This window comes from Streptomyces polygonati, assembly GCF_042650325.1.
GTDB lineage: Bacteria > Actinomycetota > Actinomycetes > Streptomycetales > Streptomycetaceae > Actinacidiphila > Actinacidiphila polygonati.
In genome coordinates, this window is the sequence record NZ_JBHSBB010000010.1 from 85,221 (window position 1) to 315,906 (window position 230,686).

At 72.4% G+C, this 230,686-nt stretch carries 184 protein-coding genes, 2 tRNA genes and 4 pseudogenes; 78 read left to right on the top strand and 112 right to left on the bottom strand.

Going from position 1 to position 230,686, the window contains the following annotated elements:
- Positions 1–24: 24 nt before the first annotated feature.
- The 8 genes from ACFO3J_RS13095 to ACFO3J_RS13130 form a co-directional block, all read right to left on the bottom strand.
- The gene (locus ACFO3J_RS13095) at positions 25–1,089 is read right to left on the bottom strand and encodes a hypothetical protein (RefSeq protein WP_386429363.1); all 1,065 of its coding nucleotides are present in this window, start codon (positions 1,087–1,089) and stop codon (positions 25–27) included.
- A gap of 37 nt (positions 1,090–1,126) precedes the next feature.
- On the bottom strand, positions 1,127–1,657 hold the full coding sequence (locus ACFO3J_RS13100) for a flavin reductase family protein (protein ID WP_386430199.1): 531 nt from the start codon (positions 1,655–1,657) through the stop codon (positions 1,127–1,129).
- 55 nt (positions 1,658–1,712) lie between these two features.
- A complete protein-coding gene (locus ACFO3J_RS13105; RefSeq protein ID WP_386429365.1) occupies positions 1,713–2,216 on the bottom strand; it encodes an acyl-CoA thioesterase in 504 nt (167 codons plus the stop codon).
- Entirely contained in the window at positions 2,216–8,062 is a 5,847-nt protein-coding gene (locus ACFO3J_RS13110) for a type I polyketide synthase (protein WP_386429367.1), read from the bottom strand. The genes ACFO3J_RS13105 and ACFO3J_RS13110 overlap by 1 nt, the downstream gene beginning before the upstream one ends.
- Positions 8,059–9,084: an enediyne biosynthesis protein gene (locus tag ACFO3J_RS13115; RefSeq protein ID WP_386429369.1), complete on the bottom strand. Its 1,026-nt coding sequence runs from the start codon at positions 9,082–9,084 to the stop codon at positions 8,059–8,061. The genes ACFO3J_RS13110 and ACFO3J_RS13115 overlap by 4 nt, the downstream gene beginning before the upstream one ends.
- Positions 9,081–11,063, bottom strand: coding sequence for a CRTAC1 family protein (locus ACFO3J_RS13120; protein ID WP_386429371.1), 1,983 nt, complete (start codon positions 11,061–11,063; stop codon positions 9,081–9,083). Before ACFO3J_RS13120 ends, ACFO3J_RS13115 begins: the two co-directional genes overlap by 4 nt.
- 31 nt (positions 11,064–11,094) lie before the next feature.
- Complete coding sequence (locus tag ACFO3J_RS13125) at positions 11,095–12,093, bottom strand: DUF1702 family protein (protein WP_386429373.1); 999 nt, start codon at positions 12,091–12,093, stop codon at positions 11,095–11,097.
- 171 nt (positions 12,094–12,264) lie between these two features.
- On the bottom strand, positions 12,265–13,062 hold the full coding sequence (locus ACFO3J_RS13130) for a TIGR03084 family metal-binding protein (RefSeq protein WP_386429375.1): 798 nt from the start codon (positions 13,060–13,062) through the stop codon (positions 12,265–12,267).
- Between the two features lie 405 nt (positions 13,063–13,467).
- On the opposite strand from ACFO3J_RS13130, the gene ACFO3J_RS13135 reads away from it, so the two are divergent.
- The 5 genes from ACFO3J_RS13135 (at position 13,468) to ACFO3J_RS13155 (ending at position 18,441) form a co-directional block, all read left to right on the top strand.
- The gene (locus tag ACFO3J_RS13135; RefSeq protein WP_386429377.1) at positions 13,468–13,905 is read left to right on the top strand and encodes an SgcJ/EcaC family oxidoreductase; all 438 of its coding nucleotides are present in this window, start codon (positions 13,468–13,470) and stop codon (positions 13,903–13,905) included.
- A gap of 104 nt (positions 13,906–14,009) precedes the next feature.
- Positions 14,010–14,579, top strand: a complete 570-nt coding sequence (locus ACFO3J_RS13140) for a DUF5987 family protein (protein ID WP_386429379.1) — start codon at positions 14,010–14,012, stop codon at positions 14,577–14,579.
- On the top strand, positions 14,576–16,228 hold the full coding sequence (locus ACFO3J_RS13145) for an FAD-dependent oxidoreductase (RefSeq protein ID WP_386429381.1): 1,653 nt from the start codon (positions 14,576–14,578) through the stop codon (positions 16,226–16,228). Before ACFO3J_RS13140 ends, ACFO3J_RS13145 begins: the two co-directional genes overlap by 4 nt.
- Positions 16,229–16,430: 202 nt before the next feature.
- Positions 16,431–17,456: a carboxymuconolactone decarboxylase family protein gene (locus ACFO3J_RS13150; RefSeq protein WP_386429383.1), complete on the top strand. Its 1,026-nt coding sequence runs from the start codon at positions 16,431–16,433 to the stop codon at positions 17,454–17,456.
- A 220-nt stretch (positions 17,457–17,676) separates the two neighbouring features.
- Positions 17,677–18,441 (top strand): helix-turn-helix transcriptional regulator, encoded by a 765-nt coding sequence (locus ACFO3J_RS13155; RefSeq protein ID WP_386429385.1) that lies wholly within the window; start codon positions 17,677–17,679, stop codon positions 18,439–18,441.
- A gap of 54 nt (positions 18,442–18,495) precedes the next feature.
- On the opposite strand, the gene ACFO3J_RS13160 is transcribed toward ACFO3J_RS13155, so the two are convergent.
- The 3 genes from ACFO3J_RS13160 to ACFO3J_RS13170 all read right to left on the bottom strand — a co-directional run bounded on the left by ACFO3J_RS13160 (position 18,496) and on the right by ACFO3J_RS13170 (position 21,892).
- On the bottom strand, positions 18,496–19,170 hold the full coding sequence (locus tag ACFO3J_RS13160) for a maleylpyruvate isomerase family mycothiol-dependent enzyme (RefSeq protein WP_386429387.1): 675 nt from the start codon (positions 19,168–19,170) through the stop codon (positions 18,496–18,498).
- Positions 19,171–19,360: 190 nt separating this feature from the next.
- Positions 19,361–20,389 carry an SDR family NAD(P)-dependent oxidoreductase gene (locus ACFO3J_RS13165; protein ID WP_386429389.1) on the bottom strand — a complete coding sequence of 343 codons (1,029 nt, stop codon included), beginning with the start codon at positions 20,387–20,389 and terminating at the stop codon, positions 19,361–19,363.
- Between the two features lie 144 nt (positions 20,390–20,533).
- A complete protein-coding gene (locus ACFO3J_RS13170) occupies positions 20,534–21,892 on the bottom strand; it encodes a carotenoid oxygenase family protein (RefSeq protein ID WP_386429391.1) in 1,359 nt (452 codons plus the stop codon).
- A 78-nt stretch (positions 21,893–21,970) separates the two neighbouring features.
- Between ACFO3J_RS13170 and ACFO3J_RS13175 the strand changes: the two genes are divergently transcribed.
- Positions 21,971–22,612, top strand: a complete 642-nt coding sequence (locus ACFO3J_RS13175; RefSeq protein WP_386429393.1) for a TetR/AcrR family transcriptional regulator — start codon at positions 21,971–21,973, stop codon at positions 22,610–22,612.
- A 90-nt stretch (positions 22,613–22,702) separates the two neighbouring features.
- Here the strand turns inward: ACFO3J_RS13175 and ACFO3J_RS13180 are convergent, their stop codons facing one another.
- Positions 22,703–23,665: a hypothetical protein gene (locus tag ACFO3J_RS13180; protein WP_386429395.1), complete on the bottom strand. Its 963-nt coding sequence runs from the start codon at positions 23,663–23,665 to the stop codon at positions 22,703–22,705.
- Positions 23,666–24,533: 868 nt separating this feature from the next.
- On the opposite strand from ACFO3J_RS13180, the gene ACFO3J_RS13185 reads away from it, so the two are divergent.
- Both ACFO3J_RS13185 and ACFO3J_RS13190 read left to right on the top strand, forming a co-directional pair.
- Positions 24,534–25,544 carry an alcohol dehydrogenase catalytic domain-containing protein gene (locus tag ACFO3J_RS13185; protein ID WP_386429397.1) on the top strand — a complete coding sequence of 337 codons (1,011 nt, stop codon included), beginning with the start codon at positions 24,534–24,536 and terminating at the stop codon, positions 25,542–25,544.
- 81 nt (positions 25,545–25,625) lie between these two features.
- Positions 25,626–26,612 carry an aldo/keto reductase gene (locus ACFO3J_RS13190; protein ID WP_386429399.1) on the top strand — a complete coding sequence of 329 codons (987 nt, stop codon included), beginning with the start codon at positions 25,626–25,628 and terminating at the stop codon, positions 26,610–26,612.
- Positions 26,613–26,658: 46 nt separating this feature from the next.
- Here the strand turns inward: ACFO3J_RS13190 and pcaB are convergent, their stop codons facing one another.
- On the bottom strand, positions 26,659–28,080 hold the full coding sequence (gene pcaB, locus ACFO3J_RS13195; RefSeq protein WP_386429401.1) for a 3-carboxy-cis,cis-muconate cycloisomerase: 1,422 nt from the start codon (positions 28,078–28,080) through the stop codon (positions 26,659–26,661).
- Positions 28,077–30,152: an FAD/NAD(P)-binding protein gene (locus ACFO3J_RS13200; RefSeq protein WP_386429403.1), complete on the bottom strand. Its 2,076-nt coding sequence runs from the start codon at positions 30,150–30,152 to the stop codon at positions 28,077–28,079. Before ACFO3J_RS13200 ends, pcaB begins: the two co-directional genes overlap by 4 nt.
- 241 nt (positions 30,153–30,393) lie before the next feature.
- Between ACFO3J_RS13200 and ACFO3J_RS13205 the strand changes: the two genes are divergently transcribed.
- On the top strand, positions 30,394–33,366 hold the full coding sequence (locus ACFO3J_RS13205; protein WP_386429405.1) for a TIR domain-containing protein: 2,973 nt from the start codon (positions 30,394–30,396) through the stop codon (positions 33,364–33,366).
- A 10-nt stretch (positions 33,367–33,376) separates the two neighbouring features.
- Here ACFO3J_RS13205 and ACFO3J_RS13210 read toward each other — a convergent pair.
- The 3 genes and pseudogenes from ACFO3J_RS13210 to ACFO3J_RS13220 all read right to left on the bottom strand — a co-directional run.
- Positions 33,377–34,258: pseudogene (locus ACFO3J_RS13210) on the bottom strand (right-handed parallel beta-helix repeat-containing protein); the annotation flags it as partial.
- Between the two features lie 168 nt (positions 34,259–34,426).
- Positions 34,427–34,891: pseudogene (locus tag ACFO3J_RS13215) on the bottom strand (carbohydrate binding domain-containing protein); the annotation flags it as partial.
- A 126-nt stretch (positions 34,892–35,017) separates the two neighbouring features.
- Positions 35,018–35,656 (bottom strand): ScbR family autoregulator-binding transcription factor, encoded by a 639-nt coding sequence (locus ACFO3J_RS13220; protein ID WP_386430200.1) that lies wholly within the window; start codon positions 35,654–35,656, stop codon positions 35,018–35,020.
- Positions 35,657–35,778: 122 nt separating this feature from the next.
- Between ACFO3J_RS13220 and ACFO3J_RS13225 the strand changes: the two genes are divergently transcribed.
- The gene (locus ACFO3J_RS13225; RefSeq protein WP_386429406.1) at positions 35,779–36,729 is read left to right on the top strand and encodes a ScbA/BarX family gamma-butyrolactone biosynthesis protein; all 951 of its coding nucleotides are present in this window, start codon (positions 35,779–35,781) and stop codon (positions 36,727–36,729) included.
- 189 nt (positions 36,730–36,918) lie between these two features.
- Positions 36,919–37,611, top strand: coding sequence for an HAD family hydrolase (locus ACFO3J_RS13230; protein ID WP_386429408.1), 693 nt, complete (start codon positions 36,919–36,921; stop codon positions 37,609–37,611).
- Positions 37,612–37,828: 217 nt separating this feature from the next.
- On the opposite strand, the gene ACFO3J_RS13235 is transcribed toward ACFO3J_RS13230, so the two are convergent.
- The 3 genes from ACFO3J_RS13235 to ACFO3J_RS13245 form a co-directional block, all read right to left on the bottom strand.
- Positions 37,829–38,545 carry a DAK2 domain-containing protein gene (locus ACFO3J_RS13235; protein WP_386429410.1) on the bottom strand — a complete coding sequence of 239 codons (717 nt, stop codon included), beginning with the start codon at positions 38,543–38,545 and terminating at the stop codon, positions 37,829–37,831.
- A 65-nt stretch (positions 38,546–38,610) separates the two neighbouring features.
- Complete coding sequence (locus ACFO3J_RS13240) at positions 38,611–39,651, bottom strand: dihydroxyacetone kinase subunit DhaK (protein WP_386429412.1); 1,041 nt, start codon at positions 39,649–39,651, stop codon at positions 38,611–38,613.
- A gap of 184 nt (positions 39,652–39,835) precedes the next feature.
- Positions 39,836–40,255, bottom strand: coding sequence for an Asp23/Gls24 family envelope stress response protein (locus ACFO3J_RS13245; RefSeq protein WP_386430201.1), 420 nt, complete (start codon positions 40,253–40,255; stop codon positions 39,836–39,838).
- Between the two features lie 198 nt (positions 40,256–40,453).
- Between ACFO3J_RS13245 and ACFO3J_RS13250 the strand changes: the two genes are divergently transcribed.
- Positions 40,454–41,734, top strand: coding sequence for a DUF4032 domain-containing protein (locus ACFO3J_RS13250; RefSeq protein WP_386429414.1), 1,281 nt, complete (start codon positions 40,454–40,456; stop codon positions 41,732–41,734).
- A 36-nt stretch (positions 41,735–41,770) separates the two neighbouring features.
- Here ACFO3J_RS13250 and ACFO3J_RS13255 read toward each other — a convergent pair whose 3' ends face one another.
- From ACFO3J_RS13255 to ACFO3J_RS13270, 4 genes and pseudogenes are all read right to left on the bottom strand, one after another.
- Entirely contained in the window at positions 41,771–42,538 is a 768-nt protein-coding gene (locus ACFO3J_RS13255) for a phosphotransferase enzyme family protein (protein WP_386430202.1), read from the bottom strand.
- A gap of 160 nt (positions 42,539–42,698) precedes the next feature.
- Positions 42,699–44,900, bottom strand: coding sequence for a carbohydrate-binding module family 20 domain-containing protein (locus ACFO3J_RS13260; protein ID WP_386429416.1), 2,202 nt, complete (start codon positions 44,898–44,900; stop codon positions 42,699–42,701).
- A 510-nt stretch (positions 44,901–45,410) separates the two neighbouring features.
- The gene (locus ACFO3J_RS13265) at positions 45,411–48,851 is read right to left on the bottom strand and encodes a glycoside hydrolase family 3 C-terminal domain-containing protein (RefSeq protein ID WP_386429418.1); all 3,441 of its coding nucleotides are present in this window, start codon (positions 48,849–48,851) and stop codon (positions 45,411–45,413) included.
- 237 nt (positions 48,852–49,088) lie between these two features.
- Positions 49,089–49,557: pseudogene (locus ACFO3J_RS13270) on the bottom strand (MSMEG_6728 family protein).
- Between the two features lie 219 nt (positions 49,558–49,776).
- Between ACFO3J_RS13270 and ACFO3J_RS13275 the strand changes: the two are divergent.
- The 3 genes from ACFO3J_RS13275 (at position 49,777) to ACFO3J_RS13285 (ending at position 56,105) form a co-directional block, all read left to right on the top strand.
- Positions 49,777–50,907, top strand: a complete 1,131-nt coding sequence (locus ACFO3J_RS13275; RefSeq protein ID WP_386429420.1) for a ricin-type beta-trefoil lectin domain protein — start codon at positions 49,777–49,779, stop codon at positions 50,905–50,907.
- Positions 50,908–51,220: 313 nt separating this feature from the next.
- Positions 51,221–53,116 (top strand): M1 family metallopeptidase, encoded by a 1,896-nt coding sequence (locus ACFO3J_RS13280; RefSeq protein WP_386429422.1) that lies wholly within the window; start codon positions 51,221–51,223, stop codon positions 53,114–53,116.
- Positions 53,117–53,273: 157 nt separating this feature from the next.
- Positions 53,274–56,105, top strand: coding sequence for an AAA family ATPase (locus tag ACFO3J_RS13285; protein WP_386429424.1), 2,832 nt, complete (start codon positions 53,274–53,276; stop codon positions 56,103–56,105).
- A gap of 244 nt (positions 56,106–56,349) precedes the next feature.
- Here ACFO3J_RS13285 and ACFO3J_RS13290 read toward each other — a convergent pair whose 3' ends face one another.
- A complete protein-coding gene (locus ACFO3J_RS13290; protein ID WP_386429426.1) occupies positions 56,350–56,823 on the bottom strand; it encodes a hypothetical protein in 474 nt (157 codons plus the stop codon).
- Between the two features lie 81 nt (positions 56,824–56,904).
- Complete coding sequence (locus ACFO3J_RS13295; protein ID WP_386429428.1) at positions 56,905–58,032, bottom strand: Gfo/Idh/MocA family protein; 1,128 nt, start codon at positions 58,030–58,032, stop codon at positions 56,905–56,907.
- 440 nt (positions 58,033–58,472) lie between these two features.
- Here ACFO3J_RS13295 and ACFO3J_RS13300 point away from each other — a divergent pair, with 440 nt between their 5' ends.
- Together ACFO3J_RS13300 and ACFO3J_RS13305 are read left to right on the top strand one after the other, a co-directional pair.
- The gene (locus tag ACFO3J_RS13300; protein WP_386429430.1) at positions 58,473–59,453 is read left to right on the top strand and encodes a helix-turn-helix transcriptional regulator; all 981 of its coding nucleotides are present in this window, start codon (positions 58,473–58,475) and stop codon (positions 59,451–59,453) included.
- Positions 59,454–59,587: 134 nt separating this feature from the next.
- On the top strand, positions 59,588–59,839 hold the full coding sequence (locus ACFO3J_RS13305) for a hypothetical protein (protein WP_386429432.1): 252 nt from the start codon (positions 59,588–59,590) through the stop codon (positions 59,837–59,839).
- 90 nt (positions 59,840–59,929) lie between these two features.
- Here ACFO3J_RS13305 and ACFO3J_RS13310 read toward each other — a convergent pair whose 3' ends face one another.
- The 3 genes from ACFO3J_RS13310 to ACFO3J_RS13320 form a co-directional block, all read right to left on the bottom strand.
- Positions 59,930–60,220, bottom strand: coding sequence for a hypothetical protein (locus ACFO3J_RS13310; protein WP_386429434.1), 291 nt, complete (start codon positions 60,218–60,220; stop codon positions 59,930–59,932).
- A gap of 380 nt (positions 60,221–60,600) precedes the next feature.
- The gene (locus ACFO3J_RS13315) at positions 60,601–61,092 is read right to left on the bottom strand and encodes a glutathione peroxidase (protein ID WP_386429436.1); all 492 of its coding nucleotides are present in this window, start codon (positions 61,090–61,092) and stop codon (positions 60,601–60,603) included.
- Between the two features lie 114 nt (positions 61,093–61,206).
- Positions 61,207–61,863, bottom strand: coding sequence for a pentapeptide repeat-containing protein (locus ACFO3J_RS13320; RefSeq protein WP_386429438.1), 657 nt, complete (start codon positions 61,861–61,863; stop codon positions 61,207–61,209).
- 106 nt (positions 61,864–61,969) lie between these two features.
- Here ACFO3J_RS13320 and ACFO3J_RS13325 point away from each other — a divergent pair, with 106 nt between their 5' ends.
- Positions 61,970–63,400, top strand: a complete 1,431-nt coding sequence (locus ACFO3J_RS13325; protein WP_386429440.1) for an FtsW/RodA/SpoVE family cell cycle protein — start codon at positions 61,970–61,972, stop codon at positions 63,398–63,400.
- The gene (locus ACFO3J_RS13330) at positions 63,397–65,061 is read left to right on the top strand and encodes a penicillin-binding transpeptidase domain-containing protein (protein WP_386429442.1); all 1,665 of its coding nucleotides are present in this window, start codon (positions 63,397–63,399) and stop codon (positions 65,059–65,061) included. The genes ACFO3J_RS13325 and ACFO3J_RS13330 overlap by 4 nt, the downstream gene beginning before the upstream one ends.
- Here ACFO3J_RS13330 and ACFO3J_RS13335 read toward each other — a convergent pair.
- Entirely contained in the window at positions 65,039–65,902 is an 864-nt protein-coding gene (locus ACFO3J_RS13335) for a polysaccharide deacetylase family protein (RefSeq protein WP_386429443.1), read from the bottom strand. The two genes, ACFO3J_RS13330 and ACFO3J_RS13335, sit on opposite strands and share 23 nt — an antisense overlap.
- A 173-nt stretch (positions 65,903–66,075) precedes the next feature.
- Positions 66,076–67,191 carry a ferritin-like domain-containing protein gene (locus ACFO3J_RS13340; protein ID WP_386429444.1) on the bottom strand — a complete coding sequence of 372 codons (1,116 nt, stop codon included), beginning with the start codon at positions 67,189–67,191 and terminating at the stop codon, positions 66,076–66,078.
- Positions 67,192–67,284: 93 nt separating this feature from the next.
- On the opposite strand from ACFO3J_RS13340, the gene ACFO3J_RS13345 reads away from it, so the two are divergent.
- Positions 67,285–68,190 carry an AurF N-oxygenase family protein gene (locus ACFO3J_RS13345; RefSeq protein ID WP_386429446.1) on the top strand — a complete coding sequence of 302 codons (906 nt, stop codon included), beginning with the start codon at positions 67,285–67,287 and terminating at the stop codon, positions 68,188–68,190.
- Between the two features lie 42 nt (positions 68,191–68,232).
- Here the strand turns inward: ACFO3J_RS13345 and ACFO3J_RS13350 are convergent, their stop codons facing one another.
- Complete coding sequence (locus ACFO3J_RS13350) at positions 68,233–68,964, bottom strand: TetR/AcrR family transcriptional regulator (protein WP_386429447.1); 732 nt, start codon at positions 68,962–68,964, stop codon at positions 68,233–68,235.
- 86 nt (positions 68,965–69,050) lie between these two features.
- Between ACFO3J_RS13350 and ACFO3J_RS13355 the strand changes: the two genes are divergently transcribed.
- From ACFO3J_RS13355 to ACFO3J_RS13365, 3 genes are all read left to right on the top strand, one after another.
- Positions 69,051–69,314, top strand: coding sequence for a hypothetical protein (locus tag ACFO3J_RS13355; RefSeq protein WP_386429448.1), 264 nt, complete (start codon positions 69,051–69,053; stop codon positions 69,312–69,314).
- 119 nt (positions 69,315–69,433) lie between these two features.
- Positions 69,434–71,098 (top strand): chitinase, encoded by a 1,665-nt coding sequence (locus tag ACFO3J_RS13360; protein WP_386429450.1) that lies wholly within the window; start codon positions 69,434–69,436, stop codon positions 71,096–71,098.
- Positions 71,099–71,320: 222 nt separating this feature from the next.
- Positions 71,321–72,514, top strand: coding sequence for a C40 family peptidase (locus ACFO3J_RS13365; protein ID WP_386429452.1), 1,194 nt, complete (start codon positions 71,321–71,323; stop codon positions 72,512–72,514).
- On the opposite strand, the gene ACFO3J_RS13370 is transcribed toward ACFO3J_RS13365, so the two are convergent.
- The 5 genes from ACFO3J_RS13370 to ACFO3J_RS13390 all read right to left on the bottom strand — a co-directional run bounded on the left by ACFO3J_RS13370 (position 72,511) and on the right by ACFO3J_RS13390 (position 77,936).
- On the bottom strand, positions 72,511–73,752 hold the full coding sequence (locus ACFO3J_RS13370; protein WP_386429454.1) for a styrene monooxygenase/indole monooxygenase family protein: 1,242 nt from the start codon (positions 73,750–73,752) through the stop codon (positions 72,511–72,513). The two genes, ACFO3J_RS13365 and ACFO3J_RS13370, sit on opposite strands and share 4 nt — an antisense overlap.
- A gap of 87 nt (positions 73,753–73,839) precedes the next feature.
- Positions 73,840–74,448 carry a GTP-binding protein gene (locus ACFO3J_RS13375; RefSeq protein ID WP_386429456.1) on the bottom strand — a complete coding sequence of 203 codons (609 nt, stop codon included), beginning with the start codon at positions 74,446–74,448 and terminating at the stop codon, positions 73,840–73,842.
- On the bottom strand, positions 74,429–74,821 hold the full coding sequence (locus ACFO3J_RS13380; RefSeq protein ID WP_386429458.1) for a DUF742 domain-containing protein: 393 nt from the start codon (positions 74,819–74,821) through the stop codon (positions 74,429–74,431). The genes ACFO3J_RS13375 and ACFO3J_RS13380 overlap by 20 nt, the downstream gene beginning before the upstream one ends.
- The gene (locus ACFO3J_RS13385; protein WP_386429460.1) at positions 74,821–75,348 is read right to left on the bottom strand and encodes a roadblock/LC7 domain-containing protein; all 528 of its coding nucleotides are present in this window, start codon (positions 75,346–75,348) and stop codon (positions 74,821–74,823) included. Before ACFO3J_RS13385 ends, ACFO3J_RS13380 begins: the two co-directional genes overlap by 1 nt.
- The gene (locus tag ACFO3J_RS13390) at positions 75,345–77,936 is read right to left on the bottom strand and encodes a sensor histidine kinase (protein ID WP_386429462.1); all 2,592 of its coding nucleotides are present in this window, start codon (positions 77,934–77,936) and stop codon (positions 75,345–75,347) included. The genes ACFO3J_RS13385 and ACFO3J_RS13390 overlap by 4 nt, the downstream gene beginning before the upstream one ends.
- Positions 77,937–78,347: 411 nt before the next feature.
- Between ACFO3J_RS13390 and ACFO3J_RS13395 the strand changes: the two genes are divergently transcribed.
- Positions 78,348–79,118, top strand: a complete 771-nt coding sequence (locus tag ACFO3J_RS13395; RefSeq protein ID WP_386429464.1) for a hypothetical protein — start codon at positions 78,348–78,350, stop codon at positions 79,116–79,118.
- A 21-nt stretch (positions 79,119–79,139) separates the two neighbouring features.
- On the opposite strand, the gene ACFO3J_RS13400 is transcribed toward ACFO3J_RS13395, so the two are convergent.
- Positions 79,140–79,631: a MarR family winged helix-turn-helix transcriptional regulator gene (locus ACFO3J_RS13400; RefSeq protein ID WP_386429466.1), complete on the bottom strand. Its 492-nt coding sequence runs from the start codon at positions 79,629–79,631 to the stop codon at positions 79,140–79,142.
- A 535-nt stretch (positions 79,632–80,166) separates the two neighbouring features.
- Here ACFO3J_RS13400 and ACFO3J_RS13405 point away from each other — a divergent pair.
- Entirely contained in the window at positions 80,167–81,030 is an 864-nt protein-coding gene (locus ACFO3J_RS13405) for a lysozyme (RefSeq protein ID WP_386429468.1), read from the top strand.
- Positions 81,031–81,120: 90 nt separating this feature from the next.
- Here ACFO3J_RS13405 and lon read toward each other — a convergent pair whose 3' ends face one another.
- On the bottom strand, positions 81,121–83,550 hold the full coding sequence (gene lon, locus ACFO3J_RS13410) for an endopeptidase La (protein WP_386429470.1): 2,430 nt from the start codon (positions 83,548–83,550) through the stop codon (positions 81,121–81,123).
- Positions 83,551–83,838: 288 nt separating this feature from the next.
- Between lon and ACFO3J_RS13415 the strand changes: the two genes are divergently transcribed.
- The 4 genes from ACFO3J_RS13415 to ACFO3J_RS13430 all read left to right on the top strand — a co-directional run bounded on the left by ACFO3J_RS13415 (position 83,839) and on the right by ACFO3J_RS13430 (position 90,683).
- The gene (locus tag ACFO3J_RS13415) at positions 83,839–84,540 is read left to right on the top strand and encodes a spermidine synthase (RefSeq protein ID WP_386429472.1); all 702 of its coding nucleotides are present in this window, start codon (positions 83,839–83,841) and stop codon (positions 84,538–84,540) included.
- A gap of 113 nt (positions 84,541–84,653) precedes the next feature.
- The gene (locus ACFO3J_RS13420) at positions 84,654–85,367 is read left to right on the top strand and encodes a response regulator transcription factor (RefSeq protein ID WP_386429474.1); all 714 of its coding nucleotides are present in this window, start codon (positions 84,654–84,656) and stop codon (positions 85,365–85,367) included.
- The gene (locus tag ACFO3J_RS13425) at positions 85,364–86,488 is read left to right on the top strand and encodes a HAMP domain-containing sensor histidine kinase (protein ID WP_386429476.1); all 1,125 of its coding nucleotides are present in this window, start codon (positions 85,364–85,366) and stop codon (positions 86,486–86,488) included. The genes ACFO3J_RS13420 and ACFO3J_RS13425 overlap by 4 nt, the downstream gene beginning before the upstream one ends.
- A gap of 271 nt (positions 86,489–86,759) precedes the next feature.
- Positions 86,760–90,683, top strand: coding sequence for a multifunctional oxoglutarate decarboxylase/oxoglutarate dehydrogenase thiamine pyrophosphate-binding subunit/dihydrolipoyllysine-residue succinyltransferase subunit (locus tag ACFO3J_RS13430; RefSeq protein ID WP_386429478.1), 3,924 nt, complete (start codon positions 86,760–86,762; stop codon positions 90,681–90,683).
- Between the two features lie 165 nt (positions 90,684–90,848).
- On the opposite strand, the gene fxsT is transcribed toward ACFO3J_RS13430, so the two are convergent.
- The 7 genes from fxsT to ACFO3J_RS13465 form a co-directional block, all read right to left on the bottom strand.
- Positions 90,849–93,857, bottom strand: coding sequence for an FxSxx-COOH system tetratricopeptide repeat protein (fxsT, locus tag ACFO3J_RS13435; protein WP_386429480.1), 3,009 nt, complete (start codon positions 93,855–93,857; stop codon positions 90,849–90,851).
- Between the two features lie 160 nt (positions 93,858–94,017).
- Positions 94,018–95,382, bottom strand: a complete 1,365-nt coding sequence (locus ACFO3J_RS13440; RefSeq protein WP_386429482.1) for an HEXXH motif domain-containing protein — start codon at positions 95,380–95,382, stop codon at positions 94,018–94,020.
- 256 nt (positions 95,383–95,638) lie between these two features.
- Positions 95,639–96,814, bottom strand: a complete 1,176-nt coding sequence (locus tag ACFO3J_RS13445) for an FxsB family cyclophane-forming radical SAM/SPASM peptide maturase (protein ID WP_386430203.1) — start codon at positions 96,812–96,814, stop codon at positions 95,639–95,641.
- A gap of 195 nt (positions 96,815–97,009) precedes the next feature.
- Complete coding sequence (gene fxsA / locus ACFO3J_RS13450; RefSeq protein WP_386429484.1) at positions 97,010–97,288, bottom strand: FxSxx-COOH cyclophane-containing RiPP peptide; 279 nt, start codon at positions 97,286–97,288, stop codon at positions 97,010–97,012.
- A gap of 34 nt (positions 97,289–97,322) precedes the next feature.
- Positions 97,323–100,763 carry an SAV_2336 N-terminal domain-related protein gene (locus tag ACFO3J_RS13455; RefSeq protein ID WP_386429486.1) on the bottom strand — a complete coding sequence of 1,147 codons (3,441 nt, stop codon included), beginning with the start codon at positions 100,761–100,763 and terminating at the stop codon, positions 97,323–97,325.
- A 7-nt stretch (positions 100,764–100,770) separates the two neighbouring features.
- Positions 100,771–101,784 carry an AAA family ATPase gene (locus tag ACFO3J_RS13460; RefSeq protein ID WP_386430204.1) on the bottom strand — a complete coding sequence of 338 codons (1,014 nt, stop codon included), beginning with the start codon at positions 101,782–101,784 and terminating at the stop codon, positions 100,771–100,773.
- A 48-nt stretch (positions 101,785–101,832) separates the two neighbouring features.
- On the bottom strand, positions 101,833–103,836 hold the full coding sequence (locus ACFO3J_RS13465) for a VMAP-C domain-containing protein (protein ID WP_386429488.1): 2,004 nt from the start codon (positions 103,834–103,836) through the stop codon (positions 101,833–101,835).
- A gap of 285 nt (positions 103,837–104,121) precedes the next feature.
- Here ACFO3J_RS13465 and ACFO3J_RS13470 point away from each other — a divergent pair, with 285 nt between their 5' ends.
- From ACFO3J_RS13470 to ACFO3J_RS13480, 3 genes are all read left to right on the top strand, one after another.
- Entirely contained in the window at positions 104,122–104,310 is a 189-nt protein-coding gene (locus ACFO3J_RS13470; RefSeq protein ID WP_386429490.1) for a DUF6104 family protein, read from the top strand.
- A gap of 132 nt (positions 104,311–104,442) precedes the next feature.
- Positions 104,443–105,342: a DUF4097 family beta strand repeat-containing protein gene (locus tag ACFO3J_RS13475; RefSeq protein ID WP_386429492.1), complete on the top strand. Its 900-nt coding sequence runs from the start codon at positions 104,443–104,445 to the stop codon at positions 105,340–105,342.
- 1 nt (position 105,343) lies between these two features.
- Positions 105,344–106,321: a PadR family transcriptional regulator gene (locus ACFO3J_RS13480; RefSeq protein ID WP_386429494.1), complete on the top strand. Its 978-nt coding sequence runs from the start codon at positions 105,344–105,346 to the stop codon at positions 106,319–106,321.
- On the opposite strand, the gene ACFO3J_RS13485 is transcribed toward ACFO3J_RS13480, so the two are convergent.
- Together ACFO3J_RS13485 and ACFO3J_RS13490 are read right to left on the bottom strand one after the other, a co-directional pair.
- Complete coding sequence (locus ACFO3J_RS13485) at positions 106,318–107,280, bottom strand: zinc-binding dehydrogenase (RefSeq protein ID WP_386429496.1); 963 nt, start codon at positions 107,278–107,280, stop codon at positions 106,318–106,320. The two genes, ACFO3J_RS13480 and ACFO3J_RS13485, sit on opposite strands and share 4 nt — an antisense overlap.
- A 106-nt stretch (positions 107,281–107,386) precedes the next feature.
- Entirely contained in the window at positions 107,387–108,544 is a 1,158-nt protein-coding gene (locus ACFO3J_RS13490) for an NAD(P)-dependent malic enzyme (RefSeq protein WP_386429498.1), read from the bottom strand.
- A gap of 564 nt (positions 108,545–109,108) precedes the next feature.
- On the opposite strand from ACFO3J_RS13490, the gene ACFO3J_RS13495 reads away from it, so the two are divergent.
- The 4 genes from ACFO3J_RS13495 to ACFO3J_RS13510 all read left to right on the top strand — a co-directional run bounded on the left by ACFO3J_RS13495 (position 109,109) and on the right by ACFO3J_RS13510 (position 112,663).
- A complete protein-coding gene (locus ACFO3J_RS13495) occupies positions 109,109–110,089 on the top strand; it encodes an ABC transporter substrate-binding protein (protein ID WP_386429500.1) in 981 nt (326 codons plus the stop codon).
- 1 nt (position 110,090) lies between these two features.
- A complete protein-coding gene (locus ACFO3J_RS13500; RefSeq protein ID WP_386429502.1) occupies positions 110,091–111,056 on the top strand; it encodes an amino acid ABC transporter permease in 966 nt (321 codons plus the stop codon).
- The gene (locus ACFO3J_RS13505; protein WP_386429504.1) at positions 111,056–111,862 is read left to right on the top strand and encodes an amino acid ABC transporter ATP-binding protein; all 807 of its coding nucleotides are present in this window, start codon (positions 111,056–111,058) and stop codon (positions 111,860–111,862) included. The genes ACFO3J_RS13500 and ACFO3J_RS13505 overlap by 1 nt, the downstream gene beginning before the upstream one ends.
- 162 nt (positions 111,863–112,024) lie before the next feature.
- Positions 112,025–112,663 (top strand): CGNR zinc finger domain-containing protein, encoded by a 639-nt coding sequence (locus tag ACFO3J_RS13510; RefSeq protein ID WP_386429506.1) that lies wholly within the window; start codon positions 112,025–112,027, stop codon positions 112,661–112,663.
- Here ACFO3J_RS13510 and sodX read toward each other — a convergent pair.
- Positions 112,558–112,992: a nickel-type superoxide dismutase maturation protease gene (gene sodX / locus ACFO3J_RS13515; RefSeq protein WP_386429508.1), complete on the bottom strand. Its 435-nt coding sequence runs from the start codon at positions 112,990–112,992 to the stop codon at positions 112,558–112,560. The two genes, ACFO3J_RS13510 and sodX, sit on opposite strands and share 106 nt — an antisense overlap.
- Positions 112,993–113,131: 139 nt before the next feature.
- Between sodX and sodN the strand changes: the two genes are divergently transcribed.
- On the top strand, positions 113,132–113,527 hold the full coding sequence (gene sodN, locus ACFO3J_RS13520) for a superoxide dismutase, Ni (RefSeq protein WP_386429510.1): 396 nt from the start codon (positions 113,132–113,134) through the stop codon (positions 113,525–113,527).
- A gap of 108 nt (positions 113,528–113,635) precedes the next feature.
- Here the strand turns inward: sodN and trxA are convergent, their stop codons facing one another.
- Together trxA and ACFO3J_RS13530 are read right to left on the bottom strand one after the other, a co-directional pair.
- Positions 113,636–113,974: a thioredoxin gene (trxA, locus tag ACFO3J_RS13525; protein WP_386429512.1), complete on the bottom strand. Its 339-nt coding sequence runs from the start codon at positions 113,972–113,974 to the stop codon at positions 113,636–113,638.
- The gene (locus ACFO3J_RS13530; protein ID WP_386429513.1) at positions 113,971–114,402 is read right to left on the bottom strand and encodes a MerR family transcriptional regulator; all 432 of its coding nucleotides are present in this window, start codon (positions 114,400–114,402) and stop codon (positions 113,971–113,973) included. Before ACFO3J_RS13530 ends, trxA begins: the two co-directional genes overlap by 4 nt.
- Positions 114,403–114,627: 225 nt before the next feature.
- Here ACFO3J_RS13530 and ACFO3J_RS13535 point away from each other — a divergent pair, with 225 nt between their 5' ends.
- Positions 114,628–116,643, top strand: coding sequence for an N-acetylmuramoyl-L-alanine amidase (locus ACFO3J_RS13535; RefSeq protein WP_386429515.1), 2,016 nt, complete (start codon positions 114,628–114,630; stop codon positions 116,641–116,643).
- A gap of 99 nt (positions 116,644–116,742) precedes the next feature.
- Here the strand turns inward: ACFO3J_RS13535 and ACFO3J_RS13540 are convergent, their stop codons facing one another.
- Positions 116,743–117,669 (bottom strand): MurR/RpiR family transcriptional regulator, encoded by a 927-nt coding sequence (locus ACFO3J_RS13540; protein WP_386429516.1) that lies wholly within the window; start codon positions 117,667–117,669, stop codon positions 116,743–116,745.
- Positions 117,670–117,811: 142 nt separating this feature from the next.
- Between ACFO3J_RS13540 and ACFO3J_RS13545 the strand changes: the two genes are divergently transcribed.
- The 3 genes from ACFO3J_RS13545 (at position 117,812) to ACFO3J_RS13555 (ending at position 120,628) form a co-directional block, all read left to right on the top strand.
- Positions 117,812–118,699, top strand: coding sequence for a 1-aminocyclopropane-1-carboxylate deaminase/D-cysteine desulfhydrase (locus tag ACFO3J_RS13545; RefSeq protein ID WP_386429517.1), 888 nt, complete (start codon positions 117,812–117,814; stop codon positions 118,697–118,699).
- A gap of 353 nt (positions 118,700–119,052) precedes the next feature.
- Positions 119,053–119,466, top strand: a complete 414-nt coding sequence (locus ACFO3J_RS13550; protein ID WP_093740726.1) for an ATP-binding protein — start codon at positions 119,053–119,055, stop codon at positions 119,464–119,466.
- 205 nt (positions 119,467–119,671) lie between these two features.
- Positions 119,672–120,628 (top strand): RNA polymerase sigma factor SigF, encoded by a 957-nt coding sequence (locus ACFO3J_RS13555; protein ID WP_386429519.1) that lies wholly within the window; start codon positions 119,672–119,674, stop codon positions 120,626–120,628.
- Positions 120,629–120,676: 48 nt separating this feature from the next.
- On the opposite strand, the gene ACFO3J_RS13560 is transcribed toward ACFO3J_RS13555, so the two are convergent.
- Positions 120,677–121,171, bottom strand: coding sequence for a hypothetical protein (locus ACFO3J_RS13560; protein ID WP_386429520.1), 495 nt, complete (start codon positions 121,169–121,171; stop codon positions 120,677–120,679).
- Positions 121,172–121,318: 147 nt separating this feature from the next.
- Here ACFO3J_RS13560 and ACFO3J_RS13565 point away from each other — a divergent pair, with 147 nt between their 5' ends.
- A complete protein-coding gene (locus ACFO3J_RS13565) occupies positions 121,319–122,287 on the top strand; it encodes a diacylglycerol/lipid kinase family protein (protein WP_386429521.1) in 969 nt (322 codons plus the stop codon).
- A 320-nt stretch (positions 122,288–122,607) separates the two neighbouring features.
- Positions 122,608–122,865 carry a WhiB family transcriptional regulator gene (locus tag ACFO3J_RS13570; RefSeq protein WP_093742218.1) on the top strand — a complete coding sequence of 86 codons (258 nt, stop codon included), beginning with the start codon at positions 122,608–122,610 and terminating at the stop codon, positions 122,863–122,865.
- A gap of 178 nt (positions 122,866–123,043) precedes the next feature.
- Here ACFO3J_RS13570 and ACFO3J_RS13575 read toward each other — a convergent pair whose 3' ends face one another.
- Complete coding sequence (locus tag ACFO3J_RS13575; RefSeq protein WP_386429523.1) at positions 123,044–124,501, bottom strand: sensor histidine kinase; 1,458 nt, start codon at positions 124,499–124,501, stop codon at positions 123,044–123,046.
- Between the two features lie 480 nt (positions 124,502–124,981).
- On the opposite strand from ACFO3J_RS13575, the gene nagB reads away from it, so the two are divergent.
- The gene (nagB, locus tag ACFO3J_RS13580) at positions 124,982–125,767 is read left to right on the top strand and encodes a glucosamine-6-phosphate deaminase (protein WP_386429525.1); all 786 of its coding nucleotides are present in this window, start codon (positions 124,982–124,984) and stop codon (positions 125,765–125,767) included.
- A gap of 34 nt (positions 125,768–125,801) precedes the next feature.
- On the opposite strand, the gene ACFO3J_RS13585 is transcribed toward nagB, so the two are convergent.
- The 6 genes from ACFO3J_RS13585 to ACFO3J_RS13610 all read right to left on the bottom strand — a co-directional run bounded on the left by ACFO3J_RS13585 (position 125,802) and on the right by ACFO3J_RS13610 (position 135,222).
- Positions 125,802–127,742, bottom strand: coding sequence for a helix-turn-helix domain-containing protein (locus ACFO3J_RS13585; RefSeq protein ID WP_386429526.1), 1,941 nt, complete (start codon positions 127,740–127,742; stop codon positions 125,802–125,804).
- A 496-nt stretch (positions 127,743–128,238) separates the two neighbouring features.
- Entirely contained in the window at positions 128,239–129,453 is a 1,215-nt protein-coding gene (locus ACFO3J_RS13590; protein WP_386429527.1) for an IS701 family transposase, read from the bottom strand.
- A gap of 822 nt (positions 129,454–130,275) precedes the next feature.
- Positions 130,276–131,850 (bottom strand): glycoside hydrolase family 3 protein, encoded by a 1,575-nt coding sequence (locus ACFO3J_RS13595; RefSeq protein WP_386429528.1) that lies wholly within the window; start codon positions 131,848–131,850, stop codon positions 130,276–130,278.
- A complete protein-coding gene (locus ACFO3J_RS13600) occupies positions 131,847–132,740 on the bottom strand; it encodes a carbohydrate ABC transporter permease (RefSeq protein WP_386429530.1) in 894 nt (297 codons plus the stop codon). Before ACFO3J_RS13600 ends, ACFO3J_RS13595 begins: the two co-directional genes overlap by 4 nt.
- On the bottom strand, positions 132,737–133,738 hold the full coding sequence (locus tag ACFO3J_RS13605; RefSeq protein WP_386429532.1) for a carbohydrate ABC transporter permease: 1,002 nt from the start codon (positions 133,736–133,738) through the stop codon (positions 132,737–132,739). Before ACFO3J_RS13605 ends, ACFO3J_RS13600 begins: the two co-directional genes overlap by 4 nt.
- A 188-nt stretch (positions 133,739–133,926) precedes the next feature.
- Positions 133,927–135,222 carry an extracellular solute-binding protein gene (locus tag ACFO3J_RS13610; RefSeq protein WP_386429534.1) on the bottom strand — a complete coding sequence of 432 codons (1,296 nt, stop codon included), beginning with the start codon at positions 135,220–135,222 and terminating at the stop codon, positions 133,927–133,929.
- A 320-nt stretch (positions 135,223–135,542) separates the two neighbouring features.
- Here ACFO3J_RS13610 and ACFO3J_RS13615 point away from each other — a divergent pair, with 320 nt between their 5' ends.
- From ACFO3J_RS13615 to ACFO3J_RS13635, 5 genes are all read left to right on the top strand, one after another.
- Positions 135,543–136,313 (top strand): GntR family transcriptional regulator, encoded by a 771-nt coding sequence (locus ACFO3J_RS13615; protein ID WP_386429536.1) that lies wholly within the window; start codon positions 135,543–135,545, stop codon positions 136,311–136,313.
- Between the two features lie 128 nt (positions 136,314–136,441).
- Positions 136,442–136,744, top strand: a complete 303-nt coding sequence (locus ACFO3J_RS13620; protein WP_386429538.1) for a DUF3311 domain-containing protein — start codon at positions 136,442–136,444, stop codon at positions 136,742–136,744.
- On the top strand, positions 136,741–138,390 hold the full coding sequence (gene mctP, locus ACFO3J_RS13625) for a monocarboxylate uptake permease MctP (RefSeq protein WP_386429539.1): 1,650 nt from the start codon (positions 136,741–136,743) through the stop codon (positions 138,388–138,390). Before ACFO3J_RS13620 ends, mctP begins: the two co-directional genes overlap by 4 nt.
- A gap of 432 nt (positions 138,391–138,822) precedes the next feature.
- The gene (locus ACFO3J_RS13630) at positions 138,823–141,225 is read left to right on the top strand and encodes a ribonucleoside-diphosphate reductase subunit alpha (protein WP_386429541.1); all 2,403 of its coding nucleotides are present in this window, start codon (positions 138,823–138,825) and stop codon (positions 141,223–141,225) included.
- Positions 141,225–142,301, top strand: coding sequence for a ribonucleotide-diphosphate reductase subunit beta (locus ACFO3J_RS13635; RefSeq protein ID WP_386430205.1), 1,077 nt, complete (start codon positions 141,225–141,227; stop codon positions 142,299–142,301). The genes ACFO3J_RS13630 and ACFO3J_RS13635 overlap by 1 nt, the downstream gene beginning before the upstream one ends.
- Positions 142,302–142,391: 90 nt before the next feature.
- Here ACFO3J_RS13635 and def read toward each other — a convergent pair whose 3' ends face one another.
- From def to ACFO3J_RS13665, 6 genes are all read right to left on the bottom strand, one after another.
- Positions 142,392–143,015 carry a peptide deformylase gene (gene def, locus ACFO3J_RS13640; protein WP_386429543.1) on the bottom strand — a complete coding sequence of 208 codons (624 nt, stop codon included), beginning with the start codon at positions 143,013–143,015 and terminating at the stop codon, positions 142,392–142,394.
- Positions 143,016–143,110: 95 nt separating this feature from the next.
- Entirely contained in the window at positions 143,111–144,115 is a 1,005-nt protein-coding gene (locus ACFO3J_RS13645; protein WP_386429545.1) for a tetratricopeptide repeat protein, read from the bottom strand.
- Between the two features lie 313 nt (positions 144,116–144,428).
- Complete coding sequence (rsrA, locus tag ACFO3J_RS13650; protein WP_386429546.1) at positions 144,429–144,734, bottom strand: mycothiol system anti-sigma-R factor; 306 nt, start codon at positions 144,732–144,734, stop codon at positions 144,429–144,431.
- Positions 144,731–145,396, bottom strand: coding sequence for a sigma-70 family RNA polymerase sigma factor (locus tag ACFO3J_RS13655; RefSeq protein ID WP_386430206.1), 666 nt, complete (start codon positions 145,394–145,396; stop codon positions 144,731–144,733). The genes rsrA and ACFO3J_RS13655 overlap by 4 nt, the downstream gene beginning before the upstream one ends.
- Before the next feature lie 291 nt (positions 145,397–145,687).
- Complete coding sequence (locus ACFO3J_RS13660) at positions 145,688–146,362, bottom strand: alpha/beta hydrolase family protein (protein WP_386429548.1); 675 nt, start codon at positions 146,360–146,362, stop codon at positions 145,688–145,690.
- The gene (locus ACFO3J_RS13665) at positions 146,362–147,177 is read right to left on the bottom strand and encodes an SOS response-associated peptidase (RefSeq protein WP_386429550.1); all 816 of its coding nucleotides are present in this window, start codon (positions 147,175–147,177) and stop codon (positions 146,362–146,364) included. The genes ACFO3J_RS13660 and ACFO3J_RS13665 overlap by 1 nt, the downstream gene beginning before the upstream one ends.
- 117 nt (positions 147,178–147,294) lie before the next feature.
- On the opposite strand from ACFO3J_RS13665, the gene ACFO3J_RS13670 reads away from it, so the two are divergent.
- From ACFO3J_RS13670 to ACFO3J_RS13685, 4 genes are all read left to right on the top strand, one after another.
- The gene (locus ACFO3J_RS13670) at positions 147,295–148,008 is read left to right on the top strand and encodes a M50 family metallopeptidase (RefSeq protein WP_386429552.1); all 714 of its coding nucleotides are present in this window, start codon (positions 147,295–147,297) and stop codon (positions 148,006–148,008) included.
- Between the two features lie 119 nt (positions 148,009–148,127).
- A complete protein-coding gene (gene aroA / locus ACFO3J_RS13675) occupies positions 148,128–149,474 on the top strand; it encodes a 3-phosphoshikimate 1-carboxyvinyltransferase (RefSeq protein ID WP_386429553.1) in 1,347 nt (448 codons plus the stop codon).
- A 9-nt stretch (positions 149,475–149,483) separates the two neighbouring features.
- Positions 149,484–150,485 (top strand): ribosome small subunit-dependent GTPase A, encoded by a 1,002-nt coding sequence (gene rsgA / locus ACFO3J_RS13680; RefSeq protein WP_386429555.1) that lies wholly within the window; start codon positions 149,484–149,486, stop codon positions 150,483–150,485.
- Positions 150,486–150,645: 160 nt separating this feature from the next.
- Positions 150,646–150,969, top strand: coding sequence for a DMT family transporter (locus ACFO3J_RS13685; protein ID WP_386429556.1), 324 nt, complete (start codon positions 150,646–150,648; stop codon positions 150,967–150,969).
- A gap of 12 nt (positions 150,970–150,981) precedes the next feature.
- On the opposite strand, the gene ACFO3J_RS13690 is transcribed toward ACFO3J_RS13685, so the two are convergent.
- The gene (locus tag ACFO3J_RS13690) at positions 150,982–151,536 is read right to left on the bottom strand and encodes a TetR/AcrR family transcriptional regulator (protein WP_386429558.1); all 555 of its coding nucleotides are present in this window, start codon (positions 151,534–151,536) and stop codon (positions 150,982–150,984) included.
- 232 nt (positions 151,537–151,768) lie between these two features.
- Here ACFO3J_RS13690 and hisN point away from each other — a divergent pair, with 232 nt between their 5' ends.
- Positions 151,769–152,608, top strand: coding sequence for a histidinol-phosphatase (hisN, locus tag ACFO3J_RS13695; protein ID WP_386429560.1), 840 nt, complete (start codon positions 151,769–151,771; stop codon positions 152,606–152,608).
- Between the two features lie 188 nt (positions 152,609–152,796).
- Entirely contained in the window at positions 152,797–153,201 is a 405-nt protein-coding gene (locus ACFO3J_RS13700; protein ID WP_386429562.1) for a CBS domain-containing protein, read from the top strand.
- 153 nt (positions 153,202–153,354) lie between these two features.
- Here ACFO3J_RS13700 and ACFO3J_RS13705 read toward each other — a convergent pair whose 3' ends face one another.
- Positions 153,355–154,815: a catalase gene (locus ACFO3J_RS13705; RefSeq protein ID WP_386429564.1), complete on the bottom strand. Its 1,461-nt coding sequence runs from the start codon at positions 154,813–154,815 to the stop codon at positions 153,355–153,357.
- Between the two features lie 134 nt (positions 154,816–154,949).
- Between ACFO3J_RS13705 and ACFO3J_RS13710 the strand changes: the two genes are divergently transcribed.
- Positions 154,950–155,390: a Fur family transcriptional regulator gene (locus tag ACFO3J_RS13710; RefSeq protein WP_386429566.1), complete on the top strand. Its 441-nt coding sequence runs from the start codon at positions 154,950–154,952 to the stop codon at positions 155,388–155,390.
- Positions 155,391–155,449: 59 nt separating this feature from the next.
- Here ACFO3J_RS13710 and ACFO3J_RS13715 read toward each other — a convergent pair whose 3' ends face one another.
- From ACFO3J_RS13715 to ACFO3J_RS13735, 5 genes are all read right to left on the bottom strand, one after another.
- Complete coding sequence (locus ACFO3J_RS13715) at positions 155,450–156,799, bottom strand: HEAT repeat domain-containing protein (protein WP_386429568.1); 1,350 nt, start codon at positions 156,797–156,799, stop codon at positions 155,450–155,452.
- A 192-nt stretch (positions 156,800–156,991) separates the two neighbouring features.
- A tRNA-Met gene (locus tag ACFO3J_RS13720) sits at positions 156,992–157,068 on the bottom strand.
- A gap of 432 nt (positions 157,069–157,500) precedes the next feature.
- Complete coding sequence (locus ACFO3J_RS13725) at positions 157,501–159,183, bottom strand: tetratricopeptide repeat protein (RefSeq protein ID WP_386430207.1); 1,683 nt, start codon at positions 159,181–159,183, stop codon at positions 157,501–157,503.
- Between the two features lie 450 nt (positions 159,184–159,633).
- Positions 159,634–159,707 (bottom strand) — tRNA-Met (locus tag ACFO3J_RS13730).
- A 92-nt stretch (positions 159,708–159,799) separates the two neighbouring features.
- Positions 159,800–162,664, bottom strand: coding sequence for a UPF0182 family membrane protein (locus ACFO3J_RS13735; protein WP_386429570.1), 2,865 nt, complete (start codon positions 162,662–162,664; stop codon positions 159,800–159,802).
- Between the two features lie 123 nt (positions 162,665–162,787).
- Between ACFO3J_RS13735 and ACFO3J_RS13740 the strand changes: the two genes are divergently transcribed.
- Entirely contained in the window at positions 162,788–163,354 is a 567-nt protein-coding gene (locus ACFO3J_RS13740; protein ID WP_386429571.1) for a PPA1309 family protein, read from the top strand.
- Positions 163,355–163,436: 82 nt separating this feature from the next.
- Here the strand turns inward: ACFO3J_RS13740 and ACFO3J_RS13745 are convergent, their stop codons facing one another.
- The 4 genes from ACFO3J_RS13745 to ACFO3J_RS13760 form a co-directional block, all read right to left on the bottom strand.
- On the bottom strand, positions 163,437–164,507 hold the full coding sequence (locus ACFO3J_RS13745) for a YlbL family protein (protein WP_386429573.1): 1,071 nt from the start codon (positions 164,505–164,507) through the stop codon (positions 163,437–163,439).
- 9 nt (positions 164,508–164,516) lie between these two features.
- A complete protein-coding gene (locus ACFO3J_RS13750) occupies positions 164,517–164,789 on the bottom strand; it encodes a hypothetical protein (protein WP_386429575.1) in 273 nt (90 codons plus the stop codon).
- 220 nt (positions 164,790–165,009) lie between these two features.
- A complete protein-coding gene (locus ACFO3J_RS13755) occupies positions 165,010–165,522 on the bottom strand; it encodes a molybdenum cofactor biosynthesis protein MoaE (protein ID WP_386429576.1) in 513 nt (170 codons plus the stop codon).
- Positions 165,523–165,622: 100 nt separating this feature from the next.
- Positions 165,623–166,726 (bottom strand): SDR family oxidoreductase, encoded by a 1,104-nt coding sequence (locus ACFO3J_RS13760; RefSeq protein ID WP_386429577.1) that lies wholly within the window; start codon positions 166,724–166,726, stop codon positions 165,623–165,625.
- Between the two features lie 131 nt (positions 166,727–166,857).
- Here ACFO3J_RS13760 and ACFO3J_RS13765 point away from each other — a divergent pair, with 131 nt between their 5' ends.
- Both ACFO3J_RS13765 and ACFO3J_RS13770 read left to right on the top strand, forming a co-directional pair.
- A complete protein-coding gene (locus ACFO3J_RS13765) occupies positions 166,858–168,363 on the top strand; it encodes a zinc-dependent metalloprotease (RefSeq protein WP_386429578.1) in 1,506 nt (501 codons plus the stop codon).
- Complete coding sequence (locus tag ACFO3J_RS13770; RefSeq protein ID WP_386429580.1) at positions 168,360–168,896, top strand: NUDIX hydrolase; 537 nt, start codon at positions 168,360–168,362, stop codon at positions 168,894–168,896. Before ACFO3J_RS13765 ends, ACFO3J_RS13770 begins: the two co-directional genes overlap by 4 nt.
- A 125-nt stretch (positions 168,897–169,021) precedes the next feature.
- Here ACFO3J_RS13770 and ACFO3J_RS13775 read toward each other — a convergent pair whose 3' ends face one another.
- The 4 genes from ACFO3J_RS13775 to ACFO3J_RS13790 form a co-directional block, all read right to left on the bottom strand.
- Complete coding sequence (locus ACFO3J_RS13775) at positions 169,022–169,783, bottom strand: AIM24 family protein (RefSeq protein WP_386429581.1); 762 nt, start codon at positions 169,781–169,783, stop codon at positions 169,022–169,024.
- Between the two features lie 16 nt (positions 169,784–169,799).
- The gene (locus ACFO3J_RS13780) at positions 169,800–170,483 is read right to left on the bottom strand and encodes an AIM24 family protein (protein ID WP_386429583.1); all 684 of its coding nucleotides are present in this window, start codon (positions 170,481–170,483) and stop codon (positions 169,800–169,802) included.
- A gap of 6 nt (positions 170,484–170,489) precedes the next feature.
- Complete coding sequence (locus ACFO3J_RS13785) at positions 170,490–172,067, bottom strand: TerD family protein (protein ID WP_386429584.1); 1,578 nt, start codon at positions 172,065–172,067, stop codon at positions 170,490–170,492.
- A 99-nt stretch (positions 172,068–172,166) separates the two neighbouring features.
- Entirely contained in the window at positions 172,167–172,760 is a 594-nt protein-coding gene (locus ACFO3J_RS13790) for a M48 metallopeptidase family protein (protein ID WP_386429586.1), read from the bottom strand.
- Between the two features lie 226 nt (positions 172,761–172,986).
- On the opposite strand from ACFO3J_RS13790, the gene ACFO3J_RS13795 reads away from it, so the two are divergent.
- Entirely contained in the window at positions 172,987–174,159 is a 1,173-nt protein-coding gene (locus ACFO3J_RS13795) for a TOMM precursor leader peptide-binding protein (RefSeq protein ID WP_386429587.1), read from the top strand.
- An 8-nt stretch (positions 174,160–174,167) separates the two neighbouring features.
- Positions 174,168–175,517, top strand: a complete 1,350-nt coding sequence (locus tag ACFO3J_RS13800) for an ABC1 kinase family protein (RefSeq protein WP_386429589.1) — start codon at positions 174,168–174,170, stop codon at positions 175,515–175,517.
- A gap of 71 nt (positions 175,518–175,588) precedes the next feature.
- Here the strand turns inward: ACFO3J_RS13800 and ACFO3J_RS13805 are convergent, their stop codons facing one another.
- The 5 genes from ACFO3J_RS13805 to ACFO3J_RS13825 all read right to left on the bottom strand — a co-directional run bounded on the left by ACFO3J_RS13805 (position 175,589) and on the right by ACFO3J_RS13825 (position 179,549).
- On the bottom strand, positions 175,589–175,783 hold the full coding sequence (locus tag ACFO3J_RS13805; protein WP_386429591.1) for a hypothetical protein: 195 nt from the start codon (positions 175,781–175,783) through the stop codon (positions 175,589–175,591).
- Between the two features lie 166 nt (positions 175,784–175,949).
- A complete protein-coding gene (locus ACFO3J_RS13810; protein WP_386429593.1) occupies positions 175,950–176,285 on the bottom strand; it encodes a hypothetical protein in 336 nt (111 codons plus the stop codon).
- Positions 176,282–176,671 carry a WhiB family transcriptional regulator gene (locus ACFO3J_RS13815; protein ID WP_386429595.1) on the bottom strand — a complete coding sequence of 130 codons (390 nt, stop codon included), beginning with the start codon at positions 176,669–176,671 and terminating at the stop codon, positions 176,282–176,284. The genes ACFO3J_RS13810 and ACFO3J_RS13815 overlap by 4 nt, the downstream gene beginning before the upstream one ends.
- A gap of 131 nt (positions 176,672–176,802) precedes the next feature.
- A complete protein-coding gene (locus tag ACFO3J_RS13820; protein ID WP_386429597.1) occupies positions 176,803–177,177 on the bottom strand; it encodes a hypothetical protein in 375 nt (124 codons plus the stop codon).
- 149 nt (positions 177,178–177,326) lie between these two features.
- Positions 177,327–179,549 (bottom strand): ATP-dependent DNA helicase UvrD2, encoded by a 2,223-nt coding sequence (locus tag ACFO3J_RS13825; protein WP_386430208.1) that lies wholly within the window; start codon positions 179,547–179,549, stop codon positions 177,327–177,329.
- Between the two features lie 259 nt (positions 179,550–179,808).
- On the opposite strand from ACFO3J_RS13825, the gene ACFO3J_RS13830 reads away from it, so the two are divergent.
- Positions 179,809–180,066: a glutaredoxin domain-containing protein gene (locus ACFO3J_RS13830; protein ID WP_386429599.1), complete on the top strand. Its 258-nt coding sequence runs from the start codon at positions 179,809–179,811 to the stop codon at positions 180,064–180,066.
- A 123-nt stretch (positions 180,067–180,189) separates the two neighbouring features.
- On the opposite strand, the gene nudC is transcribed toward ACFO3J_RS13830, so the two are convergent.
- The 5 genes from nudC to ACFO3J_RS13855 all read right to left on the bottom strand — a co-directional run bounded on the left by nudC (position 180,190) and on the right by ACFO3J_RS13855 (position 188,955).
- On the bottom strand, positions 180,190–181,137 hold the full coding sequence (nudC, locus tag ACFO3J_RS13835; protein WP_386429600.1) for an NAD(+) diphosphatase: 948 nt from the start codon (positions 181,135–181,137) through the stop codon (positions 180,190–180,192).
- Entirely contained in the window at positions 181,134–181,385 is a 252-nt protein-coding gene (locus ACFO3J_RS13840) for a hypothetical protein (RefSeq protein ID WP_386429602.1), read from the bottom strand. Before ACFO3J_RS13840 ends, nudC begins: the two co-directional genes overlap by 4 nt.
- Positions 181,386–181,453: 68 nt before the next feature.
- Entirely contained in the window at positions 181,454–184,840 is a 3,387-nt protein-coding gene (locus tag ACFO3J_RS13845) for a UvrD-helicase domain-containing protein (protein ID WP_386429604.1), read from the bottom strand.
- A 109-nt stretch (positions 184,841–184,949) separates the two neighbouring features.
- Entirely contained in the window at positions 184,950–188,453 is a 3,504-nt protein-coding gene (locus ACFO3J_RS13850; RefSeq protein ID WP_386429606.1) for an ATP-dependent helicase, read from the bottom strand.
- 97 nt (positions 188,454–188,550) lie between these two features.
- A complete protein-coding gene (locus ACFO3J_RS13855; RefSeq protein ID WP_386429608.1) occupies positions 188,551–188,955 on the bottom strand; it encodes an MGMT family protein in 405 nt (134 codons plus the stop codon).
- Between the two features lie 89 nt (positions 188,956–189,044).
- Here ACFO3J_RS13855 and ACFO3J_RS13860 point away from each other — a divergent pair, with 89 nt between their 5' ends.
- Positions 189,045–192,137 (top strand): lysylphosphatidylglycerol synthase transmembrane domain-containing protein, encoded by a 3,093-nt coding sequence (locus tag ACFO3J_RS13860; RefSeq protein ID WP_386429610.1) that lies wholly within the window; start codon positions 189,045–189,047, stop codon positions 192,135–192,137.
- A 70-nt stretch (positions 192,138–192,207) separates the two neighbouring features.
- On the opposite strand, the gene moeZ is transcribed toward ACFO3J_RS13860, so the two are convergent.
- The 7 genes from moeZ to ACFO3J_RS13895 all read right to left on the bottom strand — a co-directional run bounded on the left by moeZ (position 192,208) and on the right by ACFO3J_RS13895 (position 201,587).
- Positions 192,208–193,386, bottom strand: a complete 1,179-nt coding sequence (moeZ, locus tag ACFO3J_RS13865; RefSeq protein WP_386429612.1) for an adenylyltransferase/sulfurtransferase MoeZ — start codon at positions 193,384–193,386, stop codon at positions 192,208–192,210.
- Between the two features lie 175 nt (positions 193,387–193,561).
- Positions 193,562–194,467, bottom strand: a complete 906-nt coding sequence (locus ACFO3J_RS13870; protein WP_386429613.1) for a spherulation-specific family 4 protein — start codon at positions 194,465–194,467, stop codon at positions 193,562–193,564.
- Positions 194,455–195,366: an NAD-dependent epimerase/dehydratase family protein gene (locus ACFO3J_RS13875; protein WP_386429615.1), complete on the bottom strand. Its 912-nt coding sequence runs from the start codon at positions 195,364–195,366 to the stop codon at positions 194,455–194,457. Before ACFO3J_RS13875 ends, ACFO3J_RS13870 begins: the two co-directional genes overlap by 13 nt.
- A 96-nt stretch (positions 195,367–195,462) precedes the next feature.
- Entirely contained in the window at positions 195,463–196,386 is a 924-nt protein-coding gene (locus ACFO3J_RS13880; RefSeq protein ID WP_386429617.1) for a hypothetical protein, read from the bottom strand.
- Positions 196,387–197,075: 689 nt separating this feature from the next.
- Entirely contained in the window at positions 197,076–198,752 is a 1,677-nt protein-coding gene (locus ACFO3J_RS13885) for a DUF3492 domain-containing protein (RefSeq protein ID WP_386429619.1), read from the bottom strand.
- 277 nt (positions 198,753–199,029) lie between these two features.
- Positions 199,030–200,217, bottom strand: coding sequence for a DUF3152 domain-containing protein (locus ACFO3J_RS13890; protein ID WP_386429620.1), 1,188 nt, complete (start codon positions 200,215–200,217; stop codon positions 199,030–199,032).
- Between the two features lie 344 nt (positions 200,218–200,561).
- The gene (locus ACFO3J_RS13895; protein ID WP_386429621.1) at positions 200,562–201,587 is read right to left on the bottom strand and encodes an alpha/beta hydrolase; all 1,026 of its coding nucleotides are present in this window, start codon (positions 201,585–201,587) and stop codon (positions 200,562–200,564) included.
- A gap of 145 nt (positions 201,588–201,732) precedes the next feature.
- On the opposite strand from ACFO3J_RS13895, the gene ACFO3J_RS13900 reads away from it, so the two are divergent.
- The 4 genes from ACFO3J_RS13900 to ACFO3J_RS13915 all read left to right on the top strand — a co-directional run bounded on the left by ACFO3J_RS13900 (position 201,733) and on the right by ACFO3J_RS13915 (position 203,814).
- Positions 201,733–202,110, top strand: coding sequence for a hypothetical protein (locus tag ACFO3J_RS13900; protein WP_386429623.1), 378 nt, complete (start codon positions 201,733–201,735; stop codon positions 202,108–202,110).
- Between the two features lie 305 nt (positions 202,111–202,415).
- Entirely contained in the window at positions 202,416–203,057 is a 642-nt protein-coding gene (locus ACFO3J_RS13905) for a TetR/AcrR family transcriptional regulator (RefSeq protein WP_386429625.1), read from the top strand.
- Positions 203,058–203,202: 145 nt separating this feature from the next.
- On the top strand, positions 203,203–203,433 hold the full coding sequence (locus ACFO3J_RS13910) for a DUF3107 domain-containing protein (RefSeq protein WP_386429626.1): 231 nt from the start codon (positions 203,203–203,205) through the stop codon (positions 203,431–203,433).
- Positions 203,434–203,556: 123 nt separating this feature from the next.
- Positions 203,557–203,814, top strand: a complete 258-nt coding sequence (locus ACFO3J_RS13915) for a hypothetical protein (protein WP_386429627.1) — start codon at positions 203,557–203,559, stop codon at positions 203,812–203,814.
- A gap of 36 nt (positions 203,815–203,850) precedes the next feature.
- On the opposite strand, the gene ACFO3J_RS13920 is transcribed toward ACFO3J_RS13915, so the two are convergent.
- Positions 203,851–204,606, bottom strand: coding sequence for a ferritin-like fold-containing protein (locus ACFO3J_RS13920; RefSeq protein ID WP_386429628.1), 756 nt, complete (start codon positions 204,604–204,606; stop codon positions 203,851–203,853).
- Positions 204,607–205,301: 695 nt separating this feature from the next.
- On the opposite strand from ACFO3J_RS13920, the gene ACFO3J_RS13925 reads away from it, so the two are divergent.
- From ACFO3J_RS13925 to ACFO3J_RS13935, 3 genes are all read left to right on the top strand, one after another.
- A complete protein-coding gene (locus ACFO3J_RS13925; protein WP_386429629.1) occupies positions 205,302–207,242 on the top strand; it encodes a DEAD/DEAH box helicase in 1,941 nt (646 codons plus the stop codon).
- 145 nt (positions 207,243–207,387) lie between these two features.
- On the top strand, positions 207,388–208,281 hold the full coding sequence (locus tag ACFO3J_RS13930) for an alpha/beta fold hydrolase (RefSeq protein WP_386429630.1): 894 nt from the start codon (positions 207,388–207,390) through the stop codon (positions 208,279–208,281).
- Between the two features lie 93 nt (positions 208,282–208,374).
- Positions 208,375–208,515: a hypothetical protein gene (locus tag ACFO3J_RS13935; protein WP_093741761.1), complete on the top strand. Its 141-nt coding sequence runs from the start codon at positions 208,375–208,377 to the stop codon at positions 208,513–208,515.
- 126 nt (positions 208,516–208,641) lie between these two features.
- Here the strand turns inward: ACFO3J_RS13935 and ACFO3J_RS13940 are convergent, their stop codons facing one another.
- The 4 genes from ACFO3J_RS13940 to ACFO3J_RS13955 all read right to left on the bottom strand — a co-directional run bounded on the left by ACFO3J_RS13940 (position 208,642) and on the right by ACFO3J_RS13955 (position 211,888).
- A complete protein-coding gene (locus ACFO3J_RS13940; protein WP_386429631.1) occupies positions 208,642–209,250 on the bottom strand; it encodes a MarC family protein in 609 nt (202 codons plus the stop codon).
- A gap of 152 nt (positions 209,251–209,402) precedes the next feature.
- Positions 209,403–210,266 (bottom strand): PHP domain-containing protein, encoded by an 864-nt coding sequence (locus ACFO3J_RS13945; RefSeq protein ID WP_386429632.1) that lies wholly within the window; start codon positions 210,264–210,266, stop codon positions 209,403–209,405.
- A 214-nt stretch (positions 210,267–210,480) separates the two neighbouring features.
- Positions 210,481–211,128, bottom strand: a complete 648-nt coding sequence (locus tag ACFO3J_RS13950; protein WP_386429634.1) for a DUF6758 family protein — start codon at positions 211,126–211,128, stop codon at positions 210,481–210,483.
- A 139-nt stretch (positions 211,129–211,267) separates the two neighbouring features.
- Positions 211,268–211,888, bottom strand: a complete 621-nt coding sequence (locus ACFO3J_RS13955) for a suppressor of fused domain protein (protein WP_386429636.1) — start codon at positions 211,886–211,888, stop codon at positions 211,268–211,270.
- A 366-nt stretch (positions 211,889–212,254) separates the two neighbouring features.
- On the opposite strand from ACFO3J_RS13955, the gene ACFO3J_RS13960 reads away from it, so the two are divergent.
- Entirely contained in the window at positions 212,255–213,391 is a 1,137-nt protein-coding gene (locus ACFO3J_RS13960) for a magnesium and cobalt transport protein CorA (protein ID WP_386429637.1), read from the top strand.
- Positions 213,392–213,409: 18 nt separating this feature from the next.
- Here ACFO3J_RS13960 and ACFO3J_RS13965 read toward each other — a convergent pair whose 3' ends face one another.
- The gene (locus ACFO3J_RS13965; protein WP_386429639.1) at positions 213,410–214,363 is read right to left on the bottom strand and encodes a DMT family transporter; all 954 of its coding nucleotides are present in this window, start codon (positions 214,361–214,363) and stop codon (positions 213,410–213,412) included.
- A 132-nt stretch (positions 214,364–214,495) separates the two neighbouring features.
- Here ACFO3J_RS13965 and ACFO3J_RS13970 point away from each other — a divergent pair.
- A pseudogene (locus tag ACFO3J_RS13970) lies at positions 214,496–215,029 on the top strand (hypothetical protein); the annotation flags it as partial.
- A gap of 38 nt (positions 215,030–215,067) precedes the next feature.
- Here ACFO3J_RS13970 and ACFO3J_RS13975 read toward each other — a convergent pair.
- Entirely contained in the window at positions 215,068–215,850 is a 783-nt protein-coding gene (locus ACFO3J_RS13975; protein ID WP_386429640.1) for a hypothetical protein, read from the bottom strand.
- Between the two features lie 175 nt (positions 215,851–216,025).
- Here ACFO3J_RS13975 and ACFO3J_RS13980 point away from each other — a divergent pair, with 175 nt between their 5' ends.
- From ACFO3J_RS13980 to ACFO3J_RS13990, 3 genes are read left to right on the top strand one after another with little or no spacing between them, the layout of a single operon-like run.
- A complete protein-coding gene (locus tag ACFO3J_RS13980; RefSeq protein WP_386429642.1) occupies positions 216,026–217,597 on the top strand; it encodes a magnesium transporter MgtE N-terminal domain-containing protein in 1,572 nt (523 codons plus the stop codon).
- Complete coding sequence (locus ACFO3J_RS13985) at positions 217,587–218,207, top strand: DUF1003 domain-containing protein (RefSeq protein ID WP_386429644.1); 621 nt, start codon at positions 217,587–217,589, stop codon at positions 218,205–218,207. The genes ACFO3J_RS13980 and ACFO3J_RS13985 overlap by 11 nt, the downstream gene beginning before the upstream one ends.
- Before the next feature lie 33 nt (positions 218,208–218,240).
- On the top strand, positions 218,241–219,428 hold the full coding sequence (locus ACFO3J_RS13990) for an Mrp/NBP35 family ATP-binding protein (RefSeq protein ID WP_386429645.1): 1,188 nt from the start codon (positions 218,241–218,243) through the stop codon (positions 219,426–219,428).
- Positions 219,429–219,504: 76 nt separating this feature from the next.
- On the opposite strand, the gene ACFO3J_RS13995 is transcribed toward ACFO3J_RS13990, so the two are convergent.
- The 4 genes from ACFO3J_RS13995 to sigE form a co-directional block, all read right to left on the bottom strand.
- Positions 219,505–220,119, bottom strand: coding sequence for a hypothetical protein (locus tag ACFO3J_RS13995; RefSeq protein ID WP_386429647.1), 615 nt, complete (start codon positions 220,117–220,119; stop codon positions 219,505–219,507).
- A 235-nt stretch (positions 220,120–220,354) separates the two neighbouring features.
- Positions 220,355–220,834 carry a sec-independent translocase gene (locus tag ACFO3J_RS14000; protein WP_386429649.1) on the bottom strand — a complete coding sequence of 160 codons (480 nt, stop codon included), beginning with the start codon at positions 220,832–220,834 and terminating at the stop codon, positions 220,355–220,357.
- 181 nt (positions 220,835–221,015) lie between these two features.
- The gene (locus ACFO3J_RS14005) at positions 221,016–221,963 is read right to left on the bottom strand and encodes an anti-sigma factor family protein (protein WP_386429651.1); all 948 of its coding nucleotides are present in this window, start codon (positions 221,961–221,963) and stop codon (positions 221,016–221,018) included.
- Complete coding sequence (sigE, locus tag ACFO3J_RS14010; protein WP_386429653.1) at positions 221,960–222,742, bottom strand: RNA polymerase sigma factor SigE; 783 nt, start codon at positions 222,740–222,742, stop codon at positions 221,960–221,962. Before sigE ends, ACFO3J_RS14005 begins: the two co-directional genes overlap by 4 nt.
- 210 nt (positions 222,743–222,952) lie before the next feature.
- On the opposite strand from sigE, the gene ACFO3J_RS14015 reads away from it, so the two are divergent.
- Entirely contained in the window at positions 222,953–223,588 is a 636-nt protein-coding gene (locus tag ACFO3J_RS14015) for an O-methyltransferase (protein ID WP_386430209.1), read from the top strand.
- Positions 223,589–223,721: 133 nt separating this feature from the next.
- Here the strand turns inward: ACFO3J_RS14015 and ACFO3J_RS14020 are convergent, their stop codons facing one another.
- Both ACFO3J_RS14020 and ACFO3J_RS14025 read right to left on the bottom strand, forming a co-directional pair.
- On the bottom strand, positions 223,722–223,889 hold the full coding sequence (locus tag ACFO3J_RS14020) for a DUF3117 domain-containing protein (protein ID WP_073493047.1): 168 nt from the start codon (positions 223,887–223,889) through the stop codon (positions 223,722–223,724).
- A 506-nt stretch (positions 223,890–224,395) separates the two neighbouring features.
- Complete coding sequence (locus ACFO3J_RS14025; protein WP_386429655.1) at positions 224,396–225,757, bottom strand: cation:proton antiporter; 1,362 nt, start codon at positions 225,755–225,757, stop codon at positions 224,396–224,398.
- Positions 225,758–226,207: 450 nt separating this feature from the next.
- Between ACFO3J_RS14025 and ACFO3J_RS14030 the strand changes: the two genes are divergently transcribed.
- Both ACFO3J_RS14030 and ACFO3J_RS14035 read left to right on the top strand, forming a co-directional pair.
- Positions 226,208–227,323, top strand: coding sequence for a pyridoxal phosphate-dependent aminotransferase (locus tag ACFO3J_RS14030; protein WP_386429657.1), 1,116 nt, complete (start codon positions 226,208–226,210; stop codon positions 227,321–227,323).
- A 157-nt stretch (positions 227,324–227,480) separates the two neighbouring features.
- Complete coding sequence (locus ACFO3J_RS14035) at positions 227,481–229,967, top strand: SDR family NAD(P)-dependent oxidoreductase (protein ID WP_386429658.1); 2,487 nt, start codon at positions 227,481–227,483, stop codon at positions 229,965–229,967.
- 81 nt (positions 229,968–230,048) lie between these two features.
- Here ACFO3J_RS14035 and ACFO3J_RS14040 read toward each other — a convergent pair whose 3' ends face one another.
- On the bottom strand, positions 230,049–230,654 hold the full coding sequence (locus ACFO3J_RS14040) for a CGNR zinc finger domain-containing protein (protein ID WP_386429660.1): 606 nt from the start codon (positions 230,652–230,654) through the stop codon (positions 230,049–230,051).
- Between the last annotated feature and the right edge of the window lie 32 nt (positions 230,655–230,686).

Consider the following 230,686-nt stretch of genomic DNA (forward strand, 5'->3'; position numbering starts at 1 on the left):
CCGGGCGCTCCCGACGGAGCGGTGTCAGGCCGCCGGGTCGCTGGCGGCCGTGGCGGGGCGGGCGGCCTCGGCGGACCAGGAGCCGATGTGCCGGGCGGCGGTGAACGCCGCCCAGGACAGCAGCCCGACCAGCTGGGCGTCGTCCGGATGGCCGCTGGCCCGGTACGCGACGACGTCCCGCTCGGTGACCTGGTGCGGGGCGAGCGCCGCGAGCAGCGCCAGCCGGGCCGCGGGCCGTTCGTCCGCGGCCAGTTCCCGCCCCGGCTCGTCGGCCCAGGCCGCGCTCAGCGGCTGGGCCTGGCCGTTCCAGTCCCCCACGGTCCTGGTGACGACCGCCCGGGCCCCGGCGGGCAGCGCGTGCTCGGCCGCCTCGTCGAGGGTGGCGGCCATCCAGGCCATGGCGGCCGAGACCGAAGGGGAGCCGGACGCCCACGCCAGGTCGGCCGGCAGCCGCGCCGCACCGGCCGTCCGCAGTCCGACCGCCTGGCCGGGGGCGTTGACCGCGCCGACGTTCTTGGCCATCATCTTGCCGGCCACCCGGCGGGCGATGCGCTTGGCCCGTTCGGAGCCCGGCAGGAAGCTGCCGTCCACCAGCACGTTGATCACCCGGTTGAGGAAGTGGAAGTACACCAGCACCCCGAGGAATTCGGGGGCCTGCTCGGGGGCGAAGGGCGGGGGCGCGGCGGCGGTGGCCGCGGTGGAGGCGCTGCGCGCCCACTGGACCACCGCCTGGTACTCGCCGGAGACGTCGGCGACGCCGGCGCTGTCCAGCAGTTGGTTGGCGAAGTCGGCGGCGCCGCCTCCGTAGAGCATGATCGTGTGCGCGTCGACACAGAACGGGCACTCGTTGAGCTGGGAGACGGTCGCGGCGACCGCCTCCTTTGCCAGCCGGGGCGCGTGGCCGGCCACCAGCAGCGGTTCCCGGAAACCCGCCCAGGTGGAGGTGAGGACCACCGGGTTCGCCGAGAACATGGTCACCGCCTCGACGAGCCGGCCGACCTCGCTCTTGGACTGGGCGTACACCTCACCGACCACTCCCTGGGCGCCCCTGGGCGGCACGGTGCTGACGTATCGGACGATGTCGGGCATCTTCTTCTCGCTCCTGTCCTGGGTCGGGGTCGGGCGCCTATGCGGCGCCGGGCAGGAGGCGGTGGAAGCGGCCTCCGTGGAACAGCAGGGCGTCCTCGCCGGTGCCGCGACCGAGGTCGAGCACCGAGCCGAGGAAGATGGAGTGGTCGCCGCCGTCGTAGACGGCGGCGAGCCGGCACTCCATCCAGGCGAGCGCCCCGGACAGCACCGGGACGCCGGTACGGGGTCCGGGCACCGAGTCGACCAGCGCGAACTCCTCGTCCCCGCGCGGCCTGCTGTGGCTGGCGAAGTACGTCGCCAGCCGCTCCTGGCCGGAGGAGAGCACCGAGACGGCGAACACCTTGTCGCGCAGGATGACGTCGTGGATGGCGGCGGTGCGGTCGACGCACACCAGGTTCAGCGGCGGTTCGAGCGAGACCGAGGTGAAGGAGTTCGCGGTCATGCCGAGCGGAGCGTCGCCGCTGGCCGTCACCACGGTGATGCCGGTGGCGAAGGCGCCGAACACCGACCGCAGTTCGTTGCGGTCGTGCCGGGGCGCGGAGGCCGTGTCGGGCCGGGCCCCGGACAGCCGGGCGGCGGCCTGGGCGGCGGTACCGGTGATCTGATCGGCGCTGGTCACGGTGTCAGCTCCGTCCCGGTACGGGGGTGAGGATCTCCGCCCGGGCCGGCCCGGCCGGCCGGCCCGTCACGACGCCGGGGCCGGCGTACGGGGCGAGCGCGGCCAGCAGGGCGTCCGGGACCTTGGACGGCCGGGTGTCGGTGTTGGGGCCGCGCATGCACGCGACCCGCTGCTTTCCCCGGGCGACCAGGTTCTCGGTCCCGTCCTCCTGGACGCGCACGTAGTCGAAGGCGAAGCCGATCTGCGTCTGGGTGAGGTCTTCCAGGCGCATCCGGATGGACAGCTCGTCGAAGGCGGTGATCTCGGCGAGGAACTCGCACTCGCACTTGAGGGTGAACAGCTTCAGATCGTCGCGGATGTCGGCGAGGACCGCGGGGGCCTTCTCGCGCAGGAACATCTCACGGCAGCGCCCCTGCCACCGCAGGTAGTTGACGTAGTAGACGTTGCCGACCAGGTTGGTCTCCTCGAAGCCGACCAGGTGGCGGTACTCGTAGTAGGGACGCGGCATCAGACACTCCCTTCGGTGCACAGGGCGAACACGACGGGCTCGCCCACCGATCGCAGCGTGGTGACGAATGTGGCCACCGTGGTGTCGCCCGACCGGAGCATGACCCAGCGGCCGGACCCGGCGGCGCCGGCGGCGACCAGCTCCACCCGGGCGTGACCGGTCTTGCGCAGGCATTCGATCGCGCCCCAGACCCGGGTGGCCGCGGTGTCCGGGCTCTCGCCGTTCTCCTGGGCCAGCAGACCGGCCAGCGCGGCGCCGTCGGCGCCGAGCAGTCCGGCCCAGTCCTCGGCGGAGCGCTCCGCGACCACTTCCACGTCGCAGGAGACCTGCCCGTCGGCGGCGACGGCGAGGGTCACGCCCGCACCGTGCGAGGCGGAGATTCCCGCCGTGTCCGTCTCGGGCTTGCCGTCGGGCCGGTAGCGCACCTCGGTCGGCGTGCCCAGCGCGATCCGGACCGCCGCCGCGGTGGAGGCGCGGCGCTCCGCGACCCCTTCGGGGGGCCCGTCGGTCTCGGCGTGGACCGCGACCCGCAGCTCCTGCGGCAGGAACTGCTCGGTACGGCGCTGCAGATAGGGGCCGAGCAGCGCCGGCACCCAGGGACCGGAGCCGTCCTGCTTGCGGACCGCCTGCAACCGCAGTCCGGTCCAGCGCTCCAGCAGCCGGCCCTCGGGGTCGGTGATGTCCAGGTCGTAGAGATAGGTGTCGCCGTTCCTGGACCGCTCGGTGGCGTGCAGCACCACCTGGTCGAGTCCGGCGACCGCCGCCGGGTCGGCCAGGTGCAGCCGCTCGATGCCGGCCGGCAGCAAGGTGGCGTCGGGCACGCAGCACTGCAGCGCGTGCATCATCGTGTCGCGGGTGCCGGGGTCGGCGAGCAGCAGCTCGCCGGGATGGAAGGTGCCGAACCAGGTGGCCCCGGACCGGGCGGACACCTCGGCGACGCAGCCCTTGGCCTGCAACTGCCGGTAGCCGATGAGCTGCTGGAAGCGGCCGCCCTGGAAGAGCACCGGGCCGTAGAGCTCGGTGTGCGGGTCGAGTGCCAGCAGCGGTTCGGTGGCGATGCCCGGTGAGGCGTCCGGCAGCCGGTCCGCGTAGTCGAGTACGGCGGTGAAGTGGTCGGCCTTGAAGCCGGTCTCGCTGCTGCGGATCACCGCCCGCAGCGTCTGGTCGTCGTCGGCGAGGACGGCCACCCGGATCGTGGTGCTGCCGTCGACGGGGACGACGATCGGCCGCAGGAACTCCATGTCCCGCAGCGTCGGGGCCGTTTCGCGTCCGGTGAGGGCGCGGGCGGCCTGGGCCATGGCCTCCATGCCGAGAACGGCCGGGAAGAGCAGGTCGCCGTCGAGCAGGTGGTCGGGGAGGTAGAGGTCGTCGGTGGCGGACAGGTCCGCGTCGGCCACCAGTTCCACTCCCGCGTAGTGCACCTGGACGCGCTCCAGGAAGCGCAGCAGGGGCAGTTCGCGTTCCGGCAGGGTCAGCGTGGGCAGCCCCTCGGCGCGGCCCATCACGACGACCGAGGTCGGCGCGGCCGGGTCGGCCAGCAGCTGGGACAGTACGGCGATGCCGTGCTCGGGCGAGATCGGCGCGATGCCGTCCCGCATCAGGGACTCCAGTACGCCGAGGCGTTCGCCCATGCCCGCGCCGGACCAGACCGACCATTCCAGCGCCAGGCAGCGGATGTGCGGGTGCTGCTCGTGGACGCGTTCGGTCAGGTCGGTGAGCCAGTCGTTGGCGGTGGCGTAGTCGCCCTCGCCGCGCAGGCCGGCCCGCCCGATGATGCTGCCGAAGGTGATCAGCAGCTTGAGGTCGTCCGGGTCGGTGGCGGCGAGTACCGCCTCCAGTCCGGAGATCTTCGGCGCGAGGGTCCGGCGGAAGGAGGACTCGTCCAGGTTGACCAGGCCCTGCGGTTCGTTGCGGCCGGAGCCGTGCAGGATCGCGGTCACCGTGCCGAGCCGCTCGCGGGCGGCGGAGACGGCGGCCTTGACCTCGTCGGGGGAGGTGACGTCGGCCCGCAGATAGGTGAAGGTGACACCCGCGGCCCGCATCCGCTCCAGGTTCATCGCCAGTTCGGGGTCGTTCGCGGGGTCGGAGCGGCCGAGCAGCGCCAGCGAGGCGCCGGAGTCCCGGGCCAGCGAGAGCGCGCACTCGGCGGTGATGCCCTTGCCGCCGCCGGTGACCAGCAGGACGTCCGTCGCGTCGAGCGGGCGGGGGTCCGGCCCGGCCGCGGCCGGCTGGAGCGGGCGCAGCACCGGGACCGTACGGTTGCCGGCCCGGTCGTAGAAGACCTCGCTGAAGCCGTCGGTGGCGGCCACGTCCGCGCTGATCCTGGCCACCCACTCCTTCACCTGCCCGGCCGACAGGTCGCCGGCCGGCGGGAGGGTGACGAGGGTGGTGGCGACCTCGGGCGACTCCAGGTGCAGGGTCTTGGCCAGGCCGGCCGCGCCGCGCCGGTAGCCCACCGACACGAACCGGGTGCCGGGCTGGGCCAGTACGGCCCGGACCGCCGACAGCATCAGCGGGGTGTGCTCCTCGTCGGTGTCCTCGGGCAGGCACAGCAGGACGCCGTTGCCGAGCTGCCGGCCGCTGAGTTCGGCGACCAGGGCTTCGGCGACGGGGTGCCGTTCGGAGGAGAACAGCGTCCAGCTGCCGGCCGCCGCGGTGAGCGCGGGCCCGGCCGGGGCCGGTATCCGGTCCACCGCGAAGGCGCGCACCCACGGTCCGACACCGGGCGCGGTCTGCGAGGCGGCGGAGTCCGCCGCGGTCTCGGTGGCGGCCAGTTCGTCCAGCATCGCGGCCAGTTCGGCCAGCGTGGAGGTGGCCATCGCCGAGGTGGCCAGCGGGGCGGTCACCCCGAGTTCGCGCGAGGTCTGGGCCAGGATCTGGCCCACGGTGATGGAGCTGAGGTGCAGCTCGTCGATGGCGTTGCTGTCGGCGCGGACGGCCTCCAGGGGCAGTTCGGCCCGCTCGGCGGCGAGCCGCAGCAGGATGTCGAGGGTGCTGGCGCCGGGCTCCCCGGTCGTCCCGGCCTCGGCGGGCTGCCGCTGCTCGGTGCGGGCGGGGGCGGCGGCGCCGGCTCTGGCGGCGGTGGCCGGGATGGTGGTGAAGTCCCCTTCCGGCGCCGACTCGGTCGGGCTGGCCAGGAACTGGAACACCTTGTCCAGCGCGAGCGGCCGGGTGAAGCGGTCGGCGAACAGCGCCTCGGTGCGGACCGGCGCGCCCAGCGCGTAGGCCGCGGCGAGCACCTGGAGGGTGCCGGTGAGCGAAGCGCTGTCGGTGTCCATCGAGATCGCCGGTACGTCCGGGCAGATCTCCGCCGCGAGTCCGCGCAGGATCCGCCCGGGGCCGACCTCGACCAGCAGGTCGGCGTCGGCGGCCAGCACGGTCAGTGCCTCCTCGAAGCGGACCGGCTGGACGACCTGCCGCTCCAGCAGCTCCGCCAGATCGGTGTCGGCGGGCAGCATGCCGCCGGTCACCGTCGAGGCCACCGGGCGCTCCAGCGGCGCGAACGCCTCGGAGGCCAGGTGCTCGCGCAGCGCGCCGGCCGCCGGGGCGACCCCCGCGGAGTGGAAGGCGTGCGACACCGCGATCTTCGACACGTCCAGACCGCGCCCCGCCGCCTTGCGGCTGACCCGGGCGATGGCCTCGACCGGTCCGGAGATCACCGTCTGGCGCGGGCCGTTGAAGCCGGCGATCACCACCGGCTCCCCCGACAGCAGCGGGGCGACGGTGCCCGCGTCGGCCGAGACACCGGCCATGGTGCCGTCGCCGTCGCTGGCGTCGCGCATGATCTTGCCGCGGGCGGCGGCCGTACGCAGCAGCCCGGCCTCGTCCAGCGCGCCGGCCCAGTGCAGGGCGGACAGTTCGCCCAGGCTGTGGCCGACCGCGCCGGCCGCGGTGACGCCGAGCGCGGCCAGCACCCGCAGCCCGGCGACCGAGCCGGTGGCGATCCGCGGCTGGGCGACCGCGGTGTCCACCAGATCACCGGTCTCCGGCAGTTCGCTGGCCTCGTACAGCGCCTCGACCTCGGTGAAGCGCCGGCGGATCGCGCCGCCGTCGCCGCGCCGCCCGGCGCCCTGGCCCGGGAAGAGCAGGCCGATCTTGGGGGCGCTGCGGGTGTTGCCGAGGAAGATCCCGTCCTTGGTGTCGACGGCGGTGCGCGCTCCGTTGTCCAGCAGGGTGAGCAGCTTGCCGAAGCGCAGCGCCGCCTCCTCCGGGCTGCGGGCGACGACCGCCGCCCGGACCGGCCGGCCGTCCAGCCGCTGGTGCATACCGGCGGCCAGGTCGGCGAGTTCGGCGTAGGAGAGCTGCGCGGAGAACTCGGCCAGGTGGGCCACCTGGCCGCGCAGGTCGACGGTGCTGGCGGCGTCGAGCAGCAGCACCTCGGCGTCCTGGCGGGAGCGGACCAGCCGGCGGGTGACCTTGCCGAGGCTGGCGCGGCGGGCTCCGTCGGCGTGCTCCACCACGATGTGCGCGTTGATGCCGCCGAAGCCCATCGAGGACACCCCGGCCCTGATGGCGGCGCCCTCCGGCCAGAGTTCGGCCTGGTCGGGCACCCGGAGCACCGGGCGGTCGCCCTGCAGCACCGGGTGGTCCTCGAAGTGGCTGGTGGCCGGCGGGATGACCTGGTGGCGGACCGCGAGGATCGCCTTGATCAGTCCGGCGACCCCGGCGGCGGCCTTGGTGTGGCCGAAGTTGCCCTTCACCGTGCTGATCGCTGCGGGCACCCCCGCGGGGTCCGCGGCCAGGCGCTCCTCGGTGAACGCCCTCAGCTCGGTCTCGTCGCCGACGGCGGTACCGGTGCCGTGGCCCTCGATGTAGCGCACCGTGTCGAAGCCGAAGCCGGCCGAGGCGTAGGCCCGCTGGATGGCCAGCCGGTGGCCGCTGGCCTCGGGGCGGGTGATGCCGCCCTTGCCGTCGGAGGAGTAGCCCCAGCCGGCGATGGTGGCGTAGCGGAACAGCCCGCGCTCGACGGCGTCCTCGTCCCGCATCAGGACGATCATGCCGCAGCCCTCGCCGGGCCAGAAGCCGTTGGAGCCCTTGTCGTAGACCTTCATCTCGGTCTTGGCCAGGGCGCCGGTCTTGGCGAAGCCGATCACCTCGAAGGGGTCGATGCTCAGGTCGACACCGCCGGCCAGCGCGACATCGAGCTGGCCGCTGACCAGGGCGTTGCAGGAGGTGGCCACCGACAGCAGCGAGGAGGAGCAGGCGCCGTCGACGGTGAAGCCGCCGCCCTTGAAGTCGAAGTAGTTGCAGACCCGGCCGGCGATGGTGTTGGCCAGGCCGCCGGCCAGCGTGTCCTCGTCGATGGGCGGGAAGGGGCTCTTGTAGCGCTCCTCCAGCTGGCCGAGGAACTCACCGAGCTGGGTGTCGTCCCAGCCCTGCTCGCGCAGCGCCGCTCCGACGGTGCGCTTGACATAGGGCCAGCGCAGCCGCATCAGATTGGCGCGGCTGAACTCGCCGGTGAGCGTGTTGCCGATGATCACACCGGTGTTGGACCCGGCCAGGCCGGCCCCGTCGGGGAAGCCGGCGTCCTCCAGGGCGCGCGCCGCGGTCTCCAGCGCGAGCCAGTGGGTCATGTCGGTGGAGCGGAAGGTGCTGCCGGCGATCTTGTGCTTGATCCGGTCGAAGGTGAAGCCTTCGAGCACGGCCGCCTTGTCGGTGTAGAAGCGGTCCGGTGCGGTGGGATCGGGCGAGTAGTAGTCCTCGCGGCGCATGCGTACGTCGGGCAGCCGGCGGAAGGCGCGGCGGCCGGCGAGCACATTGCGCCACAGGTCCTCGGGGCCGTCGGCGTCGGGGTAGCGGCAGGCGATGCCCACCACCGCGATGCGACCGGACTGGGCGGTAGTCACGCGGCCACCGCCTCGGCGCCCGTCGAGGTCTCCGGGAGGCTGGCCATGGGCTGCCGGCTCGCCTTCCGCCGCTGGTACAGCGCGGTCATCCACCAGCCGATGCCGCGCGAGGCGCAGACGATGCTGGTGGCGAAGAACAGGGTGTAGACGACGTTGAACTCCATCAGGGCCGCGTAGACGAAGGCCACCGAGCCGCCGAACATGAACTGGTTGCGGAACCTCGACGGTGTGGTGCCGGGGTCGGTGATCATGTAGTTGGTGAAGAGCACGAAGGCGACACCGGTCATCGGCCCGAAGGCGGAGAACAGCGCCACGTGCCAGATCCCGTGCCGTATCAGGGCCTGGATGAAGAAGCCGCCCATCCAGCCCATGATCAGCCCGACCCGCTTGGTGAGCACACCGTTGATCACGGTGCCGGCGGTGGCGATGATGATCGGGATCATGACGCGGAAGAAGGTGTCGGCCTTCTCGGTGAACTCGTACGGCGGCGCGATGCTGATCCAGGACCCGAAGCACAGCAGCGACACGGTGATGCCGAAGTTGGACGGGTTCATGAAGTGCCGCATCCGGCCGGCGATCGGGGCCTGCAGCGCGTGCTTGCCGGCCACGCCGACGAACACCCCGAAGATGATCGGCATGATCTGGTTGTTGGCGTAGAGCAGCATGTTCACCGCGAGCGCGGTGATGTGCGAGGGCAGCAGGAACTCGTACAGGCCGCGGGCTCCGTTGCCGCGGAAGCGCGGTTCGCGCCGCTGCGCCCAGGAGCTGACCACCTCGAAGACGATCTCGGTGGTGTAGCCGGTGGCGATCGCGATCAGCGGCCACAGCCAGGGCTGTTCGAAGCCCAGCACGGTGTAGCCGAGGATGTTGAAGATGGAGATGCTGATGGCGAAGTTGCGCAGCGCCAGATAGCGCGGGTCGGTGTTCTTGGCCCGCTTGGCACGGGTCTTGGCGATGGACGGCGCGGCCGGCTGGTTCGGCGAGGCGCCGCTGGGCGACTGTTCGAGGACGGTGTTGGTCATCGGCTCGAGATCTCCTCGGCGTCGTTGGACAGCTGGAGGGAGTGGCTCCCGGGAGTGAGCTGCAGCGTCTGGTCGTGCAGGGTGCCGCTCGCGTCGTGCCACTGCAGGTGTACGGAGCTGGTGCCGGTGAACGTGCCGAGGCCGAAGCGGACGTCGAAGCTGCGGAAGCCGCCGTGGCCGCCGCCGCCGTCGAGTTCGGAGACCTGGGTGCCGTTCGCGTTGGTGACCGTCACGGTCGCGCCGTAGACCGGCGAACCGGCTCCGGCCAGGCCCTGGTCGGGGGCGGTACCGGCGACGGCCGGGCGGTAGAGGCTGAGGTTGAGGTAGTGGCCCAGCTGCGGGGCCTTGTTGGCGTAGAAGGCGGGCGCGCCCCACTGGCGGGCGACGGCGAAGTCCAGCGCGCCGGTGCCGGTGGTGTCGGCGGTGGCCAGCGCCCGGGTCGGGGTCGGCACCGCGAGGCCCAGCTGCTTGCTGATGTTGGCGTACTTTCCGCCGGAGGTCTTGGCGTAGAAGGCGAGGGTGTTGTCGCCGGCGACATCGTCACCGGGGCCGATGTTGGGCCACATCGCCGGGTTGACCAGCAGGTCGTCGTTGGTCATGGCCATCTCCTGCAGCCACGGCCAGCGGTCGATCTCCCCCTTGACGAATCCGTCGGCCTGGATGACATCGAGGTCGCCGTTGTTGAGGAAGTCGCCCATCTTGACGTCCCAGCACCAGCCGGTCCACGCCAGGCCGTACTGCTGGGCCTCCTGCTTGAAGGGCGCCACGCCGTCGCTGAGCTTCGACTTCATCTGGGCCTGGTCCTTGGCCTTGTTGATCCAGACGAAGTTGCTCTCCTCCAGGCCCCACGCGGCGTCGATGTTGCTCACCGTCATGTCGAAGCTGCCGTTGTGGTTCATGTCGCCGAAGTCGACGCCCATGCCCTTGAACGAACCCTGGCCGAGCACGAAGGACTTCGGAGTGGTCGGCGTGCGCTGCCCGACGGCCACCTTGAAGGAGATCTTGCCGGGCGTGGAGGTGTTGTAGAGCAGGTGGTCGTGGCCGAAGTCGTTGGCGATGTAGAGCTCGGGCAGCCCGTCCCCGGTCAGGTCGGCGCCGGAGATGGCCAGCGTCCAGCCGGTCGAGTCCTGGAAGTCGATGGCCTCGTGCTCCTCCACGTAGGAGGCACTCGGGTGGGTGCCGGCGGTGGAGGCGTACCAGCGCAGCACGTGGTCGCCGCCGGCGTTCTTCGCGCTGGACAGCGAGTTGTTCATCGACACGTTGGCCAGGCCGTGCGGGTCCAGGACATCGGAGTCCGGGAAGTAGTTGCCGATGACGATCGCGGGGTGGCCGCTGCCGTCGAGGTCGCCCACGTAGGCGGCGTCGGTGTTCCAGCGCGGCCCGTGGTATTTGCCGTCGGGCGACGCCGCAGGCACCACTTCCTGGGCGGTGTAGGCCGCGGGCGACAGGGTGGTGGCGTTGGAGTTGGCCAGGAACAGCACCGGGGTGCGGCCCCAGTAGGTGGCCAGCAGGTCCATCCGGCCGTCGCCGTTGAAGTCACCGGGGGTGCAGCCGGTCGGCGCCATGGTGTCGTCCATCGGGACCTTGCCGGCGTCCAGTACGAACGGGGTGAACCGGTCGGCGGGCCGGGCGGTCGGGGTGTACGTCACCACCAGGCTGTTGGTGCGGGTGTCGACGATGCACATGCTGTCGGGCAGGCCGTGCCCGGTCAGGTCGTTGATGGCGATGCTCGCGCCGACCGACGAGATCCAGGCCTGGATCTTCTTGTAGGCCGGGTTGACCTGGCGGATGGTGTTCATCTTCTGGTTGTTGTAGCCCGGCGGCATGGCGATGGGCAGCTGCTGGAACTTGTAGCTGTCGGCGGTGTTGCCGGCATCGGGGATGGCGACGGCGCTGTTGACACCGATGAACAGACCGGCGGCGACGAGCAGGGTCGCGACGCCCGGGATGAGTCGGCGCATGCGCTCTCTACGTTCCATCACATTCTCCTCATCGGCGGCGGTGAACCGCTCAGCGGAAGTGCTGCTGGATGCGCTGGCGGAAAACCTCGTAAGCGGGGACCGCCCCGTCGTCCTCGGGGAGGTCGATGACGCACTTGGCCGCGATCTGCGCCGCCTCGTCGGCGGTCATGCCGCAGAAGATCTGCGCGGCCATCTCGTTGTGCTCGGTGATCAGGCCCGACACCTCACGTGCCCGCAGCGCGAACACGGCGCCCTGGGCGACCTCGGGCCGGTACTCGCCGGCGCCGCGCAGCAGCGCTTCGAGGTCGTCGGCGCCGACACCGCCGGCATAGGACGCGGCGAGGCCGGCCCCGGACAGCAGATCGGGGTGGCGGTTGGGCGCGAAGCCCTTGATCCGGGTCAGCAGCCGCTCGACATCGCCGCCGCAGACGAACCACATGCCGCGGCCGATGCCCTGGTCGATGGCGCGCTGGGTGTAGGCCGGGTTGCCGGGATACGGGTAGCCGCGGCCGACGAAGTGGCGGTCGACCCACTTGGGGTGGTGGAAGAAGGCCTCGTGGAAGCCGTAGCCGTCCATGATGAGCCAGCTGAGGGTCGGGTGGTCGGCGAGTTTGCCCGGGTCGGGCAGCGCCCGCCGCCACAGCGCCCGCGGCAGCCGGGCCAGCGCGAAACCGACACCGAGGTAGGCCATGAAGATGTGCCGGGAGCCGGGCCCGTCGTCGAAGCCGGGGCCGGCCAGGAAGGTCTCGGTCAGCCGGTTGCCGGCGGCCGGCGACATGGCGTCGCGCAGGGCCAGTGCCATGGCCGCGCCCTCGAAGGCGAAGCCCTGGTACTCGCGTTCCAGCGTCCCCAGCCGGGTGACGATCTCGTCGTGTCCCGAGTGCTCGATGGCGAACTCGAAACCGACCAGGAACTGGAGCGCGCTCATCTCCAGGCGGGCCTTCGCCTCGGCGCTGAGCGCCTCGAAGCCGCGGGTCTCGAAGCTGATCTCGGTGGTGGCGGGGGTCACCAGGCGCTTGCGGACGGACCCCAGGATGGTCGTTGACATCAATCATTCCTCAGTGGAGAAGACCGAAGGGGACGGCCGCGGCCCCGGCCCCGCCCGTCGGTCGTACGGCGGGTGGGAGCCGGTCGCCGGGCGCGGGGCGCCGAGCTGTGGCGCGCCGAGCGGTGCCGCCGGGCGGTCCGGCGCCGGCGATGCGGCGCTGGGCGGAGGCCGTCAGGCGGTCGCGAACTGCGCGGGCTTGCGGCCTTCGCCGGACGGGCCGCGGTACGCCTGGGCGATGTCCAGCCAGTGGTCCGCCTGCGAACCGGTGGCCGTCAGCGCGAGGTCGTCGCGGTGCCGGCGGCGGGTGATGAGCAGGCAGAAGTCCGCGGCGGGACCGCTGACCTTCTGCTCGGCGTCCTCCGGGCCGAAGGCCCAGACCTGGCCGGAGGGCGCGGTCAGTTCGAAGCGGAACTCCTCGGCGGGCGGCTTCTCGCCCCGGGCGAGGTAGCCGAAGTCCCGGGTGCGGGTGCCGAAGAAGGCCAGGTGGCCGATGCGGTCGGTGGGCACCCGGGTCAGGCCCAGCGCGTCGAGGATGTCCTGGCCGTGCCCGTAGAGCTCCATCATCCCGGCCGCGCCGAGCACGCCGGCCGGCAGCGGGTTGACCAGCCACGGCACGATCGCCCCGGCCGGCAGCGCGCCCAGCGCCCGGTCGGCGGCGGTGCGTTCGGCGCGCCAGCGCTCCAGCAGCTGCTCGGTCGGCTCGGCCAGGTACTCGGCGAGCTTGGCGTCCACCGTGCCCTGGAAGTCGCTCCTGGCGGGGACGGCGGCGGCCTCGAAGGCCTCCGGGTCACTCGCGGCGAGCCGGGCCAGGTGCGCGATGAAGGCCAGATGCGCCACCTGGTGAGCGATCGTCCAGCCCGGGGAGGGCGTCGCCAGGTCCCATTCGTCCGACGTCAGGTCGGCGACCACGGCATCGAGTTCGTCCCCCTCGATGACCAGGTCGGTGAATACGTCTTGCATTGCGGGCACGTCTTTCCCCTTCGATGAGGGATGAACAGAAAATGGGCGGTGTACGGGCCCGAACGGCGGGCATCGGACTATCCCGTGCCTCGGCGGCACTTGGAGGCCGATCTGGTGGTCGATTCTCCGGCCCCGGGTTCACGGTGACTTCTCTGTGCTTGCTTACGTTTGCCGGTGGTACGGGAATCCGGCCGGGGGCGCTGCAAACAATGCGATCTTGCGCCGGTACGCAAAACGGATGGAATCGGCGCCCGGTCGCGGACTCCGTGATCCCACGAGGTCCAGGCGCCGCACCGAGAGCGCAATACGGAAGATGCGTCAGGTCCGGCCCGGACCAAGGATGGCCTCCAAGAGCGCCGGCCGCGAGGTCACTCGACCCCCCGGCGCCTCGCCCCGACAGGAAGGCATCGCACCATGACCGAAGTCGAGACCGCCGTCGGTTCCACCCTCACCGACGCGGACAAGGCGGCCATAGGCGGCCTCGCGGCGAGCATCAGCGCAGCGTGGGCGGCCCAGAGCGGCGAGCAGTTCGCCGCCGTCTTCACCTCCGACGCGACCGCGCTCCTGCCCGGAGACGTGTTCCTCCAGGGCCGGCAGGAGATCGGCGACTACATGTCCAAGGGGTACGCCGGGCCCTACAAGGGCACCGGGGTGGTCGGCAAGCCGCTGAGCATCCGCTTCATCGACGAGCACACCGGCGTGATGGTCACCGAGGGCGGGGTGACCCTGCCCGGCGCGGACACGGTCGCCGCCCCTCAGCTCATCCGGGCGACCTGGGTATGCGTCAAGCAGGACGGGGAATGGGCGATCTCCGCTTATCAGAACAGCCCCGTCAATCTTCCCGGCGCCTGATTACGTGAATAGGTAAATCCGTCGGCTCGCAGAGGGAATCCGCCTCGGCGGGCCGACTGTTGGGGGCGTGCCGAATCGCTCATAACACGGATGGGAGAAATGCTGTGGAATCGGCTGAGGATCCGGACGGAGCGGAGTGGACCGCGACACTCGAAGCGTTCGCGGACACCATCATTCCGGGCGAGAAGCGATCACCGGACGACCGGGCGGTAGCCGGGGTCTCCGAAGGCGGCGGGGCGGTCGCCGCCGGCGCCCTCGCGCTGCTGGAGATGCCGGAGGGCGGCATGGCTCCGATGCTGGAGGATCTCGCCTCCGCGCTGGACACCTACGCGGAGAAGTACCGCGAGGAGCACGGCCTGGGCGTGGACGACACGGCGCCGCCCTTCGTCACCCTGGAGTACCAGGACCGGGTGGCCCTGGTGGAGGAGCTGACCCTGCCGGGGCACCCGGAGAAGGTGCTGTGGACGGGTCTGGCGCTGTTCTGCAACATGGCGTTCGACACCGGCGCCCACCTGCACACCACCGAGGCGATCGCGGCCGGTCACGTAGGACTGCTCGCCATCGGCTACCGGCCGCCGAACGCCGACGGGCTGTGGCGCTTCCCGGAGTTCTCCTACCGCAGGCCGCTGGCCAAGCTGCACCCCGACACCATCGCCTCCGGGAGCCTGGCGTGACGACGACCGAGCAGACCGACGCGCTCATCATCGGCAGCGGCTTCGGCGGTGCCATCGCCGCTTACCATCTGGCGGCCGGCGGCGCCAAGGTGACCGTGCTGGAACGCGGCCCCTGGCTCCAGGCGCAGGACTTCGACCACGACTTCCGGCTGGGCTCCTCCTCCACCCGCGCCTTCGAGTTCGTGGTCGGCGACGGGATGAGCGTGCTGAGCGGCAACTGCGTGGGGGGCGGCTCCGTGGTGTACTTCGCCGCCATGCCGCGCGCCCCCCGCTTCGTCTTCGAGCGGCAGGGCAGCATCGGCCGGCGGATGTGGCCGAGCAGCATCGACCGCGACGCGCTCGACCCCTGGTACGACCGGGTCGCCGAGGCCCTGCCGATCACCCCCTCCGACTGGAACACCGCCACCTACGCCGGCGGTCTGTGGGCCGCGGCCTGCGACGCGGCCGGGCACACCGCCAATCCGCTGCCGACCGCCATCGACGACGCGCTGTGCACCAACTGCAACTGGATGATGTCCGGCTGCCGTTTCGACGCCAAGCGCTCCCTGCTGCTCAACTACCTCCCGGCGGCGCAGGCGCACGGCGCCGAGATCCGCCCGCTGCACGAGGTGCAGAAGATCACCCGTACCGACGACGGCGGTTACCGGGTGCACTACGAGACCGTCGACGAGGCCGACTACCGGGAGCACCCCGAGAGCGGCACCATCGACGCGAAGATCGTCATCGTCGCGGCCGGCGCCGCGGCCACCCCGGTGATCCTGCAGCGGTCCGAGCCCGACCTCGGGAAGATGCCGCACGGGGTGGGCCGGTACTTCTCCGGCAACGGGGAGCGGCTGAACACCGCGGTGCTCGACGAGGACAAGGTGCGCGAACTGCTCGGCCTCAGCCGGGACGAGAGCGCCGCCTTCGCCGCCAACCAGATCGGCAAGGGGCCGAGCGTGGCCTCCTGGGACTATCTGGACGGCTCCCGGCCGGAGTTCGAGCGCTACTCGCTGGAGCAGCTCTACTTCCCGCCGGGCCTCGGCACGATCCTGGCGCAGGTGCCGGACGCGACCGGTCCGACCTGGTTCGGCAAGGAGAAGAAGGAACTGCTCAAGCACTGGCAGTCCTGGATGACCATCTTCACCATGTCCGAGGACGACAACGAGGGCGTCTTCGGGCCGCCGCCGGAGACCGGCAACTCCGACCGGATCTCGCAGCAGATGCTCGGTCTCGGCACCATCAGCTACCAGCCGACCAAGAACACCCGCCGCGGCTGGGAGCTGTCCGACGCGTCCGTGAAGGAGATCCTGGAGCGGGACGGCCTCGCCAAGGTGATGCCGTGGACCAACGACGTGGTGGGCGCCTACACCGTGCACCCGCTGGCGTCCTGCCGGATCGGCGACGACCCGGCCACCTCCGCCCTCGACGACCGTCACGAACTGCGCGGGCACCCGGGCATCTTCGTGACCGACAGCGCCTCGGTGCCGGGCGGGCTGACGGTCAACCCCGCCTTCACCGTCGCGGCGCTGGCCGAGCGGGCCATGCCCGGGATCGTCAAGGCCCTGCAGGACCGCGGCGTCCGGGTCAGCTACGGGGCGCCCTCACCGGACGGGGAGACCAGCGCACGCCGCGGCACCGCCGCGCTGGCCGCGGACCTCGCGCGCTGAGCGGAGACCGGCCCGGCCGCGGCGGACCGACCGGTCCGTCGCGGCTTCGGGCCGCCGCCGACCCGGCGGCCCGGCCCAGCACAGAACGACCGGAACAGCTCGACCCGGAACAGCGGCACCAGGAACGACAAGGCCCAGCACAGCCCGAACCAGCAGAGCCCGAACCAGCACAGCCCGATCGGAACCGAAGCGAGGAGCAATCGTGAGAGCCCGGCTCGTACGGACCAGCCTGAGGGAGCTGTCCCTCGTCCAGATCCGCCATGTCGCGCCGGTCCCGTTCCGTACGTCCCAGCCGGTGGTCTCCAGGGTCTACCGCGAAGTGGAACGCGAGTTCGGCGTGCTCGCGCCGCCGCTGGCCCTGCACGCCCCGAGTCCGGAGGTGACCGCGGCGGTCTGGATAATTCTCCGGGAATCCCTGGTCAGCCCCGGTCTCGTCGGCCGCCAGGAAAAAGAAGCCGTCGCGGCGATGATTTCCCGGGCGAATACGTGTCCTTATTGTGTGACGATGCACACGTCGATGTGGGCCAGTCTGGGCGGCGAGGCGGAGTCGTCCGGTGTGTCCGCATGGGCCCGGGCCAACGCGGTGCGCGAGTCGGACGACGACGGCGATCCCGTCCCATTCCCGGCCGATCATGCTCCCGAACTGGTCGCGGTGGCCGTTCTCCTGCAGTATCTGAACCGCATGGTGAACATCTTCCTGGGCGACGCGCCACTGCCGCCGAAGGTGCCCACGCAGGCGCTGCGGGTCGTCGCCCCGACGCTCAACTGGCTGCAGCACGCGGCCGACCGGGACTCGGTACGACCCGGTTCGAGCCTGGAACTGCTCCCGCCCGCCCCGCTGCCCGAGGACCTGCGCTGGACGGGGCGGAACACCGTGCTCGCCGACGCGTTCTCCCGGGCCGCCGCCGCGATCGACGCGGCCGGCGCACGCGCCCTGCCGGAGCCGGTCCGGGACCTGGTCCTGGACTCGCTGAAGGGCTGGGACGGCCGGCCGGCCGGGATCGGCCGGGGCTGGGTGGAGACCGCGGTCGCGCGACTGGGGCCCGCGGACCGGGCGGCGGGACGCCTGGCACTGCTCACAGCTCTCGCCTCGTACCAGATCGACGACGGGGTCGTCGAGGGTTTCCGAGCGGATACGCCCGAGGACGGACCGCTGATCGAAGCGACGGCCTGGGCAGCGATGGCGGCGGCCCGCGAGGCCGGCGCGTGGATGCGCACCAAGCAGTAGGCCGCCCCGGGCACCAGCCTTTCCGGCGCCCGGGGACGCCGAACCGCGAGAACCGCACTTCACGCTACCGCCGGCCATTTCGACTGATCGACCCGAGTGGTCGATCCGAAAGATCGTTCCGATCGATCCGAATGATCGTCCCGGAACGATCACATCTGAAGGCGCGCACTTTCAGAGAACGCAATCGTACACATCCACGGTTGGGGGAAGCCGGATGCAGATGGCGGCAGAGGTAGCGATCGAACGAACCATCACCATCATGTGGAATCGGTACGCCGATCCACTGACACTCGAAGAACTGGCCGAGGCGGCGATCTTCAGTAAGTTCTACTACTCCCGGGTATTCCGGGACGTCACGGGGACGTCTCCCGGCCGGTTCCTCAGCGCGATCAGGCTGTTCATGGCCAAGCGCCATCTCCTGGAGACGCCGTCGAGCGTCACGGAAATCTCGTACCGGGTCGGCTACAACAGCCTGGGCACGTTCACCAGCAGGTTCACCCGCAGCGTCGGCATCTCGCCGGCCAAGTACCGCTTCCTCGCAGAGGGCGGACTTCCGCAGATCATGCCTTTCGGGATGTCATGTCCCGACCAGAGGCTGTCCAGTATCAGTGGTCTTCTGACCATCCCCGACGGCTACGGACCGCTCCGGGTGTACGTCGGCGCGTTCAACACCCCGATCGTGGAGGGCCTGCCGCAGTCCTGCGACATCCTCGACGGCGCGGGGCCGTTCCAGCTCAGCATCCCCGACGGGGAATGGTTCGTCCGGGCGGCGGCGGTGCCGACCGGGGACCAGGAGCCGGACGGGGGGCCGCGGATCCGTACGCCTCCGCTGATCGGGGCGGCCTGGCCGGTCACCGTCGCCGGCGGGCACGCGTACACGTCCGATGTGCAACTCCGGCCGGTGGGGCCGTTCGATCTGCCCATCCTGCTGGCACTGCCGGAACTGGACGGCCGCGAACCGGCCCTGGCCGCCACCGCGACATGAGTGACCGTGCACCGGACGGCGCTCGTCTCGTGAGCGCCGTCCGGTGGACGGGATCTATTCGACCGGCTCCGGCGGCGGACTGAAGGGGCCCCAGCGGAAGGCCTGGAGCCAGGGCGAACTGTCCTGGCTCCAGGCCATCGCGGAGATCTGCCCGACGCTGCGGCGCCCGCTCAGCGAACGCAGCAGGTCGTGGCGCGGCCCGCTCCACCGTGCGACCGGCTCGCCGCTGCCCGCGGTCCAGCGGGCCCCGGGCGTCTCGATCAGCAGCGCGGGCATCCCGTGCGCGTACACCGAGGCCGAGAAGCCGGCGGTGACCACTCCGAGCGCGGTCGGGTAGGAGGGATGCCCTACCGGCGGGGTGAGGCCGAGGGCCTGCCGGATGTCGAATTCATGACTGAGGGCGTCCATCACCAGGATTCCGTTGCCGCCCCGCCGGCCGCTCTCCAGCAGCCGCTCGGTGATCGCGGCGACCTCTGCCCACGCGGCCAGCAGCGGTGCCGCGTCCTGCCCCGGGCCGGAACCCGGCGGCTGTCCCGCGGCCGGGAGTTCGGCCACCGAGCGGCAGACGCCGAGCAGATGGGCCACCACATCGCGCACCGTCCAGCCGGGGCAGGCGAGCACCGGCAGATCCGCGTCCTCGGGACGTTCGGTCAGCAGGCCGGTGATGTGCTCCCGGGAGGCCCGGTAGGCGAGGTGATGAGGGGTGCGCTCCCAGTCGGGCGTGGACAACCGCGGTCTCCTTCGGGGCAGGGTGCTGGGCGGGGCTCGGCGCTCGGGCTTCTTCCGGACGCGGTAGGGGGCTCGGCTCGTCCGGGACGGAGTACGGGGCTCGGGTCCAGAGTGCGGGTGCGGGGCGTGGGTGCCGGACGTGGCTGCGGGGCGCCGTACGGGGTGGGCCCGTACGGCGTGGGCGGCCGCGTCAGTCGCGGCCGGCCAGCGCGGCTCCGGCCTGGCGGTCGGTCAGCTGGCCGCCGGCGTGCAGCCAGCGCACGGTGTCGGTGAAGGTCTCCTCGACCGGCCGGGCGGCGACACCCTGGGTGGGGGCGTCGGCGGCGACCCGGCAGTCGCAGGCGCAGGTGTAGATGGCGCCGTACTCGGCCGGTATGTGCCAGGGCCAGGCCTTCTGGAGGCCGTCGACCATCCGGCCCAGCGGCAGCATCGCCTTGCCCGGCAGATGCGCCGACGGCAGCCGGCGTCCGGTCACCCGGCGGACGGTGCGCATGTACTGACGGGTCGTCAGATGCCGTCCCGGGCCGAACAGCCGGTCGCTCTCGGGCCTCGGCTCGGTGATGACGGCGGCGTGCAGTTCCGCCGTGTCGCGGACGTCGCCGACGGGGAAGCCGCCGGTCGGCCAGATCGGCGTCAGCCCGCGCAGGGCGTACCGCAGCCGGCTGGTCTGGTCGCCGCGGTGCGGGTCGTGGGGGCCGAGCAGGGCGGGCGGGTAGGTGATGAACACCGGCGCCGCCACTTCCTGGTAGCCGCGGGCCACCTCGTCGGCCGCGGCCTTGGTCGCCATATAGACGTCACGCGGCCGTCCCACCGGGGTCCGCGCGTCCAGCACGCGGTTCGCCGCGGGGTACATGGCCACGATGCTGGAGACATACACGATCCGGCCCACGTCGGCGCGCAGCGCCGCGTCGAGCACGGTCTCGGTTCCCAGCAGGTTCACCCGGCGCATCTCGGCGGCACGCCGGCTGTCGAAGGAGTAGACCGACGCCGCGTGCAGCACCGCGTCCGCGCCGCGGACGGCGGCCGACACGGCCGGCTCGTCACAGATGTCGCCGGCGCAGATCTCCACCTCGTCCGGCTCCACTCCCAGCGGCCGCAGCGCCGGACCGACCGCCGCCTTGTCGCGCACCAGCAGCCTCACCTGGCATCCCGCCCGGAGCAAGGCAGCCACCGAATGGGCACCGACAAAGCCGGTCCCGCCCGTCACACACACCAGCACGGTGCCTCCCCCTCCGCCAGCAGCACAGCTCAACTACCCCTGCTGGCACCAGTGTTGGCGCCGACCCATGGCCTGTACTTCTCCCGCCGTGCCCGATTGGGGCGCCGACCGGGTGGTACCGGCGGCCGGTGCGGCCGTATCGGCTCAGCACCCGCCGACCCACTGGGTGTGCAGCCCGTAGGGGACCCGGGCCGGCAGCGGGACGACCGCGACCGGCGGGCCGGTGAAGTCGTCGTTGTCGATGACGACGAGTTCGCTGCGGTCGGTGGCCGCGTCGTACACCAGGCTCAGCAGCCAGCCGTCGCCCTCCGCCGCGCAGGCGCTGCGGGGCACGAACACCGGCTCACCGGCCTCCCGTCCGGGGCCCAGGTCGTGCGCCTCGGTCCGCATCGTGCGCAGGTCGTGGCGGAGCAGCCGGGGGCCCGCCTGGGCGGCGGCGCGCTCCGGGTCCAGGCCGACCGACCAGGTCCAGCGGTGCGGGCCCCCGCTGTAGCGCTCGTCGATCTTGGCGAACTCCTCGACGTCGGTGAACAGTTGACGCTCGCTGACGCTGCCGCTCAGCCGGTCGACGGTCCAGCGCCACATGGTCGGGGTGGACTCGCTCGGGTGCAGCCGGTCGCGGTCGAAGGCCCGCTCGTGCCGGATCACGTCGACGACGATCTCGCGGCCCCGCTCATAGGCGTTGACCGGGTGGAAGACGAAGCAGGGGTCGATGTCCATCCACAGCACATCGGCGTCGGCGCCGTCGCGCGGCAGGATCCCCAGTCGGGCGCCGTGGCTGTCGTCCCAGGTGTACGGCACCCGCGAGCCGGCCGCCGCGGCCTGCTCGCTGTAGGTCACCGGCAGGTCGTAGAGCACGACATGACGGTCCGTCAGCGACATGGCCGCCATCATGGGCGTCCCCTTCACCGCGACGGGTTCGCTCCTGCGCACCCGCCCGAGGGTGTCCAGGACGAGGTAGGTGACGTGGTCCTGCTGGTGGTCGTAGGCCACCGCGTGCAGTTCGCCGGTCAGCGGGTCGCAGACCGGGCGGCCGCTCAGCCCGCCCGGGAGCGTGCCGTCGAAGTCGATCCGGGCGACGGTGTCGAGCTCCGGGCCGAGCTGGTGGGGCAGTACGCCGCCGTCGCCGAGGGCGAGCAGCTTTCCGGCGTGCTGGACGATGCCGGCGTTGGCGTTGTCCGACAGGCCGCGGCGCGGTCCCGGGGTGGGGAGTTCGCCGAGCCCGGCGGTGACCCGGTCGGTGCGCAGCCAGCGGTTGCGGTACCACTCGGCGCGCCCGTCCCGCAGCCGCAGGCCGTGGATCATCGCGTCGCCGCCGAACTGGTGGTCGACGGCCGGGTCGTAAGCGCCGAACGAGTTGGCGCCGATGCTCAGGAACCGCCCGTCGAGCGCCTCCGGCAGGGTGCCGCGCACCGGCGGCGCCAGCACGGTCTGCTCTTCGGCGACGGGTCGGTAGGGCGAGGTCAGGAGGTGCGAAGTACGCTGCGTGCGGGGGCTGTTCATGATCGGCCGCCTTTGCATATCGTCGTTATATAACACCGTTGTTGTACAGATTGGCAGCGGCGTGGAATCATGTCAAGGGTGAGCCCACGTCAAATCGACCCGAAACTGAGCGAGAACCTCATCGAGGCGGCGGCGAAGCTGCTCGCCGAGGAAGGGCCTCAGGCGCTGTCCACCCGGCGGCTCGCGGCGGCGGTGGGCACTTCGACGATGGCGGTCTACACCCGCTTCGGCGGCAAGGAGGATCTGGTCCGGGCGATGGTCCGGGAGGGCTTCCGGCTGCTCGACCAGGAGATGTCGGCGGTCGTCGAGACGGACGACCCGGTCACGGACGTGGTGGCCCTCGGCTGGGCCTACCGACGCAACGCGCTGGAGCACCACAATCTCTACGGCGTCATGTTCGGCGGCCCCGGTCTGGGCGGCTTCGCGCTGACCGACGAGGACCGCCAGCACGGCCGGTACACCCTCACCAGCGTGGTCCGGGCGGTCGAGCGCTGCATGGAGGCCAAGCGCTTCCACAGCGGCGACGCCCAACTCGTCGCCCACCAGCTCTGGATCGCCCTGCACGGCCTGGTCACCCTCGAACTGGGCGGGTATCTGATCCCGCCCTACGACGCGGACACCTGCTTCGACTCCCAGGTCTGCGCGCTGCTGATCGCGGCCGGCGAGGACCCCGGGGAAGCGGTCATGGTCATGAAGCGCGCCCGCGAACGCCGCGACTGACCGCCCCGCGCGGACGAAGGACCCCGCGCACGCGGCAGCGGGACCGGGCGCTCGGCCCGGTCCCGCCGGTGGTGAGGTGGCGCGGAGCGGTTACGCGTTCCAGGGCGCCGTCGGCCACCAGAGGTAGCCGAGGCGGCCGAGGAGCCGCAACTCCCAGTAGGCCAGGGTGAAGACGCCGGCCACGAGGAAGGCGGACGCCGTCACCGTGCTGATCCGGCCCGCCTTCGCGGCCATCCACTCCTGCAGCCGTCCCCTGGTGCCGTAGGACAGCAGGACGAACAGCAGCGCCATGACGACGATGTTGCCGATGGACTGGAGCGAGAACGCGACCGCGCCGAACAGCGGGTTGTGGGTCTCGGCCGCGCGCCGGAACAGGTTGTGGAAGAGCGGATACGGCCGGCCGACCAGGAAGCCGCCGATCAGCGCGCCCATCACGATCAAGGGCGCGTTGGGGAAGCGGCGGGAGATGCCCGCCAGCGGGTCCGGCAGGATTCCGGCGGCGGCCAGGCCGAGCACGACCATCACGGTGCCGACGATGCCGAAGGCGATCATCGCCTGGGCGATCTTGGGCGAGATGCCCGGTATCGCGGCGTTGGAGAACTGCGGCATCCGGGTGCCGACCAGACCCACGATGATGCCGTAGGCCGCCGACACCGGGATCATGCCGGCCGCCACCCAGCCGAGCGGCTTGATCGTGCTCATGAAGCGGTCCCGGCGGGTCTGGTGCTGGCCCACCAGCGGGCCCACCGCGCCGAAGGCCGCGATGTTGCAGGCGGTGAAGGACCCCGCCATACCGGAGACGAAGGCGAAGACGATGCCGGAGACGACCCCGCTGATCGGGGCCGTCGGGTCGTGCCCCAGCACCGAGTGGGCGGTGTTGACGCCTATCTGGTCGTCCACGAGGTCGGCCGACCAAGCGTACGCCACCAGGACGCCGGCGATCACGCTGAGCAGGAGCAGGAGCCACCGGCGGCGCGGAAAGTTTCCGGTGACGAACAGTGAGGTCTGGGCCGGGGCTGCCGCCGGCGCCCGGGGAAGATCGAGGTCGGTCACGGTGATGGGCCTCCTGGGTCTGTGCGCGGGGATGCGGAGAGCGGACGCGCTGAACCACGGGCTGTCCCGCCGTCCGCCGGCTGCGCTGCCTCGCGGAGGACGGGCTGAAAGGTGCGGGGTGCTGGGTGCGGGTGTCGCGTACGAGGGGGTGCGGAGGTGTCGCGTCCGGCGCGCCGCTCGCGGCATGCGGGTGCCGTGCGCGGGACGACCCGCCGCGTGTCGGGTGTGCGGGACGAGGGGGAAAGAAAGGGGGAGAAGGGGGAAAGGGGATGGGCCGGACGGGCGTACGGCACGAGGGGATGTGCTGCGCGCCCGGCGTCCGAAGCGGGGGTCTGCGGACACCGGGCACGCGTCTGTGGCGGCGGGACGGCGCGGGCCTTATGGCACCGCGGGCGTCCTCACCTGGGTCGGCTCGCCGAGCAGGCGGCCGAGCGGACGTTCGAAAGTACGGCTGCTGTTTCCGCCGGTATCGCGATCGGCCGTGGCCATGACTTACTCCCCCGTTGTCCGTGGACGGACATTCCGCAGTGGCGCGTGGCAGCCATGGTGGTGGGTGCCGGGAGGCGCTGACTTCTCGTAGATTGCCCTCGGCGGGCCGGCACCTCCCGGTCTGCGCCATATGCCCGTTCCCTTCGGCGGCGAGCGTGCGACAATCGGCTCCGCCCGCACCACCTGGGACGTCTCCCCCTCGCGGAGCCGACCGCGGTCGGCGGGCACGGGTGCCTGCCGCGGTCGCCGGCCGCGGGCCACCGGCTGCGGTTGCGGGACCCCCGGGCCCGGTTCACGCTGGATTCATCCGCGGCCGGTCCCGCACCGGGAGCCCGAGCGCTGCGACGTCGGCATGGACCCCCGATCCCTGGAGACCGTGATGCGCGCTGGTGTCGCAACAGGAGTCCACGAGCCCCTCACCCTCACCGAACGTGACGTTCCGGAGCCCGGTCCCGGCGAGATCCTGGTCGAGGTCACCGCGTGCGGGGTCTGCTACTCGGATCTGAATCTGCTCAACGGGGTGTACGCCTTCGCGCGGTTCCCGGTGATCCCCGGGCACGAGATCACCGGCGTGATCACCGCCCTCGGCGAAGGTGTGAGCTGGCCGGAGGTCGGGACGGCCGTGGGCGGCCAGTTCCTCTACGACTCCGACGGCTCCTGCGACTACTGCGTACGCGGCGAGCAGATCATGTGCCCGCACAAGAGGATCACCGGGGTGGTGGTGGACGGCGGCTACGCCGAATACACCCTGCTGCGGGCCGGTTTCGTGACGCCGCTTCCCGCCGGGCTCGACCCGGTCGCCGCCGCCCCCCTGATGTGCGCCGGGCTCACCGCCTTCAACGGGCTGCGGCACGCGGGAGCCGGACCCACCTCCAAGATCGCGGTGGTCGGCGCGGGCACCATCGGATCCCTCGCCATCCGCTACGCGGTGGCGATGGGCGCCCGGGTCGCCGTCGTCGGCCGGTCCCGGCGCGGTGCGGACACGGCCAAGGCGCTGGGGGCCGAGCTGTTCATCGCCTCCAGGGACCAGGACCCGGGCGAGGCGCTGCGGGCCTGGGACGGCGGGGCCGACGTCATCTTGAACGCCGCACCGTCCAACAGCGCCGCCGCGGCGACGATCGGCGGCCTGGCTCCGGACGGAACGCTGGTGCTGTGCGGCTACAGCGAGGAGCCCCTCGCGCTGCCGGCCCAGGTGATGGTGCTCAACCGGCTGCGGGTCATGGCCTCGCCGTCGGGCTCCCCGCACGACCTGCGGGACACACTGGACTTCTCCGCGCGGCACGGCATCCTGCCGGAGGTCACCCCGATCCACCTCGACGACGCGCCCGCCACCCTCGACGCGATGGGCGCGGGCAAGGCCCACGGCCGCAGCGTCATCGCCTTCGGCTGACCCTTTCCGCCGAGTCCCCGCCGGCCCGACCCGCTCCCCCCGAGCCCCCGGCTGCCCCCTCAGAACATGGAGGCCGTACGTATGGAAAGCGCCGCATTCCCCGGACTGAGCCTTTCCCATCTGGGACTTGGCTGCATGGGCATGTCCGCCGTCTACAACAACGACGCCCCCAGGGACGACGCCGAGTCCATCCGGACCATCCACCGGGCGCTCGACCTCGGGGTCAACCTCCTGGACACCGCCGAGTCCTACGGGCCCTACATCAACGAGGAGTTGGTGGGCCGGGCGGTCGCCGGGCGGCGCGACCAGGTGGTGCTGGCCACGAAGTTCGGCTTTATCTCCCATCCGAACGGCGACCAGCAGCAGACCCTCGACAGCAGTCCGGAGAACGTCCGGGCGTCGCTGGACGGATCGCTCCGGCGGCTGCGCACCGACCATGTCGACCTGCTCTACCAGCACCGGGTCGACCCCGGCACGCCGATCGAGGAGACCGTCGGGACGATGAGCGAGCTCGTCGCGGCCGGGAAGGTCCGGCACATCGGCCTGTCCGAGGCCCTGCCGGACCGGATCCGCCGGGCGCACGCGGTGCACCCGATCACCGCGCTGCAGTACGAGTACTCGTTGTGGAGCCGCGACCCCGAGCAGGAGATCCTGCCGCTCGCGCGCGAACTCGGCATCGGCTTCGTCGCGTACGCCCCGATGGGACGCGGCTTCCTGACCGGCCAGATCCGCTCCCGGGCGGATCTGGACGCCGACGACTGGCGCCGGGACAACCCGCGCTTCAGCGAGGAGAACTTCGACCGGAACATCGGCATCGTGGACGAGGTCCGGGCCGTCGCGGACGAGGTCGGCGCCACCCCCGCACAGGTCGCCATCGCCTGGGTGCTGGCGCAGGGCAACGACATCGTCCCCATCCCGGGCACCAAACGGGTGTCCCGGCTGGAGGAGAATCTCGCCGCCGCCGCGGTGAAGCTCACCGACCAGCAGGTCGAGCGGCTCAGTTCCCTCGCGCCGGCCGTCGGCAGCCGTTACGTCCCCGGCACCTACACCGCTCCCGAAGGGGAATGACGCCGCGGCGGCCTTCCGGTCCCGGGCGGTCGCCGGCCCGGCTGCCTCAGGCCGGCTCCGGTCCGCCGACCCGCAGCGCCCGGTCGACCAGCTGGCCGGCCGCCCCCGGGTAGGCGGTCGGATCGCACCACGCCGCCACCTCCTCCGGCGTGAAACGCTTCGCCACCTCCGGTGCCGCCGCCAGGAATTCGGGCAGCGGCCGGCCGGAGGCCGCGGCCTCCGCCGAGGCCCGCGTGAGCAGCTGCCGCGCCGCGGCCTTGCCCAGCTGCGGCGCCAGCACCGCCGCGATCCGCTCGGAGACGATCTGGCTGCCGGTCAGGTCGAGATTGCCGCGCATCCGGCCGGGCCGGACCTCCAGTCCCTCGGCCAGTTCGACCGCGGTGTGCGCGGCGCCGCCGACGAGCCGCAGGCACTCCCGCAGCAGCTGCCACTCGGCGTGCCAGACCCCGGCCGAGCGCTCGTCCTCGGCGACCAGGCACTGCGTCAAACCGGCTGCCAGCACCGGCACTTGAAGCGCCGCGCTGCGGATCAGCGTGGACAGCACCGGGTTGCGCTTGTGCGGCATCGCCGACGAGGCGCCGCGCCCGGCGGCGCCGGCCGGCTCGGCCACCTCCCCGACCTCGGTCCTGGCCATCGACTGCACATCGACCGCGATCTTGCCGAGGACGCCCGCGGTGAGCGCCAGCGCCGCCGCCAGGTCGGCGACCGGCGTGCGCAGCGCGTGCCAGGGCAGCACCGGCCGGGCGAGTCCGGTCTCCTCGGCGAACACCCTGACCAGCTCGTCCGGATACTCCCCCGGGTCGCGGACCGCCCACGCGCCGTCGAGGCGGGCGTACTCCAGGTATCCGGCCAGGGTCCCCGCCGCGCCGCCGAGAGAGACCGGCAGTCCGGCCAGCAGCTCCGCCAGCCGCCGGTCGGCGTCGAGCACCGACTGCCGCCAGCCCGCCGCCTTCAGCCCGAAGGTCGTCGGCACCGCGTGCAGGGCGAGGGTGCGCCCGGCCATCGGGGTGTCGCGGTGCTCCGCCGCCAGATCGGCCAGCGCCCGCGCGACCCGGGCCAGATCGCTCCGGACGATCCGCAGCGCACGGACGCTGACCAGCATCATCGCGGTGTCGAAGATGTCCTGGCTGGTCGAGCCGCGGTGCACGTACTCCGCCGCCGCCGGGTCGTGTTCGGCCACCAGCGCGGTCAGCGCCCGGACCAGCCCGACCACCGGATTGGCGGTCTCCCGGGCGGCCAGCGCCAGTTCGCGCAGGTCCAGCCGGTCGGTGTACGCGGCGGCCGCGATGGCCGCCGCGGCCGACCGCGGCAGGGTGCCGAGCCGGGCCTGGGCGCGGGCCAGCGCGGATTCGGCGTCCAGCATGGCCTGGAGCCAGGCCAGGTCGCAGACCTCGGCTTCGACCGGGGTGCCGGCCCGGACCGGCGAGAGCAACCCCGCGTCGGTGAGAAGGTCCTGATTGCCGGTCATACGATCACTCCGATGCTGGGGTTCTCGGCGGAAAGGGCCGGGCCGGTCGCGGCGGCGGGCGGGCCGGAGCCGAGATCGAGCAGCGCGCGGGCGATGGCCTCCGAGTCCCCCAGCGTCACCGAGTCGACCCCCGGGCGGATGCCCGCCGCCGTCACCCAGTGCACGGACTCGGTGGGGACGCCGTAGGCGAAGCGGCGCGGGTGCGCTCGGCCGCGCGGATCGAGCAGCCGGTAGGGGCGCTCGGTGACGGCCAGCCCGCCGGACTCGTACCCCGCGCCGGGGCCGCTGGGGATGCGGTAGGTCGTGCACTGCTCGGTGGCCAGCAGATAGCTCAGCAGGGGTTCCGCGGTGCGCCGCAGGTCGGGCTCCGGCAGCCGCGCCTCGATGAGCGCCGAGGCGCGCACCGGCGGACCGGGTACGACGGTCGAGGACGCGACGAACGCCGGCCGTCGCGGGTCGATGCGGACCTCGGTGCCCGGTCCGGTGACGACCAGCACCCGGGCCTCGATCAGCGCGATCATCTCCTCGATCCGGGAGACCGGCGGGCCGATGGACAGGAAGGCGTTCATCGGGGTGTACCACCCCTCCAGGTCGTCCCGGTGCGAGGCGCCGTCCAGACCGGCGTGGTCCACCGCGAGCCGCACCTCGTTGCGCAGGTCGCGCAGCACATCGAGGGCCGCTTTGAGCGGACCGCTGACATTGCCGGCCCTGGCCTCGCGGACATCGCGGGCCAGATACTCCAGCAGCCAGCCCCTGAATTCCTCCCGGTCGGCGAACTCCCGTCCGGCGTAGGGCGTCAGCAGCCCCTCCCAGCTCCAGCGCCGCCGCGCGCCGACGCCGTACGCGTCCAGCAGATCGCCCTCCGCGCGCTCCCCGCGCGCCCGCAGGAACAGCTTGCCCAGCTCCTCCCCCTCCCGGGCGCGGCCCTCGGCGCCCAGCAGCGCCTGGTAGTAGACGCTCTGCACCTCCTTGGAGATGAGCGGCCACAGCTGCGTCATGAACCGCATGCCCCGGGCGCCGGCCGAGCGGTCCCGCAGGGCGGCTATGTGGGCGGGGGTCAGCAGCCGGGGGGTGTAACGGCCGTACGCGCCCTTCTGGTTCTCGCCGCGCGCGTGATAGGGGATGCCGCGGCGGGAGGTCGCGTACATCCTGGGCTCGCGTCCCGACGGCAGGTAGACCAGCCGGTCCCCCTCGGGGCGGAAGATGCCGCCGCGGCCGGCCGTGAGCAGCGTCATATGGTCGAAGAAGTTCAGGCCCAGGCCTCTGATCAGCACCGTCTCGCCCGCTCCGATGCCGGACAGGTCGACGTCGGCGGGGTTGGCGGGGGTCAGGTAGGTCAGCCGGTGGATCCGGGCCAGGGTCGCGGTCCGCGCCTCGCGCGGGGTCGGCCGGGTGGGCACGTGCCCCTGCGCCAGCACCACCGCGTCCACCCGGTGCAGCCAGACGCCGTTCTCCAGCCGCAGGCTCTGCGGGCCGTCCGGGTCGCCCAGCGCGTCGGCGACCCGGACCACCCGGGAGCGGTGCTGCTTGACGGTGACGTGCACGGGGGCCTTGCGGACGATCCGCCGGAAGCACGCGCGCAAGTAGCTGCCGTAGAAGGCGCGGCTGGGATAGGCGTCGGGGGTGAGCCGGGCGGCCTCCGCGAGGTCTTCGGGAGTCTCCGGTGCTTCGGGAGCGCCCATGTCGTCCCAGGCGTCGGGGTCTTCGGCGTCTTCGAGGTCACCGGGGTCCCCGGGGTCTCCGGGGTCTCGCGTCTCGTCGCGGGCGGCGGTCCGCGGCAGGCTCCGCGCCCACTCGTACAGGCTCGGACCGGGTTCGATCGGGCCGTCGATGCTCACCCGGTCGTCGGTAAAGACGGTGATCTGGGAGGCGACGGTGTTCATCAGCAGATGGCGCGACTGGTCGGTCCGCCACACGCTGCCGGCCCCGGGCTCCGCCGGGTCCACCACGTGGACGGTCAGCCAGGAGCAGGACGGCGACTTGCGCTCATGGGCGCACAGCCGCTCCAGGACGGACAGGCCGCGCGGTCCGGCACCGACCAGGCAGACGACGAGGTCCACCGCAGGGCTCATGGGCGTTCTCCATCCGGTGGCTCCATCCGGTGGCCCCGGTCCGGCGCCGGTGGCGCAGCGGTTGGATGATATCGAGCCGGGCGGCACGGCTTCCAGAGCGACGATCCGCGCGTTGCCGCCGAGCGCCGGCGCGAGGACCTTTCGGCGGACCGGCGACGTAACGAAACGGCCACTCCCCCCGGACCGCCCGGCCCCCGGCCGCAGACTGAGCCGCACTCGCACGGCACGCTCCGGGGGAAACGTGAACGCACCGACCGAAATCTCGTCCTACTTCCAAGTGCCCGACCGCCATGTGGCCCAGCACTTCGCCTGGGATCCCGGGGAGGAGCGGCTGGCGATCTGCTGCGTGGACTCGGACAATCTGAGCAGTTCGAACAAGATCCTGGTCTACGAACGCGGCCCGCACAGCTATGCCTGGTGGAACATCCCGGCCGAGAAGGTGGCCTGGGCGCCGCGGGGACAGCGGATCGCCACCGCCTACGGGAATCAGGTCAGCACCTGGAACCTGGAGACCGGGCAGGTCGAGAGCATGGGGTCGCTCACCCACCATGTCTTCTCCCTGAGCTGGTCCGGCGACGGGACCTCCATCGCCGTGGGCAGCCGCGGCGGCGGGATGGAACTGCTGGACGCCGAGAATCTGGCGCCGGTCCGGCGGCTGCCGGACACCGGGGGCAACACCGCGCTGGCGTGGTCGGCCCGCGGCGACCTGGCGTGGGGCAACGCGGGGGCGCTGTGGGTGATCGGCGCCGGCCTGACGGACGTTCCCCGCACCATTTCGCTGGCGGGGCTGAAGATGCGGCTGACCGCGCTGGCCTGGAGCCCGGACGGCGGCATGCTGGCCGGGTGCGGCGGCGACTCGTCCGTCCGGATCTGGGCGGTGCGCGACTCCGGGCCGGCCGAGGAGCGGGTGCTGGAGAACGCGCACGGCATCCCGCTCGTCGGCGTGGGCTTCACCGCCGACGGCGCGATGCTCTACGTGATGGACACCAGCGGGCGCTACCAGTTCTGGGACCTGGCGAGCTGGGCGGCGGTCAGCACCATCGAGGGCACGCTCGCGGCCACGCCGCTGCGGCCGTTCGGGAAGGTGCTCGCCGCCACCGGCGAACTCGTGCACGCCGACCTCAGCGGCACCGCCGTCTCCTTCTCCTCGGTGCCGGCCAACGTCCCCTCGGCCAGCCAGCCGCCGGTCCAGTACAAGAACGCCAAGGTCGTGGTCGTCGGCGACACCGGCGTCGGCAAGTCGGGGCTCAGTCTGGTGCTGTCCCAGCAGGCCTTCATGCCGACCGAGTCGACCCACGGGCGGCATGTCTGGACGCTGGAGCGCGAGACGGTGCAGACCGTCGCCTACACCAAGGAGATCCGCGAGTCGCACCTGTGGGACCTGGCGGGCCAGCCCGGCTACCGGCTCGTCCACCGGCTGTCGCTGCGGGACACCACCGTCGCCCTGGTCGTCTTCGACTCGCGCAGCGAGACCGATCCCTTCCGCGGCATCTCCTACTGGGCCCGCGCGCTGGACCAGAGCGCGGGCGACAGCGCTCTGCACAAGGTGCTGGTCTCCGCCCGCTCCGACCGCGGCGGGCTGTCGGCGAGCGACCAGCGGACCCGGCTGATCGTCGAGCAGTTCGGCTTCAGCGCCTACTTCGAGACCAGCGCGAAGAGCGGGGTCAACGTCAGCGAACTGCGCGCCGCGATCCTGGACAGCATCGACTGGGACCGGGTGCCGACCATCGTCGCGCCCAGGATCTTCTTCCAGGTCCAGCAGTTCCTGTGGCGGGAGAAGGAGATGGGCAGTCTGCTGGCGTCGAAGCGGGAGCTCTACGACCAGTTCCAGGCGCTCGTCGGCGAGGTGGACGACACGGTCTTCGACGTCTGCCTCAGCCGGCTCCAGACGGCCGGCCTGGTGGCGAAGGTGACCTTCCAGGACCGCTGGCTGCTCCAGCCCGAAGCGCTGGACAGCTATGTCGCCTCGCTGGGCCACGCCGCCCGCGCCGAACCCGACGGGCTCGGCTTCATCTCCGAACGGTCCGCCATCTCCGGGGAGTTCGAGCACGAGGAGATCGCGCAGGGCAACGACGAGTCGGTGATGCTGCTCACCGCGGTCGAGGAGGTCGTCGGACGGGGGCTGGCCTATCGCACGCCGACCGAGAAGGGCCCGATGCTGGTCTTCCCCTCCGAGATCCGGCTGGACGCCCCCGACCTGCCGGGGACGTACACGCCCACGGTGTCCTTCGAGTTCACCGGTCCGGTGTCCGCGATCTACGCCACCATCGCGGTCCGGCTGATCAACTCCCTGGCTTTCGCGCAGCATTCGCTGTTCCGCAACGCCATCGTGCTCACCGGCAGCACGCCCGCCCAGGTCTGCGGGTTCTTCGTGGAGTACCCGGACGCCTTCGACGACTCGGCCGGCCGGCTGGTCGCGTTCTTCGGCGACCGGACCGAGAAGGAGCTGAAACTCCAGTTCCTGCGCTACATCCACACCCAGATCCAGCAACTCGCCCTGCCGGACAGCGTGGACCGGCAGCGGGTCTACCAATGCCCGGACGGCCACCCGACGGTGAGCCCGTCGATCGTCTCGCTCAGCCGCAAGGAGGGCAGGACATCGGTGCCCTGTCCGCTGTGCGGTCACATGATGCCGCTGGACGAACTGGTCGAGGAGGTGTCGGTCTCCGACCGGGCCACCGAGCACTGGGCGAAGGAGTCGGAGCACCAGCAGGAGCGGCAGAGCCGGCTGGCGGTCCTGCCGGCCCGGGAGCGCGAGCACCGCTTCCATGTGTTCATCTCCTACAACAGTGCCGACCGGGCGCAGATCGAGCGGCTCAACGCCGCGCTGCGCGAGGAGGGGATCGCGCCGTGGGTGGACGACGAGACGATCAAGGCCGGCACGCAGTACATCCCCCAGCTGGAGGAGATCCTGGACACCGTCCCGGCCATGGTGGTGGCCATCGGCCCGCATTCGATGGGGCGTTGGCAGTTGCAGGAGTACAGCGTGTTCCTGCAGCGGCATGTCGAGGCGCGGCTCAACACGAATCCGGCGCGGCTGATCCCGGTGCTGCTGCCCGGCGGCCCGGACAAGTCGAGCCTGCCGGCCTTCCTGCGCAATTTCCACATCATCGACCTCCGGGAGGGGGTCGGCGGCGCGAAGGGCGCGGAGGGCCTGAAGCACCTGTCCTCGACGATCCTGGCCACCGGCAGCGAACTGGAGGTCCGCGCCTGATGGGCCCGCGTCAATTCGACAGCGGTACACCGGGGTTGGTCAGCCCGGCGCCGCCGGTCACCGTGTTGTCGCGGGTGACGGTCACCGGGCAGCTGGCGGCGTCGTAGTTGGTGACGTCGATCGCGTACGCGGGGGCGACCGTCGCGCCGGTGAGGTCCGAGGAGTTGTGGCGGAAGACCGTGCCGCAGCCCCAGCCGTCGATCACGGTGTGGGTCTGGAAGCCGTCCTTGAGGGTGTGCACGCCGTGGTTGTTCTCGATGGTGTAGGCGTTGCCCTTGACGTCGATCCAGGAGTCGTCGTAGTTGACCAGGGTCAGGCCGTTGCCGTCGAAGGTGTTGCCGGAGACGAGGCCGCCGGTGGTGCCTTCCTTGAGGTCGATGTTCTCCGCGCCGACGTTCGGGCCGATGGTGTTGTTCAGGATCTGGACGTAGTCGCTCTGGTCGGTGAGCGTGTTGGCGGTACCGACGTAGACGCCCTCGCCCTTGCCGTCGTGCGCGGTGCCGGTGTCGTGGACGTAGGAGTTCTCCAGCACGCCGTACTGGCTGGAGTTGCGGAAGTGGATGCCTTCCATGGTGGTGCCGTACACGGTCACCGAGTCGATCACCACATGGTTGGCGGTGTCCAGCATGATGGCCTTCTGGGCGTGGGTGAGGGTGATGCCCTTGACCGTCCAGTACGAGGCGCCGTTGAGGTAGAGGCCGTCGCCGCCGCCGGTGGAGGTGGTCAGGACCGCGCGGGCCGAGCCGGTCAGGGTGATGCGGTTCTGGGCGGTGCCGGAGGCGGTGGTCTTGAAGTTCCCGGTGTAGGTGCCGTCCGCCAACTGGATGGTCTGGCCCGGGCTGGCGGCGGCCAGCGCGTCCTTGAGCTGGGCGCTGGTGCTCACCTGGACCACCGAACCGCCGCCGGGGGGCGGTGTGGTGGTCGGCGGGGGCGTCGTCGGCGGCGGCGTGGTGGGCGGGGGTGTGCCCGTACCACCGGTGGAACCGCCGGAGCCGCCGGGTCCGCTGAGCAGCACGTCGTCGGCCCCGTATGTCCCCTGCCCGTACCAGCCGTGGGTGAAGACGGTCACCGAGGTGGTGCCGGCCCCGGCGGTGAAGGTCGTGGTGAGCGGGGCCCAGTCGGCCGCGTTCGGCGTCCAGGTGCTGGCGTTGACCCCGGTGCCGGTCGCGCCGAGGTAGACGTAGGCGCCGCGGACATACGCGCTGAGGGTGTAGGTGGCGCCGGGCTGGACGGAGACGGTCTGCGCGCACTGGGCGTAGTCGGCGGCCGAGGCCGCTCCCTTCAGCGCCTGACCACCGCTGTGCACGGGCGAGTTGACGGCGGAGTCCAGCGGGGAGCAGGTCCAGCCGGTGAGGCCGGCCTCGAAGGTGCCGTTGGTCAGCAGGCCGGCGCTCGCGGCGGCCTGCGGAGCGGCGGTTGCCTGCGGGGAGTTCGCGGCGGCCTGGTGGCTGAGCAGCGCGGCGGCGCTCAGGGCGGCGGCGGTGAGGGCGAGCACGGCGCTGACGGGTTTGCGCATGACGGGCATCCTCGCTGGGCGTGGGGGGACGCGGAGCTGCCTCCAGATTGGACTGGACCAAAGGCCCGATCGTCAAGAGCTCGCCCGTCCCGAGCCCGGCCCCCGGCCCGCTACACCGGTCGGACCGGCGGGAGTTCAGCGGCTGAGCAGCGCCGGCCCGGCGTGCACCCGGCCGAGCAGCGCCTCGGGGTCGGGGTCCGCCTGGAGCGCGGCGAGCAGCAGCAGCCACAGGTCGTGCAGCCGGTCCTCGATGTGGTCGCGGCCCTCCAGGGCGTCCGAGACGGTGTGCAGACCGAAGAAGGCGTAGACGATGCCCAGCGCGGCCTTCTCGGGCACGACCGAGTCGGCCAGCGTGCCCTGCTCCCTGGCCTCCCCGAGGAGGGCGGTGACCGCCTCGATCCAGCCGACGAACGGCGTGGGCAGCTGCTCGTCGATCGCCTTGCGCTCCATCCACAGCCGCGATCCGGCCCGTACCACCACGTCGTCCCGGAAGGACCGCGCCACCGTGAAACTCAGCGCGACCAGCTTCTCCAGGGCCGGCCCGTCCGCCGCGCGGACCCGCGCCACCAGCGCCGGCCAGGTCGCGAAGTGCTCCTCCACCACCGCGAGCGCCAGTTTCTCCTTACTGGCGAAATGGAAGTAGATCGCACCGCTCGTACGGCCGGACAGCGCGCTGATGTCGCTGATGCTGGTCCCGGCATAACCACGTTCGTCGAACAATCGCGCCGCGGTCTCCAGGAGAAACCTTCGAGTCGCCGTCGCACGTACCTGCACGCTCACTCCGGATGCCACCTCGTTGCCAACGGTAGGCAATGTAGCGCTTCACGTAACATCCGGGAAGCATTCCAGCACACAATCCACGTGCGTATTCGCAGGGTGTGAGTTCTTCTTATGATATGAATACTTCGCTCGGAGAAGTCTCGGGACACGGACCGGACCATGAACTGAGCTGGTCCCGCACGGTGCCCCGGGAGATGGTGCACCGCCGATCGGTCGCCGAGGTGCTGCTGACCGACGTACGGCGGGACCGGGCCGGCGGGTTCGAGGCGGCGGCGAGCTGGCCGCGATCGCATCCGACCTTCCCGCACGACGGCAGTGACCTGCACAGCCCGCTGATCCTGGTGGAGACACTGCGCCAGCTGGGCATCTACGTGCCGCTGCGGTACTTCGACATCCCGGAGAAGTCCCGGCTGCTGATCACCGATCTGCGATTCGCCCTGATGGCCGACAAGGAACCCCGGATCGGCTGCGGCTGCTCGGAGATCACCTGCCGGGTCACGGTGAGCGATATCCGGCGCAGCGCGGACGACGGGCGGGTCAGCGGCCTGCGGCTGCACGTCACGTATCTGACCGGCGGCGTCCCCTTCGCGCACGCCGGGGGCGGCGCCCGCTTCCTCACCGCGGCGCGCTACGCCGACGTCCGCGCCGACCGCCTCACCGGAAGCCGGCCGCCCCCCACCACCGAAGGCCGGCCCGACCCGCTCACCCTGGGCGTCGCCGACTGGCGGGACGTGGTGATCACCCGGAAGGCGGGCGCCCTGGAGGTGGAGCCGGCCGACCCGATGCACCCGTTCTTCTTCGACCACGTCACCGATCACGTGCCCGGCATGGTGCTGCTGGAGGCGGCCCGGCAGGCCGCGGCCGAGGCGAGCGGCGGCGTGTTGCTGCGCCCCACATCAGGACATTTGTTCGCCGCCCGGTTCACCGAATTCGCGCCCCCCGCGCGGGTCGAGTGCGTCCCGCACCACCTCACCTGCGTCTTTCGAATCCGCCAGGGCGCGCACTGCGCGACCTACGGCGTGCTCGGCTACGGCCGACACCCGGGGTCACCCTCCGGGGTTACTTGACCACCCTGCGTTTCCCTCCATAACGTAACGATCGATATGTTCTTGGTGGTCGCCTGGAACAGCCGCTTTTCCCGGGCTGCGCCCACCGAGAGCCCGCGCCTGCCGGATCCACCGGCGCGCCGGACCGATCGCCGTCGAAATACGGCGCTACCCCGGCGCTTTCAGGCATTCCAGAACGGACCCAACACGATGACTTCTCATCGCATCCTTTCCTGGACCCCCGCGGCGATCGTCTTCGACTGCGACGGCACCCTCATGGACACCGAGCGCCATTGGCAGGACGCCCGCGAACTCACCATGACCGATTTCGGTATCGTTCCCGCCGCGGATTTCGCGGAGCGGAGCAAGGGCCTGCACTACACCCAGTGCGGGCAGCTCATGGCCGACGAAGCCGGCCGCCCGGAACTCGGCGGGGAGCTCACCGCCGGCCTGCTCGGCCACTTCCGCGCGCTGGTGGCCAAGAACCCGCAGACCATGCCGGGTGCCCGTGAGATGGTCGCGAACGCCGCCAAGTTCGCACCGCTCGCGGTCGCCAGCAACTGCCCGCGGGACGTCGTGGAGACCTGCCTGCGGAACGCGGACATGCTCGACTACTTCGACCACATCGTGGTCCCCGACGACGGCAACCGCCCCAAGCCGCACCCGGACGTCTATCTGACCGCCGCCCGCTACTGCGGCGCCGCCCCGGAGGACACCCTGGCCGTCGAGGACTCCAGCTGCGGCGTGGAAGCCGCCGCCCGGGCCGGACTGCGCATCGTGGGCGTCGGCCCCTGGCCCGGCGAGGAGGTCGCCGCGTCCGTCGACCTGTGGGTCTCCTCGCTGGCCGAACCGGCCATCTTCGACTGGGCGAGCAAGAGGGTGGTCCACCAGCTGTCGGTGTGAGGCCGACCGCCGGAGCGCGTCCGGCCACCGGTCCCGCAGCCGGTAGCCGAAACGCGAGGGTCACCGCGATGAAGGGGTGACCGCGCCTACCGCGGGGCGCCTGACGCTGCCAACCCGTCAGGCGCCCCGCCGGCGTTCCCGGCCGCCGCACTGGGCCGGGAGGAGAGGGGCCGGTACGCGGACCGGCCCGGCACTGAGGGAGGGTCAGGGAGGGCCGCTAGGCCGGCACGCTCTCCGGCTCCGGGCCCCCCAGCAGGGGTGCCAGCGTGGTGACCGTCGCCTCGGCGGAGGAGAAGAGCAGCCCTATGCCCACCGCGCCCGGGTCCGGCACCCCGGCGGCGCGGTCCCCGACATAGCTCGCCCGTCCGCTGCGGGCGGTCAGCCGGGTGGTGTTCGCCACCCCTTCCCAGGCGGCCCGCGCCGCGTGGGACAGCGCCTCGACCGGGTCCGCCGTCGACGGATACGAGGCCAGCGCCGTACAGGCCGGCACCAGCGCGTCGACCAGGGTCTTGTCCCCGACCGCCGCCTCGCCGACGCGCTGTATGGCGGACAGCCCGTTGCCGATCCCCACCGCCAGCGCGCCGACGTACATCCCGTCGCCCGCCGACCCCACCGCGACGGCCATCTCCTGGAAGAGCAGGCCGAACAGCGGGCCGCTGGTGCCGCCCACCTCGTCCAGGAAGGCCGCGGCCGCGGCGTCCAGCGGACCGGCCGCGCTCGCCGCGCCCGGCCCGTCGAGTTCGCCGAGCAGGCGGACCGCCGCCTGCAGTCCCGCGACCAGGTTCGCGCCGAAGTCGCCGTCGCCGACCTGCTGGTCCAGAGCGCTCAGTTCCGCCTCGGTCGCCGCGGCGGAGGCGGCGTACCTGCGTATCCAGCCGTCGGTGAACCCCTCGGTGAACGCGGCGTCGGATGCGGCGTCGGATCGTATGGCCATGGTGCGTCTCCCGTCATTGCCGGCGTGTCAGGAACGGGCCGCGAGATCGCGGCCCGGCTGGCGTGTCAGGGGTGGGCGATGGATTCCATCGACCCGGCGGAAACGTCTCGCGGCCAGGCCGCGGTACGGGCCGGCGCGTCGAAGAGGGTGAGGGTGGCCTGGTCCGCCACCAGCAGCGTCAGCGAGAAGCCGCGCATGTCCAGCGCGGTCACGAAATCGCCGACCAGGGTGCGTACGGTCTCGGCGCCGCGGTCGTCGAGCAGTCGGGTCACCTCGTTCAGCGCCGCGTACAGCTCCATCCGGGTGATCGCGCCCAGCCCGTTGACCAGCACGATCACCTGGGTGCCGCGGCCCATGTCGAGCGAGTCGGCCAGCGCGGACACCATGTCGGAGGCCAGATCGCGCAGCGGCCGGCCGCCGCCCAGGGTGCGGCGGGCGCGTTCGCCGTGGATGCCGACGCCGTACTCGATGTCGCCGGCCGGCAGGTCGAAGGCGGGCAGGCCGGTGGGAGGCGCGGTGTGCGCCGCGGAGGCCACCGCCAGGCTGCGGCAGCGGGTGACCAGATGGGTGCCCAAAGTGGTCAGGTCCCCCAGGCCCATCCCGGTGTCGGCGGCCGCGCCCAGGATCTTCTCCACCAGCACGGTGGCCCCGGTGCCCCGGCGGCCGGTGGCCACGTCGGACGACTCCGACGCGAGGTCGTCGTCGATCAGCACCCGGGCGCAGGGGATGTCCTCCCGGGCGAGGCGTTCGGCGGCGATGCCGAAGTTGATCTTGTCGCCGGTGTAGTTCTTCACCAGGTGCAGCACGCCCTGCTCACGGGCCACCGCCCGCGACGCCTCGAAGATGGCGCGGTTGTGCGGCGAGGCGAAGATACGGCCGGGGCAGGCGGCGTCCAGCATCCCGGCGCCGACATAGCCGATGTGCAGCGGTTCGTGGCCGGAGCCGCCGCCGGACACCAGGCCCACCCGGCGGGACGGCGCGGTGTGCAGGGAGCGTACGAAACCGTTCGGCTTGTCCCACTCCACCATCCCGGCGTGCGCGCGGGCGAAACCGGCCAGCGCGTCGACGACCAGATCATCGATCGCGTTCGCGAAGTACAGGCCCATAAGCGGTGCGCCACCTTTCCGGAGAACGGCGGGCGGTCTCCTGTCACCTCATGCTGAGGCGTGACGCCGCGCCCGGCAACTCGCCGCCACGGCCGGTGACACTATGTGGTATAAGCCCACCGGCCGACTGCGGTCGGACTCCAGGCCCGCGCGGACCCGACCGCGCGGACGAACTGCGAACGCCTCACTGGACCCTGGCGTTCTCCGGCTCCTCTTCGTTCTCTTCACCCGGGACATGGACGTCCCGCACATTGACGTTGATCTCCACGACGTCGAGGCCGGTCATCCGCTCCACGGCGGTGGCGACCTCGCTGCGTATCTCGGCCGCGAGATTGCCGATCTCCGCCTCGTAGACCACCGCGATGTCCAGGTCGACGGCGGCCTGCTTCTCGCCGACCTCCACCTTCACCCCGCGGGTCGGGTCGACCGGCCCGCGCGAGACCCGGTCCCGCATGGCGCCCACGGCCCGGGAAGCGCCGCCGCCCATGGCGTACACGCCGTCGACCTCCCGGGTCGCGATGCCGGCGATCGTCGCCACCACCGAGTCCGCGATCGAGGTCTTGCCTTGTACTTCTTTCTTCCTGGTGGTCACGGACGTGGTCACGTTGTCGTTGGCTGCCACAGGACACCCCTTCGCAGTGACGTTCACGGCGCGATGGCCGTCGGTCCTTCCTTCACTGTGGCGCCGGTCACCGGGCCCCGCATCTTCACCCCGTGGGCGGGCCCGTCGGCGGCGGTTCTCGACCTGCATAGACTCCTCACCGTCCCTTCCCTGCCGACGACGAGAGAGCCGAGGCGTACCGTGCCGTTGCAGATCAGGGCCTTCGACGCGGGCCATCCGGTGGATCTCCTCGACCTGGACTGGCAGCTGCCGCTCGACCGGTGGCCCGACGCCTCCCTCGTCGCGCTGCCGCGCGGCATCTCCCGGCACGTGGTGCGCTTCGCCCGGGCCGGCGACGAGGTGGTGGCGGTCAAGGAGGTCAGCGAGTGGGCGGCGGACCGCGAGTACGGGCTGCTGCGGGACCTCGACCGGCTGGGGATACCCGCGGTGGACCCGATCGCGGTGGTCACCGGACGGGAGGCGGCCGACGGCACGCCGCTGGAGCCGGCGCTGATCACCCGGCACCTCAACGGATCGCTGCCGTACCGCTCGATGTTCGAGACGACGATGCGCCCGGGCACGGTGAACCGGCTGCTGGACGCGCTGGCCGTGCTGCTGGTCCGACTGCACCTGGTCGGCTTCGCCTGGGGCGACTGCTCGCTGTCCAACACCCTCTTCCGCCGCGACGCCGGTGCCTACGCCGCCTATCTGGTGGACGCCGAGACCGGTGAGATCCAGCCGAAGCTCAGCGACGGGCAGCGCGACTACGACATCGATCTGGCCCGGGTCAACATCGCCGGTGAGCTGATGGATCTGGAGGCCGGCGGCTCGCTGCACCCCTCGGTCGACCCGATCACCTTCGGTGAGGCGATCGTGGCCCGCTACGCCGACCTGTGGCACGAACTGACCTACGAGTCGGTCTACCCGACCAGCAAGCGCCACTACATCGACCGCCGGATACGCCGCCTCAACGACCTCGGCTTCGACGTCGCCGAGATGCAGATCCAGCGCTCCCCGGCCGGCGACACGGTGACCTTCCTGCCGAAGGTGGTCGACGCCGGCCACCACCAGCGCCAACTCCTGCGCCTGACCGGCCTGGACACCGAGGAGAACCAGGCCCGCAGCCTGCTCAACGACCTGGAGCACTGGATGGCCACCCAGGACGACTACGCCCCCGGCGACCCGCACGGCGCCCGCCCCGAGGTCCTCGCCCACCGCTGGGTCCGCGACGTCTTCCGCCCCGCCGTCCGCTCGGTCCCCGCGGACCAGGTCCGCGGCCGGATGGAGGCGGCCCAGCTCTACCACGAACTCCTCGAACACCGCTGGTACCTGTCCGAGCGCGCCCAGGGCGACGTCGGCCTGGAGGCGACCGTCGCGAGCTACATCGCCGACGTCCTCCCGCACGTCCCGGACCCCTCGGCGGTAGCGGCGGCGCCGGAGGACGGCGCCGGCGTCAGCCCCGCGCCGGCCACCGCGGACTGATCCGGGGCGCCGGCCCCGCGCGGCGGCCCCGCGGGGTCAGCGCAGGAGGGCGGCGGTGAAGGTGGCGTGGTTGGCGGTCAGCCAGTCGTGGATGCGGTCCCAGCGGGACCAGCCGCCGCGGGCGGTGAAGGCCTGGATGTAGGCCGGGTCGGCGGCGGAGACGCGGCGGGCGACGAAGGCGCGGCAGGCGGCGGTGGTCTGTTCGATCAGGGTGGGCAGGGCGAGGCGGTCGCGAGGGGACAGGCCGTAGCTGTCGGCGAGCAGGCGCAGGCGGGCCGGTGCGTCGGGGGTGTGCGGGTACAGCGCGGCCGCGGAGGCGGGGTCGAGCATCGGTACCCAGTAGCGGGCGGCCATCGCGAGGTCCCAGAGGGGGCGGCCCGGGGCCGCGAGGTCGAAGTCGATCAGGGCGGTGGCGCGGTCGGCGCGGAAGACGACGTTCTCCGGGCACACGTCGTTGTGGCACAGGATCGTTCCCCCCTCCGGATCGGCAAGGTCGCGGGGCCAGTCGGCGCCGGCCTCGACCGGCAGGCGCGCGCTCGCGTCGTGCAGGCGGCGCAGCAGGGCTCCCACCGATCGCAGCGCGGCCGGCGTCATCGCCCAGCGGGGGAAGGGCGGTACGGCCACGTCGCCGGAGATGAAGGTCAGCTGCTCGCGGCCGTCGGCGGTGAGCCGGACCGGGGTCGGGGCCGCGTCGAAGCCCTGCTCCTTCAGCGCGAGGAGATGGGCGTGGATCGCCCGGGCGTTGCGGGGCGCCGGACGCTCCACCAGGGCGCCCCGGCGGAAGACCGCGCCCGCGTTCGCCATGCCCCCGGTCAGTGCTTCGCGCTCCGCCGCCCCGCCGTCCGCCGTCACACCGGTCACGCTACCGCCGGACCGCCGCCCGGCGGCACCACCTCCCGGCGCGCTGCCCGGGCGGGTCCGCCGTGGGAGGCGGGCCCGCCCGGGGCGCGGCGCGGGCGGGGTGCTACTTCCAGGTGTCGTTGAGCGTGACGCCGGTGGCGCCGCTGCCGGCCGTGCGGTTGGCGCCGGACTCCCAGGTGACGTTCCCGGACGCGTCCTTGAGGATGTACTTGTACTCGAAGGACGTGTTCGGGGCCATCGCCACGGTGGTGGCCCAGGCCGTCTGGCCGGAGACGGTCAGCGGGATGGCCGCCTGGGTGTTCCAGGTGGCGAGCGCCGGGATCGAGCCGAGCACGTAGACCTGCTGGCCGGAGGGGGCCGCCTTGGTCTCGTGGAAGGCGACGGTGACCTGGTTCGTCCCGCCGCCGGACTGCGTGCCCCAACTGTCGTTCAGCGTGCCGCCGCCCGCTCCGGTGCTCGCGGTGTGGTTGTTGCCGGGCTCCCAGGTGACGTTCCCGGACGCGTCCTTGAGGATGTACTTGTACTCGAAGGAGGTGTTCGCCGGCAGGCTGACCGTGCCGGACCAGGCGGACCGGTTCGAGGTGCTCAGCGCGATGGCCGAGGCGGGGGCCCAGTTGCCGAGCGCGGGTAGGGAGCCGACCAGGTAGACCTGCTGGCCCGAGGGAGCCGCTTCGGCCTCGTGGAAGGTCTCGGCGACATAGCCCGGGGTGGTGGGCGGCGGCGAGGTGGGCGGGGTGGCGGTCCCCGCGCCGTAGAGCGCCACCGAGTCGCCGGCCGGCACCGTCACGCTCGCGCTCCCGGCGGCGTTGACGGTCACCGCCGGGCCCGTGCAGCTGCCGGACGCGGTGGTGTCGCCGTGGATGACGTCGCAGTACGTGCCGGCGCGCAGGCCGGTGCTGAAGGTCTGGGTGACGGCGCCGCCGCTGTTGTTGATCGCCACCCACGCCTTGGCGCCGCGGCTGAAGGCGATGGCGTTGTTGCCGTTGTCCCACCAGTTGGCGACCGGCTGGCCCTGGGCGGCGTTGTGCCAGCCGACCATGTTGGCGATGCCGTGGTTCCGGTCGGTGCAGACCCAGGCGGCCGAGGAGCAGTCGGTCGCGGTGACCATGCCGTTGGAGGCGGCGGGCGGGGAGTCGTCGGAGCCGTTGAAGGCGAAGCCGGAGTACACCGAGGGGACGCCGTAGCCCCAGGCGAGCATGAACTCGGTGGCCAGCGTGTACTGGCTGCCGTTCTTGTAGTTCAGGGTGCTGCCGTTGCGCTCGGTGTCATGGTTGGTGACCATGGCGCCGTCCTTGTCGCTCGGCTCCAGGCCCCAACTCTGCCCGAACGTCCTGAGGTTGGCGATGTTGCCCTGGAACTGCGCCTTCATCGCGTAGGCGTAGTCGAAGCCGATCACACTGCCGTTGGCCTCGAAGGCGGCCGGCGCCAGATTGCCGGTGCTGCCGGTGTAGACCTCTTGGAGGACGTAGGGACGCTGGCCCCACAGCGTATTGGTCAGCCGCGACTCGATGTTGGCCATGTCGGCCTGGTTGATGTGCTTGGCGGAGTCGACCCGGAAGCCGTCCACCCCGTCCGCGATCAGCTTGTTGAGATAACCGGCGATCTTGGAACGGACGTTGTCCGACTCGGTGTTGAGGTCGGCCAGGTTGGACAGGTCGCACTCCTGGACCTGCTGCTGGCTGTTCCAGTCGTTGATGGCCATGTCGGGGTTCGGGCAGTTGGCCGGGTAGGCGTGGAAGTCGGCGGGGCCGTACGGCACGGCGGCGTAGGTCTTCGCGGTGACGTTGAAGCTGTCGCCGCCGTAGGAGTCGGTGCTGGGCTGGTCGTTGCCGGACATGTGGTTGATCACCGCGTCGGTGTAGACCTTCACCCCGGCGTTGTGACAGGCCGTCACCATGGCCTTGAACTGCGCCTCGTTGCCCATCCGGCTGCTCAGGTCGTAGCCCACCGGCTGGTAGACGTCCCACCACGCGTGGGAGGTGCCGGCCAGCCGGATCGAGTCCTGCGGCGGGGAGACCTGCACGGCGCCGTAGCCCTTGGGGCCGAGCACGGTCGTGCACTCGGAGGCGACCGAAGGCCAGTTCCACTCGAAGAGGTTGGCGATCACGTCCCCGCCGTTGCTGGCGCTCGCCTGAGCGGTGCCGCCGAGGGTGAAGGGCAGTAAGCCGCCCGCCACCAGCGCCGCGGCGAGGAGGAGGCCGCCGGGCCGGACGCGCGGGCGCCGGCGGGAGCGGGGGCGGGGGTCCTGCCGGAGGTGGGGGTGTGGCGGCTGCGGACTGCCGTGCGACGTGCCGAAGGGTTCCATCGTTGCGGCTCCTGATGAAGGAAGGGGGGGTGCCGGCTCACGCACCGGAATCCGCTACGCCCGCGCCTGGCGTCCGGGGTCCGGGGTCCGAGCGCCGCGGTCGGTGGCTGCTGTCGGCGGCGGCGGTGCGCGCAACGACTTTCCACCCGGCCGAACGCGGGCGTCAAGAGCCGTGCAAGCTCTGCCAGTTGCTTGCGAAACCGGGAAGGCCCGCGACCTCGGCCCCGGTGCGGCGTCTCCCTCGGATCCGCCGACTCGGCCTGCCCGTATGTCACGCGCCCCGGCGGCGACCCGCTCGGGTCCGACGCCGGCATGCCGCCGGAAGGGACGGTTGCCGTCCCACTACGCAAGAACTTGCAGCAATTTTCGGGCTGTCGGCCGCCGGGCCCCGCAGACGGACCCCCTGTCCCGCGGAACGGCGGACGCCCGCCGCCGCATCCCGGAAGGGGATGCGGCGGCGGGCGCCGGTGATCCGGTCGGGCCCGACTCGGCGGAGGCCCGGCTCAGTCCTCAGCCGATCGAGATGGCGAAGACGTGGATCCCCCCGTCGTTCGGCAGCGTCACCGTGGCCACCGTCTTGGCCGGGTCCAGCGCGCCCCCGGTCGTGTAGAGGCTGACCGCGTGGTTGCCCAGCGTGTCGGTCGGCGGGCGGTTCCAGTTGGCGGTGGTGACCGCCAACTGGCTGTTGCCGCTGGCCTTGTTGCTGTACCAGTCGGGGAAGTCCACCGGGATCGCCGCCGTGCTGCCGTCGGTGTAGGTGACGGTGACGGTGGCCGAGTGGGCCGAGCTGATGCCGGTGCCGAGCAGGCCGAGGCGGGTGCCCTGGCCCTGGACCTGGATCACCTGGCCGGCCGCCGAGATGTTGTCGGGCTGGCCGGGCTGGGTGTCCGGCCAGGCGTAGGACAGGCCGTTCGCGGTCACGGTGGCGCCGGGGGTGTAGCCGACCGCCGCGAGCTGGGTGGCCGACAGGCTGTAGCCGCCCGGGTCCAGCTTGCCGGTGGTCGGGTCGCTGTCGGCGCTGATGCCCGCGTTGTTGAAGGCCGCCGCCGGGTCGGTGTACGGCACGGTGGTCGTGGTGTCGGCGGTCCGGGTCTGGCGGCCGTTCAGCTCGAAGGCCGCCTTCCCGGTGAGCGTCGCGGGCCCGGCGGCGGCGGTCGAAGGCGCCGTGACGGTCCAGGTCGTACCGACCGAGGAGTGCGGGCGCACCGCACGGACCGAGGTCGTGCTGCCCGCGGCGGGCTTGGCGGTCCAGCCGGCCGGCAGGGCGAGGCCGAGCTTGAGGTCCCGCACCGTGGAGTCACCGGTGTTGGTGAAGGTCTGCCGCACCGTCTGGGTGCTGCCGGCGTCGGTCCGGGCGGGCGCGGTCAGGGCGACGTACTGGGTGCCGATCGTCCTGCGGACCGTCACGGCGCCCGTCAGCGGGGTGTCGGCCGAGGACTGGCCCACGTAGAGCGGGTAACGGCCGTCCAGCACCGTCCAGTCGTGCGCGCCGCTGTCCCACACCCGCAGCGCGTCCGAGTCCAGGGTGAGCCGTACGGTCCTGGTCTGGCCGGGCTTGAGCTGCACCTTGGCGAAGGCCTTGAGCTCCTTGGGCGGCTCGCCCGAGCCCTTCGGGTAGCCCAGGTAGACCTGCACCACGTCGGTGCCGGTGCGGTGGCCGGTGTTGGTGACGTCGACCGAGAGCCGCACGGGCGAGGTGCCGCGGCTGGTGGCCTCCACCGTGCTGCCGTCCGTCCGCAGGTGGGAGACCCGGAAGCTGGTGTACGACAGGCCGTAGCCGAAGGGGAAGAGCGGGGTCTGGTCCTCCTGGTCGTACCAGCGGTAGCCGACCTCCAGGCCCTCGCTGTAGTCGTAGACGCCGTTGACCGCCGGGTAGCGGCCGGGGGCGGCGGCGGTCGCGGTCTGCGTGTCGGTCATCGGGAAGCTGACCGGCAGCCGGCCGCCCGGTTCCGCGTCGCCGGTGAGCAGCGCGGCCAGCGCGTTGCCGTCCTCCTGGCCCGGGTACCACATGTCCAGTACGGCGGGCACGTCGGCGAGCCAGGGCATCAGCACCGGGGCGCCGGCCCGCACCACCACGACGGTGTGCGGGTTGGCGGCGGCGACGGCCCGGATCAGGTCGTCCTCGTTGCCGGGCAGCGCCAGCGTGGTGCGGTCCGAGCCCTCGCTGGAGGAGTCGCCGACCACGACGATCGCGGCATCCGCGTTGGCGGCGGCGGTGGTCGCCGCCTCGATGGTCGGGTCGGGCAGGCCCGGGGCGGACCAGCCGGCCGTGATGGAGGCGTTCTGCGCGTTGTCGTAGTACTCGATCCGCAGGGAGTGCGGTTCGCCCGCGGTCAGCTGCACCGGGGCGCTCTTGACCGTCGAGGAGGCGTGGTCGCTCCAGTTGTCGGCGATCAGTTTGTCGTCGAGATAGATCCGGCTGCCGTCGTCACTGGTCGCGGAGAAGGTGTACGCGGCGGTGGCGGGCGCGGTCAGGGTGCCGGTCCAGCGGACCGAGAAGCCGTCCACCGGGATGCTGGGATCCGGGGAGCCGAGCACCCAGTCGAAGTCCACATCGGGGTCGTCGCGGGTCAGCGCGGGGGTGCCGGTGAGCGTCTTGTTGGCGAAGTACTCGCCCTTCAGACCGCTCAGCGCGGACGCCGGGATCGCCGGGAAACCGCTCCCCTGGCCGGCCTTCACCGAGGTGATGTCCACACCGCTGCCCAGCCGCGCCTTCAGGCCGGACACCGGGTCGATCTTCTTGTACGGGGTGACGGCCGAGCTGCCGCCGCCACCGGTGATCGCGGTGTCGGCGTTCGGGCCGATGACCGCGAGGGAGGTCAGCTTCTTGGTGTTCAGCGGGAGGGTGTTCCCGCTGTTCTTCAGCAGCACGCTGCCGCTTTCGGCGGCGGTGCGGGCGAAGGCGCTGTCCTTCTCGTAGTCGGCGGCCGGCGCCGGCTTCGGGTCGAACAGGCCGGTACGGAACTCCAGTCGCAGGATGCGGCGGGCCGCGTCGTCCAGTACGGACTGCGGCACCTGGCCGGCCGCGACGGCGGCGGGCAGCTGCTGGAAGTACGTCGTGCCGCTGAACTCCTGGTCCAGGCCGGCCAGCGCGGAGGCGACCGTGCTGTGGTTGGCGGGGTAGTCGGTGTCGATGACCCCGTCGTACTTCCAGGTGTCGATGAGGATGTCCCGCAGGATCTGCGCGTTCTCGCAGGCGTAGGTGCCGTTGACCTTGTTGTAGGCGCACATCACGGACCAGACCTTGCCGTCCTTGACCGCCTTCTCGAAGGCCGGCAGGTAGATCTCGTGCAGGGTCCGCTCGTCGATGTTCGAGCTGGACGTCATCCGGGCGTTTTCCTGGTTGTTGCCCGCGTAGTGCTTGACCTGCGCGGCGACGCCCTGGGCCTGGATGCCTTGGATCTCGGAGGCGCCGATGTCCCCGGCCAGCTCCGGGTCCTCACCGAGGGTCTCGAAGTCGCGGCCGCCCAGCGGGGTGCGCACGATGTTCACCATCGGACCGTAAATGGCTTGGTAGCCGCGGGACTTGGCCTCCGTGCCCATCACCGTGCCGTAGCCCTTGGCCAGGCCGGTGTCGAAGGACGCGGCCAGCGCGACGGGCGAGGGGAGAGCGGTCTCCGGCTGGCCGTCGCGGACGCCGCCGGGGCCGTCGGTGAACTGCATGCCGGGGATGCCGAGCCGGTCCACGCCGGGTATGTAGCCGGTGGCGTGCGACCCGCTGGGGACGCCCACCGCCGTCATGAGGGTGGCCTTCTCGGTGTTGGTCATCTGCCCGAGCAGCAGATCGACCCGTTTCTCCAGCGGGAGGCGGGAGTTGAGCCAGGGCTGGGCGGTGACGGAATCGTTTACGGAGCCGGTCCGATCGGTGGTTCCGGCTGCCGCCGGAATGGCCAGAGGTACGGCCAGGGCGGCGGCGGCCGCAGCCGCCAGCGCCAGGCGAGCCATGCGCATACGTCTTCTCCAAAAGGGCGTCTTTGCCTGCGGGTTCAGGAGTGAACGCAAACGAGAGGCAGTCTGCGCTCGCCCCAAGAGAGCGTCAAGGACATGAACGTGAAACCCCTTTGTGAACAAGGTCGGCACGGACCGTGGATCACCACCCGTCACACCCGGCGCAGTGGCTTCAGGCTCCCCCGCCCGGCTCCCCCGTCCGGCTCGCCCGCCCACCGGCCCCGAGTCGGGTGGGCCGGATCACGCCGCCCGGTCCGAGCGGGGCCAGACGTAGGGCAGCCCGGGCGGGACATCGGCGAAGAGGCCGCGGTAGTGGCCGGGGTCCCGGGTGAGCAGCGCGGACCGGTGGCTGAGGTGGAAGCCGGGGTCGCCGAGCCAGTTCGGCAGCTCCTCCGCTCGGCCGAGGTCCGGCTGCTCCCGCACCGCCGCGCCCGGGCGCCACGCCGCGAAGTCCGCCATCAGCGTGGCCGCGCAGGTGTCCCGCCGTCCGCCGTCGGTCCAGACGCGGCACACCTCCAGCCCCGTAGCGGACCAGCGCCTCCTCGTAGCCCGCCCACATCCGTACCGCCGGATGATGCCGCCACCCGTAGCCGGGCACGGTCAGCCCCCGCAGCACCTGAAGTGCCTCGACACGCTGCTTTCCGAGCCGACGCGCGTCGAGCACGGCCGCCGACGCGGCGAATCCGGGGTAGGGAAGAAACGTCTGCACGGAACACATGACTGACCCGCGCCGCACTCCGCCTACCGGCGGGACCCGGACACCCTGCCGATGGGCGAGCCGGTCGGGCGGCGGACGCTCCGGTCCACGGCCGGCCCCACCCGCCCCATCTATTGACAGGTATCTGTCAGTAAGGTTACCTATCAATCCGGTTACCACCCCCACCCCCCACCTTCGTTCGGAAGATCCGAAGATCGGAAGAGGTGACCCATGATCCGCAAACGCTTCCGGCTGGGCTTGGCCGCACTCGGCGTCGCGGCCGCCACGCTGACCGCCGCGGTCGGCGTCGGAGCCACCGTCTCGACCGCGGCCGGCCCGGCTCCGGCCACCGCCGCGCCCGCCGCTGCCGCCGCGGGGCCGACCGCGGCGCAGCTGCTGGCCAAGGCGGCGAACTGTACGCCCGCCTCGAACGGCAAGTACGCCACCGACGAGGGCGGCGCCGCCACCGTACAGATCTGCAAGAACGGTTCCGCGTACACCTGGACGTCCGACATGGACATCGACTGCGACGGGATCACCACCACCCACTGCAACAACTCCACCGACCCGTCGTACTTCGACGAGACCTCGTTCCAGACCTCGACCGGCCAGTTCTTCACCTCGGAGGTCACGCACTACTACGTGATCCCGCTGCCCAGCAGCCGGTTCAACTACCAGAGCGCGGGGATCACCCCGGGCAGCGTGGCCGCCGTCGTCTACAACAACAAGGCGGTCTACGCGGTCTTCGCCGACGAGGGCCCCGACGACATCATCGGCGAGGGTTCCTACTCGCTCGCCACCGCGCTCGGCATCGACCCCAACCCGGCGACCGGCGGCACCGAGGGCCCGGTGACCTTCATCGTCTTCCCGGGCAAGGTGCCCAGCCCGGTCGAGAACAACACCACCATCGACTCGGTGGGTTCGGCCGCGGCCACCACCTGGGTCGGCGGCACCACCACCCCGCCGCCCCCCACCGGCGGCGCCGGGCCGATCCACTCCGGGTACGCCAACAAGTGCGTGGACATCGCCGGCGCCAGCAGCGCCAACGGCTCGGCCGTCCAGCTCTACGACTGCAACGGCACCAACGCGCAGACGTGGACGGTAGGCGGTGACGGGACGCTGAAGGCGCTGGGCAAGTGCATGGATGTGGTCGCGGCCGGCACCGCCAACGGGACCAAGGTGGATCTGTACGACTGCAACGGCACCGGTTCCCAGGTGTGGCAGAAGTCGGGCAGCACGCTGGTCAACCCGCAGTCCGGCAAGTGCCTGGACGCCACCGGGCCCAGCTCGGCCAACGGCACCCGGCTGCAGATCTGGACCTGCGCCGGAGCCACCAACCAGCAGTGGACGCTGCCTTCCTGACGGCGGCCCGCTGGCATCGGCTGGCTGACCTCGGCTTGCTGAGAAGGACCGGCTGACAGCGGCCGGCGCACTGTGGCCCGGCTCCGGCGGAGCGATTCCCCGCCGGAGCCGGGCCGTTGAGCGTCACCGTCCGGCCCTGTCCGGCCCCGTCCGGCCGTTTCCGGCCGTTTCCGGCCGTTTCCGGCCGACGCGGCCCCGCCGACCCGGTAGGGAAATCCCTACAGCTGGCCGGCGCCCCTTAACGCCGCCCGCGGGGCCCCGGACACTCCTGTCGCGTCTGGTCAATCGTCCTTCCCCCACCGCAGAGGATTCGATGCGCAACAGACTTCTCACCCTCATCGGCGCCGCGGGCACGGCCGGCCTCCTGGTGACCGCCGCTGTCTCCGGGGTCGCGCAGGCCCGGACCACGGCCCAGGCCGCCCCGGCCGCCTGCACTCCCGCCCAAGTGGTCACCAACGGCGGCTTCGAGAGCGGCAGTTCGCCCTGGACCGCTTCCAGCGGCGTGATCACCACCGGTGGCGGCCAGACCGCCCACGGCGGTACGCGCTTCGCCTGGCTCAACGGCTACGGCTCGACGCACACCGACTCCCTGTCGCAGTCGCTGGTCATCCCGGCCGGCTGCACCACGGCGACCCTGACGGTCTGGCTGCACATCGACACCGCCGAGACGACCACCACCACGGCGTACGACAAGCTCACCACCAAGCTGGGCAGCACCACGCTGGCCACCTACTCCAACCTGAACGCGGCGGCCGGTTACGTCCAACGGACCTTCGACGTCTCGTCGTTCATCGGGCAGAGCGCGAGTCTGGCGTTCAGCGGCACCGAGGACTCCGGGCAGCAGACCAGCTTCGTCATCGACGACGTGGCACTCAATGTCTCCGGCGGCGGCACCACCACCCCGCCGACCACGCCCCCGACGACACCGCCCACCACCCCGCCGCCGGCCGATTCGACCCGTACGCCGGCCACCCCCGCGTACACCGTCAGCCTGACCAGCGACAGCTCCGGCTTCACCTGGACCGGGCACGAGAGCGTCAGCTTCACCAACGCCTCGGCGTCGCCGCTCGGCGATGTGTACCTGCGGCTGTGGGACAACTACCACGGCAGCTGCCCGACGACGCCGATCACCGTCACCAACGTCACCGGCGGTACGGCGGGCGCGCTCACCGTGGCCTGCACGGCGCTGCACATCACGCTGCCCACGGCGCTCAACCAGGGGCAGAGCGGCAGCATCGGCTTCGACCTGTCGATCACCGCGCCCAGCGGCGCCGACCGGTTCGGCCACGACGGCGCCTTCGCCTTCCTCGGCAACGCGCTTCCGGTGCTGGCGGTCCGGGACGGCTCGGGCTGGCACCTGGACCCGTACACCAACAACGGCGAGGCCTTCTACTCGCTGGCCGCGGACTTCGATGTGACCCTCGACCACCCGACGAGCCTGCTGGTCCCGGCCACCGGCACCTCGGTGGACACCCCCGGCACGAGCGGCCGTACGGTCACCAAGGCGACCGCGCGCAAGGTGCGGGACTTCGCCTGGGGCGCGGGCGCCTTCAGCAAGGTCTCCGGCACCTCGCCGGGCGGCGTGAAGGTGAACGTCTACGCGGTCAGCGGCATCAGCTCCGCCAACTCGCAGTCGATGCTGACCACTTCGGAGAACGCCATCGACGCGCACGCGCAGCGCTTCGGGGCGTATCCGTACACCGAGGTGGACGCCGTGCTCGACAACAACTTCTGGTTCGGCGGCATGGAGTACCCGGGCTTCGTGCTCGACCTGGTGGACACCAACGCGCTGACGCATGAGCTGGGCCACCAGTGGTGGTACGGCATCGTGGGCGACGACGAGTACAACAGCCCGTGGCTGGACGAGGCGTTCACCGACTACTCGACCGATCTGGCCGAGGGCAAGACCGGTTCGGGCTGCTGGAACAGCGTCTCCTGGGCCTCGTCGGCGGAGAAGATCACCAACTCCATGGCGTACTGGGACGCGCACTCGTCGCGCTACTCCACCGTCGTCTACAACTACGGCAAGTGCGCGCTGCACGACCTGCGACGGCTCATCGGCGACACCGCGATGACCAACCTGCTGCACGACTACGCGGCGGCGCACTGGTACGGCGTCTCCACCACCGCCGAGTTCAAGGCGGCGGCGCAGGCGGCGACCAGCACGGACCTGACGTCCTTCTGGAGCACCCACCGCATCGACGGCTGACCGCCGGACCGTCTCACCCGCACGCCCCGCCCGGAAGCGGCCCCACGCTTCCGGGCGGGGTGCCCTCTTGCGCCACCCCTGTTGGCAGGTTCACGATCAGTCGGGGTCGGCCCGCCGGTCGGCCCCTCCGGTCATGGGCTCCACACGAGGGGGGTCCATGAACGGCAGCCCGGATCCACCGGCGCGTGCCAGCGGGCGTGACGCCCTGCTCGCCACCGCCGGACAGGCGCTGACGGCGGGCACCGGCGTGCTGCTCACCGGAGAGGCGGGCATCGGCCGGTCCACGCTGCTCGCGCGGCTCGCGGCCGAACAGGCGGCTGCCGGGCGGCTGATACTGCGCTGCCACCCGGCGCCGGACGAGCGGGGGCTGCCGCACCTCGGGCTGATCGACCTCTTCGCCGAGGTGAGCGACGCCTTCCTGGCCGGGCCGTCCGGCCCGGCCGGCCTCACTCCCGCCGAACAGGCCGTGCTGCGGGCCGCGTTGCACCGCACCGCTGATCCGGACGCTCTTCCGGCGGGCAGCGCCGACGCCGTACTCGCCCTGCACCTTGCCGTGTTGAAGACGCTCACCGCGCTCTGCGACCGGGCCCCCGTGCTTCTCGCCGTGGACGACGCCCAGTGGCTCGACCCGCCCACCGCCCGCGCGCTGGCCTTCGCCGCCCGCCGGGCCCGCCGCCTCCCGCTGACCGTCCTCGCCGCCGCCCGGCTCCCCCAGGAAGGTGAACCCGGCCTCGTCGCTAGCCTGTTACCGCCGCACGGCCTGCGCCTCACCGTCCCCCCGATGACCGAGCGGGAAACCACCGCGCTGCTCGCGGGCGCCGAACTCCCCTCCTGGCCGCATCCGTTGCCCGCCCGGATCGCCCAGACCGCGGCCGGCAACCCGTTCATCGCGCTCGAACTGGCCCGTGCGCTGGCCGCGGCCGGCCACCCGCCGGGACGGCCCGACCCGGGCGGCCCGCTGCCCGTACCGGCCGGCGTGAGGACGCTGCTGCTGGACCGGCTGGATCCGCTGTCCGCACGGGCCCGCCGCACCCTGCTGGCCGCCGGGGCCGCCGACCGCCCCACCGTGAGGCTGCTGCGCCGCGCCGGGTGCGAGCACGCGGCCGCCGATCTGGCGGAGGCCGCCGCCCTGGGCATCGTGGAGGCGCCCGGGCCCGGGGTCGTACGGTTCTGCCAGCCGCTGATGCCGCGGCTGGTGTACGAGGCGGCGAGCGCGGCCGGGCGCCGCCGGGTGCACGACGCGCTCGCGCGGGCCGCCGAGGATCCGGTGGAACAGGCCCATCACCTGGCCTCGTTGGCACCGGGCCGGGACGCGCGGACCGCGGCGGCGCTGGCCGACGCGGCCACGGCGGCGCGGCGCCGCGGGGCGCCCGCGATCGCCGCCCGGCTGGGGCAGTTGGCCGCCGACCGCACCCCGCCGGGCGACCGGGCCGCCGACACCGACCGCCGGCTGACCGCCGCCGAGGACGCGGTGGCGGCCGGCGACTACCCGCTGGCCCGCCGGATCGCCCACGAGGTGCTGGCCGAGTCGGGGCAGCCCGCCGAGCGGGTGCGGGCCTGGATCGTGGTGGTGGACTCCTGCGGGCAGGCGCTCGCCGAAGTGGCCGACGTCTTCCCGCAGGCGCTCGAAGACGCCAGGGACGACCCGGAGTTGCTCGCCCGGCTGCACTACCGGATGAGCTGGCGGGCCTGGCTGGTGGCCGGCTCGGCGCCCACCGCCCATACGCACGCGGCGCGTTCGGCCGTACTCGCCCGGCAGGCCGGGGACCGGCGCACCGAACTGCTCGCGCTCACCCAGCAGTCGGCGCTGGAGTTCTACCTCGGGCGGACCACCGCCGAGCGCACACTGACGCTGGCGCTGGCCGCGCCGCAGGACCCCCGGGTGCTGTTCGACCACAACGGCCCGGTGTTCCTCAAGCACCGCCGCCATCTGCTGCACGACCGGCTGGACGACGCCCGCACCGAACTGCGGGCGCTCATCTACACGGTGCGGCACCGGGGTTCGGCCGAGAGCCTGTGCCAGTGCCTGTCCGGTCTTGCCCAGGTGGAGATCCTGCGCGGGCGCTGCGAGCGGGCGCTGGACCTGGCGCACCAGAGCCTGCGGGTCACCGAGCAGGCCGGGTTGAGCCAGGGGCCGGCCTGGTACGCGGTCGCGCTCGCGGAGGCGGCCGGCGGCAGCCCGGACCGCGCGCTGGCCGCCGCGGACCGCGCCAGACGGCACAGCGAGGACGACGACGACCAGTTGTTCCTGCCGCGCGCCCTGCACGCCGAGGGCCACATCCGGCTGCTGCGCGGCGAGACCGCGGCGGCCGTGCACGCCCTCCAGCGCACCCGGCTGCTGGAACTCGGCCAGGGCCAGGGCGATCCCGCGGTCCGCCGCTGGCAGGCGGACCTGGCGGAGGCGCTGGTCGCGGCGGGCTGCGCGGACGAGGCGGCGGAGCTGATCGCGGAGACCAGGGCCCAGGCGGTACGGCTCGGGCGGCGCGGCATCCTCGCGGTGCTGGGCCGGTCGGCGGCGCTGGTCGCCGAGGCCCGCGGGGACGCGTCCGCGGCGGTGGCCCGGCTGGAGCGGGCGGCGGCCCAGTCGGCGGCCCTCCCGTACCGGCTGGAGGAGGGCAGGACCCGGCTGACGCTCGGCCGGGTGCACGCCCGGCGCGGTGACCCCCGGGCCGCCCGCACCGCGCTCTCGGAGGCCGCCCGCCTCTTCACCCGTACCGGCGCCCGCCCCTGGCTGGCCCTGGCCACCGCCGAACTCGACCGCCTCGACGCCCCCGCGGCCCCGCCCGCCCCCGAACTCGCCGCCCTCACCCCCACCGAACGCCGCGTCGCCCTCCTCGTCGCCCAGGGCGCCAGCAACCGCGAAACCGCCACCACCCTCACCGTCTCCGTCAAAACCGTAGAAGCCGCCCTCACCCGCGCCTACCGCAAACTCGGCGTCCGCTCCCGCGTCTCCCTCTCCCGCGCACTACTGACCCCGGGCCAGGACTGAAAGCCCCTCCGGGGGACGGCGGGGGGATGGCCGCTGCCCACGCCGCAGCTCGGCGGCCAGCGGGCGCAGCGGGTGCGCCCGCAGGCGATCACCAACCGAACGCGTACCCGGGGCAAACCGCCGACACTCCCGAAAAACCGAGCACCCCACCCCCGCAGCCAGGACTGCCGGCTGCGAAGGCGGGGCGGTCGGGGACACCCGACACACAGGCCGCGGGGTGGGCACCGGGCGGTGCCGGAGGCGGTCAGTGGCCGAAGAGGTGGCGGGGGTGGCGGCGGGGTTTGGATTCGGGGGTGGCGGGGTGGGGGGAATCGTCCGGGGTCGGCTCGGCGTCGGCGGCGGTGTCGTACGAAGAGGGGTACGGGTCTGCCGAGGTCGGGTAGTCCGGGTCGGTGGGGGCGGTGGTGGTCGTGTTCTCCAGGCGGGCCGCCAGGGCGTCCCGCTCGCGGGCCGTCTCGGCCGCGTCGCGGCGGGCGGCGGCGAGCTTGCGGGACTTGCGGCGGTGCAGTGCCATGCCGCCGCGGACCATCATGGCGCCCAGGCAGAAGATCAGCGCGAGGGCCAGACCGGCGCAGAAGATGGCGAGGGAGTTCATGGTCGCCAGGTGGTGCCCGAGAATCGTGACGTTGTAGTCGGGGCCGCCGTTCAGGTTGTCGGCCAGGGCGAGCCCGGTGAACGCGGCCGTACAACCGAGCAGCAGCAGTCCCAGGATCAGCATTGCGGTCACCTCCGATGGTGTGCTGGTGCCCCTCGGCTACCCCGGCGCCGCCCCCGCACGCACCCGGTCCGGGCCGTCGCCTCACACCAGCCGCAGCGCCGCCTCGCGCACCGCGCGCGTGTCCCGCCGTACCTCTGCCAGCCCCGGCAGCGCGGGCGCCCCCGGCTCGCGAAGACTCCGGGCCCAGGCGGCCAACTGCCGCCGGAAGCCGGTGTGTCCGGGCTCGGCGGTGAAAGTGCGGCGGGTGGCCAGGGCCGAGTCCGCGTCCCAGGTGTCGATGCGCAAGGTGGCCGACTCGTCGCGGGCGAAGGGGGAGGGCAGGGAGAGCGTGGCCACCGACCCCTCGGCGGTGAACTCCAGCGTCTCCCGGTAGCGGCGGTGCCCCGGCAGCCGCAGATGGGTCGCGTCCACCACCAGTTCGCCGTCGGGCCGCCAGCGCACGCCCACCCCGGCGCCGGCCGCCCAGAGGTCGGCGTGCAGCAGCCGCCCGGACAGCTCGCGCCCGCCGCCGGCCAGGATCGCGTGCACGATGTTGACCTGGTGGATCAGCGAACCGCCGAGCCCCCGGGCGTAGGCCTCCCGCCGGGCCGGCCCGGCGGCGGGGCCCAGCGCCCGGCGCAGCGCCTGCTCGGCGGGCGGGGGCTGGGGACCGAAGGGCGGCGGGGCGTAGGGCATCAGGTGCGCGACCTGGTGCGGCGCGTTGGGGTCCTGGATGTCGACCACGATCCGCCGGGCGCCGGGCAGTCGGTCCCGGCAGTGCTCGACGAACCGGGCGACCACCGGGTCGTGCCGTTTCATGTAGCCCGCCGCGACCGGCACCCCGGCCTTCGCCTCGGCGGCGATCAGCTCGTCGATCTCGGCCGGGTCCAGACTCACCGGCTTCTCGCACAGCACCGGCAGGCCGGCTTCCAGGCAGGCCAGCACCACATCGCGGTGGGTCCACCAGGGCGTGCAGACCAGGGCGGCGCGTGCCCCGGCGCGTACGGCTGCCGCGGGTGTGGCGCAGATCACCGCGTCGGGGAAGCCGGCCGCCCGGACCGCGTCGATGTGGACGGGGTCGGTCTCCACGACCGCCGCGAGCCGCAGCGCGTGCGGCAGGTCGCGGATCTCCCGCAAGTGCGCGGCGTGCGCGACCTTCCCCGCGCCGATCAGCACGACGGGCACGGGCCCGCCGGGCAGCGGCGACGACATCCCGGCATCCATGTCCATCAGCACACCCTCCCCTTGCCCCGGCGACCGCCGCCGCCCCACCCCGGCGCCGTCCGGTGACCACCGCCCGCCGATCAGGTGGTCGACGGCCCGGCGAACACCCAGCCCGCCCCACCCTGCTCGCCTCCAGACCTACCATCCGCGCCCCCGCCGGACACCACCGCCCCACCCCGCTCACCGACCCCCGCCGACCCCGTCCGCCCCACCCGGGCAGAGGAATGCACGTGCAGTTCCGGTATGAAAAGAAGTTCATGATCGATCAAAGAAGCCGCAGGCGGTGGGCCCGTGCGGGGGATGCGTGAGCTCACCCCCTGGCACGCGGCGGATCAGTTGCTAGAGTCGGCTTCGGGTACCGCGCCACGCCACGCACTGGGCCAACGTAGTGGGGCACGCGGTGACGAAAGGGGGAAGCCGTGGTCAATTCTGCTCGGAGCGGCGGGGTGGACGCCGGGGAGATCGGACTCGCCCTTTATCAGGCTTTGCGCAACCACGGCTCGTCCGTTCCGGCCAAGACGACGGCGGCCGTCGGGCTGACCGAGGCGGAGGCCGAGGCCGGCTGGTCGGAGTTGTGGGAGCTGGGGCTCATACGCGGTGGGCGGGTGCCCGAGGAAGTCGACCCGATCGAGCCCGACACCGCGCTGCTGGGTCTGCTGGCCAGGCAGCAGGAGTCGCTGCGCACCCAGCGCGAGGAGCTGTCGCACATGCTGCGGGCCGCCGAGTCCCTCATGGAGCGGTACCGCCCGACCGTGCTGCGCGAATCGCCGGAGATCGAAGTCGAGTTGGTGACGAGCGACGAACGGAAACGGCAGACGCTCGCCGAATTCAATGCCTCGATCACCGCGTCGACCGGTTCCATGCATCCGGGGCCGCTGCCGACCTCGGAGGTGCTGGCGCATTCCATCCGGGCCGACGAAGAACTCGTTGAGCGTGGCATCAAAGTGCGGGCCATTTACAGCCAGAGTGTGGATTCCGCACCTCGGCAGCGTAAATATCTCGCTCAACTTTCGGCCACCGGGGTCGAAGTGCGGCTCGCCCCCCAGGTCCCTTTCGATCTGCTCATCGGTGACGCGCACACCGCATTTCTGACGGCGAATCCGGAGAACCCCTCGGAGGCGGCGATCGTGGTGCGCGGCGCGGCCCTGCTCCGCTCCTACATCGCGCTCTACGAGGACTGCTGGCTGCGCTCGGTGCCGTACTCGGCGCAGGCCGTCGGCACCTTCGATCCGGACGGCGAGCTCACCGAGCAGCACCGCACGACAATGAGACTTCTGGCGAACGGGCTGACAGATGAGCGAATCGCGCGCAAACTAGGGGTATCACTGCGCACTGTGAGCCGCCTGGTGTCAGAGGTCATGAGATACCTCCAGGCGGACAGTCGCTTTCAAGCCGGGGTGCTCGCCGCAACCCATGGGCTGATCTGATGTGCGCATTTGCGCCATTGCGCACATACGCAGAAGCGGAACGTGGCCCTCAGCGCTCAGATCTTGCCATTCTTAATTCGAGTATCACCGTCATCCCTCAGGGCACTCCCCGGCCTCCGAACCGAAGGACCACGATGTCGCGTTCCCGGCGCAAGATTGAGATCGCTGCCGTCGCAGCCCTGGTCCTGGCCCTGTCAACGACCGGTGGCGTGATCACCGCCGTCGCCGAGTCCGCCCCGGCCGCACCAGGCAACGTTGTCGGCCCCGACAACTGGATCCCCGCCGCCTCCCCGAACTCCTCGGCTGTCGCCGCGCCGGCGAACTGGATTCCCAATGCCGTTCCGGAGGCACCGCCGGTCATGACGGCCGACAACTGGATCCCGTAGCAGGGCCCGCCCACCCCTTCGCTGTACGGCCCGTGATGGTTCGCGGGCCGTACAGCGTTTCCTGCATTTGTGGGGGGAACCGTGTGGGCGTCAGGCGCCGATGGGAAGCGGGTGGCCGTGCGGTGGCCGGGCCACCCGCAGGGCCCGCTGGAGCAGTGCGTCGATCTCCGTCGCCGCGTCGTCGGCGGCCGGGTGTACGGCCAGCCAGCCGAGATGGCGGCGCAGGAAAGCCGCGAGGGCCGGCACCGTCCGTAGGGGGAGACGGACGGTGCGGCCCTCGACAATCAGATCGGCCCAGGAGGCGAGTGTGCCTCGAATAGCGGCGCGCGCCTCGACAGCCGGCCCGTTCAGGGGGATGCCGGGCCGGGCAGTGCCGGTCACTCGGTCGCCGGAGTTCGGCGCCGTTACGAGCGCAACCTCCAACTCGCCGTATACCCGGGGAAGCAAGGCGAGTTGCCGATCCAACCGCTCCTGGCAAGGAACACACAGGGCAGGGTCCGTGTCGACACACAGGTGTCCGCTACGGAACTCGATCTCCTGCACTGCCGCTGTCCCTTCCTCGCTTTGGGGCGGTAGGTAGAGCCAACCAGGATGGGGGTGATCCGGACAATGGCCCCCGACCGGCCTGATTCTGCCATGGCGCATTCGCGCATCTACGACCTCGGGCGACGGCCCGCCCGGCACCGCCGGAGGGCCGGTCGGGGGCCGGCGGGGGCCCGGCCGCGATGGCCGGATCCCTTGTCCCACCGGCCCCCCGAGGGTCATCGCGGCAGGTGCGCCTCGATCGCTCCGGTGACCTCCTGGGCCTCCGGCTCGGTCTGCGGGCGGAACCGGCCGACGACCTCGCCGTCCGCGCTCACCAGGAACTTCTCGAAGTTCCAGCTGATGTCGCCGGCCTCGCCCTTGCTGTCGGCCGCCTGGGTCAGCTCCGCGTAGAGCGGGTGGCGGTCGGCGCCGTTGACATCGGTCTTCTCCAGCAGCGGGAAGCTGACGCCGTAGGTGGTGGAGCAGAAGGTCTGGATCTCCTCGGCGGTGCCGGGCTCCTGCCCCGCGAACTGGTTGCAGGGCACGCCGAGCACGGTGAAGCCGCGGTCCGCGTAGCGCTTCTGGAGCCGCTCCAGGCCCTCGTACTGGGGGGTGAGGCCGCACTTGGAGGCGACGTTGACCACCAGCACGGCCGAGCCGCGGTGCTCGCCCAGGCTGGTCGGGGAGCCGTCGATGGTACGCAGCGGGATGTCGTGCAGAGTGCTCATGAGGTTTCTCCTGATAAGGGCGTCATGTGCGGTGGAGGTGGTGCGGTGGAAGTGGTGCGGTGAACCGGACGTGCGGGCGGTGCCTGATGGGTACGGCCCGGAGCCCGGTCCCGTTCATCGGTCCCGGACCGTGATGCCGAGGGTCTGGGCGAGGGCGGGCGCGAGGTCCAGCAGCTGGGCGGAGCCGATGATCGCGCCGCGCAGCGAGTCGTAGCCGTCGGCCAGGTCGATGGCGACCGCGCCGCGCAGATCCGCCTTCTTCAAGGTGGCCCGGCCGAAGCGGGCCTGCTCCAGCCGGCTGCCGGGGAAGGTCACCCCGTTCAGCCGCGCCTCGCCGAAGTCCACTTCGCGCAGCACGCAGTCCTCGAAGACCACCTCGTGCAGCGCGGCGGTCCGCAGGTTCACCGAGTCGAGCTTGCAGCGGCGCAGCACCACCCGGCGCAGCACCGAGCCGAAGGCCTCCACACCGGCCAGCGAGCAGCCGGTGAGGGTGGAGTCCAGCCAGTCGGTCTCGGCGAGGGAGACGCCGGTGAAGCGGCTGCCCTCGGCCCACACGTCGTTGAAGCGGGCCCGGCGCAGATCGGTGCCGGTGAAGACGCAGTCGGTGACGGCGGACTCCAGGAAGCGGGAGCCGCGGGCCGGGGCGCCGTCCTCGAAGGACAGCCGGTCGAAGTGGACCGTGTCGTAGTCCCCTTCGACCTCCAGCCGGCCCTCGTACGGGCGCAGCAGAGCGGCGTAGGGCAGGTCGGCGAGTCGGTCCGGGACGGTCACCCGGCCAGCCTACGACGCGGCGCCGACACCCGGCGGAGGGAACATCATCCACCGGACAGGCTGACATAACGGACAAAAACCCAGGTGGTTGCTAGCGTGGCCGCCCATGAGCGCTCCGTCGGCGACCGCGCCCGCCGCTCCTCCCCCGCCGGCCCCGCGGCCGGCCGGCCGCCGCGGGGTCGAGCTGTCGCTGATCGCCGCCGCCGTGTGCGTCTCGATGTTCGGCTGGATCGAGGTCGGCCTGGCCCGGGGCGGGCGGCTGCCCCCGGGCGCGGCCGGCTGCGGCGGCGGGCTCGCCCTGCTGGCGCTGCTGGCACACCTGGCGGTACGGACCAGGGCCCGCTACGCCGACCCGCTGCTGCTGCCGATCGCCGTGCTGCTCAACGGCGTCGGCCTGGTGCTGATCCACCGGCTCGACCAGGTGCCCTCGCTCGGCGCCCGGGCGGCGGGCTCCCAGCTGGTCTGGTCGGCGGTCGGGGTGGGGCTGTTCATCGCGGTGGTGCTGGCGCTCGGCGACCACCGGGTGCTGTCCCGCTACGCGTATGTGAGCGTGACGGCGGCGCTGGCGCTGATGGCCCTGCCGATCCTCTTCCCGGCGGTCAACGGCGCCAGGATCTGGATCCGGTTCGCCGGATTCTCCATCCAGCCCGGCGAGTTCGCCAAGGTGCTGTTCGCGGTCTTCTTCGCCGGCTATCTGTCGGCGAACCGGGCGGCGCTCGCCTACTCCGGCCGCCGGATGGTCCGGGCCCGCCGGCTCGACCGGGTGCGCTGGGTGCGGCGGCTGGAACTTCCCACCGCCAGGGTGCTCGGGCCGGTGCTGGTGATCTGGCTGGCCAGCGTGGGGGTGCTGGTGCTGGAGCGGGACCTGGGCACCTCGCTGCTGTTCTTCTGCCTGTTCGTGGTGATGCTCTATCTGGCCACCGGCCGGACCGGCTGGATCGCGGTGGGGCTGCTGCTGGCCTCGGCGGGGGCCTTCGCGGCCGGATCGCTGGAGCCGCATGTGCACAGCAGGGTGCAGGACTGGCTGCACCCCTTCGCCACCATCGACGCCGGGCTCGGCCCCAGCCAGGTCGCCCAGTCGCTGTTCGCCTTCGCCGGCGGCGGGGTGCTCGGCGCCGGGCTCGGGCAGGGCCAGTCGTATCTGATCGGCTTCGCCGCCAAGTCCGACTTCATCCTGGCCACCGCGGGCGAGGAACTGGGGCTGGCCGGGCTGTGCGCGCTGTTCCTGCTGTACGCCCTGCTGGTGGCCCGGGGGTTCAAGGCCGCCCTCGCCCTGCGCGATCCCTTCGGGCGGCTGCTGGCGGCCGGGCTGGCGTCGCTGCTGGCGCTCCAGGTGTTCGTGATCGCGGGCGGGGTGATGGACCTGATCCCGCTGACCGGGATGGCGATGCCGTTCCTGGCGCAGGGCGGTTCCTCGGTGGTCACCAACTGGATCATCGTGGCGCTGCTGATCCGGGTCAGCGACCGGGCCCGCCGCCCCGACCCGGAACCCGAACCGGCCGCGGGCGCCGGTTCGCTGGAGGCGGTACCCGGGTGAACCGCTGCATCCGGCACGGCGCCGGCTTCTGCCTGCTGCTGCTGGTCGCGCTGCTGTTCAACGCGGCCCGGGTGGCACTGGTCGACGCTCCCGCCTACGACGACAATCCCGCCAACCGCCGCATCCTGGTGGCCCGTTACCACCAGCCGCGCGGCGACATCCTGGCCGCGGGGCGCCCGATCACCGGCTCCCACCCCACCGGCGGGTCGCTGCGGTACGCGCGGACGTACGCCGACGGGCCGCTCTACGCGCCGGTGACCGGCTTCTCCTCGCAGATCTACGGCACGACGCTGCTGGAGGGCACCGAGGACCCGCTGCTGGCCGGTACGGACGCCGCGCTGGGCTCGCTGCCGTTGTGGCACGAGATCACCCGGGTCGGCCGGCGCGGCGGCGATGTGCACACCACCATCGACCCGGCGGCGCAGCGGGCCGCGTTCGCCGGCCTGGCCGGGCGCAAGGGGGCGGTGGCCGCGCTGGATCCGGTCACCGGGCGCGTGCTGGCCCTGGTGTCCTCGCCGTCCTACGATCCGGCGGCGCTGGCCGGCACCGGCCGCGCGGTGAACGACGCGTGGGCCCGGCTGACCTCCGACCCGGACCAGCCGATGCTGGACCGGGCGATCCGGCAGACCTACCCGCCGGGCTCCACCTTCAAGGTGGTGACGGCCGCCGCCGCCCTGGAGAGCGGCCAGGTGAGGGACCTGCGGGCGCGGACCCACTCGCCGGACCCGTATCCGCTGCCCGGCACCACCGTCTCGCTGGCCAACGAGGGGCCCGGCTGCGCCGACGCCAGCGTGTACGACGCCTTCCGGATCTCCTGCAACACCGTCTTCGCCAAGCTGGGCGCCGACCTCGGGCCGCGCGGGATGGTGGAGCAGGCGGAGCGCTTCGGCTTCAACGACACCCGGCTGCGCATTCCCACCGGCGTCGCCAGGAGCAATATGGACCGGGAGATGGGCTCGGACCAGGTGGCGCTGTCCTCGATCGGCCAGTTCGACACCACCGCCACCCCGCTGCAGATGGCGATGGTCGCCGCCGCGGTCGCCAACGGCGGCCGACTGATGCGTCCGTACCTGGTGGACCGGGTGACCACCCACAGCGGGCTGACCGTCTCGGTGACCAGGCCCGGGCTGCTGCACGAGGCGGTGAGCCCGCGGACCGCCGGGCTGCTGCGGCAGCTGATGGAGGCGGTGGTGACCGACGGCACCGGCACCGGCGCGGCCATCCCGGGCGCGGTGGTGGGCGGCAAGACGGGCACCGCGCAGCACGGCCTGTCCAACGTCGGCACGCCCTACGCGTGGTTCATCGGCTACGCCCAGCCGCGCGCGCTCGCGGCGGCATCGGTGGCGGTGGCCGTGGTGGTGGAGGATGCCGAGGCGCTGCGGGCGGACATCTCCGGCGGCGGGAACGCGGCGCCGGTGGCACGGGCGGTGATGCGGGCGGTGCTGGGGGCCTGGCCGGGGCAGTTGGGGCAGCCGGCGCCGGCGCCGCGGCCGGGCGCGCAAGGGGCGCCGGTCCCGCCGGCCCCGCAGAGTCCGCAGAGCCCGCAGAGTCCGCCGGCGCCGCGACAGGGTCCGCGCCTTCCGCCCGGCCCGACCGGTCCCCCGTCCCCGCGGCGGATGTTCGGGCCGCCGGCCGGAGTCAGTCGACCTTGGGGAAACTGAAGCCGTAGCCCTGCTGCCTGAGCCAGGTCAGTGCCTGGTCGAGGGCCTTGACGGTCTGCCCGCGATTGCCGCCGCCGTCGTGGAAGAGGATCGTCGGCCCGTTGTGGATCTCGTCCTTCAAGGTGTGCAGGATCACGGCCACGCCCGGCCGGTCGAAGTCCTTGGTGTCGATGTTCCAGCCGAGCGGGCGCATCCCGTGCCGGGCGGCCAGCGCGCGGCTCGCCGGGGTGAAGGCGCCGCCGGGCGCCCGGTAGTAGTAGACGCGGGCGCCCCCGGCGGCGCGGCGGATCATGTCCTGCGCGCCCAGGATCTCCGCCGTCTGGTAGGCCACCGACTTCTTGTCCATCGCGGTGTCGTGGTGGACGGTGTGGTCGCACAGCCGGTGCCCCTGCGCGACGACCTCCTTCACCAGCGCCGGATTCGCCCTGGCCTGCGGGCCGATCATGCAGAAGGTGGCGTGTGCGTGGTGCCGCCGCAGCACCTGGAGGATCTTCGGCGTCCACACCGCGTCGGGGCCGTCGTCGATCGTGATGGCGACGTACTTGCCGGTCGACTCCGGCAGGTGCTGGATCGTGTCGGGCACCGCGGGCGGCGCCGGGGATATGCGTCCGCCGGGCGAGGGGGTCGTGGAGGGGGCGGGGGATTCGGTGGTGCCCGGCGCGGGGTTCGCGGCGGACAGCGCCTTGCCGTCGTCGGCCGGCGGGCTGCCGCCGCCACCGGAGCCGGGGGTGAGCAGCGCCGAGAGCAGCACCGCGATCAGCACCACCAGCAAGGCCAGGCCGATGGCCGCCACCTGCGGTGCCGAGCGAAGCCGCGCCAGGGAGAGCCGCCGTGCCGCCATCGTGTGTACCCGCCCGCCTGTCGCGCTGTGTGGTGCCTCGCGTCCGGTCGGTGCCACGGCTCGTATACGCGGGGCCGCGGCGCTTTCCGTCCTCGCCAACGAATAGATGCGGGTGGCGGGGGTATGGTTCCCGTTTTGTGCTCGGGGCGGCGGTCTGTTACGCGGGGCGGACGTTACGGGCGAATGTCGGCGTCCGCCCGGGCGATCGTCCGCTCCACCTCGGCGACGCGGGCGCGCTCCTCGGCCGCGAACCGCTCGGCGTCCAGCTGCTCGGCGACCTCCTCGTCCTGGGCCATCAGCGCGTCGAGGTCGGTGCCGCCGAGGTCGAGCACGCCCATCTCGACGTACGCCTGCTGGAGCCGCGGCCCCCACAGACCGATGTCCTTGACGCAGGGCACGATCCGGTTGAAGAGCAGCCTGCGGAACAGGTGCAGGAACTCGGAGCGCTCGGACAGTTCGGCCGCCTCGGCCGACGGTATGCCCCAGTTCTCCAGCACTTCGACCCCGCGCAGCCGGTCCCGCATCAGATAGCAGCCCTCGATCACGAACTCCTCGCGTTCGCGCAGTTCGGCGTCGGTGAGCTGCCGGTAGTAGTCGCGCAGCGCCATCCGCCCGAAGGCCACATGCCGGGCCTCGTCCTGCATGACGTAGGCGAGGATCTGCCGGGGCAGCGGCTTGGTGGTGCTGTCCCGGATCAGCCCGAAGGCGGCCAGCGCGAGCCCCTCGATCAGCACCTGCATACCGAGGTAGGGCATGTCCCAGCGGGAGTCGCGCAGGGTGTCGCCGAGCAGCGCCTGGAGATTGTCGTTGACCGGGTAGAGCATGCCGATCTTGTCGCGCAGGAAGCGGCCGTAGATCTCGGCGTGCCGGGCCTCGTCCATGGTCTGGGTGGCGGAGTAGAACTTCGCGTCCAGGTCGGGCACCGACTCCACGATCCGCGCCGCGCAGACCATGGCGCCCTGCTCGCCGTGCAGGAACTGGCTGAACTGCCAGGCGGTGTAGTGCTGCCGCAGCAGGCCCCGGTCGCGCTCGCTCATGGCGTCCCAGTAGCGGGTGCCGTGGAGCGTCATGACCTCGTCGGGGGTGCCGAGCGGGTCGTACGGGTCCACCTCCAGCTCCCAGTCGATCCGGCGGACCGCGTCCCACTGCTTGTCCTTGCCCTTCTGGTAGAGCGCGAGCAGCCGGTCGCGGCCGTCGTCGTACTCCCAGGAGAAGCGGGCGGCGCCGTGCGCGGGCACCTGCCAGGACCACTCGGCGGGCGGTTGCGTGTAGAGGTGTTCGGTCGACATCGGTGGCTCCGGGGGGCTTGACGGCCTTGTTGACACAGAGTCTCATAAGACCCGTACCGCAGGTAACCCTCGTGCAACGGGAGCTCTTTGGCCATGGACGCCGCACTGACCGACCGGGGAAACGACCGGGAGAGGACCGCCGAGCGGCTGCTCACGGCCTCCGCCAGGCACTCCTTCGACCCCGACACGGATCTGGACTGGGACGCGCCCTTCGCGGCGGACACCTTCTTCTGGCCGCCGGAGCTGGTCTCGCTCTACGACACCCCGCTGTGGAAGCGGATGTCGCCCGAGCAGCGGATCGAGCTGAGCCGGCACGAGGCCGCCTCGCTGTGCTCGATCGGCGTGTGGTTCGAGACGATCCTGATGCAGCTGCTGCTGCGGCACACCTACGACCTGGACCCGACCAGCGGCCATGTCCGGTACGCGCTGACCGAGATCGCCGACGAGTGCCGGCACTCCAAGATGTTCGCCCGCGCGGTCACCAAGATGGGCACGCCCGCCTACCGGCCCAGCCGGCTGGACCTCCGGCTCGGGCGGGTGATGAAGACGATATCCACCACGCCCGGCTCGTTCACCGGCACGCTGCTGGCCGAGGAGATCCTGGACTGGATGCAGCGGCTGACCTTCCCCGACGAGCGCGTCCAGCCGCTGATGCGGGGTATCACCCGGATCCACGTGGTGGAGGAGGCCCGGCACATCCGCTACGCCCGCGAGGAGTTGCGCCGCCAGATGGTGACCGCGCCGCGCTGGGAGATCGAGTTCACCCGGCTCAGCTCCGCCCAGGCGGCCCGGGTGGTCGCCCGCTCCCTGATCAGCCCGCAGGCCTACGCCTCGGTGGGACTCGACCCCGCCCAGGCCGTGGAGCTGGCCCGCACCAGCCCGCACCGCCGCGAGATCATGCGGCAGTCGGCGAAGCGGCTGATGGACTTCCTCGACGAGGTCGGTCTGCTGCGCGGGCCCAGCCGCCGGCTGTGGCAGGCCTCGGGACTGCTGGCATAGGGCCGGAACGCCGGGGCCCTCGCGCCGGGGCCCGGCGGCGTGTCAGTCCCGGCGCAGCAGGTGGGCCAGCGCCGGAAGCAGCGGTGCCAGCCGGGCCGCGAGCGCGCCGGCCGGGCTGTCCGGCGTCTCCTGGGCCAGCGCCGCGGTGGCCGCCCCGGCCGCCTGGGCGTCGGAGGCGGCGGTCACCAGCAGCAGTCCGGTGAAGTGGTCGACCAGCCAGTCCCGCAGCTCGCCCAGCGGGGTGCGCTTGCCCTCGTCCAGCCAGGTCAGCGAGACCGCCTCCACGCAGGCGATCCAGGAGCGGACCATCATGGCCAGCCGCGGGCCCGGCTCGGTGACGCCCAGGTGGATCAGCACCTGCTCGGCCGCCCGGCGGCGTACGTCGTCCACGATCGCGCCGGTGCGGCTGGTCTCGGCGACGCTGCCGCCGCGCAGCAGCGCGCCGTAGGCCGCGTCGTGCTCGTCGACATAGGCGAGATAGCGGTCCAGCGCGTCCGCCAGGCGGCGGGTGGGGGCGCCCTGCGAGGGGACGGCGAACCGGCCGATCAGCTCCTGCGCGGCCCCGAGCACGGCGGCTTCGTACAACTGCTGCTTGCCGCCGGGGAAGTAGCGGTAGACCAGCGGCCTGGAGACGCCGGCCGCGGCGGCCACGTCGTCCACCGAGACCTCCTCGGGGCGGCGGTGGCCGAACAGATCGACCGCCGCCGCCAGCAGCTGCGTACGCCGCTGCTCGACGCTCATCCGGCGATACGCGGGCGCCGCGCTGCTGGTCATGCGCGAAGCCTAACGGCCGGGCCGCGGATGGGGACCGTACCGGCATACCCCGGCGCCGGCGCGGGCGGCCGTGTCATTCTGGGCCGGTGAGACACGAGAAGACCGAGTTTGTCGGCGGACCGCTGGACGGGCGGGTGCTGGACGTACTGGTGGGGATGACCGGGCAGCCGCCGCGGGTCTACACCGTGCCGGTGCCCGATCCGGAAGGGGGACCGAAGCGGGAGTACGTCTATCACCGCGAGCCGAGCCCCGGCCCGCGGGAGGCCCGCCGCACCCGCTGGGTCTTCGTCTACGGCCCGGGCGGCGAACGGCCCGACCGGCTCAGGTGGCCCTGGTCCAAGGGCGCGTGAGGCGCGGCCGAAAAGGCCGGGAAGCGACTGCCGGAATTGGTCCGGACCATTGACACGATTGGTCTGGACCTGTTTGCTGCGCGGAGACACGCGCCCTCCGGACAGAAGGAGCATCCCCCATGCTCACCTCCGCACCGCGCGCCGCGCGCCCCAGATCCGCGCCGCGCAAGAGATCGTTCATCGCCGCGACCGCCGCCCTCGCCGGGGCCGTGGCGGTCGGCGGCCTGGTCGCGCTGGCGCCCTCGGCCAGCGCGGGCGAGTTCCTGACCAACGGCGGCTTCGAGACCGGCAACCTCTCCGGCTGGACCTGCGACGCGGGCAGCTCGGCCGTCACCGGCCAGGCGCACAGCGGCAGCTGGGCCCTGAAGGCCACGCCCACGGCGAGCGCCACCGGCCAGTGCAAGCAGACCGTCACCGTGGCCCCCAGCACCACCTACACGCTGACCGCCCAGGTCAAGGGCGCCTACGTCTACATCGGAGTGGACGGCGGCACCAGCACCTGGACCCCCGGCACGGGCACCGGCTACGGCCAGTTGAGCGTCTCCTTCACCACCACCGCGAGCCAGACCAGCGCGGCGGTCTATGTGCACGGCTGGTACGGCCAGGCCGCGTACTACGCCGACGACCTCTCGCTCCAGGGCCCGGGCAGCGGCACCACCACGCCCCCGACCACACCGCCCACCACCCCGCCGACGACGCCCCCCACCACGCCGCCGACGACCCCGCCCACCAGCCCGCCCCCGACCTCGCCGCCGCCCTCCGGCGGACTGCCCACCCACGCGCTGGTCGGCTATCTGCACGAGACCTTCGCCAACGGGTCGGGCTATCTGAAACTGGCCGATGTCCCCGCCAGCTGGGACGTCATCGACCTGGCCTTCGGTGAGACCGACTCCCCCACCTCCGGCAGCATCCACTTCAACCGCTGCTCGGTGAGCGAGTGCCCGTCGGTCGAGTCCGACGCCGACTTCAAGGCCGCGATCCAGGCCAAGCAGGCGCAGGGCAAGAAGGTGCTGCTGTCCATCGGCGGCGCCAACGGCGAGGTCCAGCTCACCACGACCGCCGCCCGCGACGCCTTCGTCTCCTCGGTGGGCGCCATCGTGGACAAGTGGGGCCTGAACGGCATCGACATCGACTTCGAGGGCCACTCGCTGTCGCTGAACACCGGTGACACCGACTTCAAGAACCCGACCACCCCGGTGGTGGTCAACCTGATCTCCGCGCTGAAGACCCTCAAGGCCCGCTACGGCAGCGGCTTCGTGCTCACGATGGCGCCGGAGACCTTCTTCGTACAGATGGGCTACCAGTTCTACGGCTCCGGCCCGTTCGGCGGCCAGGACCCGCGCTGCGGCGCCTATCTGCCGGTGATCTACGCGCTGCGCAACGATCTGACGCTGCTGCACGTCCAGGACTACAACTCCGGGCCGATCATGGGCCTGGACAACCAGTACCACACCATGGGCGGCGCGGACTTCAACATCGCGATGACGGACATGCTGCTGACCGGCTTCCCGGTGGCGGGCAACACCGCCAACATGTTCCCGGCGCTGGCCCCCTCCCAGGTGGGCATCGGCCTGCCGGCCTCGGTCAACGCGGGCAACGGCTACATCGCCCCGGCCGCGGTGGACCAGGCGCTGGACTGCCTGACCAAGAAGACCAACTGCGGCGGTTACGCCACCCACGGCACCTGGCCGGCGCTGCGCGGTCTGATGACGTGGTCGGTGAACTGGGACAAGTACAGCAACTGGGAGTTTGAGCACAACTTCGACGGCTACTTCGGCAGCTGAGCCGACCCTCCCCCGAAACGCGTACGGTCCGGTCTCCGAGGGCGGTGGCCGGGCCGTACGCCTGTCCCGTCCGTCCTGCCCGCCGGCCTGCCTGCTGGCCCGCCTCTCGTGGGTGACGACGGGCGGCGCGACATCGCGGCTCGCTTCGGTCGAATATATGACAAATCGTGACATGATGCCGACGGCAATCGTGTTACCGGCTCGTCGACCCGGAGTGAGGGGATGTCAGTGGCCCGATGGAGCGGACGCCGGCACCGTCCGGCGCTGGCGTGCGGCGCGCTGCTCGCGACCGCGGCACTCGCGCTGCCCGCCGCCGGACCGGCCACCGCGCGGCCCGCCGACCAGCGGCCGGCACCCGCCGTCCCGATCGCCGGCCTCCTCGCCCAACTCCAGTCGTCCTACCGCCGGACGGAGACCGCCACCGAGGCGTACGACCGGGCCGGGCAGAGCGCCGCCCGGCAGCGGGCGGCGGCCGACGCCGCGGACCGGCGGCTCGCCGACCAGCGGGTGGCGGTCGCCGAGGCCAGGGACGAGCTGGGCACGATCGCCCGCGAGATGTACCGGACCGGCGGGGTGTCGCCCTTGATGTCCCTGCTCACCGGCCCCTCCCCGCAGGCCTTCTTCACGCAGCGGCACATCGCCCGGCGCGCGGCGAGCCACCAGCGGGACGTACTCCACCGGCTGTCCGAGCGCGCGGCCCGGCTGGAAGCGCTCAACACCGCGGCCCAGCGCGCGCTGGACGCCGCCCAGCGCGCCCAGCAGACCCTGGCCGTACGGAAGAAGCAGGTCGAGACGCGGCTGCGGCAGGTCGAGGCGACGCTCGCCGGGCTGACCCCCGCGCAGATCGACCAGCTCCAGGCGCTGGAGCAGCAGGGCTCCGACCAGGCGCAGCGGGACTTCATGGACGCCAAGCCCCTCGGCGACGCCCCCGCGACCCGCGCCCCCTCCGCCGCCGGCGAGCGGGCCCTCGGCTACGCCTTCGCGCAGCTCGGCAAGCCCTATGCCTGGGGCGCCGCCGGCCCGGACTCCTTCGACTGCTCCGGGCTCACCTCGCGGGCCTGGGCGCACGCCGGGCGGGCGATCCCGCGGACCAGCGAGCAGCAGTGGGCCGAGCTGCCCCGGGTGCCGATGGCCTCGCTGCGGCCCGGAGACCTGGTGGTCTACTTCCAGGGCGCCACCCATGTGGCCCTCTACATCGGCGGCGGCCGGGTCATCGAGGCGCCACGCCCCGGCGCCACCGTGCAGGTCTCGCCGCTGGCCGCCGACCCGGTCCTCGGCGCGGTCCGCCCGGACCCCCGCGAGCAGCCGCTGGAGCATTACCGTCCGAGGCCCGTACCCGCAAGCGCCGACCGCCCGCCCCCGATCACCGCGACGGCCCCCGCGCCGCCACGGGTTCCGGACCCGGGGTCCCCCTAGGCCAGCTGCTTCTGGACATCGCCGAGATAGGCGGCGGCCAGTCCCGGGTCGAAGAAGAAGTGCTCGAAGTCGGCCGGGTCGTCGAAGCCGTTGGCGATCCGGTCGGCCACCGGCGGGAGCGCGCCGGCCGCGCCGATCAGGCCGAGGACGTGCTCCGGCGGCGGGCCGAGCATCGCGTTGGTCCACTTGGTGACCGGAGCGGCCAGCGACCAGTAGTGCTCGAAGGTGCTTTCCATCCAGGCCCGGTCGAAGGGCCGGTCGCCGTGCGCCAGGATGTCGGCGAGGTAGGAGGCGGCGCAGCGGGCCGCGTTGTTGGAACCCTGGCCGGTGATCGGGTCGTTGGCCACCACCACGTCCGCGACGCCCAGCACCAGGCCGCCGGAGGGCAGTTCGCCGACCGCCCGGCGTACCGTCGGCGCGTAGCGCCCGGACAGCGTGCCGCCGGCGTCGGTCAGTTGGACGTTCAGCGCCCGGTCGTACTCCCACGGTGTGAAGCGCCGCATCAGCTCCAGGGTCACCCGCAGGTGCTCCTGGGGGTCCCTGATGCCCTGGAAGACGTCGACGGGACCGCCGGGTATGCCCTCCCAGAAGAGGATGTCGGCCGGTCCCGTGGTGGTCAGGGTCGGCATCACGAACAACTCGCCCACGCCCGGCACCAGATTGCAGCGCACCGCGAGGAAGTCCGGGTGCTCCGGGCGCGGTCCGAGCCCGTGCACATACGACACGGCCAGCGACCGCTGCGGGGCGTCGTAGGGCGAACGGGAGGCGTCCCGGGCGAACATGGAGACCAGCTCGCCCTTGCCGGCCGCGACCAGCACCAGGTCGTAGGCGCGGGCGAAGTAGTCCAGGTCGGACACGGCCACCCCGTGCACGACCACCTTGCCGCCGCGTTCGGCGAAGGTCTCCAGCCAGCCGGCCATCTTCACCCGCTGGTCGACGGACTGCGCGTAGCCGTTCAGCCGGCCCACCCAGTCGATCGGGCGCGACGCGTCGGGGGCGGAGACCGAGACGCCGAGGCCCTCGGTGCGGGGTGCCTGGTCCTCCCAGAAGTTCAGGCCCAGGTCGCGCTCGTGCTGGAGGGCGGTGGTGAACATGCACTGGGTGGACATCACCCGGCCGCCCCGAACCTCATCGGCCGTGCGGTTGGACATGACGGTGACGTCATAGCCCTGGGACTGGAGACCCAGGGCGAGTTGGAGCCCGGCCTGACCGGCTCCGACGATGAGTATCTTGCGCACAGCGGCTCGCTATCTGGCAGTCGTGATTACGGCGGTTCATCGCCATCGCGATGGATAACGGCAGATTATCGGGAGCAACAGGAGTGACTACAGGGGCTGTTCGTTCAGCGCGTGGGCGACCAGCGCCAGCAGCGCCTCCACCACCGAGTACCGCTGCCGGGCGTCGATCATCAGCACCGGGATGTGGGACGGAACGGCCAGCGCCTCGCGCACGTCGTCGGAGGTGTACGCGGCGGTGCCCTCGAACTGGTTGACCGCGACGGTGTAGGGCAGGCCGGTGCCCTCGAAGTAGTCCAGCGCCGGGAAGCAGTCCGCGAGCCGGCGGGTGTCGGCGAGCACCACCGCGCCTATCGCGCCGCGCACCAGGTCGTCCCACATGAACCAGAACCGCTGCTGCCCCGGGGTGCCGAAGACATAGAGCACCAGGTCCTGGTCGAGGGTGATCCGGCCGAAGTCCATCGCGACCGTGGTCGTGGTCTTGTCCGGGGTGGCGGCCAGGTCGTCCACCGCCTCGCTGGCCTGCGTCATCACCGCCTCGGTGGTCAGCGGGGTGATCTCGGAGACGGCGCCGACGAAGGTGGTCTTGCCCACGCCGAAGCCGCCGGCCACGACGATCTTGGTGGAGACCGGGGCGCGACCACGCTCGGTCTGCCAGTCCTGCAGGCCTTCCTGCTGGTCAAAGCCTGCGAAGTCCACTGAGCACCCTTTCGAGCAGTGCGCGGTCCGGTCTGCCGGGCCCGTGCCCGGTGCCGTACACACGGATTCTTCCCTGGTCGGCCAGATCGCTGATCAGGACCCGGACGACGCCCAGCGGCATCCGTAGCAGCGCGGAGATCTCGGCCACCGACCGCATTCTGCGGCACAGTTCGACGATCGCTCGGAATTCTGGCATGACCCGCTCGGTCCAGCTTCCCCTCGTGAGGGCCGGCTGTTCCTCCGCCGCGTCGATCGTAGCGACGAAGGTCTCCACGAGCAGCACGTGCCCGAACTGGGTACGACCACCGGTCAGAGCGTACGGCCGCACCCTGGAGGTCCGGCGGTCGGCTCCGCGATGGGGCAGCGGCGTCATCAGCTCGCACTCTCCATCGCGTGGCGCAGTTCGGTGCGCAGTGCGGGGGTCAGCACATGGCCGACCCGGCCGACGAACAGCGCCATGTGATAGCCGATCACACTGATGTCGGCGTCGGCGGTGGCGTGCACGCCCAGCAGCGAGCCGTCGCTGATGGCGGTCACGAACAGCATGCCGTCGGCCATGGCCACGGTGGTCTGCCGGACGCTGCCGCCGTCCATCAGCCGGGCAGCGCCCACGGTGAGGGAGGCCAGGCCCGACACCACCGCGGCCAGGTCCATCCGGCTGTCGGCGCCGGGCCGGGCCGCCGCGCCGCCCTGCCCCGGGACGGTCGGCGCGGCTCCCGGATCGGCTCCCGGTCCGGCGGCGGGCGGCTCGGTGTTCGAGGTGAGCAGCAGCAGGCCGTCGGAGGAGACCACGGCGACCGAGTGGACGCCGGGCACTTCCTCCACGAAGTTCTGCAACAGCCACTGGATGTTGCGCGCTTCGTGGCTGAGATCACTGGTGTACGTGCGGACCGCGTTCAACGGGTCGCCTCCTCGGCGGTTTCTGCTGGGCCTGCGTGTGCTTCCCCCGCGTCCCCCTGAGTTCCGCCGGCCGGTGGCGGTCCGGCCGCCTCCTCCGGCACGCGCCGCCGCTCCGGCGGTGTTCCCGGCTGCTCCGGCGGCGGGGGGGCCGCGTGCCGGGCCACGGGCCGGGCGGGCCACTCGTCCGGCGGCTGGGCGGCGACCCCGGACCGCGCGGACATCGGGCCGGTGCCGGTGGTGATCTCGTGCTCGGCGTCACGCCGGCCGGCGTGCAGTCCCCGCTGCAACCCGCCGAGTTTGCGCCGCAGTTCGGCGGCGTCGACCGGTCCGCCACGCGGTCGGCGCGGCTCGTGGACGAGGACGTCGCCGAGCCCGGTGCTGCGCGGCACCCGCTGCGGCAGCCCCTTGGGGGTCAGCCCTTCGGCGCCGGCGCCGGCCTCCGGCGCGGCCCGGTCGTGCTGGACGGCGGCGGGTACCGGGGCGGTCGCGGGCGCCGTCGGCGTGAGGGCTGGGGACGCGGGCGCTTGGGCCAGGGGCGTACGGACGGGGAGCGCGGCCGGGTCGGCGCCCGGGGCGGCGGCCGACCTGCGGGTGGGGCCGGTCGGGCCGGTGGGACCGGCCGGGTGGGCGCCCGCCAGCGCGGCCTCCAGCGGGGTGGTCGGCGGCTCGTAGGGGTCGATCGCGGGCAGCAGCAGCTGCGGCAGGACAACGACGGCCGTGGTGCCGCCGGCCGACTGGGGGCGCAACTGGACGCGCAGGCCGTGCCGGTGGGCGAGCCGGGCCACCACGTACAGGCCCATGCCGGCCGCGGCCCCGGGAGGCGCCGGGTCGGGGTCGGCCAGCAGTTCGTTGAGTTCGTTCAGCCGCTCGTCCGGCACTCCGATGCCCGAGTCCTCGACCGAGAGCATCACCTCGCCGTTCTCGAGCAGCCAGCCGGACAGCTGGACGGGGGAGGTCGGCGCGGAGAACCCGGTGGCGTTGTCGAGGAGTTCGGCGATCAGGTGGCTGACGTCGTCGGCGGCCCGGCCGGCCACCCGGGCGTCGGGCATCGTCTGGATCCGGACCCGCTCATAGCGTTCGATCTCGGAGATCGCGGCCCGGGCCACGTCGATCAGCGCGATCGGGCGCGCGGTGGCGCCGTGGCTGTGCTCGGTGCCGCTGAGCACCAGCAGATTCTCGCTGTTGCGGCGCATCCGGGTGGCGAGATGGTCGAGCTTGAACAGGTGGTCGAGCCGCTCCGGGTCCTGCTCGCGGTCCTCCAGCGCCTCGATCAGGGTGAGTTGGCGCTCCACCAGGCCGAGGGTGCGCAGACCCAGATTGACGTAGGTGATCTGGGCCGCGTTGCGCGCGGTCGCCTCGGCGAGCCTGCCGCCGAGCTCCTCGCGGCTGCGCAGCAGGTCGTCCCGGGTGCGCAGCAGTCCTTCGCGCTCGGCGATCAGCCCGTTGTGCGCCTGGGACAACGAGGCCCGGTCGGAGCTGAGTTCGTGCACCCGGGAGCGCAGCGCCTGCGCCTCGTGGGTGAGCGCGTTGACCCGGCGGGCGACGGCGGCGAACTCGTCGGCGCCGATCACCTTGGCGCCCTCGCCGCTCTCCGGGTCCGTACGGGACCAGCGGTGCAGGGCGGCCAGCGGCCGGGTGAGGCCGCGGAAGAGGCTGACGAGCACGCCGACCAGCAGGATCAGGCACAACGCGGCCAGCGCGGCGCGCAGTTCGAGGACGGTGACCTCGTGGTCGCGGTGGTCGGCGGCCTGTTGGGCCTCGTCGGCGGCCGTGGCGGCCTCCACGGTGCGCATCAGGTCGAGCCGGGCGGTGAGCGCCTCCTGGGTCGCGTCGGCGCCCAGGGCGCGGTCGGCGGCGGTGAGTTTCGGCCCGCCCAGGAGTTGGGCGAGGTCGCGCTCGGCCCCGGTGACGTCGGCGCCCATCACCGTCCGGTCGTAGCGGGCACGCAGGGCGGCGGGCGCGGTGGCCCGGAACTCGGCGAGCGCGGCCTGCTCCTGGAAGCGGGCGGTCTGCGCCGCCGCCACCGGCCCCTGCTGCCCGCCGTCGGCGGCGAGCGCGCCGACCAGCAGCCCGCGCTGGCGGGCGGCGGCGTCCACCGCCCGGCCGAGCGGCGCGGTGTCCGGGCCGGAGAGCCGGCCGAGCGCGTCGATCAGCGGCTGGTAGGCGGCCATGACGGCCTGTGCGCCGTCCTTGCCGGCGCCGGCGGTCGTGCCGGCCCCGCTGTCCGTGTCCGCCGCCGTGTCGGCGGCGGAGTCCGCGGCGGTGTCGGCGGTCCGGCGGACCGCGGGCAGCCCGGCCAGTGCGGCGCGCACCTCGGCGGGCGCGCCGGCCAGTACGTCCTGGGCCTGGCGGTCCGCGCGGGAGCGGTCGGCGGTCAGCCGGTCCTTGGCCGCGGGGCCGCCGCCGGCCCGGATCGCCGCGTCGTCCCGCTCGTCGGCGAGGTCGCGGGCCAGCACGACGGCGCGGGCCGCCCGTTGGGCCGCGTCCGCCCGGTCCTGCGCGGTGGACAGGTCGTGCACGGCGAGGGCCACACCGGGGGTGGCGGCCGCGAGGAGCGCGGCGGCGCTGACGAGCAGGGCGGCGAGCATGCGCCGCCTGACCCGCCGCTCGCGTCGCGGGTGACGTCCTTCACGCAATGTCGGTGCTCGCAATCACGTATCGCCCGGGCCCGGAGTGTCCCCCGGGAATATGCAGCAGTCCTTCCGACCCTTGCAGTCCTGCCGGGAGGGGGGCCAGGCGTCCCTCCCCCGGACACCCGAACGAGTGAATCGCACACGTGAGTTGACCGACAAGTCGGGCACGCGACCCCTCCCCCTCGAATCCCCCGCACCCCCTCGGCCGGCACGGGGGCCGCTGGCGTCCGGCGTCGAGCTTTGGCAGGATGCACACCCGCAGCTCCGATGATCTTGTGGTCCGGACCAAGTCCGTACGAACTCCGCAGCTCCGCCGCGTGGCACCGGCTTCCCTGATCCCGGCGCCGGGTGGGGCAGACTGGCCGGATGCGGATCGAGACGGCGACCGAGGCCGGCAGGCCCGACGTACCCAACGAGGATTTCGTGTCCGTGGCGCTGCCCGCCGCCGGGCAGGGCGGCGCGCTGGTGCTGCTGGACGGCGTGACACCGCCGGCCGACAACGGCGGCTGTATGCACTCGGTGCCGTGGTTCACCGCCCGGCTCGGCGGGGCGCTGCTCGAACTGACCGTAACCCGGGCGGACCTGACGCTGCGGCAGTGCTTGTCGGCGGCCATCTCCCGCACCGCCGACGCCCATCGCGACACCTGTGATCTTTCTCACCCGCTGACTCCGCAGGCCACAGCGGTCGTGGTGCGCTGGGGCGGGGCGGAGGTCGAGCACCTGGTGCTGTCCGACTCGGCGCTACTGCTGGAGGCGGCGGACGGCACGGTGACGCCGGTGCTGGACGACCGTATCGAGCGGTTGCGGGCGGCGGGCCTGCGGGTGGCGCCGCTGCGCAATCAGGAGGACGGCTTCTTCACCGCGGCGGCGGACCCGGCGGTGGCGGCCCGCGCGGTCACCGGCCGCACCCCGGCCGCGGCGTTGCGGTCACTGGCGGCGGTCACCGACGGCGCCGCACGCGGGGTGGAGGTCTTCGGCACCGACGACTGGCCGGGCCTGTTCGCGCTGCTGCGCAAGGCGGGCCCGCAGGCGCTGATCGCCCGGGTCCGGGCCCGGGAGGACGCCGATCCGGCGGGCACGGCCGTACCGCGCGGGAAGCCGTACGACGACGCGACGGCGGTGCTGGTGGAGTTCTGACCCCTCGGGCCGGCCGGAGGGTTACGTGGGGGCGCTCTCGCCGAACTGAAGGCCGTTCAGCCGGTGCAGCAGCCGGGACAGTTCGGCGATCTCGGCGTTGTCCCAGGCGGCCAACTGGCGCAGGTAGCGCTCCCGGCGGGCAGTGCGGACATCGGTGAAGCGGCCGCGGCCCTCGGCGGTGAGGCGCATCAGGAAGGCGCGGCCGTCGGCGGGGTCGGGCTCGCGGGCGACCAGCCCCAGCTCTTCCAGGGCCCGCAGTTGACGGCTCATCGTGGCCTTGCCGACCCCGAAGTAGCCGGCCAGGTCGGTGGCCCGCTCCGGCTCGGCCTCCGCCAGCCGGACCAGCAGCCCGTACGCGGCCGGTTCCAGTTCGGGATGCACCGCCCGGGCCAGTTCCCCGGAGGCCGCCCTGGCCCGGCGGAAGAGCACGGACAGTTCGCGTTCCAGCGCCTCGGTGGCCCAGTCCCTGCCCGCGCCGACGACGACCGTGTCGTCGGCGCTCTCGGAGTTCACAGGATTCGGGGCGCTCCCGGCGCTCCCGGGGCTTCCGGGGCTCACAGGATTCGGGGCGCTCTCAGCGCTCTCAGCGCTCCCGGCGCTCCCGGCGCTCCCGGAGTTCGGGGCGCTCTCAGCCCTCCCGGGGCTCACAGGATTCGGGGCGTTCTCAGCGCTCTCAGCGCTCGCGCCGTTCCCGGGGCTCCCGGGGCTCCCGGGCTCCGCCGGATTTTCCGGGTTCGCCGGGCCCCCCGGCGTCCCCGGCGTCTCCCGGCGAGCCGGGTTTTCCACCGTCGGCGCCGGGGCCCGCCCGGCTCCCCGCGGCCCGCCCGGCGCGGCGCCGTTCGTGTCGGTCACAGACTCCCCGCTTTCAACAGCTGAAACTTTTCTTCACACACGGTGGTTTCCGCAGCACGCCAAGTATTTCGCAGGAGTAGACCATCGGCGGTTCCAGGCACTCTTCCACGCGCGTAGCGCTCACCCGTACCGTCGGACCTGTCATGGCCCTTTCAAAGCCATGCCGCGTCCCCCACCCCGCCATCTGGAGGCACGCATGTCCCACGGAGATCTCTCCGTCGTGCACCGCACCGGCTCGGCCCGGACCAGGATCGCTCTGCTGACCGGTCTGTTCACCACCCTGCTCGCCCTGATCCTGGCCGCCCCGGGGACCGCCCAGGCGACCGCCGGCGGTCATATGACCCACCCCGACCTCGACTGGATGGGCTCCACCATCCGCGCCCACGAGGGCTCCGGGCGGCTGAGCGGCGACCCGGTGGCCACCCCGCTGGCCAGCCAGACGCCCGGTATGGACGTCTCCAACTACCAGGGCGCCGTCGACTGGGCCGGCGCCTGGTCCAACGGCGCGAAGTTCGCCTACGTCAAGGCGACCGAGGGCACCTCCTACACCAATCCGTCCTTCACCCAGCAGTACAACGGCTCGTACAACGTCGGCATGATCCGCGGCGCCTACCACTTCGCCCTGCCGGACGTCTCGGCCGGCGCGACCCAGGCCGACTACTTCGTCGCCCACGGCGGCGGCTGGTCCGCCGACGGCAGGACGCTGCCGGGCGCGCTCGACATCGAGTACAACCCGTACGGCGCGACCTGCTACGGGCTGTCCGCGAGCGGCATGGTCAGCTGGATCAGCGCGTTCAGCAACGAGTACCACGCGCGCACCGGGCGCTACCCGACCATCTACAGCTCCACCAGCTGGTGGACCCAGTGCACCGGCAACAGCGCGGCCTTCGCCGCCACCAACGCGCTGTGGATCGCCCGCTACAACACCACGGTGGGCGCCCTGCCGGCCGGCTGGGGCTACCAGACCATCTGGCAGAACGCCGATTCCGGGGTCTTCCCCGGTGACCAGGACCTCTTCAACGGCGCGATCGACCGGGTCCAGGCCTACGCCGCGGGCTAGCGGTCTGCGCCACCGTCCGGGATGCCCCGGGCGGCGCACGCGAAAGGGGTGCGGGGAGAATTCCCCGCACCCCTTTCCAGCCGGGCGGCGTCACGCCGCGACGGGCACCTCCTGCGCCGGGGCCTGCGCGGCCTCCAGCGCCAGCTTCAGCACCTGGCGTACGTCACTGACCGGGTGCACGTCGAGGGCGGCGAGCACCTCGGCGGGCACGTCGTCCAGATCCGCCTCGTTGCGCTTCGGGATGATCACCGTGGTGATCCCGGCCCGGTGCGCGGCCAGCAGCTTCTGCTTGACCCCGCCGATCGGCAGCACCCTGCCGGTCAGCGACACCTCACCGGTCATCGCCACATCGGTGCGCACCCGCTGCCCGGACAGCAGCGACGCCAGCGCGGACGTCATGGTCACACCCGCGCTCGGGCCGTCCTTCGGCACCGCGCCGGCCGGCACGTGCAGGTGGACGGCGCGGTCCTTGAGGTCGGCGACCGGCAGTTCCAGCTCCGCGCCGTGCGAGCGCAGGAAGGACAGCGCGATCTGCGCCGACTCCTTCATCACGTCGCCCAGCTGACCGGTGAGCTGGAGTCCCGAGCCGCCGGTCTCCGGGTCGGCCAGCGACGCCTCGATGTAGAGCACGTCGCCGCCGGCGCCGGTGACCGCCAGACCGGTGGCCACGCCGGGCACCGCGGTCCGCCGCTCCTCCGGGTCCTGGGCCGCCTCCGGTACGTGGTGCGGCCGGCCGATCAGCGCGCGGAGGTCGCCGGCGCCGACGGTGAACGGCAGTTCCTGGTCGCCCAGCTCGTGCCGCGCCGCGATCTTCCGCAGTATCCGGGCGATGGTCCGCTCCAGGGTCCGCACCCCCGCCTCGCGGGTGTACTCGCCGGTGAGCTTGCGCAGCGCGTCCTCGGCCAGACTCACCTCGTCCTCGGCCAGGCCGGCCCGCTCCAGCTGGCGCGGGAGCAGGTGGTCGCGGGCGATGACGACCTTCTCGTCCTCGGTGTAGCCGTCCAGCCGCACCAGCTCCATCCGGTCGAGCAGCGGCTCGGGGATGGCTTCCAGCACGTTGGCGGTGGCCAGGAAGACGACGTCGGACAGGTCGAGTTCGACTTCCAGGTAGTGGTCGCGGAAGGTGTGGTTCTGCGCCGGGTCGAGGACCTCCAGCAGGGCGGCGGCCGGGTCGCCCCGGTAGTCGGAGCCCACCTTGTCGACCTCGTCGAGCAGCACCACCGGGTTCATCGACCCGGCTTCCTTGATGGCCCGTACGATACGGCCGGGCAGCGCGCCGACATAGGTCCTGCGGTGGCCGCGGATCTCCGCCTCGTCGCGGACGCCGCCGAGCGACACCCGGACGAACTCGCGGCCCATCGCGCGGGCCACGGACTCGCCGAGCGAGGTCTTGCCGACCCCGGGCGGCCCGACCAGGGCCAGCACCGCGCCGCCGCGCCGCCCGCCCACCACACCGAGGCCGCGGTCGGCCCGGCGCTTGCGGACGGCCAGGTACTCGGTGATGCGCTCCTTCACGTCGTCCAGCCCGGCGTGGTCGGCGTCCAGCACGGCGCGGGCGCCCGCCACGTCGTAGGTGTCCTCGGTGGTGGTGTTCCACGGCAGTTCGAGGACGGTGTCCAGCCACGTACGGATCCAGCTGCCCTCGGGGGAGGCGTCGGAGGAGCGTTCCAGCTTCTCGACCTCCTTCAGGGCGGCCTCGCGGACCTTCTCGGGCAGGTCGGCGGCCTCGACGCGGACGCGGTAGTCGTCGCTCTCGTTCTCCGGGTCGCCGTTGAGCTCGGCGAGCTCCTTGCGGACGGCCTCCAGCTGCTGGCGGAGCAGGAACTCGCGCTGCTGCTTCTCCATGCCCTCCTGGACGTCCTTACGGATGGTCTCGGCGACGTCCTGCTCGGCGAGGTGGTCGCGCAGCCACTGTATGGCCAGCCTCAGCCGGGCCACCGGGTCGGTGGTCTCCAGCAGCTCGACGCGCTGCTCGGTGGTCAGGTACGGGGAGTAACCGGAGTTGTCGGCGAGCTGGCTCACGTCGTCGATCTGCTGGACGCGGTCCACGACTTGCCAGGCACCGCGCTTGCGCAGCCAGCTGGTGGCCAGCGCCTTGTATTCCTTCATCAGCTCGGTGACGGTGCCGGGGGACTCCCCGACGGCCGGCTCCTCCACCAGGGTGCCCTCGATCCACAGGGCCGCGCCGGGGCCGGTGGTGCCGGCGCCGATCCGGATACGGGCCCGGCCGCGGATGACCGCGCCCGGGTCGCCGTCGGACAGCCGGCCGACCTGCTCCACCGTGCCGAGCGTGCCGACCGCGGTGTACTTCCCGTCCACCCGCGGCACCAGCAGCACCTCGGGCTTCCCTGACGCCCCCGGTCCCGGCCCGCGGTGTGCCGCCTGCGCGGCCTCTACGGCGGCACGGACCTCGGAGTCCGTGAGGTCGAGGGGTACGACCATGCCGGGCAGGACGACTTCGTCGTCCAGCGGGAGAACGGGCAGGGTGAGGGGGTTGGGGGTCCGAGGCTCAAACGCCATGATCGCTCCCTTTGCAAGCAAGTTGAGTACACCTGACTCAATGCGGGGGGCTCCGCCGGTGTTCCCGGGTGGCTGTTCGCCCTGAGCGATCGGCCGCGACGCGGCGGTGGGGGGCGAATGGGGCGAGCCCCTTGCGGTCGTCTCCTGGCCTCAGCCCGGTGCCGGGCTGAGCGCGCAGTTCCCCGCGCCCCTGGGCAAGCGACCACCGCCCGGCGACGGAAACTCCAGGCTTTAGAGGCGCGGGGAACTGTGCGGGCCGCGCGGGGGCGATCCGTCAGAATGGGGGGCATGCCGGGTACGTATGACGTCGACGCCGACCCCGTCGTGCTGGAGCGCACTGAGGGGCCGTATGGGGAAGTGGTGCTGCGGCGGCGCGGGGGGCGGTTCGAGATCATCGCCAATGGGTGCTTCCTGATGGACACCTCCGACGGGCGGTCGGAGCGGCTGCTGGTGGACGCGGCGCTCGACGCGCTGGAGGAGGGGCGTACCGGCCAGGCGCGCGGCGGGCTGAGCGTGCTGATCGGCGGGCTCGGGGTCGGCTTCTCGCTGGAGAGGGCCGCGGCCGAGCCCCGGTGGGCCCGGATCGACGTGGTGGAACGCGAGACCGCGGTCGTGGCGTGGCACCGCGGCGGCCCGCTCGCGCCGTATTCCGGGCACGCCCTGGACGATCCCCGGGTGCGGGTGCTGGAGACCGACCTGGTGGCGTACGTGGCCGGGGCCGGGGAGCGGTACGACGCGCTGTGCCTGGACATCGACAACGGGCCGGACTGGACAGTGACCGAGAACAACGACAGTCTCTACACTCCCAGCGGCCTCACCGCCTGCCGGGAGCGGCTCAACCCCGGTGGAGTGCTCGCCGTCTGGTCGGCCCGGCCCTCGGCCGCGTTCGAGGCGGCACTGCGCGGGGCCGGCTTCTCCCGGGCCCGCACCATCGAGGTCCCGGTCGCCCGCGGCGTACCGGACGTGGTGCACGTAGCCGTCACGGCGTGAAGGCGACACAGGCGTCATAGTCAGGGCGGTTCCCCGCCCCGTACGCTGCCCGGGGAGCCCGGCCCAGGTCACCGCGGGGCTGCCGCAATCAGGACGATCTTGTGGGGCGGAACGTGGACAGCACGCAGACTTCGGGCGCGCAGCGCCGGGTGCTGGTCGTCGAGGACGACCAGACGATAACGCAGGCGATCGCGGCCCGGCTCCAGGCGGAGGGATTCGCGGTACGGACCGCCGGCGACGGCCCGTCCGCGGTGGACTCGGCCCACTCCTGGCAGCCGGACCTGCTGGTCCTCGACGTGATGCTGCCCGGTTTCGACGGCCTGGAGGTCTGCCGCCGGGTGCAGGCCGACCGCCCGGTGCCGGTGCTGATGCTGACCGCCAGGGACGACGAGACGGACATGCTGGTCGGGCTCGGCGTCGGCGCCGACGACTACATGACCAAGCCGTTCTCGATGCGGGAGCTGGCCGCCCGGGTGCACGTCCTGCTGCGCCGGGTGGAGCGCGCCGCCACCGCGGCCCACAGCTCGCGCGGCGCCAGCATCCAGCTCGGCGACCTGGAGATCGACCACGCCCAGCGCCGGGTCCGGGTGGCCGGCTCCGACATCCACCTCACCCCCACCGAGTTCGAGCTGCTGGTGTGCCTGGCCCAGCAGCCGCGCGCGGTCCTCTCCCGGGAGCAGCTGCTCGCCGAGGTCTGGGACTGGGCGGACGCCTCCGGCACCCGCACCGTCGACAGCCACGTCAAGGCGCTGCGCCGCAAGATCGGCGCCGAGCGGATCCGCACCGTGCACGGGGTGGGCTACGCGCTGGAGACCCCCGCTCCATGAGCGGCCCGAGCGACCCGGACCGCCGCGGCGGCGCCGGGGCCGTCAGCGGCTGGCGGCGGCGGGCCTGGGCGGCGCTGCGCCCGTGGGACCCCTTCCGCTCGATCAAGGCGGCCCTGCAGCTGCTGGTGATCGTGTCTGTGCTGATCACCACCCTGCTGGTGACGGTGGCCATCCACTCGGGCACCGAGCTGCGGGTGATCACCATCTTCTCGATCATCGCCTCGCTGCTGATCACCCAGATCGTGGCCACCAATCTGACCGCGCCGCTGCGCGAGATGACCGCGGTGGCCCGGGCGATGGCGGGCGGCGACTACAGCCGCCGGGTGGCCCGGGTGCGCCGGGACGAGGTGGGCGAGCTGGCCGAGACCTTCAACCGGATGGCCGCCGACCTGGCCGCCGCCGACCGGCACCGCAAGGAGCTGGTGGCGAACGTCTCGCACGAGCTGCGGACCCCCATCGCGGCGCTGCGCGCGGTGCTGGAGAACGTGGTGGACGGGGTGTCGGCCGCCGACCCCGAGACGATGCGGCTGGCCCTGCAGCAGACCGAACGGCTCGGGAAGCTGGTCAGCCAGCTGCTGGACCTGTCGAGGCTGGACAGCGGGGCGGTACGGCTGGAGCTCAAGCGCTTCGAGGTGTGGCCGTATCTGTCGGCGGTGCTGAAGACCGCGAGCCTGGGCATGGAGAGCGCCAAACCCACCGGCTCGCGGTCCCGGCCGCGCGCCGACGTCCATCTGCACCTGGATGTGTCACCTCCCGAACTGGTCGCCTACGCGGACAGCGAGCGGCTGCACCAGGTGGTGGCCAATCTGGTGGACAACGCGGTCAAGCACAGCCCGCCCGGTGGCCGGGTGACGGTCCGGGCCCGCGGCGGCGCGGCGCCGGGCAGCCTCCAGCTGGATGTACGGGACGAGGGCCCCGGCATCCCGGAGGCGGACCGGGTGCGCGTCTTCGACCGCTTCCACCGTGGCTCCCACCCGGGCGGCGACGGCGGTACGGGGCTGGGGCTGGCCATCGCCCGCTGGGCTGTGGACCTGCACGGCGGCCGGATCGAGGTGGCCGAGTCGCCGCGCGGCTGCCGGATACTCGTCACCCTTCCGGGCGGATCAACAGCGCACCATTGACGCCGATGGGTGCACCATGGACGCAAGCCGCCTGGCAGGCGCGCGGCCGAAGAAGCCCGTGCAACAACGTGTGTGACCTCGTGTGACCTCGTGAAACCGGTCAAGACCCTGAATAGGGACCACATTCCCGCCAGGAATGGCGCCGAAACCATGCTGTGGGTGTGACATGCGCGACGACTGGACCCCAGGCCTGCGAGCAGGGGTCCTGAAGGCGTAGCCTTTATTTCCGCTGTCCACCATCTTTGTGAAGCGGAAGAGGGCGGTTGCCGCCGTGTCGTCACAGTCCCCCAATAGCTCTAGTGTCTCGACCGACCACCAAGGGCAGGGCGAAGGCCCTGCCGTGGGTTTCGGCCCGAACGAGTGGCTCGTCGATGAGATCTACCAGCAGTACCTCCAGGACCCGAACTCGGTAGACCGAGCCTGGTGGGACTTCTTCGCCGACTACAAGCCGGACGGCTCGGCCGCACCGGCCGCCCCCTCCGGCCAGGGCGGTGCCTCCGGCGCCGCCGCACGCGCTGTCGCGGGTGTCGCGGGCGCCGCCCCCGCCCCGGCGGCCCCGTCGGCGGCCTCCGGCAACGGCCGGGCCGCGACCCTCCCGGCGTCCCCGGCCGCCGTGAACGGCTCCGCCGCGACGGCGACCACCGCTCCGCCCGCGGCGTCCGCGCCACCCGCTCCGCCCGCCGCCGAGACCGCCGCGCCCGCACCGGCCCCGGCTCCCGCTCCCGCCGAGCCCGCCGCCCCGGCGCGGCCCGCCGCCGCGAAGCCGGCCGAGCCGGCCGCCAAGGCCGCCTCGAACGGCGCGGCGCCCGCCGAGGCCTCCGCCACCGAGTACGTCACCCTGCGCGGCCCGGCCGCCGCCGTGGCGCGGAACATGCACGCCTCGCTGGAACTGCCTACCGCCACCTCGGTGCGGGCCATCCCGGTGAAGCTGCTGTTCGACAACCGCATCGTCATCAACAACCACCTCAAGCGCGCCCGCGGCGGCAAGGTCTCCTTCACCCACCTCATCGGGTACGCGATGGTGCAGGCCCTCAAGGCCATGCCGTCGATGAACCACTCCTTCACCGAGAAGGACGGCAAGCCCACCCTCGTCAAGCCGGAGCACGTCAATCTGGGCCTGGCCATCGACCTGGTGAAGCCCAACGGCGACCGCCAGTTGGTCGTCGCGGCCATCAAGAAGGCCGAGACGCTGAACTTCTTCGAGTTCTGGCAGGCCTACGAGGACATCGTCCGCCGCGCCCGCACCGGCAAGCTGACGATGGACGACTTCTCCGGTGTCACCGCCTCGCTGACCAACCCGGGCGGCCTGGGCACCGTGCACTCGGTGCCGCGCCTGATGCCCGGCCAGTCGATGATCCTCGGCGTCGGATCGATGGACTACCCGGCCGAGTTCCAGGGCACCTCCCAGGACACCCTGAACCGGCTGGGCATCTCCAAGGTCATGACGCTGACCAGCACCTACGACCACCGGGTGATCCAGGGCGCCGCCTCCGGCGAGTTCCTGCGCGTCATGAACCAACTGCTGCTCGGCGAGAACGACTTCTTCGACGACGTGTTCGCCGCGCTGCGCATCCCGTACGAGCCGGTCCGCTGGCGCACCGACATCGACACCGGGCACGAGGACGATGTCACCAAGGCCGCCCGGGTGTTCGAGCTGATCCACTCCTACCGGGTCCGCGGCCATGTGATGGCCGACACCGACCCGCTGGAGTACCGCCAGCGCAAGCACCCCGACCTGGACGTGCTGGAGCACGGGCTCACCTTGTGGGACCTGGAGCGGGAGTTCGCGGTCGGCGGCTTCGCCGGCAAGTCCCTGATGAAGCTGCGCGACATCCTCGGGGTGCTGCGCGACTCCTACTGCCGCACGGTCGGCGTGGAGTTCATGCACATCCAGGACCCGAAGCAGCGCAAGTGGATCCAGGACCGCATCGAGCGCCCGCAGGGCAAGCCGGAGCGCGAGGAGCAGCTGCGGATCCTGCGCCGGCTGAACGCCGCCGAGGCCTTCGAGACCTTCCTGCAGACCAAGTACGTCGGCCAGAAGCGCTTCTCGCTGGAGGGCGGCGAGTCCGTCATCCCGCTGCTGGACGCGGTGATCGACGCCGCCGCCGAGTCGCGGCTGGACGAGACCGTGATCGGCATGTCCCACCGCGGCCGTCTCAACGTGCTGGCGAACATCGTCGGCAAGTCGTACGCCCAGATCTTCCGCGAGTTCGAGGGCAACCTCGACCCGAAGTCGATGCACGGCTCCGGTGACGTGAAGTACCACCTGGGCGCCGAGGGCACCTTCACCGGCCTGGACGGCGAGCAGATCAAGGTCTCGCTGGCCGCCAACCCCTCGCACCTGGAGGCGGTCGACCCGGTGGTGGAGGGCATCGCCCGCGCCAAGCAGGACATCATCAACAAGGCCGGCACCGACTTCACCGTGCTGCCGATCGCGCTGCACGGCGACGCGGCCTTCGCCGGCCAGGGCGTGGTCGCCGAGACGCTCAACATGTCGCAGCTGCGCGGCTACCGCACCGGCGGCACCGTGCATGTGGTGATCAACAACCAGGTCGGCTTCACCGCCGCCCCGGAGTCGGCGCGTTCCTCGATGTACTGCACCGACGTGGCCCGGATGATCGAGGCGCCGATCTTCCACGTCAACGGCGACGACCCGGAGGCCGTGGTCCGCGTGGCGCGGCTGGCCTTCGAGTTCCGGCAGGCGTTCAACAAGGACGTCGTGATCGACCTGATCTGCTACCGCCGCCGCGGGCACAACGAGTCGGACAACCCGGCCTTCACCCAGCCGCTGATGTACGACCTGATCGACAAGAAGCGCTCGGTGCGCAAGCTCTACACCGAGTCCCTGATCGGGCGCGGCGACATCACCCTGGAAGAGGCCGAGCAGGCGCTGCAGGACTACCAGGGCCAGTTGGAGAAGGTCTTCACCGAGGTCCGCGAGGCCGCCTCCGCCCCGGTCGAGTCCACCACGCAGGAGCCCTCGGCGCCGCGGCCCGGCTTCCCGGTCGCGATGCCCACCGCGATCACCGCCGAGGTGGTCAAGCGGATCGCCGCCTCGCAGGTGGACATCCCGGAGAACGTCACCGTGCACCCGCGGCTGCTGCCGCAACTCCAGCGCCGGGCCACCATGGTCGAGGACGGCACCATCGACTGGGGCATGGGCGAGACGCTGGCGATCGGTTCGCTGCTGCTGGAGGGCACCCCCGTCCGGCTGGCCGGCCAGGACTCCCGGCGCGGCACCTTCGGCCAGCGGCACGCGGTGCTCATCGACCGGCAGACCGGCGAGGACTACACCCCGCTGCAGCACCTGTCGGAGGACCAGGCCCGTTACAACGTCTACGACTCGCTGCTCAGCGAGTACGCGGCGATGGGCTTCGAGTACGGCTACTCGCTGGCCCGGCCGAACGCGCTGGTGATGTGGGAGGCGCAGTTCGGCGACTTCGTCAACGGCGCGGCCACCATCGTGGACGAGTTCATCTCGTCGGCCGAGCAGAAGTGGGGCCAGACCTCCGGCGTCACGCTGCTGCTGCCGCACGGCTACGAGGGCCAGGGCCCGGACCACTCCTCGGCCCGGATCGAGCGCTTCCTCCAGCTGTGCGCGCAGAACAACATGACGGTCGCCGTGCCGTCCACCCCGGCCAACTACTTCCACCTGCTGCGCTGGCAGGTGCACAACCCGCACCACAAGCCGCTGATCGTCTTCACCCCGAAGTCGATGCTCCGGCTGAAGGCGGCGGCGTCGAAGGCCGACGACTTCACCAACGGCCAGTTCCAGCCGGTGATCGGTGACACCACGGTGGACGCCGACGCGGTGCGCAAGGTCGTCTTCTGCTCCGGCAAGGTCTACTACGACCTGATCGAGGAGCGGGCCAAGCGCGGCGCCACCGATGTCGCGTTCATCCGCATCGAGCGGCTCTACCCGCTGCCGGGCACCGAGATCCAGTCCGCGGTGGCGCCCTACACCAAGGCGCAGAAGTTCGTCTGGGCGCAGGCCGAGCCGGCCAACCAGGGCGCGTGGCCGTTCATCGCGCTCAACCTGATCGACCACCTGGACCTGCTGCTCGGCGCGGCCCCGGACAACGCGGACCGGCTCCGCCGCGTCTCCCGCCCGGCCTCCTCCTCGCCGGCGGTCGGCTCCGCCAAGCGGCACGCGGCGCAGCAGGAAGAGCTGATCAACGAGGTCTTCGAGATCTGACCCGATCCGGATCCGATCCGGGATCGGACCGGGCCCCGCGGCCCGGTGTCACACACGGCCGAGGCCCGTACCTTCGCGGTACGGGCCCCGGCCGTTGTCGTGCTCGCTCGGTGGGAGCTTCGTGCGGGGGGGGCGTGCGGACCGCGCGGGTCAGGAGCTGAACGGTCAGGAGCTGAACGGCTCGAAGTCCCAGTGCGGGCGGGTACGGGACCGGGCGGCGACCGTCTGCGGGTGCTGGGGGCCGAGGGTGGCGGCGAGCGCGTCCAGCCCCTCCTCCTCGATCTTGTCGGCCTCCTGGCGGCGGCGCAGATTGCGCAGGTCGGCGGCCAGCGCGATCCGGCAGGACAGCGTCAGCGGATGGTGCTTGCCGAGTCCGGACGCGGCCCGGTCACCGGTCACCCGGCTCAACTCGGCGGCGCCTTCCGGGTCACCGGCCAGATTGCGGGCCGCCGCGGCGTTGAGCGCGCAGCCCAGCGTCCAGTAGTGATCGGGGCCGACCGCCCGGGTCATGCCGTCCAGCGCGTCCTCGATCTCGATCTGCGACTGCTGGCGCTCGCCGGAGGCCCGCAGGATCAGGCCGTGGCCGCCGAGCGCCCCGGCGGTGTACGGGTGCCGGTCGCCGAGCCGGTCGCGGTAGCGGCCGATGACCCGCTCGCTGAGGTCGCGGGCCCGGTCCAGGTCGCCGTGCTGCCGCTCGAAGTTGGACAGGGTGAGGGCGACACGCAAGGTGAGCGGGTCGAAGTCGCCGCGGACCCGCTCGCAGCGCTCCAGCAGCCGGGCCAGTACATTGGCCGCCCTGGTCCGGTCGCCGGCCCGGTGGTAGCACTGGGCCAGATTGTGCTCGGCGCGCAGCGTCTGGGGGTTGTCCGGGCCCAGCACGGTGCGGTGCACCTCGGAGTTGCGCTCCTGCACCGAGAGGGCCTGGTCGTAGCGCCCGAGCAGCCGCAGGTCGTGGGCGTAGGAGTTCTCCGAGGAGAGCGTCCAGTTGTTGCGGTCGCGCAGCAGCTCGCGGCGGATCTCCATGGTGTCGAGGTCGAGGTCGAGGGCGTCCTGGAAGCGGCCGAGCAGGCGGTAGATGAGCGCCAGGTTGTTCTGCGCCATCAAAGTCACCGGGTCACGGTCGCCGAGCAGTTCGACATAGGCGTCCCGGACCGTCTCCGAGAGTTCGAGTGTCTCCGCGTAGCGTCCGAGGTTGCGCAGGTCGGAGGCGAGGTTGGCGGCGGCGCGCAGCGTCAGCAGGTCTCCGGCGCCGCGATCGGCCAGCAGTGTCTCGTACGCCGCCCGGTCGATGCCCTCGGTGGTGGTGTACTCGCCGGTGGCCCGCAGCAGATTGGTCCGGTGGTGCACCAGGTCCCACAGCCGGGGGTGGCCTGGCTCCAGCAGCCGCGGCCAGTACTCGCCGGCGATCTCGGCGACCCGCAGACCGGTGAGGTATTCGCCCGAAAGGTAGAGATAGCGCAGGCAGTTGAGGACCATGCCCTGGATCTCGGGGTTGGTGCTGTCGAGCGCGCCGGAGGCCGACAGGTGCGGGACGATCTCGGCGTAGCGCGGCCACAGCCGGGTGTCGCCCGGCCGGCCGGGGTCGGCGGCGGCGAGGATCTTGCGGACCACCCGGGAGTAGACGTTCTCCTCGTCGTCCGGCATGTCGCTGCGGACCGCCTGGTAGACGAGGCGGTGCATCTGCACGATCTCGGTGGAGCCGGGCGGCTCCTCGGTGCCGACCTCCTGCGGGTCGGACTGGATGACGGACCACTGGGCGAGCTTGCCGATCGCGGAGTTCCACAGCAGGGGGTCCTCGATCAGCCCGGCGAGCTGCTCGGGCATGTCGCGGATCGGCAGGTCGCGCAGCAGCCGGACCGGAATGGGCCCGGGCGCGAAGAAGACGCACAGCCGCAGCAGGTCGACGGCCTCGGGCTTGTCCTCGCGCAGCCGGTTCAGCAGTATCGAGAAGGCCGTGTAGTACGTCATCTGGAAGTCGGCGGCGACCTTGAGACCGGACTCCACATCGGCGCCGTGCCGCAGCAGTTCGATGTACTCGTCGACGGGCATGGCCGAGTCGTTGAGCGAGCCGGCGTTCTGGTCCAGGGCCAGGGCCAGGTCGCCGAGGGCCTCGGCGAGCTTGTCCGCGTCGGCCTCGTCGATCCGGGGCGCGCGGCGGCGGATGAAGGCGACGGACTCGACGCGGTCGTAGACCGGGACTTCGAGCAGGGCGCTGTTGTACTCGCCCCATTCGCGGTTCTGCGAGGTGATCAGCACATGGCCGGGGCCGGCCGGGACCAGGTCGTGGATCTCGTCCGGGCGGTCGGCGCCGTCCAGCACGATCAGCCAGCGGAAGTACGGATCGCCGCGGCGCAGCGCGTCGTGCACGGCGCGCAGCCGCTCGCCGTACTCCCGGCCGGTGGTCAGCCGCAGCGCCGGGGCCAGCGCGGCCAGCTTCTCGCGCAGGGTGCCGCGCTCGGCGGCGCGGACCCACCACACCACGTCGTACTCGGGCGCGAAACGGTAGACGTACTCGGCGGCGATATGGGTCTTGCCGACACCGGACAGGCCGTGCAGGGTGGCGACGGCCGCGCCGGGTTCGGCCAGCTGGAGCTGCTGGTGGAGGTCGGCGATCAGCTCCTCGCGGCCGGTGAAGCGGGTGTTGCGGCGCGGGACGCCGCCCCAGACGGCGGGGGGCTCCAGCGGGAAGCGGGGGCCGCCGCCCGCGCCTTGCGTGTCGGTGCCGGCCGCGGAGCGGGCGGGGGTGATGCCGAGCCGGGCCAGCAGCCGGCGCTCGGCCTCGGCGGCGCCCAGGCCCCACAGATCGGCGGCGCCCAGGGCGGCGGAGGCGGTCGGCAGCGCGGCGGAGGTGACGGAGACGGCGGCGAACCGGTCGCTGTTGGGGGGCACGACCTCGCGCAGCGCGCTGTTCCACTCCTGGCGGCTGCGCGGGCCCAGCCGGAAATACCACTCGCTGAGCACGATCAGGACGCGGCCCTCGGAGAGCAGCAGATCGCGCAGGCCCTGCTCGACGCTGCTGTCCGGGGTGATGTCCCAGCGCTGCAGCACCACCTGCTGGCCGTGCTTCTCCAGCCGGCTGGCGATCCACGACGCCCACGCCCTGTTGTACCCCGCGAAGCTGACGGTCACGGGTCCCCACCCCACCGCTGACGCGGTGTTCCGCCCTCCGGCCATAGGACCGACTCCCTCGTTGCGCGCGTTTCGTCGCTGACGTGGCTTGGACCTACCGGTGTGGCCACTGCGCCAGAAACTACACTGATCTGGTCCCCCGCTGACGGACAGTCATGCCCTTTCCTGTGGATAAGTACGGTTCAGTCCTGTGGACAAGCGGGCGTCACCGGCGAAGGGCCCGCTGCCGCCGCCAGATGACCCGGCTGGTCTCGACGTAGGCCGCCGCGCGGGCCAGGTGACCGCTGGGCGGTACGTGTTCCCGCAGTCGAGTGTGATGCGCGGCCATCGCCCTGACCAGGGTCAGTCCCCGCGGGGTCAGCCGGCTGGACCCGAGCAGCTGCGGCAGCGCCGCCTCGACCTGCTGGCGGCAGCGGCAGTGATCGGCCCAGGCGGCGTCCCGCCGGGCCGGGCCCGCCTCGCTGAGCGCCACGCCCAGGTGGAAGTCGGCCAGCGCGAGGTGCGCGTACGCGCCCTGGAAGAGGCCGTCGAAGGGGCGCGGGTCGGGGCGCCAGGGCGCCCAGTAGCTGGGGGTGTCGTCGGCGGTGTGCAGCACCGTCAGCGAGGACAGCGCGAGCAGTTTGGCGTGCTGCAGTTCGTGGACGAGGGTCGCGGCCAGTTCCAGGCCGCCGCGCGGGGTGCTGCTCAGCAGCGCGCCGAACGCCTCGCCGCGGGTCGCGCTGCACCGGGCGGTGGCCGAACCGGCCAGCGGCACGAAGCAGTCGAGCAGCGCGTCGGCCTCCCGGGCGCGTGAGCCGTCGCCCAGCCGCAGCCAGCTCTGGGCGTCCTGCCAGGCGCCGCGCCAGCGGGCGTGCTCGGCGCCGTCGAGCGCGCCGACGGCGGTCAGGCCGTACGGATTGGTGTGCCGTTCCTCGTCGCGGTACGGGTCGGCGTCGTCGACCAGGACGGGGTGGCCGCCGGCCGAACGCAGGCCGCGCAGCGGCCGCCAGCCGGGCGCGGCGGACCGCCACACCCCGTCGGGCCCTTTGCGCACCTCCACGCGGGTGTCGGCGGTCCGCAGCCAGAGTGTGCTTCCGTCGCCGTCGACCCGGGCCCGGGCGGTTCCGGCCGGCGGCCGGTAGCTGCCGAGCGTCGGCAGGTGCAGCGCCCCGCCGTACAGCGGCACTTCGGCGCCGAAGCGCAGCCCCGCGCGGGCCGCCGCGGCGGCGGCGATCGCCCCGAGGTGCCCGAGGCCCGCCACCGGCGGCCGCTCCCCCCGGCTCAGCGCGCGCAGGCAGCGCTCGGCCCAGGCGCCGGTGAACGGATAGTGCACCACCCGCCGGGCGGCGGCCGGGTCGGCCCGCTCGGCCTCTTCCAGCAGCCGCCAGTCCCGCAGCACCCGCTCCCCCTCGCCCGCCGCCAGCACCCCGGGCGTCGCGCCCCGTACCGCGTCCAGCAGCGCCCGCAGCGTCAGCAGCCGCCGCGCCCGCTGCCCGGCGACCAACGACGCCAGCACCCGCGGTTCCCCACGGGTGGCCCCCAGGGCCATCAGCAACTCGTCCGTGACACGCGGCCCGGTGAAGACACTCACCGGACGGCCTCCCGCCGGGCCACCCGGCCCCGACCCGCACCGCTGCTGCGGCGCGACCGCGCCCAGACCCCGGCCGGAGCAGCCCGCCGCAAGCAGACACCCACCGGGACGCCTCCCCGCCCGCCCGTCCGCCCCCGAGCAGCCCGCCGCGCCCAAGCCTGCGCCGGACCGCCCCTCACCCGGCCCCGACCCGCAACGCTCGGGCCGCGCCAATGCGCGTAGACCCCGGCCGGAGCGGCCCGCCGCGTGCACGCGTTCACCGGGGCGCCTCCCCGGTCGGGGCGGCGGCGGCCGCCTGGTGGAGGCGGGTGGAGATGTGGCGGATGAGGTGGGCGAGGTCGGCGCAGTAGACGGAGGGGTTGCGGAAGCCGTCGGGGGACTTGTAGCGGTGGACGTAGTGGCCGCCGCCGCAGATCGTGACCAGGGGGCAGGCGCGGCAGGTGGCGGCGAGGGCGGCGAGGCCGGACTGGCGGGCGGCGATGGCCGGATGGGCCAGGGCGTCGTCGAAGCTGTGGCGGAAGACGTCGAGGCCGGTGGCGGCGGCGCCGTCGTAGGCCGACTTGAGCGAGTCCACCTGCTCGATGGCGCCGTCGGCCTCCACCACCACGCTGGTGAAGGGTTGCAGGCCGAGCCGTTCGCCGGCCGCCGGGACGCCGAGCAGTAGTGCCACGCACTCCTCGAACAGCCTGATCCGGGTACGGCGCCGGTCGGCGTCCCACCAGCGGTCGAAGACGGCGGTCAGCCAACGGCCGTACGGCGCGGGGTCGCCTGCCGGCGCCGGCAGGCCCGGCGGCGGCGCCGTCCAGTTGCCGTGCGGCAGCAGCAGATCGATCATCGGCGGGTCGAAGCCGAGCAGCGAGTCGTACACCTCGACGGGGTCGTGCCGCAGGTCCACGACGCACAGCACCCCCGCGTACGCCTCCGGCGCGGTCCGGGCCAGCAGCCGGATCCCGGCGGACGCGGCCCCCCAGGAGGGGCGGCCGGCGTGGTCGGTGCGGGCCGCGTTGTGCGCGGGCAGGCCGCCGTCGAGGCTGACGCCGATCCGCAGGCCGGCTTCCCGGAGCAGGCGGATCCGCTCGCGGGTGAGCAGCGTGGCGTTGGTCTGCACCCCGGCGTGCACGGTCGCGGGGACGAGGTCCCGGATGAGCCGCACATCGGCGGCCAGCCGCCCGGCGCCGGCCAGCAGCGGCTCGCCGCCGTGCAGCACGACGGCGACCTCGCCGAGCCGGTGGGCGACGGTGTGCTCGGCGATGCGTTCGGCCGTACGCCGGATCACCTCGGCGGGCGGGACGCGGGGGCGGTCCCGCCAGCTGCGGTCGGGTCCCGCGTACACATAGCAGTAGGCGCAGGCGAGATTGCAGCGGCTGTGCACCTTGAGGATGAACTGCCGTACAGGTGAGGCGCGTACGGGTGGCTGCGGCGCGGCGCCCACGCCGCGGTTCGGCGGCCCGGTCCGCGTCGGCTGCTGGACCACCTGCGCTCCTTCCCGTACCGGCCGCCCCGTTCGGCCCTCGCGGTTGTTCCCGCCGGGCCACCGGGAGCAAACTCCCCGGTAGGGTTTTGGCGTGTCCCGCACCGCGCGCGGCCTAAAGCAGGCCGGAGCGCGGCGCGTGGAGTCGTGCGCCGGTCATACCGAACTGTCGTGCCCCCACAGGGACTCGTCCCCGCTGCCCGCCACCCGCTCCCGCAACTCCGCGACCAGCTCCGACAGTACGGGGTGCGCCGCCGTCCGCAGCGCTTCCAGGTCCATCCCGAGCAGGTCCACCTCCGGGCCGGCCGCGCTCTCCGGGGCCGCCCGGTCCGGGGCTTCGCCGTCCGTGCCGTGCGGGACCTGTCCGCCGGGGACGGCCTCCGCCGCCGGCTCGGCAGGCTCTTCCGGGTGGCGTGCCGCTCGCTGCGATTCCATGGGACGCTCCCTTGCCATCGTGTGGTCTCCCGTCTCAGGCCGGCCGGGTCAGCGCGTCCAGGAGTTGGGCGGTGCGGGCGGCCTCGGCGCTGTCGGGGCCGGCCGGGAGGGTGCGCCAGGCGGCCAGGGCGGCGCGGTAGGCCTCGGCGGCGGCTCGGGGGCGGCGGGCGGACTCGTACACGACGCCACGCCAATGATGCGCCCGTGCGGACAGCCGCGCCATAGGGCCTGGTTCGGGCGCCTGCGGGCGGGCGGCCGAGGCCGATTCGGCGGCCCTGCGGTAGGCGTCGGCGGCCTGGTCGAGGCGTTCGGGGCGGTGGGTGTGCAGATAGCCGAGCCGGTGGGATTCGCCGAGTTCGAACCAGATCCTGGCCACCTGGCCGGGCTCCACTGCGGGTTGGAGGGCCAGCCCGAGGACGTACTCGGCCTCGCGGAGGTCCACCAGGTCCTCTTCGGCGCGGTAGCGCAGGATCAGCGCGCGGCCCAGCATCAGCAGCCGGTCCGGCAGCATCGGATCGCTCTCCGGGGTCTCCATCCGGCAGTCCCGCAGGACTTGGACCGCGCGGTTCACGAAGCCGTCGCCGTCCGGGAGTTCGGCCCGGGTCAGCAGCGCCTCACCCCATTCGGCCACCATCTCGCGGTATTCGGGCCGGTCGCGCGAGGTGAGCCGGCAGGCCTCGGCGAACCGCCCGGCGGCGGACTCCAGTTCGGCGGGCGAACCGTCCTGCGCGTAGCGGGCCACCGCGATCCGGCCGGACCGCAGCAGCAGCGCGGCGCGGGCCGCGGCGTCGTCCCCGCTCTCGCCGAGGGCGCGGTCCAGGTGCCGCCGGGCCTCGTCCAGCCGTCCGCCTTCGAGGAGTTGGGCGTCGATGAGGGACAGTGTCGCGATGTGCCGGGCCTCGGGAGGCGCGTCCTCGCGCTCCAGCGCGTCGAGGCCGGACAGGAAGGAGGTCGCGGCCCGCTGGGCGAAGATCGCGGCGCTCTGGCGGTCGCGGGCGGTGCCGGCCAGCCGCAGCAGCGCGCGGCCGTGGGCCAGCGGCAGCCCGCTGGGACGGTCCTGGCCCGGCGGCCAGGAGTCGGCGAACGCCTCCAGCATGCCGAGCGTCTCGTGCAGCAGCCCCGCGTCGCCGCCGAGCTGCCACTGGTCCTCCAGCACCCGGACCCGCTCCAGCGTGGCGTCGAGCAGCTGGCGCGGATCGAGCCCGGGGGCGGCGCAGACCGCGGTGAACTCCCGGTCCGCGCGCCGCAGCAGCTCCAGCGCGCCCCGGTCGTCGCCGATCGCGGCGCGGTCCTCGGCGGCGGCCTGGAAGACGCGGGCGCGCACCGCCCGGGCACGCACCGAACCGGGGTGCGCGGTCGCGGTCTCGGCCGCCTCCTGGGCTTCCCGCAGCAGATCGGCGCCGCCGCGCACCCGCCACAGCACGACCAGCTGCTGGGCCAGTTCACTCCACAGGTCGGGGTCGATACCGCGTACGCCCTCCCGCGCGGTGGCGGCCCGCAGCAGCTGGACGGCGTCCAGCAGGTTCTGCACCATGCCCTTGCCGTGGAAGCGGGCGGTCAGCGCGCGGGCCTGGCGGACCACCGACGACGGTCCGGCCGGACCGGTCTGCGCGACCTGCCCGCCCGGCCCCTGCGGGAGCGGCATGAAGCGCTCCAGCACCCGGGCGGCGACCTCGGCGAAGGGTTGCGGCGATTCGGTGCCGACCACGGCCGGCAGCTCCTCGTCGCGCACCACCTCCCGTACGCCCGAGGCGCGCGCGGCCTGCTCCAGCGCGCTGCGCACCGCCTCGTCCGCCGCCAGGTCGCCGAGCCCCTCGGTGAGCTGGGTGATGGCCAGCGCGGGGAAGTTGGGGCCGCCCTTGCCGAACCGCTGTTCGACGTATTGCGAGCAGTGCTTGAGCACCAGCAGCGCTTCGTCGCGGCCCAGCGAGGACAGCAGCGCGTCGCGTACGCCGTCGGCGAAGTGGTACCAGCGGTGGTCCTCGTCGGTGCCGCGCACCAGCAGGCCGCTGAGCAGCACTTCGGCCAGTTCGGCCGGGCCGGAGTCGGGCAGCATGGTGCGCTGGACGAGCTGCATGACCGGCAGGAAGAGGGGGGCGGCGGCGAGGTAGACGGCGAGCTGCGCGGCGGCCGGGGAGGCCGCCGAGCGGAAGCGGCCGACCAGCGCGGGCACCGGCACGGTGGTGCGGCGCGGGGCGCTGTGGCTGGCCGGGTGGTCGGGCCGCACCCAGCCGACGGCGGCCGGCACCTGGCCCGAGCCCATACCGGCCAGCAGCCGCGCCCAGGCGCCCAGCGCGGAGGCGGCGGGCGGCAGTACGGGCACCGGCAGCGCGTCGGGTTCGGCGCCGGCCGTGGCGGCCCCGGCCGAGAAGCGCAGCGGGGCGGCGGTCGACAGGCCGGCGGCGCGGTGCAGCACCCCGTACGAGACCGGCAGCCGGGTGCGGTTCCACAGCCGGGCGGGCAGCGGCTGGAGCACGGCGGTCGGGCCGAGCCGCAGCAGCCGGTGCAGCAGCCGGTGGCCCTGGCCCGACCGCCACAGCGGTCCCACGCAGTCGCTGACCAGCAGGGTGATCCGGCGTCCGGTGGGGTCGAGGAGCTGCTGGGCGGAGCGCAGCCCGGCGGGTTCGGGGTCGAAGCGGCCGGAGACGGCCAGCTCGCCCTCCGGGGTGGCGTGCAGATAGCGGACCTGGACCTCGTGGAAGGCACCGAGTCGTTCGAAGACGGTGACCAGTTCGCGGAGCATCCGCTCCCAGACGAACATCGAGGAGGAGGCGTCCATCAGCAGCTGCATGGCCGCGTCGCCGCGCGGCACCGGGCGGAAGACCGGCAGCATCAGCCCGCCGGCCAGGGCGGTCCGGTCGGCGGTGGCCGCCTCGTCCAGGACTTCCCTGCGCGGCCGGGCCGGGCTGTGGTAGCGCTGCAACGGGCGTAACGCTGCCTGCAGTTCGAGCAGCTTGGGCAGGGCGGCGGCTTCCGGGATGGTCACGCCCAGCGCGCTGGCGCCGGCCGCCGGGCGGGCGCGGCCCGGCACGCCCGCGCCCGGGTAGAGGCTGATCATGCCGTCGGCGGGCGGATCGGCGGCGGGCGGGACCAGCCGCCGGCCCTTGCCGTCGGTGCTGTCGCCCTTCGGGGTGCGCGGATGGCCGGGCGGCGGTGTGCGGTCGGCGGCCGGCTCCGGGCCGCTGTCGGCGGCCGGGTCGGGCCCGGCGGTGGTCGGCCGGGACCAGCGGGCCAGCCAGAGGGCGTCGGCGAGTTCGGTGGCGGCCGGGCGCAGCCCGGACCGGTCCAGCGCGGCGACGACCTCGGCCAGCGGGTCGGCGGTCGGCGGATCGGCGGGCGGACTGGGCGGACCGGGCTGTCCTGGCGGGGGATCGGCCGGCGGCCCGGGCGGCCGGCCGGCGGTGGCCGGGGCTACGGGCTCGGTCGGAGCGCGCGGTGGCGGCTCCGGGTGCGGACCGGGGTCTGGCTCGGCCATGGCCACCTCACCTGGGCCGGTCGAGCCGCTGGATGAGCATGTCGGCCAGCCGGGAGCGGGTGGGCGGCGCGGCATGGTGGGTGAGGTAGATCGCGTTCAGCAGCTGGTCGGTGGCGAGCAGTTCGCCGCGCGACCGTTCCAGGAAACGCTTGACGAGGTCGTCGCCGACGGTCGCCGCCTCCTCGCCCAGATGCGCCCGTACCACCGTGGACAGCCGCTTGTGGTCGGGGCGGCCCAGCTCCAGGTGGATACAGCGGCGCAGCAGCGGCGGCGGGAAGTCCCGTTCGCCGTTGCTGGTGAGGACCACGAAGGGGAAGGCCCGGCAGCGGATCCGGCCGTCGCGCACGGTGACCCGGGTGCCGTCGTCGGTGAGGACGTCGACCTCCGGCTCGCGGTCGGCGAGGCGCTCCAGCTCGGGGATGCCGAACTCGCCCTCCTCCATCACGTTCAGCAGGTCGTTGGGCAGGTCGATGTCGCTCTTGTCCAGCTCGTCGATCAGCAGCACCCGCGGTTTGGCGGTGGGCAGCAGGGCGGTGCCGAGCGGGCCGAGCCGGATGTAGCGGCCGATGCCGCCGGTCGGCACCTTGCCGGAGTTGGCGGCGATCTGGGTGTCCTGGAGCCGGCCGATCGCGTCGTAGCGGTACAGCCCGTCCTGGAGCGCGCTGCGGCTGACGATGGGCCAGTGCAGCACCCGGCCCAGCCCGAGTTCGTAGGCCACCGCGTGCGCCAGGGTGCTCTTGCCGGTGCCGGGGCTGCCGGTGACCAGCAGCGGGCGGCGCAGATAGAGCGCGGCGTTGACCAGCTCCAGTTCCTCCGGGCTGGGCCGGTGCAGTTCGGCCATGTGCCGGTAGGCGCCCAGCCGCCGGGCCGAGGAGCTGTCCGGGCCGGGGCCCGCCTCCACCAGCGGACCGCCGTCGAAGTCCCGCCAGGGCGGCGGCTCGGGCAGACCGTCGATGCCGCTGTGGGGCTCGCCGGTGCCGCGGTAGATGAGCCATTCGCCCGCCGGGGTGGCGTCGGTCATGTCATCGCTCACCTCGATACCCCTTTCCGTCCCGAGTCGTCCGTTGCGTCATGGATTCTCCAGCAGCTCGCCGGCCCCTGGCAGGGGTCTGGTCGGGTCGTCGTACAGCAGCGTGAGCCCCGTGGACCAATACGTCTCCGGTACGCCGTCGGCGACCCCGGCCCGCAGCCCGCTCAGCGCCGCGGGCAGGCCGGCCGCGGTGCGCGCGACCCGGACCGTACGGGAGGTGCCGCGGTGGAAGTCGGCGCACACGGTCTCCTCGCCGACCGGTTCCCGGCGCCACAGCGCGATCGGGTAGCCGCTACGGACCAGCGTACGCAACGCCTCGGGCGCGTCGGGCCCGCTGCGGCACAGCACCGGCAGCAACTGCCGTGGGCGCGACCGCAGTTCGTCCTCGTCCGGGACCGAGCCCAGCGCCACCTCGTCGCAGTCGAGCACCTCGGCGGCCAGCCACTGCTTGTGCAGGGTGTTCCAGCGGGCGACGCGCTCCTCCGCGACGGCCGGGTCGGCGTCGTCCGGCGGGTGGCTGCGGCGGACCACGACCGGGCGGACCGCGCCGACCGGCCGGGCGGCGGAGCCGAGCCGCCAGACGTCGACGGCCAGGTCCACCAGGTTGTCGGGCAGGGCGAGTTGGAGGGCGGCGGCGTAATCGCGCTCGTCGCAGCGGCGGAACGCCTCGGTGAGGGGTTCGGCGAGCGAGGCGGGCAGGTCGGCGAAGTCGGTGTCCCGGCCCTCGCCGAGCGGCACCACCTCGCCGGTCTCGGGTACGACGCAGACCTGCCAGTCGTAGCGGCCCGGCTCCCAGCCGCGGTGGAAGATCTCCAGCAGCACTTCCGGTCCGGTGCGGCGGCGCGCGGGCGCCACCGAGGCGGCCGACGGGGACTCGCGCAGCCGGAGCCTGGCCCGGCGCTCGGTGAGCAGCGCGCTGCGGAACGGCCGGGTGGGGGTCTCCGCCTCGGCGGCGATCTTCTCCGCCCACTGCCACAGCGCGGGTTCGGTCAAGTCCTCGGCGGGGTGCGGGCGTTCGGCGGTGGCGGCGTGCACGGCGTAGCGCAGCACCGCTTCCAGTTCGGCGCCGCCGCGCCGCAGGTCGTAGAGCAGACCGAGGCCGTCGCGCCAGGCGCGGGGCGCCTGCGGCAGGCCCTGGGCGGGGGCGCCGCGCACCTCGGTGACGATCCGCTCCAGGCTGCGGGTGCCGGCCGGCGGCGGGAGCTGGGCGAGCAGGCCGAGCAGCCGGGTGCGCTGGCCCGGGGTGAGGGCGCGGCCGGCCATGGCGCCGATGTCGCTCTGCGCGTCGGTCCAGGTGGGCTCGGTGCGGGCGACGAAGCCGTGCCGGTCGGCGTGGTAGAGGTCGTGGGCGGCCATCACCCGGTGGTACAGGTCGTCGTCGGCCGGTCCGGCGGCGGCCGGCAGGTGGCGTAACTGCTGGATGCCGACGGCCAGTCCGCCGTCCTTGCCGCTGCGCCGCGACTTGAGCACTCCTATGACCTCGCCGCGGGCCAGGTCCACCACCGGGCCGCCGGACAGGCCGGACGGCATCTCGTCCTCGTTGCTGAGCCGCAGGGCGCCGCCGCTGCCGGCGCCGAGCTGGCCGCTGATCGTGCAGCGGCCGTTGTACGGGTAGACCTCGCCGTCCATCGGGACCCAGCCGAAGTAGGCGACCTGGTTGGTGGTGTAGCCCTTGGCGGTGCGCTCACTGAGCCAGACGCAGGGGTGGTCCACCTGGTCGAGCAGCCGGACCAGGGCGAGGTCGGGGGCGGGCCAGCGGCCGGGGCCCGGGGACGCGTCGGGGTCGGCCCATTCGACGACCCCGGTGAGCATGCGGTCGCCGTAACCGATCGACACCTTGCGTGCCGCCGCCCCCACAGTCGCCTCCTGTCCGGCCAGCGCCACGTGCGCGCAGGTGAGCACCCAGTTGGGTGCGACGAAGAAGCCGCTGCCCAGAAGAGGGTTCCCGGATTCGGCGCTGTGGATGCGTACGGTGGCCGCACTCGCGAGGGGCAAGAGGATCTCGGCGGCGTCGCCCGGCTCCCGCTGTGCGCCCCCTGCCATCACGGTGCGCCCTCCGGCTTCGCGTGTGCTCCGGTCCCAGCGGTCCCCACGCCTGTCGTTCCCCCCTGGTCCGGCCCACCGGGCCGATGCCCGGGGCCGGTCCGCCGGTCTGATCGTCTTCGAAGGATAGGGGGTGTCGCCCACCGGAGCGGGTCGCTTCCCCGACACTGCCTATCCTTGCGGTGTACGTCCTGTGTCGTCGCCCCGTCATCCCCCTGTCATCCCGCTGTCCTGCGCGATTCCTCCCCGTCCCCCGCCCGTCCCATCCCTTTTCCGGAGCAGATCTTGTACTTCACCGACCGCGGTATCGAGGAGCTGGCGGACCGGCGCGGCGAGGAGGAGGTCAGCTTCGACTGGCTCGCCGACCGGCTGCGGGAGTTCGTGGACCTCAACCCGGAATTCGAGATTCCGGTGGAACGGCTGGCCACCTGGCTGGCCCGGCTGGACGACGACGAGGACATCGAGAACGGCTAGACCCTGCCGTTCGGACCCCGCCGGGGCGCGGCCCCTCCCGTACGGGACCGCTTGACTTCCACCGCACGCGATATATCGTGTCTTGCAGAAGACGCGATATGTTGCGTTGCTGGCGTACCCGAGGAGGGCACGATGAGCGGCACGTCGGAGCGGACCGTCACCGAACCGGAGAAGCTCGTCTTCACCGAGCTGGTGGACACCCTCAGCGTGAGGATCGTCAACGGCGCGGTGAATGTGGTGGGCATCGAGGAGGGCCCCTCGCGGGTGGAGATCAGCGAGATCAAGGGCCCGCCGCTGAAGGTCCAGCTGCACGGCTCCACCCTCACCGTCACCTACGAGGACCTGCCGTGGAAGGGCCTGCTGAAATGGTGGGACCGCAAGGGCTGGGCGCGGCACGCCGTGGTCTCGCTGGCGGTGCCGCAGAGCACCCGGGTCGAGGTCGGCGTGGTCGGCGCGGGCGCGATGATCTCGGGGATCTCGGGGGCCACCAGCGTCCAGGGCGTCGGCGGCGACACCACGCTGGTCGGGCTCACCGGCCCGGTGCGGGCCAACACCGTGTCCGGCAACGTGGAGGCGCAGTCGCTGTCCGGCGAGCTGTCGGTCAACACCGTCTCCGGTGACCTCACGGTGGTCGAGGGCAGCGGCTCACAGGTCAAGGCCGACTCGGTGAGCGGCGACATCGTGCTGGACCTGGACCCCTCGGCCGGCGCCCAGGTGCGGCTGACCACGGTGTCCGGCGAGATCGCCATCCGCATCCCCGAGCCGGGCGACGCCGATGTGGAGGCCAGCACCACCAGCGGCCATGTCTCCTGCGCCTTCGAGGAGTTGCGGGTGTCCGGCTGGGGTCCGGGGCAGTGGGCCGGCAAGCGGATCAGCGGCCGGATCGGCGGCGGGCGCGCCCGGCTGCGGGCCACCACCGTCTCCGGCGCCATCGCGCTGCTGCGCCGCCCGCCGCTGGACGACATCGCGGACGGTCCGGCCCGGCCGGGCGGCTCCGACGGGGACGCCGCCTCGCCGCGGAAGGACAACTGATATGGCCCCCGTCTTCGCCCACGGCCGGCTGCGGCTCTACCTGCTCAAACTGCTGGACGAGTCGCCCCGCCACGGCTACGAGGTGATCCGGCTGCTGGAGGAGCGCTTCCAGGGGCTCTACGCGCCGTCGGCCGGCACCGTCTACCCGCGGCTGGCCAAGCTGGAGAAGGAGGGCCTGGTCACCCACTCCACCGAGGGCGGCCGCAAGGTCTACGCGCTCACCGCGGCCGGCCGGGCCGAACTGGCGGCCCGCGCCGAGGAGATCGCCGGGCTGGAGGCGGAGATCCGCGAGTCGGTCTCCACCCTTGCGGCCGAGATCCGCGAGGACGTCCGCGGCGCGGCCGGCGATCTGCGCCGCGAGGTGCGGGCGGCGGCCCAGCAGGCGCGGGCCGGCGGCGGGCCCCGGCCGGAATGGAAGGAGCAGGCGCAGCGGGCCAAGGAGGAGAGCCGCCGCGCCAAGGAGGAGGCCCGCGACGCCCGGCAGCAGGCGAACGCCGCCCGGGAGGCGGTCAACAGCGCCCGTGACGAGGTGCAGCGCATCGCCCGGCAGGTGCAGGACCAGGTCCAGACATACGCCAAGGGCGGTGACTGGCAGACCGGGCTGCGCGAGGGACTGGCGGAACTCACCCGTGAGCTGGGCCAGTTCGGCCAGCCGGGCGGCTTCGGCCAGGGACCGGGGACCGGCCCGGGGGCCGACCCCACCACGCCCTGGGGCTGGCCGGCCGCTCCGTACCCGGTGAAGGACGACGACACCCCGGCGTCGGACGACCCGATGCGCGACCTCGAACGCCTGCTGGACCGCTTCCGCGACGACATCCGCGACACGGCCCGCGACAGCGGGGTGGACGACGCCCAACTGCGGGCGGTACGCGGTTATCTGTCCGCGGCGGCGGCGCACATCGCGGCGGCGCTGCGCGGACCGGGCGCCAGCTCCGGGTCCGGGTCCGGGCCCGGGCCCGGGCCCAAGGACACGGCTTAGAGGGTCAGCACGATCTTCCCGAACACCTCGCCCGCCGCGAGGTGTTCGAACCCCTCGCGGGCCCGGTCCATCGGCAGCACCGAGTCGATCACCGGCCGCACCCCGGTCAGCGCGCAGAAGGCGAGCAGATCCTCCAGCTCGTCCTTGGTGCCCATGGTGGAGCCGACCACCTTCAGCTCCAGGAAGAAGATCCGGTTGAGCTCGCCGGAGCGCGGGGTGGTGCCGCTGGTCGCGCCGGAGATCACCAGAGTGCCGCCGGGCCGCAGCGACTTGACCGAATGCGACCAGGTGGCCGCGCCGACCGTCTCGATCACCGCGTCCACCCGCTCCGGCAGCCTCGCCCCGGGTTCGAACACCGCGTGCGCCCCCAGCTCGGCCGCCCGCTCCCGCTTCCCGGCGTCCCTGCTGGTCGCGTACACCCGCAGCCCGGCTGCCCTGGCCAGCACGATCGCGGCCGTCGCCACCCCGCCGCCCGCCCCCTGGACCAGTACCGAATCCCCGGGCCGCACCCCGGCGTTGCTGAACAGCATCCGGTACGCGGTCAGCCACGCGGTCGGCAGGCAGGCCGCCTCCTCGAAGGACAGCTCCTTCGGCTTCGGCAGGACGTTCCACGTCGGCACGGTCACCTGCTCGGCGAACGTCCCCTGATACCGCTCGGTGAGCAGCGACCGCCGCTCCTTCGGCCCCACGCCGTGCCCGGTCTGCCCGATGACGGCGTGCACCACCACCTCGTTGCCGTCCTCGTCCACCCCGGCCGCGTCGCACCCGAGGATCATCGGCAGGCTCTCCTCCCCCAGCCCCACCCCCTTGAGCGACCAGAGGTCGTGGTGGTTCAGCGACGCCGCCCGTACCGCGACCCGCGTCCACCCCTCCCGCTCCCGCGGCCCCGGCCGCTCCCCCAACTCCAGCCCGCTGAGGGGCTCTTCGGCGTCGATACGCGCGGCATACACGGCAAACATGCAGCCGACCCTACGATCCCCACCCGCCCCGGCGGAACACCGCCGAAGCCGACCCGCCGCGCACGGCCACCCTCCGGTGGCGGGCCGCCCGCGGCGGGTCAGGCGGTCAGCGGCGGGCCACACCCTCCGCCCGGGCCGCGGCGGCGACGGCCGCGGTGACGGCCGGGGCGACGCGCGCGTCGAAGGGGGAGGGGATGACGCAGCTGGGCGAGAGTTCGGCGGCGACGACGGCGGCCAAAGCCTCGGCGGCGGCGAGTTTCATGCCCTCGGTGATCGCGGAGGCACGGACCTGGAGGGCGCCGGCGAAGATGCCCGGGAAGGCGAGCACGTTGTTGATCTGGTTGGGGAAGTCGCTGCGGCCGGTGGCCACCACGGTGGCGTACTTGTGGGCGACCTCGGGGTGGATCTCCGGGGTGGGGTTGGCCATCGCGAAGATGAAGGCGCCCGGGGCCATGGTGGCCACCGCCGACTCGGCGACAGTGCCGCCGGAGACGCCGATGAAGACGTCCGCGCCGGCCAGCGCGGACTCCAGCGAGCCGGACAGCCCCGCCTTGTTCGTATACGAGACCAGCTCCCGCTTGATCGGGTTGAGGTCCTGCCGGGCGGCGTGGACCACGCCGTTGCGGTCGGTGACGGCGACATCGCCGATGCCCGCCTCGACCAGGATCCTGGCGATGGCGACCCCGGCCGCGCCGGCGCCGGCGATGACCGCCCGCAGTTCGCCGAGGGTGCGGCCGGTCAGCGTGCAGGCGTTGCGCAGCGCCGCCAGGGTGACCACCGCCGTGCCGTGCTGGTCGTCGTGGAAGACCGGGATGTCCAGGCGTTCCTTGAGCTGGCGTTCGATCTCGAAGCAGCGGGGGGCGGAGATGTCCTCCAGGTTGACCCCGCCGAAGGAGGGCGCCAGCCGGACCACGGTCTCCACGATCTCGTCGACCCCGGTGCAGGCGAGCGCGATGGGCACCGCGTCCACCCCGCCGAACTGCTTGAAGAGGATCGCCTTGCCCTCCATCACCGGCAGCGACGCCTCGGGCCCGATGTCACCGAGCCCCAGCACCGAGGTGCCGTCGGTGACGACCGCGACGACCTGGGACCGCCAGGTGTAGTCGTGCACGAGGTCCGGATTCTCGGCGATCGCCGTGCAGACCTCGGCGACCCCGGGCGTGTACGCCAGTGACAGGTCGTCGGCGTTGCGCACCGGCACGGTCGAGGCGATCTCCATCTTGCCGCCGCGGTGCAGGGCGAACACCGGATCGAGCGGAAACACGTCGGAAGCCGTAGCCGCAGCCGGGTCCGTAGCGGTCGCCGCGTCGCCACTCGCACCGGCGCCGGCACCGGCACCCGGACCGGCGCTCGCACCGCTGTCGGCGCCCGCACCGGGTCGGGGATTAACGATCTCCGTAGCCACTGATTTGGCCCCTTTGTTAAATTTGTCGAGAAGTTGAGGGAAAGTGCTCCGCCCGGAGAGCGGAGCGGGAATGGGCTCGGCGTCCGTACCGCCAGAGGGGAGTGGGCGTGGCGACAATCGGACACCAGGCGCGCCGCACGCGCGCCGTGGGCCCCCGGTAAGGGGAAGGCACCGTTCTACCGGAAGTCTCGTTCCGCTGACGGCTGCCCCGTCTGAGCGGCATGGCCCCATACGGTCCGGTCTTGGTGTGCCGGCCCGATGGGCGCCCGGGGATCGCCCGTTATCCGATTTTGACACAACGAGCACCCTGCCGGGGGCTGTCCGGATGGCAAGATGCACAGATCACACAGGGTTGCGGTACTCGATGGTGCGTGCCGTTCGCCGCCCTGCAGGTAACACCCCGTCTCGCAGGAGGACACAGCGATGACCGCATGTACCACCAGGCGTTCGGCCGCCCTGACACGTCTCACCGCGGTCGCCGCCGTCGCGGTCGCCGGCACCCTGGTACTCACCGGGTGTGGCGACCAGACCAAGAAGGACAATTCCCCGAGCAGCGCCGGTACCTCGGGCAGTTCCGGCGCCACCGCCTCCGCCACCAAGGCCGGCGCCCCGCTGTTCGCCAAGCTGCCGAAGAAGTACCAGGACGCCGGTGTGATCAAGGTCGGCACCGACGCCTCGTACGCCCCGATGGAGCAGACCGAGAACGGCAAGATCGTCGGTATCGACCCGGACATCGGCGACGCGCTGGCCGCCCAGCTCGGGGTGAGGTTCCAGTTCACCAACGGCACCTTCGACGGCCTGATCACCTCGCTGTACACCGGCCGCTCGGACGCCGTGATGTCCGCGATGAGCGACACCAAGGCCCGCCAGCAGGGCCTGGACGACAGCGGCAAGAAGACCGGCAAGGGCGTCGACTTCGTCGACTACTACAACTCCGGCTCGTCGCTGCTGGTCAAGAAGGGCAACCCGAAGGGCATCAAGGCGCTGGCCGACGTGTGCGGCCAGACCGTGGCGGTCCAGCGCGGCACGATCTACGAGGACGCGTTCAAGAAGCAGAAGACGGCCTGCGGTTCGAAGGGGCTGACCATCCAGGCCTTCGACACCGACGCCGAGGCGCAGACCCGGGTCCGGGCCGGCGGCGCGGTCGCCGACCTCAACGACACGCCGGTGGCCGCCTACATCGCGCAGAAGTCCGGCAACGGCAACGACTTCGAGGTGGCGGGCTCGCCGGCCGACGCCGGACCCTTCGGCATCGCCACCGACAAGACCAACACGCAGCTGAGGGACGCCCTGAAGGCCGCCATGGACGCGATCATCGCGGACGGCACCTACGCCAAGGTGCTGCAGAAGTGGAACTCCAGCAGCGGCGCCGTCCAGCAGGCCGCGATCAACGGCGGCTCGTGACGTGACCACCGCCGACTTCGAGCAGGGGCCCGCCGGCACGCCGCCGGCCGGGCCCCCGGCCGCCGGGACCCGGTCCGACACGCCGTACGAGGCCATCCGTGCCATCCCGGTGCGCCACTACGGCCGCTGGGTGGCCGCGGTGGTGGTCGTCCTGCTGCTGGTCTGGCTGGCCTACGCCTTCTCGCAGGGCGACATCATCTGGAACACGGTGGGCGACAAGCTGTTCGACCACACCGTGATCACGGGTGTCGGGCACACCATCCTGATCTCGGTCTGCTCGATGGCGCTCGGCCTGGTGCTGGGCGTGGTCTTCGCGGTGATGCGGCTGTCGAAGAACCCGGTCACCGGCGGTGTGGCGTGGCTGTACATCTGGTTCTTCCGCGGTACCCCGGTCTACGTCCAGCTGCTGATGTGGTTCAACCTCTCGCTGATCTTCCCGGTGATCAACCTCGGGCCGGTCTACAAGAACAACACCGTCGACGTCATGACCCCGTTCCTGGTCGCCCTGCTGGGCCTCGGGCTCAACGAGGGCGCCTACATGGCGGAGATCGTCCGGGCCGGCATCCAGTCGGTGGACGAGGGCCAGACCGAGGCGGCGCACGCGCTGGGCATGACCGGCGGCCGGACCATGGCCCGGATCGTGCTGCCGCAGGCGATGCGGGTGATCATCCCGCCGACCGGCAACGAGTTCATCAACATGCTGAAGACCTCCTCGCTCGTCTCGGTGGTGCAGTACACCGAACTGCTGCGGGCGACGTCCGACATCGGCAACTCCACCACCGCCGTGATGGAGATGTATTTCGTCGCCTCGATCTGGTATCTCGTGCTGACCAGCGTGTTCAGCGTCGGACAGTTCTATCTGGAGCGCCGTTACGCCCGCGGCTCGCTGCGCTCGCTGCCGCTCACCCCCTGGCAGAAGGTCAGGGCCAATCTGTCCACCCTGCGCCGACCGAAGGTGGCCGTGTGATGAGCAGTCCGACGAGCGGCCTGGCGGGCACCGCCAAGGCCGGCGGCGCGCCGATGGTGAAGGCGGAGGGCGTGCACAAGTCCTTCGGGACCGCGCACATCCTCAAGGGCATCGACCTGGAGGTGGCGCCGCGCGAGGTGTTCTGCCTGATCGGACCGTCCGGGTCCGGCAAGTCCACCTTCCTGCGCTGCGTCAACCATCTGGAGCAGATCAACGCCGGGCGGCTGTGGGTCGACGGCGAGCTGATCGGCTACCGGCAGCGCGGCGACAAGCTGTACGAGCTGAAGGACCGCGAGGTGGCCGCCAAGCGGCGGGACATCGGCATGGTCTTCCAGCGGTTCAATCTGTTCCCGCACATGACCGCGATCGAGAACATCATGGAGGGCCCGGTCCAGGTCAAGCGGGAGACCAAGGCGGTGGCGCGCGAGCGGGCCACCGCGCTGCTGGACCGGGTGGGCCTGTCGGACAAGGCCGGCAACTACCCGGCGCAGCTGTCCGGCGGCCAGCAGCAGCGGGTGGCGATCGCCCGGGCGCTGGCGATGGAGCCCAAGCTGATGCTCTTCGACGAGCCGACCTCGGCGCTCGACCCCGAGCTGGTCGGCGATGTGCTGGACGTGATGCGCGGGCTCGCCGAGGACGGCATGACGATGATCGTGGTGACGCACGAGATGGGCTTCGCCCGCGAGGTCGGCGACGCGCTGGTCTTCATGGACGACGGCGCGGTGGTGGAGTCCGGCCACCCCCGGGACGTGCTGGGCAACCCGCAGCACGACCGGACGAAGTCGTTCCTCTCGAAGGTGCTGTGACGTTCGAGGGCGCAGTGACGTTCGAGGGTGCCAGAGTCCGCGCGTTCGCCCATGAGGGGTACGGGCCAGCCGTCCGTACCCCTCGCCCGCCGGCGATCCGTAATACCCTGGTACCGCAGTCGGCCATTACCGAGCCTGGACCGTACTCCGTGAGGACCCCAAGTGGAACTGGCTTATTACTCGGACTACGCCGTGCGCCTGGTCAACACCGAGGCGCCGTTGCGGGGCACCGACGCGCTGACCTCGGTGGAGGCGGTACGGGAGCTGTTCGGGTCCTCCACCCAGGCCGCCAAGGTGGTGGACGCCGACATCGCCCGGCTGCGCGGTGTACGGACCCGGCTGCGCGGGATCTTCGAGGCGGCCGACGAGGGTGACGAGGTCCGGGCGGTCGACCTGCTGAACCAGCTGATGCTGGAGTTCCCGGTCAGCCCGCAGATCTCCGGGCACGACTTCCTCAACGAGGACACCGGCCGGCCCGACTGGCACATGCACCTCGCCGAGCAGGCGGCGAACGCCGGCGCGGGCTACTCGGCGAGCGCGTGCATGGGACTGGCGGTGCAGCTGACCTCGCTGGGCGTGGACCGGCTGGGCATCTGCGAGGCGATGCCGTGCCGGAACGCCTATGTCGATACATCGACAAACCGTTCGCGCCGGTACTGTTCCGACCGGTGTGCGACCCGCGCCAACGTAGCGGCCTACCGGGCCCGCAAACGTCTGGAGAACGAGCGGTCGGCGCGCAGCGGCCGCACACAGGACGCCGCCCAGGTGGCCCACGCGCCCGCGCCGGCCACCGAGCGCTGAACCTCCCGGGGCGGCCGGAACCGCGCCCGGGCCCTGGCCAGCACCAACTCGTCCGGCACCGTGCCGAACTCCCGGCTGTCGTTCTCCACGAACGCGTTGTCGCCCATCACCCACCAGCCGCTCTCGCGCCGCTCCACGGCGCGTTTGACGATCAGCAGATCCTGTTGCAGCGGATGCCGCAGCACCACCACATCCCCCTCGCGTACCAGCTCGGCGCCGCTGCTGATCTTCTGGATCAGCAGCCAGTCCCCGTTCAGCAGCGTGGGCGCCATCGACGGACCAGTGACTTCGACCAGCTGCCAAGACAGCCTGGCCCCCTGCTCCCGCATCCTCCGCCTCCTGGTTCGTTTCTCCACCGCCCCAAGAGTGGCACCAGACTTTTGTCCTAAGCCACCTGGGGCACCCGAGAAAACGAGTGCTCCAGGGAGTAATGTCCCACCTGAAAGACGATCACGAGGAAGGACAGCCATGTTCACTCGCCTGTTCGCGCCGAAGGTCAAGGTCAGCGCCCACTGCGACCTGCCCTGCGGTGTCTACGACCCGGCCCAAGCCCGCATCGAGGCCGAGTCCGTCAAGGCGGTCCAGGAGAAGTACCAGGCGAACGAGGATGCGGATTTCCGCACGCGTGCCATCCTGATCAAGGAGCAGCGCGCCGAACTCGCCAAGCACCACGTCTCGGTGCTGTGGAGCGACTACTTCAAGCCTCCGCACTTCGAGAAGTACCCCCAGCTCCACCAGCTGGTCAACGACACGCTGAAGGCCCTGAGCGCCGCGAAGGCCTCCAACGATCCCGCGACCGGCCAGAAGGCCCTGGACCTGATCGCCCAGATCGACAAGATCTTCTGGGAGACCAAGCAGGCCTGACCGCCTGTTCCCTGGTCACTCCGGGTGCGCCCGGCCCGTCTTCACCGACGGGCCGGGCGCACACGTTTGCGGCGCCCGTCCGGGTGATACGCCGACAGGGCCGTACGGTCAGAACTCGCCGGCCAGCTCCTGCAGCAGGCGCCGCTTCGGCCGCGCGCCGACCAGGACCTTCACCGGGGCGCCGGCCCGGAAGAGCAGCAGGGTCGGCATCGACATCACCCCGTAGGCCGCCTGGGTGACCGGATTGGTGTCCACATCGAGCGAGACGATCCGCAGCCGGCCGGACTCCTCGGCGGCGATCTCGGCCAGCACCGGGGCGATCATCCGGCACGGCGGGCACCAGGAGGCGGTGAAGTCGACCAGTATGGGGAGTTCGCTCGCCAGTACCTCGGCCGCGAAGGTGTCGTCCGTCACCTCGGTCACGGGCGAAGGTGCCGTAGTGGTCATGGGTATGTCCTCTCGTCGGGCGGATCGGCCGCGTTGACGGCCAGTTCGCACATCGGCTCGCCCTCCCCCGCCGCCGCCTCCTCGGCGAGCGCGAGCTGGGCCGCCACCTGCGCCCGCACCTCCCGCAGCCGCTCCACGCACGCGTCCAGCTCCGCCAGCTTCCGCCGGTAGACCGCCAGCGACGCCTCGCAGGTGTCGCCCGCCGGGTGGCCGGCCCGCAGGCAGTCGACGAACGGCCTGGTCTCCTCCAGACCGAAGCCGAAGTCCTGGAGCGCGCGGATCTGTTCGAGCAGCCGCAGGTGCTGTTCGCCGTAGCTGCGGTAGCCGTTGCCGGTGCGGTCGGCCGGCGGCAGCAGGCCGAGGGACTCGTAGTAGCGGAGGGTCCGGGGGGTGGTCCCGGCCCGGCCCGCGAGTTCGCCGATGCGCATGTCCACGACGGTAGACCTTGACGTGCACGTCAACGCCAGCGCCGGAACGCGCGGTGTCCGGGGCGGATTTCCGGCCCGTACCGAGGAGCACGGGGCGGCACCCGGGATCGCTGGCAAAAAGTTCCAGGATTTACGTCCCAGAGGTTGCTGACTGCCATTCACTCTCGGAAGGCTGCCTCCAGCACTCCTGCCCATGCACCCCCACACGTACCGCGAGGAGCCTGGATGCATCTCCCCCTCGGACACCCCACCCGTCACCGGGCGGCAACCCTGGCCGCGGCCCTCTCACTGCTGGCCGGCCTCTGCGTCGGCGCGGTCTCCAGCACGGCCGGCGCGGCCGACCCGCAGTCCACCCGGCAGGGCGAATTCAGCGCGGCGGCCCAGGAGTTCGGCGTACCGCTGCCGGTCCTCGAAGCGGTGTCGTACAACGAGACCCGGTGGGAGGCGCACGCCGGGCAGGAGAACGCCCAGGCGGGCTACGGCCCGATGAACCTCACCGACCTCACCACCAGGGAACTCGACGCTGACGGCCTGACCACCCGGTCCCCGCGCTACGCCGATCTGCTCACCGCCCCCGCCGAGCACACCGCGGCCGCCGCCGCGCACCTGCTGGGCACCGGCACGGCCGGTGTCGAGTCCGACGAGACCCTGAACATCCGCGGCGGCGCGGCGCTGCTGGCCTCCTACGCCCGGAGCTACGGCCACGGCCGGCCGCCCAGGACGGTCGACGGCTGGTACGCGGCCGCCGCCCGCTACAGCCAGGCCACCGAGGACAAGGTGGCGCAGGTCTTCGCCGACCAGGTGTGGAGCACCATGACGGCCGGCGCCGACCGCACCACCCAGGACGGCCAGCGGATCACCCTGGCGCCCGTCCCCCGGCTGCGTCCCGACCGCGCCGACGTCCGCAAACTGGGCCTGACGGAGGTCACACCGCCGCCGGGCACCCAGCGGCCGCAGTGCCCCGCCTCGCTCGGCTGCGACTTCATCCCGGCCGCGTACGCCCTGCTGGACCCGTCGAACCCGGCCGACTACGGCAGCCACGACCTCGCCGACCGCCCGCACGGCCTGCCGATCCGCTACATCACCCTGCACAGCACCGACGAGACCTACGACGGCACCCTCGACCTCTTCCGCGACCCGACCTACGCGGCCGGCGCCCACTACGTCGTCCGCTCCCAGGACGGCCAGGTCACCCAGATGATCCCCACCCAGGACATCGCCTGGGACAGCGCCAACCGCTCCTTCTACCAGCACTCCATCGGCATCGAGCAGGAGGCGTGGGCCACCCACGGCGCCACCTGGTTCAGCGAGCCGCTGTACCGCTCGACGGCCGCGCTGGTGAAGTACCTGGCCGCCACGTACGACATCCCGCTGGACCGCGCCCACATCCTCGGCCACGACAACATCCCCGGCAGCAGCGAGGGCGGCATGGCCACCCAGCACTGGGACCCCGGACCCGGCTGGGACTGGCAGCACTTCTTCGACCTGCTGGGCGCCCCGATCCACGCCACCGCCGGGCCGGGCGCCGCCGTCGTGGCGATCAAACCGGGCTTCGCGGCGAACCGGCAGACCACCACCTACTGCGACGACGTCCAGGGCTACAAGCAGTTCCCGGGCCCCTACCAGAGCTTCGACTGCCCGGTGACCTCCGCCGACGCCCCCGCGAGCTTCGTCCCGCTGTACACCGCGCCCGACACCGCCGCCCCGCTGCTCGCCGACCCCTATCTGCACCCGACCGGCACCGGCACCACCGCGATGAACGACTGGGGGGACAAGGCCCCCACCGGTGAGCGGTACGTGGTCGCCGAGCGGCGGCCGGGCTGGACCGCGATCTGGTTCGGCGGCCAGGAGGCCTGGTTCCAGGACTCGGCCCGCCACCCGGCCGCCGTCCCGGTGACCGCCGCCCGGATCGTCCCCAAGCCGGGCCGGACCTCGATCCCGGTCTACACCACGGCCTATCCGGAGCCCTCCGTCTACCCCCCGGACTTCATCGCCTTCGAGGGCGGCACCGCCCCCCGCCCCCAACTCCCCCGCACCGAATACACCATCCCGGCCGGCCAGTCCTATGTCGCCGCCGGCCCCCCGACCGACACCGACTCCTACTACGCCCTCTACTACGACGGCTCGGCCCCCTACGACCGCCACGACTTCGTGGGCACGACCCAGGTCTACGAGATCACCTACAACCACCGCATGGCCTTCGTCGACGCGGCAGACGTGGACGTCATCCCCGCAGCGTAGAAGGCTCCCAAGGGCCGAGGGCACCGCGGACCGAGCCCCGAAGGGGCGCGGGGAACTGCGCGACCAGCCACGACGCACCCGCACCCACCCGCGGCGCCCTCACCCCACCCGGTCACCCTCCAGCGCCGCGTGCGTCACCCGCAGCGCCCGGCTCGACACCTCGTACGTCCGCTGCGCCACGCACACGAACAAGCAGTCCACCACCACCAGCTGGCTGATCCGGCTGGCCATCGCCCCGGGGCGAAACGTCGTCTCCCGGCCCGCCGACACCAGCACGAAGTCGGCGAGCCGGGCCGCCGTGGACAGCGGGTGATTGGTGATCACCACGGTCACCGCGCCGCCGGCGGAGGCCCGCCGCAGCGGCTCCAGCACGTCGCGGCTCTCGCCCGAGTGCGAGACGGCGAGGAACACATCGCCCTCGCCCAGCAGCACCGCGCTGGTCAGGGCGGACTGCGAGTCCCCGTGCGCGTGGCACGGCCGGCCGATCCTGGCCAGCTTCTGCTGGAGGTCCTGGGCGACCAGCCCGGACGCGCCGACCCCGGCCAGATGCAACTGCCCGCCGCCGCACACCGCCCGCACCGCACCGGCCAGCTGCTCCGGGTCCAGCTGCGTCGCGGTCTCCCGCACCGCCTGCGACTCCGTGTGCACCAGCTTGGCGATCACCTCGGCGGTGGAGTCCTCCGGGGTGATCCCGGAGGTGAGCGTGGAGCGCGGCGCCTGCCGGGCGGCGGACGCGGCCAGCGCCAGCCGCAGCTCCGGGTATCCGGCGAAGCCCAGCGCCCGCGCGGTCCGGACGATCGACGACTCGCTGGTGCCGGCCAGCGTGCTCAGCTCGGAGATGGTGCTGCGGGCGACCTGCGCGGGGTCCTCGACGATGAGCGAGGCGATCCGCGCGGCGGCCGGGGTGAGGGAGGGCAGCAGCCCGCGCACGGTCGCCGTGAGCGCGTCACCCGAATGGCCCGCGTCACTGGCCGCAGTGTCGCTCTGTGATCCGGACCCCACGGGCCCCGGGACGTTTTCGTGCACGGAAGAAGAATGCACCGTGAATCCCGGCCGCGGGACCGCCTGCGCCGTATTCTCCGTCCCCGCCCGTCCCCCGCCCGCGCCCACCGCCGTCGCGCCGAGTGTCACCCCACCGGGTGACACTCGCTCCCCGCGGCGGGCGAGAATGGGCGATGTGAGCGAACCCCTGGAGCTGTCGCTGCCCTCACCGGCGGTCGAGGTGGCGGACGAGCGGCTGGCGCGCCGGGGGGTGCGGCTGGCGCTGAAGCGGGACGACCTGATCCATCCCGAGCTGACCGGGAACAAGTACCGCAAGCTGCGGCTGAATCTGGTCGCGGCGCGGGAGGGCGGCCACCGCGCGCTGCTGACCTTCGGGGGCGCGTGGTCGAACCACCTGCGGGCGACAGCCGCCGCCGGGCGGCTGTTCGGTTTCCGGACGGTCGGGGTGGTGCGGGGCGAGGAGCTGGCCGGCCGGCCGCTCAACGCCTCGCTGGCCCGGGCCGCCGCCGACGGCATGCGGCTGGACTTCGTGGACCGGGCGACATACCGGCGCGCCGCCGAACCGGAGGTGATCGCCGGACTGCTGGCGCGGCACGGCCCCGCGTACGTCCTGCCGGAAGGCGGGTCGAACACCCTGGCGGTACACGGCTGTACGGACCTGGGCCGGGAGATCGGCGACAGCGCCGACGTGGTGGCGGTGGCCTGCGGGACCGGCGGCACCCTGGCCGGGCTCGCGGCCGGCCTGCCGGGGACCGCCGAGGCGGTCGGCTTCGCGGTGCTGCGCGGCGACTTCCTCACCGGCGAGGTGCGCCGGCTCCAGCAGGCGGCCTTCGGCGACACGCGCGGGCGGTGGCGGGTGGAGAACCGCTTCCACCACGGCGGTTACGCGCGGACCAGCCCGGAGCTCGCTGCCTTCGCCGCCGATTTCGCGGCCCGCCACGGCCTCGTCCCGGACCGCGTCTACGTCGCCAAGATGCTGCACGGTGTCTTCACGCTGGCGGCCGAGGGCGCCTTCCCGCCGGGCACCAGGGTCACGGCCGTGGTCACGGGCTGAGCCGCACCCGGGCAGCGCGACGGTCCCATCACCGCGCCGCCCAGGGGCCTGCCGCGTCCCGCCGCCTCCCACCGCGTACCGGCCGGGTACCGGCCGCGCAATGGTTGGGCAACGGATCAGCGACCCTTACACACGCCGCGCCATTCACCCGTAACCTGGGACGTGATCCGTAACCGGGCGAATTCCCCCGCGAATTGGGCCCCCGGACCACCATCCACGGTATGTGCCCCTACGCTTACCATGGGTGACGGTTCCGGCGGTGTCCCTGCTCCGTCCGGGCGACATCGACCTACGGATCGCGATAGCGTCACTGCGAACCAGAGCAATCACTGTGTGCCACCTTGGAGGTGAGGGTGTCCCAGATCGCAGGCGAGCCCGGGTCGAAGGACTTCGTCGAGGTCCGGCTGCCCGCTGCGGGGGCCTATCTGTCGGTGCTGCGGACGGCCACGGCCGGACTCGCGGCCCGGCTGGACTTCACCCTCGACGAGATCGAGGATCTGCGGATCGCCGTTGACGAGGCGTGCGCGATCCTGTTGCAGCAGGCCGTTCCCGGTTCTGTGCTGAGCTGTGTCTTCCGGCTGGTCGGGGACTCGCTGTGGGTGACCGTTTCGGCGCCCACCACCGACGGCCGCGCGCCGGAGCGGGACACCTTCGCCTGGACGGTGCTGTCCGCGCTGGCCGGCGAGGTGGACTCCACCGTCGCCGAGGACCGGACGGTCAGCATCAGCCTGCACAAGAAGCGCGGCGCCGTACCGGGACTGTCGTGAGGCCGCAGTCGTGATGACGCCAGCAGAGACCCCCGGTCCGCCCGCGGAGCACGACGTGCCCGCGGTACGCGGACGTGTGGGCGTACCCGCTCAGCAGCCGGCCGCGACGGAGCCGAGCCCCCTCGGGCGGCGGAACGCGGCCCGGCCGCATCCCGAACCGGGCGACGCCGCCCGGCCCGGTGCACAGGTCCGTGGAAGGGCCCCGATGGAAGTGACGGACGCGGCGGAGCAGGCGGACCCGATGGATCAGCACGAAGACGCGGCGCCGCCACGGGCCCCGGAGCACGCGGAGCCCTCGGGCGCGGAGCCGTCGACGGCCCCGGATTCGCCGGCCTCGGATTCGCCTGGCGCTGAACCGTCCGGGGAAGACGCCGGGGAGGACGCCCAGGAACCGGAGCGGCACGATCCGCACGACCGCTCGGGCGCCCGCGCCCTCTTCGTCGAGCTGGGCAAACTGCCCGACGGCTCCCCGGAGCGGGCCGAGCTGCGCAACCAGCTGGTACGGATGCACCTCCCGCTGGTGGAGCACCTGGCCCGCCGGTTCCGCAACCGGGGCGAGCCGCTGGACGACCTGACGCAGGTCGCCACCATCGGCCTGATCAAGTCCGTCGACCGCTTCGACGTCGACCGGGGCGTGGAGTTCTCCACCTACGCCACCCCGACGGTGGTCGGTGAGATCAAACGTCACTTCAGGGACAAGGGCTGGGCGGTACGGGTGCCGCGCCGCCTCCAGGAACTGCGGCTGGCCCTCACCACCGCCACGGGCGAGCTGTCGCAGCGGCACGGGCGGGCACCCACCGTGCACGAGCTGGCCGAGCACCTGAAGATCTCCGAGGAGGAGGTGCTGGAAGGGCTGGAATCCGCCAATGCCTACAGCACGCTCTCCCTGGACGTCCCGGACACCGACGACGAGTCCCCAGCCGTGGCCGACACCCTCGGCTCGGAGGACGAGGCGCTGGAGGGCGTCGAGTACCGCGAGTCCCTCAAGCCGCTGCTGGAGCAGCTGCCGCCGCGGGAGAAGACGATTCTGCTGCTGCGGTTCTTCGGCAACATGACCCAGTCGCAGATCGCCCAGGAGGTCGGCATCTCCCAGATGCACGTCTCCCGGCTGCTGGCCCGCACGCTGGCCCAGCTCCGCGACAAGCTGCTGATCGACGAGTAGCCCGCACCGGCCCGCCGCCCGGCGTACGCCACCGCCGGCCTCCCGCTGTCAGGAGGAGGCCGTGCGGGTGAGGCCGAGTGCCTCGGTGGTGGAGGGGCTGACCAGCAGGACCAGGCCGGCCAGCGCGAGGACGCCCAGGACGGCGCCGCCGGCGACGACCGGGCCGTCGCTGTGCAGCATCGTCCAGGCGACGGGCAGCGAGAGCAGCTGCATGATCAGCGCGGGTCCGCGGCTCCAGCGGCGGGCCCGGCGCAGGCCGTAGGCGGCGCCCAGCGGGACGGCGGCGAGCAGCAGCACCACCAGGCCGGCCAGCACCGCCTTCCCGCCGCCGGTGAAGACCATGGCGACGCCCCAGCCGACCACGGCGAGGCCCTCCAGCGCGGCCACGCCCGCGGCCAGGGTCAGGCCCAGCGGCGGCTGCCCGGCGGCTTCGGTCCCCGCGGGCTTTCCGGCCGGCGTCCCGGCGGGTTTTCCCTTGATCACGGCGGCGTTCACGGTGTCGTGCGGGGCGGCGTGCGGGGTTTTTTTCACGCTTTCACTCACCACGTCGGGCCCGCCTTTGTTTCCACGGGCGGCCGGGGCCGCCTTGCGGGAGGCCGCTGGCGCGCCGGGCCGGGGGCGGCGTTCGGGGGTCTGGCTCACACCGGCCAGCGTAGCCGGGTAGGAAAAAGGCTGGGTACGCTGATGACCATGCGCGCTCTCCTCGTGGTCAACCCCGCCGCCACCACCACCAGCGCGCGGGTCCGCGATGTGATCGGTACCGCGCTGGCCAGCGACCTGAAGCTCGAGGTCGCGACCACGGAGTACCGGGGGCACGCCCGTGACCTGGCCCGGCGGGCGGCCGAGGGCGGCGAGACCGAACTCGTCGTGTCCCTCGGCGGCGACGGGACGGTCAACGAGATCGTCAACGGCCTGCTGCACCACGGCCCGGACCCCGACAGGCTGCCCAAGCTCGCCGTGGTGCCCGGCGGTTCCACCAATGTCTTCGCCCGGGCCCTGGGGCTGCCCAACGACGCGGTGGAGGCCACCGGGGCCCTGCTGGACGCGCTGCGGGCCGGGACGTCGAAGACGGTGGGCCTGGGGCTGGTCAGCGGCACTCCGGGCACCGAGGACGAGGGTGTGCCGGCCCGCTGGTTCACCTTCTGCGCCGGTATGGGCTTCGACGCCGGCGTCATCGGACGGGTCGAACAGCAGCGGGAGTTGGGCAAGCGCTCCACCCCGGCGCTCTACTTCCGCCAGGTGGCCCGGCAGTTCGTCGCCGACCCGCACCGCCGGCACGGCACCATCACCGTGCGGCGGCCGGACGAGGAACCGGTGTCCGAACTCATCACGGCCATAGTCTGCAACACCGCGCCCTGGACCTATCTGGGCAGCCGGCCGGTGTACGCCTCCCCCAACGCGTCCTTCGACACCGGCCTCGACCTGCTGGGCGTCACCAGGATGTCCACCTTGTCGGGGGCGCGTTACGCGACGCAGTTGCTCCGTTCCACGCCGGAGCGAGGACCGCACGGAAAGTACGCCCTCACGCTGCATGATCTGACCGACTTCACCTTGCAATCGCAGGCGCCATTGCCCTTCCAGGTGGACGGTGACCACTTGGGGCTGCGTACGAGTGCGACCTTCACAGGCGTACGCCATGCACTGCGTGTGATTGTGTAAGTCGAAGAGCCTAAAGTCCTTTTACTCGAACGTTTAGGCTGCCCTGCACCCCATGGAAGTACGGCTGTGACCGATGCGACACCGAGGAATCAAAAAAAACTTTCCTGAAGGGGTTGTATCTACCGCCGAGGTTTGCGAGTCTCTAGGTGGCGATCGGGACGGCCGACCAAGAGGCCCCCTTGAGAGCCCGAATCTCCTTCCTCACACCAGCGGGACAGCTCCAGCAAAGGCTGGGTGGCGTCCCGTTCGCTGTGCGGCGATTCGTGAAAGCGTTCACATTCACAAGCAACGTGCTTGTCACACAAGGAGTTGGAGCAGCCATGGACTGGCGTCACCGCGCCGTTTGCCGCGAGGAAGACCCCGAGCTCTTCTTCCCCATCGGCAACACCGGTCCTGCGCTGCTGCAGATCGAGGAAGCCAAGGCCGTCTGCCGCCGCTGCCCCGTCATGGACCAGTGCCTTCAGTGGGCACTGGAGAGCGGCCAGGACGCCGGTGTATGGGGTGGCCTCAGCGAGGACGAGCGTCGTGCGATGAAGCGCCGCGCCGCCCGCAACCGGGCCCGCAACGCCACAGCCTGATTCACAGCCTTCCCCCCGAGCCGCAGCGCGCAGCACCTGCCAACACACGCGCAGCATCGTGAAGTACCCCCGTACCAACGACGGTACGGGGGTACTTCTTTGTGTGCGGGTTTGTGTGCTGGGGCCCGGTTTCCGGAGCGGCCCGGCCTGCGGGGCATCTCGGTCCCGGGGGCGGCGGTCAGCTCTCCAGCGGGAGTTCGAGGATCACGCGGGTGCCGCCCTCGGGGGCCGGGAGCATGTCGAAGGTGCCGCCCAACTCCCCCACCACCAGGGTGCGGACGATCTGGAGGCCGAGATTGCCGGCCTGCTGGGCGTCGAAGCCGGCCGGCAGGCCCCGTCCGTCGTCCTGGACGGCCACCGTGACCTGATCGCGGCCGCGGCGCACCGAGATCTCCACCGTGCCGCTCTCGCCGGGGCCGAAGCCGTGCTCCAGCGCGTTCTGCAGGAGTTCGGTGAGCACCATGGCCAGCGGGGTGGCGATCTCGGCGGTGAGGATGCCGAACTTGCCGCTGCGCCGCGCGGTGACCCGGCCGGGTGAGATCTCCGCCACCATCGCCAGCACCCGGTCCGCGATCTCGTCGAACTCCACCCGCTCGTCCAGGGTCTGCGACAGCGTCTCGTGCACGATGGCGATCGAGCCGACCCGGCGGACCGCCTCGTCCAGCGCCTCCCTGGCCGCCTCGGAGTCCATCCGGCGGGCCTGGAGCCGCAGCAGGGCGGCCACCGTCTGGAGGTTGTTCTTCACCCGGTGGTGGATCTCCCGGATGGTGGCGTCCTTGGTGATCAACTCCCGCTCGCGGCGTCGTAGTTCCGTGACGTCCCGGAGCAGCACCAGCGAACCGATGTGGGTGCCCTTGGGCTTGAGCGGGATGGAGCGCAGCTGGATCACCCCGTCGCCGCCCTCGACCTCGAACTCCCGGGGTGCCCAGCCGCTGGCCAGTTTGACCATCGCCTCGTCCACCGGACCCCGCTCCGGGGCGAGTTCCGCGGTGGCCTGGCCGAGGTGCTGGCCCACCAGGTCGGCCGCCAGGCCCAGGCGGTGGTAGGCGGACAGCGCGTTGGGACTGGCGTACTGGACCAGGCCCTCGGCGTCCAGCCGGATCAGCCCGTCCCCGGCCCGCGGCGAGGCGTCCATGTCCACATGCTCGGAGGGGAAGGGGAAGGACCCGGCCGCGATCATCTGGGCCAGGTCGGAAGCGCTCTGCAGATAGGTGAGTTCGAGCCGGCTGGGCGTGCGCACGGTCAGCAGATTGGTGTTGCGGGCGATCACACCGAGCACCCGCCCGTCGCGCCGTACCGGGATGGACTCCACCCGGACCGGCACCTCCTCGCGCCACTCCGGGTCGCCCTCCCGGACGATGCGGCCCTCGTCCAGGGCCGCGTCCAGCAGCGGGCGCCGGCCTCTGGGGACGAGATGGCCGACCATGTCGTCCTGGTACGAGGTGGGTCCGGTGTTGGGCCGCATCTGGGCCACCGAGACATAGCGCGAGCCGTCGCGGGTCGGCACCCACAGCACCAGATCGGCGAAGGACAGATCGGAGAGCAGTTGCCACTCCGAGACGAGCAGATGCAGCCATTCGAGGTCGGAGTCGTCGAGGGCTGTGTGCTCGCGTACGAGGTCGTTCATGGAGGGCACGTCTGCGAGCGTACCGTCCGGCGCGGCCGGACCGGGTTCCGCGCTGTCGGGCACACGGCTATGGGGCAACGCGCGTTTGAACATGTGTTTGCCGAATAGCCCCGGCGGGAATTCACCGGTCGAATCCGTGGCGGGCCCATGGACAAGGCCAATGGTCTAGTCCACAATGGGACACCACAGACCTCCGCACTCCCCGCACAGGAGAGCGGATCGAGGCCATGGCGTTCTCTGCCCTGACGACGCCGGACGCCTCTTCTGGTCGGTGCCGACCGATCCGCGGGGACCGCACACCCCGCCGGCCGAGGCATCGACGGCAGCTCCGGGCTGCGGTGCTGGAGAGGTTGAGGGTCCTCTCCCGGCACCGCGGCCCGAAGTGCGTTCGGGGGGCGACACAGCGGGCTCCGGAGACCTCTCTGCTAGATTGGTCTATACCACAGGCCCTCATCCTGAACGGCCCCCATCCAGAACGGCAGGCCCAGCGTGGAAGTTGTCATCGTCCCGGACGCCGCCGCGGGCGGCGAGATCGTCGCGCAGGCCGTGGCCGCCCTGCTGAGCCGTAAGCCGGACGCCCTGCTGGGCGTGGCCACCGGCTCGACCCCGCTGCCCGTCTACCAGGCGCTGGCCGCCAAGGTCCGCTCCGGCGCGGTGGACGCCTCCCGGGCCCGGGTCTGCCAGCTGGACGAATACGTGGGCCTGCCCGCCGGCCACCCCGAGTCGTACCGCTCGGTGGTCCTGCGCGAGGTGGTCGAGCCGCTCGGGCTGTCCGCCGGGTCCTTCATGGGCCCGGACGGCTCCGCCGAGGACATCCTCGCGGCCTGCGCGGCCTACGACGCGGCGCTGTCGGCGGCCGGCGGGGTGGACCTCCAACTGCTCGGGATCGGCACCGACGGGCACATAGGGTTCAACGAACCCTGCTCCTCGCTGGCCTCCCGCACCCGGATCAAGACGCTCACCGACCAGACCCGGGTGGACAACGCCCGCTTCTTCGGCGGCGACATCGAGCAGGTCCCGCACCACGTCATCACCCAGGGCATCGGCACCATCCTGGAGGCCCGGCACCTGGTGCTGCTCGCCACCGGCGAGGGCAAGGCCGACGCGGTCGCCCAGACCGTCGAGGGACCGGTCGCCGCGGTCGTGCCGGCCTCGGCGCTCCAGCTGCACCAGCACGCCACGGTGGTGGTCGACGAGGCCGCGGCCTCCAAGCTGAAGCTGGCGCCGTACTTCCGGGCCACCTACGCGGCGAAACCGGCCTGGCAGGGTCTCTGACCCGAGCGCCGGCGATCCGGCGCCGGCCGCGGCGTCAGGACGCGGCGGCGGCCGGGGCCGGGTCGCCGGCCTCCAGCGAGTCGCGGACCCGGCGCAGTTGCAGCGCGAGCTGGATCTGCAGGCTCGCACCGGCCTTCTGCCAGTCGGGCCCGAGGAGTTGGGAGACCCGCTCCAGCCGTCTGACCACGGTGTTGGGATGCACCTGGAGGGCTTCGGCGGCGTAGGTGGGGCTGCCGCCGACCGCGAAGTAGGCGGCCAGGGTCCCCTCCAGGTCCGTGGAGCGCTCCGCGTCGTAGGCCAGTACCGGGCCGAGGGTGGCGTCGAGGAAGCCGCCCACGTCCCGGTTGTCGCCCAGCAGCATCCCCACGAAGCCCAGCTCCCGCGCGGTGGCGGCCACGCCCTCGCCGCCGAGCGCGGTCAGGGCCTCCAGGCAGCGCACCGCCTCCTGGTGGGCGCGCGGCACCCCGTCGGAGCCGCCCGACACCGCGGCTCCCCCGGCCTTCACCGGACGGCCGAGCGCGCGGCCCAGCTCCGCGGCCACTGTCCGGGTCACCGGCCCCGGCTCGTCGCCGGGGAGCAGCAGCACCAGGTGGCTGTCGCGGACGACCTTCATCCCGCCGGTCCGGGCCGCGTGGGCGGCGGCCCACATCGTGATACGGCCGCGCTGGCCGGTCTCGATCCTGACCACCACCACGACATGCGGGCGGGCCAGGTCCAGGCCGAGCGGCGTGGCCGGCTGCCGGACGGCCGGAGGTTCCCCGCACGGCGCCCCGCTGAGCAGCGCGTCCAGCGCCTCGTCGCCGACCCGGCGGGTGCGGCCCGCGCCGCGCGCCGAGAGCGCGTGGATCGCGGCGGCCGACGCCGCGTGGCGCAGCAGCCGCAGATCCACGTCGTCCCTGATCCGCCGCCCGCGCAGCACCAGCGCGCCCAGATCCTCGCCGCCGGCCCGGACCGGGAGCGCGCTGACGCCGCTGGGCAGATGGACGCCGCGGTTCTCCGTCCGCGCCTCCAGCACCGCCCCGGCCACCTCTTCGGCCTCTTCGGCCGAGACGTCGGTGAGGTCGCCGTACTGGGCGACGACCGCGTCGTCGCCGTCGCGCAGCACCACGGCGCCGGCCAGCGCCTTCGCGGCGGTGGTGACCAGTTCCTGGGCGTCCCCGCCGGCCAGCGCCGACTCGATCATCTGCCGGCCGCAGTCCGCGGCCTCCCGCTCGGTCCGGATCTCGGCGCGCAGCCGGTCCTGGAGGCCGGCGACGAAGGCCAGCCGGATCCTGGTCTCCTCCAGCGCCCGGGTGCGTTCCACCACGGTGGCGGCGTGGTCGGCCAGCGCGGTGGCCCGGGCGACCTCGTCGGGGGTGAAGTCATGCGCGGCCCGCTCGGCGACGAACAGCACCCCGAGCACCCGCTCGGCGGTGCGCAGCGGGACGGCGAGCAGCGCGGAGATGCCCTCGGCGACGACCATCCCGTCCAGTTCCTCGCTGCGGGTCACCCCGGTGTCCCGCAGATAGTCGGCGGTCCACACCGCCGCCCGGTGGGCGACCGCGTCCCCCGCCATGCCGCGGCCGGCCGGCAGCCGGATCTCGGCGGCGAGCGCGGAGATGGCGCCGTCGCTGGCCGCGACGGCCGCGCCGCCCTGCTCGTCGCACAAGGTGACATAGGCGGCGTCGGAGTGGGTGAGCCGGCGGGCCCGCCGGGCGAGGGTGCGCAGCAGCGGTCCCAGCGCCTGCTGCTCGCCGAAGTCCTCGACCGCGTCGACGAGTTCTCCGAGTTCGACCCGTCTGCGGTCCAGCAGCCGGAGCCGGTTGTCGATCTGCAGGGCCATCTCCACCGAGGTCTCGGTCTTCCGGACCACATCCGCCGGCGCCCCGGCCAGCCGTGTCCTCAGCAGCAGTTCCTCGTATTCAGCCGGGGACGCCTTCATGACGAGGAGCCCCAGCAGACCGCTCTCGCCGCGGGACGCGTCCAGCTGTGACATCGGTTCTCCGTAGCGTGTGAAGCGGCTGGTGGGGCCGGTGCTTTCTGATGCGGATCCCGATCCGGGGAGGGGTGGGTGCGCGCGGTCGCGGCTGAGGGGTCCGGGCCCGCTGCCCGGAGCCGGTCCGCACGGCGCGGCGGCCGGACACGAACCGGAGGAGGAAGGGCGCGCCGGGGCACGGGGGACGCGGCCGGCCGCCTCGACCGCCGGGGCGGGAGGCTGGGCCGCCGAAGTGGCGCGCCGGGGCATGCTGCGACCCATCGGCTTCGTCCCACCCCCGTGGCTTCGGATGACGCTCGTCGCGTTCATGGTCATTCATCGCCGTGGTGCCGGGCAAGTGGGCAGCGTGACGGGCTTGTCCGGCGGCGTACGGTCCCGGCCGGCCGGGTTCCCGGACCGGGGGCGCCGGGCCGGATACGGGGGGTGACATGCCGGACGCCCGTCCGGCCGGCCCGGCGGGGGCGGCGGGACGGGCGTCCGGGGGCGCGGCTGCGGATCAGGCGGGCCGGCCCGCCGCCTTCAGCATGGCCACCGCGTGCGCGGCCGAGGCCAGCGTCATGTGGCGGTGCCAGCCGTTGTACGACCGGCCGGTGTAGTCCCGGATGCCCAACCGGTCCGCGGTCTCCTCGAAGTTGCGCTGCACCCGCCCGGTGAGCCTGCTCAGCCGCACGAGTTCCGAGGGCTGGGCCCCCACCAGGTCGGTGATCCACAGGTCGGCCGGCAGCCGCCGGCGGTCCTCGGTGACGCCGAGCAGCGTGAGGTCGGCCCGCGCGGCGTCCGGCCCGGCACCGGCCGGCAGCCGCACCCGCAGCGAGGCGGCCAGGCTGTAGCGGGTCAGCGCCGCGGTGTGGTCGCGCCATATCACCGGCCGCAGCCGGTCCCGGGCCATCAGCACGATCTGCCCGGCCGGCAGCGGACCGGTGCCGCGGCCGACCAGCGCCCGGTCGGTCACGCTCAGCCGGAAGGCGGCGCCGATCCTGAGCAGGAAGGGCACTCCCGCGGCCCGGAACCGCTGGACCACGGCGGGCACGTCCGCCCCCCGGGCGTCCAGCACCACCGGCCGCCCGGGCGGCCCCCAGCTCGCGGCCTGGAGGCAGGCGTCGATCGTGCTGTCGCAGAGCGACTGCGCCACCACGTCGTCGGGGACGGACGCCTGCCGGCGCCGCGGCCAGTCCTCCGCCCAGGACGGCGAGAGGTGCAGCCGCCAGTTGACCGGGCTGCTGGTCTCCTCGGTGGCGGCCCAGACACCCACCGCCCGCTGGGCGTTGATCACCTGCCCGGCCTCGGGGATGTACTGCCGCTCCACGCCGACCGAGTTCTCACCGGTCTTCGGGATCACCATCGGGCGCACCACCCAGGCCAGCGGCCCCACGTTGCTGTCCAGGTGCCGGGAGAGCGCCCGCCGGACCGGCACCCAGTCCCAGGTGGAGCTGGAGATGAAGTGGTGCAGGCTCTGCTCGGTCGCCGAACCGCCCAGTTCGATGGCGATGTTACGGATGGACCGGCGGCCACGGGCCCGCAGCAGGCCCCGGATGTAGTCGTCGCCCCTGCGGCGCTGGTCGCTGCGGACCAGTGAGGCGAACAGGACGCCGGAGAGTTCCGCCAGGGAGCCGTCGTCCCAGGGCTGCGGCTGGGTCGCCACAGGAGGCACGGGGGGCGCGGGTGGGCGCTCCTCGGCGGTCCTGGTCCCCAGCACGTCGTCTGCGCGCATGCGTTTCCCCCGTATGCCCACTCGCTGTTCGGTCCGCCCGCTGTGCGGTGCCTTTCGTGCGCACGCCAACCCTGCGCCGAACGGGCGGGCCGCCCAAGGTTCCCCGGACACCCACTTGTGCCGCCGATGTGGGTGATCGGCACTTTCCGCTGCCGCTCGGGCCGATGGGAGGTTCCCCGTCCCGTGGAGGATGTGTGGTCGCACCACACCACTGCACGGATGCCCCCGGGGGCGTTCGAGCCCCACCCCCGCCGCATGCACCGGCTGATCGCCCGCCTTGGGCCGCGCCTCACGGACGCCACCCCGTCCGCCCGGGCGAGGCCACGGGATCCGCCTCGCGCGCTCACCGGGCGAGCAGCCGCCAAACCGCCGTCAGGCCTCGCACGTTGGCGGGAGGACGGCGCCCGACCCCGGCAACGCCACCAGTGCCGAGCCGACCCACCGCTCCTGCCCAGCCGAAGGACAACAGGCAACCGGCGGGTCCGGCCTCGCACGTTCACGGGGCGGCGGCGCCCAACCCCCGCAGCAGCTGCACCCGGACCCGGACCACAACATCCGCCCGCCCGAAGCCCGGCGAGCAACCGGCGGGGCCGGCTGGGCAGCCGTGCCGGGACCCGGCAGCGGCGCCAGCGACCGCTACGTCCGCCCCGGGCGAAGAGCAGCCCGCAGGCGGCGGGAGCCGGCCTGCTGGGTTCGCGAGGGCGGCGCCGACGTCGTGGTCGGACGCGTGAGTCGCCGGACGGCGTTGGCGGACGCCCCGCCGCCGACCGGGGGCCCGGCCCGGGGTCGGGCCCCGGGCTGCGGGCTGCGCGCCGGGTGGTGTTACGTGTCGCGGCCGACGATCGCCTCGGCCGCCGCCTCGCCGCAGACGCGAGCCGCGCCGTGGGTGGCGATGTGGAGGGAACCAGTGGGCGGGGCCTGGGGGACGCCCATCTCGACAACGATCGTGTCGGGGCGGGTGGTCAGGACGGCCGCCAAGGTGTCGGCCATCCAGGCGTGGCGGTGGGCGTCGCGGACGACCACGACCAGCCGGCGGGAGCCGGCCTCCGCGAGGATGCGGGCGGGGAGGGCGGACGGGTCGCCGTCCGCGTCCGCCGCGCGGTAGGTGGCCGTGAGGGTGCCCGGCAGCAGCCGTTCCAGCTCGGCCGCCACACCCCACGGCGTGACATCGCCGACCGCGATGTTGGCCACCGGCGTGAAGGCCGCGACGAAGGGCGGCGCGTCGAGCGGTGTGAAGTCGGCCGAGCGGGTGAGCCGCAGCGCCCGGCGGGCGGCCTCCAGGCCGACCTCGGAGCCGGGGACGATCGCCTCGGCCGCGCCGGCGCGGGCCCGCTCCGCGGTCCACGCCGCCAGCCGCCGTACCCGGTTCGCGGCGTCGGCGAGCCGCCCGGCGGGCAGCGACCCGTCCCGTACGGCCGCCACGATGGCGTCCCGCAGGGTCAGTACGGTCTGCTCGTCCGACAGTCCGCCGCCCACGCAGATCGCGTCCGCGCCGGCCGCCAGCGCCATCACGGTGCCGCGGGCGATGCCGTACGTCGCCGCGATCGCCTGCATCTCGATGCCGTCGGTGACGATGAGCCCGTCGTAGCCGAGGCCGCCCTCCGAACTCGGCGCCCGCAGCAGGCCGGTGAGCACGGCGGGGCTGAGCGTGGCGGGCAACTCCGGGTCGAGCGAGGGCACCAGGATGTGCGCGCTCATCACCGCCTTGCTGCCGGCCGCCAACGCGGCGCGGAAGGGTACGAGTTCGCGCTCGCGCAGCGTCTCCGGGTCCACATCGATGCGCGGCATCGCGTGGTGGGAGTCGATCGCGGTGTCGCCGTGGCCGGGGAAGTGCTTGACGCAGGCGGCCACACCGGCCGACTGGAGGCCCTCCACATAGGCCGCGGTGTTGCGGGCGACCAGCTCGGGGTCCGCGCCGAAGGACCGTACCCCGATGACCGGGTTGCCCGGGTCGGAGTTGACGTCGGCGGACGGCGCCCAGTCGAGGTTGACCCCGCACAGCGCCAGCCGGCGGCCGAGTTCGGCGGCCACCGCCCGGGTCAGCTTGACGTCGTCCACCGCGCCGAGCGCGAGATTGCCGGGGAAGGACGAGCCGCCGCGCGCCTCCAGCCGGGTGACGTCGCCGCCCTCCTCGTCGGCGGCCACCAGCACGTCCGGCCGTACCGCCCGCAACTGAGCGGTCAGAGCGGTGAGCTGCTCGGCCGATTCGATGTTCCGGGAGAACACCGCGACCGCGCCGAGCCCTTCGGCGAGCTGGCGCAGCACCCACTCGGGGGCGCTGATGCCGACGAAGCCGGGCTGGAGGACGGTGAGCGCGTCACGGGTGACGGAGGGGTCTGCCGGGCCACCGGGCTCGGGAGAAGCGTCCGCGGTGCTGTCGACGGAAATGACGGTCATCCCTTCACCGCCCCGGCCGTCAGACCGGAGGCCACCTTGCGCTGGACGAACAGGAAGAAGATCACCACGGGCAGGGCGATGAGGATCGAGCCCGCCATCAGGGCCCCGTAGTCCGTGCCCCGCGTGGTGTTGAAGTCGAGCAGCCAGACGCTCAGCGTGTATTTGTCGTTGTCCTGGAGCAGGACATACGCGAACAGGTATTCGTTCCACGCCGTCATCAGCGCGTAGATGGAGGCGGCGACCAGCCCCGGCGCGAGCAGCGGCAGGATGACCCGGCGGAAGGCGGACAGCTGGCTGCAGCCGTCGACCATCGCCGACTCCTCCAGCTCCTTGGGGATGTTGACGATGAAGCCGCGCAGCATCCAGACCGAGAACGGGAGCGTGGTGGCGGAGTAGACGGCGATGACGCCCCAGTACTGGTTGAGCCCGCCGGCCTTGTTCAGCTGGATGTAGATCGGGATCAGCATCGAGGTGGCCGGGACCAGCTGGACCACCAGCAGGGTGATCATCAGCGCGCGCTTGCCCCAGAAGTGGAACCGGCCGATGGCGTAGGCGGCCAGCAGGCCGATGCCGATGGCGATGACCACCGAGAAGACCGAGATGATCACGCTGCTCTTGGCGTTGTTCCAGAAGTTGGGCATGGCCATCGCCCGGCGGAACTGCGCCAGGGTGAGCGAACTCGGGTAGAGCTTCTGGTGGAAGCTGAGGATCTCGTCGCTCGGACGGAGCGCGGTGATGATCATCCAGTACACCGGGAAGCCCATGATCACGGCGGTGATCAGACCGAGCACGTTCCAGCCGGCCCGGCGCTTCTTCGGGGTGGTGTAGACCTGCCTGGCCGCGGGCGTCTCGGCGACGGTCGCGGGGCCGGTCTGGGCGGCGATGCTCACTCGACCTCTCCGATCTTCAGCAGCTGGCGCAGGTAGTAGACGGCGACTCCGGACAGCAGCAGCACGGTGATGACCGAGATGGCCGCTCCCCGGCTGAAGGAGTTGACCGTGAACGCCTGGGTGTAGGAGTAGAGGCCGAGGAGCTGGTAGTCCTGCTCGGGCTGGCCGTTGCGCATCAGCAGGATCTGGCCGAGGACGCCGAAGTCCCAGATCACCGACAGGGTGCTGGTCATCACGAAGACCGGCTTGATCACCGGGAAGGTCACAAACCGGAAGATACCGAATCCGCGGGCGCCGTCGATCCGCGCCGCCTCCTCCAACTCCTTGGGGACCTGGGTGAGCGCCGCGTGCAGGCTGATCGCGATGAAGGGGATGGCGCCCCAGATCACCAGCCCGGCGATGATCGCCATACCGGTGGTCGGATCGAGGAACCAGTTGTGCCGGGTGTAGTCGATACCGGGCAGCCGGGTGAGCATCTGGTCGACCAGGCCGTAGTCGGAGTCGAACATGAACTTGAAGATCGAGGTCGCGACCAGCAGCGGCATCGCCCACACCGCGATCATCACCGAACTCATCGTGACCCGGACCCAGTTGGACACCTTCGTCATCAGCAGCGCGATCAGCAGGCCCAGGCCCATGGTGCCGACCACGCAGACGATCACGAAGACCACCGTACGGAGCACCACCGACCAGAACACGCCGTCGCCGAGCACCGAGCTGTACTGGTCGAAGCCGACCCAGGGCGGCGATATGCCCATCCACAGGTTGTTGCGGCGCTCGTCCTGGAAGGACAGCACGATGGTGTCGACCAGCGGATAGCCGAGGACCGCGACCATGACCAGCAGCGCGGGGGCGATCAGCAGATACGGCAGCGATCTGCCGCGCCGATTGCGTGGGCCGGTGCGGCGGGCGCCGGTCAGGGCGGGCCGGTGCGAGGCCGGCGGCGGGTTCAACGGGCGGCCCCCCACCACCTGTTCATGCGTGTCGGCGGCACTCATCTGCGCTGACCTTTCCTTCGGTGTCCATGCCGGTACTCAAGTCCGGTGTCCCGGCCGGGATGCCTGCCGGTGTCCCCGCGGGCGTTCCGGCCGGTGTCCGGTGCCGGCATCCCGGCCTGCGTTCCGGCCGGGATGCCGGGGCGGGCGGCCCGCTCGCGCGGACCGCCCTCCCGATGGCTGTCGCCGGATCAGCCGGCGGTGTTGATCAGCGAGTTGATCTTGGCGTCGGCTTCCTTGGTGGCGTCCGCGACGGACTTGCCCTTCAGGATGTCGAGCAGCATCGTCTTGAGGACACCCTGCTTCTCGATCGAGGCCCAGCCGGGCGCGATCGGGGTGAACCAGGCGTCGGGCACCGCGTTGGCGGCAGCGGCGGTGGCCGGGTCCGCCTTCATCGGCTCCAGCTGCTTGGTGTTGTTCGGCAGCGTCGCCTTGGTGACGAGGATGGCCTCGTTCTTCTCGCTGGTGTAGTCGGCGATGAACTCCTTGGCCAGGTCCTGCACCTTGGACTTGCTGATCACCGCGAGGTCGGAGCCGCCGATGAAGGACGGCAGCGCCTTGCCGTTGGGGCCGGGCATGGTGGCCGTCTTGAAGGCGTCCTTGAGCTTGGCGTTGCCGGCCGGCGGGGTCACGATGGCGCCGGCCTCCCAGCCGTTGCCGTAGAGCAGGCCGACCTTGGACTGCGCCGCGATGGCGTCCTGGTCCTGCTCGTCCTTGGTCTGGTCGCCGTGGTTGTACTTCTTGACCAGGTCGATGTAGTGCTGGATGCCCTGCTGCGCCTGCGGGGTCTCCAGGCTGGCGGTCCACTTGGTGCCGTCGGTGGTGGCGATGGCGCCGCCGTACGCCTTCACGTACGACATGGCCGCGTACCAGTACTGGCCCGGCAGGTAGAGCGGCGAGTAGGTCTTGTCGGCGCCCTTCTTGGCCTCGACCTTGTCCAGGGCGGCGGTCAGCGCGTCCTCGGTGGCCGGGAAGGTGTCCGAGCCGGTGGCGGCCTTGAAGTCGACGGCGTTGTAGATCGCGACACGGGCACCGGCGTAGTAGGGCACGCAGAAGAGCTTGCCCTGGTAGGTGCAGGTGTCCTCCAGGCCCTTGATCCAGGTGTCGGAGTTGGCGAACTGCTTCTTGTCCACCTGGGCGAGGGCGCCGTTGAGGATGTAGGTCTGGGTCTCGGTGTTGCCGAGCTCGACCACGTCGGGGGCGCTGGAGCCGGACAGCGCGGCGTCCAGCTTCTGTACCTTGTCGCTCCACTGCTGGTACTGGATCTTGAGGTCGACCTTGGGGTACTTCGCCTTGAACTGAGCGGTGGTGTCCTTGACCAGTTCGGGCCAGGTGCTCTGGGATTCCGCCATCAGCCAGACGGTCACCGTGCCGGTGCGGTCGGCCGGATTGGCCGCGGCCTTGTCGTCCTTCTTGTCCGACCCACAGGCCGCAACAGCAACGAACATGGTCGCGACGCCGATTGCCGCGATGAGCTTGCGCTTCACGCCACCCTCCTCAAGGATGATGCCCCAAAACTCCCCCCACCGCCCGAAATGCCGGTCGCTGCGAGACACGAAGGCCGCGTCCAGCTCGTGGGTCTGGGATTGGTCTTTAATGGTTTAGACCAGTACCCGGAGCTTGGCCTAGACCTTTAGGGGTGTCAAGGGTGTATAAGAACACCCGTCGGGTCTGTTATCGGACCGACACCTGAGGGGGATCAGCCACCTACCGCTTCCCTCCGCCACTACCGCCCATGTCACGATGTGAGCCGCTATCAACGGAGGAGCCGGTGACGGCAGCACGACAGCAGTCGGGAGTACACGTCATGGACAGCGACGGGGGCACGGCGACGGAGGCCACCGCGAGCGGCGCCGCGGGCCGGACCGCCCGCGTGCCCAAGTACTACCGGCTCAAGCGCCACCTGCTGGACATTACCCAGACAATGCCGCCCGGTACCCCCGTTCCACCAGAACGCACGCTGGCCACGGAGTTCGACACCTCGCGCACCACCGTCCGGCAGGCGCTGCAGGAACTCGTGGTCGAGGGCCGGCTGGAACGCATCCAGGGCAAGGGCACCTTCGTGGCCAAGCCCAAGGTCTCCCAGGCGCTCCAGCTCACCTCCTACACGGAGGACATGCGGGCACAGGGCCTCGAACCCACCTCCCAGCTGCTGGACATCGGCTACATCACCGCCGACGACCGGCTCGCCGAACTGCTCGACATGAAGGCCGGCGGCCGGGTGCTGCGCATCGAGCGGCTGCGGCTGGCCAACAGCGAGCCGATGGCCATAGAGACCACTCACCTGTCCGCCAAGCGCTTCCCCGCGCTGCGCCGCAGCCTGGCCAAGTACACCTCGCTGTACACCGCGCTGGCCGAGGTCTACGACGTGCGCCTGGCCGAGGCGGAGGAGACCATCGAGACCTCACTGGCCACCCCGCGCGAGGCCGGCCTGCTCGGCACCGACGTGGGCCTGCCGATGCTGATGCTCTCCCGGCACTCGATCGACACCACGGGCGAACCGGTCGAATGGGTACGGTCGGTGTACCGCGGCGACCGCTACAAGTTCGTGGCGAGGCTGAGCCGGCCCATCGACTGACCGGCCCCGCGACCGGCGCGCGCATCTCAGTCGGGTGAGATGCGTGCACACCTGGTGACGTGCGCCGCTCCCCTCCCCTAGATTCCCGGCAGTCACAGTCGTCGCGCAAGGGGACGGGAGCCGCACCCATGTCGGATCAACCGGATCTACCGAGCCAGAAGTCCGCAACACCACCGAATCCGCCCGGCTTACCGGCCCGACCACCGGTCGTCACCGCCGCCCGGGTCCTCGTCGGGCTCTGCCTGCTGGTCCCGTTCGTCGCCCTGCTGTGGGTGAACTCCTACGCCCGGCTGACGCCCCGGTTCATCGGGATCCCGTTCTTCTACTGGTACCAGATGCTCTGGGTGCCGCTGACCGCGGCGCTCACCTACGCCGCGTATGTGCTGGTACGGCGTGAGCAGCGGACCCGCGAGGCGGGTGAGGTCCGGTGAAGGACGGAGTGAACGGCGTCGCGCTCGGCGTCTGCGTGTTCTTCTTCCTCGCCGTCACGGTGCTCGGCTTCCTCGCCTCCCGCTGGCGGCGCGCCGAGAACGCCCTGCACCTGGACGAATGGGGCCTGGGCGGCCGGAGCTTCGGCACCTGGGTCACCTGGTTCCTGCTGGGCGGCGACCTCTACACCGCCTACACCTTCGTCGCCGTGCCCGCCGCGATCTACGGCGCGGGCGCGGCCGGCTTCTTCGCGGTGCCGTACACGATCATCACCTACCCGCTGGTCTTCCTCTTCCTGCCGCGGCTGTGGTCGGTGTCCCACCGGCACGGCTATGTGACCTCCTCGGACTTCATCCGCGGGCGGTTCGGCTCCAAGAGCCTGTCGGTGGCGATGGCGATCACCGGCATCATCGCCACCATGCCGTACATCGCCCTCCAACTCGTCGGCATCCAGGCGGTGCTCGACGTGATGGGGGTGGGCGGCGGCGACTCGGCCAACTGGTTCGTGAAGGATCTGCCGCTGCTGATCGCCTTCGGCGTGCTGGCCGCCTTCACCTACTCCTCGGGACTGCGGGCCCCGGCCCTGATCGCCTTCGTCAAGGACGCGCTGATCTACATCGTCATAGTGGTGGCGATCATCTACATCCCCTACAAACTGGGCGGGTTCGACTCCATCTTCAACAAGGCGGACGCCGCCTACAAGATGACCAACCCGGCCACCGGTAAACCGCGCGGCTCGCTGGTGAGCGCGCCGCAGGCCCAATGGGCCTATGCCACGCTCGCGTTGGGCTCGGCGATGGCGTTGTTCCTGTACCCGCACTCGGTGACCGCGGTGCTGTCGGGCAAGAGCCGTGACACCATCCGCCGCAACACCACCATCCTGCCGCTGTACTCGCTGATGCTGGGCCTGCTGGCGATGCTGGGCTTCATGGCCATCGCGGCCGGCGTCGGCAAGGGGATCAAGGGCTACAACGCCCAACTGGCCATCCCGCAGCTCTTCGAGAACATGTTCCCGTCCTGGTTCGCCGGAGTGGCGTTCGCCGCGATCGCCATCGGGGCGCTGGTGCCGGCCGCGATCATGTCCATCGCGGCGGCCAACCTCTTCACCCGCAACATCTACAAGGACCTGTTCAAACCCGACGCCACCGCGGCGCAGGAGACCAAGGTGTCCAAACTGGTCTCGCTGGTGGTCAAGGTCGGCGCGCTCGCGTTCGTGCTCACCATGGACAAGACGGTCGCGATCAACTTCCAGCTGCTGGGCGGTATCTGGATCCTCCAGACCGTCCCGGCGATAGTCGGCGGCCTCTTCACCCGCTGGTTCCACCGCTGGGCGCTGCTGGCCGGCTGGGCGGCCGGCATGGCCTACGGCACCTGGAAGGCCTATCAGCAAGCCAGCCCGACCCAGGCCCACTTCGGTGGCAACTCGGCCAACATCCCGGGCATCGGCCGCCTCGGCTACATCGGTCTGACCGCCTTCGTCCTGAACATCGTGCTCGCGGCGGTGCTCACCCTGGTCCTCCGCGCGGCCAAGGCCCCCGAGGGCCTCGACGAGACCACCCGGGCCGACTACCTCGCCGACCCCCGGCCCAGTGCCGATCCCACCGAGCCCGGCATCACCCCGGGCCTCCCGGAACCGGCGGGCGCGTAACGGTGCCGCCGCGGCCCGGGGCGCATCGCCCCGGGCCGCGGCCGGCCACCCAAGCATCCTGAGCCCGTCCAGGGCCGCCTCCCAGCGCTGACGGGGGTCATGCGAGAGCAGCGCGACACAACATATGGGCCCGCGCTGTTCCGGCAGCACTACATGTATGCTCAAGCCCGCTGCCCGCAGGGGAAGCCGGTGCGAATCCGGCGCTGCCCCGCAACGGTGAGCGGCCGCGCGCCAGCGCCCCCGCACAGCCCGATCGCCTGCCGGCGGCACGCTCGTACCGCGCCCGTAGCGGCCCGAGCACTCGTCCGGGCCTCGCGGATTGGGCCGGCGGACGCGGTACGGCATGCCCGCGCGGCCCGGGAAGGGACGCGGCGCCGACCGCCCCCGCACCCTCCCCGCGCGGCTGCCGCGTCCCAGGGAGAGAGCATCACCGTGACCATCGCGCCCGAACACCCAGCAGCAGCCGCCACCGGCCCCGTACGGCCCCGCGGACCGGAACCGGACGACGGGCCCGGCACCCGGCTGCTGCGGCTTCTCACGGCGCTCACCGCGGACCTCCCCGACACCGACGCCGACCGGGTGGCCGCCGCCGCGCTGCGCGGCCGCAACGCCGCCTCGGACGAGGCCGAGCTGCGCTCGCTGGCCACCGAGGCCGCGGCCGGGCTCATCTCCGACGACCCGGCCTACTCGCGGCTCGCCGCCCGCCTGCTGACCCGTACCATCGCCGCCGAGGCGGCCGGCCAGGGCGCGGTGTCCTTCTCCGCCTCGATCGCGGTCGGCCACCGCGAGGGACTGATCGCCGACCGCACCGCGCGGTTCGTGACCCTGCACGCGGCCGGGCTGGACGCGCTGGTCGAGCGGGCGCTCGCCGACGGCGCCGACGACCGCTTCGGCTACTTCGGGCTGCGCACCCTGCACAGCCGCTATCTGCTGCGGCACCCGATCACCCGGCAGGTGATCGAGACCCCGCAGCACTTCATGCTGCGGGTGGCCGCCGGGCTCGCCGGGGACGACTCCGCCGCCGCGCTGGACGAAGTGGCCTCGCTCTACCGGCTGATGAGCGCCCTGGACTACCTGCCCAGCTCCCCCACCCTTTTCAACTCCGGTACCCGGCACCCGCAGATGTCCTCCTGCTACCTGCTGGACTCCCCGCTGGACGAACTCGACTCGATCTACGACCGCTACCACCAGGTGGCGAGGCTGTCCAAGCACGCCGGCGGCATCGGTCTGCCCTACTCCCGGGTGCGCGCCCGCGGTTCGCTGATCCGCGGCACCAACGGGCACTCCAACGGCATCGTGCCGTTCCTGAAGACGCTCGACGCGTCAGTGGCCGCCGTCAATCAGGGCGGCCGCCGCAAGGGCGCGGCGGCGGTCTATCTGGAGACCTGGCACGCCGACATCGAGGAGTTCCTGGAGCTGCGGGACAACACCGGCGAGGACGCCCGCCGCACCCACAACCTCAATCTGGCCCACTGGGTGCCGGACGAGTTCATGAGGAGGGTCGAGGCGGACGGCTCCTGGTCGCTGTTCTCGCCCGCCGACGTGCCGGAACTGGTCGACCTGTGGGGCGCCGACTTCGACGCGGCCTATCACCGCGCGGAGGCGGCGGGTCTGGCGGTGCGCACCATCGCCGCACGGGAGCTGTACGGCCGGATGATGCGTACGCTCGCCCAGACCGGCCAGGGCTGGATGACCTTCAAGGACGCCGCCAACCGCACCGCCAACCAGACCGCGCTGCCCGGCCACACCGTGCACTCCTCCAACCTGTGCACCGAGATCCTCGAAGTCACCGACGACGACGAGACCGCCGTGTGCAACCTCGGCTCGGTCAACCTCGGCGCGTTCGTCACGCCGGGCGCCCCGGACGGGGACATGGACTGGCGGCGGCTGGACGAGACGGTCCGCACCGCCGTGACCTTCCTGGACCGGGTGGTGGACATCAACTTCTACCCGACCGAGCAGGCCGGCCGCTCCAACGCCAAATGGCGCCCGGTGGGCCTGGGCGTGATGGGCCTGCAGGACGTGTTCTTCAAGCTGCGGCTGCCCTTCGACTCCGCCGAGGCCAGGGCGCTGTCCACCCGGATCGCCGAGCGGGTGATGCTCGCCGCCTACGAGGCGTCCTGCGACCTCGCCGAGCGCGACGGGCCGCTGCCGGCCTGGGACAGGACGCGTACCGCGGCCGGGGTGCTGCACCCCGACCATTTCGGGGTGGACTTCCACTGGCCCGAGCGGTGGGCCGCGCTGCGGGAGCGGGTGGCGGCCACCGGGATGCGCAACGCGCTGCTGCTGGCCATCGCCCCGACCGCCACCATCGCGTCCATCGCGGGCGCTTACGAGTGCATCGAGCCGCAGGTCTCCAACCTCTTCAAGCGCGAGACGCTCTCCGGCGAGTTCCTCCAGGTCAACTCCTACCTGGTGGCCGAGCTCAAGCAGCTCGGGGTGTGGGACGCGCAGTCCCGTGAGGCCCTGCGCGAGGCCAACGGCTCGGTCCAGGGCTTCGGTTGGATCCCGGCCGGGGTACGCGAGCTGTACCGCACCGCCTGGGAGATCCCGCAGCGCGGCCTGATCGACATGGCGGCGGCCCGTACGCCGTTCCTCGACCAGAGCCAGTCGCTGAACCTGTTCCTGGAGACGCCGACCATCGGCAAGCTCAGCTCGATGTACGCCTACGCCTGGAAGCAGGGCCTGAAGACCACCTACTATCTGCGGTCCCGCCCGGCCACCCGGATCGCCCGCGCCGCCCAGGCGGCACCCGTCCCCGTCCCGGTGGTCCCCGATCCCGACGCGGTCGCCTGCTCCCTGGAGAACCCCGAATCCTGCGAGGCATGCCAGTAATGACCAGCACCGTCCCCACCGACGCGACCGCCGTCACGGCCACCACCACGGGCACCACGCCCGCCCCCGCGGTCCGCAAGAACCTGCTCGACCCCGGCTTCGAACTGACCCTGCGCCCGATGCGCTACCCCGACTTCTACGAGCGCTACCGCGACGCCATCAAGAACACCTGGACGGTGGAGGAGGTCGACCTCCACTCCGACGTCGCGGACCTTGCCAAACTCACCGCCGCCGAGCAGCACTTGATCGGCCGGCTGGTGGCCTTCTTCGCCACCGGCGACTCGATCGTGTCCAACAACCTGGTGCTCACCCTCTATCGGCACATCAACTCCCCCGAAGCGCGCCTGTATCTGTCGCGGCAGCTGTTCGAGGAGGCCGTGCACGTCCAGTTCTATCTGACGCTGCTGGACACCTATCTGCCCGATCCGGAGGACCGCACGGCGGCCTTCGCCGCGGTCGAGAACATCCCGTCCATCCGGGAGAAGGCGCAGTTCTGCTTCCGCTGGATGGACTCGGTGGAGAACATCGGCCGGCTCGACACCCGAGCCGACCGCCGCCGCTTCCTGCTCAACCTGATCTGCTTCGCGGCCTGTATCGAGGGCCTGTTCTTCTACGGTGCCTTCGCCTATGTCTACTGGTTCCGCTCCCGGGGGCTGCTGCACGGCCTGGCGACCGGCACCAACTGGGTGTTCCGCGACGAGACGATGCATATGAGCTTCGCCTTCGAGGTGGTCGACACCGTACGCAAGGAGGAACCGGACCTGTTCGACGAGGAGTTGCGGGAGCAGGTCACCGACATGCTGCGCGAAGCCGTCGAGGCGGAGCTCCAGTTCGGCCGGGACCTGTGCGGGGACGGGCTGCCGGGGATGAACACCGAGTCGATGCGCGCGTATCTGGAGTGCGTGGCCGACCAGCGGCTGGTCCGGCTGGGCTTCGCCCCGGTGTACGGCTCCCAGAACCCCTTCTCCTTCATGGAGTTGCAGGGGGTCCAGGAGCTGACGAACTTCTTCGAGCGGCGCCCGTCGGCCTATCAGGTCGCCGTCGAGGGCTCGGTGGCCCTCGACGAGGACTTCTAGCCGGCGGCGACCGCGACGGCCTGCTGCCCCGACGACCTGACGACCTGATGTGACCGTCCCGGACGACCGGGCCCGGGCCGGGGGCCCGGCTCAGTCGTTCGGGACGGTCTCGAACTTCGGGGTCGCCTCGGCCATCTGCTGCATGACGTCCTTACGTTCCCGCTTGGACAGCCGGTCGATGTAGAGGCGGCCGTAGAGGTGGTCGGTCTCGTGCTGGAGGCAGCGGGCGAAGTAGCCCCGGCCGTGCACCCGGACCGGGTTGCCCTGCGGGTCCTGGCCGCGCACCACCGCGTAGTCCGGGCGGGCCAGTTCCATATAGGCACCGGGCACCGACAGGCAGCCCTCGTTGGAGTCGTCCAAGTGCCGCTGCTCGGCGGGCAGTTCCTCCAGCACGGGGTTGCAGATCGCGCCGACGTGCCGCTCGTTGTCGTCGTCGGGGCAGTCGTAGACGAAGACCTTGAGGCTCACGCCGATCTGGTTGGCCGCCAGGCCCACGCCCTCGGCGGCCCGCTGCGAGGCGAACATGTCGTCGATCAGCGCGGCCAGCTCGTCGTCGAAGGAGGTGACGTCCGCACACTCACGGTGCAGTACGGGATTGCCGACCACCGTGATCGGACGTACCGTCCCGCGCTCGCGGTGCGCCTGCTCGCGCGCCTCGGCGTCCGTGACGTCGTCGAGGAACTCCTGGCCGTGCTCGGTCTGCTGCTGGGACATCTCCGCCGTACGCCTTCCGGGAACCGTGAACGATCCTCCCAAGGGTACGGGGCGCGGCAAGAGGGCGGCACCTGAACAAGGACGGGGCTGCTTGCTCAGCAGACTTCTTCGAGGTCCCGCCAGTCCCGGGTGTCCGGGCTGTCCGCCACCCAGCCGTCCAGCAGGCCGTGCACCAGCGGGGCGGGCGCGGCGATACCGCATTCGCGCTCCGGGGACCAGGGGACGTCCTCGGTGCCGGGGCTGAGATGGCTCAGGTGGCCGGGGTGGCCGGGTTCGCCCTGGTCGTGCGGGTCGCGGGTGGTGGCCGAGCCGTCGTCGGTGGGCATCCGGCTCTCCGAGCAGGTGCGGCACAGCAATCGCACCGACGACGACCAGTCCTCGGCGGCGTATCCGGCCTCGGCGGCCAGCCGCTCCAGCGCGTTGCGGTCGGCCTCGCTGGCGGCTTCGAGCAGCACCAGCCATGTCGGCACCGGGGAGGGCGCCCACAGCTCGATCTCGTCGAAGACCGGGTAGACGGCGCCGCCCTCCCCCTCGTCGGTGGCTCTCTCGCCGTGCGGCACCCCGTCGTGCAGGACGACCTCGCCCCAGCGGCGGCCGGAGGACGGCAGCGGGATGGACAGCACCTCGATCCGGGCCGGGTCGAGCCTGCGGCCCCAGACCACCTCGGCCTCACCCTCCGGGGACAGCCGTACGGCGGCGCTGCCCAGCGGCATCCGGACCGACTCCTCGCCGGTGTGCACCGAGGTGCCGGCCGGCATCCGCATGCCGTAGGCCTGCCAGGAGCGGCGGGCCAGCGGCCAGTCCTGCAGCGCGGTCGCGGCGATGCCCAGATTCCACCAGTCCGGGGCGCCGACCGGCCGGTCCAGCAGCGCGACGGCCCGCAGGCCCGCGATCCGGGCCTGGGTCCAGTCGTGCCGGAACTTGTGCAGCAGCGCCAGGTTGTACCAGGACTCCGACAGCCACGGCTCCAGGTCGGCGGCCCGGGTCAGCAGGGCGCCGGCGTCCTCGTAACGGCCGTCGTCGATCAGCGAGAACGCCCGGTCAGTGGCCTGACGCCAGGTCGGCGACGGCCGGTGCCGCACTCTTCCGAAGATCTTCAACGTCGTTTCCCGCCTGCCCGCTCAGCCGATCACTGCCAGGACGTCGCCTTCCCGCACCACGATCTCGTCCCCCCGTACGGCCTTCCGCGCAACCCCGTACGACACCAACCTTGCACACTTTGGCCCCGGTCTCAGCCTGGCCCGGTGCGGTCCGCCGCTCGCCGTTGAGTGCACGGTCCTCACCTGGTCTCCTTGCCATCCCCACCGGCATCCAACCATGTCCAGGTCGGAGGGTGCGGGGGCGCCCACCCGGGCAGGGGAGGGCGCCGGCACTCACCCGAACGGGTGAGGTAGGGGTACGTCGGGGGACGGATCAGGTGGCGGTGGGCGCCTCGGTGAACGCACCCGCCTCGGGCACGGACTCGCCGGAGCGGATCAGCTCGATCCGCATCATCACCTTCGAGCGCAGGTCGCTGGGCACGTCGTCGGAGCCGCAGCACCGCTTGACCAGCTTCTTCACCGCCTGCTCCAGCCCGTACTTCTCCAAGCAGGGGTGGCACTCCTCGAAGTGCTCCTTGAACTTGGTGCAGGCGTCCGCGGACATCTCGTCGTCGAGATACTCATAGAGGTGGTCGAGCACCTCGGAGCAGTCCGTCTCATGTGCGTGGCCGCAACTCATGAATCCGCGCCCTTCTGATCTCCCGCGCCCGCGGGGACGAGCCCGCGGTCCCGGGCGTAGTCCTCCAGCAGCTCGCGCAACTGGCGACGCCCGCGATGCAGCCTGGACATCACCGTCCCGATGGGTGTTCCCATGATGTCCGCGATCTCCTTGTAGGCAAAGCCCTCGACATCCGCGAGGTAGACCGCGATGCGGAACTCCTCCGGGATCGCCTGGAGCGCGGACTTCACGTCCGAGTCGGGCAGGTGGTCCAGCGCCTGCGACTCCGCGGACCGCAGACCGGTCGACATGTGCGACTCGGCGCGGGCCAGCTGCCAGTCCTCGATCTCCTCCGACCCGCTGCGCAGCGGCTCGCGCTGCTTCTTGCGGTAGGAGTTGATGAAGCTGTTGGTGAGGATGCGGTAGAGCCAGGCCTTCAGGTTCGTGCCCTCGCGGAACTGGTGGAAGGACGCGTACGCCTTCGCGTACGTTTCCTGCACCAGGTCCTCCGCGTCGGCCGGATTGCGGGTCATCCGCAGCGCGGCCGAGTACATCTGGTCGAGGAAGCTCAAAGCGTCCCGCTCGAAGCGCTCGCTGCGCTCCGACTCGCTCTCTCGTGCCGCCTGACCGGACGCACCCGCGGTTTCCGCCGTGCTGTCGTCGGTGCCGGTGACCGGACCCACCTCCTCAGAAACGCCAGCGCGTCCCAAAGTGGACACGCTCGTCTGGGAGGATATTGCACCGGGGATGGGCACGCCCGATGCGGCCTTGCCGTCGTCCTTGTTGGACCACTGGGTCCAGTCCAGGTACGGCACGGCTACGCCCGACTGCGCGGTGCCCTGCGCGCTCGGCCGGCATGCGGCTGAAACCATGCGGCTGCCTCTCCTCACACCCCGTGTCGATCCTGTCGACACCCATAACGCAAGGGATGCGGCCGTCATTCCCGGGCATAAGCGGGCCGCCGGCCGGCCGGATCAGCCCGCCGCCGCGCCGCCCAGGCCGAGGCCGGCCAGCCAGCGCGTGACGATCCCGGTGAGCTGCGTGAGTGCGGCCTCCTGGGTGAGCGGTGCGCGCTTGGGGACGGCGAAGGCGTGGTCGCCGTAGGGGACCGGGCTGGGATTGTGCGGCGGCGGGAATTCATTGGGGCGGCCGAAGGGGTCGTGGGCGCCCTGGACGACGAGCAGCGGGCAGGCGCCGGCGGCCAGCGCCAGCTCGTCCAGCCGGGACTTCTCCGGCCGGCCCGGCGGGTGCAGCGGAAAGGCCAGCGCGAGGACGGCCGCGGCGCCCAGCGCCCCCGCCGTACGGCAGGCGACCCGGGCCCCGGCGCTGCGCCCACCTGCGACGACGGGCAGCCCCGGCTCGGCCAGGGCGGGCCACAGCGCGCTCCAGCCGGCGTCCAGCGTCTTCGGCGCCGGGGCCAGCCGCTTGCCCGCCACCCGCCAGGGCTGCTCCACCAGCGCCACCGTCACCCCGTGCTCCGGCAGACCGGCCGCCAGCGCCGCCAGGTCCCGAGCCTCGACGCCGCCGCCGGCGCCGTGCCCGAGCGCCAGCACACTGCGGGCCGCGCCCGACTCGTACCAGCTGATCCGGGCCTTGCCGCTCGGGGTGTCGACGAGGCGCCGCTCGGGTTCCCGCTCCGGTTGCCGCATCAGAACAGTGTCTCCTCCTCGGGCGCCGCCAGCTCCTCGACCAGCTCCGGCCCGTTGTTGCGTACGCTGCTGACCGCCGTACCGACCGGGAAGGCCCGCAGCAGGCCGGTGGGCGGCGCCGCCAGCAGTTCCCGGAGTTCGTCCGGCTCGGTGGTGGCCGGATCGAGCCAGGCCGACCACCGGTCCCGGGTGAGCATGAGCGGCATCCTCGGGTGGATTTCGGCCAGTGAGCGCGGTCCCTGCCCCTGGTAGCCGGCGAGGTCGCCGGTCTCGGCGGCGGTGGTGATCACCGTGCAGGTGCTCCACCAGGCCCGCGGGTGGTCGTCCGGCAGATTCCGGTCCCGCCAGAACTCGTACAGCCCGGCCATCGCGAACACCGATCCGTCGGCGGGGGTGACGAAGTACGGCTGCTTGCGGGGCCGCTTCTTCTTCCCCTCCTCCTCCAGCCGGCGCTCCTGCTCACCGGTGACCCACTCGTAGTAGCCGTCGGCGGGTATCAGGCAGCGGCGGGCGGTCAGCGCGCGGCGGAAGGACGGCTTCTCGTGCACCGTCTCGGCCCGCGCGTTGATCAGCCGGGCGGCGCCCTCGGGGTTCTTCGCCCAGGACGGGACGAGCCCCCAGCGCAGCACCCGCAGCTGCCGTACCGGTTCCGGGGAACCGGAGTCCCGCACCGGACGGTCCAGTACGGCGAGGACCTCTTTCGTCGGGGCGACGTTCCAGTCCGGGGCCACGGTCTCGGTGGGATCCCACTTCCCGACCTCGAAGAGGTCCACGAGATCATCGGGTTTCCGGCTCGCCGCGTATCGACCGCACATGGCTGCCACACTGCCACGACCGCGGCCCGAAACCGAAGTCCCCCCGGAAAATGGCGGCTTCGGCGCCCTCGTGGACGCATCCGAAGAACGCACAGGAAGCAGAGGAACGATCGCCGTATGAACGTCGCGAGCATCACCGAGATGTGGGACCGCCTGACCGGCAGCCAGCCCGACCCGTCGCGCTGGCTGGTCGTCGCGACCGCCCTGCTCGCGCTCGCCGCGGTGCTGACCCGGAGCGTGTGGCGGATCGTCCGCAACGCGGTGACCATCGCGCACGAGGGCGGCCACGGTCTGGTGGCGCTGCTCAGCGGCCGCCGGCTGGACGGTATACGACTGCACTCGGACACCTCGGGCCTGACCGTCTCGCGCGGCAAGCCGCACGGCCCCGGCATGGTGCTGACCGCGGCGGCCGGCTACACGGCGCCGCCGCTGCTGGGCCTGGCGGGCGCCGCCCTGCTGGCCGCCGGGCACATCACCGCGCTGCTGTGGGGGGCGACCGCGCTGCTGCTGGTCATGCTGGTGATGATCCGCAACGCGTACGGCGCGCTGACCGTGGTGATCACCGCGGCGCTGTTCCTGCTGGTGTCCTGGCTGACCGAGGCGCAGGTGCAGGCCGCCTTCGCCTATCTGGTGGTGTGGTTCCTGCTGGCCGGCGGCTCGCGGCCGGTGGCCGAGCTGCAGCGCAGCAGGCGGCGGGACCGCAGCGGCACCTCGGACGCCGACCAGCTGGCCCGGCTCACCCGCACCCCGGCCGCGCTGTGGATGCTGCTCTTCTACGCGACAGCGCTGTTCTCCCTGGTCGGCGGCGCCCGCTGGCTGCTGCTGCGGTGAAGCGGGCGGCGGCCGGGAGGGTCAGGAGTGACGCAGTAGCTCCGGCATCCGTTTTCCAGCAGGTTTCGCCGGATTCGCCGACTTATCTCCCTGTACCGCAGCCACTACGCTTGGGCCTCATGACCGACCGCACCGAGCAACCCGACCTCTGGCGTGCCCCGAGCGCGCCCGGCGCCGTGGACGCCACCGTCACGGTGCCCGGCTCGAAGTCGGTGACCAACCGCGCCCTCGTGCTCGCCGCCCTGTCCACCGAACCCGGCTGGGTGCGCCGGCCGCTGCGCAGCCGCGACACGATCCTGATGGCCGAGGCGCTGTGCTCGATGGGCGCGCAGATCGACGAGGTGGTGAACCCGGCCGGCGGCGAGGCCTGGCGGATCATCCCGGCCGGACTGCACGGCCCGGCCACCGTGGACGTCGGCAACGCCGGCACCGTGATGCGCTTCCTGCCGCCGGTCGCGGCGCTCGCCGACGGCCCCGTCCGCTTCGAGGGCGACGCGCGGGCCTCCGAGCGCCCGCTGCACGGCGTGATCGACGCGCTGCGCCAGCTCGGCACCCGGATCGACGACGAGGGCCGCGGCGCGCTGCCGCTCACCGTGCACGGCGCCGGCTCGCTGACAGGCGGCGCGGTGGAGGTGGACGCGTCGTCCTCCTCGCAGTTCGTCAGCGGTCTGCTGCTGTCCGGACCGCGCTTCAACAAGGGGCTGGAGCTGCGGCACACCGGCCGTACGCTGCCGTCGCTGCCGCACATCCGGATGACCGTGGACATGCTGCGGATAGCGGGCGCCAAGGTGGACGCCCCGCAGGACGGCGGCACCCGCGATGTGTGGCGGGTCGCGCCCAGCGCGCTGCTCGGGCGTGATCTGACGGTGGAGCCCGATCTGTCCAACGCGGCGCCCTTCCTGGCCGCCGCGCTGGTCACCGGCGGCCGGGTCGTCATTCCCGGCTGGCCGCGCCGCACCACCCAGCCGGGCGACGCGCTGCGCGGTCTGTTCACGCTGATGGGCGGCTCCTGCGAACTCGACGACCGGGGGCTGACGCTGACCGGTTCGGGCAAGGTGCAGGCGATCACCGCCGATCTGCACGAGGTCGGCGAGCTGGCCCCGGTGATCGCCGCGGTCGCCGCGCTGGCCGACGGCGAGTCGGTGCTGTCCGGGATCGCGCACCTGCGGCTGCACGAGACGGACCGGCTGTCCGCGCTGGCCAAGGAGATCAACGGGCTCGGCGGCGACGTCACCGAGACCGAGGACGGCCTGCGGATCCGCCCGATGCCGCTGCACGGCGGCGTGTTCCACACCTATGAGGACCACCGGCTGGCCACCGCGGCGGCCGTACTGGGCCTGGTGGTCCCCGACATCGAAGTGGAGAACGTGGCGACGACCGCGAAGACCCTGCCCGACTTCCCCGAGCTGTGGACCGGCATGCTGGCCGGCTCCGACGGCATGTCCTGTACCGGAACGCGGGGCTGACCGCCCGTCATGCGCCGCTACGGCAAGAACCCCGACGAGGACGACATCCGGGTCCGGCCCAACACCAAGGGCAACCGGCCGCGTACCAGCATCCGGCCCAAGCACGAGGACGCCTCCGAGGGCATGGTGCTCACCGTGGACCGCGGCAGGCTGCACGTCCTGGTGGACGACCGCGAGGTCGTCGCCATGAAGGCCCGCGAACTGGGCCGCAAATCCGCGGTGGTGGGCGACCGGGTGGCGGTCGTCGGCGACCTGTCCGGCGCCAAGGACACGCTGGCCAGGGTGGTACGGGTCGAGGAGCGCTCATCGGTGCTGCGCCGTACGGCCGACGACACCGACCCGTTCGAGCGGGTGGTGGTCGCCAACGCCGACCAGCTGGCGATCGTCACCGCGCTGGCCGACCCCGAGCCCCGGCCGCGGATGATCGACCGCTGCCTGGTCGCCGCCTACGACGCCGGACTCACTCCGCTGCTGGTGCTCACCAAGTCCGATCTGGCCGCCGCGGAACCGCTGTTGGAGACCTACGGCGCGCTGGACCTGTCGTATGTGGTCACCAACCGGGACGACTTCCTGACCGGCGGGGTGGACCAGATCCGCGAGCGGCTCGCCGACAAGGTCACCGCCTTCGTCGGCCACAGCGGCGTCGGCAAGACCACCCTGGTCAACGCGCTCGTGGCGCGGCAGCGGACCACCGGCCAGGTCAACGCGGTGACCGGCCGGGGCCGGCACACCACCACCTCGGCGCTGGCGCTGCCGCTGCCCGGCAACTCGGGCTGGGTGATCGACACCCCCGGCGTACGGTCCTTCGGGCTGCACCACATCGACCCGTCCCGGGTCATCCAGGCGTTCCCCGATCTGGAGCCGGGCACCGAGGAGTGCCCGCGCGGCTGCACCCACGACGAGCCGGAGTGCGCGCTGGACGCCTGGGTGGCGGCCGGCCACGCCGAGCCGGCCCGGCTGGACTCGCTGCGGCGGCTGCTGGCGACGCGGGAGCGGCGCGAAGGGGACTGAGCGACCGGGAGACAATCGGGAGCCGACCGGGAGCGGGCGCGCACGACCGCGAGCACGGCGGCCGCCTCCCGTATCTGTGCCGTTTACGGGCATGCTGTGTGATGATCAGCAGCGCACAGTGCGCGGGGCACGACAGAACGAGCGGGAACGGAGGCACCCGATGGCCTGGCTCCTGGTGGTGGTCGCGGGCATCTTCGAGACAGGATTCGCGGTCTGCCTCAAGCTGTCCCACGGCTTCACCCGCCTGTGGCCGACCGTCGCCTTCTGCCTGTTCGCCCTCGGCTCCTTCGGCCTGCTCACCCTCTCGCTGAAGAAGCTCGACGTGGGCCCGGCCTACGCGGTCTGGACCGGTATCGGCGCGGCGGGCACGGCGATCTACGGCATGGCGTTCCTGGGCGACCTGGTCTCCACGCTGAAGCTGGTCTCGATCTCCCTGGTCATCGTCGGCGTCATCGGCCTCCAGATCTCCGGCTCCTCCCACTGACGCTGCCGCCGCCTACGCGGGCGGCAGGGCCAGCAAGCTCCGCACCAGCCGCGCCACCCTCAGGCACGCGGCCTCGTCGGAGGGGGCCGGGGCGACGACATAGGACAAGGTGAGGCGGATCGCGGCCTCGCAGGCCCAGGCGATGTCGTCCGGGCGCAGGCGCGGGAAGCCGCGGACGAGGGCGTCGACCGTACGGACGTGGAGGGCCGGCACCAGATCGGGGAGCGGCAGCCGGTCGCCGGGGCGGCCGGTGAGGGCGGCCCGGATCGGTGGGCTGCGGCGGGCGGACCGCAGGGTCCAGCCCGCGGCGGCGGCGAAGCACTCCCCCGGGTCACCGCCGTCCCGTGCGGCGAGGGCGATCGACCGCTCCACACCGATCAGATACGCCTGGGTCTCGCGCAGGATCAGCGCCCGGACCAGCCCGTCCTTGCTGCGGAACTCGTTGTAGAGGGTCTGCCGGGACACCCCGGCCGCCGCGGCCACCTCGACCATGCGGATCGCGGTCCACGGCCGGTCCGCGAGCGCGGCGAAGGCCGCGTCCAGCAGGGTCTCCCTGGTGGTAGGCATCGTCGCCTCCAACCCGCCACGCACCGCCGCGCCGTTCCGCGGCTGTCCGGAAAGAATTGACGCGGTGACCGGTGCTGTCAAGGCTTCGCGCGACCTGCGGACACGGCTGCGGACGGGCTGCGGACGGGCTGCGGACACGGGTACGAACGCGGGTACGAAGGCGGCTGCGGGCCCCGGTCCGGACGCCGATACGGCTGAGCGGCGGGCGTGGCCGATCGCTAGGGTTCGCCCTATGCCCGACGACATTCCTGATCACGCCGATCACGCCGATCACCCCGACTACCAGGACGACCTGCGGCTGGCCCACGCGCTGGCGGACGCCGCCGACGCCGCGACCATGGCCCGCTTCCAGGCACTCGACCTCAAGGTCGAGACCAAACCGGACCTGACACCGGTCAGCGAGGCCGACCGCGCCGCCGAGGAGCTGATCCGCGAGCGGCTCGGCCGGGCCCGGCCGCTCGACGCGGTGCTGGGCGAGGAGTACGGCAGCCGGGGCGACGGCGCGGCGCGCCGCTGGATCATCGACCCGATCGACGGCACCAAGAACTATGTGCGCGGGGTGCCGGTGTGGGCGACCCTGATCGCCTTGGCGGAGCGGGGCGCGGACGGCGACGAGGTGGTGGTCGGCGTAGTGTCCGCCCCCGCGCTGAACCGGCGCTGGTGGGCGGCCAAGGGCGCCGGCGCGTACACCGGGCGCGGTCTCACCTCGGCGAAGCGGCTGCGGGTGTCCGACGTCGGCCGGCTGGAGGACGCGTCGTTCGCGTACTCCTCGCTGGGCGGCTGGGAGGAGGAGGGCCGGCTGGACGGCTTCCTCGATCTGACCCGGGCGTGCTGGCGGACCCGCGGCTACGGGGATTTCTGGCCGTACATGATGGTCGCCGAGGGCTCGGTGGACCTCTGCGCCGAGCCCGAGCTGAGTGTGTGGGACATGGCGGCCAATGAGGTGATCGTCCGGGAGGCGGGCGGCCGTTTCACCTCGCTGGACGGGGCGCCGGGGCCGTTCGGCGCCAACGCGGGGGCCTCCAACGGACTGCTGCACGAGGAAATGCTGGGGTATCTGGGACGGGCGTGACGGGCGTACGCACCCGCTCGCGACGATCACACGCGCCGGTCGGACGCCTTGCGCGCTCTCTTGTCGGGGTCCAAGTGGCATGTGAACATGGGGATTGCCCCCGCTTGTGAACTTGTGAAGCCGTTCACGCGCGCACCGTCCACGGAAGGGCCGCCGTCAACGGCCGCCCGCCCAGGAGGTATCCCCACATGCTGGTTCGCGACGCCATGTCCTCGGTGGTCCTCACCGTCGGCCCCGCCCACACCCTCCGTCAGGCCGCGCGGTTGATGTCCGCCCGCCGGGTCGGGGCGGCGATCGTCCTCGATCCCGACACCTGCGGCCTCGGCATCCTCACCGAACGCGATGTCCTCGACGCCGTCGGCGCCGGGCTCGACCCGGACCGCGAACCCGTGCACGCCCACACCACGACCGATGTCGTCTTCGCCGCCCCGCGCTGGACGCTGGCCGACGCGGCGGCGGCCATGCTGCACGGCGACTTCCGCCACCTGATCGTGCTCGAAGGCCGCGACCTGGTCGGCATCGTCTCGGTCCGCGACATCGTGCGCTGCTGGGCCCCGGCCAGGACAGCGGCCAAGTCACCCGTGCACGCCTGAGCGTCCGGCGCCTCCCGCGCGGCCCGGACCTGGGCCGCGCGGGCATGGCGATGGGGCCGGAGCCCCATGGCGTCCGGCCCCATCGGCCTTGGGGGCGACGGGTGGGCCCGCCGGAGCGGGCCGCCCGTCTCCTCCGACGGTCAAGCGGTCGGATCAGCCGCGGAGGGCCTGGACCGCGGTGTCGAGCCGCTTGCCGTAGTCAGCGTCCGCCTGGCGGAAGTTGTTGATCGCGCGCTCGACGATGTCGTCGCGGGTTACCTTGGCGATCATGCCCGCGAGGTTGTCGATCAGCCGGGTCTTCTCGTCCTCGGACATCAGCCGGTAGAGATTGCCGGCCTGCACGAAGTCGTTGTCCTCGGCGTGCGAGGGCGCCGGGCTGTACTGCGTGGTGCCGGTCACCGCGGCCGGCTCCCAGAGCGGGCGGGCGGTCTCGAACGGGCCGCCGAAGCTGTTGGGCTCGTAGTTCTTGGCGCCCGCGTGGCGCCCGTCGTAGAGGTAACCGTCCCGGCTGTGGGTGCGCGCCTCGGTGGCGTGCGGCCGGTTCACCGGCAGATGGTCGGCGTTGATCCCGACCCGGTAGCGGTGGGCGTCGCCGTAGGCGAACAGCCGGCCCTGCAGCATCTTGTCCGGGGACGGGCCGATACCGGGGACGAAGTGCGCCGGCGAGAAGATCGACTGCTCGACCTCCGCGAAGACGTTCTCCGGGTTGCGGTTCAGCTCCAGCTTGCCGATCTCGATCGGCGGGTAGTCCTCGTGCGGCCACACCTTGGTGAGGTCGAACGGGTTGAAGCGGTAGGTCGCCGCGTCGGCGGCCGGCATCACCTGGACCTGCACCGTCCAGGACGGGAAGTCGCCGCGCTCGATGGCCTCGCGCAGGTCGCGCTGGTGGCTGTCGGTGTCCTCGCCGGAGAGCTTGACTGCTTCGTCCTGGGTGAGGTTCTTGATCCCCTGGTCGGTCTTGAAGTGGTACTTGACCCAGAAGACCTCGCCGGCCTCGTTGCTCCACTGGTACGTGTGGGAGCCGTAGCCGTTCAGGTGCCGGTAGCTCGCCGGGATGCCGCGGTCGCCGAACAGCCAGGTGACCTGGTGGGTGGACTCCGGGCTCAGCCCCCAGAAGTCCCAGATGTTCTCCGCCTCCTGCGAGCCGGTGTACGGGTCGCGCTTCTGGGTGTGGATGAAGTCCGGGAACTTGACGGCGTCCTTGATGAAGAACACCGGGGTGTTGTTGCCGACGAGGTCGTAGTTGCCGTCCTCGGTGTAGAACTTCAGCGCGAAGCCCCGCGGGTCGCGCACCGCGTCGGCCGAGCCGAGGTTGCCCGCCACCGTGGAGAACCGCAGGAACGTCTCGGTCTGCTTGCCCACCGCGGACAGGAACTTCGCCCGGGTCCACTGCGAGACGTCACGGGTCAGCGTGAAGGTGCCGTACGCGCCGGCGCCGCGGGCGTGCACGACGCGCTCCGGGATGCGCTCCCTGTTGAAGTGCGCGAGTTTCTCCAGCAGGTGCTGGCTCTGGACCAGAACGGGACCGCCGAGGCCGGCCGTCTCGCTGTTCTGATTGTCCGCGACCGGCGCCCCGGACTCGGTGGTCAGCGGACCCGTCTCCTGAACAGTCACGTGTGTCTCCCTGGAATCGACCTGTCCCTTGGCTGTCGCCAGACTCGATCCTACGATAGACACTGTCCAAGTCAAGAAAGAGACCAGTCAAGGACTCGTTCGGGTTCTGAGCCCCCACTGTTAGGCTGATACATATGAGCGACCTGCTGGAACGTCTGCGGACCCGGGGCTGGCGGCTGACCGCGCAGCGCCGGGTCGTGGCCGAGGTCCTCGACGGCGACCATGTACACCTCACAGCCGACGAGGTGCACGCCCGTGCCATCGAACGGCTGCCGGAGATCTCCCGGGCGACCGTTTACAACACGCTGGGCGAGATGGTCAGTATCGGCGAGATCATCGAGGTCGCCACCGACGGCCGCGCCAAGCGGTACGACCCGAACGCGCATCATCCGCACCAGCACCTGGTCTGCTCCAGCTGCGGCACGATCCGCGATGTTCACCCGAACGGGGACCCGCTGGCGGCACTGCCGAGCGGTGAACGCTTCGGCTTCACGGTCTCCGAGGTGGAAGTCACCTACCGGGGGCTGTGCCCGGACTGCTCGCGGCGTGCACTGTCGGGGCGTCAGCCGGCCTAGCTCCGCCACCGCTTCGTCGTCACGGTTTCGACGTCACGGCTTTACGTCACCGCTTGACGTCACCGCTCCGCTGTCGTGACTCCCACCGTCGGATTCACCCGTCCGGCCCCGGGCAGCGGTGTCCTGGCCGACCCACCCGCCGGAGTGCGGCTGTGCCTGCCGATGCGCTCGGCGAGTGCGCGTACGGCCGGCTCGGTACGGGTCCGGCCGATCCACAGCGTCTCCACCGGTACGTCGTCCGGCACCCGGGACAGCGCCTCGAACACCTCGCGCGCCACACCCTGGTCGCGGTCGGTGGCGAGCGGGCCCAATAACCCCACCAGCTCGTCGGGCTTGGCCAGCCGGCCCACCGCGCGGGCCGCCGCCCGGCGGACGATCGCGTGCGGGTCGGTGAGCAGCCGGGCCAGTTGCGGCGCGTCCGCGGCGTCCCCGCACTCCCCCAGGCCGGCCACGAGTCCGGCCAGCAGCCGGGGCGAGGCTTCGCTGCGTCCGGCCCGGCGCAACTGCTTGCGGTAGACGTCGGCGGGCGGTTCGCCGCGCTGGTAGAGCTGCCAGCGGGCCTGCACCCGGACCATCCTGGCCCGGTCGGCGAGCAGCGCGACCAGCCGGGTGGCGGGCACATCGGCGGGCAGCGCGGCCACCGCCAGCTCCCGCACCCCGGCGCCGCGGGCCCGCAGCAGCCGGCCGGCCTGCTCGGGGTCGATCTCCAGCAGCCGCTGGGCGCACAGCCGCCGGCACACCTCGTCGTGGTCGTGCAGCGCGGCCCGCAGCAGGTCGCCCTTGACGTACTCCCCCAGGTCCAGCGCGAGTTCCACGCCGAACCGGCGGGCGGCGGGGTCGGCGTCCACCGCGAGCGCGCGTACCGCCCGCCGGTGCGGAGGCTCCCCGAGCACCGTCCGGTAGGCGGCGAGCAGCCCGCCGGAGCGGCTGCGGGCTTCCAGCCGGAGCAGGACCCGCACCGCGGCGGCCACCTCGTCGGGCGCGCTGCGCAGCAGCAGCGCCGAGGTGGCGCGCTCCCTGACCTGGGGCACCCAGTCGACGGTGCGCAGCGCGAGCGCGGCGGCGGCCAGCGGGCCACCGCACCCGGCCAGGCCCTCGACGGCGGCTTCGCGCACCCGGCCGTCGGCGTCCAGCGAGGCGAGCAGCAGTCCCGGGCCGAGGTCGCCGCGGTCGACGTCAGGGGGTCCGCCGAAGACCCGGGCGGGGGTGTCGGTGCGGGCGTAACGGTCCAGGAGGATCAGCAGGGCGGCGGGCGCCCGGCTCAGTGCGTCCAGCGCGGCGATCCGGTCGTGTGGCTGGCCGCTGGCCCGCACCTGGCGCAGTGCGGCGAGCAGTTCCACCGCGTCCTCACGCCGTCCGCTGCCGGCCGCCCGGCCGCACCACACATCCCAGCGGCCCGTGTCCACCACCGCCTGTGCGGATCGCCCCCGCCGTCTGCGCAGCAAATCCCGCCTCCACGGCTCGCCCCGTCCTACCGCACCAGGATCGCGCGGCGGGGGATCGGGACCAAGGTGATTCGGCCGGACTTTGCCCTAATAAGACTAACGGGCGAAATGAAGAGTCAGGGCCCGGAGGCGAACCTCCGGGCCCTGACTCTTCATTGGTAGCGGGGACAGGATTTGAACCTGCGACCTCTGGGTTATGAGCCCAGCGAGCTACCGAGCTGCTCCACCCCGCGTCGTTGTGTCCTCAGCTTAGACCACCGGGGGTGAGTCACCAAATCACTTACGGGGGAGGGCTGAACGCCGGGGTGCGGCGCACCGCCGAAGGGCCGCGGGCCGGGCCCGCCACCGGGCTGGGGGTGCCGGGACGCCCGGAACCCGGATGCCGCGCCACGCTGAGAGGGCGCGGACGCCCGGCGCCAAGCGGCGGCCTGGCCGGTCCGCCCACCCGAGGATTCGGCTGCCGGACCCGCCCGCAACCCGGGACAGCGCACGCTGAGAGGGCGCGGAAACCGCACGCGGGCCGGGCCCGCCACCGGGCCGGGGTGCCGGGACCGCCCGGAACCCGGATGCCGCGCCGAGGAGGCGCGGAAACCGCGCGCCGGCCGGGCCCGCCAGCGGGCTGCGGGTGCCGGGCCCGTGGCCCGTTGGTCCCGACGGCGGGGGCGTCAGGCCGTCAGTTCGTGGGCCACCGCGTCGGTGAGGCGGGCCGCGCGTTCGGCGACTTCGGCCGGGCCGCAGCTGATGGCGCGGGCGCACCAGGACTGGGCCTCGGACAGCGAGCCCCGGCGGGCCGAGAGCAGTGCCATCCGCAGGGCGGCGCGGCCGTGGCCGGCGTTGGCCGCCCGGGTCCACCACAGCGCCGCCTCCGGCTCACTGCCCTCGCGGGCCAGCAGCAGCCCGAGGTTGAAGGCGCCGTTGCGCGAGCCGGCCTCGGCGGCCTGCCGGTACCAGCCGGCCGCCTCCAGCACGTCACCGCGCTTGGCCGCGCACATACCGAGCCGGACCTGCGCACGGCGGTGCCCCTGGCGGGCCGCCCGCTCGTACCACTCCTCGGCCTCCACCGAGCCCGATCCGGCGACCTCCGCGTCGTCCTCCCGGTCCCGGCGGTCCAGCAGCGCGCCGAGCCGGAACGCCGCCTCGGGGCTGCCGCCCCCGGCCGCGCACCGCAGATGCCGCTCGGCGCCATGGTGGTCGCCCTCCTGCTGGAGCGCGATGGCCACCTGGAGGGCGGCCTCGGCGTGCCCGGAGGCGGCCGCCCGCTCGTAGAAGCGGCGGGCGGTGCTCTCGTCGCCCCGGGCGGCGTGCAGGATGCCCAGGTTGAAGGCCGCGTCGATGCTGCCCGCCTCGGCCGCCTTGGAGAGCCACGGCTCCGCCCCGGCCGCGTCGCCGCGCTGGAGCAGCAGGACAGCCAGCGCGTTGGCGGCTTCGCGGTGCCCGGCGTAGGCGGCCTTGCGGTACCACTGCTCGGCCTGCGGGCTGCGGCCCTGACCGGCGCACAGCAACCCCAGGTTGTAGGCGCCGTTGACATCGCCGGCTTCCATGGCGGTGCGGTACCAGCGCTCGGCGGTCTGCGTCTCGCCCTCCTGGGCGTGCAGCGCGCCGAGCGCGTTGGCCGCGTTGCCGTCGCCGGCCTGGGCGGCGCGGCGCCACCAGGTGGCGGCCTGGTCCAGGTCGCCGGCGTCGCGCAGCAGGAAGGCCAGCGCGCAGGCGGCCCGCGCCTCACCGTCCCGGGCGGCGGTCAGATACCAGTGCCCGGCCTCCTTGAGCTCGCCGCGCTCCTCCAGCAGTGTGCCCAGGCGCAGCGCGGCCCGGCGGTGGCGGCGGGCCGCGGCCTGCCGGTACCACTGCTCGGCCTCGTGATCCTCGCCGCGCTCGGCGCAGACGTGGGCCAGCCGGTAGGCGGCCTCGCGGTGCCCGTGCTCGGCGGCGGCGCGGAACCACCGCTCGGCACCCACGTCCCTGCGGTGGTCGAGCAGGTCGGCGAGCGCGTAGGCGCCCAGGGTGTGACCGGACTCGGCGGCCTGGCGCAGCCAGTACTCGGCGCCGGGCTCGTCACCCCGCTCCCGGTAGAAGCGGCCGAGCGCGTGCGCGGCCGCGGCCGAACCGGCCACCGCCGCGATCCGCCACCAGCCGGCCGCCTCCTCGGCGTGCCCGTGCTGATTCAGCAGCAGGCCGAGGTTGTTGGCTGCGGCGCGGTCGCCGTGCTGGACGGCGGCGCGCAGGAACGGCTCGGCGGCGTCCAGGTCACCGCGGCGCAGCAGCAGCGTGCCCAGCGCGCTCATCGCCCCCGGATCGCCCTGCTCGGCGGCCCTGCGGTGCCGCGCCTCGATCTCGGCCTCCTCGCGCATGGCGAGGGTGTCCTCGTCGGGCAGCTCGCTCAGCAGCACCGGCACGGAACGCGGCCCCCCGGCCGCACCCCCCGCGCCTTCCCCGGCCGCGTGAATCGCGCTGTCCTCGCTGCGCGGCGCGGGCAGGAGTGCCGCAACCGTCGCATTCATCCCGTTGTTCGCAAGCATGTTCGTCGTGGTCCCCGAAATGCCCGCGGGCACGGACAGATCGCCCGTCGACCCACGCTGACCATGGCTCTGACGAGTATTCAGCAGCCTCGCACTCTCCCCCATAAGCCCCATCGTCGCACCACCCGCTACCGGCGTACACCAGGTATACCGCAACCCGCACAGTCACTTCAGCGTTTTGTCGACTTCCCGACAAGGCGTCACATCAAACGGTTGACGTGCGAAGTCCCCCATATAAGTGAAGAGGCCTGAAGTCTATTGACTTCAGGCCTCTTCGAGCAGTAGCGGGGACAGGATTTGAACCTGCGACCTCTGGGTTATGAGCCCAGCGAGCTACCGAGCTGCTCCACCCCGCGCTGTTGTGACGCAACCGTACCACGGTGCGGGATCTTGCCCGACCAGTCCTGACCGGCCCCGATGCGGGCCGGTCAGGACTGGTCGGGGCCGGTCAGCCCGGCTTCCGCTCCGCCGCCCGCGCGTCCTTCAGCGCGGCGGCCAGCCGCTTCTGGGCGTCGCCGTACTTCCCCCAGTCGCCGGCCTTCAGCGCCGACTGCCCGTCGTCGTACGCCTGCTGGGCCCGGTCCAGCGCGTCCTGGAGGGCGCCGCTCGCGCCGGCCGCGGGTGGCGGCGGCTTCGGCTTGGCCGGTGGCGTGCCGGCCGTGGTGCCGAAGACGGAGCCCAGCGCCTCGTCCAGGGTGTCCTCCAGCGCCATCTTCCCGTCGAAGTCGACCATCACCTTCTTCATCAGCGGGTAGTCGGTGTCCGCGCCGCGTACGTACACCGGTTCCACGTACATCAGCCCGCCGTCCAGCGGCAGCGTGAGCAGATTGCCGTACTCGATCGTGGAGTCCTTGCCCCGCAGCAGCGTTATCGTCTGGGCGAAATCGGAGTTGAACTTGCTCTGCACCAGCTGCGGCCCGTCCACCGGCGCGTCGGTGGGCAGTTTGAGCAGCCGCATCGTGCCGTAGTCCGGACTGGTGGCGTCGGCGTCCACCGCGATGAACGCCGCCAGATTGGGGCGGGTGGTGGGGGTGAAGGTCGAGGTGAGCGAGAAGGTCTGCCCGCTCTGGCCGGGCATCTTCAGGCTCAGGTAGTACGGCGGCACCGCCTTGCCCGACTTGGACGCCGGGTCGTCGGGGATCTGCCACACCTCGCTGCCGGTGTAGAACTGCGCGGCCTTGGTGACGTGGTACTTCGTGAGCAGCTGCCGCTGCACCTTGAACAGGTCCTGCGGGTAGCGCAGATGCGACAGCAGGTCCGGCGGGATGGACGCCTTGGGCCGCACCGTGTTCGGGAAGGCCTTCATCCAGGTCTTGAGCACCGGGTCCTCGGTGTCCCACTGGTAGAGCTTGACGGTGCCGTCGTAGGCGTCCACGGTCGCCTTGACCGAGTTGCGGATGTAGTTGACCTGATTCTGCTGGGCGACCACCGAACGCTGGTTGCTGGTCAGCGAGTCCGTGGTGGTGTCGCCGAGGGTGGTCCGGGAGGCGTACGGATAGCCGTTGGTCGTGGTATAGGCGTCCACGATCCACTGCACATGCCCGTCGACGACCGCCGGATACGGGTCTCCGTCGATGGTCAGCCAGGGCGCGACCGCCTCCACCCGGTCCTTGGGCGTCCGGTCGTAGAGGATCTTCGAACCCTTGCCGATGGCGCCGGAGTAGAGGATCTGCGGCTCGCCGAAGGTCACCGCGTAGGCGGCCCGGGTCACCGGGTCGCTGAGGCTGACGCCGCCCTTGCCGTGGTAGGTGGTCGACTGCTCGCCGGTCTTGTCGGCGAAGTCGAGTTCCTTGGTGGGGCCGCCGACGATGGAGTACTGCGTGGTCTGCTCGCCGAAGTAGATCCGCGGTTGGTAGCCGCCGAGGGTGCCGGTGCTCGGCAGGTCCTGCTCGGTGTAGACGGGCTGCCCGGTGGGGTCGTTGCTCGTCGGGTCGTTGCCGGTCACATCGGTGCCCTTGGCGGCGACTATGCCGTAGCCGTGGGTGTACTTGAAGTGGTCGTTGATCCAGTTGTTCTGCGGGATGCCGTTGATGTTCAGCTCGCGCAGGCCGACCACGGTGTCCTGCTCCTTGCCGCCGGTGGTGTACCGGTCGACGTCGAGCGTGGAGGGGAAGGAGTAGTAGCCGCGCGACTGCTGCATCTGCTGGAACGTGGGCGAGACCACATTGGGGTCCAGCACCCGGATCGAGGCGGTGTCGGCGCTGTCGGCCCGCAGCGTCGAAGCGGTCGCCTTGCTGGTGCCGGTGTAGTCGGAGACCTGGCTGCCGGCGATGCCGTACGCGGCCCGGGTGGCGTCGATGTTCTTCTGGATGTACGGCGCTTCCTTGGCCGCCTCGTTCGGCTGCACCTGGAACTTCTGCACGATCGCCGGGTACAGGCCGCCGATCAGGATCGCGGACAGCACCATCAGCCCGAAGCCGATCGTGGGCAGCGACCATGTCCGCCGCCACAGCGTCGCGAAGAACAGCAGGGCGCAGATCACCGCGATGCAGAACAGGATGGTCTTGGCGGGCAGATACGCGTTCGCGTCGACATAGCGCAGGCCGGTCCAGTTGTCGGCGGACTTCAGCCCGCTGCTGGACTTCACCGCGAGTCCGTAGCGATCCAGCCAGTAGGCGACCGCCTTCAGCGAGACGAACAGGCCGAGCAGTACCGACAGATGGCCGGTCGCGGCGGCGGTGGCCCGCCCGCCCGGCGAGGTGATGCGCAGCCCCCCGTACAGGTAGTGCACCAGCGCGGCGGCGATCAGCGAGAGCACCACGGCGGCGAAGCCGAAGCTCAGCAGGAAGCGGTACCACGGCAGATCGAAGGCGTAGAAGGAGACGTCCTTGTGGAACTGCGGGTCCTTCACATGGAAGGAGGTGGCGTTGGTCGTCAGCAGCCACAGCCGCCACTGCCCGGTGGCCGATCCGCCGGCGATGAGCCCGACCACCGCGCAGATCCCCAGCAGCGCCCAGGTCTTGTACGGCGCGATCCCCATCCGGTAGCGGTCCAGGCTCTGCTGCTCCACCGACATCGCGCTCAGCGGCGGGCGCAGCCGGTGCGCCAGGAAGATGTTGGAGCCGACAGCGAGGGCCATCAGCAGCCCGAACACGAAGAAGAGCCCGACCTTGGTCCACAGCATGGTGGTGAACACCGAGGAGAAGTGCACCGACCGGTACCACAGCAGATCGGTCCAGAACCCGGCGAACATCACGAACGCGATCATCAGCACGGCCAGGATGCCGATGGTGATGAGCAGCGTCCGGGTGCCGCGGGTGGTACGGACCGCTCTGGCCCGCTGACCGGGCAGCCCTCCGCCACGCTCGGGCATCTGGAATACCAAGGGTCCGCACCTCGAAATGTCGGTTTCGCGGGGCGTCCCGGATCGGACTCCCCCACGTGCAACTTACCTACCCTTTGGCCGGTTCCCGATTCCGGGCCGGGAACAGGCAGGATGGTGACCATGTCCAACATCGCCGCAGACGGCGCCCCCCTGGCCGCGAACCCGCTGACCCAGGCCGTACTGGAGATCGACGCGTACGCCTCCGGTCTCGGCTGGGATCAGCCCGCCCGGCTGTTCGCCCTCGTAGACACCGCACAACTGCGCAGCCAGGAACCGGCCCTGGCCCAGCAGTTGGGGCTGGCCGAGCAGGCCGCGGCCGGCCTGACCCCGATCGAGCAGGAGGAACTGCCGCCGGGACAGCCGCTGGACGAGTTCCTGGCCACCATCGCCTGGCCCGAGGTGATCGCCGGCTGCGCGCTGACCGTGGAGCGGCTGATGCTGCCGCCGTCCGCGGAATCGGCGCTGCCGGAGGACCTGGACGACCAGGCGCTGGCCTCATGGGTGGCCGAGCACCCGCAGCGGCAGGAGGTACGGATGACGGTCGCGGTGCTGCGGGACGGTGCCCGTGAGTCGGCGGTGCGGCTGCGCGCGAAGGACTCGCCGACCGAGGTGCTGACCGGGGCGGAGCTGGTGCCGGGTCTGGCGGAGGCGCTGGCGGCGACCTTCGAGGAGGGCTGAGCGGGGGCGGCCGGGCGGCCCGCCGAGCGGACCGGGCCGAGCGGAAGGAAGGTTTCCGCTCGGCGTCCGCGCCGGTTACGCCTCAGGAGCAGCTGGGCAGTGCCTTGTCGTTGCCCGCCTTGATGTTCGCCAGGGCGGCCATCGCGTCGTGCAGCGTCTTGACCTTGACCAGGGTGAGGCCGCTGGGGATGTCCTTGGCGGCCTCCTCACAGTTGTCGGCCGGGGTGAGGAAGAACTTCGCGCCCTTGTCGCGGGCGCCGATCGTCTTCAGGCCGATGCCGCCGATCGGACCGACGTTCCCGCTGTCGTCTATCGTGCCGGTGCCGGCCACGAACTTTCCGCCGGTCAGGTCGCCCGGGGTGAGCTTGTCCACGATGCCGAGCGCGAACATCATGCCGGCGCTGGGCCCACCCACATCGGCGAGCTTGATGTCGATGGCGAACGGGAACATGTGCTCGACCCCGGCCTGGATGCCGACCACCGCACGGCGCGGTCCGGTGTCGGCCGACGTGCGGGTGGTGATCTTCACGTCCTGCGTCGCCGTCGACTTCTTCTTGGCGTCGGCGGCGCGGACGACGGTGAAGGTCACCGGCTCGCCGGGCTTGTGCTTGGTGACCGCGGTCGCCACCTGGTCCGCCTTGGTGATGGCGGTGCCGTCGACCGCCTTGATCACATCTCCGGCGTGCAGCTCCCCCTCGGACGCCCCGCCCTTGACCACGGCGGAGACGATCACCTCGGACGGCACCGGGATCTTCAGCTCCTCCAGGGCGGCGACCTTGGCGCTGTCCTGCGACTCGCTGAACTCCTCGGCGTTCTGCTGGTCGGCCTGCTGCGCGGTCTGCCCGGACGGATAGAGCGTGTCGTGCTCGACCACCTTGTCGTCGTGCCGCAGCCAGCCCAGCACGCCCTCGACCAGATTCATCGAGTAGTCGGCGCCGGTGACCCGCACGGTGGTCATGTTGAGATTCCCGCTGGCCGGATAGGTCTGGTGTCCGGTGATGGAGATCACCATGTCACCGCCGTAGTCCCCCAGGGTGTTCACGGTCGGGCCGGGTGACATCTCGGAGTACGGAGTGGGGGTGAGCAGCGCTACGCACAACAGCGCTATGAGCGTGAGGGTCGAGGCGATCAGCGTCGCTGTGCGGCGGGGCATGGAACGACCCTACGGGACAGGTCCGACAACCGGCCCGCGGGGGGAATCCTCCTCACCGGCTTCCTGGCCCTGCGCGCCCAGGCTCTCCATGACGTCGTCCTCCTTGGCGAGGTGCTTCACGGCGTCCTCCGTGGCCAGCGTCTCCATGGCCAGCCGGAAGCGCTCGTAGTCGGCGAGCGATTCGCCGTCACCCGCGCCGCGAGCGCGTCCGGCCCAGCGGGCCCACAGGGTGGCCAGCAGCGCGGCGGCCACCGGAATGATCAACCAAGCGAGTGCTGCCACAGCGTGACTCTCCCGACCCCATATGCACCAAAATATGACCTATGAGCAGATTAACCATCCGGTGAGTCAACGGTGGGTCGGGGCGCAGGGTTACGCAACCGGAAGTCCCACTAACGGACGGTGAGGCCGCAAGCGCAGGAGCGGGGAGGATCCGGGAGCGGGGAGGATCCGGGGCGGGTTCTGGAGCGGGGCCGGGAGCGGGGCTGGGCGGGGGCGCAGCTCAGAGCCCCGCGCCCACCCACTCCTCCGCGCCGTCCGTGAAGGTCTGGTGCTTCCAGATCGGCACCTCGCTCTTGAGGTCGTCGATCAGCCGCCGGCTGGCCGCGAACGCCTCGTCGCGGTGCGGGCAGGACACCGCCACCACCACCGCGATGTCGCCCACCCGCAGGTCGCCCACCCGGTGCACGGCGGCCAGCGCCCGTACCGGGAAGTCCGCGGCGACCTTCTCCGCCACCCGGCGCAGCTCCGCCTCGGCGGTGGGGTGCGCGGAGTAGGCCAGCGCGGTGACCGCCGCGTCCGGGCGCCCGTCGTGGTCGCGGACCGTGCCGACGAACAAGGTGGTGCCGCCCGCCGCGTCGTCACCCACCGCGGCGAACACCTCGTCCACCGACAGCGGGGTGTCGCGGATGGCCAGCAGCCGGATCGGACCGTCGGGGCCGGGCCCGTACGAGTCGCCGGGGTCGGCGGAATCCCCGGAGTCGCCGGGACCGTGCGTCGAAGCCGCGTTCACCATGCCTCCTCTTCTGCCCGTACTGCCCGTACTGCCCGTTCCGACCGTTCCGCCCGCGCTGCGGAAGGCGCCTTCCATTGTCGTCCGCCCGTGGCGGGACCGCTCACAGGCCCCGGCGCTTGCGCGCCCGGCGGACCGCGGCCGCGGCGCCCACCAGGGCGACGGTGGCGCCCGCGGCGCCCAGCGCGGTGGCGTCCTTGCGGCCCAGACGGCGGCCGGCCACCGAATTGCGCCCCGCCACCTCCTCCAGGAGTTCGGCGAGCACTTCCTCATTGCTCCAGCGCGGTCGCCACCCGGCCTCGTGCAGCCTGCTGCCGCTGACCACCCACGGGTGCATCGTGTACGCGAGGTCGCCGGGCGGGGAGGGGGTCAGACCGAGCCGGTGCAGCCGGGATGCCGCGCCGAAGGCGATCGAGGCCGGCAGTTCCATCCGGCGTATACCGGACAGCTCCTCGACCTCCTCCTGCTCCAGCCAGCCGTCGCAGCCCACCGTCATCTCGCCGTCCACCTTCTCCAGCACCGCGTACTCCAGCGCCGAGACCAGGTCCTGGACGTGGCAGAACTGCCAGCAGGGGCGGCTGCCGGCCACCACCAGCAGCCGCGGCGACTCGAAGTAGCGGGTCAGCGCGGTATCGGTGCCGCCGACCAGGATCGCCGGGCGCAGCACCGTCACATTGAGGCCGGGGTGCGCGCGGGGGGCGCGGCGCCCCAGCCGCTCGATCTCCAGCAGGTCGTCCACGAAGCCGGCCTCGGAGGTGGCGCGCAGCGGGGCGTCCTCGGCGAGCGGGACGTCGTTGTCGGCCTGGGCGCCGTAGACCATCGCCGAGGTGCACAGCACCGCCCGGTGCACGCCCGCCGCCGCGGCCGCGGTCAGCACGGTCTGGGTGCCGCGCACATTGAAGGCGGAGCGGGCCTTGGCGTCGGACTCCAGATCGAGATCGACCGCGAGGTGGACGACCACGTCGGCGCCGCGCAGCTTGTCGACGATGGCCGGGTCGCGCACATCGAGCACCCGCCAGGCCGCCCCGGGCACCTCGCCGCGCCGCTCGTCGATCGCCACGACCTTCCTGACCTGGTCGGATTCGACCAGCCGCTGGGCCAGCGCGAGGCCGACACCGGAAGCCGCACCGGTGATCGCGACGACCGGTCCCGCGGCGGCCCGGCCTGCGCTCCGCTCTGGGCGAACGTGTCCTTCTGGGGAACTCACCGGGTGTCTCCCACGGTTGTCTCAGTTACGTATCCAGCCATCCTGCCGGACAGGTGTCTAGGCTGGAGGTACAGCCCATCACACAGTTCCCTCAACACATCGCCCATCACGACACAGAGCCGAGGAATCCCGTGAGTGACATCCCATTCGGATTCGGCGTCCCTCCCGAGGAGCCCGAGGGCGGGGACCAGGGCAAGGACCGCGACGGCGGGGACGGCAAGGGCGGCGGCCAGCCGGCCGGCCCCTTCGGCTTCGGCGGTGCCGGCGGCGGTGACAACCCGTTCGCGGCGATGTTCGGCTCCCTGAATCCGAACGACCTGGGAGCCGCCTTCCAGCAGCTCGGCCAGATGCTCTCCTACGAGGGCGGGCCGGTGAACTGGGACATGGCCAAGGACATCGCCCGGCAGACCGTCGCGCAGGGCACTCCGGACGGTGTCAAGGACACCAGCGTGGGCCGCGCGGACCGGGACTGGGTCCAGGAGGCGCTGCGGCTGGCCGACCTGTGGCTGGACGGTGCGACCTCGCTGCCCTCGGGCGCCGGCACCGCGGTGGCGTGGAGCCGCGCGGAATGGGTCGAGGCGACCCTGCCGGTGTGGAAGGAGCTCGTGGATCCGGTCGCCGAGCGGGTGGCCGGCGCGATGGGTGACGTACTGCCGGAGGAGATGCAGGCCATGACCGGCCCGCTGCTCGGCATGATGCGGTCCATGGGCGGCGCGATGTTCGGCTCGCAGATCGGGCAGGCGCTCGGGACGCTGGCCGGCGAGGTGGTCGGCTCCACCGATGTGGGCCTGCCGCTGGTCCCGGCCGGCAAGGCCGCGCTGCTGCCGGCGAACGTCGCCGCGTTCGGCGACGGTCTGGGCGTCCCGCAGGAAGAGGTCCGGCTGTATCTGGCGCTGCGGGAGGCCGCCCACCAGCGGCTTTTCGCGCATGTGCCGTGGCTGCGGGCCCATCTGTTCGGCGCCGTCGAAGGCTACGCCCGGGGCATCAAGGTGGACACCGCCCGCCTTGAGGAGGCCGTGGGCCAGCTCGACCCGTCGCAGCCGGAGCAGCTCCAGGAGGCACTCCAGCAGGGCATGTTCCAGCCCGAGGACACTCCGGCGCAGAAGGCCGCGCTGGCCCGGCTGGAGACGGCGCTGGCACTGGTCGAGGGCTGGGTGGACGCGGTGGTGCACGAGGCCGCCGCCCCGCATCTGCCGTCCGCCGGGGCGCTGCGCGAGACGCTGCGCCGTCGTCGGGCGACCGGTGGTCCGGCCGAGCAGACCTTCGCCACCCTGATCGGCCTGGAACTGCGGCCCCGGCGGCTGCGGGACGCCTCCCGGCTGTGGGCCTCACTCACCGACGCCCGGGGCATGGAGGGCCGCGACGGCCTGTGGGCCCACCCGGACATGCTCCCGACGGCCGCCGACCTGGACGACCCGGACGGGTTCGTGCACCGCGAGTCCTTCGACTTCTCCGAGCTGGACGAGATGCTCGGCGAGGCGGCGGGCGAGGCGACGAACCTGCTGAAGAAGGGCGACCGTCCGCAGCAGGACGCTCCCCGCCCTGACGACAGGACCGATAAGACGGACGAGGCGGACGAGAGCCGGGACGACTCCGAGGGCTCCGGCCCCGGCGAGGACGGCGACGCCGCGAAGTGAGCGAGCTGCACAGGGACGCGGTGCGCGTCCTGGAAGGCTGGAGTGCGCCCGATCCCGGCCAGGAGAAGCTGCGCCAGGAGTATCTGGCGCATCTGGCCGCCCATCCGGACGGCCTGTGGAGGCCCTGCCGGGAAGGGCACATCACCGCCAGTGTCCTGGTGGTCGATCCACCGCGGGAGCGCGTCCTGCTGACGCTGCACGCCAAGCTGCGGCTGTGGCTGCAGATGGGCGGGCACTGCGAACCCGAGGACGCGACGCTGCCGGGTGCCGCGCTGCGGGAGGGCGCCGAGGAGTCCGGCATCGAGGGGCTGCGGCTGCTGGTCCCGGAGCCGGTGCAGCTGGACCGGCATCTGACTCCCTGCGCCTGGCACCTGGACGTGCAGTACGCCGCGGTGGCGCCGCGGGGCGCGGTGGAATCGATCAGCGAGGAGTCGCTGGACCTGCGCTGGTTCTCCTACGAGGAGGTCGGCGAGGTGGCCGACGGTTCCGTACGCGGGCTACTGGACCGGGCCCGCGGGCTGCTCCAGCGGTGAGGCCGGCGCACCGGGACCCGTAGCGGCGGTGTGTGCTGGTGCGCCCCGCCCGGCCCGGGGGCGCACCCACACGACGATCTGCCGGCCGGGCTCTCCGCCGGCGGTTCGGCCGGCGGAGAGCCGTGCTAACGGTTGGACCAGATGTTGCCCGGGTTCAGGTCGTGGCCGGCCTGGCCGAGGCCGAACTGCGCGCGCAGGCCACCGAGGGCCACGCTCTGCGGCGGCATCAGCTCGCTGGGCTGGACCAGCACATAACCCTGGCCCACGAAGTTCAGCTCCCAGCCCTCGCCGGTGCTGCCGCGGCGGCGGAAGACCGAGGAACTGCTGGTCTGCGCCTGCATCTGGACCCGCAGGCTGCTGGACCAGGCGACCACCGCGTCCGCGTCGCAGGACACGTACTTGTCGGGGGTGACCGGCATCATCAGCGGCTTCCCCGAGGTCATCAGGGCCGCCTTGCCGCTCCCGGAGATGTTCAGGTTGTACTGGCCGGTGCCGGACAGCCCGAACTGGGTGTCGACCGCGATGACGTCCCAGTGCAGCCCCGAGTCGAGCGCGAGGACATAGGCGCTGTCGACGGTCAGCCCGTCGTGGTCCACATCGAGGATGTGGACCTGCTGGGCGAGGTTGGCGAGATAGACGGTGCCCTGCCCCGAGCAGCGCATCAGGTCGAGGCCTTCACCGGTGTGCCGGCGGTCGCGCCGCTGATACGGCGACTGGTACTCGCCGTCGAACTCGATCATGCCCTGGTAGGCGACCATCGAGCCCTTGCGGGCCAGGCAGTCGGGGCCGGTGTTGCCGTCGAGGCGGACCCGGAGCAGATACGAGTTCTGCAGGCTGTAGTGGTCCTGGTCCTGGACCTCGGTGTAGGCGAAAAGCGGGCTCTGCATGATGTGTCGCTCCCCCTCAGCCCCGGAACCGGAGCCGGTCAGTGCTGTCCTCGCTGGGCTGTACGACCACGAAGCCCTGCCCCGAGAAGGCGATCTGGAAGGCCTCGCCGCTGCCGCGCCCGATCAGCGACGACGCCTTCATGCTTCGCTTGGCCTTCATCTTCAGCCCCGACGACCAGGCGACGAGCGCGTCCGGGTCGACATACGTCTCGTCGGCGCCCGAGCCGCAGTCGACGACGATCGGGGTGCCGCGGGAGGTGATGGCGACCCAGCCGGCGCCGGTCACCGCGACATTGAACAGGCCCTGCCCGGCGAACTTGGCCAGGCCCTTGACCCGCTCGACACCCCAGGTCAGATGGGCGTCGAAGGCGAGCAGATTGGTGCCGTTGACGGACACCGACTCGTTGTTGAGATTCAGGCAGACCACGTCGGCGCCGTAGTCCGCCAGATAGAGCAGGCCGTCGCCGCTGCACTTCATCAGCGGGGTGCTCTCACCGCTCAGCCAGGCCGACGCCATCTGCCGCACGGCCGGCGGGTTGGGCTCGTACTGCACGAAGCCCTCGTAGGCGACCATCGAGCCGCTGCGGGCGAACAGGTCGTGGCCGGTCTGCATGGCGACCTTGAGCATGGCGGAGCCGTGGTTCTCCATCCGGGCGGCGACCGGTGTGGGTGCGTAGCCCGCGATCATCTGCTGGTCCATGGCGGGTCACACCTCGTAGGGCTGGACGACGATGAAATTGCCGGGAGCGCCGCGGAACTGGAGATTCACGGTCTCGCCGCTGTGGCCCGGATAGGCGGTCCTGCGCAGCCGCACCTGGCTGGAGACGATCACCTGGGCGGCGGCCGACCAGGCCACGATGGCGTTGCTGTCGGCGTAGGTGGTGGGGGTGACCGGGAGCACCACGGGGGTGCCGTGGGTCTTGACGATCACAGTGCCGGTGCCCTGGAACTGCATGGTGAACAGGGCGCCGCCGGGGATGCCGTGGCCCTCGATCCGGCGGACCTCGTGCTGGAGGCTCTCGTCGAAGGCCAGCACATTCTCGGCGGAGACGCAGATGGCGTCGCCCTGCAGCTCGATGGGGTGCAGATAGGCGGCGTTGTCGGCGTAGAAGACCTGGCCGGAGCCGGTGCAGCGCATCAGCTGCATCTCCTGCCCGGTCAGATTGCCGACGACGCGGCCCTTGAAGCCGGCGCCCTTGTAGCTGAAGTCGACCTTGCCCTGGTAGAGGATCATGGCGCCCTGGCGGGCCAGCACGGGCTGGCCGCCGGCCTGGCCGAGGTCGGCGCGCACCATCTTCGGGTTCTGCAGTGTCCAGCGCTGGCCGGTGGGCACTTCCTTGTACTTCTGCATGGCGGCGGCGAGGCCCGCGCCCTGGGTGGGAACGGCCGCGGACTGCGCGGCGCCGAACCCGGGCGGCTGGCCGTAACCGGGGGGCGCGGTGGGCGGCGGGACCTGCCCGAACGGCGGGGCGCCGGGCGGGGCCACCGGCGCGACCATGGTGGGCGCCTGGTGGATGCCCGGAGCGGGCGGCGGGGGGCCGAAGCCTTGCGCGGGGGCCGGCGGTCCGAAGGCCGCGACCGGGGCGGGCTGCGCGGCGGGGGCGTCGTAGGAGGGTGCGGGGGGCGCCGGAGGACCGGGCGGCGGGGCGAAACCGGGGGCGGGCTGCGGGGGCGGGGCGGCGGGAGGGCCGGGCGGGGGCGCGAAGCCGGGAGCGGCGAAACCGGGGGCGGCGGCCTGCGGCGGCGCGGGCTCCTCCTCGGCGACCTCGCCGCCGAAGTTCCGCAGCAGGGCGTCGAGGCCGCCGTCGAAACCCTGGCCGACGGCGGCGAAGCGCCAGACGTCCTTGAGATAGACGTCGGCGAGCATCACGGCCCGCTCGGTGCTGAACTCGGAGCCGGTGAACGCGTACCGGGCGACCTCCTGGCCGCCGGCCACGATCCGCAGATAGCCGGGGCCGACCTGGGACATCCGGCCGTCGCCGTCGATGGTCGCGGTGAACGACAGTTTCCGCACGGCCGACGGGACGCGGTCCAGGGTGACCCGGAAGGACTCCGTGTCACCCGACTGCGCGCCCAGCAGCTGGATGGACTCCTCCGGCGACTTCGGCTGGTTGAAGAAGATGAAGTAGCGGTCGTCGGAGAGCTTTTCCTCGGCGTCCAGCCCGAAGCAGCTGATGTCGAAAGCGAGACCGGGACCGGCGATGTTCACACCGACGTAGAGATCGGTCCCCGCTGTGAGATCGCTGATCTTGGCCTTGTGGCCACGCTGGAATTCCCTGGCCATGGTGCGACCGTCCCCCATCCCCTCAACGCCGCCTGTGCGTACTGCGTGTGCGTTGCGTCAGGCTAACCGGTCGGACCGACAGCGGCCATTGTCTTGGGGCTATTCGCGGGCGGTGTCGAGGTCCCGCTGCGGATCGGGCAGCCGGTCCACCGCGTCCACGCCCTCCAGATAGCCGCGGGCCCGCTCGGTGCGCGGATAGCTCTCCAGCAGCTTCCAGAAGCGCGGGCCGTGCCCGGGCACCAGCAGGTGCGCCAGCTCGTGCAGCAGGACGTAGTCGATGACGTACTCGGGCATGCCGCGCAGCCGGTGCGACAGGCGGATGCTGCCCTCGGCGGGGGTGCACGATCCCCAGCGGGAATTCTGGTTGGTGACCCAGCGGACGGTGTCCGGCACGGCGTGGCCGTGCAGATACTGCTCGGACAGGCGTTCGGCACGTGCGGCCAGCTCGTCGTCGCCGGGCATCCGGCGGCTTTCCTGGGCGGCGAGCTTCTCCAGCATCACGGCCACCCAGCGCTGCTCCTCGGCCGCGGACATCCGGGCCGGGATCAGGACGACGGTACGGTCGCCGTCGCGATACGCGGACACCGTTCGGCGCCGGCGGGCGCTGCGGCGTACCTCCACCGCTCCGGCCGCGCTCGTCCGGAGACCGCGGCTGGGCTGGCTGGCGAGGTTGGACGCTGGATCGGCGGACACGCCTCGACGTTACCCGCTGGGCCGCCGCGACGTCCTGTCTCCGAGCCGATTGATCCGCAAATCACCTCGGTTTGCAGCCATATTGAATGACTATTCCTCACAGCCTGTGGATAACTTCGCAGCCCATCGTGCCGACTGCGGCATTCTGACATTGCGCGCTCACACAGAGTGAACGCGGAATATCGGCCGACCGGGACCGAAACGCCCGGCGGATACGGAGGATGTCATGCGACCGATGCTGAAGAGCGCGCTGCGCCGCTGCTGGCGGGACCGCGAAAGCGTGCAGTTCGGAATGGACCCGGCCCACGCGGTCGTGCTCGAACCGGTGGACGGCGCCGCGGCCGGCTTCCTCGACCTCCTCGACGGCACCCGCAGCGCACCCGCCCTCACCCGCGACGCGGGCGCGCTCGGTCTCGGCCCGGACCGGGTCAGGCGCCTGCTGGGGCTGCTCGCTGAGGGCGGCGTGCTGGACGACGCGACCAGCCACGCCACCCTGTCCGCCACCATGCGGCACCGCGCCCCGGCCCTGGACCGGCTGCGGCCCGATCTGGCCGCGCTGTCCGTGATCCACCCGGGACCCGGCGGCGCCGCCACCCGGATACGGCATCGCCGGGCCTCCCGGGTGCGGGTCCACGGCGCGGGAAGGGTCGGGTCCGCCCTGGCCGCCGTCCTGTCCGCGGCCGGCGTGGGCGGGGTGGACCTGATCGACACCGGCCGCGTCGAGCCCTGGGACGCCACTCCCTGCGGCATCCCGGCCGAGCACATCGGCGACCGCCGCGACGCCGCCGGCCGCGGGGCGGTCAGACGCGCCTCCCCGGAGCCGCGCGGCCCGGGCCGGGGCGCGGAGGCGCGGGTGGCCGGAGAGCCGGAGCCGGGCCGGGAGGGCGAGCGGGCCGGACCGGGTCCCGGCGCCCGCGCCCTCCCCGGATCGGCGATCACCGTGCTCGCGCCCCGGGACGGCATCGACGCCTACGCCCCCGAGGTGGGTGAGGCCCGAGCCCTGGTGGCGGCGGGGGTGCCGCACCTCTACGCGGGGGTGCTGGAGGGCACGGGCGTGGTGGGCCCGCTGGTGCTGCCGGGGCGGACCGGGTGCGGGGAGTGCCTGGGGCTGCGGCTGGCGGCGGAGGACCCGGCGTGGCCGCGGATGCTGGCGCAGCTCAGATCCGGGCGGCAGCCCGGGGTGCCGGCCTGCGACATCGCGCTGGCCACGACAGTGGCCGGGCTGGCCGCGACACACGTGCTGGCGTATCTGGACGGGCGGCTGCCGCCGAGCTCGGGAGCCCGGGTGGAGCTGTCATTGGGGCGGCTTTCGTCCCGTCTGCGGACGCTGTCGGCGGACGAGCACTGCGGCTGCGGGGCCGGAGGGGGGCACAATGGCCATGTGACCGATCGGAAATGAGGGGGCGCATGTCTGAACTTCCGCGCAAGGCTGTGACCCGCGGCGCGAAGCTGGCGGCGCTCCCCCTGGGGTTCGCCGGGCGGGCCACCCTCGGGCTCGGCAAGCGCCTGGGCGGCCGGCCGGCCGACGAGGTCGCCACCGAGTTGCAGGAGCGCACCGCCGAGCAGCTCTTCAAGGTGCTCGGGGAGCTGAAGGGCGGCGCGATGAAATTCGGGCAGGCCCTGTCGGTCTTCGAGGCGGCGCTGCCGGAGGATGTGGCGAGTCCCTACCGCGCGGCGCTGACCAAATTGCAGGAGGCGGCGCCGCCGCTGCCGGCCCGGTCGGTGCACCGGGTGCTGGCGGAGCGGCTCGGCAAGGACTGGCGTTCGCTGTTCAGCGAGTTCGAGGACAAGCCGGCCGCGGCGGCCTCCATCGGCCAGGTGCACCGGGCGGTGTGGAGCGACGGACGCCCGGTGGCGGTGAAGGTCCAGTATCCGGGGGCCGGCGAGGCACTGCTGTCGGATCTGTCACAGCTGAGCCGGGTGGCGCGGCTGTTCGGTCCGCTGATCCCGGGGATGGACGTCAAGCCGCTGCTCACCGAGCTGCGGGAGCGGGTGGCCGAGGAGCTGGACTACGAGCTGGAGGCCAGGGCCCAGCATGTCCATGCCCAGGAGTTCGGCGGCGATCCCGATATCGAGGTGCCGGACGTCGTGCATCAGGCCGATCAGGTGCTGGTCACGGAGTGGATGGACGGGGTGCCGCTGTCCGAGGTGATCTCGGGCGGCAGCCAGGAGATGCGGGACCGGGCGGGGCAGCTGCTGGCGCACTTCCTGTTCGCCGGGCCGGCCCGTACGGGACTGCTGCACGCCGATCCGCATCCGGGCAATTTCCGGCTGCTGACCGATGACGGGCCGGCCTCGGGGTGGCGGCTGGGCGTGCTGGACTTCGGCACGGTGGACCGGCTGCCGGAAGGGCTGCCGCTGCCGATCGGCACCGCGCTGCGGCTGGCGCTGGCCGGGGACGCGGAGCAGGTGTACGCGATGCTGCGCGAGGAGGGTTTCGTGCGGCCGGCGATCACCCTGGACGCCGACGCGGTGCTGGACTATCTGCAGCCCATCATCGAGCCGGCCGGGCTGGACGAGTTCACCTTCGAGCGGGCCTGGATGCGGGGGCAGGCGGCGAGGATCGCCGATCCGCGTTCGCCCGCCCACCAGTTGGGCAAGCAGTTGAATCTGCCGCCGTCGTATCTGCTGATCCACCGGGTGACGCTGAGCACCATCGGGGTGCTGTGCCAGCTGGGCGCGACGGTGCGGCTGCGGGACGAACTGCGCGACTGGCTGCCCGGTTTCGACGCGGGAGGTGCGGCGGAGTCCGCCTGAGGCGGTTATGCGGCTCCGGCGGTCCCCCGTCGGCGGTCCGGCTCCGGTGAGAGAGCCCCGGTGAAGGGGCGCTACCACCGGGCCGAGTCGAGGCGCCCTTCGATGCCGCGCAGGTGCTTGCGGGCGCAGTCGTCGCAGAAGTACAGGCGACCGCCGTTCTCCACGGAGCAGACCCAGGTCAGCGGCAGGCCTTCGGCGGTGTGGCCACAGCGGGCGCACGTGGTCGTGGACTGCGTGGTCGTGGTCTGAGAGGTCTTCTGATCCACTGGGTGACGATACCTCCGCCGCTGCCAGGTTTGTCACCCAACGCACCTGCGGGACCGATCGGTTTCGACCGGTCCCGCGGGATCGTACGAGGTCAGCGGCATCGTGGGCGGTCCGGCCGCGCGTGGGGCGGGCTTACTGCGTCCTGGTTACCGCTCGGGCGCCTGCTTACTGCATCACCGCCATGGCCAGCGCCCGGCGGGCGCGCAGCGACGCGCGCTCGGCGCGCCGCTGGAGTCGGCGGGCGGCGAGCAGGCGCAGGGCCCTGCGTTCGTGTTCCGCCTCTTGCAGGCGTTGGTGCATGTGGGCACGAGCCAGGGCTTCTGGCATGAGTTGCAGCTCCAGGTTCCGGTTCTGGTGGGAGGTGAAGGAGTCGGTGGTGCTGGCGGACAGGTCGCCGAGGGTGGGTGTCATGGGGGCCTGATTCTTGGAGTCGTGGTTCTTCGGGTCGTGCGTCAGCGGACGATCGATGGTGCCCGGGGTCCGGGTCTTCCTCGCGTTCATGCCGCGACAGCGTTCTTGCGCGGACGGCCGCGGGGCCGCTTGCGGGCCACGACCACGCCCTGGATGAACAGTTCGCCGCCCCACACCCCCCAGGGCTCGCGGCGGTCCTTGGCGCCCGCGAGGCAGGCCTCGCGGACCGGGCAGGTCTGGCAGAGGGACTTGGCGTATTCGACATCGGCCGGGGACTCCGCGAAGAAGACCTCGGGGTCGTAGGTCCGGCACGGGACGGGCACGCCGAGTCGCTCGATCTCGTCGTCGAGCTCGGTGAGGGGCAGCAAGGTGGTCTCCGAAGTCGGGGCGGTGCTGGGGTCCCCGGGCACGTGGCACTGGGGAGGGTGGCTCGGGTCGGGCTTGGGTCCGGACGTTTCGTGCTGGGCGGTAGGCACGGTTGGTTCGTTCCTCGTCTGTCGTCCGGCCAGGTCGGCCGGTTTTCGGTTGTCTCTGTCTGGAGAAAACAGAAGGGCCGCGGATCCCGGTCTGGGATTCCGCGGCCCTGAGGTGCCGACCTGATGCGCTATCAGGCTGGATCACTCCAGGGTTGGAGCCCGCGGAAGGCCCACTCGCTGCCGTGCTGCGTCTTCTGCTGTCCGTTGTGCGCCGGTCCGGTGAGCGCCTTTTCGGCGGCCATCTGTCCATTGGCGGCGAGATCGCCCTCGGCGGTACCAGCGCCGGCGCCGTAGGCCGCCGCCGCAAAGGCATAGGCCTGGGCCGGTGCCGCTGCCGCCGCTGCCGCGGGCGCCTGGATCGGTCGCTCACTCCGCTCACGCACGGGCAGAACCGGCAGCAGAGAGGAGGTCATGGACAGACCGGTGGCGTGCGATGAGACACCGAGCGGGCAGGCGGCGATGACCGAACGATCGGTCAATTTGATGGTGGTCATCAGGCTGATCATTGGGCTCGCCTCCTCTCGGCGTCTCGTAAGGGCGTTGGACCGGACTTGCCTAGTACATCACGAGCGGGTGGGCTCTTGGAAGAGTCGTTCCCGTTCGCGCTCAGGAAGGCTATGGGGACCTCAGCGGGATGCGCAAACTATTTTTCGGCTTACTCGGAAGAAGATTCTTCGGGCTCGTCGAAGGGGTCCTCCTCGGGCTCCGCCAGGGGTTCGGCCATTGCTCCTTCCGCTTCCGCGGCGGGCGCCGACTGCTCGGCGGCTCCCGTTTCCCGCCCCGCGACCAGGGCCAGCACGTCCGCCCCGAACTTGTCGAGTTTGCGGGCCCCCACTCCGGCGATGGAGGACAGTTCCGCTTCTCCCGGCGGCCTGACTTCCGCGATGGCCAGCAGCGTCTTGTCGGTGAACACGCAGTAGGCGGGCTGCCCGAGGGCCTTCGCCTGCTCCATCCGCCAGACCCGCAGCCGCTCGTACAGCGCCTCGTCGAGATCGGAGGGGCAGTCCTCGCAGCGCATCAGTTTGATCTCGCCCGCCTCGGACAGCGTGCGCCCGCACACCCGGCACAGTACCGGGCCGCGCCGCTTGCGCCCGGCGGACTGGCCGCGCTCCACCCCGCCCGCGCCACCCGCGGCGCGCGGGCCACGAGCCCCGGAGCCCGGCCGCAGTCCGTCCAGGAAGCGGGACGGGCGCCGGCCGCCGCGCCCGCCCGGGGAGCGGGACAGCGCCCAGGACAGGCCGAGGTGGAAGCGGGCCCGGGTGACTCCTACATACAGCAGCCGGCGCTCCTCCTCGACCTGCTCGTCGGTCTTGGCGAAGGTGATCGGCAACGTGCCCTCGGTCAGGCCGACCAGGAAGACGGCGTCCCATTCCAGGCCCTTGGCGGCGTGCAGCGAGGCGAGGGTGACGCCCTCGACGGTCGGGGCGTGCTGCGCCCCGGCGCGTTCGTCGAGTTCGCCGACGAAGTCGGCCAGGGTCGCCTCCGGCCGGGCCACCGCGAAATCCTCGGACAGCCGGACGAGCGCGGCCAGTGACTCCCAGCGGTCCCGCACCGCGCCCGAGCTGGCCGGCGGTTCGGAGGCCCAGCCGCGCGAGCTGAGCACGTCGCGGACCTGCTCGGGGATGGTGGCGCCGGCTTCGGACGGGTCGGTGGAGGCGCGGGCGGCGCCGCGCAGCAGCATGCCGGCCTCCCGCACCTCGGGCCGTTCGAAGAACCGCTCGGCGCCGCGCAGTTGATAGGGGACCCCGGCGTCGGCCAGCGCCTGTTCGTAGACCTCCGACTGGGCGTTGATCCGGTAGAGGACGGCGATCTCGCTCGGGCGCACCCCGGAGTCGATGAGCTGCTTGATGCGGCGGGCGGCGCCCTCGGCCTCGGCGGGCTCGTCGGAGTACTCGGTGTAGGTGGGCTCGGGGCCCGCCTCGCGCTGCGAGACGAGTTCGAGCCGGTGGGCGGCCGCCTGGCCGCGGGCCTGGCCGAGCAGTCCGTTGGCCAGGCCGACGACCTGGGGGGTGGAGCGGTAGTCGCGGATGAGCTTGACGACGGTGGCGTCGGGGTGACGGCCGCGGAAGCCGAGCAGGAAGTCGGGGGTGGCGCCGGTGAAGGAGTAGATGGTCTGGGAGGCGTCGCCGACCACGCACAGACTGTCCCGGCCGCCCAGCCACAGGTCGAGCAGGCGCTGCTGGAGCGGGCTGACGTCCTGATATTCGTCGACCACGAAGTTCTGGTACTGGGAGCGCACGGTCTCGGCGACATCCGGGCGGTCCTGGAGCACCCCGACGGTCAGCAGCAGCACGTCCTCGAAGTCGATGACGCCGCGGTCGCGTTTGAGCTGCTCGTAGGTGGTGTAGATGCGGGCCACCTCGGCCGGGTCGCGGGGGACGTCACGGCCGGTCTTGGCGGCGGCGGCCGGATACTCCTCGGGCACGGTCTGGGTGACCTTGCACCACTCGATCTCGCCGGTGACGTCCCGCAGTTCGTTGCGGTCCAGCTTGATGCGGCAGCGCGCGCCCGCCTCGGCGACGAGCTGCACCTTGCGCTCCAGCAGCCGGGGCATGTCGCCGCCGATGGCCCGCGGCCAGAAGTACTGGAGCTGGCGCAGCGCGGCCGAGTGGAAAGTGCGGGCCTGCACCCCGCCGGCGCCCAGCTCCCGCAGTCTGCCGCGCATCTCCCCCGCCGCCCGGGCGGTGAAGGTGACCGCGAGCACGCTCGCGGGCTGCAGTATCCCGGCGCGGACTCCGTAGGCGATCCGGTGGGTGATCGCCCGGGTCTTGCCGGTGCCGGCGCCGGCCAGCACGCACACCGGTCCGTGCAGGGCCGTGGCGACGGCGCGCTGCTCGGGGTCCAGGCCGTCGAGCACCGCGTCCGCGGAGTCGGGCATCGCGGGGAAGAGCGAGTGGTGGGTTGTCGCAGTCACCCCGCCACTCTGCCAGGTCCCACCGTCACCCCGGCGAAGTTGTCCACAGCCTTCCGCAGCCTTCCACAGCCTTCCGCGGCCTTCCGCAGCGTCGCACAGCCTTCCGCAGCGTCGCGCAGCCTTCGTCGGCCTTCTTCCCGCTTCTCCGGCCGGGACCCGGAATGCGGCGCCGGTCCCGGGCGTTCATCGAGAGGCATATTCCCGGAACGAGGAGCGAAGACGGATGTCGGGCAACGTGACCATGTACAGCACTTCCTGGTGCGGCTACTGCCGTCGGCTGAAGAGCCAGATGGACCGCGAGGGCATCGCCTACACCGAGGTCAACATCGAGCTGGACCCCGCCTCGGCGAAGTTCGTGGAGGAGGCCAACGGCGGCAATCAGACCGTGCCCACCCTGCTGATCTCCTCGCCGGCGGGCACCAGCACCACTTTGACGAACCCTTCGGTCGCCCAGGTCAAGCTGGCGCTGACCGCCGCCTGACCCCGCGCCCGGCACCGAGCGCGAAGCACCCCGGGACACCGTGCGCGACGCCTCGGACCCCCGGCCCACCGGCCGGGGGTCCGAGGCGCGCCCATGTCCGGACACGACCGGCCGGCCCGGGTCTCACTGCGGCAGGCCGCCCGGCCTCGGCAGCGGCTTGCCGTACCAGAGTTCGATCAGCCGGGCCGCGATGGAGATGCCGAACGGCGGCAGCACCTCGCCGGACTCGAAAGCGGTGCGCAGATCCTCGCGGGAGAACCAGCGGGCCTCGTGGATCTCCTCGCCGTCGACGGTGATGGTGGAACTGGTCGCGCGGGCCATGAAGCCCAGCATCAGGCTGGAAGGGAACGGCCAGGGCTGACTGGCCACGTACTCGACCTCGCCGACCACCACACCCGCTTCCTCCAGCACCTCGCGGCGCACCGCCGCCTCGATCGACTCGCCGGGTTCGACGAAACCGGCCAGCGTCGAGAAGCGGCCCTCGGGCCAGTGGACCTGGCGGCCGAGCAGCGCGCGGTCCTCCTCGTCGGTGACCAGCATGATCACCGCGGGGTCGGTGCGCGGATAGTGCTCCGCCCCGCAGGCCGGGCAGCGCCGGATGTGGCCCGCGGCGGCGATGACGGTGCGTTCGCCGCAGCGGGAGCAGAAGCGGTGCAGACGCTGCCAGTTCTCCAGGGCGACCGCGTGCACCATCAGCGCGGCCTGGAGCGGGTCGAGGAGTCCGCCGACCTCGCGCAGGCCGGCCGGGCGGGCCACCTCGTCCATCCGGCCGGGCAGGGTGTCCTTCTGGAGGGCGAAGTAGCGCACCCCGTCCGCGGGGTCGATGCCGAGGAAATAGCGGTGCATCTCGGTCTCGGGGGCGTCGAACGCCGGGGTCATCACGAGTTCGGTGCGGCCGTCCTCGGTGTCCTGGACCAGCACCTGGCCGCCGGAGACCACGAACACCCGGGTCGTCGGATGGCTCCAGGCCGCGGCGAGCCACGCCTCGTCGAGGCGGTGGTGGGCGGCCCGGTCCACACCCACATGGGTGAGAGGCAGCGGCCGCCCTGTCGTGTCGAGACGTCCGGTCAAGGCTGCTTCCCGCTCCCCTTCGAATTCATGATCGTCATGATCGTCGTATTCATCGTGGACTGCTCCACCTTCTCCACCACTGGATGCCAACCGTCGGACGGCGCGGAAATTCCCGGGAACGGTACGGGTACGGCCCGTACGTCCCGCGCGGCGTCGCAGGCCGAGAAGGTGCGCGGCCATCGGAAGGAGGCGCGCGGCCGGGTGCGGACGGCGGGGTCCGGGACGTCGTTGTCCGGGGTCGAGCTCATGGATACGAGCCTAACCGCCGCTCCCGGACCGGCCGACCGCTGCCCGCCGGGCAGCCGCCGCCCGTCCCTTACGTCGAGGGCTCCGGGGAGCCGTTGATCAGGCGTTCCAGGCCGGCCCGGTCCGGGAGTCCGGCCGGGCGGACCACTTCCCCGGTGCGGACGTGCAGAAAGGCCACCCGCACCCGCTCCAGCGGTACGCGCCGCAGTTCGGCCCAGGCCAGCCGGTAGACGGCCAGCTGGAGCGGGTCGGCGCTGCCGGGGGCGCGGCCGGTCTTCCAGTCGAGGAGGTCGTAGGAGTCACCCTCACGGTAGACGGCGTCGATCCGGCCGCGGATCAGCCGCCCGGCGAGGGTGATCTGGAAGGGCTCCTCCACCCGGTACGGCACGCGGTCGGCGTACGGGGTGCGCAGGAAGGCGTCCTTGAGGACGGTGAGGTCCTGCTCGTCGGCGATGTCGTCGCCGGACTCGATCCCGGGGAGGTCCTCCGGGCCGAACAGCGGCCGGACGTCGAAGCGGGACTCCACCCAGGCGTGGAAGCGGGTGCCCCGGCGGGCGGCGGGCGCGGGCGCGTGCGGCAGCGGACGGGCCAGGTCGCGGGCCAGGCCGTCCGGATCGGCGGCCAGCCGCATCAGCTGCGAGGCGGTCAGTGAGGCCGGCAGCGGTACGTCCCGCACGGTCGCCCGCGCCCGCCGCAGCTCCCCGGCCAGCGCGTCGAGATCCCGGTCCCAGGCGGCCACCAGCCGCGCCTCCTCCGGAAGGAGCACGGTCCCGTCCCCGGCCGCTTCACCGGCCCCCCGACCGGACGCGGCTACGTCACCGGGTCCGCGTACGTCACCAGGTCCGGCCGCACCCCCGCCGCCGTCCCCCGCCTCCCCCCTGGGCCCCGGCACCCCCGCCCCCCGCACCTCGTCCAGGTGCGCCAGCACGGATTTCGCCGCCTGCCGGCGCCGGGTCAGCGCCTCGGGGTCCAGCGGCAGCGGCCACGGCTGCTCGGCCGGGGCGTCCAGGCCCGGGTTGGTCGCCTCCGGCTCGGGCTCCGGCGCCCAGTGCTCGATCTCGCCGTTGCCCGCCTCGCAGTGCTCGCGCAGCGCCTCCAGGAAGGCCGACGGGCCGAACGGCGCCTTCTGGGTGGGCCCCCACCAGTGGCCCGACCCCAGGAGCAGCGAGCGGGGCCGGGTGAAGGCGACATAGCCGAGGCGCAACTCCTCGACGCGCTGGTGCTCCTTCATCGCGTCGCGGAAGCCGTCGAGCCCGGCCCGGGTCCATTCGTGGACGTCCGGCAGCGTGGCCGCGTCGCCGCGCAGGCCGTGCGGCAGCACCTTGGCGTTGGCCGGCCACAACTCGCGGCCGCGCTCGCTGGGGAAGCCCTTGGTGATCAGGCCGGGCAGGGCCACCACATCCCATTCCAGGCCCTTGGACTTGTGGGCGGTGAGCACCTTGACGGTGTTCTCGCCGCCCGGCAGTGAGCTGTCCAGGCCCTTTTCGTACTGGACCGCGGTGTGCAGGAAGCCGAGGAAGGCCAGCAGCGTCGCCTCGCCGTCCAGCGCGGCGAATCCGGCGGCCACGTCGAGGAAGGAGTGCAGGGTCTCCCGGCGGCGGGCGGCCAGCGCGTGCGGGGACGCGGACAGCTCGACGTCGAGGCCGGTGACGGTCAGCACCCGGTGCAGCACGTCCATCAGCGGATCGGCCAGCGCGCGCCGGAGCTCCCTGATCTCGGCGGCCAGCCGGGCGAACCGGACCCGTGCCTCGGCGGAGAACGGCAGTTCCTCCCCCGGCTCGGACCGCTGGGAAGAGCGCCCGGCTCGGTCGGCGGCCAGCTGCGGCGCGGTGTCCAGGAAGGTCTCCAGCGCGTCGGCCAGCGAGACCACCTCGGCCGGGTCGGTGCCCTCGACGGCCGCAGCCAGCGGATCGGCGCCGTCGGCCGGTGCGCCGCCCGCGTACCGGACGAGCTGCCGGGCGCGGCGGCCCAGCAGCGCCAGGTCGCGCGGGCCGATCCGCCAGCGGGGGCCGGTGAGCAGCCGCACCAGCGACGCGTTGGCGGTCGGGTCGTGCAGCACTTCGCAGGTGGCGACGAGGTCGGCGACCTCGGGCAGGTGCAGCAGCCCGGACAGGCCCACCACCTCCACCGGTACGTCCCGGGCCACCAGCGCCGCGTGGAAGTCGGCGAAGCGGCCGGCGGTACGGCACAGCACGGCGATCTCGCCGGGCGCGGTGCCGGTGCGGACCAGGTGGGCGATGGTGTCGGCGAGCCAGCCGGTCTCCTCCTCCTGGGTGGGCAGCAGGGCGCAGCGCACCTGCCCGTCGCGCTCGGCGCCGGGCGCGGGGCGCAGTGCCTCGACCCCTTCGTGCCGGGCCCGCAGCTCGGTGGCCAGGGTGTTGGCCAGATCGAGCAGCCGGCCGCCGGAGCGGCGGTTCTCGCTCAGCGCGTAGCGGTCGGCGGGCCGCCCGTCGGCGTGGGGGAAGTGCCGCGGGAAGTCGTCGAGGTTGGCCACCGACGCGCCGCGCCAGCCGTAGATCGCCTGGCAGGGGTCGCCGACCGCGGTGACGGGGTGGCCGGTGCCGCCGCCGAACAGCCCGGCGAGCAGCAGCCGCTGGGCGACCGAGGTGTCCTGGTACTCGTCCAGCAGCACCACCCGGTACTGGTCGCGCAGGATCACGCCGACCTCGGGCCGCTCCTGGGCGAGCCGCGCGGACAGCGCGATCTGGTCGCCGAAGTCGAGCAGTTCGCGGCTGTGCTTCTCCTGCCGGTAGGCGGCGGCCAGTTCGGCCAGGTCGCGGCGGCCGGCGACCGCCTGCCGTACCTCCCGCACCCAGGCGTTGCCTCGTGTGGCCGGGTCGAGGCCGGCCAGTTCGGCGGCGAGTTCGGTGTCGTACGACCGCAGGCGCTCGGCCGGCACCAGGTGCTCGGACAGTTCGCCGGACAGCGCCAGCAGGTCGGAGACGAGGGTGGGCAGGCCCTTGGTGAGCGCCGGGTAGGGGCCGGGCGCCGCCCGCAGCACTTTGGCCGCCAGCTGGTAGCGGGTGGCGTCGGCGAGCAGCCGGGCAGTGGGTTCCAGGCCGATCCGCAGGCCGTGGTCCTTGAGCAGCTGGCCGGCGAAGGCGTGGTAGGTGGAGATCCGGGGCTCGCCGGGCGGCGCCTCGGCCTCGCCGGGGCCGGGCGGCAGCGGATCGGGGTCGGTCACCCCGGCCCGGACCAGCGCCGTGCGGACCCGCTCGGACAGCTCGCCGGCCGCCTTGTTGGTGAAGGTCAGGCCCAGCACCTGCTCGGGCGCGACCTGTCCGGTGCCGGCCAGCCACACCACCCGGGCGGCCATCACGGTGGTCTTCCCCGAGCCGGCCCCGGCCACGATCACGCCGGGCGCGGGCGGCGCCGTGACGCACGCCAGCTGCTCCGGGGTGAAGGGGATGCCGAGCAGCTCCTTGAGCTGCTCGGGTCGGGTGATGCGGGTTGCCACCCTGGTGAGGCTATCCGGCCGGGCCGACACCGGAGAGCGGGGCCAGGTCACCACCGGCCGCAGGGAGTGGACAGGCAGCGGAGGACGCGCAGGCGGGGGCGCCGCGCCGTCATTCCACCACGTGCCGGCCCTCCGCCTTGGCGCTGCACGAGGCCTGGAAGGCGCAGTGCGCGCAGTGCTGGCCGGTCGCCGGGGTGAAGCGTTCGTCCAGCACCCGCCCGGCCGCGCGGGCCAGCAGCTCCTCGGCCCACTCCCCCGCCGGGCCCTCCAACGGTGCCTGCCGCTGGACGGCGGGCACGGTGTCCCCGCCGTCCCGCCGGGTGGCGCCAATCCGCAGCTGGACGAGTTCGGCGCCACCCGAGGGGGGCCGCTGTCCGCCGAACAGCGGATCGACGGCGCCCTCGCGTACGGCGAGCTGGTAGACGGCCAGCTGCGGGTGGTGGGCGACTTCGGCGGCGGTCGGTTTGGCGCGGCCGGTCTTGAAGTCCACGACGTACGCCTGGCCGTGCGCGTCGGTCTCGACCCGGTCCATGCTGCCGCGGATGCGGACCTGGACGTCCCCGGCGCCGAGGGTGACGTCGAAGTCGTGCTCGGTGGCGACGGCGGTACGGCCGCGTTCCATCACGTGCCAGTGCAGGAAGCGCTCCAGTGCGGCGCGGGCGTTGTCCTTCTCCTGGCGGGACTTCCAGGGCGCGTCGAAGGCGAGGGCGTCCCACACGGAGTCCAGCCGGGTCATCAGTACGTCCAGGTCGGCCGGGGTCCGGCCGGAGGCCACCTCGTCGGCCAGCACATGCACCACGTTGCCGAAGCCCTGGGCGGCGGTGGACGCGGGCTCGGCCTTGACCTCGCGGCCGAGGAACCACTGCAGGGAGCAGGTGTTGGCGAGCTGGTCCAGGGCGCTGCCGGACAGCGCCACCGGCTGCTCCCGGTCGCGCAGCGGCACCTGCGAGCGGGTCGGCTCGTACAGTCCCCACCAGCGGTCCGGGTGCGCGGCCGGCACCAGCGCGTGGCCGTCGTCGTCCAGCGCGGCCAGCCGGGCGAGGCGCTCCGCCGCGGCCTCGCGCAGCGCGGCCGAGGCCCGCGGGTCCACCGTGGTGGCCCGCAGCTCCGCCACCAGCGCGGCAACCGCCAGCGGGCGGCGCGGGCGCTGGGTGACGTCCTGCGGCGGGACACCGAGTTCGGCCAGGAAGCGGGACGGCTGGTCGCCGTCGTCGGCGGCGGACCGCACCGCGGTGACCAGCAGCCGCTCGCGGGCGCGGCTGGTGGCCACGTAGAACAGGCGGCGCTCCTCGGCGAGCAGGGCGCCCTGGGTGAGCGGCGGCGCGAGGCCGTCCGAGCCGATCCGGTCCGCCTCCAGCAGGGAGCCGCGGCGGCGCAGGTCGGGCCAGACGCCTTCCTGCACCCCGGCGACCACCACGAGCCGCCATTCGAGGCCCTTGGCGCGGTGGGCGGTGGTCAGCCGTACGGCGCCGGGCCGTACGGCGGCCGCGGTACGGGTGTCGGCGGCGATGTCGAACGCGGACAGCTCCTCGATCAGGTTGAGGGCGCCCCGGCCCCCGGTGCGTTCCTCGGCGCGGGCCGCGCTCTCGAACAGCGCGCACACCGCGTCCAGGTCCCGGTCGGCGTTGCGGCCGCCGGCGCCGCCGCGCACCGCGGCACGCTCCAGCCGCGCGCTCCACGGCGAGTTCGCCCACAGGCCCCACAGCGCCTCCTCGGCGGTGCCGCCGTCCGCCAGGGCGCGGCGGGCCTCCTTCAGCGACCGGCCCAGCCGCTGGGCGCCGCGCGCGTAGGCGGGGTCGTGGGTGGTCAGCCGTTCCGGGCGCGCCAGGGCCTCGGCGATCAGGACGTCGGAGGGCCGCGGTACGGCCCGCCCGGCCGTCCGCTCCTCGTCCCGCAGCGCCCGTCCCAGCCGGCGCAGGTCCGCGGCGTCCATGCCGCCGAGCGGCGAGCCGAGCAGGGTGAGGGCGTCCTCGACGGTCAGCTCCAGCCCGGGGGTCCCGGGGCCCTCGTCCGGGGAGCTTCTGTCGTCCCCGTCGTCCCCGTTGTCCCCGTCGTCCTCGGACGACGTCTCCGGCGGGTCCTGACGCCCCCCCAGCGCGGACCTGGCCGCCACCCGCAGCGCCAGCAGCAGCGGCGCCACCGCGGGTTCGGCGTGCAGGGGGGCGTCGGAGGCTTCGAGGTCGACGGGGACGCCCGCCGCGGTGAGGGCGCGGCGCAGCGGCGGCAGCGAGGTGCCGCTGCGGACCAGTACCGCCATGTCGCGCCAGGGGATCCCGTCTTCGAGGTGGGCGCGGCGCAGTACGTCCGCCACGGAGTCGGTCTGCGCGCCCGGGGTCGGATAGGTGCGGACCGCGACCGTGCCCGCGGCGCGGCCCGGCGGCGGGGTCGGCGAGCGGTGGCCCCGGGCGGTGGCGGCGGGCAGCCGCGGCAGCGGCATCCGCTCGGTGAGGCGGCGGGTGGCGGCGAGCAGCGGGGCGGCGGCCCGCCGGGATGCGGTGAGCACCCGGACGGGAGCGGGCCGGCCGTCGGGCCGGGGGAAGCGCTCGGGGAAGTCCAGGATGCCGTTGACGTCGGCGCCGCGGAACGCGTAGATCGACTGGTCGGGGTCGCCGAAGGCCACCAGCGTCCGGCCGCCGCCGGCCAGCGCGCGCAGCAGGCGGGCCTGCGCCGGATCGGTGTCCTGGTACTCGTCCACGTACACCGCGTCGTAGCGCCCGGCCAGCTCGGCGTGGACCTCGGGCCGGCCGACCAGCCGGACCGCGCGCTGGACCAGTTCGGTGTAGTCGATGACCCCTTGCAGGTCGGTGACGTCCAGATACTCCGCCAGGAAGTCCGCCGCCGCCCGCCAGTCGGGGCGGCCGAGGCGGTGGGCGAAGGAGCGCAGCGCGTCCGGCGCGAGGCCGAGTTCGCGGCTGCGGGCCAGCACGGCGCGCACCTCGTCGGCGAATCCGCGGGTGGTCAGGGCCGCGCGCAGGTCGTCCGGCCAGCGCACATGGGCGCGTCCGTCGCGGGCCAGCGTGATCTGTCCGGCCAGCAGTTCGCGGACCAGCAGGTCCTGCTCGGGCCCGGACAGCAGCCGGACGGGTTCGGCGTAGCGCTCGGCGGGCTGGTGGGCGCGCAGCAGGGCGTAGCAGAAGGAGTGGAAGGTGGCGGTGTGCGGCGCCGCCGGGACCCCGCCGCCGGGACCGTCGGGGTCGCGCGGGCGGGCCCGGCGGTCGGAGCCGCCCCGGCCGGCGGAGCCCTCGGCGCCGAGCCGCGCGGCCGTCCGGTCCCGCAGCGCCAGCGCGGCCCTGCGGTGGAACGTGAGTACGAGGATGCGCTCGGGCGGGGTACCGGACCGCACCCTGGCTACCACCGCCTCGACCAGCGTGGTCGTCTTGCCGGTGCCGGGACCGCCCAGGACCAGCAGCGGCCCGCCCCGGTGCTCAACCACCGCCCGCTGCGCCGCGTCCAGCACAGGGGGCGCGGCGGGCACCACGGGCGCGCGCACCAGCCGGTAGCCTCCGACGCCCGGGCCCGTCGCGTACGGCGTGCCCGGCCGGTCGGACAGGGCGACGCCCGGCGCGGCAGCGGCGGACGGAGGAGAGAGGTTCACGTGATCAGCCGGTTTCATGATGGTCGGTCGGTGTGCTCCGGATACTCCGGACGGGCGGCGGGGGCCCTGTCAGCCCCTCGGATGGCGGAAGCTGGATGACATGAGCTACCGGCCCTCACCCGTCACCGCTGTCGCGGTCCCCCCGCGTGCCCGCGGCGCCGCCGGGTGCGTGCCCGTCCCAGCGGGCCCGGCGCAGGTCCACCCGGGGGATGTGGCCCTCGGCGGCCGGCCCGGACTCGCGCAGCGGGGTGCCCTCGGCCCGGTAGGCGTCCAGGGCGCGCAGCTCGTGCCCGGACAGCAGCACCCCGTCGGACCGCACGACACGCCACCACGGCACTCCGCTGCCGTACAGCGCCAGGACCCGGCCGACCTGGCGCGGGCCCGCCTCGCCGAGCCACTCCGCCACATCGCCGTAGGTCATCACCTTGCCCGGCGGGATCAGCTCCACCGTGTCGAGCACCCGGTCCGCGTACTCACTGGGGTGTCCGGTGGGGGCCGCCGGGTCGTAGTCCTCGCTCATCCCGCCCATCCTGCCCCAGACCGCCGACACCGGGGGGTTCCGGTGCCAACCGCACATCGCTCGTGCCACCATCGTCCGGGCGGTGACTGGTGATACGAGATCAAGAAGAGACCACGGGGGACAAGCAGGGCGCTGGGCAGGCCGGAGAGGCCGCCCGCGCCCAAGCACCGCTGCCCGCTTCCGGCAGGGCCGCCGGGGGATCCGGCGGCTCGGGGCGCCCGGCGGGTCCGGTCGGCGCCACCGGGGGTTCGGCGGGTCCGGCGCCCCGCAACGGCTCCGGGCCCGGACCGGCCGGCTCCCACCGCGAGACCCCCGCGGAGACCTCGTCCTCCACCGGCTCCCATCCGGCATCGCCCGCCGAGACCACCTCCCCCGGCGGCTCCCACCGGGCGCCGCCCGCCGACACCCGGCCGCCCACCGGCTCCCACCTGGCCGCCACCGCCGGCTCCGAGCCCCCCTCGGGCTCCCATGTGGCCTCGCCCGCCGACACCGGGCCGGGAGCCGACGGCGAGGCCCGGCCGCGTAAGGACCCCGAGGCGGAGTCCTGCGACGACGCCGCCGCCGAGGAGGCCGGTGCCACCCGCGCCGCCGTGTCCCGCGACGAGCCGCTGCTCGCCGCGCGGGTGCACCGGCCGGCCGACCTGGTGCGCTTCTTCTTCGGCCTGCTCGGCATCGGCGTGGTGCTGGCCATCGCCTGGTTCGCGCACGCCACCACCACCGGCCTGGAGACCGACATCTCCAAGGGCGCCTCGCACGCGCCCAACGCCCTGGCCTCCACCGCCGGTCTGACCGCGAGCGTCGCCGTCCTGATCGTCCCGATCGCCTTCGCCGTCGACCGGCTGATCAAGCGGGACGGCCTGCGGATCGCCGACGGGGTGCTGGCCGCCGTCCTCGCGCACGGCGCCGCGCTGGCCACCGACCTGTGGGTGAGCGACTCCGCGCCGCACGCCATCCGTGAGGCGCTGTCCCACAGCGCGCCGTCCGGGCTCGGCATGACCGACCCCGTGCACGGCTATCTCGCCCCGGTCATCGCCTATGTCACCGCGGTCGGCATGGCCCGGCGCCCGCGCTGGCGGGTCGCCCTGTGGCTCGTCCTGCTGCTCGACGCCTTCGCGGTGCTGGTCGGCGGTTACACCACACCGTTCTCGATCGCGCTGACCGTACTGATCGGCTGGACGGTCGCCTACGGCACGATGTACGCCGTCGGCTCGCCGAACGTCCGTCCCACCGGCCAGAATCTGCTGGCCGGGCTGCGCCGGGTCGGCTTCGCGCCGCTGACCGCCCGCCGGGTGCTGGAGGCCGCCCCGGAGGACGCCGACTCCGACCGCGGCCGGGCCTATCTGGTCACCCTGGAGGACGGGCCGCCGCTGGACGTCACCGTGGTGGACCGCGAGCGGCAGGCGCACGGCTTCTTCTACCGGACCTGGCGGCGGCTGTCCCTGGTGGGCGGCATCACCCAGCGCCGCAGCCTGCTGTCGCTGCGCCAGGCGCTGGAGCAGGAGGCGCTGCTGGCGTACGCGGCCATCGCGGCCGGCGCCAACGCGCCCAAGCTGATCGCCACCTCCGAGCTGGGCCCGGACGCGGTGATGCTGGTCTACGAGCACATCGGCGGCAGGCGGCTGGACGCGCTCGCCGACGAGGAGCTCACCGACCCGCTGCTGCGCGAGGTCTGGATCCAGGTGCGGGCGCTCCAGTCGCGGCGCATCGCCCACCGGCGGCTGGTCGGCGAGTCGCTGCTGGTGGACCGCAACAGCCGGGTGTTCCTCACCGAGCTGCGCGGCGGGGAGATCGCCTCCGGCGACATCGTGCTGCGGATGGACATCGCGCAGCTGCTGACGACGCTGGCGCTGCGGGTCGGCCCGGAGCGGGCGGTGGCCTCGGCGGTCGCCGTGCTCGGCCCGGACGCCGCCGCTGCCTCGCTGCCGCTGCTCCAGCCGATCGCGCTCAGCCGGGCCACCCGGCGCCGCCTCAAGGTGCTGGCCAGGGCGCGGGCCCAGCGCGAGCGGGACGCGGTGCTGGCCGCCTCCGCCGAGGGGCGGGAGGCACGCGAGCACCGGCGGGCCGAGGAGGCCCGGGAGGCGGAGGACCCCAGCCTGGTCAAGGGCAGGTCGAAGGCCAAGCGGAAGGCCGAGGACAAGGCGGAGAAGCGGGCCATCGAGGACGCGGTGGACGAGGTCCGCGAGGACGACCTGCTGGCCCGGATCCGCCAGCAGGTGCTGCTGATCCGCCCGCAGGCCCCGGTCGAGCCGGTCCGGCTGGAACGCATCAAGCCGCGCACCCTCATCACGGTGATCGCCGGCGCCTTCGCCGCGTACTTCCTGCTGTCGCAGCTCAGCTCGGCGCCGATCGGCCACGCCATCCTCAACGCGGACTGGCGCTGGGCGCTGCTGGCCTTCTTCGGTTCGGCGGCCAGCTATGTGGCCGCCGCGGGCGCGCTGTCCGGTTTCGTACCGGAGAAGCTGTCGCTGCTGCGCACGGTGCAGGCGCAGATCGCCGGGTCGTTCGTGAAGCTGGTGGCGCCGGCCGCGGTCGGCGGGGTGGCGCTGAACACGCGCTATCTGCAGAAGGCCGGGGTACGGCCGGGGCTGGCGGTGGCCAGCGTCGGCGCGTCCCAGCTGGTCGGCCTGGGTGCCCACATCCTGCTGCTGCTGACCTTCGGCTTCATCACCGGCACCGAGAAGACGCCCTCGCTGTCCCCGTCCCGCACGGTGATGGCGGGCCTGCTCACCGCGGGGGTGCTGGTGCTGGTCGTCACGGCGGTGCCGGTGCTGCGCAAATTCGTCTCCACCCGGGTCCGGGCGCTCTTCGCCGGGGTGGTGCCGCGCATGCTGGACGTGCTCCAGCGGCCCGCCAAGCTCTTCACCGGGATCGGCGGCACCCTGATGCTGACGGTCTGCTTCGTGATCTGCCTGGACGGCAGCGTGCGCGCCTTCGGCGGCCACCTCAGCTACGCCGCCATCGCGGTCGTCTTCCTGGCCGGCAACGCCCTCGGTTCGGCCGCGCCCACCCCGGGCGGGGTCGGCGCGGTCGAACTCGCCCTCACCGGCGGTCTGATCGCGGCGGGCCTGCCCAAGGAGGTGGCCACCCCCGCGGTGCTGTTCTTCCGGCTGCTGACCTTCTGGCTGCCGGTCCTGCCCGGCTGGCTGTTCTTCACCCATATGACGCGCAAGGGCGAGCTGTAGCGGGCGGCACCGGCGTGCGTAAGGGGCGGCACCCGATGGGTGCCGCCCCTTACCTCCCGTACCGGCCGGGCTAGTAGACCGGCTTCTCGGGCTCGATCGTGTTGACCCAGCCGATGACACCGCCGCCGACGTGGACCGCGTCGGCGAAGCCCGCGGACTTCAGGATGGCGAGGACCTCCGCGCTGCGGACACCGGTCTTGCAGTGCAGGACGATGCGCTTGTCCTGCGGGAGGTGTTCGAGGGCGGAGCCCATGATGAACTCGTTCTTCGGGACCAGCCGGGCGCCGGGGATGGAGACGATCTCGTACTCGTTCGGCTCGCGGACATCGATGATCTCGATGTTCTCGCCGTCGTCGATCCACTCCTTGAGCTGCTTGGGAGTGATCGTGGAGCCGAGCGCGGCCTCCTGGGCCTCCTCGGAGACGACGCCGCAGAAGGCCTCGTAGTCGATGAGTTCGGTGACCGTCGGATTCTCGCCGCACACCGCGCAGTTGGGGTCCTTGCGGACCTTGACCTGGCGGTAGGTCATCTCCAGGGCGTCGTAGATCATCAGCCGGCCGAGCAGCGGCTCACCGATACCGGTGAGCAGCTTGATGCCCTCGTTGACCTGGATGGAGCCGATGGACGCGCACAGCACGCCGAGGACGCCGCCCTCGGCGCAGGAGGGGACCATACCGGGGGGCGGGGGCTCCGGGTAGAGGCAGCGGTAGCACGGGCCGTGCTCGGACCAGAAGACCGAGGCCTGGCCGTCGAAGCGGTAGATCGAGCCCCATACATACGGCTTGTTCAGCAGCACGCACGCGTCGTTGACCAGGTAGCGGGTCGCGAAGTTGTCGGTGCCGTCGATGATCAGGTCGTAGTCGGCGAAGATCTCCATCACGTTGTCGGCTTCGAGCCGCAGTTCGTGGAGGACGACCTTCACATAGGGGTTGATGCCCTGGACGGTGTCCCGGGCGGACTCGGCCTTGGAGCGGCCGACGTCGCCCTGGCTGTGGATGATCTGGCGCTGCAGGTTCGACTCGTCGACCTCGTCGAACTCGACGATGCCGAGCGTGCCGACACCCGCCGCGGCCAGGTACATCAGAGCGGGCGAGCCGAGGCCGCCGGCCCCGACGACCAGCACCTTGGCGTTCTTCAGCCGCTTCTGCCCGTCCATGCCCACATCGGGGATGATCAGGTGACGCGAATACCTGCGGACCTCGTCAACGGTGAGCTCGGCGGCCGGCTCGACCAGGGGTGGCAGCGACACAGAGACCTCAGCAATACGGTTGGTCGGTCATCAGACGGGACGTACCGGCCCGTACGGGTGAATGCCCCACCCGTACACGCCGACTCCATAACACTGCCACGCCCGTCTTCATTCCAAGACACCTGGTCCGAGGACCGAGACGCCTTCGGCCCGCATGGTGGGCTGCGCCGGCCCCTCAGGGCTGTCTGCGGATCTTGCGGACCGCCTCCTGCCAGTAGCGGGGCAGCCCGGCCCAGGGGTCGGTGCCCTCCCGGTCGGTGCGGTCGGTCAGGCACACGGTGCCGGCGCCCTGCCAGCGGGCGATGCGCAGGGCGGTGTCGAGATGGGTGGACGGCAGGCTGTGCACGAGGTGGGCGAAGCGGGAGGGCGGGTGGTCGGCCGTCCACTGCGGCGGCTCGGACCAGCGGTAGCGGCTCCAGGGGCCGTTGAAGGTGACGATCTGGTCGGCGAACTCCGCGTAGCCGGGGTAGGGGTGGGAGCCGGGGGCCAGTACGACGGGCCGGCGGGCGGCGGCCCCGGCTTCCGGGGCCGCTCCCCGGCCGCGTTCTCCGCCGCCTTTCCCGGCTTCTCCGGCTTTTCCGGCTCCGGCCAGCAGGGCCCGCAGTGTCGTCACCACCCGCCGGCACGCGTCCACCCTGGCCCGCAGGACCGGGGCCCGGGAGAGGAAGAAGCCGTCCACCCGGTACCAGTTCAGATACGACGAGGCGTCGGTGATCAGCTCGCCGAACGGCCGGGCGCCGTAGGCGACGTCCAGCAGTCCGAGGAGTGGGACGCCGTTCTCACGAACGAGGGAGAGCGCCTCGCCGTAGAGCGGGTCCGGACGTGAGCCGGGGCCGCGCGCCACATCGAAGGCCACCCAGTCCAGCGGCGCGCCGGGCCGGGCCAGCTCGGCCCACTCCCCCGGCGCGACCAGCGGGTGCGCGGTGGCGGGCACGCCGAGGCCGCCCCGCCCGGAAGCCGCGCGGGCGGCCCGGGCGGCGGCCGTACGGTCCCGGGCCAGGGCGTCGCCCTGCGCCGGTTGCGCCGAGCGGTCGCCGCGCGGCCGGGTGATCGTGTGCCGGGAGGGGATCAGACGCGGCATGCCGCCTCCATCCACACATCGGCCAGCGACTCCTCCAGGCCGATCCGGGGCCGCCAGCCGAGCCGGTCCCTGGCGGTCCGCACATCCGCCTGCTGCCAGGTGCCGCAGCCGTCCGGGTACGGCGGCTGGGGGGGTCCCTGGGACGGTTCGTCCATCTCGTGCAGCATCCCGTCGTAGCCGGCCACATGGGCGAGCGCGGCGGCCATGTCCCGCAGCCGCACCGCCCGGCCGCTGCCGATGTTCACCACGCCCTGGGCGGCGGACAGCGAGGCGGCGTGCACGGCCCGGGCCACGTCCCGCGCGTCGATGAAGTCGCGCTGCACGCCGAGGCCGCCGAGCCTCAGCTCCGGGTCCCCGCTCTGCATGGCGCGCCGCAGCGTCTCGGCGATCCGGCCCAGCGGGGAGCCGGTCGGGGTGCCGGGCCCGGCCGGGCTGAACACCCGCAGCACCACGGCGTCCAGGCCCGAGCCCAGCACCAGCTCGGTGGCGGCGAGCTTGCTGACGCCGTACGGGCCGCCGGGCCGCGGCACGGCGTCCTCGCCGGTCGAGGAGCCGACCGGCGAGGGTCCGTACTCCGAGGCGCACCCGACCTGTACGAGGCGGGCGGCGACCGAGCTGCGGCGCAGCGCCTCGCAGACGGTGGCCACGGCGACGGTGTTCTGCCGGGTCAGGTCCCGGGCGTTGCCCCGGGTGGCTCCGGCGCAGTTGATCAGCACGCCGGGATGGACGGCGTCCAGGAAGCGGGCGAGCACGCCGGGCGCGCCGCTGGACAGGTCGAACCGCACGTCCGACTCGTCACTGCGGCCCAGCGCGGTGAGCTGGACGGCGGGGTCGGCCAGCAGCCGTTCGGCGACATGCCGGCCCAGGAATCCGTCCGCCCCCAGCAGCAGCACTCTCATCGTCCGCCTCCCGGGGTGGGACACGGCGCTTCGCACGGTGGCAGGGAAGGGGGTTGGTGGGTGGTCACGGAATCTCCTGGTTCGGTGGTACGGGAGTCAGAGGCGGATCGGGCGGCGGTGGGCCGAGGCACGCGGCAGGAGGCGGAACGCCGCCACCGTCAGCGCCAGGGCGGCGACGCCGCAGACCAGCGCTTCGGCGGTGGCGCCGCCGAGGCCGAGGTGGAGCGGGGCCGCGCCGAGCACGAGGGCTTCGCCGGCGCAGGCGGCCGCGAGCCCGGCGACGGCCGTCCTCGGCCGGCCGTGGACGGCGAGCAGCCGGGCGGTGAAGAGCAGCAGGCCGAGCGCGGCCGGGCCCGCGACAGGAGTGGGGCCGGCGATCGCGCCGGCGGTGACGAGCAGCACGAACAGCGCGAGGCCGTACGCGGCGAGGGCGGCGGCCAGCCGTGGCCGTACCGCGTCCGCGAATTCGGCCAGGCCGTGGCTGGGGGCGAGTTGGGCGCGGGCCCGGACCGCGAACCAGTGCGCGCTGGCGGCGGCCGGGGCGAGGCTGAGGGCGAGCGCGGTGAAGGCGGCGGCGCCGTGGCCGGGGTCGAAGGGGTCGAAGGGGCTCCGGCCGGCCAGCGCGGAGACGGCCTGCGGCCCGTACAGCGCGAAGCCGAGCAGCACACCGGCCCATGGCGCGCCCGGGCGCAGGACCGCCCACCCTGCGGCGATCGCGAGCAGCGCGCCGGGCACCGCGAGGTGGACGGCGGCGGCGACGGCGCAGACCACCCCGGGCAGCAGCAGCGGCGCTCCCGCGCGGGCCCCGAGCCATGCCCGCTCCCGGACCCCGCCGACCCCGCCTCCCGCCCCGACCCGCACCACCGGCGGCACCCGCCGACAGACCTCTTGCGCCAGCCCGAACACATCCCGCGCCCCGAGCCGCCGCGCGTCCCCGTCCGTCACCCCGCGCGCCTCAAGCCCCGCCGCGACCTCCCACACGTCCACGGCCCCGCCGACCAGATCCCGATGCCGCCGCATGACGCTCCGCACGGGGTCCGCGAGATCGTGCCGGCGGTCGGCGGGACCACTCCCGCCGGTCCCGGACCGACCGCCACCGGCAACCGGCGCGGGTTCGGCGGGAGACCCCGCCGAATCCGCGCCGGGCCGCAGGGCACCTGCCCTGCCCGCGCCGGGCAGCGGCCCGCCGGACACCCGCCCTTCCGCCGCGGAAGAGCGGCCACCGGTTACGCCCGGACCGCCCGACACCGAACGCACGACAGACGACCCCGGCCCCGCCCCGACAGGCACGCGCCCACCAACCCCACCCCGACCACCATCACCCGCACCCAAAACACCCGACACCGAACGCCCGGCAGGCGGCCCCGGCTGCGCCCCGACAGGTACGCGCCCGCGCCGCACGGCATCGCGCGGGGTCGCGGTGGCCGGATGCCCGGACGGCGGGCGGGCGACGGGCGGTTCGGAGGCAGAGGCGGGGGCTGGGGGCCGGCCGTCGTGCGTGGCTGCCGACCACGACCTGTCGTCCTCCGGTGCGCCGGCCGCAGGCCGAGCCCCCGCGAGGGCCGACCCGGAACCCGGGGCGCCGGGCCCGCCGGTCCGGGTCGAGGTGGCGGGTCGGGGAGGCGGGGAGACGGGGCGGTCACGGTGATGGGGTGGGTGCCAAATCGATTCGGCAGCGTGGACCTGCGCGGAGGGGGAGTCGGCGGCGGTCATCGGTGGGGTCCTCCGGGGGCGGCGGTGGCCGGGACGCGCGCGGCTGGGGGTGGGGTCGGGGCGAGGCGGGTGGGGGAGAGGGATTCGGCCGGGGAGATGAAGGGGCGGGGCGCGCCGGCGGCGTCGCGGAGGGGCTCACGGCGGACGGGGTGCCGGGCGACCACGGTGAGATAGCTCTCCTGGAAGGCGTCGGCGCAGCGCGCGGGGGTGAACAGCGCGAGGGCGCGTTCGCGGGCGGCGGCGCCCAGCAGGGCCGCCCGCTCCCGCCCGCGCAGCAGCTCCAGGGTCGCCTGCGCGAGTGCCCCGGGGTCGCGCGGCGGCACGACGAGTCCGGTGCCGCCGATCACCTCCCGTACCGCGCCCACATCCGTGGAGACCGTCGCCCGCCCGCAGAACATCGCCTCCACCAGGCTGAGCGGAAAGCCCTCCGCGCTGCTGGACAGCACGACGACATCGCCCGCCGCGTAGGCGTCCGCCGCTTCCGGCCCGCCCGGCGATCCGATCTCCTCGAAGCTCACCGGGCTCCCGTCGGGCCCGGCCGGGAAGAGCCGCGCGGCCAGCGCGCGGCAGTGGGAGAGGTAGGACGCGAACGGTTCGCCCGCCGCGCGCACAGGGAAGATCCGCAGCCGGGCCCGCGGTTCCTCCCGGCGTATCGCGTGGAACGCGTGCAGCAGCGCGACCAGATCCTTGGCGGGGTCCGGCCGCCCGACCCAGGCCACGGTGGGGGCGAGGGACGCGGCGGGCGTGGTCGCCGCCTCGGCCGCCTCACCGACGCGGGCGAACGGCGACGCGTCGATGCCCGGCTGCACCGTCCGCATCCGGTCGCGCCGCGCCCCGCACCGCTCCTGCCAGCGCCGCACATGCGCGGACCCGGGGGTGACCAGGGCGGCCCGGCGGTAGGTCTCGGCGGCGAGCAGCCGGTGGTAGTCGCCGAGCAACGCCCGTACGGCGGGGGCGAGTCCGGCCGCGCGGTGGGCGAGCAGCGCCTCCCGGACCCGGACGGTGTACTCGGTGACGATCAGCGGTGTCCCGCAGAACCGTTTGGCCAGCAGCCCCGGCAGGGCGGCCGGGCCGCCGGACGCCGCGTGGCACAGGTCGGCGGCGCCCAGCTCCCCCGGCCCGTACCAGGGCGCGGACAGGGGTCGTAACTGCTGCTCCACCAGCCCGGCCACGGTGAGGAGTTCGGTGACCACGATGTCCCTGAGCAGCGGTCTCACCCCGGGGGCCCGGCAGGCGCCCTCCAGCGCGACCAGCGCGTCCTCGCCGCGTAACAGCCCCGCCAGGGAGCCGTGTTCGGCGGCGACCTCGGCAAGTCCGTACAGCCCGGCGGCGAAGCGCTCGGCCCGGGTCTCGATGCCCAGGGCGCCGCCGCCGGCGAGGGCTGCGGCCAGCTCGGCGTAGGCCCGCAGAAACGCGGCGCGGCCGGCCCGCCGTACGGTCCGCCGCGGGGCGCGGGCGGCGCCCACCGGATCGCCCCAGAGGCGTTCGGTCAGCACCCGCCGTACCTGCGGCGGCGTCGGCACCCGGCCCGCCGACTCGTTCCGCGAGGACCGGCTCAGCGCGTAGACGTCGAAGTCGTGGTGCCCGAGCCCGCGTACGAGCCGGTCGCACCACGCGCCTCCCTCACCTCGCGCATACGGATAGCCACCCTCGGTGAGCAACGCGATCCGCACGTGTCCGCCTCCTGACGCCTGCCGGTGCACCGGTGATGTGCCGCCGGTACGGACGCCCGCCACGCTCATGCCGCGGCGCGGCGGACGCGACGGCCCGGCGCGAAGACGTTATGCCGCGAGGACGGGGGCGCGACGGACGGTTGTCCGTCGCACCACCAAAAGGGGTGAAGCCACGTAACTTCTCCCACCGCCGCGCGTTGAAGTGACCTATGGTGCGGTCGTCATCACGCTCCGCAGTGCTCTGCGGACTGCCCGGCGGGCCCGGATCAAGCGGCGGCTACGGGAACGGCCAGGCGTTCGGCTTGCAGGTGGGCCCGCCGTCGAGGGACAGGAATTTGGTCTGCTGCATCATGACCGGCGCGAGCGCGCCCTGTTCGGGACAGCCCACATGGCCGTGCCCGAGCCGGTGCCCGACCTCGTGATTGATCAGCATCTGCCGGTATTCGTGCATGCGCTGGGGTCCGAAGGTGTCCGCGCCCCGCGCCCACCGGAAGGCGTTGATCATCGTGCGCGGTGTCGAGGCCGCGTCACACGACACATTGTCCACCGTCGTGTCCAGGCCCGACTCCTCGCACCACTTGGCGGTGGTGCCCGGACTGGCCAGGGTGACGACGATGTCGGCGGCGCCGGTCGAGACCCGCTCGAAGGTCATCGCGCCGTCGTGACCCCAACTGCGCGGATCGTTCAGCGTCTTGAACACCGTCTGGGCGAAGAGGCCCGCGTCCAGCGGCAGTCCCTTCTCCACGTCCACCCGGAACCGCATCACGCGGCCCTTGCCCGGCGCGGCCTGGTGACCGGGCACGGTGGAGAAGGCGCCGGACAGCGCGAGGTCGGGGGCGAGCGGATACTGCCGGGCCATCAGCTGGTCGTAGCTCGCGGGTTCGGCGCTCGCCGCCGCCCCCGGGGAGGTGGTCGCGGCGCCCGGCGCGGTGGTCGGCGCCACATCGGGGGCGGACCGCCCGCCGTCGCCCTTGCCGCCGGTCCCGCCGTGGTCCTTCTCGCCGCCGATGAACTGGCTGCCGACGACGACGGCCAGCACCGTGACGACCGCGGCGGCCGCGATGCCGCTGAGGGTCCGGCCCTTGCCGCCGCCCTTGCCCGCGCTCTTGCCGCCGGTCGGCGCGGGCAAGGGCTCCGGGTCCCGCACCGGCCCGGGTTCCGGCCGCGGCCCCGGTGCGGCCGGCCGGTGTGCGCCGGGCGCCGCGTCGAAGGCGTCCACGTACTCCTGCCGGGGCCGCGGCACGGCCCGTCCGCCGGCGTGCAGCTGGCGGGTGGCCTCCGAGGCCGCGTCCGAGGAGCCCGCGCCGTACGGCGGCCGGTCCTCCGGGTCGGACGGCGGCTCGCCGGAGCGGCCGGTCCCCCGGCCGGGACCCGGCGTGGTCCAGTCGCCGGCGCCCCACGCGTCGTGCTCGCGGTGCTCGGGGTGTGCCTGCGGCGGTACGTTCAGCTCCTGGGGCCTGATCACCGCGAAACCGCCGGTGTCCTCCGGTGAGTCGGCCCGCCGCCGGCGGCCGGACCCGGGCACACCCGGGGCGCCGGGCACGACCGGCCTGGCGGGGACGACCGGCGTACCGAAACCACCCGGAACGCCAGCCCCACCGAAACCGCCGGGGCCGCCCGCGTCACCCGAAGCGCCCGGGAAGCCGACATCACCTGGAGCGCCGGAGCCGGACGGGATCCCCGCACGCCCGGGGGTCCGGGGCGGGACCGGCCGGCGGTAGGCACCACCGCCGCTCCCGCCCCTGCCCGGTATCGGACTGTCCTGGCCGTCCTGGCCATCCGTCGCGCTGTGCTTGCCCACGCCCTCGATCAGCTCCCGGTCGCCTCGGTCGTCGGACTCGTCGCCGCACGTCCGGCGCCCGCCGGAAGCGTACGGTCCGCGACCGCGTACAGCAGATCACGAAACGCCCGGGACACCAGCTCCGGGTGCTCCATCATCGCCACATGCCCGCTGTCGGGGATGGTCAGCAGCCGCGCGTCCCGGAAGGTCCGCGTGGCGCGGGCCGCCATCCGCGGCGACACCAGCTTGTCCCGCCCGCCGTAGACCAGCAGCACCGGCGCCAGCACCTTCTCGGCCTGCCGCCACAGCGCGTGCTGGCCGCCGAGGGTGTACGCGTTCACGATGCCGCGGGTCGAGCGGACCATCGCGTCCCAGAAGTACGGCAGCTCGGTGCGCCGCTGGTACTCCCGCGCGGCCTCCTCGCGGGTCGGCCCGTCCACCACCGAGGGGTCGCCGTAGCAGAGCTCCATCAGCGCGGCCGCGCGCCGCTCGATCGACCAGTCGCGGGTGGCCCGCAGATACAGCGCGGGCACCCCCGGCAGCGAGGCGAGGCCGGTGGGCCAGGCGGAGCGCTGCGGCGGCACTTCGGGCAGCGCCGGCGAGATCAGCGTCAGAGTGCGTACGAGGTCGGGGCGGGCGGCGGCGACCTTCACCGTGACCGCGCCGCCCATCGAGTTGCCGAACAGGTGGACCGGGCCGCGCCGCTCGGCGTCGAGCAGCCTGATCACCGCCCGGGCCTGGCCGGCGATCGAGTAGTCGCCGTCGTCCGGCGGCGGTGAGTGGCCGAAGCCGGGCAGGTCCAGCGCCTCGCCCGACACCCGGTCGGCGAGCTTGTCCATCAGCAGCGTCCAGTTCTGCGAGGAGCCGCCGAGCCCGTGCACGAAAAGCGCCGGTTCGTGGTCCCCGGTCCCTGGGCGGTCCTCGTGCGACCTGACCACCAGGCCGAAGCCGGGCAGCGCCACGGTGCGCGCCGATTCCCCGGCCGCGAGCACCGGTCCCACCGGGGGTACGGCCGCGGGCGCGACGGCCGCTTGAGGAGAGTCGGTCGTGGACATGGACATATGTTACGAGACGATCACGCGTGCGATTGTGTGTTCGCGGCCACAAGCGGTGAGAAGCCTGAAGAGGGCCGAGGAGCGCCAGGTAGGGCGCCGAGCGCGGTCACCGACGACGATGGAAGAGTCAGGGAAGGGAGGCGCCATGTCCAAGGACATCGAGGACATAGGCAGCATCGACGGCATCTCCGGCTTCGGCCGCGAAGCGGACGCCCCGGACGACACCGTACGGACCGCGCCCGACATCGATCCCGCGGACACCGCGGACGCCGCCGACCCCGAGAACCCCGAAGTCCCCGAGGTCTCCGAGATCCCGGAGGAGGGGCCCGGAGCAGCCGGGGATTCCGACGAGCTCGATGTGGAGGCGCCCGAGGCCGACGCCGCCGAGCAGCGCATCGGGGTGCTGGGGCGCGAGGAGGAACCGATCACCGAGCCGTCGCCGGACGACCTGCTCGAAGCCGATCCGGCCGACGCGGCCGATCAGCGGCGAGCGGTCGAACAGGATGACGACGACTACCGCTGACCGCGCCGACCCGCCGCTCACCGCCCCCGACAACCGCCGACGCCCGCCGGCTGCCGCCGACTGCCGAAGGGCCGAGGTCCGTCCATTTCCATCACCGGCCACCGCCGACTACCACTGTCGACCGGTGAATCCCGCTGGGCCTCGCCGGGATATCACCGAACCGGGGCGGAACTCGCGGCGGACCGCCGGTGAACGGTTCCAGGAAGTGAGAATGTGCTCCCGCGCGGCGCACACTGTCGTTACTCAAAAGTACGATGGCGGGTGAGGTGCCCATTCTTTTCCATCACCACCATTTGGGAGGCGGCGTGACAGCCATCGAGCAGACTCAGGCGCGGCCGCGCGGCACCCGCCTGCCCCGCCGGGCCCGACGAGAACAACTGCTGGGCGCGGCCCAGGAAGTCTTCGTCGCGCAGGGTTATCACTCGGCGGCGATGGACGACATCGCCGAGCGCGCCGGAGTCAGCAAGCCGGTTCTCTACCAGCACTTCCCGGGCAAGCTGGAACTTTATCTCGCCCTTCTCGACCAGCACTGCGAGTCACTGCTGCACGCGGTCCGGACGGCACTGGCCTCCACCACGGACAACAAGAAGCGCGTCGAAGCGACCATGGACGCGTATTTCGCCTATGTCGAGGACGAGGGCGGCGCCTTCCGGCTGGTCTTCGAGTCGGACCTGACCAATGAGCCGGCCGTCCGCGAGCGGGTCGACAAGGTCTCCCTCCAGTGCGCGGAGGCGATCAGCGAGGTCATCGCCGAGGACACCGGGCTCGCCCGGGAGGACGCCATGCTGCTGGCCGTGGGCCTCGGCGGGGTCTCCCAGGTGGTGGCGCGCTACTGGCTGGCCACCAGCAGCGAGGTGCCGCGCGACACGGCGGTGCAGTTGCTCACCTCGCTGGCCTGGCGCGGCATCGCCGGCTTCCCGCTGCACGGCACCGAGGGCCATCACTGAGACATTCACTGAGACGTTCCCCTCGCCGTGTTCGCTCACGGCGTGGGCGATCCACGGATTCCGGCCGGTCCGGCCGGGCTAGTCTGTGCAGCGTAACGGCGCGACGGACGCGCACACCGCCAGACCAGTCGGAGGTACATAAGCCGTGGAGGTCAAGATCGGCGTGCAGCACGCGCCGCGGGAGATCAGCATCGAGAGCGTGCAGACGGCGGACGAGGTGGAGAAGGCCATCGCCGACGCGCTGTCCGGTGCCTCCAAGCTGCTGACACTGGTGGACGAGCACGGCCGCAAGGTCCTGATCCCCGCCGACCGCCTCGCCTATGTCGAGATCGGCGAGCCGGCCGCCCGCAGGGTCGGGTTCGGCGCCTCGCTCTGACCGACCAGTCGCCGCAGGGGCGGCCACCGGCTGTGACCGGTGGCCGCCCCTCCGTTTCGTTCCGCCTCCCCCGGGGGTAGGACCACTGTGCACACCGGTCCATACCAACTGGAGGGGACAAGGATGTTGTGGGAAGCCGCCGCATACGCCGTCGTCGGGCTCGCCGCCGCTTTCGCGGCCACCGTCCTGCTGCCCGCACGGCTCCCGCGCACCCCGCTCACCCTGGGCACCGGCCCCGCGGCGGCCCTGGCCGGCGGCCTGGTCGCCCGGACGATCTTCGGCGGCGGCCACCTCGAAGTGACCGTCCCGGTCGCCCTTGTGGTGGCGGCGGCCCTGCTCAGCCTGCTGGCCAGGCCGGGCCGGCCCTCCCCGCTGGCGTAGCGCTCCCCGGCGGGGACTCCCCGGGGCCGAGCGGCGCTACGCGGCCAGGCCCAGCGCCGCCATCCGCTTGGTGTGCGCCTCGGTGATCCGGGAGAACATCCGGCCGACCTCGGCCAGGTCGAAGCCGTCGGCGACCCCGCCGACCAGCATCGTGGACAGCGCGTCCCGGTCGGCCACCACCCGCTGCGCCTGGGACAGCGCCTCGCCCATCAGCCGCCGGGCCCACAGCGCGAGCCGGCCGCCGACGCGTGGCTCGGCGGCGATCGCGGCCCGTACCTTCCCGATCGCGAAGCCCGCGTGCCCGGTGTCGTCCAGCACCGCCAGCACCAGGGTGCGGGTGTCGGAGTCGAGCCGGGCGGCGACCTCGCGGTAGAAGTCGGAGGCGATCGAGTCGCCGACATAGGCCTTGACCAGGCCTTCCAGCCAGTCCGACGGCGCGGTCAGCCGGTGGAACTCGTCCAGCGCGGCGCCGAACGGCTCCATCGCCAGATTCGCCGTCTCACCGATCTCGGTCAGCCGGTCGCGCAGCCGCTCGAAGTGGTGGAACTCGGCCGCCGCCATCGCGGCCAGCTCCGCCTTGTCCTCCAGCGTCGGCGCCAGCTTGGCGTCCTCCGCGAGCCGCTCGAACGCGGCCAGTTCGCCGTAGGCCAGCGCGCCCAGCAGATCGACGACGGCGGCCCGGTAGCGCGGGTCGGCCGCCGCCGCGTCCCAGTCCTGGGCGGCGATCCCGGTGGTGATCCCGGTGGCCGCGGGCACGGGGGCGGGCGTGATGGTCTCGTCAGGCGTCTCCATGCTGCGCACAATAGCCAAGTCCCGCCCGCTGGTAAGACCCGCCGTGTGACCCGGGGCCGGTCCCCGACGCTCCCCCGCCACGAGCCGGGTGACGCCCCGCGAGGGGGCTGCGGGGAACCGCGCGACCAGCCCCCGGCGACCCGCGCCGAACCGCCCCGCCATAAGTCGCACGCACCCACCCGGCGCCCCGGGACCGCCCGGCTTTCAGCGGATCGCGCACCGAATCGGCCCGTAGTGATCCCGATGACGTACCGGATGACCTACCGAACGAAACATTTGATCGGGTGCAGCTAAGTGTTTCCGGGGTAGAGTGGTATTGCACCCGTCGGTAGTCGGTTTACTTCCGATGTCCGACGGGCGACGTGTGCAACACCAGGATGCCCGGTCGGTGGCCCGATCGGCTCCGAACCGACCGCCTTCCCGCCATCGGGAGGGGCCCGCTCGCGGCATGAGCGAGGGCAGCGGTCCCGCGCCCCACAGCCCTTTCGGCTGTACGACACCTCTGCGCGGTCAGTATCCGGCGCCGTCGTTTTCCCGGCGCTCCGGCTGCTCGACCCCCCTTGCCGCACAGTGCCGCGTCTCACAGAAGAGGCAACATCCTGACCACCACGACTTTCCGCAGTCTCGGAATCCTCGCCGAGACCGCCGAGGCCCTTGAGGCCGTCGGCATCATCACTCCTTTCCCGATCCAGGAGATGACCCTTCCGGTCGCCCTGGCGGGCAACGACGTCATCGGCCAGGCCAAGACCGGCACCGGCAAGACCCTCGGCTTCGGCCTCCCGCTGCTGCAGCGGGTCGTCGTGTCCGCGGATGTCGACGCGGGCCGCGCGAGCGCCGATCAGCTCACCGACAGCCCGCAGGCCCTGGTCGTCGTCCCCACCCGCGAGCTGTGCCAGCAGGTCACCAACGACCTGCTCACCGCGGGCAAGGTGCGCAACGTCCGAGTGGCCGCGATCTACGGCGGCCGGGCCTACGAGCCGCAGGTCGAGCAGCTGCGGAAGGGCGTCGACGTGGTCGTCGGCACCCCGGGCCGCCTGCTGGACCTGGCCGGCCAGAAGAAGCTGAACCTCAAGCAGGTGCGCGCGCTCGTGCTGGACGAGGCCGACGAGATGCTCGACCTGGGCTTCCTGCCCGACGTCGAGAAGATCATGGGCATGCTGCCGGTCAAGCGCCAGACCATGCTGTTCTCGGCCACCATGCCGGGCGCGGTCATCGGGCTAGCCCGCCGGTACATGTCGCAGCCGACCCACATCCGCGCCTCCTCCCCCGACGACCTGGGCGCGACGGTCGCCAACACCACCCAGCACGTCTTCCGCGCGCACTCCATGGACAAGCCGGAGCTGGTCTCCCGCATCCTCCAGGCCGAGGGCCGCAGCCTGGCGATGATCTTCTGCCGTACCAAGCGGACCGCCGCCGATGTCGCCGAGCAGCTGGAGAAGCGCGGCTTCGCCTCCGGCGCGGTGCACGGCGACCTCGGGCAGGGTGCCCGTGAGCAGGCGCTGCGCGCGTTCCGCAACGGCAAGGTGGACGTCCTGGTCTGCACCGATGTCGCCGCCCGCGGTATCGATGTCGAGGGCGTCACCCATGTGATCAACTACCAGACGCCCGAGGACGAGAAGACGTATCTGCACCGGATCGGCCGCACCGGCCGGGCCGGCGCCTACGGTACGGCGATCACCCTGGTCGACTGGGACGACATCCCGCGCTGGCAGCTGATCAACAAGGCGCTGGACCTGCCGTTCAACGACCCGGAGGAGACGTACTCCACGTCTCCGCACCTGTTCGAGCTGTTGGGCATCCCGGCCGGCACCAAGGGCGTCCTGCCCCGCGCCGACCGCACCCGGGCCGGTCTGGACGCCGAAGCGGTCGAGGACCTCGGCGAGACCGGCGGACGCGGCAACGGCGCGTCGCGCGGTCGGCGCCCGGCGGGCGGCCCGCAGGCCGCTCCCGCCGACGAGCGTCCCGCCCGCACCCGCGCCCCGCGCCAGCGCCGCCGCACCCGCTCGGGCGAGAACACCGCCGAGGTGGCCGGCGCGACCGCGGCCTCCGTGACGTCCCTGGCTCCCGTGGCCCCCGCGGCTCCCGGCGTGGAGTCGGCCGTCGAGGTCTCCGCGCCGGACGCCACCCGCCCGGCCCCCCGCCGCCGTCGCCGCACCCGCTCGGGCTCGGCAGCGGCCCCGGAGGCGACCGTCCTCACGGAGACGGCGCCCCTCGCCGCCCCCGTCGAGCCGGCCGAGACCGCCGTAGCCGTCGAGCCCGCCGCCGAGGAAGCCGTACGGGCCCCTCGCCGCCGGACCCGCAAGGCCGCCGAACCGGTCGAGGCGGCGGCCGTGGCGGTCCTCGCCCCGGTCACCCCGGTCGAGCCCGCCGCCGAGGAAGCCGTCAAGGCCCCCCGCCGCCGGACCCGCAAGGCCGCCGAACCCGTCCTCGAAGTACCGGCTCCGGCCACCGCCCCCGAGGCGGTCGTCGCCGACGAAGCGGTCAAGACCCCGCGCCGCCGGACGCGTAAGGCCGCCGAGCCCGCCGTCGAGGTCCCGGCACCGGCCACCGCCCCGGAGGCGTCCAGCGAGGAGCCCGTCAAGGCCCCGCGCCGCCGCACCCGCAAGGCGGCCGTCGCCGAGCCCGACGCGAGCTGACCCGATCCTCCCGATCAGCCGAACGCCCCCGACCTTTCGGCCGGGGGCGTCCGCGCGCCCGGGACACCCGCCGACCTGCCCGATTGCCGGTCGGGAAGGCGGGACAGGCAACCTCTCGGACATACGCGGCGCGTAATCTCACTCCATGAGCCGACCTTCTGCCCTCGACCTGCCGGAGAACGTGTCTGCCCGTCGGCTGGAGACGTCCCGCGGTTCCTTTGCGGTGCTCGACGCCGCCCCCGCCCCGCACGCGCCGCCGGGTGGCACAGCGCTGCTCGTACCGGGCTTCACCGGCAGCAAGGAGGACTTCCTCGATCTGCTGCCCCCACTGACCGACGGCGGCTTCCGGGTGGTGGCGGTGGACGGCCGCGGCCAGTACGAGTCGGACGGTCCGCGCGAGGAGTCCGCGTACGCGCAGGCGGAGCTCGCCGCCGACCTGATAGCGCAGAGCACGGCCCTCGCCGGAGGCGGCCCGCTGCACCTGCTCGGCCATTCGCTGGGCGGTCATATCGCCCGCGCGGCCGTGCTGGCGGCCGGGCCGTCGGCCTGGACGTCGCTGACCCTGATGAGTTCGGGCGCGGCCGAGGTGGCCCCCGCACAGCAGGTCCGCACCCAGCTGCTGGTGGACTATCTCCCCACCATGGACATGGAGACGGCCTGGCAGACCATGCGGGCCATGGACGCGGAGAACGCGCCGGACCCCGTCGACGCCGCCGAGGGCACCCCGGCCTGGCTGGAGGAGTTCCTGCACCGCCGCTGGGTGTCGACCGTCCCCGAGCAACTGATCGCCACCGCCAAGCAGCTGATGACCGAACCCGACCGGGTGGCCGAATTGGCCACCGTCGCGCTGCCCAAGCTCGTACTGTCCGGCGAGGTGGACTACGCCTGGCCGGTATCGTCGCTGGACGCCATGGCCGAGCGGCTGGACGCCGAGCGCGTGGTCATCAAGGGCGCCGAGCACTCTCCCAACGCGGAGCGCCCGGAGCAGACCGCCGCCGCGCTGATGGCGTTCTGGAGCCGTTCCCTTCTTGGCGAGTAGTGAAGGTTGGAAAGAGTTTCATTAGCGTAGGGAATGTTTCGAAGGGGGTGTTCGTTGACCACACATGTAACGAGCGACGAAGGGAGAAGCCCCATGCGCTTCGAAATCATGCGGCTCGACGACCGTAACGGCACCGCGGTGGAGAGCACCGTCGTGGACGCCTCCGCCGTCGACAAGATTGTCCAGCAGGCTGCTGCCATAGGGCAGCGCATCTACATCCGCCCTGCGGACTGACGCAGCACCGGCACCAGCACCAGCCAGTACCAGCCAGTACCAGCGGAATCACCCAGCACGAAGCACGAACTGACAGCGCCCCGTACCAGTGGAGTACGGGGCGCTTTCGCGTGTCCGGGCGGGCGGTCAGCCCTGGCCGTGGACGAAGCCGAAGACGCCATTGGCCACCGACTGCACCGCGATCGCCGAGAGCAGCATTCCGGACAGCCGGGTGACCAGGACGACGCCGCCCTCTTTGATCACCCGGATGATCGCCAGCGAGTAGCGCATGACCAGCCACAGCACCAGGTGCATGGCAATGATGGCCACCCACACCGAGGCCTGCTGGCCCACGCCGCTGGCCTTCTGCACCGCGAGGATGACGGTGACGATCGCGCCGGGGCCGGCTAGCAGCGGCATCCCGAGCGGGACCAGCGCGACATTGACGTCCTTCGTCTGGGTCGGCTCGTCGGCCTTGCCGGTGAGCAGGTCCAGCGCGATCAGCAGGAGCAGCAGCCCGCCGGCCACCCGCAGGGCCGGCACCGACACATGCAGGTAGTCCAGGATCTGCTGCCCGCATATCCCGAAGGTGGTTATCACCCCGAACGCGACGAAGGCGGCCTGCCACGCCATCCGCCGCTGGGTCTTCCTGGCCCGCCCGGAGGTCAGGGCCAGGAATATCGGCGTGATCCCTGGCGGGTCCATGATCACGAACAGGGTGAAGAACACGGATCCGAACAGGGTGACGTCGAACATGGCGGAGGCTTTCCTGTCGAGCGGCGGAGCAAGGAGCGGGGAGAAGGGGACGGGAAGGGAGCAGGGGGAGGGGGACGGGGAGGGGAGGCGAGAGGGACGGCACGGGGAGAACGGGAGATCCGGGGGCGCACCCCTGAGACCCGGCAGCGGCGTCAGCCCGCGGTGACCGGTACCGCCCCGCTCGCCCGCCGGACGATCTCCCGGTAGACCTCCGGGTCCGTCACGCACTCCCCCAGCGCCACCGTCTTCCGGCTGCCGTGATAGTCGCTGGAGCCCGTCGCGAGCAGCCCCGACTCCCCGGCGAGGGCGGCCAACCGGGCCCGTGTCGCCGGGTCGTGGTCGACGTGGTCCACCTCGATACCGTCGAGGCCGGCGGCTGCCAGTTCCCCGATCACCGCGTCCGGCACCGTCTCGCCCCGCTTGTGCGCCCCCGGGTGCGCGAACACCGTGACGCCCCCGGCCGCCTTGACCAGCCGCACCGCCTCGAAGGGGTCGAACTCGGCCTTGGCCACGTACGCCCGTCCGTCGTTGGCCAGCCACTCCTCGGTGAACGCGTCCGAGACGCTGCCCACCACCCCCAGCTCGACCATCGCGGTGGCGATGTGCGGCCGCCCCACCGATCCGTCGCCGGCGATCCGCGCGACCTGATCCCAGGTCACCGGCACGCCCAGCTCCTGGAGCCTGGCCACCATGCCGCGGGCGCGCGGCACCCGGTCGTCGCGCACCAGCTCCCGCTCGCGGTTCAGTTCGGGTTCGGCGGGGTCGAAGAGGTACGCCAGCAGGTGCATGCTGATCCCGCCCACCCGGCAGGACAGCTCCGCCCCGGTCACCAGCGTCAGTCCGGACCGGGGACCCAGCTCCCGCAATGCGGCGACGGCCTGCCCGTAGCCGCCGACCGTGTCGTGATCGGTGAGGGCCACCACGTCGAGTCCGGCCGCGGCGGCGTTGCGGACCAGCTCGCCGGGCGTGTCCGTACCGTCCGAGGCCGTCGAATGAGTGTGCAGGTCGACGCGCACGGCACGGGCTCCCAGGGACGGCAGAAGGTCAGCGGACGAACACAAGGATAGCTCCCGCACAAACCTGCGATTCGCAGGGGCAAACGGAAGTGGGGCTCAGGAGCCCAGGTGGGTTACGGCCTACAGGCTCGGCGATGGTCCTCACCCGTACGGCGCAACCCGGCCGCGCCCGTTTCCGCGCCCCCACCGCCCCGCCGCTCCGCGCGGTCCGGCCTCAGGCGGGCGATGCCAGCAGCCGCGGCGACAGCGCCCCGCACGGCAGCAGGTCCACCTCGGCGCCCGCGTCCCGCAGGTCCGTCAGCACCAGCTCGTCGTACATCAGCAGCCCGGTCTCCTGGGGCCAGACGATCGCCCACACCCACAGCCCGAGCGCCTCGCCGGCGAAGGCCACCCGGTCGTCCGGGGTGCCCTGGACCTGCCACAGGGGGGTCGGGCGACCGGCCGCGAGCACCTTGGTGTGGGCGGGCTTGTCGACGCACATGTCGGGCCCCGGGTCCGGCCCGGGGATCCCCGCGTAGCGCGCGCCGAGGCCCACGCCCAACTCCTCGGCGATCAGCATCAGCTCACCGGCGCCGCCGAGCGGGCCGGGACCGGAGCAGGTCAGCGCGGTGGCCCGGCCCCCGCCGCGGTCGTCACCCGCCGAGGCGACGCCGGAGAAGAGCCAGCCCACGGGAAGCGGCCACGGCATCCACACCGGTACACGGGAACGGTGCACGACCACGCCGAGCGCCTCGACGCTGGGCGGCAGGACCGGCTGCAGCGGGTGAACGCTCCCGTGGGCGTCGCACTGCCACGAGTCGGCGAAGAGGCCGGGCGTCCGGACCCTGCCACCGCACTTCGGGCAACTGGGTTCACCCCTCATAGGGCCCCACGGTCCTCCGGGACCGTGCCCGCGTCAAGGACGATCACCCGTCCGAGCCCCCGGGTTCCCGCCTCCGCCCCCGAGGCGCTCAGCCCCGCTTCAGCCCGCTTCCCGCCGCTTCAGTCCGCTTCAGTCCGCTTCAGCCGCCGAGGTCGTCCAGCCGTACCGATCCCCGCGCCGGATCGCGCAGGTCCGTCCCCAGCTTCAGCCACCGCTCCTGAAGGGCGGCGGCGCCGTGCACCCGCTTCCACGCGGCCTCATTGGGCGTCATCGGGAGCAGCGGCAGGAAGCGCACCGGGTCCATCGGCTCACCGAGGACCTCGGCCAGGGCCAGGTCCTCGACCAGCCCGCCGCCCTCGGCCACCAGCACCGCCGAGAAGGGCGCGCCCGGCCAGAGCGGCTCGCCGACCTCCAGCGAGTTGCCCGGCGCGACAACGACCCCTTCCACCTGCGGGGACGCGGCCAGGACGGCCAGCGGCCGGAGGATCTTGTCGGTGTCTGGGCCCGCGCCGCCACGCCCGGCGCGAACCGTCACCAGCAGCTCCGCGCGGGGGCCGCGTACCGCGTCCGCCATCGTCGCGAGCGGGTCGGCCATGGGCTGCGCGGACATGCCAAGAGTGACGTATCGCCGCAGGTCGCCGTCGGAGTAGCGGAGTACCTCGATCCGCTCCACGCCGAGGAAGGTGATCGCGGCCCGCGCGTCCGGTTCGCCGAAGGCGACGCGCAGCCGTGCCTCGACCAGCGGCGTAACATCTGCCATACGGCGAGCATAGAGCGCGTATCGAAGGCGCAAAGCTCGACAGCAGGCGTTCGAGCGCTTGCTAAAGTGGGGCGTTCGCGCGTACGTCATCCCCCAGCGGGGATTGGCCGGAGGAGGTGGGACTGCCATGGATCCCAGTCGACCGTGCAGTACCGGCAGCTCTTCCATCTGCCGCCCCGCGCTCTGAGCCTCCGCGTGCCTTCGCGTTCCTACCCGTCCCCCCGGGAGCGAAACGCGTGATGTGACGGCTTGCCCGCGGAGCGTCTCCGCGCTGGAAGAGCGCCCTGAACTGCTTGTGATCAACCCGTCCTGATCAGCAATTCAGTGCGGCGCCATGCCGTAGGCCAGTCCGTGAAGGAGCTTGCCATGTCGATGATCCGTGATCTGCGCGCTGTCGTCCGTCCCACCCTGCGCAAGACCAGCGAGTCCTACGACTACGGCCCGACCCACGACGCCTCCGCCATCAGCAGCGCGGTGGTGGACTGCGCGGTCTACCGCGGCGGCGTCCGGTGCAGCGACAACATCGGCCTGCGCGAGGCCCTGCGTACCGTCCGGGCCGGCCGCAGCGCCGACCAGTGCGACGGCAGCGACGGTTTCGTCTGGATCGGGCTGCACGAGCCGACCGAGCAGGAGTTCGCCGGGATCGCCGAGGAGTTCGGCCTGCACCCGCTGGCCGTCGAGGACGCCGTGCACGCCCATCAGCGGCCCAAGCTGGAGCGGTACGACAACTCGCTGTTCACCGTGTTCAAGACGATCCGCTATGTGGAGCACGCCGAGCTGACCGCCACCAGCGAGGTGGTGGAGAGCGGCGAGGTGATGGTCTTCACCGGCCAGTACTTCGTGATCACCGTCCGGCACGGCGGCCACGGCTCGCTGCGGTCGCTCCGGCACCAGTTGGAGGACGACCCGGAGCTGCTGGCCAAGGGCCCGTCCGCGGTGCTGCACGCCATCGCCGACCGGGTGGTCGACGACTATCTGGCGGTGACCGAGGCGGTCCAGGACGACATCGACGAGGTCGAGATCGATGTCTTCTCGGCGGGCAACGGCAAGAGCCTGCGCGGCGGCGACGCGGGGCGGATCTACCAGCTCAAGCGGGAGGTGCTGGAGTTCAAGCGGGCGGTCTCCCCGCTGCTGCGGCCGATGCAGATGCTGGGCGAGCGCCCGATGCGGCTGATCGACCCGGAGATCCAGAAGTACTTCCGCGACGTCGCCGACCATGTGGCCCGGGTGCACGAGCAGGTCACCGGCTTCGACGACCTGCTGAACTCCATCCTCCAGGCCAATCTGGCGCAGGCCACCGTCGTGCAGAACGAGGACATGCGCAAGATCACCGCGTGGGCGGCGATCCTGGCGGTGCCGACGATGATCACCGGTGTGTACGGGATGAACTTCGACACGATGCCGGAGCTGCGCTGGCGGTTCGGCTACCCGGCGGTGCTGGTCGCGATCGTGTCGATCTGCTACGCCATCCACCGGGGATTCCGGCGCAACGGCTGGTTGTAGGGGCCGGACCGCCCGGGGTCAGGCGCTCTTGCGGCGGTCGGCGAGGATCACCAGGGCCAGGCCCGCGAGGATCACGCCGAGCGCCGGATAGGCGGCGGCCGGCGGGGTCTGGCCCAGCCACAGCGCGGCGACGAGCGCGGCGCCGGGGGTCTCCAGCAGGATCGCGGTCGAGGTGGTGGCGGGGCCCAGACCGCGTACCACCCGGTTGAGCAGCGAGTGCCCGAGCAACTGGGCGGCCACCGTCAGCGCGACGATCTTCAGCCAGGTCGCCCCGTCGTAGCCGCCGAGCGCCGAGCCGGACACCAGGCAGGCGGCCAGCAGGACGACCGCGGTGGTCCCGTAGCAGACGAAGGTGTACGCGGTGGTGCTCGCGGTGCGCCGTACCTCCGCGCCGAGCAGGACGTATCCGGCGGCGGCCATGCCCGCGCCGAGGGCCAGCAGGTCACCCGCCAGCGCGCGGGCGCCGGTGGACAGGTCGATGCCGGTGAGGATGAGCACGCCGAGCACCGCGAGCCCGGTGCCGGCCCAGGCCAGGCCCGGCGGGCGGTGGCCGCGCAGGCGCAGGACGAGGGTGGTCCAGATCGGGGTGGTGGTGCACAGCGCGGTGGAGGTGGCCACCGACGTCATATTGAGGCTCGGCAGCCACATGCCGAAGTGCAGAGCGAGGACGACGCCGGCCGCCACGGACAGCGCGAGCGCCCGGCCGCCCATGTGCCGCAGTTCGGCGCGGTGCCGCCACAGCGCGAGCGGGCTGAGGACGCCGACGGCCATCGCGTTGCGCCAGAAGGCGATGGCCAGCGCGGGCGCGGCGGTGGCGGCGATCAGCGGGGCCGACATCGAGACGCCGGCCACGGCCACCGCGAGCAGCGTGAAGTCCAGCCGCCGCCCGGGTACGGGCCCTGCCGGTATCCCCGCCGCCGGCTGTGTGCCGCCCGGGTCCGCGGTGGTGGCGGTGCTCTGCGGGGCGGTCACGGGGCTCCTCGGATGCGCTCTCGGATCACGGCGGTCGGCCGCCCCTCAGCGTAAGGCCCATGACGGGCCTGAGCACCTGTCGTTCCGTTCCCCGGACGGCTCCCGGCGGCGGTCGGGCTCTAGGCTGTGGCCATGACCGCCGAGACCGCCGCAGCCGCCGCTGTCGCCGCCGCCGAGCAGACCGCCCTGATCGAGGAGGCCACCAAGAAGTCCGGCCTGGTCTGGGTCAACGGCCAGGCCCTCTGGCACGCCTGGGTCGACGGCGCGCTCTGCCTGGTCACCGGCCCCGGCGAGCAGCCCGTCCCGGCCGGCCTCACCGAGGGCGCCGCCGCGACCGTCACCGTACGCAGCAAGGACAAGGGCGGCCGCCTCATCACCTGGCCCGCCCGCGTCACCCTGCTCCCCCCGGACAGCGCCCCCTGGCAGGCCGCCGCCGCCGAACTCAAGCCCAAACGCCTCAACTCCCCCGACGGCGAGGCCCTTTCCGCCCGCTGGTCCCGCGAGTGCGCCATCCTCCGCCTCACCCCCTCCGGCCCCCCGACCGAACACCCGGGCACCATGCCGACAGCCTCCGGCTCCACCCCGCCCCCACCCAGCCCGGCCACCACCCGCCACCCCATCCCGGCAGCCCTCCCCCGCCTGCTGGCACGGGCCGGAAGAAGAGCTAGCCCGCACCGGGCATCGTCGAGGCCGGGCACGCGGCGCTACTTCTTCTTCGCCCCCGGCGCCGGACCCGACGGCGAAGCCGTCACCCCCACCGACTTCCCGTAGTCGACCACCGCGTTCTTGCCGGGGGCCGTCAGGGGGAAGTCCTGGGCCCAGTCGGTGAGGGTCAGGATGCCCGCGTTGCCGGCGCGCTGGTAGCGGAGGGGGTAGGGCTTGCCGTTGAGGGAGATGTCGAGGGAGCCGCCGCGGGAGCCGGTGAGGGCGATGGTCGGGGTGGTGGCGATCTTGCCGTGGTCGCCGCGCTGGAGGGTGCCGTCGAGGACGAAGAGGTCGGCGAGCAGGGTCTTCTTGTCGGTGAAGCCGCTGAACTGGCGGTAGGCGGGGTCGGTGGGCGGGACCTTGACGTATTTGCCGTTGAGTTTGGCCGCGGCGGCCTTGCTGTCCTTGTTGTCGCCGCCGGCGCCGTAGAAGTCGGCGCCCGCCTTGAGGTAGAGGTCGTCGTTGACACGCAGCAGCTGGAAGGTGCCGGCCCTGGTGGTGACCTCGCCGACGCCGCCGTCGGCGCGCAGGCGCATGTCGAGGCGGAAGGTCTGGCCGTCGCTGACCACGGTGCCGGACAGCCGTACGGCCGGGGCGGCGTCCGCGGCGGTCCTGGCCTGCCGCTCGATGCTCGCGGGGGGCAGTTTGGCGACGCCGTTGGTGCCCTCGTCGGGGCCGCCGCCGAGGCCGAGGCAGCCGGTGAGCAGCGGCGTTCCCGCGCAGAGCGTCGCGAGGACGGCGAGGGCTCGGCGGGCGGGGACGTTCCGGCGGACGGGATACACGGGTTGTCGTCCTCCTGCGGGTGGTGCTGCGGGCGGTGCAGAAGCTACCGCAGAAGTGGCCGCGGTGTACCCGGGGCGTGGGCGCGGGCGTATCCGCGGGGCGTACCCACGGGGCGGACAAGATCTCCCCGGAGTAGCCTGGCCGCGGACAACGAACGCACGAGGAGGCCCCCGTATGGCCGCAGGCGCCCCCCGGGTCTTCGTCTCGCATCTGGCCGGTGTCGCCGTGTTCGATCCGGCGGGCGACCAGGTGGGCCGGGTCCGCGACGTGGTGGTGACGCTGCGGGTCGGCGGCCGGCCGCCCGGTGTGCTCGGCCTGGTGGTCGAGGTGGTCAGCCGGCGGCGGATCTTCCTGCCCATGACCCGGGTGACCGGTGTCGAATCGGGCCAGGTGATCACCACCGGCGTGCTGAACATGCGGCGCTTCGAGCAGCGCAAGAGCGAGACGCTGGTGCTGGGCGAGCTGCTGGACCGCCGGGTGCATCTGGTGGAGCCGGCGGCCGGCGCCGATCAGGGCCCGGAGGGGGCCGAGGCCGAGGCCGCCCGGCAGGCGCGGGGCGAGGAAGTCACCGTGCTGGACGTGTCCATGGTGCAGCTGACGGCTCGCCGCACCTGGGAGATCGACAAGGTCTTCGTCCGGCGCGGCAAGGCCGGGGCGCTGCGCCGCAAGGGCGAGACGCTGACCGTCGACTGGTCGGCGGTCACCGGCTTCCGGCTGTCCGAGGACGGCCAGGGCGCCGAGAACCTGGTCGCCACCTTCGAGCGGCTGCGCCCGGCCGACCTGGCGAACGTCCTGCACCATCTGTCCCCCAAGCGCCGCGGCGAGGTCGCCGCCGCGCTGGACGACGACCGGCTCGCCGACGTGCTGGAGGAGCTGCCGGACGACGACCAGGTGGAGATCCTCAGCAAGCTCAAGGAGGAGCGGGCCGCCGACGTCCTGGAGGCGATGGACCCGGACGACGCCGCCGACCTGCTGGCCGAGCTGCCCGCCGACGAGCAGGAGCGCCTGCTGGCCCTGATGCAGCCGCAGGAGGCCGCGGGCGTACGGCGGCTGCTGTCGTACGAGGAGCGGACCGCGGGCGGGCTGATGACCACCGAGCCGATCGTGCTGGGTCCGGAGTCGACCGTCGCCGACGCGCTGGCCCGCATCCGCAACCCCGACCTGTCGCCGGCGCTGGCCGCGCAGGTCTATGTGTGCCGGCCGCCCGACGAGACGCCCACCGGCCGGTATCTGGGCCTGGTGCACTTCCAGCGGCTGCTGCGCGATCCGCCCTACACCCAGCTCGGCTCGATCGTGGACACCGACCTCCAGCCGCTCCAGCCGGAGACCGCGCTGCCGTCGGTGACCAGCTTCCTGGCGACGTACAACATGATCTCGGCGCCGGTGGTGGACGAGCGGGGCGCGCTGCTCGGCGCGGTCACGGTGGACGACGTGCTCGACCATCTGCTGCCGGAGGACTGGCGGGAGACCGATCTGCGGGGCGCGGACGGCGTGATGGACGCGGGGGACGGACCGGACGGGCGGGACAGGGGTGACGGGGACGACCGGGACGACGGGGACATGGACGAGGGGGGCGACGATCCGGACCGGGAGCCGTACGACCCGTACCGCTCCGCCGAGCCCAGCCCGCTGACCGGCCACAGCGGCCACAGCGGCGAGCCCACCGACCGCTCCGGCGACAGCGACGACGACGGCTCCGGCGACAGCGGCGGCACGCCCGGGACAGGAGCCGGCGATGCCCGCTGAGGAACGCGAGCGCGCCAAGCGCTCCACTGACCGGCGCGGCCAGCGCGCCCGGCTCGACCAGCCCAAGGCACCGCGCCGCAGCCTTCTGCCCACCTACGACCCGGAGGCCTTCGGCAAGCTGTCCGAGCGGATCGCCCGCTTCCTGGGCACCGGACGGTTCATCGTCTGGATGACCGTCCTGATCATCCTGTGGCTGCTGTGGAACATCTTCGCGCCGAAAGCCGCCCGCTTCGACCCGTACCCGTTCATCTTCCTGACCCTGCTGCTGTCGCTCCAGGCGTCCTACGCCGCGCCGCTGATCCTGCTGGCGCAGAACCGGCAGGACGACCGCGACCGGGTGAATCTGGAGCAGGACCGCAAGCAGAACGAGCGGGTCATCGCCGACACCGAGTACCTGACCCGGGAGGTCGCCGCGCTGCGGGTGAACCTCGGCGAGGTCGCCACCCGGGACTGGATGCGCTCCGAACTCCAGGATCTGCTCCGGGAGATCGAGGAGCGCCGGTTCCTCGCCGCCACGCGCGGCCCCGGTCCGGTCGCCGGACGCCGGTCGGGCCCGGCGGGGCGGCCCCGACCCGGCCGCGGTGACGAACCCGACGGCCGGGGTCGCTGAACCGGCCCGCGCCGCCGCCGTACCATCGTCCCTATGGCTACCACCACTCCCCCAGCCTCCGGCCGGCAGGCGCCCGCGGGCGCCGCGCCGACCGACGAGGCCGTCCGCGCCGCGCTCGCGACCGTGAACGACCCGGAGATCCACAAGCCGATCACGGATCTCGGCATGGTGAAGTCCGTGGACATCGACGCGGACGGCACGGTGGCGGTCACCGTCTATCTGACCGTCTCCGGGTGCCCGATGCGCGACACCATCACCAACCTCGTCACGACGGCCGTCGGCCAGGTCGCCGGGGTCACCTCGGTCCGGGTCACGCTGGACGTGATGAGCGACGAGCAGCGGCGCGAGCTGGCGGCGTCGCTGCGGGGCGGCAAGGCCGAGCGGGAGATCCCCTTCGCCCAGCCGGGCTCGCTCACCCGGGTCTACGCGGTGGCCTCCGGCAAGGGCGGCGTCGGCAAGTCCTCGGTGACGGTCAATCTGGCCGCGGCGATGGCCGCCGACGGGCTCAAGGTGGGCGTGGTGGACGCCGACATCTACGGCCACAGCGTGCCGCGCATGCTCGGTGTCGAGGGCCGGCCCACCCAGGTCGAGAACATGATCATGCCGCCGTCGTCCGCCACCGGCGTGAAGGTCATCTCGATCGGCATGTTCACCCCCGGCAACGCCCCCGTGGTGTGGCGCGGGCCGATGCTGCACCGGGCGCTCCAGCAGTTCCTGGCCGATGTGTACTGGGGCGACCTGGACGTCCTGCTGCTGGACCTGCCGCCCGGCACCGGTGACATCGCGATCTCGGTGGCGCAGCTGGTGCCGAACGCCGAGATCCTGGTGGTGACCACCCCGCAGCAGGCCGCCGCCGAGGTCGCCGAGCGGGCCGGGTCGATCGCGGTGCAGACCCACCAGAAGATCGTCGGCGTGGTGGAGAACATGGCGGGCATGCCCTGCCCGCACTGCGACGAGATCGTGGAGGTCTTCGGCACCGGCGGCGGCGACCGCGTCGCCGAGGGGCTGTCCCGTACGACCGGTACGACCGTGCCCGTCCTGGGCCGCATCCCGATCGACGTACGGCTCCGCGAGGGCGGCGACGACGGACGCCCGGTCACCCTCAGCCACCCCGACTCGGCGGCGGGTACGGCGCTGCGCGGCATCGCCGCCAAGCTGGGCGTGCGCGCCCGGGGCCTGGCCGGGATGTCGCTGGGGATCACCCCGCGCAACAAGTTCTAGCGGGCGTCCACCCGCACGGCATGCGACGGCGGGGCGGGCTCCAGGAGCCCGCCCCGCCGTCGCGCCGAGCGCGGGCTCAGTGCTCGTACGTCGTGATGTCGCGCACCACCGACAGGCCCAGGCCGTAGGCGCTCATACCGCGCCCGTACGCGCCCAGGTGGACGCCGCGGGCCGCGCCCGCCATCACCCAGCCGTACTCCGACTCGCGGTAGTGGAACGGGGTCGGCTCGCCGTCCACCGGAAGAGTGAGCGAGGACCAGGCGGAGCCGTCGAGATCGTCGGCGATGTCCCAGGCCGCGGCCGTCTGCTGGTCCAGCCAGTCCTGCCGCAGATTCCGCTCCATGTGCGTCGGCCAGGTGCACGACAGGAGTCCCGAGCCGGCCAGCCAGGCCGCCGACGAGACGGATGTGGCCTCCAGGACGCCCAGGCCGTCCGCGCTGCGCCGCCCGGGCCGCCGGGCCACGGTGACGACCACGGCGAACCGCAGCCCCTCGGGGTCGATGGTCTCCGTCTTCACGGACGGCTCGTCGCCGTGCCCTATCGAGCCGTGCTCGACCGTGCCGTCCGCGCTGACGGCGACCGAGCCGAGCCAGCGGCGGCCGGTGAACGCCTGGTCCAGCCCGTACCACGGGAAATCGGCCATCAGATAGCCGTCGACCGCCCCCTGCGCCGTGCCGGTCTTCGTCTCCATATGGGTCGCGCCTCCTCCGGTGCCCTTCTGGGCAACTCGCCATCTTGCCCGACCATGGGTGGGTTCGCGGCTCGAAACGGCGTGGGGTGACGGTGAACACACGGAAAACCGTCCACCAATCAGGTGAAATACCGCACCGCGGTTGACGCGGGCCCCACCGGAGTCCCGCCAGCGTCCCGTCAGGCCCCCGCCCGGGCCCCGCTCAGCCGACGATCAGCCCGCGCTCAGCCCGTGATCAGGTCGCGTCGGCGTCGAAGGGCGGCGGCTCGTCCGGGCCGAGCCGCTCGGGCTTGCGCAGCCGGTCCGGCGTGGTGGTGGTGTCAGTGGCGGCAGCGGCGCCGGAGGCAGCGCCGGAAGCCGCCTTGGTGCCCGGCTCCACGCCGTTCACCGCGTCGGTGACCTCCGCCATCTCCTTGCGGAGATCGAAGCTGTTGCGCAGGTCCTTGAGCTCCTTGAGGCCGTACTCGTCCTCGTCGCCGTTCATCAGGTTCTTGCGGATGAAGGTCTTGGGGTTGAGGTCCTCGAACTCGAAGTCCTTGAACTCCGGGCCCAGCTCGCGGCGGATGTCCTCCTTGGCGCTGTCGGAGAACTCCCGCACCTTCCGCACGAACTGCATGACGTCGTGGATGACCTTCGGCAGCTTGTCCGGGCCGAAGACGAGCACGGCAAGGACAACGAGCGCGACCAGCTCCAGCGGGCCTATGTCGAAGAACACCTTGCAGCTCCTTGAGACGTCCACAGCCGGGAGGGCAGGGTCCGGCGCACTTTACGGTACCCGCCCCCGCCGCTGAAGCGGGAGTGGCCCGGCCAACACTACGTCGCCAGGAGGTGAAGGAAGACCCCCCGTACGGGTGTTGACCGGCCAGGAATCCGCCGGGAGCCCGCCCGGACCCGCCTCAGTGCAGCAGGACGGAGGAACGCGGGGGCTCGGCGACCGCGGGTGTCACCAGCGGTACGGTTCCGGGCGCCAGCAGCGGCCGGGTCAGCGACACCGAGGCGGCCGAGGTCACCGACGCGGCGCCGACCGGGCCGCGCGTCCTGCGCTCCTCCTCGGCGCCGAGCACCCCGCGCGGGGTGACGCCGCGGGTGTCGGAGACCGAATTGGCGGTCAGCGGGCTCACCGCGGGGCCGTCGTCGAGGTGGGCGCCGCCGTCGACCGCGGCCTCCATCGGCAGGGCGCCGCCGATCGCTATCGCCGCCAGCGAGAAGGCGCCGGCCGCCGCGAAGGCGAACCTGCGGCCCCTGGAGGCCGCGGCGGCGCCGGAGCCGGGCTGGGTGGCGGCCACCGCCTCCGCTGCGGCGGCAGCGGCGGCGGACGCGGCCCTGGCGGTCGGCTGGTGGATCCGGAAGCCGCGCGAGCGGCTGCCGGCCGGAGCCAGCAGGTCGCGGGCCGGACCGAGGTAGGAGAACCGGCCGGAGCCGAGCGGGCCGGAGCCCAGCAGGCCGCCGTCGAAGGGACCGGGCGGCTCCTCGGCCAGTCCGGGACCGGGCGCGTCGATACCCGGCCGGCCGCCCGCTATCGGTCCGCCGGGACCGCCGTCCGGGTCCCAGGGGCCGCCGCGGCCGGAGCCGTCGCCGCTGCCCATGCCGGGCAGGCCCTGGAGCCTGGCCAGCAGGCCGGCCGATATGGCGGGCAGCTCCGAGGCGGCGACCACGCTCTTGAGCTGTCGCTGCTCGGCCGCGGCCGCTTTGCACTGGGTACACGTCGCGAGATGGGCGAGTACGCGGTCCCGGCTGTCGTCAGTCAGCTCTCCGTCGACGAACGCCGCGAGGCGGTCGCCGAGGTGCTGCTCGGCAGGCGCGGGACGGTGGGGACGATGCTCGCCTGAACCGCTGCTGCTCACGTTCTCCCGCCCTCCAGGCCAGGTTTCGGTGCGGTGGCAGCAAGCGCGGGGGCCGGACGCGCGCCGGGCGCCCGGTGTTCCAGAGCCTTACGGAGGTGGGAGCGGCCGCGGTGGATGCGGCTGCGTACCGTGCCCAGCTTCACACCCAGCGTCGCGGCGATCTCCTCGTACGACAGCCCCTCGATGTCGCAGAGCACCACCGCGGCACGGAACTCCGGGGCGAGGGTGTCCAGCGCCTGCTGGACGTCCGCGTCGAAGTGCGTGTCGTTGAAGTGCTGCGCCGGGGACGGCTCACGGCTGGGGAGCCGCTCCGCCGCGTCGTCGCCGAGGGCGTCGAAACGGATCCGCTGACGGCGGCGCACCATGTCCAGGAAGAGATTCGTGGTGATGCGGTGCAGCCAGCCCTCGAAGGTGCCGGGGGTGTACGTGGACAGCGAGCGGAAGACCCGCACGAAGACCTCTTGGGTGAGGTCCTCCGCGTCGTGCTGGTTGCCGGTCAGGCGGTAGGCCAGCCGGTATACCCGGGCACTGTGCGTACTGACGATCTCCTCCCAGGTGGGAGGCGTCCACGACTGAGCGTCCCCGTCAATGGCGAAGGTCGCTGTGGTGACGGAGTTCGCGGTGGCGGATTCGGTCTCACGTGAAGGATCGTCAGCGGTGTTGGTCACGGATTTGGGCTGTCCGGCCGACCTTAGAAAGTGCGTGAGCACTCCATGGTCACCGGCGGCAGCCGCACCTCCCCTGTCGGCTCTGGTGGTGTCCAGTAGAGCCCCTACCATAGCCACCCCGCCCGTTAGCTCCGGATAAATGCGCTTGCCTGGGGCGTAAGAGCTTCGACAAGACCTGTACGGCTCCGCGTCCCATTTCTGTTCCGTCCAGACAACGCACGGTCCCATCTGCTGGTTCCCGGCCCCAACGGATACAGTCGCCGACGGGCCTCGCGGCCAGGTGAACGCAGGGCGGAGCACAGTGGTGACAGGGAGAGGGCCATTACCGGCAACCGGCAGGCGAGCTGGGCGTTCGCTGACGCGTTCGTCGCCGAGGACGATGCCCTGATACGTGCCCGCGCGCGCTCCCACCGGGCCGGTCTGCGGCCGGTCTCACCTGGTACGGGAGCGGCGCTGCGGCTGCTCGCCGCGGCCGGGGACGCGAAGTCGGTGGTGGAGATCGGCACCGGCACGGGGGTTTCCGGCATCCATCTGATGCGCGGGATGCGCGGCGACGGCGTGCTGACGACGGTGGACACCGAGCCGGACCGCCAGCAGCTGGCCCGGGAGGCCTACCGGGAGGCGGGCTTCGCCGGCAACCGGTCGCGCTTCATCTGCGGCCCGGCGCTGGACGTGCTGCCCCGCCTCACCGACGGCGGCTACGACCTCGTCTTCTGCGACGCCGACCGGCTGGAGTACCTGGACTACCTCGACGCCTCGCTGCGGCTGCTGCGCCCGGGCGGCCTGGTCTGCTTCGAGGGGGCCTTCGGCCGCGGCCGGGCGCTGGACGCGGCCCACCAGGACGCCGAGTCCCAGCACCTGCGCGAGCTGCTGCGCGAGGTCCGCGACAGCCCCCACCTGGCCCCGGTCCTGCTCCCGACCGACGACGGCCTGCTGTGCGCGGTCCGCGGCAAGTGATCCGCCTCACCTGATCGACTGACGCGGCGAGGCGGCATGGCGGGGCGGCGGCGGGGGCGCCGCGGCGGGCAGAAAGAGGCGCGGCCACGTACGTGACGTACGTGGCCGCGACGAAATTCGGGGACCGATGGTCTCAGACGATGGCCTTCTTCAGCGCATCGCCCAGGGCGTCCGCCTCGTCCGGGGTCAGCTCGACAACAAGCCGCCCGCCGCCCTCAAGCGGAACGCGCATGATGATGCTCCGCCCCTCCTTGGTCACCTCGAGCGGGCCGTCACCCGTCCGCGGCTTCATGGCCGCCATGCTCGTTCCCCTTCCTGAAACCAGCTCGGACTCGAACACATTGGTTCTCGGCCATTATCCCGCATGTCGCGACCCGATGACCAACTTCGTCCGAAGCAATGTTCTGACCTGCGCCGATCAGTGCCAAATCGGCCGCGACCTGCTACGACGGGGCGCGGGGGCGGCCCGGGCCACGCGGAGCCGGGCACGGCGGCGCGCCCCGGACCGGGCCGCGGGCGAGCAGCAGCGGTCAAGGGCGGTCAGTGGCGCGAATCTTACGATCGTAGCTGGTCAGCAGTGGTGGGAAGAGCTGCCGCCGCCGGTGGCCGGCGGGCGAAGGCGCCCCCGCTCCAGGGGAATTCGGGCAGCCCGGCCGGCGCCGGCGGGAGGCCGGCCGCGGACCGCGGCCCGGGGGCGGCAGGGGCCGGCGGTCCGCTTCCGCCGGTGACCGCCACGGCGTGCCACCGCTCCGGGCGGGCGACCGCCCCGCGCGATGTGATCAACGACACCATGGCGGTGGGCCGGGGTCAGCCGGCGGGCGGCGAGACCAGGGACGCGTCTTGTCCCTCCACCCCGGTGGCGACCTTCGAGAGGTCCTTGGCCACGAACGCCTGCGGCATGACCCACCGGAAGAGCGGTACGGACGCCGCGCTGGTGATGAGCGCCACGAACACCAGGATGGAGAAGACCTTCTGGGAAATGATGTGCTGGGCGAGTCCGATGTTGATGAAGATGAGGATCATCATGCCCCGGGCATTCATCAGCGAGCCCAGTGCCCAGGATTCCTGCCAGGAGAAGCCGACGGACTTCGCCGCGAGGCCGCATCCGACGAACTTGCCGATGAAGCCCACCCCCAGCATGGCCGCCAGGCCGATCAGCACGCTCGGCTGGGTGAAGCCGTTCAGCTTGGTGTTGAGGCCGGAGAAGGTGAAGAAGACCGGCACCAGGAAGGTGCCGACGAAGTCCATCATCCGGCCGTGCAGGGCTTCCCTGAACTCCGGATTCCTGGGCATGGCCATCCCGGCGACGAACCCGCCGAAGACCGAGTAGATCCCGATCCAGTCGGTGAACCAGCCCGACCCCAGCACCACCAGGGCGATGATGTACATCTGGTTCTGCCCGATGTGTCCGGTCCGGGCCACGCGCGCGCCCATCGGCCGCAGCAGCCGGGCCCCCACGAACAGCATCACCACGGCGAACACGCCGCCCAGCACCAGGGTCCTGACCGCCGCCGCGGCGCTGTGACCGTTGTGGACGGCGGTGAGGAAGGCCAGGAAGGACCAGGCGACCCCGTCATCGACCGAGGCCGCCAGCAGGGCGTGCCGGCCGATCCTGGAGTTCTCCAGCCCCCGCTCGTAGAGGATCCGGGCCAGCATGGGGAACGCGGTGACGGCCAGTGCCCCGCCGACGAACAGGGCGAATATCGCCCGGGAGACGTCGGGCAGCGACAACTGCCGGTACATCAGCACACCCACCGCGGCGCCCAGCGCGAGCGGGGGGACGATGCCCGAGGTGGCCAGCACCGCGGAGCGCCGTCGTTCCTCGGCTCCCAGGCCGCCCGATCCGGTGTCGAGCCCGACGCCGACGAGGAACATATAGAGCGTCAGTCCCACGGTGCCCAGGAAGTAGAGCGTGGGTTTGATGCTGGCGGGAAACAGGTTGTGTTCGGCTGCGGGAGCCACGTATCCCAGCAGCGTCGGGCCGAGCAGGACGCCGGCCACCATTTCGCCCAGCACCCGCGGCTGCCGCACGGAAATGGCCAGCCGGCCGCAGAGCGCCGACGCCAGAAGTATGACCAGAAGCGCCGGCAGCACTTTCAGCGTGAACTGGAGATTGGGATCAGCAGCTAAAACCACGTGCTGCTGACTCAACCGATCGGATATCAGCATGTTGCCCTCCCACGTCCGGCCGCTGCCGGATGAGATCACGGTTCCGGGACCCTTCAGGGACGCTGCGATGCCGAGCGTTGAATTATTTCCGACCGCCGGTCCGGCATATGCGCGGTGCGCGTCCGGCGTCTTTGGCAGGGTGCCACGGCCGCGCACGCCGAACAAGGGGCTTCACTGAGCGTGACCCCGGCCCATCTCCGCCGCCGCGGCCGCCGGGATCGCCCAACGGCCGCCCCCACCACCACAATCAGTAGAACTACGGATTCGATGTCAGTTCGCGAACTCCATACTTGAGACTGAGCCCTTCTCCTTCGACCGGGCTTATCAGGAACAATGGCGGAGCAATCAGACAAGGAGAAAACAGTGACAGAAGCTCCCCCGGTGGATGTCGCGAAGACCCAACTCTCCAGTCGGACATCTCACTTTGTACTGCCTCGGCAATGGGCATCCATGCGAAAGGCCGAGCAGCTCGAACGGGACAGCGGAAAGCGCGTCATCCACCTGGAAAAGGGTGACTTCCAGGGCGACGAGTTCCGCCCCGCTCCGCATATCGCCGAGGCGTGTGCCAAGGCGATCCAGGACGGTCACGTCCGGTACGTTCCCGGACCCGGCCTGCCGGAACTCCGCGACGCCATCGCGGAGGAGGTGACCAGCCGCGGTCGGCCGACCGTACGCGAAGAGGTGCTCGTCACCATGGGCGCCAAGCACGCTCTCACCCAGAGCCTGCTGACGATGATCGACACCGGCGACGAGGTCATCTTCCCCAACCCCGGATACCCGCCGGACGAGTTCTGGATCACCTACGCCGGCGGCAAGGTCGTCTACGCCCCACTGGTCGAGCCGGACTTCCACTTCGACATCGACGAGCTGGGCAAGCTGATCACGCCCCGCACGAAGCTGATCATCATCAACACCCCGCAGCGGCCGAACGGCATGACGGTCGGCCAGCTGGAGGAGATCAGCGCGCTGTGCATCGAGCGCAATGTGTCGGTGCTGTCCGACGAGATCTTCAGCCACATGGTGTACCCGCCCTCCGTGCACCAGACGATCGCCAGCATGCCCGGCATGGCCGACCGCAGCCTCCTGGTCGACACCTTCAGCAAGACCTACGTCATGACCGGTTTCCGTATCGGCTTCGTCGTGGCCAGCAAGGAACTCATCACGGCGATGGACATCTTCCAGCAGAACTCGGTCACCAATGTGCCGGCCTTCGTCCAGCTGGCGGCGCACGCCGCCCTCACCGGACCGCAGGAGCACGTGCTGGAGCGCCGGAACCTGCTGCAGGCCAAGCGCGACAAGGTCGTGACCGCGCTGAACAAGCTGCCCGGCATCGACTGCCCGACGCCCGACGGCTCCTTCTACGTCTTCCCGGACATCCGGGGGACGGGTATGTCGGCGCAGCAGTTCACCGACTACCTCATCGACGAGTACTCGGTGGGCGTGGTGGCCGGTGTCGCCTTCGGCGACCGCGGCGAAGGGCACGTCCGCATCACGTACGCCGCTCCCGACGAGGTCCTCGACGAGGGCCTGGACCGGATCAGGCGGGCGGTCGAGAACCTCTCCTGACAGCGCCGAGGGGCGATGCGTGGCCCCACGACACGCATCACCTGGAACACGTGCCCCGCCGGGTCAGCCCGGCGGGGCCGCACCCGTCCGGTGTCCAGCCGATCCGCAGGACCGTGCGCCGGGCCGTGAGCCCTGCCGCGCGAAAGGAAACCGATTCATGATCATCAGCAGTCCGTACCCGGACCTCACGATTCCGGACCTCTCCCTGCCCGACTTCGTCCTGGAACGGGCCGAGGAGCGCGGTGACGCCCCGGCCGTGATCGACGGGCTCACCGGCCGGGCCCTGTCCTACCGCGACCTGGCCGCGCAGGTGCGGCAGGCGGCCGCGGCGCTGCGGGCCCGCGGGGTGGCCGGCGGCGACGTGCTCGGACTCTGCAGCCCGAACAGCCCCGAATTCGTGGTCGCTTACTACGCCGCCTCGCTGGCCGGCGCCACGGTCACCACCATGAACCCGATCGTCACCGGCCATGAGATGACGACCCAGCTCGCCGACTCCGGCGCCCGCTGGCTGGTGACCAGTCCGGAGGTCTTCCAGGACAAGGGGCGGAAGGCCGCGGCCGACGTGGGCGTCCAGGAGGCGTTCGTCCTCGGTGAGGCCGACGGCGCGACCCCCTTCGCGGCCCTGCTGGACACGTCCCCGCCGGACAGCCTGCCGAGCGGCTCGCTGCCCGCCGTCTCCCCCGACGGCCTGGCGCTGCTTCCCTACTCCAGCGGGACGAGCGGACTGCCGAAGGGGGTGATGCTGACGCACCATCAGCTCGTCGCGAGCATCACCCACTCGCACGTCCCGCACGCCGTGCGGACCGACGATGTCGTCGCCGCGGTCCTGCCGCTGTCGCACATCTTCGGGATGCAGGTCACGATGAATCTGACGCTGCGCGCGGGGGCGACCCTGGTGACCGTGCCGCGTTTCTCGCTGGACGTGTTCCTCGACGTGGTGCAGACCTACCGGGTGACCAGGGCCGAGCTGGTGCCGCCGATCGTGCTGGCGCTGGCCAAGCGCCCCGAGGTGGACGACTACGACCTGTCGAGCCTGCGGGTGATCACCTCGGGCGCCGCGCCCCTCGGCCCCGACCTGGCCGAGGCGGCCGCCAAGCGGCTCGGCTGCCGGGTCAAGCAGGGCTACGGCATGACCGAGCTGAGCGGCGCCTCCCACCTGGCCCCCGACACCGGGCGCAACGACCACGAGTACATCGCCCCTGGCATGCCGGGCGTCGAGTCCCGGGTGGTCGACACCACCACCGGTGAGGACGTCGACCCCGGGCTGCGCGGTGAACTGCTGGTCCGCACCTCGGGCGGCATGCTCGGCTACCACAACAATCCCGAGGCCACCGCGAGAACCCTCGACGCGGACGGCTGGGTGCACACCGGCGACATCGCCATCGCGGACGACCAGGGCTGGATCAGGGTCGTCGACCGGCTGAAGGAACTCATCAAGTACAAGGGCTACCAGGTGGCGCCGGCCGAGCTGGAGGACATCCTGGTGACCCACCCCGCCGTGGTGGACTGCGCGGTGGTCGGCAGTCCCGACCCCGAGGCGGGCGAGGTGCCCAAGGCGCTGGTGGTGCTGCGGCCGGGCCACACCACCGAGGGGCTGCTGGACTGGGTCGCCCAGCGGGTCGCGCCGTACCAGCGGATCAGGCGGCTGAAGGTGGTGGACGAGATTCCCAAATCCGCGTCCGGGAAGATCCTGCGCCGGGTGATCCAGGCCGCCGAGCGGGCCGGGGCGGAGCCGGGCGCCGAGCTGGGCGATGCCGGCACCGCGACGCTGACGACGGAGCGGCCGGGCTTCGCGGCCGATCTCCCGCTGGCCGGGCAGGTGGCACTGGTGACCGGCGCGAGCCGGGGGCTGGGGCTGCTGATCGCCCGGGCGTTCGCGGCGGCGGGTGCCTCGGTCGGGCTGGTGGCCCGCTCGGCCGAGCCGCTCGAACAGACCGTCGCCGAGCTGGCCGAGGAGGGCGCGAGCGCGGTCGCGGTGGCCGCCGACGTGACCGACGCCGCCGCGATGGCGGCGGCGGTGGAGCGGGTGTCCGAGCAGCTCGGCCCGATCGACGTACTGGTCAACAACGCCGGCATCACCGGGCCGATCGGGGCACTGTGGGAGGTCGACGGCGACGAGTGGTGGCAGGCCCTTGAGGTGAATCTGCGCAGCGTCGTCACCTGCACCCAGCTGGTGCTGCCGTCGATGATCGCCCGGGGGCGCGGCCGGATCGTGAACATCACCACCGAGGCGGGTGTCTTCCGCTGGCCCCTGGTGTCGTCCTACGCCGTGGCCAAGTCCGCGCAGATCAAGCTGACCGAGAACCTGGCGGTGGAACTGCGCGGTACGGGCGTCACCGCCTTCAGCGCGCACCCCGGTCTGCTGCCGCTCGGCCTGAGCGAACCGGCTCTCACCACGCAGCCGCCGGAGGGCTCGGCGACGGCACGGGTCTTCACCTGGATACGCGAGCAGTTGGAGTCGGGCCACGGTGTGGAGCCGGAGCTGGCGACCCGCTTCCTGGTGCGTGTCGCGGCCGGCGACGCGGACGGTCTGTCCGGCCGCCATCTGTCGGTCCATGACGACCTCGACGCGATGGCCGGCCGCGTCGACGAGATACGCCGCCACGACCTCTACATGCTCAGGCGCCGCGAGTCCCCCGCGTAGGCCCTGTCCAGGAAGCACTGCCGGGAGCGCTGTCCGGGACGCCCCGACCGGGCGGACCGGGCACCCGGCCCGGTCGACGCGTCACGCGATGACCGCTCCCGGGTCGGCCATCTTCCGCCAGCGGTCCTGCCGCTCCCTGAGCCCGCAGGGCGATTCGCTGTGCCAGCGCTGGCTCCTGGACCGGGTGGTGTCGTAGAACAGCAGGTCGCAGGCCTCCCGGGCGCAGTAGTGCAGCCGGGCCGGATCGAGCCCGCTGAACTCGGTGACGATCTGGCAGGCGAGTTCGGCCAGCGCGCCGGCCGCCTGCCACCGGACGTCCACGGACAGCGCGCCCTGGGCTCCGATCCGCAGCGTCTGGGTCGCGGTGGCCTGCGCGGAGAACCGGTTGAGGGTGGGGCAGCCCGGCGGTCGCCGGTTGTCGACGAGGGCCTCGATGATCGCCCGTATCTCGTCGGCCAGCGCCCGCAGATCGTCGAGCTGGTCCGCGCGCAGCGGCTGGGAGAGTCCGAGCGGCTGGAGCAGGGTGACCGCCGCGGCGTAACTACTGAAGGCATCCACCGCGGTCGCCGTCCGGGCACCGGCCGGCCGCCGCGGCCGCGTCGCGTTCGTCAGCGTCATCAGCGCCGGCACAGGTCTGCGCTGCGGTGTCGTCTTGGCTGAGATGTCTGGTGACACGTTGGATGACATGTGGTCAACTTTCCGTTCGCCGCGACCGGGAA

Coding starts and splice junctions, on each gene's coding strand:
- ACFO3J_RS13170 (WP_386429391.1), bottom strand. CDS start 21,892: ATGAACAGCCCCCGCACGCAGCGTACTTCGCACCTCCTGACCTCGCCC.
- ACFO3J_RS13405 (WP_386429468.1), top strand. CDS start 80,167: ATGTCCCACGGAGATCTCTCCGTCGTGCACCGCACCGGCTCGGCCCGG.
- ACFO3J_RS14020 (WP_073493047.1), bottom strand. CDS start 223,889: ATGGCGGCCATGAAGCCGCGGACGGGTGACGGCCCGCTCGAGGTGACC.
- ACFO3J_RS13755 (WP_386429576.1), bottom strand. CDS start 165,522: ATGGTGAACGCGGCTTCGACGCACGGTCCCGGCGACTCCGGGGATTCC.
- ACFO3J_RS13360 (WP_386429450.1), top strand. CDS start 69,434: ATGCTCACCTCCGCACCGCGCGCCGCGCGCCCCAGATCCGCGCCGCGC.
- ACFO3J_RS13225 (WP_386429406.1), top strand. CDS start 35,779: ATGAATACTTCGCTCGGAGAAGTCTCGGGACACGGACCGGACCATGAA.
- ACFO3J_RS13260 (WP_386429416.1), bottom strand. CDS start 44,900: ATGGAACCCTTCGGCACGTCGCACGGCAGTCCGCAGCCGCCACACCCC.
- ACFO3J_RS13485 (WP_386429496.1), bottom strand. CDS start 107,280: ATGTTTGCCGTGTATGCCGCGCGTATCGACGCCGAAGAGCCCCTCAGC.
- ACFO3J_RS13620 (WP_386429538.1), top strand. CDS start 136,442: ATGTCGGATCAACCGGATCTACCGAGCCAGAAGTCCGCAACACCACCG.
- lon (WP_386429470.1), bottom strand. CDS start 83,550: ATGGCGTTTGAGCCTCGGACCCCCAACCCCCTCACCCTGCCCGTTCTC.
- ACFO3J_RS13315 (WP_386429436.1), bottom strand. CDS start 61,092: ATGAGCACTCTGCACGACATCCCGCTGCGTACCATCGACGGCTCCCCG.
- ACFO3J_RS13915 (WP_386429627.1), top strand. CDS start 203,557: ATGTTGTGGGAAGCCGCCGCATACGCCGTCGTCGGGCTCGCCGCCGCT.
- fxsA (WP_386429484.1), bottom strand. CDS start 97,288: ATGGAATCGCAGCGAGCGGCACGCCACCCGGAAGAGCCTGCCGAGCCG.
- ACFO3J_RS13935 (WP_093741761.1), top strand. CDS start 208,375: ATGCGCTTCGAAATCATGCGGCTCGACGACCGTAACGGCACCGCGGTG.
- ACFO3J_RS13380 (WP_386429458.1), bottom strand. CDS start 74,821: ATGACGCCGCTGCCCCATCGCGGAGCCGACCGCCGGACCTCCAGGGTG.
- ACFO3J_RS13265 (WP_386429418.1), bottom strand. CDS start 48,851: ATGCGCATGGCTCGCCTGGCGCTGGCGGCTGCGGCCGCCGCCGCCCTG.
- trxA (WP_386429512.1), bottom strand. CDS start 113,974: ATGACCACTACGGCACCTTCGCCCGTGACCGAGGTGACGGACGACACC.
- ACFO3J_RS13980 (WP_386429642.1), top strand. CDS start 216,026: ATGGCCGCAGGCGCCCCCCGGGTCTTCGTCTCGCATCTGGCCGGTGTC.
- ACFO3J_RS13240 (WP_386429412.1), bottom strand. CDS start 39,651: ATGGGCCTGTACTTCGCGAACGCGATCGATGATCTGGTCGTCGACGCG.
- sigE (WP_386429653.1), bottom strand. CDS start 222,742: ATGGTAGGGGCTCTACTGGACACCACCAGAGCCGACAGGGGAGGTGCG.
- ACFO3J_RS13785 (WP_386429584.1), bottom strand. CDS start 172,067: ATGGCCAGGGAATTCCAGCGTGGCCACAAGGCCAAGATCAGCGATCTC.
- ACFO3J_RS14025 (WP_386429655.1), bottom strand. CDS start 225,757: ATGCTGATATCCGATCGGTTGAGTCAGCAGCACGTGGTTTTAGCTGCT.
- ACFO3J_RS13665 (WP_386429550.1), bottom strand. CDS start 147,177: ATGTGCGGTCGATACGCGGCGAGCCGGAAACCCGATGATCTCGTGGAC.
- ACFO3J_RS14030 (WP_386429657.1), top strand. CDS start 226,208: ATGCGAAAGGCCGAGCAGCTCGAACGGGACAGCGGAAAGCGCGTCATC.
- ACFO3J_RS13390 (WP_386429462.1), bottom strand. CDS start 77,936: ATGCTCGCCGCCCTGCTCGTCAGCGCCGCCGCGCTCCTCGCGGCCGCC.
- ACFO3J_RS13295 (WP_386429428.1), bottom strand. CDS start 58,032: ATGGACATGGATGCCGGGATGTCGTCGCCGCTGCCCGGCGGGCCCGTG.
- ACFO3J_RS13930 (WP_386429630.1), top strand. CDS start 207,388: ATGAGCCGACCTTCTGCCCTCGACCTGCCGGAGAACGTGTCTGCCCGT.
- ACFO3J_RS13745 (WP_386429573.1), bottom strand. CDS start 164,507: ATGCCCCGCCGCACAGCGACGCTGATCGCCTCGACCCTCACGCTCATA.
- ACFO3J_RS13820 (WP_386429597.1), bottom strand. CDS start 177,177: ATGATCAGCCTGATGACCACCATCAAATTGACCGATCGTTCGGTCATC.
- ACFO3J_RS13595 (WP_386429528.1), bottom strand. CDS start 131,850: ATGACCGTCATTTCCGTCGACAGCACCGCGGACGCTTCTCCCGAGCCC.
- ACFO3J_RS13725 (WP_386430207.1), bottom strand. CDS start 159,183: ATGCGCGAGGAGGCCGAGATCGAGGCGCGGCACCGCAGGGCCGCCGAG.
- ACFO3J_RS13920 (WP_386429628.1), bottom strand. CDS start 204,606: ATGGAGACGCCTGACGAGACCATCACGCCCGCCCCCGTGCCCGCGGCC.
- ACFO3J_RS13830 (WP_386429599.1), top strand. CDS start 179,809: ATGTCGGGCAACGTGACCATGTACAGCACTTCCTGGTGCGGCTACTGC.
- ACFO3J_RS13840 (WP_386429602.1), bottom strand. CDS start 181,385: ATGAGCTCGACCCCGGACAACGACGTCCCGGACCCCGCCGTCCGCACC.
- ACFO3J_RS13480 (WP_386429494.1), top strand. CDS start 105,344: ATGGCCCCCGTCTTCGCCCACGGCCGGCTGCGGCTCTACCTGCTCAAA.
- sodX (WP_386429508.1), bottom strand. CDS start 112,992: ATGCGGGAGCAGGGGGCCAGGCTGTCTTGGCAGCTGGTCGAAGTCACT.
- ACFO3J_RS14040 (WP_386429660.1), bottom strand. CDS start 230,654: ATGTCATCCAACGTGTCACCAGACATCTCAGCCAAGACGACACCGCAG.
- ACFO3J_RS13095 (WP_386429363.1), bottom strand. CDS start 1,089: ATGCCCGACATCGTCCGATACGTCAGCACCGTGCCGCCCAGGGGCGCC.
- rsrA (WP_386429546.1), bottom strand. CDS start 144,734: ATGAGTTGCGGCCACGCACATGAGACGGACTGCTCCGAGGTGCTCGAC.
- ACFO3J_RS13305 (WP_386429432.1), top strand. CDS start 59,588: ATGTCGCGTTCCCGGCGCAAGATTGAGATCGCTGCCGTCGCAGCCCTG.
- ACFO3J_RS13190 (WP_386429399.1), top strand. CDS start 25,626: ATGGAAAGCGCCGCATTCCCCGGACTGAGCCTTTCCCATCTGGGACTT.
- pcaB (WP_386429401.1), bottom strand. CDS start 28,080: ATGACCGGCAATCAGGACCTTCTCACCGACGCGGGGTTGCTCTCGCCG.
- ACFO3J_RS13710 (WP_386429566.1), top strand. CDS start 154,950: ATGAGCGACCTGCTGGAACGTCTGCGGACCCGGGGCTGGCGGCTGACC.
- ACFO3J_RS13880 (WP_386429617.1), bottom strand. CDS start 196,386: ATGCGGCGGCATCGGGATCTGGTCGGCGGGGCCGTGGACGTGTGGGAG.
- ACFO3J_RS13700 (WP_386429562.1), top strand. CDS start 152,797: ATGCTGGTTCGCGACGCCATGTCCTCGGTGGTCCTCACCGTCGGCCCC.
- ACFO3J_RS13685 (WP_386429556.1), top strand. CDS start 150,646: ATGGCCTGGCTCCTGGTGGTGGTCGCGGGCATCTTCGAGACAGGATTC.
- ACFO3J_RS13955 (WP_386429636.1), bottom strand. CDS start 211,888: ATGGCAGATGTTACGCCGCTGGTCGAGGCACGGCTGCGCGTCGCCTTC.
- ACFO3J_RS13455 (WP_386429486.1), bottom strand. CDS start 100,763: ATGGCCGAGCCAGACCCCGGTCCGCACCCGGAGCCGCCACCGCGCGCT.
- ACFO3J_RS13230 (WP_386429408.1), top strand. CDS start 36,919: ATGACTTCTCATCGCATCCTTTCCTGGACCCCCGCGGCGATCGTCTTC.
- ACFO3J_RS13185 (WP_386429397.1), top strand. CDS start 24,534: ATGCGCGCTGGTGTCGCAACAGGAGTCCACGAGCCCCTCACCCTCACC.
- sodN (WP_386429510.1), top strand. CDS start 113,132: ATGTTCACTCGCCTGTTCGCGCCGAAGGTCAAGGTCAGCGCCCACTGC.
- ACFO3J_RS13275 (WP_386429420.1), top strand. CDS start 49,777: ATGATCCGCAAACGCTTCCGGCTGGGCTTGGCCGCACTCGGCGTCGCG.
- ACFO3J_RS13335 (WP_386429443.1), bottom strand. CDS start 65,902: ATGGCGGCACGGCGGCTCTCCCTGGCGCGGCTTCGCTCGGCACCGCAG.
- ACFO3J_RS13365 (WP_386429452.1), top strand. CDS start 71,321: ATGTCAGTGGCCCGATGGAGCGGACGCCGGCACCGTCCGGCGCTGGCG.
- ACFO3J_RS13855 (WP_386429608.1), bottom strand. CDS start 188,955: ATGAGCGAGGACTACGACCCGGCGGCCCCCACCGGACACCCCAGTGAG.
- ACFO3J_RS13415 (WP_386429472.1), top strand. CDS start 83,839: ATGCCGGGTACGTATGACGTCGACGCCGACCCCGTCGTGCTGGAGCGC.
- ACFO3J_RS13340 (WP_386429444.1), bottom strand. CDS start 67,191: ATGTCGACCGAACACCTCTACACGCAACCGCCCGCCGAGTGGTCCTGG.
- ACFO3J_RS13800 (WP_386429589.1), top strand. CDS start 174,168: ATGTCTGAACTTCCGCGCAAGGCTGTGACCCGCGGCGCGAAGCTGGCG.
- ACFO3J_RS13925 (WP_386429629.1), top strand. CDS start 205,302: ATGACCCTTCCGGTCGCCCTGGCGGGCAACGACGTCATCGGCCAGGCC.
- ACFO3J_RS13660 (WP_386429548.1), bottom strand. CDS start 146,362: ATGCGGCAACCGGAGCGGGAACCCGAGCGGCGCCTCGTCGACACCCCG.
- ACFO3J_RS13460 (WP_386430204.1), bottom strand. CDS start 101,784: ATGACCGACGCCACCCCGGCGGGCGAATGGCTCATCTACCGCGGCACC.
- ACFO3J_RS13775 (WP_386429581.1), bottom strand. CDS start 169,783: ATGCAGAGCCCGCTTTTCGCCTACACCGAGGTCCAGGACCAGGACCAC.
- ACFO3J_RS13670 (WP_386429552.1), top strand. CDS start 147,295: ATGAACGTCGCGAGCATCACCGAGATGTGGGACCGCCTGACCGGCAGC.
- ACFO3J_RS13960 (WP_386429637.1), top strand. CDS start 212,255: ATGTCGATGATCCGTGATCTGCGCGCTGTCGTCCGTCCCACCCTGCGC.
- ACFO3J_RS13505 (WP_386429504.1), top strand. CDS start 111,056: ATGAGCAGTCCGACGAGCGGCCTGGCGGGCACCGCCAAGGCCGGCGGC.
- ACFO3J_RS13605 (WP_386429532.1), bottom strand. CDS start 133,738: ATGAGTGCCGCCGACACGCATGAACAGGTGGTGGGGGGCCGCCCGTTG.
- ACFO3J_RS13200 (WP_386429403.1), bottom strand. CDS start 30,152: ATGAGCCCTGCGGTGGACCTCGTCGTCTGCCTGGTCGGTGCCGGACCG.
- ACFO3J_RS13635 (WP_386430205.1), top strand. CDS start 141,225: ATGACCAGCACCGTCCCCACCGACGCGACCGCCGTCACGGCCACCACC.
- ACFO3J_RS13950 (WP_386429634.1), bottom strand. CDS start 211,128: ATGAGGGGTGAACCCAGTTGCCCGAAGTGCGGTGGCAGGGTCCGGACG.
- ACFO3J_RS13615 (WP_386429536.1), top strand. CDS start 135,543: ATGGACAGCGACGGGGGCACGGCGACGGAGGCCACCGCGAGCGGCGCC.
- ACFO3J_RS13280 (WP_386429422.1), top strand. CDS start 51,221: ATGCGCAACAGACTTCTCACCCTCATCGGCGCCGCGGGCACGGCCGGC.
- ACFO3J_RS13105 (WP_386429365.1), bottom strand. CDS start 2,216: ATGCCGCGTCCCTACTACGAGTACCGCCACCTGGTCGGCTTCGAGGAG.
- ACFO3J_RS13555 (WP_386429519.1), top strand. CDS start 119,672: ATGGAAGTGACGGACGCGGCGGAGCAGGCGGACCCGATGGATCAGCAC.
- ACFO3J_RS13825 (WP_386430208.1), bottom strand. CDS start 179,549: ATGCCCGACTCCGCGGACGCGGTGCTCGACGGCCTGGACCCCGAGCAG.
- ACFO3J_RS13325 (WP_386429440.1), top strand. CDS start 61,970: ATGAGCGCTCCGTCGGCGACCGCGCCCGCCGCTCCTCCCCCGCCGGCC.
- ACFO3J_RS13810 (WP_386429593.1), bottom strand. CDS start 176,285: ATGAACGCGAGGAAGACCCGGACCCCGGGCACCATCGATCGTCCGCTG.
- ACFO3J_RS13495 (WP_386429500.1), top strand. CDS start 109,109: ATGACCGCATGTACCACCAGGCGTTCGGCCGCCCTGACACGTCTCACC.
- ACFO3J_RS13155 (WP_386429385.1), top strand. CDS start 17,677: ATGGCGGCAGAGGTAGCGATCGAACGAACCATCACCATCATGTGGAAT.
- def (WP_386429543.1), bottom strand. CDS start 143,015: ATGTCCCAGCAGCAGACCGAGCACGGCCAGGAGTTCCTCGACGACGTC.
- ACFO3J_RS13900 (WP_386429623.1), top strand. CDS start 201,733: ATGTCCAAGGACATCGAGGACATAGGCAGCATCGACGGCATCTCCGGC.
- ACFO3J_RS13895 (WP_386429621.1), bottom strand. CDS start 201,587: ATGTCCACGACCGACTCTCCTCAAGCGGCCGTCGCGCCCGCGGCCGTA.
- ACFO3J_RS13545 (WP_386429517.1), top strand. CDS start 117,812: ATGGGCGATGTGAGCGAACCCCTGGAGCTGTCGCTGCCCTCACCGGCG.
- hisN (WP_386429560.1), top strand. CDS start 151,769: ATGCCCGACGACATTCCTGATCACGCCGATCACGCCGATCACCCCGAC.
- ACFO3J_RS13870 (WP_386429613.1), bottom strand. CDS start 194,467: ATGCCGCGTCTGATCCCCTCCCGGCACACGATCACCCGGCCGCGCGGC.
- ACFO3J_RS13990 (WP_386429645.1), top strand. CDS start 218,241: ATGGCTACCACCACTCCCCCAGCCTCCGGCCGGCAGGCGCCCGCGGGC.
- ACFO3J_RS13735 (WP_386429570.1), bottom strand. CDS start 162,664: ATGCCCGAGCGTGGCGGAGGGCTGCCCGGTCAGCGGGCCAGAGCGGTC.
- ACFO3J_RS13565 (WP_386429521.1), top strand. CDS start 121,319: ATGCGCGCTCTCCTCGTGGTCAACCCCGCCGCCACCACCACCAGCGCG.
- ACFO3J_RS13535 (WP_386429515.1), top strand. CDS start 114,628: ATGCATCTCCCCCTCGGACACCCCACCCGTCACCGGGCGGCAACCCTG.
- ACFO3J_RS14035 (WP_386429658.1), top strand. CDS start 227,481: ATGATCATCAGCAGTCCGTACCCGGACCTCACGATTCCGGACCTCTCC.
- ACFO3J_RS13350 (WP_386429447.1), bottom strand. CDS start 68,964: ATGACCAGCAGCGCGGCGCCCGCGTATCGCCGGATGAGCGTCGAGCAG.
- ACFO3J_RS13985 (WP_386429644.1), top strand. CDS start 217,587: ATGCCCGCTGAGGAACGCGAGCGCGCCAAGCGCTCCACTGACCGGCGC.
- ACFO3J_RS13940 (WP_386429631.1), bottom strand. CDS start 209,250: ATGTTCGACGTCACCCTGTTCGGATCCGTGTTCTTCACCCTGTTCGTG.
- ACFO3J_RS13585 (WP_386429526.1), bottom strand. CDS start 127,742: ATGTCACAGCTGGACGCGTCCCGCGGCGAGAGCGGTCTGCTGGGGCTC.
- ACFO3J_RS13255 (WP_386430202.1), bottom strand. CDS start 42,538: ATGGCGAACGCGGGCGCGGTCTTCCGCCGGGGCGCCCTGGTGGAGCGT.
- ACFO3J_RS13345 (WP_386429446.1), top strand. CDS start 67,285: ATGGACGCCGCACTGACCGACCGGGGAAACGACCGGGAGAGGACCGCC.
- ACFO3J_RS13115 (WP_386429369.1), bottom strand. CDS start 9,084: ATGACCAACACCGTCCTCGAACAGTCGCCCAGCGGCGCCTCGCCGAAC.
- ACFO3J_RS13570 (WP_093742218.1), top strand. CDS start 122,608: ATGGACTGGCGTCACCGCGCCGTTTGCCGCGAGGAAGACCCCGAGCTC.
- ACFO3J_RS13120 (WP_386429371.1), bottom strand. CDS start 11,063: ATGGAACGTAGAGAGCGCATGCGCCGACTCATCCCGGGCGTCGCGACC.
- ACFO3J_RS13425 (WP_386429476.1), top strand. CDS start 85,364: ATGAGCGGCCCGAGCGACCCGGACCGCCGCGGCGGCGCCGGGGCCGTC.
- ACFO3J_RS13395 (WP_386429464.1), top strand. CDS start 78,348: ATGCGGATCGAGACGGCGACCGAGGCCGGCAGGCCCGACGTACCCAAC.
- aroA (WP_386429553.1), top strand. CDS start 148,128: ATGACCGACCGCACCGAGCAACCCGACCTCTGGCGTGCCCCGAGCGCG.
- ACFO3J_RS13795 (WP_386429587.1), top strand. CDS start 172,987: ATGCGACCGATGCTGAAGAGCGCGCTGCGCCGCTGCTGGCGGGACCGC.
- ACFO3J_RS13135 (WP_386429377.1), top strand. CDS start 13,468: ATGACCGAAGTCGAGACCGCCGTCGGTTCCACCCTCACCGACGCGGAC.
- rsgA (WP_386429555.1), top strand. CDS start 149,484: ATGCGCCGCTACGGCAAGAACCCCGACGAGGACGACATCCGGGTCCGG.
- ACFO3J_RS13235 (WP_386429410.1), bottom strand. CDS start 38,545: ATGGCCATACGATCCGACGCCGCATCCGACGCCGCGTTCACCGAGGGG.
- ACFO3J_RS13530 (WP_386429513.1), bottom strand. CDS start 114,402: ATGCGCATCGGCGAACTCGCGGGCCGGGCCGGGACCACCCCCCGGACC.
- ACFO3J_RS13125 (WP_386429373.1), bottom strand. CDS start 12,093: ATGTCAACGACCATCCTGGGGTCCGTCCGCAAGCGCCTGGTGACCCCC.
- ACFO3J_RS13995 (WP_386429647.1), bottom strand. CDS start 220,119: ATGGAGACGAAGACCGGCACGGCGCAGGGGGCGGTCGACGGCTATCTG.
- ACFO3J_RS13475 (WP_386429492.1), top strand. CDS start 104,443: ATGAGCGGCACGTCGGAGCGGACCGTCACCGAACCGGAGAAGCTCGTC.
- ACFO3J_RS13465 (WP_386429488.1), bottom strand. CDS start 103,836: ATGGCAGGGGGCGCACAGCGGGAGCCGGGCGACGCCGCCGAGATCCTC.
- ACFO3J_RS13780 (WP_386429583.1), bottom strand. CDS start 170,483: ATGGACCAGCAGATGATCGCGGGCTACGCACCCACACCGGTCGCCGCC.
- ACFO3J_RS13875 (WP_386429615.1), bottom strand. CDS start 195,366: ATGAGAGTGCTGCTGCTGGGGGCGGACGGATTCCTGGGCCGGCATGTC.
- ACFO3J_RS13850 (WP_386429606.1), bottom strand. CDS start 188,453: ATGAAACCGGCTGATCACGTGAACCTCTCTCCTCCGTCCGCCGCTGCC.
- fxsT (WP_386429480.1), bottom strand. CDS start 93,857: ATGGCCGGAGGGCGGAACACCGCGTCAGCGGTGGGGTGGGGACCCGTG.
- ACFO3J_RS13290 (WP_386429426.1), bottom strand. CDS start 56,823: ATGCTGATCCTGGGACTGCTGCTGCTCGGTTGTACGGCCGCGTTCACC.
- ACFO3J_RS13740 (WP_386429571.1), top strand. CDS start 162,788: ATGGTGACCATGTCCAACATCGCCGCAGACGGCGCCCCCCTGGCCGCG.
- ACFO3J_RS13690 (WP_386429558.1), bottom strand. CDS start 151,536: ATGCCTACCACCAGGGAGACCCTGCTGGACGCGGCCTTCGCCGCGCTC.
- ACFO3J_RS13285 (WP_386429424.1), top strand. CDS start 53,274: ATGAACGGCAGCCCGGATCCACCGGCGCGTGCCAGCGGGCGTGACGCC.
- ACFO3J_RS13590 (WP_386429527.1), bottom strand. CDS start 129,453: ATGCGCGCAGACGACGTGCTGGGGACCAGGACCGCCGAGGAGCGCCCA.